This window comes from Modestobacter sp. KNN46-3, assembly GCF_011039295.1.
Genome location: NZ_JAAKGN010000001.1, coordinates 1 through 199,498, shown reverse-complemented (window position 1 = coordinate 199,498; position 199,498 = coordinate 1). Strand labels below are relative to the sequence as shown.

Here is a 199,498-nt window from a genome sequence, read left to right as displayed (position 1 = left end):
TGGACCACGAGGGACCTCCTGGGTCGGTGCGGGTGCTTGGCGGCTCCCACACCCAACCCGGAGGTCCCTCCTCACATCAAGATCAGCTGCTCATCGCAGCGCTGCACCAACCTGTCCGGGCAGTACACCTAGTCCGTGGCGTTGTCGTCTGTTCTCGCGCCGCTCGGCTGGGGCGACCGGTGTCTGACGTAGTACGTCCAGGCCAGCGACGCGAGTCCGAGCCCGATCAGGAGCAGCGCAGGCCACTGCCAGTCGTTCGCCGCAGCGAGGAGAAGCCCGGTGAGCACGGCGAGGAGTGAAGCCAGCGGACGCATCGGATCCTGCGCATGACGAACTGCCCATCCGGGCTCCCGCTGGTCCACATGATCACCATGCACCATGCCGCCGGATGACGGCAGCGTCCGACCGTGTGGCCCTGAGTGGGCCGCTCAGGGTGCCGTGCCCGCTGCGTGCATCGCAGCGGCGGCCGGCGGCCGGCGGTGTTAGACGTTGTCGAGGACGTGGCGCTCGAGCCAGTCGTTGCGGAAGGTGCCGCGCGGGTCGAGCCGGTCGACCAGGGCCAGGAAGTCGGCGTGACGCGGGTACCTGGGGGCGAGGGTGGCCGCGTCGGCGAGGAAGAGCTTGCCCCAGTGCGGGCGCGCACCTAGCGCCAGCAGCCGGGCCTCCAGCTCGACCAGCAGCTCCTCGACGTCGGCCTGGGCGGGCAGCCAGGTGAAGTGCAGGCCGAGGGTGGGCTGGCCGTACGCGGTGCTCATCCACAGCTCGTCGGCGGCGACCGTGCGGATCTCACAGACCTGCAGCAGCGGCCGGATCCGGTGTGCCAACGAGCGCAGCACCTCCAGCGCCTCCACCCCTGCGGTGCGGGGCAGCAGGTACTCGGACTGGATCTCGTTGCCGTTGCTCGGGGTGAAGCCCATCCGGAAGTGCGGCAGGCGGTCCGACCAGCGCCCGGGGCTGCCCAGCTGCGCGGTGGTGGGCGCCGGGTCGATGCCGGGCAGCGGGTGCCGCTCGGTGGCGGCCTCGACCGCGCCGAACAGGTCACCGGCGGGGGAGCCGGCGACGTCGGTGCGGGACTTCACCCAGATCATGTCCACGCTCGGTCCCAGCCCCGTGAACAGGCTGACGCTGTAGCCGGCCGACAGGACCTCGTCCAGGTTGCCGTACAGCGTGTCCCAGGGCAGCTGCTCGAACACCCGCTGCTGCACGTCGAAGGCCGGCTCGACGTCGAGGGTCATCCGGGTGACCGCCCCGAGGGCGCCGAGCCCGACCACCATGCCGTCGAAGTCGGCGTCGCCGCGGGCGCACCGGACCAGCTCCCCGCTGGAGGTCACCAGCTCCAGGCCGGCGACCGCCGTCGCCAGGTTGCCGTTACCGACGCCGGATCCGTGGGTGGCAGTGGCCACCGCGCCGGCGATCGAGATGTGCGGGAGCGAGGCCAGGTTGTGCAGTGCCAGGCCCTCCCGGTGCAGGGCGGCAGCCAGCTCGCCGTACCGCAGACCCGCATCGACGGTGACCGTGCGCCGGTCGCTGCTCACGTCGACCCGGTCGGAGGTCATCGCCTCCAGCGACACCAGCTCGGCGCTGTCGCCGATGGCGGTGAAGGAGTGCCGTGAACCCAGCACCCGCACCTGCCGGGCGTTCGTGATCGTCTCCTGCAGCTCGGCCAGCGACTCCGGCCGGCGCAGCTCCGTCGCGCGATAGGTGTGGTTGCCTGCCCAGTTCGTGGTCGCCAGTGCCACGGGTGCCTCGGTCACGCCCCAGTGTCCCGCAGGTCCGTCGTCCGCGTCGGGCGGGACGTCGCTCAGAGCAGCCGGTCGAGGTCGTCCGGCCCCGGCCCGGTGCCCCCGGAGTCACGGACGGGGGACGACTCGGGGACGTCGTCGTCCGGTGGCTCGTCGGCGACCGGCCCCTCCGCGTAGAGGGTGCTGGGGTCCTTGGGGTCCATCTCACGCACGGCGGGTGCCTACCCCGGCCCGCCAGGACCAACCGCTGGGCCGGATCACCAGGGGCCCTCGCCACCACCGAAGTACACCGTGATGAACATCCAGCCGAAGACCACCAGCAGGGCCAGGAACTCCAGGGCGTAGAGCTGCCAGCCGCCGTTGGCGATCCGCTGGCGGATTCCGGGCTCTTCCGAGTGACCGGAGTCGGGGGTGTCGGCCATGGGTCTCTCCTCCCAGGACGGGAGCCCCACCGCGGCGCACTCGTGGACCGGAGGCCACGCCGGGCCGCCGGAGGGGCTCGGGTCCCCGGGCACGGCTCACCCGGGTCGACCACGTCCATGCCCAGCCCGGGCGCGATCCAGACGTGGAAGCTGGTTCCGAGCCGTGGTCCCGGGCCATACGCGCAACCCCAGACGTCCCATTGACACCATTCCGCTGACCTCCCTACGGTCGGGCGCGTTCCACCGGACTGACCGAGGGCACGACCCCGTTCGCCGTTCCTGGTGCTGCGGGGCACGGCCCCCGCCACCGCGCGATGACGCCGGTGGACCACCACGGACACCGGAGTCCCGCATGCCTGGACGCGCCACCCTGCCCTCCTCCCGTCAGTCGGCCGCCGCGCCGAGCCGCCGGCACCGACGGCGCCACTGGCCCCTGGTGGCCACCCTCAGCACCGGCCTCCTCGTCGGCAGCGCGGCCGCACCGGCCGCCGCGGGTGAGGGCCACCCCGGGCGCGGCGGCGGCTCCGACCGCGGCTCCGCGAGCACGACCGTCGAGCCCTTCGGCACCGCGCCCGACGGCACCCCGGTCGAGCGCTGGACGCTGAGCAACGGCGACATGACGGTCCGGGTGCTCACCTACGGCGGTGTCATCCAGACCCTGGAGGTGCCCGACGAGGACGGGGACGTGGAGAACGTCGTCCTGGGCTTCCCGGACGTGGCCGGCTATGCCTCGGACGCCGACCCGTACTTCGGCTCGCTGATCGGCCGCTACGGCAACCGCATCGCCGGCGGCACCTTCGACCTGGCCGGGGAGACCTACCAGCTGCCGCTCAACGACGGCCCGAACACCCTGCACGGCGGCCCTGACGGGTTCGACGACCGGGTGTGGACGGCGACCCCCGTCGGCAACGAGCGCGTGGCGGCGCTGCGGCTGGAGCTGGTCAGCCCGGCCGGCGACCAGGGCTTCCCCGGCACCCTCACCACCGCGGTCACCTACGCCATGGACGAGCACAACCGGCTGGCCGTCCGCTACGAGGCCACCACCGACGCACCGACGGTCGTGAACCTCACCCAGCACACCTACTGGAACCTCGGCGGCGAGGGGTCCGGCACCATCTACGACCACGAGCTGAAGATCGACGCCGACGCGTACACCCCGGTCGACGAGACGCTCATCCCCACCGGGGAGATCGCGCCGGTCGAGGGCACGCCGTTCGACTTCCGTGAGCCCACCGCGATCGGGGAGCGGATCCGGGTGGCAGACCAGCAGATCCTGTACGGCCAGGGCTACGACCACAACTGGGTGCTCGACCGCGAGGACGACGGCGCGCGCGAGGGCTCGGACAGCGAGGACGCCCTGGAGAAGGCTGCCGTGCTGCACGACCCGGACAGCGGCCGGACCCTCACCATCGCCACCACCGAGCCGGGCCTGCAATTCTACTCCGGCAACTTCCTCGACGGCACGATCGTCGGCACCGGCGGCAGTGTCTACCGGCAGGGTGACGGGCTGGCGCTGGAGACCCAGCACTTCCCGGACTCCCCGAACCAGCCCGACTTCCCCTCCACCGAGCTGCAGCCGGGCGAGGAGTACCAGAGCACCACGGTGTTCATGCTCTCCAACTGAAGTGGTGCGGCCGGCTGCGGACGGGCTTCCCCGTCCGCAGCCGGGCGCCTCAGGCGTCGTAGTCGACCGTGACCTCGTCGGTCAGCGGCAGCGACTGGCAGGTCAGCACGTACCCGGCATCCACCTCGCCGGGGTCCAGCGCGTAGTTGCGGCGCATCTCCACCTCGCCGTCCGTCACCCGGGCCCGGCAGGTGCCGCACACCCCGCCCTTGCAGGCGAACGGCAGGTCGCCGCGCACCTGCTGCGCCGAGTCGAGCACCGGCACCCCGCGCGGCAGCGTCAGTGTGGTGGTGCGGCCGTCCAGCACGATAGTCACCGAGCTGCTGGGGCCCTCGACGGTCTGGTCGTCGCCGCGGACCGGCTCCGGCGGCAGGTCGTCGACGTAGAACAGCTCCTGGTGCACCCGCTCGGCCGGCACCCCCAGCTCGGTGAGCAGCTCCCGGGCGTGGGTGACCATGCCGTGCGGTCCGCACAGCCACCAGTGGTCGACCTGCGGCGCGTCGGTGAAGGCGTCGACCAGGGTGCGCAGCCGGTCGCCGTCCAGCCGGCCACTGGTCAGCTCGGCGTCCCGCGGCTCGCGGGAGAGCACGTGCACCAGCTGCAGCCGGGTGCCGTAGCGGTCCTTCAGGTCGGCGAGCTCGTCGGCGAACATCACCGTGTTGGTGCGCCGGTTGCCGTAGAAGACGGTCACCGTCGACTCGCCGTCCCGCAGCACGGTGGCGGCCAGCGAGAGCACCGGCGTGACCCCGGAACCGGCGACGACGAACACGTGGTCACCGGACACCGACAGGTCGGCGGTGAACGTGCCCGACGGGGGCAGCACCTCGATCTCGTCGCCCGGCCGCACCTCGTTCACCAGGTAGGCGGAGAAGAAGCCGCCGGGCACCTCGCGGACCCCGACCCGGGGTGCGGCACCGACCGGCGAGCAGATGGAGTACGAGCGCCGCTCGTCCCGGTCGCCGTCCACCCGGCGCAGGGTCAGCGCCTGGCCGGGGCGGAACGAGTAGTCCTCGGCCAGCTCCGGTGGGACGTCGAAGGTGACCGCCACGGCGTCGTCGGTGAGCCGCTCGACCTGGGCGACCTTCAGCGGGTGGAACTGCGGACGCCGGCGGGCGGGGGCCGTCATCAGATCTCCTTGAGGTGCTCGAAGGGCTCCAGGCAGACCCGGCAGCGGCGCATCGCCTTGCACGCGGTCCCGCTGAACTCGCTGATCTCCTCGGTGTCGGCCGCCCCGCACTGCGGGCAGGTCGCCGTCCGCCGGGACGGGCCGAGCTGCAGCGGCACCGGACCGGTCCGGCGCACCGGCGCGTCACCGGGGGGTGCGATGCCGCCGGCGGCCAGCTTGCGGCGGCCGGCCGGGCTGATCCAGTCGGTGCTCCAGGCGGGGGAGAGGACCGTCCGGACGTCGACGTCGGCGAACCCGGCCCGGTGCAGCGCGTGCACCAGGTCGGCGCGCATGACGCCCATCGCCGGGCAGCCCGAGTAGGTGGGGGTGATCTCCACGACGACCGTGCCGTCCTCGTCCCGGACGTCCCGCAGCACCCCGAGATCGGCCAGCGTCAGCATCGGCAGCTCGGGGTCGGTGACCGTCTCCGCCACCGCCCGCGCGTCCGTGTCGGTCCCACCAAAATGGCCATTTTGGTGGGTGGTGGGGCCGGTCACCAGGTCGCGGCCGGGTGTTCGCGGGCGGTGGACTGCAGCTCGGTGAGCAGCGCGGTGAACTCGGCGCTGTGTTCGCCGGCGCGGCCGCGGCTGGGCTGCGGGGTGGGCCACTCGGGCACGGTGAGGGTCGCCCGCTCGAGCACGAGGGTGAGCACGTCGCGCACCTCGTCGGTGAGCTCCGCCGGGTCGACGGCCACCCCGGCGGCGGTCAGCCGGGTCTCGACGTCGGTGGCGGTGAACAGGTCGGCGAGCAGCGGCCAGACGGCGTCGACCCCGGCCTGGGTGCGGCGGTGAGACTCCGGCGTCCCGTCGCCGAGCCGGAGCACCCAGCGGGCGGCGTGGTCGCGGTGGTAGGTCAGCTCGGGCACCCCCTTGGCGGCGATCGCGGCGAGCACCGGGTCGCGGGACTCGCGCAGCCGGTTGAGGAGCGCCAGCCGCCAGGCCGAGGCGGCCAGCAGGCGGACGACGGTCTGCCCGAAGTCGCCGTTGGGAGCCTCGACCAGCCCGGAGTGGCGGAACTCGTCGGGGTCGCGGAAGTAGGCGAGGGCGTCCTCGTCCGGGATGCTCGCCGTCGCCCGCTCGCGGCTGCGGCCGAGCACGCCGACCGAGCCCGCCCGGGCCAGCAGCAGCCGGGCCTGGCCGAGCAGGTCCAGCCCGCAGTTGGCGAGGGCGACCTCTTCTTCGAGCTCCGGGGCGTTGGTCACCCACTGCGTGAGCCGCTGGCAGAGCACCAGCGCGTCGTCGCCGAGCATCAGGCAGTACGCGCCCAGGTCAGCCGGGTCGATGCCCTCGGGCACGGTGGTGTCGACCCCGGCCAGCGGCTCGTCGAAGCCGGTGCCGAACGCCCACTGCCCCTCGCCTCCGTGCGCATGGTCCAACGCCTCGTACACGGTCTCTTCGTGCGCCAACGAGGTGCTCCCTTCCCGTCGAGGCCAGCCCGCCGCATCCGGAACGGATGCGCCGTCTTGCGGCCCCCTCGCAGGGGCCCGCTCGCCGAGGAACGAGGCGAGTGGGGGGCGAGGGGGTCCTTTACATGTGGGGGACGTTCTCCGGGATCTCGTAGAACGTCGGGTGCCGGTAGACCTTGTCGCCGCTGGGGGCGAACAGCGGGTCCTTCTCGTCGGGGCTGGAGGCGGTGATGTCGCTGGCCCGCACGACCCAGATGCTCACGCCCTCGTTGCGCCGGGTGTAGAGGTCCCGGGCGGCGTGCACGGCCATCTCGTCGTCGGGGGCGTGCAGCGAGCCGACGTGCACGTGGTTCAGCCCGCGCTTGCCGCGGACGAACACCTCGTACAGCGGCCAGTCGCGCTTGCTCACGGCCGGCTGGTCGGCCACCGGCACGCCCGGCCCGGTGGGGACGGCGCCGTGCCCACCCTCGGCGGTGACGTCGCCCATCGACCCGCCGGCAGCCGCGTCGCTCATCAGGCGCTCACGGCCGCGTGCTTGTCGGCGTAGGCGGTGGCGGCCTCGGTGACCCACGCGTTGTCGTCGCGGGCGGCCCGGCGGCGGGCGATCCGCTCGTCGTTGCACGGCCCGTTGCCGGCCAGCACCTGCTTGAACTCCGACCAGTCGATGGCACCGAAGCGGTACCGGCCGGTCTCGGGGTCCAGCGCGAGCTCGGGGTCGGGCAGCGTCACGCCGAGCACCTCGGCCTGGGGCACGGTCATGTCGACGAAGCGCTGGCGCAGCTCGTCGTTGCTGTGCCGCTTGACGCCCCACGCCATCGACTGGGCCGAGTTGGGGCTGTCGTCGTCCGGCGGGCCGAACATCATCAGCGAGGGCCACCACCAGCGGTCGACGGCGTCCTGCACCATCGCGCGCTGGGCGTCGGTGCCGCGCATCATCGTCATCAGCAGCTCGTAGCCCTGCCGCTGGTGGAAGGACTCCTCCTTGCAGACCCGGATCATCGCGCGGGCGTAGGGGCCGTAGCTCGACCGGCACAGCGGCACCTGGTTGCAGATCGCCGCGCCGTCGACGAGCCAGCCGATGACGCCGACGTCGGCGTAGGTGAGCGTGGGGTAGTTGAAGATCGAGCTGTACTTCTGCTTGCGCTCGATGAGCTTGTCGGTGAGGTCGGCCCGATCGGCGCCGAGGGTCTCGGCGGCCGAGTAGAGGTACAGCCCGTGGCCGGCCTCGTCCTGCACCTTGGCCAGCAGGATCGCCTTGCGCCGCAGGCTGGGGGCGGCGAGCAGCCAGTCGCCCTCGGGCTGCATGCCGATGATCTCTGAGTGGGCGTGCTGGGCGATCTGCCGGATCAGGCCCTTGCGGTAGCCCTCGGGCATCCAGTCGCGCGGCTCGATGCGGTGGTCGGCCGCGATCGTGGCGTCGAACTGCTCCTGCAGCACGGCCTCGTCCGGAGTCGGGCGGTCCAGCGTCGGCGCAGACATGTCGTCCCCTCGTTGGGCGATCAATTACTGACCATGCGGTCGGTATTCAGTGTCCACCCTGGCGCGGTGCGGCACAAGCCGTCCCCACCGGACGGTGCGGCGCGGGTTGACAGCCGTCCCGGTGAGGAGTTGGTTACTGACCACCTGGACGGTATTTGGGTGCCCCGTGCGCCCGGCCGGCCGGCCGGCAACGACGCTCGGCGACCGCGGAGGAACAGCCCATGACCACAGCGACCGGGACCACGGGCACGGACGAGAGCTCCCGCCGGCTGGGTTCGGCGCCCGACCCGGCGCAGCTCGACCCGGCCGAGCGGATGGGCGTCGACGAGCTGCGCGCGCTGCAGCTGGAGCGCCTGCAGTGGACCCTGCGGCACGTCTACGCGAACGTCCCGCACTACCGGACGGCGTTCGACGCCGCCGGCGTGCACCCCGACGACTGCCGCGAGCTCGCCGACCTGGCGCGGTTCCCGACCACCAGCAAGGCCGACCTGCGGGAGAACTACCCGTTCGGGATGTTCGCCGTCCCGCAGGAGCAGGTCCGCCGGGTGCACGCCTCCTCGGGCACCACCGGGCAGCCGACCGTCGTCGGCTACACCGAGGACGACATCGACACCTGGGCCACCGTCATGGCCCGTTCCATCCGCGCGGCAGGCGGCCGCCCGGGCGACAAGCTGCACAACGCCTACGGCTACGGCCTGTTCACCGGCGGGCTGGGCGCGCACTACGGCGCGGAGAAGCTGGGCTGCACGGTCATCCCGGTCTCCGGTGGCATGACGCCCCGCCAGGTGCAGCTGATCCAGGACTTCCAGCCGCGGGTGATCATGGTGACGCCGTCCTACCTGCTCACGATCATCGACGAGTTCGAGAAGCAGGGCCTCGACCCGCGTGCTTGCTCGCTGCAGATCGGCATCTTCGGCGCCGAGCCGTGGACCGAGGAGATGCGCCGGGAGATGGAGGAGCGCCTGGACATCGAGGCGATCGACATCTACGGCCTGTCGGAGGTCATGGGCCCGGGCATCGCGCAGGAGTGCGTCGAGACCAAGGACGGTCTGCACATCTGGGAGGACCACTTCTACCCGGAGGTCATCGACCCGGACACCGGCGAGGTGCTGCCCGAGGGGGAGCAGGGCGAGCTGGTGTTCACCTCGCTGACCAAGCAGGCGATGCCGGTCATCCGCTACCGCACCCGCGACCTGACCCGGCTGCTGCCGGGCACCGCCCGGCCGGGCATGCGCCGGATGGAGAAGGTGACCGGCCGGACCGACGACATGATCATCCTGCGCGGGGTCAACGTCTTCCCGACGCAGATCGAGGAGGTGGTGCTCCGGACGCCGGGGCTGTCGCCGCACTTCTCCCTCGAGCTGACCAGCCGCGGCCGGATGGACCACCTGACCGTGCACGTGGAGGCCCGGCCGGACTGCCCGGCCGACCGCCGCGACGCCGCGGCCCGTGAGGTCGGCACCGCGGTGAAGGACACCATCGGGATCACCGTCGAGGTGTCGGTCGTCGACCCGGAGACGCTGGCCCGCTCGGTGGGCAAGCTGCAGCGGCTGACCGATCGACGTGAGCGGAGCGGGGCATGACGGTCGCGCCGGCGCGGCGGGGGCGGCCCGGGCACTCGCTGGACTCGCTGCTGGACACCGCGGTGGCCGTCTTCATCGAGCGCGGGTACGAGGCGACCAGCATGGACGAGCTGGCGGCCCGGCTCGGCGTCACCAAGTCGGCGATCTACCACCACGTGCCCAGCAAGGTGGAGCTGCTGCGGCTCGCCCTGGACCGGGCGCTGAACGCGCTGTTCGCCGTCCTGGACGAGCCGGGAGCGCTCACGGGTCCGGCCATCGACCGGCTGGAGCACGTCGTCCGCGGGTCTGTGCGGGTGCTGACCGCCCAGCTGCCGTTCGTCACGTTGCTGCTGCGGGTGCGCGGGAACTCCGCGGTCGAGTCCGAGGCGCTGGGCCGGCGCCGCGAGTTCGACCGGATCGTCACCGACCTGGTCCGCGCGGCGGAGGAGGAGGGCGACGTGCGGCCCGACGTCGACCCCGCGGTCACCAGCCGGCTGCTGTTCGGCACCGTCAACTCCCTCACCGAGTGGTACCGCCCCGGGCGCGGCCTGGACGCCGAGGCGCTGGCCGACGCGCTGGTCACGACCACCTTCAGCGGCCTGCGCACCGCAGCCGCACCCGTCCCCCCGGAGGCACTCCGATGACCGCACCGATGTTGCCGAGCTACGTCGCCGGCCGCTGGTACACCGCCCCCGACGAGGGGGCGCCGATCGCCGACGCCGTCACCGGCGAGACCGTCGTCCGGGTGTCCAGCGCCGGGCTGGACGTGCCGGGGATGCTCGACCATGCCCGCTCGGTCGGCGGCCCGGCGCTGCGCGAGCTGACCTTCCACCAGCGTGCGGCGCTGCTCAAGCAGCTGGGCCTGCGGTTGATGGCGGAGAAGGACGCGTTCTACGCGCTCTCCCGGCGCACCGGGTGCACCGACCGGGACACCGCGGTGGACGTCGACGGCGGCTTCGGCACGCTGCTGTCCTACGCGAGCAAGGCGCGCCGGGAGCTGCCCGACGACACGGTCGTGCTGGACGGCGCTCCTGAGCCGCTGGGCCGGGGCGGCACCTTCCTCGGCCAGCACCTGTACACGCCGCTGCGCGGGGTGGCGGTGCAGGTCAACGCCTTCAACTTCCCGGTCTGGGGCTTCCTGGAGAAGTTCGCCCCCGCCTTCATCGCCGGCGTGCCGACGGTGGTGAAGCCGGGCAGCCAGACCGCCTACCTGACCGAGGCCGTCGTCCGCTCGATCGTCGACAGCGGGCTGCTCCCCGAGGGCAGCGTGCAGCTGCTGGCCGGCAGCGCCGCCGGCGTCCTCGACGGGCTCGCCGGGCAGGACCTGGTGTTCTTCACCGGCTCCGCGTCCACCGCCCGCAAGCTGCGCAGCCACCCCGCGGTGGTGGCGAACTCGGTGCGCTTCAACGCCGAGGCCGACTCGCTGAACTGCGCGGTGCTCGGCCCCGACGCCACCCCGGACACCCCCGAGTTCGGCCTGTTCGTCGACCAGCTGGTCACCGAGATGACGGTGAAGGCCGGGCAGAAGTGCACCGCCATCCGCCGGGCGCTGGTGCCGCGCGAGCTGGCCGACGACGTGGTGGAGGCGACCCGGGCGAAGCTGGCCGAGGTCGTCGTCGGTGCCCCGGGTGCCGAGGGCGTGACCATGGGCGCGCTGGCCAGCCTGGACCAGCGGCAGGAGGTGCTCCGGGCGGTGAAGGCGCTGCGCGGTGTCGCCGACCTGGTCGCCGGGGACCCGGACGACTTCTCCGTCGTCGGCGCCGACCGGGACCGGGGCGCCTTCCTGCCGCCGATGCTGCTGCGCTGCGACGACCTCTCCGCCGGCGAGCCGCACGACGTGGAGGCGTTCGGGCCGGTGAGCACGGTGCTGCCCTACGACGGCGTGGCGCACGCGGTCGAGCTCGCCGCGCGCGGGCAGGGCAGCCTGGTGGGCTCGATCGTGACCCACGACCCGGCGGTCGCCCGGGAGTTCGTGCTCGGTGCCGCGCACGCGCACGGCCGGGTGCTGGTGCTCGACCGGGACGACGCCGGGGAGAACACCGGCCACGGCTCCCCGCTGCCGGTGCTGGTGCACGGCGGCCCCGGGCGGGCCGGCGGTGGCGAGGAGCTCGGCGGCATCCGCGGGGTGCTGCACCACATGCAGCGCACCGCCGTGCAGGGTTCGCCGGACATGCTGACCACGATCGGCCGCCGGTGGGTGACCGGCGCCGCCCGCACCGACGACGGCGTGCACCCGTTCCGCAAGTCGCTGGCCGAGCTGCGGATCGGGGACTCGGTGACCGCCGGGCCGCGTGCGGTCACCCTGGCCGACATCGAGCACTTCGCCGAGTTCACCGGGGACACCTTCTACGCCCACATGGACGAGGCGGCCGCCGCAGCCAACCCGCTGTTCGGCGGGCGGGTCGCGCACGGCTACCTGATCGTCTCCTGGGCCGCGGGGCTGTTCGTCGACCCGGACCCGGGGCCGGTGCTGGCCAACTACGGGGTGGACAACCTGCGGTTCCTGACGCCGGTCAAGCCCGGCGCGGAGCTGACGGTCACCCTCACCGCCAAGCAGATCACCCCGCGGGGCGGCGCCGACCACGGCGAGGTGCGCTGGGACGCGGTCGTGGTGGACGGCGACGGACAGCCGGTCGCCACCTACGACGTGCTCACCATGGTGGCCAAGACCTGGGCCCCGGCGGCCGACCCGAGCTGAGCGGCGCCCGGCGGCGCGTCGGGGTCAGCCGGCGGCGGTCGAGCCGTCCGGCCGGCGGGTGACCTCGACGTGCGGCCGGGTCTGCCACAGCGCCCACTCGGCGCTGATGTCGCCGGCGGTGCGCAACAGTCGGGGGAGGTGCTCGGTGAGCAGCCGGTCGGTCGAGGTCTCCGCGGCGTGCACCGTCACGTTCATCGCGGCGCGCACGGCGCCGGCGCCGTCCCGGACCGGCACCGCGACCGAGCGGACGCCGGGGGCCAGTTCCTCGTCGGCCAGTGCCCAGCCACGGGCGCGGACCTCGGTCAGCTCGGTCTGCAGCTGGTCGGCCGAGCGGCCGATGTAGGTCGGCAGCCCGGCCCGGCTCGGCTCGGCCAGGGTGGCCTCCAGCTCGGCGGGGGAGAGGCCGGCGAGCAGCACCTTGCCCTGCGAGGTCTGCACGGCGGGGAAGCGCGTCCCGATCTCCACCCGCAGGGTGATCAGCTTCGGGACGGCGACCCGGGCGACGTAGACGATGTCCGAGCCGTCGAGCTGGGCCATCGAGGAGGACTCACCGGTCTGCGCGACCAGCGCCTCCAGGTGCGGGCGGGCGATGTCCCACAGCCCCAGCGCCCCGACGTAGGCCATGCCGAGGGTGAGCACCTTCGGGGTGAGCCGGAAGGCGCCGGCGGAGGAGCGGACGAACCCGAGCTCCTCCAGGGTGAGCAGCAGCCGTCGCGCGGTCGGCCGGGCCAGCCCGGCGGCGGTCGCGACGTCGCTCAGTGACATGACCGGGTGGTCGGCGTCGAAGCAGGCCAGCACGTCCAGCCCGCGCGCGAGCGCCTCCACGAAGTCCGGCCCCGTGCCCCGTCCTGCCACCGCGCGCCACCTCCCCGTCCCGTTGCTGCTGGTGCGTCGCACCGCGCCGGGCCGGCGCGGTGCGACGGGTGCTCAGTGCGAGCTGTGCTGGTCCAGCGAGGGCTCGCCGAACACGTTGCCCCGGGCTCCGTGGGTGGAGTGGACTTGTACTCGGTGTAGGTGTACGGGTTGTCCAGGACGTCGTCGTCCGGCAGGTCCGGGTTCATGCCGGCCGCCCACGCCTCCGGGCCGAGGGTCGACTGCAGGTGCTCGACCGTCGCGTCGACGGTCCGCCGCACCGCGGCCAGGTCGGCACCGACCAGCTGGTGCTCGTGCTTCACCACCCGGCCGCCGACGAGCACCGTGTGCACGTCGCCGCGCTGGGCCTGGAAGGCCACGTGCCCGTAGGGGTTCAGCAGCGGGAAGGAGACCGGCGACCGGTCGTTCTTGATCAGCACGACGTCGCCCTGCTTGCCCGGCTCCAGGCTGCCCAGGTCGTCCCGGCCCAGCGCCAGCGCGCCGCCGCGGGTGGCCCAGTCGACGACCTGCTCGGCCCGCAGGTGCACCTGGGTGACCGTCTGCCCCTGGGCGTGCGCCTCCAGGTGCTCGCGGGAGCGGTCGGCGCCCAGCGTGCTGCGCATCGCGGAGAACAGGTCGCTGCTCCACCACACGCTGGTGTCCATCGACAGCGAGACCGGGATGCCGTGCCGGCGCACCTGCCAGGTGGGCGGGTAGCCCTGCCCGGCGCTCTGCTCGGACTCCGTGGACACCGAGATCGAGCCGCCGGTCGCGGCGATCCGGTGGTAGGAGTCGGTGGTCAGCGTGGCGGCGTGCACGTAGACCGTCTCGGGGGTCATGAAGCCGTTGTCGTGCATCAGCCGGATGCCCTCGTCCCCGGTGGCCCCCCAGACGCCGGCGTGCGTGGTGACCGGCAGGCCGAGCTCGCGCGCCACCTCGAAGGCGGGCTTCTCCGGGAACGCCGGGTCACCGGTGACGTCGAAGGCCAGCTGCAGGCCGAGCTTGCCCTCGTCCTGGCGACGCTTGAGGAACGCCTGCACGGCCGGGTCGGTGGCCCACTCCCACGGGCCGGCCTGGATGTTGCCGTAGGCCAGCAGGAACCGGCCGGGCACCGCGAGCAGGGCGTCGGCGGCGGCCTCGGCGTGGTCGACGGTCTGCAGCCCGTGCGACCAGTCGACGGTGGTGGTGACCCCGGCCTCGACGGCGTCCCAGGCAGACAGCAGGTTGCCGGCGTGAACGTCCTCGGGACGGAAGGCCTTGCCGTGCTCGAGGTAGTACCAGACGAAGTACTGGGTGAGCGTCCAGTCGGCGCCGTAGCCGCGCATCGCGGTCTGCCACATGTGCCGGTGGGTGTCGATCATGCCGGGCATCACGACGCCGCCCTGCGCGTCGATCTCCAGGGTCCCGGCCGGGACGTCGAGCTGCTGGCCGACGGCGGCGAGCTTCCCGTCCACGACGAGGACGTCGGCGTCGGGCAGCACGGTGTGTGCGTCGTCCATGGTCAGCACGGTGCCGTTGCGCAGCACGACCGGGCGGTCGGTCGCCTGCCCCGCGACGTCGGTGTCGGGCTGGGACATCGTCTACCTCCAGGCCGTCACCGGACTGTCGCGGACGAATGTCCGCAGAACGGTCAGCCTGGCGACGGCCCCACTGTCGTGGTGATCGCGACCACATGTCAAGGCGGAGGATCGAGTCAGACGTTCCGGTTGACAGTGGAACAGTGCGGTGGTGAGACTCGGCGGCACTCCGGACGCCCGTCCGCTTGACGGCGAAACACCGCTCGAGGGGCCACACCCGATGACCGAACACCCACTGCCGCCCGGTTCCGCGCCGGGTCGGGGGCCGCTGTCCGGCCTCTTGGTGGCCGACTTCTCCCGGGTCCTGGCCGGGCCCTACGCCACCATGCTGCTGGCCGACATGGGCGCCGAGGTGGTCAAGGTGGAGAGCCCCAGCGGCGACGACACCCGCAGCTGGGCGCCGCCGGTGCGCGAGGGGGTGTCGACCTACTACCTGGGCGTGAACCGGAACAAGCGCTCCATCGCCCTGGACCTCAAGGACCCCGCCGACGCCGCCGCGGCCCAGGAGCTGGCCCGGCGCGCCGACATCGTGATCGAGAACTTCAAGACCGGCGGGCTCGGCCGCTTCGGCCTGGACTACGCCAGCGTCAGTGCGACCAACCCCCGCGTCGTCTACGCCTCGATCACCGGCTTCGGCAGCGGGCCGGCCGGTGCGCCGCTGCCCGGGTACGACCTGATCGTGCAGGCGATCTCCGGCCTGATGAGCCTCACCGGCGACCCCGAGGGCGAGCCGTTCCGGGCCGGCATCTCCGTCTTCGACGTGATGGCCGGCCTGCACGCCACCATCGGCGTGCTCTCCGCGCTGAACGTCCGGCACGAGACCGGCCGCGGCCAGCACGTCGAGGTCAACCTGCTGTCCTCCGCGCTGTCCGGGCTGGTCAACCACGCCAGCGCCGTCGTCGCCGGTGACGTCGTCCCGTTCCGGATGGGCAACAGCCACCCGAGCCTGTTCCCCTACGAGCCGCTCCCGTGCGCCGACGGCGACCTGATCATCACCGCCGGCAACAACGGCCAGTTCCGCCGGTTGGTCGAGGTGCTCGGCGTGCCCGAGCTCGCCGACGACCCGCGGTTCGCCCGCAACGAGGACCGCACGGCCAACCGGGACGAGCTGCGCCCGCTGCTGGTCGAGCGGCTGAGCACCCGGTCCAAGCGGGACTGGTTCGACGACATCATCGCCGCGGGCGTGCCCTGCGGGCCGATCAACACCGTCGACCAGGGGGTGGCCTTCGCCGAGTCGATCGGCCTGGACCCGGTGGTGACCGTGGGGGAGGGTGAGGCGGCAGTGCCGTCGGTCCGCCACCCGATCACCTTCTCCGAGACGCCGGCCGACTACCGGCTGCCACCGCCGGCCCTGGACGAGCACGGCGCCGAGCTGCGACGGTGGCTGGCCACCGAGGAGGACGCGTGACCACCCCCGAGTACCCGACCGCGCTGGGTGCCTCCAGCCGCGAGTCGATCACGCTGCTGGGCACCGACCTGGCCCGCGACGTCATGGGCACCGTCGGCTTCGGCGAGCTGGCCTTCTGGCTGGCCACCCAGCGGCGGCCCACACCGGGGGAGACCCGGGTCTTCGAGGCGGTGCTGGCCGCGCTCGCCGACCACGGCTTCACCCCGACCGCCATCGTCACCCGGCTCACCTACCTGTCGGCACCGGACTCGGTGCAGGGGGCGCTCGCCGCCGGCCTGCTCGGCGGTGGCTCCCGGTTCCTCGGCGTCACCGAGGACTCCGGCCGCTTCCTGGACGACGTGCTGAAGGGCGTGGACGGTGCGCTGCCGACCGACGACGCGGGTTGGGACGCCCTGGCCCTCGAGACGGTGACCGCCCAGCGGGCGGCGCGGCGCTTCGTCCCCGGGCTCGGCCACCACGTGCACAAGGACGGCGACCCGCGCACCCCCCGGCTGTTCGAGATCGCGACCGAGGAGGGGCTGTTCGGCCCGCACCTGTCGCTGTTCGCCGCGATCGGCCGGGTCCACCCCCAGGTGCTCGGCAAGACCCTGCCGCTCAACGGGGCCGGGGTGTGCGGTGCGGCGCTGGCCGACCTGGGCCTGCCGCTGCAGCTGCTCCGCGGCTTCGCGCTGCTCGCCCGCACGGCCGGGCTGATCGGGCAGCTCGCCGAAGAGCTGCGGCATCCGGTCGCCAACGACGTGTTCCTGTCCGTGGACCTCAACAACCGGTCCGTCGCCCCCGACCCGTACCTCCCTGACCTCAACGGAGACAGTCATGGCTGAACTGGCCGCGGTGATCGCGTCCACCCACCACCCCTTCTACTACCGGGCCAGCACCGCCACCGGCGCGGACCGGCCGCCGTTCGCCGACGAGTGGGTGGCGAAGATCGAGGCGTTCCGCGAGACGCTCACCCGTGCGGAGCCCGACGTCCTGGTGATGGTCGGCAGTGACCACTTCCACCAGCTGTGGCTGGACAACATGCCGCAGTTCCTGGTGGGCAAGGCGCCGTTCTTCGACGCCAACTTCCACAACGAGGAGCGCGAGTTCGGGCTGCCGAAGATGACGCTGCGCGGCGAGGAGGACCTGGCGGCGCACCTGCTGCGGGACGGGCTGGACCGGGACTTCGACCTGGCCTTCAGCAACGAGCTGCGGATCGACCACAGCATCACCTGCCCGATCATCACGCTGCGCCCGCAGGCCGACCTGCCGATCGTGCCGATCTACACCAACATCTTCGCCCCGCCGCTGCCGCAGCCGAAGCGCTTCGTCCAGCTGGGCCGGGCGATCCGGGAGATGGTCGAGTCCTGGGAGAGCGACAAGCGGGTGGCGGTGATCGGCACCGGGCACCTGTCCCTGGAGCTGGGCGGGCCGCGCCAGTTCGGCGAGCACGGGCCGGACCCGGAGTTCGACCGCAAGGCCGTCGAGTGGATCGCCAGCGGGGACATCGAGGGCTGCCTGGCCGAGGTCTCCCTGGAGTCCCTGCACCACCCGGGCAACGCCACCCACGGGTTCATGGACTTCATGCTGATGATGGGCGTGGCCGGCGAGGGCGCAAAGGCCGACCACGTCGACACCCTGGACCTGTTCCACACCATGGAGGCGTACTTCACCTGGTACCCCAACGGGGTCCCGAGCACGGGCGGTGTGTCGGCATGAGCAAGTACCTGCTGGACAAGTTCCTGTTCACCGTCGACCGCGACCCCGAGCTGACCGAGCGCTACCGGGAGGACCCGGCCGGCACGGTCACCTGGTGGGAGGCCGAGATGGCCAACACCATCCTCAACTGCATCCCCGCGGAGAAGACCACCTGGCTGGCCTTCACCGACGAGGAGCGGCGAGCGCTGGCCGAGCACGACCACGTCGCGCTGTTCCAGATGGGCGCGCACCCGTTCCTGACGCTCACCCTGTTCATCGCGCTGTTCGAGCGCGACCACGGGCCGATGGAGTACCAGCGTGCCTACGGGAAGGCGATGGAGCACATCTCCATGCCCTATCCCGACATCGCGACCTGAGCCGGTGCGCGCCGCCGTCCTGACCCGGCCGGGCGAGCCGCCCGCCCTGGTGGACCACCCGGACCCGGTGCCCGGCGAGGGCCGGACCCTGGTCCGGGTGACCGCCGCCCCGGTCGTGCCGCTGGACCTCCTCTGCGCCTCCGGGACGTCGTACTTCGGCCGTCCGGCCGTGCCCTACGTACCAGGTGTGCAGGGGGTGGGGGTCGTGGTGTCGTCGGCGGTGCTGACGCCCGGCACCCGGGTCTGGTTCGCCACCTCGGCGGGGATGAGCCCGGGCGACGGCAGCCTGGGCGAGCTCTGCGCCGTGCCGGACGCCGACGTCGTCCCGCTCGCCGGGGACCTGCCCGACCCGGTCGTGGCCGCGCTGGGCCTGTCGGCGGTCGCCGGCTGGATGGCGCTGACCTGGCGCGGCCGGTTGCAGCCGGGGGAGCGGGTGCTGGTGCTCGGTGCCGGAGGTGCGGTCGGTCAGGCCGCGCTCGGCGCCGCCCGCGCGCTGGGGGCCGGGCGGGTGGTCGGGGTCTGCCGCTCGCCGTCCGCCGCCGACCGTGCCCGCCGGGCCGGCGCCGAGGACGTCGTCCTCACCGGGGACGGCGGCGACCTGGCTGCGCGGATCCGGCAGACGGTCGGCTCGGACGTCGACCTCGTCGTCGACCCGGTGTTCGGCGCCGTGGCCGCGGCCGCGTGCTCGGTGCTGGCGCCCGGTGGGCGGCTGGTCAACCTGGGTGGCGCGGCCGGGGACGCCGCCGAGTTCTCCTCCGCCGTGCTGCGCAGCCGGAGCATCGACGTGCTCGGCTACACCAACAACGCGCTCACCGGCGAGCAGCGGGCCGCCGCGCTGACCGCGGTGCTGCGGCACGCCGCGGCCGGGCAGCTCCGGGTGGAGCACGCCGTCCTCCCGCTGGCGCGGGTCGAGGAGGCCTGGGCGGCCACCGCGGCCGGGGGCGGGAGCCGGTCCGTCGTCGAGCTGTCGGTGCGCTGACCGAGCACCGCCGGTGGTGACGGATGGGACGCGTGTGTCCGGAGAGTGACGCGACCACCGTCACCCGATGAAATGCGGGCAACGGATTGTCACGACTACATAACGCCGTTACGTTGGCCGGGTCCAGTCGGTCGCCACGTCCCCACCCGGGGAGCCCGACCGGACGCCGCCGAGTCGCCCTCCGGGGCGAGCCGGGGACCCACCGCACCACTGGGGTGAATCCCGCGCCCGGACGACCGTCCGGGCCGGGTAGGGCTGCTTCCCGCCCGAACCCGTCAGCTGACCTGGTAGGCGGCCATCGGAAGACACCTGTTCGGAGCACTCCTGCCCATGCGCGCCCGCACCACCACCTCTGCCGCCACCGGCCGACGCCGTCCGCCGGCCGGCATGCGCCGCCCCGGGCTCTACCTGGGCATCGCGGCGGCCGGAGCCGTCCTGGTCAACGTCGTCGTCGGCGTGGGCCCAGCGGCCCAGGCCGACCCCGTGGCCTCCCAGCCGGTGAGCGTCGCCGAGCAGCTGGGGCTGGCCGCCCAGTCCGGCGCCGTCGACGGGACCGAGGACCTGCGGCCGCTCGAGGAGTTGGCCGCCAGCCGGGCCACCCGGGAGGCGGAGCAGACCGCCGCCCAGCAGGCGCAGGCGGCGGCCGACCAGGCCGTGCTCGACCAGCAGGCCGCCGAGGCCGAGGCTGCCCGCGTCGCCGCCGAGGCAGCGGCCGCCGCAGAGGCGGAGGCCGCTCGCATCGCCGCGGAGGCAGCGGCTGCTGCGGAGGCGGAGGCGAAGGCGGCTGCCGCGAAGCCCGCCGCACCGGCGCGGGCCGGTGCCGCCGCCAAGCCCGCAGCCGGGGCCGCCTCGACGGCCGGCACGGCGGTGTCCGCGATCGCGAAGATCACCAACAGCGCCGGACCGATCAAGCCGCAGGCGCAAGCTGCCGCGAACGCCGTGGTCAGCAACGTGCCCGGCGCCGGCTCGATCACCCTGGGCGGCACCCGGCCCAGCGCCGCCGACCCGCACGGTCACCCGTCGGGGCTGGCGGTGGACTACATGGTCATGTCCGACGCCGCCCTCGGCGACGCGATCGTCGCCTACCACGTGGCCAACTGGGCCGAGCTCGGCGTCGACTACATCATCTGGGAGCAGCGGATGCTCTCCTCGCCCGGTGGCTCCTGGAAGCAGATGGAGGACCGGGGCAGCGTGACGGCCAACCACTTCGACCACCCGCACGTCAACTACCGCTAGGAACTCGGTCGGCAACGGCCGCCCAGAGGGCGGCTTCAGGGGGGACTTGCTTGCCAGGCTGGTCGCGCTTCCTCGGGCGGTACGCCACGGGGACGTAGCGTGTGGCAGTGCCCCTTCTGCGACGTCGTCAGCAACCTCTAGACACGCAGGACTACACAGTCGAGACGCAGTACTGCGCGGACTGCGACAGTCACTTCGCCCGGGTCACCGGCTACGTGCATGAGCCCAACGACGGCCCGACTGTGGCCACGTACTACGCCGTCTGCCACGGACACCCGGAGCACGAAGTCGCCTTGGACGTCATCCTCGGCTCCTGGGGCGACGATGCAGACTTCAGCGACCACGAGACGTTCTCCTGCATCTGGAGGCCGCGGCCCCAAGGGGTCCTCGCCGTGGATGCGTTCGTCACCTTGTCGTTTCCTGACGGGGAAGACGTCCCGGCAATCCTCGGGCGTCCCATGAGTCGGCACGACGCCCTGCAGAGCCCCCGGATCCAGACCATCTGGGCGATCACCGACGCCCTGGCCACAACCGTCGACCCCATCACCGAACAGGTGATGGCCCGTCGCGGGCGCAAGCATCGGCGCGCGGCGCGGAGCTAACGACCCATTCCGTGCGAAGAGGCGTAATACCCCTCCAGGTACCGGCTGGGGTGAGTCCCCGCTCCTTCGCGCGCTTCGACGCGTGTCCCTAGATGGGCCGCTCAGGGACACTCCGGCACCACTGCCCGGTCTGTATCGGCAGGGCTGGCGTCAGGGGTCCTGGGGCTCGGGAACACGGCCGGTTGCGGGCGCCGGGGCTGGCGGGTCCGGCACCGCAGCGCCACGATGTGGGTGTGCTGCGGGCGGTACTTCGGGCCGCCCTCGTGGGCGCGATGGTGCTGATCGTGGTGGTCGGTCTGCTGTGGACGTTCCAGCGCCGCCTGGTGTACCTGCCCGACGACGGCCCGGTGCCGGCCGCAGCCGAGGTCGTCCCCGGTGGCCGGGACGTCGAGCTGACCACCGCCGACGGGCTGACCCTCGGCGCGTGGTTCGTGCCCGGGCCGACGGCCGACGCACCGGCCGTGCTGGCGGCCAACGGCAACGGCGGCCACCGCGGGGTCCGGGCGCCGCTGGCCCGGGCACTGTCGTCAGCCGGGCTGGCGGTGCTGCTGTTCGACTACCGCGGGTACGGCGGCAACCCGGGCAGCCCGACCGAGGCCGGGTTGGCCCTCGACGTCCGTGCGGCGCGCGACTGGCTGCTGGCCGACGGCGGGGTCCCGGCCGAGCGGCTGCTGTACTACGGGGAGAGCCTGGGCGCCGGCGTCGTCACCGAGCTGGCCGTCGCGCACCCGCCGGCCGGGCTCGTGCTGCGCTCGCCGTTCGTCGACCTGGCCGCCGTCGGCAGCGAGCACTACCCGTTCCTGCCGGTCCGGTTGCTGCTGCGCGACCGCTACCCGGTGGCCGAGCAGGTCGCCCGGGTCGAGGTCCCCACCACCGTCGTCCTGGGCACCGCCGACTCGATCGTGCCGCCGGAGCAGAGCAGAGCGGTGGCCGCTGCCGCCGGGCAGCTGCACCGCACGATCGAGGTGCCCGGCGCCGACCACAACGACGCCGTCCTGCTGGACGGCGACCAGCTGGTCGCCGCCGTCGTCGAACTGGCCCGCCTGACCACCGACCCCTGACCCGTCCCCCGGGCTGACGCCCGCCTGCCACCAAAATGGCCATTTTGGTGGTCGAGGGCGGGTCAGGTGCCGCAGAAGGTCTGGTAGGTGGCGCCGAAGTCGGCGGGGGCGGGGGTGGCGTACCGCTCCAGGCCCGGGCGCTCGGTGTACGGGTGGGTCACGGCGTCGAGCAGGGGGCCCAGCGGGGCCAGGTCGCCGCCGGTCGCCGCGGTGAGCGCCTCCTCGACGAGGTGGTTGCGCGGGATGTAGAGCGGGTTCACCCGGTCCATGGCGTCGGCGTCCGGGGCCAGTGCGCGCCAGCGCTCCGACCACGCGTCGAACGAGGCCAGGTCGAGGAAGAGGTTGCGGACCGGGTCGACGTCGCCGCGGGCGGCGGCGCCGAGCAGCCGGAACCCGGATGTGTGGTCGACGTGGCCGGCCTGCAGCAGCGTCAGGAACTCCTCGACCAGCGGCGCGGCCACCGCGTCGTCCAGCCCTTCCGGCAGGCCGAGCTTGGCGCGCATGCCGGCCGACCAGGCCGCGTCGTACTGCGGCCGGAACTCACCCAGCGCCGCCACCGCGAGCTCGATCGCGGGCTCCTGCTCCTCGGCGAGCAGCGGCAGCATCGCCTCGGCGAGCCGGGCGAGGTCCCACTCGGCCACGATCGGCTGGTTGCCGTAGGCGTAGCGCCCGCCGTGGTCGATCGAGCTGTACACCGTGGCCGGGTCGTGGGCCTCCAGGAAGGCGCACGGCCCGTAGTCGATCGTCTCGCCCGAGATGGTCACGTTGTCGGTGTTCATCACCCCGTGCACGAACCCGACCTGCATCCACCGGGCCACCAGCTCGGCCTGGGCGGTGACCACCGCGGCGAAGAGCGCCAGGTAGGGGTTCTCGGCCTGGGCGGCGTCCGGGTGGTGCCGGCTGATCGCGTGGTCGGCCAGCCGGCGCAGCAGCTCGGCGTCCCCGCTGACCCGGGCGTACTGGAAGCTGCCCACCCGCAGGTGGCTGCTCGCCACCCGGGCCAGGACGGCGCCGGGCAGCAGCGTCTCCCGGCGCACCGAGCGCCCGGTCGCGACCACGGCCAGGGAGCGCGTGGTGGGAATGCCGAGGGCGTGCATCGCCTCGCTGATCACGTACTCGCGCAGCATCGGACCGACCGCGGCCAGCCCGTCGCCGCCGCGGGCGAACGGGGTGCGCCCGGAGCCCTTGAGGTGCAGGTCGCGCAGCTGGCCCTCCACGTCGGTCAGCTCACCGAGCAGCAGCGCCCGGCCGTCGCCCAGCCGCGGCACGAAGCCACCGAACTGGTGCCCGGCGTAGCCCTGGGCGACGGGGGTGGCCCCGGCCGGGACGGCAGTGCCGACCAGCAGGCGCAGCCCCTCGGCGGTCCGCAGCGTGGCGGGGTCGAGCCCGAGCTGGGCGGCCAACGGCTCGTTGAGCAGGAGCAGTCGGGGATCGGGGGCGTCGTCGGCCTGCCAGGCGACGGCCAGCTCGGGCAGCTCCCGGGCGAAGCGGTGGTCCAGGCTGAGGATCGGTGCCGGTGCGAGACTCACCCCACCGAGGCTACGTCGGATCCCGGGAGCGGCCAGTCGCCGCAGCGCCGGCTCAGAGCTGCGGCGCGAGGTGCTCGACGGCCCAGGAGCGCAGCGTGGTGGGCGTCGTGGTGAGCACCGAGCGCGGGTCGGCGGGGACGAAGTCCTCCCGCAGGCCGCGGGACATCCCGACGAACCCCTCGACCTGGGCCTCGGACAGCCCCGCCGCCCGGAGGCCGGCGCGCAGGTCGTCGTCACCGATCTGCTCGGCGCGGACCGCCCGGCCGGTGGCGGCGGCCACGATCCCGGCCACTGCTTCGAAGGTGAGGTCCTCCGGCCCGTGCACGGCGAGCACCCGCCGGCCGGACCAGCCCGGGGACAGCAGGTTGGCCACCGCCACCTCCCCGATGTCCCGCGGGTCGACCCAGGGCATCGGCCGGTCGGTCGGCATGGTGGTGCGCAGCACGCCGTCCCGCAGCCCGTCGAGGTCGGACAGCAGGTTGGTGAAGAAGTACCCGCAGCGCAGGTGGAGCACCGCGGCGCCGGTCTCCTCCAGCTGCTCCTCGGTGCGCGCGAGCCCGTCGATCTGCCCGACGCCGTGGCGCTTCTCGGCGCCGACGCTGCTCTGGAACACGACCCGGGACACCTGGTTCTCCCGCACCGCGCGGGCGGCGACCGCGCCCATCCGGGTGGACGTGGCGACCGGGTCGTCGTCCAGCGTCGGCGGGTCGACCCAGTAGAGGGCGTCCGCGCCCTCGGTCGCCCGCAGCACCGTGTCCAGGTCGCCCTGGTCACCGACCACGAGGTCGACCCGTTCCCGCGTCTGCGGGTCCAGCTTCTCCGGGGAGCGCAGCAGCAGGGTGGGCCGCAGCCCGGCCTGCAGGAGCAGCCGGACCACGCGGGAGCCCACGTGCCCGGTCGGGGTGGTGACCACGATCCTCATCGACAGCCTCCGGTGGATGGGTGTGTGCTGTGGCGTACCCGGCCATGCCAGCACGGGGTGCCGACAGTTCTCCGGCGAGCGCGCGGCCGCGCCTCGTGCCCGGACACCTCGGGCGTCGGGGAGACTCCGCACGCCCTCACCTGGGCACGGCGGTCGAGACGAGGACGGTGCGACATGAGTGCGGACGGACGGCGGGCGGCGGTGGCCGGGCTGGTCTTCCCGGCCCTGCTGCTGGCGGGGTGCACGGACGACGGCCAGGCCGAGGCCATCCGCTCCTACGAGGTCGACCTGGTGGCCGACGCCGACGGCTCACTTGAGGTCGAGGAGACGATCGCCTACGACTTCGCTGACTCCGAGCGGCACGGCATCGAGCGGCTGATCCCCGAGCGGGCGCCCTTCGAGCAGACCCGCGACCGGCTCTACCCGATCAGCGACGTCGTCGTGGAGAGCCCCACGGGTGCGCCCGCGGACACCGAGGTCACCAGCGAGGACGGCGTCCTGACCGTCCGGGTGGGGGACGAGGACACCGAGGTCACCGGCGAGCACACCTACGTGCTCCGCTACCGGGTCGAGGGGGTCGCCGACCCGGGGGACGACGGCGACCGGGTGGCCTGGAACGCGGTCGGGACCGGCTGGGAGGTGCCGATCGAGCAGGTGGACGTCCGGCTGACCGGCCCGGCGGGCGCGGCGCCGGTCTCGGGGGACTGCGTGGTCGGCACGGACGACGCCCTGACCGCCTGCCCCATGGACGTCGAGGCCGTCGGTGCGGTGCGCGCGGAGGCCGGCGGGCTCGACCCGGGGGAGGGCGTGACGGTGAGCGCCACCTACCCGGCGGGCACCTTCGCCGGCGCGGAGCCGGTGCTCGAGGAGACGTTCAGCCCGGCGCAGGCCTTCCGCCTCACCCCGGCGACCGCGGGGCTGGCCGTCGGAGGGCTGCTGCTCCTCGTCGTCCCGCCGCTGCTGCGGGCCCGGCGGAGCCGCCCGGCCGGATCCGGGCCGCGGGCCCCGCAGCTCACCCCGCCACACGACGCCCGGCCGGCCCAGCTGGGCACCGTGCTCGACGGCCGCGCCCAGCGGCACGAGGTCCTCGCCACCCTGCTGGACCTGGCCGTCCGCGGCCAGCTGCGGATCGAGGAGGTCGCCGTCGATCCTGCCGACGACGAGCCGGACGCCGACGTCCCCCCGGACTGGCGGCTGGTCCGCACGCCGGCCGACCAGCGGGGGCTGCGCCTCTACGAGCAGCTGCTCCTTGACGACGTCTTCGCCGACGGCGAGGTCGTCCTCCTGTCGGACCTGCAGTCACGGTTCCCGGCCATCGCGGCCCGGGCCTGCGCGGCGGTGTACCGGGACGTGGTGGAGCTGGGCTGGTTCCGCGCCGACCCCGCCGCGGTCCGGCGTCGCTGGTACGCCCTCGGTGCCGGGGTGCTCGTGGCCGGCGTCGTCCTGACCGTCGTCCTGGCCGTCACCAGCACGTGGGCGCTGGCCGGCACCGGCGTCGTCCTCGCCGGGCTGGTCCTGCTGGGGCTGGCCGGGCGGATGCCCCAGCGCACCCCGGAGGGCGCCCAGGTGCACGAGCGGGCGGCCGCGTTCCGCGACCAGCTCGCCACCTCCGACGGGCCGTGGTCCGCCGACGCGGACCAGCTGGCCGACCTCGCCGGTGCGGCGCGCACCGACCTCCGGGTCCGGTACCTGCCGCACGCGGTGGCCCTCGGGGTGGCGGAGGAGTGGACCACCGCGGTGCAGGCGGCCCGCCCCGGTGCCACCCCGTCCTGGTACGTGCCCGCGCACGGTGCCGGACACGTCGGCGTGTGGCCGGCGCTGCTGGCGTTCTCGGCCCCGGACAACCCGGCGCTCTCCCCGCCGGCGAGCGCCGGCAGCGGGACCGGCTCGACCTACGTGGGCGGCGCGGCCGGGGGAGGGGGCGGCGGCAGCTGGTGAGGCGGCGTCACACCGGCTCGACGACCGCGCCCTCCGCGGGGACGCCCAGCGGGACGACGACCGGCGGGCCCCCGTCACGGGGCCAGGACCGGTGGCCGCGGAAGGCCAGCGGCAGCCCGCGGGCGGTGAACGGGTCGGCGGAGTCCATCGCCTGGACGTGCACGTGCGGCTGGGTGGAGTTCCCCGAGTTGCCGCACTCGGCCAGCGGCTGGCCGGCCGTCACCAGGTCGCCGGGGCGCGCCCGCAGCGACCCCTCGCGCAGGTGGGCCAGCACGACGTGGGCGCCCCCGGGTTCGAGCTCGAGCACCACGTGGTTGCCGGCCAGGGCGCCGGCGCCGCCGCGGGCCCGGCTCGCCTGGGTGAGGGCGTAGGGCACCCGGGCGGCCTGCGAGCGGCGCGCCACGCCGTCCGGCTCGCCGTCGTGCACCGACACCACCCGCCCGGCCGCCGGGGCCAGCACCGGCTGCCCGAAGCCGACGAACCGGTCCACCGGCTCGGTGCCCAGCAGCGACCGCCAGTCCCGGGTGGTCGCCGTCCGGCGTCCCCGCACGGCGGTGAAGTCGATGGCGTACGTGGTGGCGAACAGGTGCGTGCCGTGGCTCGGCACCCGCCGCGCCGGGCTGTTCTCCACCCGCCAGGTGCCCCGGAACGGCAACTGGAGCACGACCGCGCCGGGGTCGGCCATCAGAGGTCGCGGCGGACGAAGGACATCGCGGCCAGCGCCCACACCATCGCCACCCACAGCACCGCCCAGCCCAGGTAGGTGAGGGTCAGCGGCGCCGTGCTGAGGAACGGGAAGGCCCCGGCGCCCTCGTCGGCCCCGCCGAACTGGACGATCGCCGACGGGTCCTGGAAGGCGTTCATCGCCCCGCGCCAAAGCCCGTCGGTGGGCAGCAGCACCCGCGACACGCTCCCGACCCGACCGACGGCGTCGTTGCCCAGGGCCTCGCCGATCGCGCCCACCACCCCGGCCACCCAGGTCGTGCAGAACAGGCCGACCGCCACCACACCCGAGGCCATCGGCGAGATGACGGTCGCGAGCAGCACCGTGAGGGTCAGCAGCACCACGGTCTGGGCGGCGAGCAGGGCCAGCGCGGTCGCCGGCGCCGGCGGCCAGTAGTCGACGGTCACCCGGACGACGACGATCTGGGCCAGCCCGGCCAGGGCGACGAAGCCGCTGCCGAACGCGACCAGCCCCAGCCACTTGCCCAGCAGGAACGCCGAGCGACGGATCGGCCGGGCGAGCATGGACAGCGCGATGCCGGACTCGGTCTCCCCGGACAGCGTCGGGCCGGCCAGGAAGGCGGTGCCCAGCGCGGCGACCAGGCTGTAGCCGAACATCACCAGGTTCAGCAGGATGGACGCGGTCAGCCGGGCCTCACCGCTGGTCAGCGACTCGGCCGCCAGCCGGGAGAAGCCCCAGCTGCTCAGCCCGAGCAGCCCGACGGTCAGCGCGACGAGCGCGAGCAGCACCCGCCGGCGGGAGGCCTCGCGCAGGGTGAGCGCGGCGATGGTCAGCACCGTCCGGGCCGTGCTCACGACGGGCCCGCCGCACGGCTCGCGGCGCCGTCCCGCAGGATGCCGAGCAGCCGCTCCTCCAGGCTGATCCGCACCGGCTCCACCGCGTGCACCAGCGCCCCGAGGGAGACCAGGTCACGCACCAGGTCGGGCACCGCCGTCCCGTCGTCGTCGGCGGACAGCGCGACGGTGGACCACTCGCCCTCCCGGTCGACCCGGCCGAGGGCGGCGAGCCGCTGCTGCGCGGCGGGGGAAAGGTCGGTCAGGTGCAGCCGCACCTCCCGCTGGCCGAGCAGCTCGGCAAGCGTGCCGGAGGCGGCGACCCGGCCGCGGTCCAGGACGACGACCCGGTCGCAGACCCGCTCGACCTCACCGATCAGGTGCGAGTTGAGCAGCACCGCGACCCCACGGGACCGCAGCTCGAGCACGATGTCGCGCACGTCGGCGCGGCCCAGCGGGTCCAGGGCGCTGGTCGGCTCGTCCAGCACCACGAACTCCGGCCGGCCGACCAGCGCGACCGCCAGCCCCAGCCGCTGCTGCATGCCCTTGGAGAACCCGCCCACCCGGTCGTCGCCCCGGCCGCACAGCCCGACGAGCGCCAGGCAGTCGCGCTGCTCGGCGGCGGGCACCCCGGCGCCGGAGAGCCGGGCGTGCAGCGCCAGCACCTCGGCCGCGGTCAGCCAGGGCTGGTAGCGGAAGAGCTCGGGCAGGTAGCCGACCCGGGCGCGGGCGGCCGGGTCGGCGGAGCGCTGCCCGAGCAGCATCGCCTCGCCGGCGTCCGGGCGGACCAGGCCGAGCAGCATCTTGATCACGGTGGTCTTGCCGGCGCCGTTGGGCCCGAGCAGCCCGACGATCTCGCCCCGGCCCACCTGCAGCGACACGTCCTCGACGGCCAGGTGCCTGCGGTACTGCTTGCGCAGCCCGGTGCCCCAGGCCGCCGGTGCCGGGGGCAGGCCGGCCACCAGGTCGGCGGCGGCCTGCACCCCGGCACCACTGTCCACGGTGCTCATGCTCAGCGCAGGTCCCGCGCCACGGACAGCAGCTCCTCGGTGTCCAGCGAACCGGCCACCGCGGTCACCACGCCGTCGGAGACCCAGACCACGGCCGCCATCGCGCCGTCGTTGCCGGTCAGCACCGTGGCCTCCTCGCCGTCGACCTCCGCCGTCGAGCTGGTGGCCAGCTCGGCGGGCACGGGCAGCGGGAGGGTCGAGCCGTCGCCGGTGAAGCTCCGCAGCTGCGCCGCGACGTCGTCGGGCAGGCCGGGCAGCGACAGCAGGTGGTCGCGGACCGTCTCGAACGGGATGCCGGAGGAGTACGCCGACGGGGCGACGGCGCGGCCCACGACGAGAGCGGGGAGCCCGGACTCGGAGGACCAGACCTGGGCGACGCCCGGCCCGGCGACCAGCCGCACCGAGCTGCCGTCCAGGCCGGGCGGCGGCGGGGGCAGCACCTCGCCGGCCGCGGCGGCGGCCTGCGCGGCGCGGTCGGCCGAGTAGGTGAAGGTGGCGCTGAGCTGGCCGCCCACCGAGATCGTCGGCTCGCCGGCGACGCCGCGGGGCAGATCGGCCACCTCGGGCACGTCCAGCTCGGACTCCTCCGCGGCGGTGGCCGCGTCGGGGACCTCGTGCACGTCCGGGTCGCCGGTGAGCTCGACGTCGCCGTAGGCGCTCAGGTCCGGCAGCGCGACCAGGTCGTCGGTGGTGAGGCTCAGCGGGGCGATCTCCTCGGTGCGGAAGACCTGCAGCCAGTCGTTGGCGGCCGCCGTCCCGGCACCGGCCAGGACGACGCCGACCGCGAGCACCGCGGCGGCCGGCCGGCGCAGGAACCCGCGCGACCGGCTCGGCCGGACGCGCTCCGGCCGGGCGGCCGGCGCGGCGGCGGGCAGGGCCGCGGTGAGCCGCCGCCAGCCGGCGTCGACGTCGGGGCTGCCCTCGGTCGCCAGCGCGGCGCCGACGAGGTCGGCGTCCCGGCGGGTGGCGGCCAGCGCCGCCAGGCACTGCGGGCACCCGGCGACGTGCGCCCGGTCGGGGTCGGGGACGCCGGCCGGCTCGTCGAGCAGGCGGCGCAGCGTGCCTTCAGTCGGATGACGCATGACGGGTCAGCTCCTTGCGCAGTGCGGATTCGGCGCGTCGGACGGTGGTGCCGACGCTGCCGGGGGACATGTCGAGTGCCGCGGCGACCTCGGCGTAGCTGAGGCCGCTGTGCCGGAGCACGAGGACCACGGCCTGCTTGCGGGGCAGCCCGCCGAGCGCGGCCCGGACGCGGCTGCGGTCCTCGCGGGTGAGCACCGCCTCGGCGACGTCGGGGGTGGTGACGTCGCCGAGGCGGTGCACGGTCTCCTCCCGGGACGCGCGGCGCCGCCCGGAACGGATCAGGTTGAGCGCGGTGTGGACGGCGGCGACGGACAACCAGCCGGGCGCCTCGGCGGCCGGCACGGTGGACCGGCCGAAGGCCAGGAAGACCTCCTGGGCGACGTCCTCGGCCTCGTCCCGGGAGCCGAGCACCCGGGCGGCCACGGCCACGACCTGCGGGTAGTCGCGCCGGAACACCTCGCCGAGGTCGGACCGCACGGCACCGGACACGGCACCCGTCACGGCACCCGCCACCGTCCTGTCCTCCCTCTCGACCCGATCCGCTGTGCGCCCCGGCATCGGCAGCCGTACCGCCGCCGGGGCTCCGTGCCGAACGAGGTCCATGCCCCTACAGCACCGCCGCGAGCGCAGATGTGACACCCGGTCGCCGCGAGTCTGCCCGGCTCAGGCGGCGACCCAGCGGATCGGCAGCCGCTTCACCCCGCGCTGGAAGCTCGACCGCAGCAGCGCCGGCGGCCCGTCGAGCTCCAGCACGCTGGTGCGCCGCAGCAGCTCGGCGAACAGCGCGCGCATCTGCACCCGGGCCAGCTGGGCGCCCAGGCAGAAGTGCGGCCCGTGACCGAAGGACAGCTGCGGGTTGGGCGCCCGGCGGACGTCGAAGCGCTCCGGCTCGGCGAACACCCGCTCGTCCCGGTTGGCCGAGGTGAAGGAGACGACCACCTTGTCCCCGGCCCGCACCCGGGCGTCACCGATGGTCACGTCGCGGGTCGCGGTCCGGCGGAACACCATCACCGGCGTCCACCAGCGCAGCATCTCCTCGACCGCTCCGGGCAGCAGCCCCGGGTCGGCGCGCAGCTGGGCCATCGCCTCGGGGTGGGAGAGCAGCGCGATCAGCCCGCCGGGCAGCCCGTTGCGCAGCGTCTCGTTGCCGGCCACCGCGAACAGCCAGAACATTTTCTCGAACTCGGCGTCGCTGACCGGCGGGTCGTCCCCGTCGGTCTGGGCCAGCAGGATCGACATGACGTCCCGACCGGGCGTGCGGCGCTTCTCCTCGGCGAGCAGCCGCGCGTAGGCGTAGAGGTCCGGCATGCCGGCGCGGGTGCGCGGGTCGGGCAGCCGCCCGTCGGCGTCGGGCACCGGGCGCAGCGCCACCGCCTGCCGGGCCATGGCCGTGCCGGTGCTGGCGTCGAACGCCGCCGAGGAGGCGTAGTCGGGGTCCTGCCAGCCGATCACCCGGTTCGACCAGTCGAACATCAGCCGGCGGTCCTCGGCCGGGACCCCGAGCACGTCGGCGAGGGTGACCAGCGGCAGGTCGGCGGCGACGTCCTTGGCGAAGTCGCAGCGGCCCTCGCTGGCACCGGCGACCATGCCCTCGCTGGCACCGGCGACCATGCCATCGTCGGCACCGTCGACCATCCGGTCGACCAGTGCGGCCGCGGTGGCCTCGATCGAGGCGGTGAGCGCGGCCACCGCGCGCGGGGTGAACGACCGGGTCAGCAGGCGGCGCAGCCGGGAGTGGTCCGGCGGGTCCATGTTGAGCATCATCCGGCGGACCCAGGGCAGGTCTCCGGCGTCCTGGACCTGGGTGGCCCCGAGCCAGGAGGAGAAGGTGGCGGGGTCCTTGAGCACCCGCTCGACCTCGGCGTGCCGGAGGACCAGCCAGCAGCCGGGACCGGCCGGCTCGTCGACCCAGGCGACCGGGCCCGCCGCGCGCAGCCGGGCCAGCTCCGCCAGCGGTGGGCCCGTCTCGTAGGTGGCCGGGTCCAGGAGGGGGGCGGTCTCCTGCGGCGCGGTCACAGGTCGTCCAGGAAGCGCTCCACGGTGGTCAGCAGCGCCACGGGCGTCTCGAACATCGCGTAGTGGCCGGCGTTGGTCAGCACCTCCAGGGAGGCGTTGGGGTACTGCTGCAGGAAGGTCTGCTCCATCACCGCGGCGCTGAGCGCCGGGTCGTGCTCGCCCACCACGACCCGGACCGGCACCGGGTCGCCCTGCACCTCGGCGGAGAAGTCGGTGCCCGCCCAGGCGTCCAGGTACGCGCCGAAGGCGGCGGGGTCGGACTGGTCGAAGGAGATCTGCACCATGCGGTCGAGCCAGGTGCGGCTCAGCCGGCCGCCGGTGGTGAGGTCGAGGATCGCGTACCGGTTGCCCCGGTCGCCCGCGGCGCCGCGGAAGAGCTGCTCGGCCTGCTCGTCGAAGGGGACGCCGGTGGAGGGGACCGGGCTCACCCCGATCAGGCCGGTGACCCGGCCGCCGGCGTCGACGAGCACCCGCTGCATCGCACTGCCGCCCATCGAGTGCCCCAGGACGGTGAACGACGACCACCCCTGCGCGTCGACGGCGGCCAGGGCGTCGGCGGAGATCTCGGCCAGCGTGTGCTCGCCGTCCTCCGCGCGGCGCGCGCCGTACCCGCGGTAGTCGAGGAACAGGACGCTGTACCGCTCCTCGTCGATCAGGTCGGCGAACGGCCCCCACCCGGTCGCCGAGCCGAACCAGCCGTGCAGTGCCAGGACCTTCCGGGGGCCGGTGCCGACCACGAGCGGTGCGTTCGCCATCCCGGGAGTGTCGTGGGCCACACGGTGGGGAGGCAAGGGCCCCTCAGCCCCGGCGCCGGAGCTCCAGCCACAGCCAGCCGGCCAGCGCTACCGGGACGGCGAGGAAGGCGGTCATCGCCGGCACCGTGCCGAAGGTCGAGCCCAGCCAGGCCAGCAGCAGCGGGGTGCCGAACCCGGCGTAGGCGAACGCGTAGAAGGCGCTGTTCATGGCGCCCCGGGCCTGCGGAGGCGCCAGCCGGGCAGTGAGGGTCAGCCCCGCGGTGAGGCAGAGCCCACCCGCACCGCCGAGCAGCGCCGCCGAGGGGAGCAGCAGCGCCTCGGAACCGGTGACGATCGCCGCGACGCCGAGGGCGTGCCCGACCGCGGCGAGCACCATCCCCAGCGGTGCCGCACCCCGTGCCGCGCGCCGGCCGAGCCGGGCGGCGACCGCACTGGCGCCCAGCGCCAGCCCCGCGACCAGCCCGGCGTAGGCGACGCCCACCCCGTCGGGGACCACCAGCAGCGGCAGCAGCGTCGCTGCGATCGTCGGGAACGCGAACACCCCGACGGCGGTGGGTGCCAGCGCCGCCCAGAAGGGGCGGCGGGCCTCCGGGGGCAGGCCCAGCGTCATCAGCTTGCCGCCGTGGCGGGCCTGCACGGTCTCCGGCACGGTGGCCAGCGCACCCAGCCCGACGACCAGGACGGCGACGTGCACCAGGTACGGCAGCGTGGTCGGGGCCGGGCCGTACTGGGCGAGCAGCCCGCTCATCGCCGGTGCGACGGCGAAGCCCAGCGACGTGGACACCGCGCCCCGGGTGGCCGCCGACTGCTGACCGTCCGGGCCGGCCAGCTCCTGCAGCCAGGCGTTGGCCACGGAGAAGACCACCCCGGAGACGACGCCCTGCAGCAGCCGCCCGGCGTAGAGCAGCGGCAGGTGGTCGACGGCAGGCAGGAAGAGCAGGGAGACCAGGCCGGCCAGCACGGCGAACGGCAGGACCAGGGCCCGCCGGCCGAACCGGTCCGAGGCGGGCCCGGACAGGGTCAGCGCGGCGATCAGGCCGATCGCGTAGCAGCCGAAGACGGCGGTGACGTCGGCGTCGGAGAGGTCCAGCGTGCGCCGGTAGACCAGCAGCAGCGGCGTGGGGATGTTGGTGCCCAGGGCGACGGTGAACAGCCCGAAGGTGAGCGCGTCGAGCTTCCGCCGCGCAGGGTCCCGCTGGAGCGTGGCCGCCGGCATCCCCGGGACGCTACCGGGAGGCGGCGAGTCGATTGACTTTCGATAGCTGAGGATCGAGGATCGATCCATGGAGCCCGAGGAGTGCGCGGACGTGCTGGTCGTCGGCGCCGGGCTGGCCGGGCTGCACGCCGCCACCCTGCTCGCCCGGCGCGGCCACGACGTGCTGCTGGCCGAACGTCGTCCCGGCCTCAGCGGCGCGATCCGGACGACCGGGATCTTCGTCCGCAAGACCCTCGACGACTTCCCGCTGCCGCCCGACTGCCTCGGGCCACCGATCCGGCGGGTGGTGCTCCACCCGCCGTCACTGCGCCGCCCGGTGACGCTGGACAGCGGCCGCGACGAGTACCGGGTGGGCGACATGGGCGGGCTGTACCGGGCCGCCGCCCGCGCCGCGACCGACGCCGGCGTGCGGCTGGCGCTCGGCACGCGGTACTCCGGTCGGACAGCGGACCACTCGCTGCTGACCGGCCCGGACGGCCCGGTCCGGGTGCGCGCCCGGTTCGTGGTCGGTGCCGACGGAGCCCGCTCCCGGGTCGCGCGGGACCTGGGCCTGGACCGCAACCGGCACCTGCTGGTCGGCGCGGAGGAGGTCTTCGCCGTGCCCGGCAGCGCGGGGCCGCCTGCCTTCCACTGCGTGCTCGACCCCTCCCTGGCGCCCGGATACCTGGCCTGGGTGGTCAACGACGGGCAGCACGCCCACGTGGGGGTGGCCGGCTACGCCGACCGCTTCCCCGACGGCCTCCGCCGGGCCGTGCAGCGGTTCGGCGCCCGCGCCCCCGGCCTGTCCGGGGTGTCGCGGCCGGACGACGTCGAACTGCGCGGGGGCCCGATCCCGGTCGGCGGACTGCTGCGCCGGATCGGCTGCACCGACGGGCTGCTCGTGGGGGACGCCGCGGGCGCGGTCTCCCCGCTCACCGCCGGCGGCCTCGACCCCTGCCTGCGACTGTCCGAGCACGCCGCCGACGTGCTGGACGAGGCCCTGCGGACCGGGCGGCCCGAGGCGCTCGACCGGTACGACGGCGCGGCGCTGCGCAGCAGCTTCCGCGGGCGGCTGCTGCTGCGCCGGGGGCTGGCCCAGGTGCGCACGCCGGCCATGGCGACCGCGGCCTTCACCGCGCTGCGCACCCCGCTGGGGCAGGCGGCAGCGCGGCGCATCCTCTTCGGCGACCGGTCCTTCCCCGCGCCCGGCTGACCTGCCCGGCTCCAGGTGCTCAGACCGCGACGGCGCTGACGAACACGCAGATCCCCTCGCCGTCCGCGGCGTGTGCCCGCAGCCCGACGAGCCGGAGCAGCCGGAGCTCCACCCGGTGGACCAGACGGCGCAGGCCGGAGTAGTCCATCGAGCCGGCGGTCCGGACCTCCAGCTGGTCGAACCCGGCCTGTCGGACGTGTTCGGTCAGCATCCAGTCGGGGAGCAGCGTGATGTGCCCGGGCTGGTAGTAGTGCCCCGGTCCGAAGAACACGGGGGCGCCCCGCAGCACCGTCTTCAGCAGCGAGTGCGGGTGGGTGACGTTCGGGGTGCTGACCAGCAGCCGGTCCCCGACCCGCAGCATCGACCGGATCGACCGGAGCACCTGCCGCGGGTTCTCCACGTGCTCCAGCGTCTCGACGCAGACGACGATGTCGAAGGGGCCCCGGGTCTCCTCGGTCAGCTCCGGGTGGTCCAGGTCCAGCCGGGTGATCCAGTCGTGCGGCGGTTCTAGGTCGGTCGGCACCACGTCGAAGCCGGCATCCTTCAGCCGCATCGCCAGCGCACCGCAACCGGCCCCGACCTCCAGCACCCGGCCGCCCTGCGGGAGCGCGGCCTGCACCAGGGTCACCGCGTACTCGTGGACACCTGGTGCGGCGTGCACGGAGTGGCCGGCGTAGGACCGGTCGCTCGCTGTCCGCTGGATGGTCTTGCGCTCGACCCCGGTCACGCGGTCAGGGTGGCAGGAGTCGGCCCGGACGGCGATCCGACGTCGTCGGCGGGCCGGGGCGCGCGTCCAGGTGGCGCCCGGCGGCGTTACGTTGGCCCCATGTCGAACAGGACGCCGAGCGGTGTGCCCGGAGCGACCCTCCGCGAGCTGGGCCTGCCGCCGCGGACGGTGACCGTGCTGAACCGCGCGGGGGTCGACAGCGTGGCCGAGCTCGCGGCGCTCACCCGGGCCGAGCTGGCCGGGATCGCCGGCCTGGGCCCGGGGTCGCTCGCCGCGATCCGCGCCGTGGTGCCCGAGCCGACCACCGGCTCCGCGGGAGCCACGGAGCCGGAGCCGGTCGAGGAGGAGTCGCCGGATGCCCCGGCGATCCCGTCGTTCGACTCGCTCCGGGACCCGCGGCGGCGCACCGCGTTCGACGTGCTCGCCCCCGCGCCACCGCCGGCTGCACCCGCAGCCGAGCCCGCGCCTGCCCCCCGGCATGCACCGGTGGGGCATGCGCCTCCGGCGGAGTACCGCGACCTGCTGCGGTGGGGTGCACACCTGGCGATCGCTGCGGTGGGTGTCCCGCTGCGGGTGGCCCGGTGGTCGGTCCGGACGTCGCTGCGCCGGCTGCTCGGCGACTGAGCGGCACCCGACGCGGCCCGCGGCGGTCAGAACTGGAACACGATGCGGGCGGGGACGTGTCCGGCGAGCACGTCGGCCATCGCCTCGTTGACGTCGTCGAGCTTGCGGTCGACCGTGATCACCTTCGTGCGGCCGGCGGCGTGCAGGGCGAAGACGTCGGTGAGGTCGTTGCGGGTGCCGACGATCGAGCCGATCACGGACTTGCCGGACAGCACGGTGTCGAAGATCGGCAGCTGCATCGTGCCGTCGGCGGGCAGGGCCACGCAGACCAGCCGGCCGCCGCGGCGCAGCGACCGGTAGGCCTGGTCGAACGACGCCGGTGAGGCGGCGAGTGCCACCGCGACGTCGGCGCCGCCGAGGGCCTGGATCGCGGCGACCGGGTCGGTGGTGGCCGCGTTGACCACCTCGTCGGCGCCGAGCTCGCGGGCCATCTGGAGCTTGTCGTCCTGGACGTCGACGGCGACGACGAAGCCGCCGGCGATGCGGGCGTACTGCAGGGCCAGGTGCCCGAGCCCGCCGATGCCGAACACGGCCACGGTCTCGGCCGGGGCCACGCCGGCCACCTTGATCGCCTTGTAGGTGGTGACCCCGGCGCAGCTCAGCGGGGCGGCGTCGGAGCTGGAGACGCCCTCGGGGACCGGGGTGGCGAAGTCGGCGGCGACGACGGCGTACTCGGCCAGGGCCCCGTCGACGGAGTAGCCGGAGTTCTGCTGGGACTCGCACAGGGTCTCCCAGCCGCCGATGCAGTGCCGGCACTGCCCGCAGGCGGAGCCCAGCCAGGCGATCGCCACCCGGTCACCGACCGCCCGTGCGGTCACGCCCTCGCCGAGCTCCTCGACGACGCCGATGCCCTCGTGCCCGGGGACGAACGGGGGAGTCGGCTTGACCGGCCAGTCGCCGCGCGCGGCGTGGATGTCGGTGTGGCACAGGCCGCTGGCCTCCATCCGGACCAGCACCTGACCTGGCCCCGGCTGGGGGACGGGCACGTCCCGGACCTGGAGGGGGGCACCGAGCTCGGTGACGACGGCGGCCTTCATGGTGATCTCCGTTTCGACGACGGGGGTGTCGGCGTCGACGATCTCGGTGCTGGGCGCGGGCCGGCAGGGGCCAACGTCCCAGGCGGGCAGGACGAGGGCCCCCTGTGCCGGGTGCCCGGGGCGGGGAGCCTGGAGGCGCGGGCGGCAGCGCACCGCCGCCGTCCGGCCCGACTCGTCGCAGTGGAACGGAGCGCTCGTGGAGACCGTCGCCTACGTCGCCGTCGTCATCGCCCTCTGGGTCCTGGCCGGGCTCGCCGCCGTGATGGTGCTGCTCGCCCGGCAGGGCCACCGCCACTGGGGGTGGTACCTGATGGGCGCCGTCCTGGGCCCGCTGTTCATCCCGATCGCCGCCGAACGGGCCCGACGGGACGTCGCGGTGCTGGAGCGCGGGGAGGGGAGCCCCCGGAACGAGGACCCGGACCGGCTGACCGTCGTCGTGGGCGTGGACGGCTCCGCCGAGTCGGACGAGGCGGTACGGGAGGCGGGGCGGCTGTTCGCCGGCGGTGGGGCGGCCTTCGTCCTGGTGAGCGTGCTCGACCCCGACGTGGCCGAGTTCCCGGACGACCCCCGGCGGCGGGCCGCCGACGACCTGCTCACCGACCGGGCGGGCTGGCTGCCCGAGGGCGCCGTGCTGGAGATCGGCTGCGGACAGCCCGCCCGGGTGCTGCTGGAGATCGCCCGGGCCGAGGCCGCCGACGTCCTCGTGCTCGGGCGCCGCGCACGGGGCTTCTCCCGCCGGCTGCTGGGCAGCGTCGCCGAGCGGCTGGCGCACGAGGCCGACGTCCCGGTGGTGTTCCCGCCCGCCGCCGTGGGCCGGCAGCCCGTCGACCGGACCACCGGCCAGGCCGGGCGCCCGGTCCGCCGCTCCTGACGGAGCCGGCCTCAGGACGGCGGGGAGGAGACCGCCGAGGAGCTCACCGCGCCGGCGAGCTCTCGGCGATCTGCTCGGCCCACGCCTGCACGGCCGCCCAGTCGCGGGAGTCGCCGTCGGGAGCGCGCAGCGCGGTCACCATGGCCAGCTCGCCGACCCGAGCAGGGCCCGGTCCAGTCGCCCGGGCAGCACCCGGTGTCCACGGGCGCCCACGGACGAGCCGATCGGCTCGGCGTCGTGCGGCTCGTCCGGGGGGAAGGGCGGTGCGCGCCGGGGTCCCGGGTCCCGGCTGCCCAGGACCTTCGACCCGTGGCCGCGGCGGGGCAGTCAGCCCGGGGGCCGGCTGTCCGGTCCCTGGTCGTCGGGCAGCACGCGCGCGGCCACGACGCCCGGGACGGTCCGGGCGAGGGTCTCGACGGTGGCCCGCTCGCCGTCGGCCCCCGGGGCGCCGCGGGACCGCCGGACGGTCGCGACGCCCTCGGCGACCTCCACCGCCCAGCTGCCGGTCTCCTGCGTGTAGCTCTCCACCAGCCGGAGCAGGTCGGCCCGGATCTCCTCGTCCGGGCGGGCCAGCGGGCGCAGCAGGTCCCGGCGGCTGACGATGCCCGCCAGCCGCTCCCCGTCCAGCACCGGCACGCTGCGCAGCCGGGCGTCGACGAACAGCCGCGCCACGTCGGACACGTCCGCCGTCACCGGCACCGTGCGGACCGACGTCGTCATCACCCCGCGCACGAGCAGGGCCGGTGGCGTGTCGGGCACGGGCGACCGGCGGAGGTGGAGCCGGGGGTCGGGCGGCAGCCGGTCCCGGAGGACGTCGGCCTCGGCGACGATCCCGATCACGGCGCCGTCCTCGCCGACCACCGGCAGGGCGGCGAAGCCCCGCTCGGCCATGACCTCGGCCGCGTACTTCGCCGAGGTGTCCGGCCCCACGGTGACCACCTCGGGTGTCATCACGTCCCTGACCTGCACGGCTCCTCCTCGTCGTCGGCGGTGTCGCCGGCCGTGTCCTCGGCGGTGCGCCCCCGACGGTAGAGCCGTCGGCGGCGTCCCGGCAGGGTCCTCGGACCCGACCGGGGACGTGCTCGCCCAGCTGCCGGGTGTTCCGCTCTGGCGGAGACAGGTGAAGTCCGCTTCACTTGTCCTCGTCGTGGAGGGGAGTACCCCAACGCCACCTCGTCGTCAGCACGGCCCTCGTGGCCCGGCGGGATGGGGCTCCTGGGCGGGTGTCCGGGAGCGGGGGAGACCTCCGGTCGCACCTGACCGGAAGGTGCCCTGTGGACGTCCCCCTCTGGATCTGGCTCGCCGTGCTGGCGGTCATCCTCGTCATGCTCGCCGTCGACCTCTTCGCCCACCGGAACGCGCACGTGATCGGCGTGCGGGAGGCCGCCGGCTGGTCGGCCGTCTGGGTCGGGCTCGGCGTGGCGTTCGGCTCCGTCGTCTGGTGGCAGGCGGGGAGTGAGTACGGCCAGCAGTACGTCGCCGGGTACCTGAGCGAGAAGTCGCTTGCCGTGGACGACGTGTTCGTATGGGCGATCGTGCTGACGTACTTCGCCGTGCCCCGGGAGTACCAGCACCGGGTGCTCTTCCTCGGCGTCCTCGGTGCGCTGGTCTTCCGCGGCATCTTCATCGCCGCCGGGTCGGTGCTCATCGCCAGCTTCAGCTGGGTGCTGTACGTCTTCGCGGCGTTCCTGCTCGTCACCGGCGTCCGGATGGCCTGGCAGCGCAACGAGCACCTGGACCCGGAGCGGTCGCGGGCGCTGCGCGCCTTCCGCCGCTTCGTGCCGATGACCGACGCGTACCACGGCCAGCGCCTCGTGGTGCGGATCGGCGGGCGACTGGTCGCCACGCCGCTGCTCGCCGTGCTGGTCGTCATCGAGGTCACCGACGTCGTCTTCGCGGTCGACTCGATCCCGGCGATCTTCGCGGTCACCGACGAGCCGTTCCTGGTGTTCACCGCCAACGCCTTCGCCGTGCTGGGCCTGCGCGCGATGTACTTCCTGCTCGCCGACCTGATGCACCGGTTCGTGTACCTCAAGGCCGGCCTGGCGCTGGTGCTGGTCTGGGTCGGGGTCAAGATGATGCTGAAGGTCGACCTGTTCTACGTGCCGACGACGATCTCGCTGGCCGTCGTCGCCACGATCATCGGCGTCTCGGTCGTGGCCAGCCTGCGGGCGACGCGTGGTCAGGGCCGGACGCCGGTGGCATCGGGGGCCGCTGCGCCCTTCCGGGTCGCCTCGGCCGAGGAGACGGCGGCGCTGGAGCCGACCTGGCGGCGGCAGCGGGTGGACACGACGGGAGAGGGGCACGGCGGGCGATGACCGGTGAGCGGCGGTGGACGTTCCTGACCAACCACGGGCACGTCCTGCTGGCCGTCGCCGGCGCCCCCGACCTCCGGGTCGCGGAGATCGCCGCGCAGGTGGGCATCTCGCCCCGCGCTGCGCTGGCGATCCTCCGCGACCTGGAGGACACCGGGTACGTGCGGCGGACGCGGGTCGGCCGCCGCACGCACTACACCGTGCAGCCGCACCAGCCGTTCCGGCACCCCGCTGCGGCGGCCCACGAGGTGGACGAACTGCTGGCCATCTTCGGTGGCCCATCGCCGTCCGGTGCCACCGCCGACACCGCCGGACAGTGACGTGCGCCACTCCGGCCACCTAGGCTGCGGGTGTTCCTGACCGATCGGTCGGGAACCGCCCCGGGATGGGTCGCTGGTGCCCCGCGCCCACGGACGGGGCCGGTCGCACCGTCCCTGCTCGGAGAGGAGCACCCCGTGCCCGTCACCACCCGCGTCTCGCTCGTCCGCAAGGCACCCGGCACCTACGAGACGGCCACCGTCGAGCTCGACGACCCACGCCAGGGCGAGGTCACCGTCAAGCTCGCCGCGTCCGGGCTGTGCCACTCCGACGACCACGTCGCCACCGGGGACGTGCCGGTCGCCGTCTACCCCTACGTCGGCGGCCACGAGGGTGCCGGTGTGGTCACCGCGGTCGGGCCGAACACCCCCGGCTACGAGGTCGGTGACCACGTCGTCTTCTCGTTCCTGCCCGCCTGCGGGCACTGCGAGCCGTGCGCCCAGGGGCAGAGCAACCTCTGCGACCTGGGTGCCTCCCTGCTCACCGGCGCCCGGGCCGAGGACCCGACCAGCTTCCGGATGACCGAGGACGGCAACCCCGTCGGCCAGCAGTGCGGCATCTCCACCTTCAGCGAGTACACGACCGCCTCGGTCGACTCGGTGGTGAAGATCAGCAAGGACGTCCCGCTGAGGTCCGCCGCCCTGGTGGGCTGCGGGGTGCCCACCGGCTGGGGCTCGGCGGTCCGCTCGGCGAACCTCAAGCCGGGCGCCACGGTGATCGTGATGGGCATCGGCGGCATCGGCGCCAACGCCCTGCAGGGTGCGGTGCACGCCGGCGCCAGCACGGTCATCGCGGTCGACCCGGCCCCGTTCAAGCAGGAGAAGGCCAAGGAGTTCGGCGCCACGCACGCCTTCGCCGGCATCGAGGAGGCCACCGAGTACGCCCGGTCGATCACCAACGGGCAGGGCGCCGACGCCGTCATCATCACGATCGGCGTGGTGCAGGGCGAGCACGTGGCCCAGGCGCTGGCCGCGATCCGCAAGGCCGGCACCGTCGTGCTCACCGGGCTGGGCGACATCACCGCCACCGGCGCGCCCATCGCGCTCGGCGACCTGACGCTCATGCAAAAGCGGCTCCAGGGGTCGCTGTTCGGCGAGTCCAACCCGCGGCACGACATCCCCGCCCTGCTGCGCATGTACCAGGCCGGTCAGCTGAAGCTCGACGAGCTGGTCACCAGGGAGTACACCCTGGACCAGGTCGCCGAGGCCTACGAGGACATGCACGCCGGCAAGAACATCCGCGGCGTCATCGTCTTCGACTGACGCCGGACCGCGCCGCCCCAGCTCCTCGCCGGGGCGGCGCAGTTCAGGAGGGCGGGCGGCTGATCGTGGCGAGGAAGTCCTCGAGCACGGCCGTCTGGCGTTCCGGGGTGTTGTGGCGGGGGGAGAAGCAGGCGTTGATCTGCATCCCCATCGTCAGCGCGAGCACCGCGTCGACGATCCGGTCGTGCGGCCGGCCCGGTGCCAGTTCGCCGGCGGCCCGGGCCTGGCCCAGGTACATCCGCATCTCCTCGCGCCAGGTCTCCATGGCGCTGTCGTAGAACTCCACCAGCTCCGGCTGGCCGGCGGCGTAGTCCCAGAAGCCGATGACCACCCGGGCCTCGGCGAGCCGGACCTCGTCCAGCGGCATGATCTCCAGGCACAGCAGCCGGAACGCGGTGAGCCCGCCACCGTCACCGATCGCGGCACGGGCCCGCTCGTTCGTGGCGTCGAACGCCCGTTGGAACGCCGCCCGGAGCACGGCGTCCTTGTCCGGGAAGTACCGGGCCAGCGCGCCGTTGGCGTACCCGGCCTCCGCGGCCAGCTCCCGCATGGTGACCGCGATGAAACCCTTGCGGACGATCAGCGACCACACCGCCTCGATGATCTCGGTGCGGCGGGCGGCGTGGTCGACGATCTTCGGCACGGGGCTCCTCGGGACGCGGGGGGTGCTCAGATGAGCATCGCGGTCATCCCCGACAGCATCACCAGCCCCCCGGAGAACCGGAGGGCCCCCAGTGCCCGCCCGGCACGCTCCGGCCGCGCCGGGACGTCCCCGGCCCGGTCGCGCAGCACGCCCTCGCGGGTCAGGTGCCGCACGGCGAGCCAGACCACCAGGACCGCGACGGCGTAGGGCAGGGTGCCCGCGGCGCCCCCGTGGTGTGTGCCGTGCACCCCCGCCACCGCGGTCCCGCCGTCGACGCCGGCGAGCGCGATGAGCGCGGCCATGGCCGCGGTGTCGACCGCACCGGACCAGCGGGCGCACCGCGTCCGCACCCGGCGCAGCTGCCACCCCAGGACGGCCGCCAGGGCGAGCAGCGCCACCGGCTCGCCCAGCGGCCGGGCGGCGGGCCACCAGGCCAGCACCATCGCCGCCAGTCCCAGGGCGTGTGGCACCCACAGCCCCGGCCGGTGGGGGAAGTGCCCGATCATCGCCAGTCCCGCACCCGCGCCGCAGACCACCAGATGAGCGGTCACGGCTCAGCCCACGACGTCGCGCAGCGCCGGGCGCTGGTCGGCGTCCCGGGAGAGCGCCGCGCCGACCACCAGCCCGACCAGGAAGAGCACGAAGGGCAGCAGCACCAGCGTCCAGCCGGTGGCGCTGAGCTGCCAGGCCGTCACGGTGGGGTCGACTCCCTCGGGGACGGTGCCGGCCAGCAGGCCGAACCGGCCGATCAGCAGGTAGAGCCCGGTGGCCAGGCCGAGGGCGGCGAGCACGGGTGCGGCCAGCGTCGACCACCAGTGGCCCCCGCGCCCCGTCCCGCGGAAGTGCACCAGGACGGCCAGGCAGACGAGGATCTCCACCAGCACGACGGAGATGACCGCCATCCCGGAGGACCAGTAGAAGAGGTTGAGCACCGGGTCCAGGCCGGCGAGGGCGAAGACCACGATGACCGCGCCGGTGAGGACGCTGGTCACGATCGCCCCGATGCCGGGGGCGCCGTGCCGGTTGGTGCTCTGCAGCGCCCCGGGGAAGACCCCGGCCCGGCCGAGGGAGAAGAAGTAGCGGGCGCTGCAGTTCTGGAAGGCCAGCAGCCCGGCGAACAGGCTGGAGAGCACCAGCCAGCTCATCACCGTGGCCAGCCAGTCGCCGACGTAGCTGGCGGCGACGGAGAACAGCACCGCTGCCGGGTCGGCCAGCGGCACGCCGTCCACCGAGGACTCCTCGAGCACCCGGGCGACGACGTCGTCGGTGCCCAGTCCGCTCACCACGGCCCAGGAGGCCGCCGCGAAGATGACGGTGATCAGCCCGACCGCGGCGTAGGTGGCCCGCGGCACGGTGCGCTCGGGGTCCTTGCTCTCCTCGCCGTAGATGGCGGTGGCCTCGAAGCCGATGTAGGAGGCGAACGCGAACGCCAGCGCGATGCCGGCCGAGCCGGCCAGGCCGCCCACGAAGACGTTCTGCGGGGCGAAGGACTCGACGAGGTTCGCCCCGTCGGGGCCGCCGCCCTCGAGCATGACGGCGACGGCGACGACGGCCAGGCTGAGCAGCTCCAGCACCATGAGCGTGCCGAGGACCTTGGCGCCGACGTCGACGCTGACCAGCGAGAGGGCGAGCACCAGAGCCCAGGCGGCGAGCGTCCACAGCCACCAGGGGGCGTCGATGTCGAAGGTGGCGTCCATCTGCCCGGCCATCAGACCGCCGAAGAACCCGTAGACCGCCAGCTGGATGGTCAGGTAGGCGAACACGGAGACGAACGCCGAGCCGACGCCGGCAGACAGGCCCAGGCCGCGGCCGACGTAGGCGAAGAACGCGCCGGTGTTGGTCACCACCCGGCTCATCGCCGAGAAGGCGGAGGCGAACACCAGCAGGACGATCCCGACGGCGACGTAGGCGCCCGGGGCGCCGGCGCCGTTGCCGGCCGCGATGGCCACCGGCACGGCGCCGGTCATGCCGACCAGCGGGGCCGCGGCGGCGACGACGAAGAAGACGATGCCGAGGACGCCGAGCCGGCCGGACTTCAGCTGCTCGCCGTCGCTGCCCCGCCCGGCCGGCCGGTCGGGGGAGGTCAGCGCGGTCGGGCCGTTCGAGGTGGTCGGGCGCTCACTCACCGGAGGCCTCCGCACCCGAGCAGGAGCTGGCGCCGCCGGTGCAGTGCGCGGAGGTCGAGGCCGGCACGTCGAGGGTGGGATTCCGGTCGAAGAAGCCGAACGGCTTGAGCCGGAAGCCGGTGTAGTCGACGGGCATGATCGGCCAGTCCTCCGTCCGAGGCACGTGGGTGAGCCCGAAGGTGTGCCAGACGACCAGGTCCTGGCCGTCGATGTCCCGGTCGGCCGCGGCGTACTCCGGCAGCCCGGAGCCCCCGCTGTGCTGGTTGACGAAGTCCCCGGCCGCGTACCGCTCGGCGGCGTCGTAGCGGGTCACCCACAGGTGCCGGGTGGCGAACGCCGCCCGCCGGGCGATCGAGGAGTCCGGGTCCGACAGCAGCGTCGGCAGGCCCTCCGGGAACAGGGCGTAGCCGACGGGCTGGCCGACGTGGTTGAGCCGCTCGGGGTTGACGACGTGCCAGACCCGGTTGGTGGCCGGGGACGCGTCGCGCTGGGCCGCGGACTCGGTGGCCAGGGTGGTGCAGGAGGTGGTGAACGCGTTGCCGCGCTGGTTGTCCGGCCCCATCGGGAGGCGGACGACGTCCACCTCGTCGACCCGGTTGGCGATGCCGTCGACCGTCATGTCCAGGCGGGCGCTGAACAGGTGCTGGTGCAGCGGTGCGCCCAGCCCCGGGGCGATCTGCGAGGCGTAGGGGTAGTCGCCGCCGGCGTGCGCGGAGGTGAAGACGACGCCGGTCGCCTTGGCCTCGAACTCGATGGTGCCGTCGAGGTAGAGGTACCAGTAGAAGCCGTAGTCGTAGTTGCCCACGGTGGTGAAGAAGGAGACCACCAGCCGCCGCTGCCGGCGGGTCTGCTGCGATCCGCTCCACAGGTCGGTGTGCTTCCAGAGGATCCCGTAGTCCTCCTCGTGGATGCACACCGCGTTGGGCAGCGTGCGCGGGTTGCCCTGCTCGTCGGCGATGACGGCGTCCAGGTAGGTGATGTCGCCGAGGCAGTCGCAGCCCAGCTCGAGGGCGTTGGCGTAGCGGCCGACCAGGTACTCGCCGGTGTCGAAGTAGTTCTGCCAGGAGCGCACCGGGTTGGGGTCGGCGTAGGGGACGACCATCTCGGCGATCGAGGCGCGGTAGACGATCGGCCGCACGCCGGTGCCCTCGTCGAATCCGATCTGGTGCAGCACGAGGCCCTCGCGGGTGTCGAAGCCGACGCGCAGCGACCACTTCTCCCAGGTGAGCACGTTGCCCTCCAGGGTCAGGCTCGACCCCTGGGGCTGGGTGATCTCGATCGGCTTCTGCGTGGTCCGCGGCGGGCCGCTGACCGCCGGGTCGTCGTAGTTGCCCGAGCCGGCGGGCACCGGGACGGCGCCGGTGTCGATGACCTGGTCGACGACCCGGTTGATCGTGTCGACGTAGGCCACCAGCCCGTCGATCGGGTGTGCCCAGGCCGAGTCCGTGGGCGTCTCCTGCAGGAACGCCAGCCCGCGCAGGACCCGGCGCCCCGCCTCGTCCGGGTACTCCTCGTAGGCGCCGGCCGACAACGGGGCCACCCGGACCTGGGCGACGTCCAGGTCCCGGGCCGCCAGGGCGGCCAGCCACCGCTCGTCGGTGGACAGCAGCTGCTCGACCAGCTCGAACTCCTCGTCCAGCACCGGGAGCTGGCCGGAGGTGGCGGTGTCCAGCTCGACCGCCGAGACGACCTCGCCGGCGGTCGCGTCGACCACCACGTCGCGGGAGACCTGTGACGCCAGGTCCAGGAGCAGGACCCGGAAGCGCCGGGTGACCGGCTGCCCAGGACGGTGCGCCAGCACCTCCTGCTTGGGCGGTTCCTGCAGGCCGACGTAGACGAACCGGGTGCTGTCGGCGACCAGGCCGGCCGCGGCGGTGATCCGCCGTACCTCTTCGATCTCCGCGGGCTGGACGGGGTCCAGGGGATGGGTCAGCTGGAGCTGGGTGGTGGTCATGGCTGCACCTCGGAACGTCTACGGATGTTGACGAATGGGGGTGCGCGGCGAGGGGAGTGGCCGCGCGGTGTGGCGGACAGAGTGCCCCAGGTCACGTTTCAACGGAAGACCCTCATGTGACGTTCAGGTCAACTCGTGGCCTCGGACACCGGCGCGGGCTCGCAGGGAGAGCATGGGGAGCGCCCAGTCGGTCACCAGATCCACAGCACGCTCACTGACATGAACACATCCCGCCCCCAGCGCCTCCTCGTCGCCGGAGTCCTCGCCTCCCTGTTGTTCGGGACGGCGGCCTGCGGAGCCAGCACGGAGTCCACCGCGAGCGCCGCTGCGACGTCCTCTGTCTCGGCCTCGGCGGCTGACACCACCACCAGCACCACCACCGACACCACCACCGAGAGCCCGACCCTGGAGAGCCTGGTGGCGGAGGTGGCGGGCCAGTTCCAGCAGTTCACCTAGACCGACCCGGACACCGGCACGACGATGTCCTACAACCTGGTGGGGGAGAAGTTCATCTACACCGCCGCCGGTGACGCAACGCCTCCGGTGGTCAGGCCGACGTGCAGGCGATGCTGGATGCGGCGGGCGTCGACTACAGCGCGGTCACCGAGTGGGACGCGACCTGGTCGGCCGATGAACTGGAGGCGGCGGCCGCCGAACTGCTCGCCGAGGGCAGCAGCATCAACTTCGCCACCTTCGCCGAGGGCACCGTCCTCGCGGCGAACGGCTCGGCCTCCGGCCCGATGAACAGCGAGCACATGGCGTCCTTCCAGCCCGCGTACGAGATCGCGGCCCTGCGCGACTGGCTGTTCACGCAGACCAGCGGCTGACGTCCAGGGCCCGGCTCGACCACCTCGTCGAGCCGGGCCCTGGACGTGAGCGCACCCGGTCGGTCAGCCGCCGTGCGGGCGCTGCGCGCGCGGTGTCCGGGGCATCGGCGCGTTCCACCCGAACCGGACACCGAGCATCCGGACGGTGAAGCAGAGGACCGCCGCGCCGACGGCGGTGGCCACCCCGTACGCGTCGAGCCGGATGGCCACCACGGTGGCCGTCGCCCCGAGCAGCGCCGGGATCGCGTACAGGCCGCTGCGGAACACCGACGGCACCTGTCCGATCAGGACGTCGCGCAGCGTGCCGCCACCCACGCCGGTGAGCGCACCGAGCAGCACCGCCTGCGCCGGGCCGAGTCCCAGGGCGAGGGCCTTGGCGGCGCCGGTGACCGCGAAGAGGCTCAGTCCCGCGGCGTCCAGCACCGTGATCGGGGTGTTCAGCCGGTCCAGCCCGGGCCCGAAGACGAACGCCACCAGCCCGCCGACGGCGGCCACCGCCAGGTAGCGCCAGTCGCTGAACGTCGCCGGCGGCAGGCTGCCGAGCAGGACGTCCCGGATGATCCCGCCCCCGAGGGCCGTGGTCATCCCCAGCGTGACGACGCCGACGATGTCGAGCCGGGTCACCCGCAGCGCGGTCAGCGCACCGTTCAACGCGAAGGCGAACGTCCCGACGAGGTCGAGGGTGAGCAACAGCGTCGCCTCGGTGCTCACCGGCCGGTTCTACCAACACGCTCCCGGCCCGCTGCGGCGGGGCCACCGCAGCCTCCTGCGCCGGGAGGCTTGTGCTGTCCCGGCGCGTCCCTACGATCTTGGTCATGGCCGGTGGACCCGTCTCCGAGCAGCGTCTGGCCGACCTGGTGCTGCTGCGCCGGGTCCGGGACCGGATCGACCGCGAGTACGCCCAGCCACTGGACGTCGACGCGCTCGCCCGGGGGGTGCACGTGTCGGCCGGGCACCTGAGCCGGGAGTTCAAGCGGGCCTACGGGGAGTCGCCGTACGCCTACCTGATGACCCGGCGGATCGAGCGGGCGATGACGCTGCTGCGCCGGGGCGACCTCAGCGTGACCGAGGTCTGCTTCGCCGTCGGCTACGGGTCGCTGGGCACCTTCAGCACCCGCTTCACCGAACTGGTCGGGATGCCCCCGAGCGTCTACCGCGAGCAGGCCGTCCGGGGGAGCGCGGGGATCCCGCCGTGCCTGGCGAAACAGGTGACCAGACCGGTCAGGAATCGAGAAGCCCGGGCGCCGGTGCCGGCCCTAGCGTCGACGCCATGAACCTGACCATCCACTATGCGTTCCTGCCGCACACCGACCCGGAGGCCTCGCTGGCCTTCTACCGCGACGTCCTGGGCTTCGAGGTCCGCAACGACGTCGGCTACGAGGACATGCGCTGGATCACCGTCGGTCCGGCCGGCCAGCCGCAGACCTCCGTCGTCCTGCACCCGCCGGCCGCCGACCCCACCATCACCGAGGACGAGCGCCGCACCGTCCTGGAGCTGATCGCCAAGGGCAACTACGCCGCACTCACCCTGGGCACCGACGACCTCGACGGCACCTTCGGCAAGATCGAGGCCAGTGGCGCCGAGGTGCTCCAGGAGCCGACGGACCAGGACTACGGCGTCCGCGACTGCGCCTTCCGCGACCCGACGGGCAACCTGATCCGGATCAACCAGCTGAGCTGAGCCGTCGCTGGACGGCCCGGGCGCCCTACCGTGCGGGGGCATGGTGCAGCGATCGACGCTCCTGGCCGTCTCGGCGATCCAGCTGGCCGCTCAGCTGGCCGGTCACGTCGTCGCGCTGCGCCGCCGCCGGCACTTCGACGTCCCCTTCCTGGTGGGGAGCCCGGACCACCTCGTCCGGGACTGGCTCTGGTTCGGCACGGCCTTCAGCGCACCGCCGTACCTGCTCGGGCCGCAGGTCTGGGCGACCGCCCGGCTGCTCCGCGGGCCGGACGGCCGGGCCCGCTGGGTGCTCCGGTGGCTCGGCACCGGGCTGACGTTCGGCTACCTGAGCGAGCGCTGCACCCGCCTCCGGGTCAGCCCGGGCGGGTTCGACCCGGTCGAGACCCCGGTGGTGGTGGCCGGGTGGGGGTGCGCGGTGGCCATGGCGGTCCTCGCCCGCCGCTGACGGCCGGTCGACCGCGCAGTCGGGCGTCGAGCCGGGCCGCCTGGCACGGAGGGGTGCGGTCACCCGTCGGCGAGGTGGTCGAGCACCTCGGCCTCGCGCCGGAGCCGGCCGGCGGCCTCGTGCTGCCCGAGGGTGTCGTAGCGGTCGGCCTCGGTCCGGCGCTCCGCGATCCCTGCGCGCATGAGGGCGCGGACGTCGCCGATCGACATGGCGCGGCGGTCCGCCTCGGTGGAACCGACCCCGGTCCGGGTGCCGGCGAGGTGTGCGTTCGTGGCGCCGGTCGCGGTCCCCGGCGCGACGACGGCCTCGGCGTTGTCGATCGCGGCCAGGGCACTGCGGAGCGCGGCGACGGCGTCGGCCCGGCGCGACCTCATCGCGGTCACGAGCTCCGTGCGCAGCGCCGCGCGCAGCGACCGCACGTCGTCCGTGGCGTCGGTGTCCCCGTCCATCGGTCCTCCTGCCTCTCGGAGTGGTCCACGGTCGCGCCGCAGCCGGTCGGGAGCACCCTCGCAGCCGACGGGCCGATCAGCAGCCGAGTTCTGCTGCCGCGGGACGGCGGCGCTGCGCGGCCGTGTCCCCGGTTCGAGGGAGTCGGTCCTTGGTGCCGTGCGGGACGACGGGCACACTCCCGACGTGATGGACGACGGCCAGGCGACGACCGACCCCGACACCGACCCCGGCGTCGGGCTCCCTGCCCCCCGTGGCGGGAACGCCGGACGGCCGGAGCAGGGCGCGGCCCTGCTGATCCCGGGGGAGACCTGCTGGCGGATCGAGCGGGCCACCCGCTTCGCCGTCTTCGTCGACGCGGCCGAGTACTTCGCCACCCTCAAGCGAGCCGTGCTGCGCGCAGAGCGGCGGGTGCTGTTCATCGGCTGGGACTTCGACCCGCGGATCCGCCTGGACCCGCTGGCCGGTGGCCGGCCGAAGGACGACCGGCTCGGGGCCGTGCTCGAGCAGGCGGTGGAGCAGAACCCGCAGCTGGAGATCGGCGTCCTCCAGTGGGACCTGGGCATGGTGCGCGCGCTCGGCCGCGGGCTGCAGCCGATCGTGCTGCTGGACCGGCGCACCTCCGACCGCCTCACCCTGGCCATCGACACCCACCACCCGGTCGGGGGCGCGCACCACCAGAAGATCGTGGTCGTCGACGACTGCCTGGCCTTCACCGGCGGCATCGACGTCACCGCCGACCGCTGGGACACCTCCGACCACGCCGACAGCAACCCGCACCGGCGGTCGCCGGCCGCCGGACGCGCGGAGGGCCGCCTCGCCGGACCGTGGCACGACGCGACCAGCATGCTGACCGGGCCCGCCGCTCGTGCCGTCGCCGAGCTCGCCCGTACGCGGTGGGAGAGCGGCACCGGGGAGCGGCTCGAGCCGCTGCCGGAGGGACGGGAGTGCTGGCCCGCGGAGGTCGAGCCGCTGCTCACCGACGTCGATGTCGCGATCTCGCGCACCCGCCCGGAACACGGGGGCATGGAGCTGGTCCACGAGATCGAACTGCTGTGGCTGGCCGGCATCGCCGCGGCCCGTCGTTCGATCTACGTGGAGAGCCAGTACTTCGCCAGCCGCCGGATCGCCGAGGCGATCGCCGAGCGGTTGCGCGAGCCCGACGGCCCCGACGTCGTCGTGCTCAACCCGTGGACCGCCGACGGCTGGCTCTCGGAGAAGGCGATGGGGACCGCGCGCGCCCGGGTGCTGGAGCTGATCCGCGAGGCCGACGTCCACGACCGGTTCCGGCTCTACTGTCCGGTGACCGAGCAGCGCGAGCCGATCTACGTGCACGCCAAGGTGGCCGTCGTCGACGACCGCCTGCTGCGGCTGGGGTCCAGCAACCTGAACAACCGGTCGATGGGCCTGGACACCGAGTGCGACCTGGCGATCGAGGCGGTGGAGGGACAGCCGGGGGCCGACCGGGTGGCCGCGACCATCGTCGACTTCCGGCACCGGCTGCTGGCCGAGCACCTGGCGTGCACGCCCGACGAGGTCGCCGCCGCGATCACCGACACCGGCTCGCTCGTGCGCGGCATCGAGCGGCTGCGCCGGCCGACCGGCCGCTCGCTGGTGGTGTTCGAGCCGCCGGAGCTCGGCACGGTCGACCGCGCGCTGGCCGAGTCCGAGGTGATGGACCGGGAGAAGACGCCGAACCGGTGGCGCCGGGTGGAGCGGTTCTTCGCCCGCCGCCGTCGGCCGCGCAACCGCGTGCGCGCCTGACCGTGCGGGCGTCTGCGCAGGCCGGGACATGGACCGGGCCGATGCTGGGTAGTGGCTGGTCCAGTCGACCCGGAGGAGGAACAGACATGGGGATCGTGTCCGGACTGATCAAGGCGAACCTGCTCAAGCGGCTCCTCGGCCGTCTCACCGGCCGCCGTCGCACGAACTGAGCAGCTCGACCGGCCCCGCCGGTCTGACCTGACCAGACGATCCAGCCCCCACGGCATGCCTGCCGTGGGGGCTGGATCGTCCGGGGCCCCTTCGCGCCCGGAACTGGTCAGGCGCGTCGTGTGGCGCGCACGACGACGTCCCGGAGGCTCCTCGTGCGGCCGTCGGGAGCAGTGAGCGTGCGCTGCAGCTCCTCGGCGGTGACGACGTCCCACTCCGCGTCGCCGAGCCGGGCGGTGACGACGGCGGCGGTGACCGACGCGTCCGCGGGCGGCTGGTGGCCCTCCTCCTGGGCGGCGTGGGCGTGCAGGTGCCCGACGACGAGCAGGGTGCCGCCAGGGGCCACCCACCCGGCGATCCGGTCGTAGAACTCCAGCTGTGGCATGGCCGGATGGGCGTAGGAGGTCGTGACCAGGTCGAACTGCGTGTCCGGCGCCCAGCTGCTCAGGTCGGCCTGCAACCACCGCACGCGCTGGGCGACCCCGCTCGATGCCGCCCGGTCAGCGGCGCGGGCCAGTGCCGCGGCCGAGATGTCGGCTGCGGTGACCTGCCAGCCGTGCGCGGCGAGCCACAGCGCTTCGGCGCCCGCGCCGCACCCTGCGTCCAGGGCCGTCCCCGGCACCAGCACGCCGACCTCGCGGGCCAGGTGCGGGTTCGGCGGGATGCTGTGCACCGCTTCGGGGCCGGCGGCCCGGCCCTGCCAGTGCTCCTCCCAGTACGCCTCGTCGAAGTCGTGGCCGGCTGGGTCGCCGCCCTCTCGCCGTACTGCCTGCTCGGACATGTCCTGGTCCTCCCCGTCGGTGTGCCCTGGGCACGATGGCCCGGTATCCGACGCTGACGCAAAGATCCTTGCCGGAACGGCAAGTGGCCGACTGAACGTGGTCGAGCAGACTGACGCCCCAAACCGGGGTCAGGCGGCGCGCCGCAGGACGGGTAGCGCGTCGGCGAGGAAGCTCTCCAGGCTTCGGGCCGGACGCCCGGTCACGCGCTGGACGGCGTCGGTCACGACGGCGAAGCTGCCGGCCTGCACGCGCTCGAACGTCACTGCGGTGATCTCCCGCTCGAAGCCCTCGGTGCCGGCCAGCGCCTGGTCGATGGTGATCTCCCGGTGGGTCATGGGGCGCCCGGTGGCCCGGGAGATCAGCTCCGCGGTGCGGGGCAGCGAGAGCGCCGCCGGACCGGTGAGCTCGTACACCTGACCGGCGTGCCCCTCGTCGAGCAGTGCTCGCTCGGCCACGGCGGCGATGTCCCGGGCGTCGATCCACGCGAGGCTCGCGCCCCCACTGGCGAACGGCAGCTCGTCGGTGCCGGTGAGCTGGTCGAGGTAGAAGCGCGGGTCGGTGAGCACCTGCATGAACCAGCTCGGCCGCAGCACCGTCCAGCTGTGGCTGCCGGTGCGCACCGCCCGTTCGGCCCGCGGCGCCCACCCGGCCGGCCCGGTGTGGTCGGCGTCCTGCTCCGACAGCAGGACGACGTGCGCCCGGGGCGGCGTCACCTCGAGCAGCGCGCCGATCAGCTCCGGCGCGTCCGCGCGATCGGGCCGGACGACGTAGAGCGCGTCGACGCCGTCGGTCTCCGCTGGCCAGCCGGCCGGCCGGTCCCAGGAGAACTCGGTCGGCCGGACCCCGGCGACGTCGACCGTCTCCGGGTTGCTGCTGCCGCCCAGCACCTCGACGCCCGGCCGGGCGACGAGCAGCTCCGCCAGTGGGGCGCCGGTCTTCCCGCGCACTCCGGTGACCAGGACGCGGGTGGTCGCCGTGCTCCCGTGTTCGACCGCCATCTGGATCTCCTCCAATTGATTGAGTCACTCAAGTTCCTGCCGTCATGGTGGCACGACTACTTCAGTCCATCAAGTAACCTGGGCGCCGTGGCAGACGACGAGAGCACGCTGCAGCAGCAGGTGTGGGACTTCGTGTACGCCTACGACGCGGCGTACGACCGTGCGGCGCAGGCGGTCGGGTTGAGCGCTGCCCAGGCCTGCCTGCTCGGCCAGCTGACCATGGGGGAGCGGTCGATGGGGGAGCTCGCCGTCGAGCTGCTCTGCGACCCGTCCAACGTCACCCAGCTCGTCGCCCGACTGGAGGCCCGCGGACTGGTGACCCGGGTGCCCGACCCGGCGGACCGGCGCGTCAAGCAGGTCTCGATCACCCCGGCCGGGCGCCGCGAGCACCGCGCCGTCCGGCGTGCCTTCGACTTCCCCGACGACCGGCTCGGCCGCCTGGACGAGGGGGAGCAGCTGCAGTTGTCCTCGCTGCTGGCGAAGCTGTTGGATCGTCCCGGCCAAGCCGCGGCAGGAGGGTGAGTCCGCCGCCCCGGACCGAGGAAACCGCTCGTGACGGGGTCGTGACCGAAGGGATCGACCAGTACGACAGCGCCGCTCGCGTCGGTGCCGTGGCGGCCGGGGCCACCGACAGGGCAGCCCGGCAGGCGCCGGGGACGGCGGTGCGGGTCGTGCACGCGGAGGGGCGCTCCGGCCCGAGCAGGCGGGAACAGTCCCTTGCGGCAGTGTCCGGCGGTCGACGTCCGGGGTGCAGCAGCGGACGGCGGTCAGGGTGTGCCGGCGTCCACCCGTGTCTCGGCGCGGCCCGCACGACCGCGCCGGCGGCGCCTGGCAGCAACGGTGAGGTAGCCGCTGACCGCCAGGTAGTACACGAGGTAGGCGAGTGAGACGGTCACCACGATCGGGTCCACGGACGGGAACTGGAGGAGGAGTAGCGCATACGTGCCGATCCAGATCGCGGTGAGCACCAGGCTGAGGGGTCTGAACGTCTGAGTGCGTGAGGGGTACAGGTAGCGCACCGGCACGAACACCAGGATCGAGCAGACGACCAGGATGGTCGCGACGGTGACCCGGTCGAGTTCGAGCACGATGACGTAGAAGGCGACGACGTTCCAGTAGCTGGGGAACCCGAGGAACGTGTGGTCATCGGTCTTCGCGTCCACCCGGCAGAACTGGTAGCTGGAGGAGAGCAGCGGCAGGGCGGCCAGCACCCACCCGGCCGCGCCATCCGGCAGGGCCCCGGTCGTCCAGAGGAGGACCACGGGGGCGAAGACGTAGGTCAGGTAGTCGACGATGTCGTCGAGGCGGGCGCCGTCGAACCAGGGGATGGTCTCCTTCACCCGCGCGCCGCGGGCGAGCATCCCGTCCGTGCCATCGACGACGAGTGCGACCAGGCCGATCCAGAGGGCCATGACCACGTGACCGTCGAACGCAGCCAGCACGATGAGCAGCGCGAGCACGGAGCCGCTCGCTGTGTACGCGTGCACGAGTGCGCCTGCCAGGCGCCGACTCAAGGAGAACAACTGCGGCCAACCGCCTCTGGGTCCGGGGACGGAGCGGAGCCGGTGACCCCGTCCGGGTGGCGTGTCCTGCAACGAGGACCTTTCCATGTCCGCGGCTCGTCGGCCGGATGACCCTGTCGCGCAGGCCGGATCGTCCGCTCTCGCGGGGGCGGCGGGTCCGGAGTCGGCGCCAATGTGGCCCAGACCGCGCCCCTCCCACTCGCGATCCGCGTCATGACTCCGTCCGCGTCCGCGGCGTGACCGGATCAGAGTCGCGGAAGGGATCGCCGTCCTCGGTGGCTGGCGCTCGTCAGACCACGCCGAACATGCCTCAGCGCTAAGGTTTCGCTGTCGACGTGAAGGGAGTGGCTGATGTCGAGGATCCAGCCGCTGCGGCGGGAGGACCTGCCGCAGTACGAGGAGACCTTCCAGGCGGTGGAGACCGCGTTGGGGGTACTGCCCAACAGCACGCTGACGATGGCCCGTCATCCGGAGGTCATGGCGGCCTTCGCCCGGCTCAATGCGGTGGTGATGGCTGATGGCCGGGTGGGTGGTGTGCTCAAGCAGCTGGTCGCCACGATCGTGTCTGCTGCCGCAGGCTGTTCCTACTGCCAGGCACACACCTCCCATGTGGCCGAGCAGCGAGGAGCCGATGCCGAGAAGCTGGCCGCTGTGTGGGAGTTCGAGGCCAGCCCGCTGTTCACCGAGGCGGAGCGGGCCGCGCTGCGCGTCGCGCGGGGGGCCGGACTGACACCGAACGCGGTCACCGACCAGGACATGGTCGCGCTACAGCGCCACTTCGACGACGAGCAGGTCGTCGAGATCGTTGCTGTGATCGCCAACTTCGGGTTCCTGAACCGGTGGAACGACACCATGGCCACGGAGTTGGAGCGCTCGCCGCTGAGCTGGGCCGGTGAGCACCTGCAGGACCACGGGTGGTCGGCGGGCAAGCACTCGAGCCGGACGCCGGAGGCCCCCTGAGGGCCGCCGCCCCACCGACGGTCCGCCACCGGGAGCGAGAGGTGGTCGTCTCCGGCGACTGCTCGCGATGTCCGCGGCCGTCTTCGGGATCTGGCACATCCGTCCCACGATCAGCGCCCTGGCGGCGAACGACCTCGCCGGGGGCCGGTCCTCCGAGCCGGGGCCGTGCTGTTCGCGTGCGTGTTCACCGGCGCCGCCGGAGTCCTGTTCGCCTGGCTCCGGTTGCGCAGCGGGAGCCTGCTCGCGCCCATGCTGCTCCGCCCGGCCACGAACAGCCTGGGCACCCTGGCTGGGCGGTCGCGCACCGCATCGGCTGAGGGCAGCCCGGGTCCACCGAGAGGCGGCCTCGCGACGCCGAGCGGACGATGGCCGGATGGCGGACGCCGCAGCCCACTACGTCGCGCTCGGCGACTCGATCTCCATCGACGACTACTCCGGCGGACCAGGCCGCGGCGGGGCCAGCCTGCTCTTCGCCAACCGCGATGACGACTTCCCCGAGTGGCGGGGGCGCGACCTGCGCACCGCCGACCCGAGCACGGTGTTCTCCCTGCTCGCCACGGACGGCGCGACCACGCGCACGCTCCTGGACACCCAGCTCGCCAGGTTCGCGCAGCTCCGCCTGCGCCCCACCCTCGTGACCATGTCCATCGGGGGCAACGACCTCCTGGGGGCGTACGGGGACACAGCGGCCGCGCGCCAGGTGATCACCCGGGTGCAGACCGCCCTGGCGCACGCGCTGCCCCAGATCGCCGGACGCCTCGCCCCGTCCGGCCGGATCATCGTCGGCACCGTCTACGACCCGAGCGACGGCACCGGTGACGCCGCACGGCTGGGCCTGCCGCCCTGGGCGGAGGCGGTGGCGATGATCGAGGAGCTCAATGACGGCCTGCGAGCCGTGGCGGCCCAGCACGGCGCCGCCGTGGCCGAGATCGCCGATCTCTTCCACGGTCACGGGTTGCTCGCCGGCGACCCGGCACGGCGGGAGCCGCGCCCCGCCGAGCGCAGCCTGTGGTTCTGCGATCTGATCGAGCCCAACGCGTGGGGGGCCAGTGCGGTGCGAGCGGCCTTTTGGACGGCGCTCCAAGCGGTCGCACCCACCCCTGGGCAGTGACCGCTGGGGCCGGCTCCGCGTCCGGACGGCGACCCGAGGCCTGCTCGCCGGACTCTCAGTCCATGCAGGAGGAGAAGGCTCATGGGTCCTCGACCACCTGGTGCGGCGGTCCTGCCGGGGGACGGCCTCGACGCGCACCAACGGTGGATCATGGCCGCCATTGCGATCCGGCCGGCCGGTGGGCACGACCGGCCGGATTACAACGACTGGCCGCTCACCGCTGGGTGGGCTCCCGGGCTGGGGGCGTCGGCTGCGTGGTCGGGGACAGCGGAGGCACCACCGGCGGGGACGTGAGCTCCTGGTAGGCGGTCGTGTGCGCACGCAGCGCGGTGACCGCGTCGGCGACCTCGGTGGTCGGCCGCCTGGTCGCCGACGCCACCCGCTCCGCCTGCAACACCGCGTCGCAGACGTCGGCGAGCGTGTCGAGGTGGGCCCGGGCCTCCAGCTCCAGGTCGTCCCGGACGGTCGGCTCGGGCACCAGCGCCCGTTGCCGCAGGCGCTGCTCCAACCGGCTGCCCTCGGCTTCCAGCGACGGCATCAGGTCCGGTATCTCGCCGAGGTGGGCGCCGGCGGCCTGCGCGGTCGCCACCTGGCGACGCAGCCGATCCCGGGCGCGGCACACCTCGAGCTGCAGTTCCGCACAGGAGCGCCGCTGCCCCGGGGGCAGGCGGCGGGCCGCGACGGCGGTGGCGCCCTGCATGCCCAGCTCACGGCTGCGTGCGGCGATCTCCCGGCTCCGGGCAACCAGTGGGCTGCGCCGGACCCGCCGGACGACCAGCCACCCGGCCAGCACGGCGATCAGCAGGAACGTCACCAGCACGCCACCGAGGACGGCGATCACCGTGGGGTCGAGCGAGAGCAGCCAGGTCACCTCGTCGTCGGCCCGCACGTCCAGGGCGCCGGCGGGGCCGGTCGGCAGCGGGGTGGTCATGGCGCTCCTCGTCCAGGGTGGTGTGCCGGCTCCCGGGACAACGTCCCCACGTGGTCCGGCGGTTCCCCGTGGCTCAGGGGCGTGCGCACCGTTCTCGCAGCACACGCACGCCGGGGCCGGTCAGGTCCTCGCAGAAGGCCGCGCGTCCGGCCATGGCCATCGTCAGGGCCAAGGTCGTGCCGGTGACCAACGGGCCCTCACCCGCCGCGAAGGGCCCGTCGTCGGCCTGGAGGCGCAGGCCGGCGGCGGCCGTGCGGCTGTTCACGGCGAAGTCCCGGGCGGCGTAGAAGCGGGCGACCTCGGTGACCACGGGCACCGGGGGCCGGCCGGGCAGACCGAGCGGGCGGCGAACGTCCTGGGCGTGGACGACGACCTCGCCGAGCCAGGCGGCGGTGTGCCCGGACGGGGCGGTGGTGCTGTCGACGACCGTGCGGAAGCGCTGCAGCGTCTCGGTGGGGGTGGAGCCGAGGTGCTCGGTCAGCCGTCGGGCGTTGTGCACGTCGGCGTCGAAGCGCGCACCGATCATGCTGACCAGCCAGCGTGCCCGCCCGGTGCTGGCTGCTGCGCTCAGGTGGGCCACCACCTCCTGGACGCTCCACCGCCCGCACAGCGAGGGCTGCGTCCACTGCCCCTCGTCCAGCTCGGCCAGGTCGTCGGCCAGGGCGGCGCGCTCAGCGTGGGCGGCCGCCCACAGGTGCTCGCGGGTGGTGGTGTCGGGCACAGGGTCTCCAGTCGAATCGGTCGGCGTTGCCCCTTGGACCCGCCCGGGCCGCGGAAGTCATCGCTGCCCGCCGCCGCGCCGGAGAGCCGCTCCGGGCGCCGATCGGTGGAGATGGTTCCAGCCGGTCGGTCGATGGCACGGCGCGGCGCCGTTGCCAGTGTCGTGCCATGCCGCTGATCGAGGTCCGCGACCTCCGCAAGACGTACCGCTCCGCCGTGGCCGTCGAGCACGTGGACCTCGACGTGCACGACGGCGAGATCGTCGGCGTGCTCGGGCCCAACGGCGCCGGCAAGACGACGACGGTCGAGTGCATCGCCGGGCTCACCCGTCCCGACCACGGCACGGTCCGCGTGGCCGGGCACGTGCCCTGGCAGGACCGGCGCGCCGTCACCCGCGTGCTGGGTGTGCAGCTGCAGAGCTCCGGGCTGCAGGCCAAGCTCACCGCCCGTGAGGCGGTGGCCATGGTGGCCTCCTTCCACGACGACCCCGCTGATCCGGTCGAGCTCCTCGAGCGCCTCGGCCTGCGGCAGGTCGCGGACACCCGGTACGCCCACCTCTCCGGTGGCCAGCAGCAGCGGCTGGCGATCGCCACCGCCCTCGTCGGCCGGCCCCGGGTGGTGCTGCTCGACGAGCTGACCACCGGCCTGGACCCGGAGGCCCGCCGGGACACCTGGCAGCTGGTGCGCGAGGTCCGCGACGGCGGCACCACGGTCGTGCTGGTCACCCACCTGATGGAGGAGGCCCAGCAGCTCTGCGACCGGATCGCCGTCATGGCCGCCGGCCGCGTCGTCGCCGAGGGGACGCCCGAGCAGGTGGTCGCCTGCTCGGCGAACTCGACGGTCATGTCCTTCACCGTTCCCGCCGACGTCCTCGCCGCGGCGGCGCTGTCCGGGTTGTCCGGTGTCGGTGGGGTCGAACGGCGGGGTGACCGGCTCGAGGTCGTCGGCACCGACGACGGCGTTCTCGCGGTGCTCCACGCACTGCAGACCCGCGGCGTGGAGCCGGTCGGCCTGCGGGTCTCCGCCACCACCCTCGACGACGCCTACCTCGACCTCGTCCGCCGCCAGGATGCGGCCCCCACCCTGCAGGAGTCCGCGTGACCGCCACCCGCCCCACCGGCAGCCGTCGGGCCCGCCCGGGCCGGGCCGTCCTGGCCACCGAGACCCGACTGTTCCTGCGCGAGCCCGGCTCGCTGTTCTGGATCCTGATGTTCCCCACCCTGCTGCTGGTCGTCCTCGGCCTGGTCCCGGGGTTCGACGAGCCGTCGGCGGAGTTCGGCGGGGTCAGCTTCGTGGCCGCCTACGTGCCGGTCTCCTGCCTGCTGGCCGCGATCATGGCCGGGGTCACGGCGATGCCGGCGGTGATCAGCGCCTACCGGGAACGCCAGGTGCTGCGTCGGATCGCCACCACCCCGGCCCGGGCCGCGCACGTGCTCGGTGCCCAGGTCGCGCTGCACGCGGCCACGGTGCTGGTGTCGGTGGTCCTCGTGCTCGCCGTCGGCCGGCTGGCGTTCGGCGTCCCGCTGCCCGCCGCCCTGCCGGCCTGGGCGCTGTCCTACCTGCTCGCCCTGGTCGCCGTCTTCACCATCGGGGCGCTGGTCTCCGGGACGGCGCCCTCCTCCCGGGCCGCCTCGACCGTGGGCACCGTCGTCTTCTTCCCGCTCATGTTCACCGCCGGTGTCTGGTACCCGGTGAGCGCGATGAGCGGGCTCGTCCGCGACGTCGTGGCCGCGACGCCGACCGGCGCGGCAGCGCTGGCGTTGGACCGGGCCCAGGCCGGAGAGCTGCCGACGCTGCTGCAGGTGCTGGTCGTCGCCGGCTGGGCTGTCGTGCTGGCGGTCCTGGCGGTGCGATGCTTCCGCTGGCAGTGAGCTCCGGGCAGTGCGGGCTGTGGGAGGGGAGGCACCGGTGACCGCTCCGGGGGCCGCCGTCCAGGTGCGGTGGCGCTTCCTGCTCCGGCGCGGCCCCTACCTGGTCCTCGCCCTGGCCACCGTGCTCGCCGCCGCCTCGATGCACCTGTTCGACCGGGGGCCGGCGGCGTGGACGACCGCGGCGGTGCTGGTCGGCGCGATCGCGGCCGGGCACGCCTGGGTGGTCGACCGCCGGTGGGACCGCCGCCCGGGCGGCCCGGACCGGCTCAGCGCGGCCTACGTGAGCGCCCGCACCGTCGCCGCCTTCGTCCTGGTCTGGATCAACCCGTTCTTCGGGGCCTTCGCCTTCATCGGCTACTTCGACACGGTCGAACACGCGCCGCGGCGGCTGGTGACCCCGCTCGTGCTGCTCACCGCGCTCACCCTGGCCGGCTCGCAGTCCGGCGGCCTGCCACCGGCCGACCGGACCCAGGCCGCTGCCTTCCTGGGGCTGTTCGCGCTCAACGCGGGGCTCGTGTTGTTCTTCGTCCGGATGGAGCGCGACGAGCACGCGCTCGCCGCGGCGCGGGTCGCCACCATCGACGAGCTGGAGCGGACCAACGCCCGGCTGGCCGAGGCGCTGGCCGAGAACGCCGAGCTGCACGCGGCGCTCCTCCAGCGCGCCCGGGAGGCGGGCCGGCACGAGGAGCGGGAGCGGCTGGCCCTGGAGATCCACGACACCATCGCGCAGAGCCTCGTGGGAGTGGTCACCCAGCTGCAGGCGGTCACCGACGACGCCGCCCCCGCAGCCGTCGCGCAGCGGGTGGAAGCGGCGACCGAGCTGGCCCGTTCCGCCCTGGTGGAGGCCCGGCGGTCCGTGGAGGGGCTGCTGCCGTCCCAGCTGGACGACGCCGACGCACCGGCCGCGCTGGACCGGCTGGTGCGGGACTGGGTGACCCGCACCGGTGCGCGCGCCGAGCTGGTCGTCACCGGCGCCGCCCGGCCCCTGCCCGACGACGCCGAGGCCGTCCTCCTGCGGGTGGCGGGGGAGTCGCTGGCGAACGTCACCCGGCACGCCGGGGCCTCCCGCGTCGGGGTCACGCTGTCCTTCCTCGACGACGAGGTGCTCCTGGACGTCCGGGACGACGGGGTGGGCTTCCCGGCGACTGGATCGGACCGCGCCGGGACGGCGGGGGCCCGGTTCGGCCTGCGCGGCATGCGGCAGCGAGCCGAGCGGGTCGGCGGCGAGGTGCTGGTGGAGTCCGAGCCGGGCGGTGGGACGGCGGTCTCGCTGCGACTGCCGGTGACCCGTGGCTGAGCGGCGCACCGTACGGGTGGTGCTGGCCGACGACCACCCGGTGGTGCGCGACGGTCTGCGCGGCATGCTCACCGCGGTGCCGGACGTCGAGGTGGTCGGCGAGGTCGGGGACGGGGTGGCGGCGGTCGCCCTGGTGCGCGCGCTCCGGCCGGACGTCCTGCTGCTGGACCTGCGGATGCCCCGGGGCGACGGGCTGGACGCGATCGTCGCGCTGTGCGATGACCCGGTGCGGGTCCTGGTCCTCTCCACCTTCGCCACCGCCCGGGACGTGCGCGCGGCACTCGAGGCCGGGGCCACCGGCTACGTGCTCAAGGACGCCCCCCGCGACCAGTTGGTCGCCGCCGTCCATGCCGCGGCCGACGGGGAGTCGGTGCTGTCCCCTGCGGTGGCCACGCAGGTGGTCACCCGGATGCGCGGCACGCCCGGGACGGACCTGACCGAGCGGGAGGTGGCGGTCCTGCGGCTGGTCGCCCAGGGCACGCCCAACCGGGCGATCGCCGCGAGCCTGTTCGTCAGCGAGGCCACGGTGAAGACGCACCTGGTGCACGTGTTCACCAAGCTGGGCGTGACCGACCGGGCCGCCGCCGTCGCGGCCGCGTACGAGCGCGGCATCCTGCCCGCCTAACGCGCGTCGCCGGGCGGGCTCGGCGCACGGTCCTGGGCAGTCGGCCTGCATCCGCCGTGCCGCCGACGGCAGAAGAGCGACGACACCGCCTTCCCGATCAGGAGACGACGTGAACGTCGAGAACACTTTCACCTACGACTTCTTCCAGTACACGATCGTGTCCCACGTCTTCACCCTCGGCTACGCCGCGATGGCCGCGGGCCTGGTCTACTTCCTGCTGACCAGCAAGAACTCGCTGCCCCGGTACCAGCTGTCCTCCACCTTGTCCGCGGTCGTGATGCTGTCGGCGTTCCTGGAGCTGTTGGTCATCTCCCTCAGGTGGGACAGCGCCTTCAGCTGGGACGGCGAGGCGTTCAGCTCGACCGGCGCACTGTTCTCCAACGGCTACCGGTACATGAACTGGACGATCGACGTCCCGGTGCTGCTGCTGCAGATGCTGATCGTCCTGGGGGTGACCGGTGCGGCGTTCCGCCGCGGCTGGATCGTCTTCACCGTCGCCGGGCTGGGGATGATCTACACCGGTTACGCCGGCCAGTTCTACGAGGTCGAGCGCAGCGCGCCGTTCTGGATCTGGGGCTCGATCAGCACGGTGTTCTTCCTGGTGATCCTGGCTCTGGTGTACCGCACCGTGTACGGCAACGTCGGCCGGCTGCCCGCGGAGGTCCGCCCGCTGGTCAAGGCCGTGTGGTGGCTGCTGCTGGTCTCCTGGATGCTCTACCCCGGCGCCTACCTGATGCCGGCGATCTGGGACTCCGCCGACGGCGTGGTCGCCCGGCAGATCACCTACACCGTCGCCGACATCACCTCCAAGGTCGTCTACGGCATCCTGCTGGCGGTCATCGCCCGGAAGGTGAGCAAGCACGAGGGCCACGACGAGGCCGTCGCCTCCGACGTCACCATGCCCCGCGGCGGCATCACCGACGTGGCGGCTCCCGGTCGGGCTGCCTGATCCGCCGGGGGGCGTCGTGACGGCACGCGCACCGCTGCGGGTGACCGCGCTGACGACCCGGCTGTCGGTCGGGGTCGTCGGCGCGGTCGTCGGGGCGGCCGTGCTGCTGCCCGACCAGCTCTCGGCATGGGGACTGGGCGTCCTGGCCGTCGGGGTGCTGGTCGGGTTGCCGCACGGTGCGGTCGACCACCTGGTCCCGGACTGGGTCGCCGGGCGACCGGGGCGGATGCTGCGCCCGGGCGTCCTGGTCGGCTACGCCGTCACCGCACTGGTCGCACTGGGCGCCCTCCTGGTGACCCCGGTGGTGAGCCTGCTGCTGTTGTTCGTCGTCTCCGCGGTGCACTTCGGCATGGGTGAGGTGGCGTTCGACGCCGAGCGGTCGGGGACCCCGTGGCGGCCTGCGCTGCGGGACGTCGCACCCGTCGTGGGCCTGGGCGGGCTGCCCATCGCCGTCCCGCTCGCCCGGTGGCCCGAGGAGGCCGACCGGGTGCTGGCGGCGCTGTCCCCGGAGCTGCCGGGGTTGCTGACACCCGGCGTCCGGCAGGCTGCGCTCGCCGTCGTCGGCGTGGCCCTCCTCGGCACCGTGTCCGGTGCGCTGGCCCGCGGCCGGCCCGGATGGGCGGCCGAGGCCGGCCTGCTGGCCGCGCTGTTCACCCTTGCTCCGCCGGCTGCGGCCTTCGGCGCGTACTTCGGTGGCTGGCACGCCGTCCGCCACATCGGGCGCCTGCTCGCGGTCGACCCCCGCAACGGCGAGGACCTGGCGGCCGGCCGGCTCGGCGTCCCGCTGCTCCGCTACGCCACAGCGGCCGCGGTCCCCACCGGGGTGGCCCTCGCCGGCATCGCGCTCCTCGTCCTCAGTGCGCAACGACCCGACTGGACGGCCGGCGCGCTGGCCGTCCTCCTCGGCCTCACCGTCCCGCACATGGCGGTGGTGGCGCTGCTCGACCGGCGGGCGCCGGCCAGGCTCCCGCACCAGCCCGTGCGGGTGGACCCGTCGGCGGGCGGCTGAGCGCCGGCGCAGGCCCTCGACACACCGGACGACACGCCTGGGCGGCGCCCGAGTTCGGAGCGGACTCGCCGGTCGTCCCCCCACGGCCCCCCGGACGTTCACCTGCCGAGCCGAGCCTGGGGGTCCCGATGGACCGAGCACAGGAGGAGCACCTCATGACCGGACCGACGAGCACGACGAAGGCCAGCCAGGCGACCAAGGACGAGCCCGGCTCTGCTGCACCCGAGGCCGAGGAGCGGGTCGCCCCAGGGGCGTCCACGGGCTCGGACGTCGAGCTCCGGGAGCTGGCCCGGACCCAGGAGGACGTGGCGCAGCGTGCCCGGCGGCTGGTCGCGGGCGAGCTGGTGGCGTCCGGGCCCGACGGCACGGAGGAGCGCCAGCAGGTCGAGCGGGTGCTCGAGCAGGCCCGCGCCGGCCTGCTCGCCGAACTGCGCGACCAGGAGCAGGAGCGCGCCCGGCGTCAGCTGCAGGAGGCCGCCGCCAGTGGCGAGGACGCCGTCGCCGGGGTCGTCCAGAGCATCACGACCATCGTCCGCGGCATCGTGCCGGCGGCGCTGGTGCGGCCCGAGGACGTCATCGAGGCGACGTTCGCCCTGGCCGACCAGGGGCTGCGGATCAGCCGCCGGCTGGCCCTCACGACGACCAGCAGCGTGCGCAGCCTGTCCACGTCGGTCTGAGGCACGACTCGCAGGCGGCGGCCGGGGGAGCCCCCGGCCGCCGCCCGTGTCGTGGCCGGTGGACCGACCGCGCGAGCTACGAGGCGTCCCGGCGCAGCAGTGACCAGCCGCCGGCGGCGAGCGCCGCCCCGGACCAGCCGACCAGCAGCGTCGCTGCCGCAGCCGCCGTCATGTCCGGCTCGCCGAGGAGCATCCAGACGGCACCCGTCCCCGGCAGCAGCTCCCCGAGGTCGGCCATCCACTCGACACCGAAGCCGGGCAGCAGGGCCGGCAGCACCAGCTGGAGCAGGAAGACCGTGGCCAGTGCCCCGGCGGTGCTGCGCAGCAGCAGGCCGACGCCGACCGCCAGCACGCTCCCGGCGGCCAGCACCGCCGCGACCCGGCCGAGGCTGTCGGCCAGGTCGGCCAGGGTCAGGGTCAGGTCGGGCGCGATGAGCCAGGCGGCCACGTCGGCGACCAGCGCGAGGAGCACCCCGGCCACCGTGGCGACGACGACCGGCACGGTGACCCGGGCGGCCAGCAGCACCCCGCGGCGCGGCGTCCACTGCAGGGTCGGGCCGATCGACCCGCTGGCGTACTCCTGGGTGACCGCGAGCAGGGCCAGCACCAGCAGCGCGAACTGGCCCAGCAGGACGCCGAACTCACCGGCGAACGTCGCCGGCAGGCCGGTCAACGGGTCGGCCGGTCCGGTCGCCTCGTCGAAGGCCGCGGTGGCGCCGATGCCCACGACGGTGACCGCGGCCGCCAGCAGGCACCACCACGTCGTCCGGACCGTGCGCAGTCGCAGCCACTCGGCCCCGGCGGCGCGCCGGAAGACGGGCGCCGTCCCCGGTTCGGTGGTCGCCGTCCCCGTCGTCGGGACGGCGAGCTCCGCCGCGCTCATCGCTGCACCAGCCCGGCCGGCTCGGGCGCGACGGCGACCCGGTACTGGACGCTGTCGCCGGTGAGGTCGAGGTAGACCTGCTCCAGCGAGGAGTGCTCCTCGGCCAGTCGGTGCACCGCGACACCGGTCTCCAGGGCGACGTCGCCGACGGTCTCCGCCGTCGTGCCCTCGACCAGCAGGTCGCCGTCCTCGGTGGGGTGCACCTGCAGCCGTCGGCGGCGCAGGGCGCCGACCAGGGCGTCGGGCGACGGGGTCCGCACCCGGACCTGCCGCTGCGCACCCTGCCCGCGCATGACCTCCTGCATCGACGCGTCGGCGATCAGCCGGCCGCGGCCGATGATCACCAGGTGGTCGGCGGTCTGCTCCATCTCGCTCATCAGGTGGCTGGACAGCAGCACCGTCCGCCCCTCGTCGGCCAGCCCGCGCACCAGCCGGCGGATCCACCGGACCCCGTCCAGGTCGAGGCCGTTCATCGGCTCGTCGAACAGCAGGACGGCGGGGTCACCGAGCAGCGCGGTCGCGATGCCGAGCCGCTGGCGCATGCCCAGGGAGTAGCCGCGCACCCGCCGCCGGGCCGCGGGGCCGAGCCCCACCTGGTCGACGACGTCGTCCACCCGGCGCAGCGGGATGCCGTGCGTGCGGGCGGCGACCCGCAGGTGGTCGCGCCCGCTGCGCCCGGGGTGGACGGCGCCCGCGTCGAGCAGGGCACCGGCCGTCCGGAGCGGCTCGGCCAGCGTGGCGAAGGGCCGGCCGGCCACCAGGGCGGAGCCGGCGGTGGGCCGGTCGAGGCCGAGGACCATGCGCATCGTGGTCGACTTGCCCGCGCCGTTCGGACCGAGGAAGCCGGTCACCTTGCCCGGCTGGACGTCGAAGGTCAGGTCGTCGACGGCCCGGACGGTGCTGGTCCCACGCACGGACGCGGTGCCGTACTCCTTGGTGAGGCCGCGCACCTGGATCATGGTCGCGGCCCGTCGGGGGCGTGACGGCGTCGCCGCCACGGGAGGGGTGCAGTCATGACACGGAGCGTGTCGGGCCCATCGGCCCGGGCGGATCACCCCACGGTGCCGAGCAGCGTCCCCCACGTGGGGGAGGCGAACGGGGCGCGCACAGGGGAGCCGCCGGGCGCGACGATCCGCCACGATCGATCGGTGCCCCCGATGACCTCCTCACGCTCGGCGACCGAGCTCGCCGCCCGGCTGCGGATGGTGCTGGCCGCCGCCCGCCCGGGCTGGCGAGGCCGGGCCCTCTACGCGCTGGCGAGCCTGCCCCTCGGCGCGCTGTACCTGGTGCTGTACGCCGGGCTGGTCGGCTCGGTGGTGGCCGTGGTCTACGGCGTCGGCGTGCTGCTCGTCCTGCTGGTGCTCGCAGTGACCCGCTCCCTGGCCGAGATGGAGCGCCGGCTGGCCCGCAGGCTGCTCGGTGTCGACGTCCCGGCCGGTGAGCGGGTCCGCGACCGGCGCGGCGTCGTCCGCCGGCTGCGGCGGCTGGTCTTCGCGGCCGACACCTGGCGGGCCCTGGGCTGGCTCGGGGCCCGCGTGCTCCTCGGCCTCGCCGCGTCCACCACCCTGCTGTTCGGCGGCGCCGTCTTCGTCGCCCTCGGCTGGGAGATCGAGTGGAACCCGCTCAACGCGCTCCCGCTGCTGGCGCTCATGGTCCTCGACGTCGTCCTCGTCCTGGCCGGGCTCGACCTGCTGGTGCGGTTGTCCGCGTCCGTGGCGCCGCGGCTGCTCGGCACCGCGCCCGAACAGCGGATCGCCGCGCTGCAGCAGAGCACCCGGCGGCTGGCCGACCGGAACAGGCTGGCCCGCGACCTGCACGACACCATCGGTCATGCGCTGACCGCCAGCCTGCTGCAGGCCACCGCCGCCCGCCGCACCCTGACGCCCGTCGGCGAGCGGCCGCTGCAGGCCGACTTCGCGCGCCAGGCGCTGGGGCACATCGAGACGAACACCCGGACCGCGCTCGCGGAGCTCGACCGGGTGCTCACCGTGCTCCGTGCCGAGGACGGCGGCCGTGACCCCGCCCCGTTCGCCGCGCCGTCGCTGGACGACCTCGAGGACCTGCTTGCCGGACTCCGCGACGGCGGCCTGCCCGTCGAGCTCGTGGTGGGCGGCGACGTCGACGACGTGCCCGCCGGTGTCCAGGAGCTGGCCTACCGGGTGGTCCAGGAGGGGACGACGAACGTGCTGCGGCACGCGGGCACCCCGCGGACGGTCGCCGAGGTCGTCCGCAGCGGGGACACCCTCGTCGTCCGCGTGTGCAACGAACCGGTCTCCCAGCACGACGGCCGCCCGGGCCCCGGCGGCGGCCGCGGGTTGGCCGGCCTACGGGAGCGGGCGACCGCCGTCGGCGGCACGCTCACCGCCGGACGGACGCCGGCCGGCGGGTTCGACCTGTGTGTCACCCTGCCGCTGTCGGGTGCGGCGTGACCGCCCTGCGGCTGCTGCTCGTGGACGACGACGTGCTCGTCCGCTCCGGGCTGCGGGTGATCCTGGAGAGCGAGCCCGACCTGGCCGTCGTGGGCGATGCCGGCACCGGCCGGGAGGCGCTGGCCGTCGCGGCCGACACCGATCCGGACGTCGTCCTCATGGACGTCCGGATGCCCGACATGGACGGCATCGCGGCGACCGCGGAGCTGGTCGCCCGTGACCCGCAGCGCCCCCGCGTGCTGGTCCTGACCACGTTCGAGGACGACGACTACCTGTTCCGTTCGCTGCAGGCCGGGGCGAGCGGCTTCGCGCTGAAGCGGTCGGAGCCGGACTCGCTCGTCGACGCCATCCGGGTCGTCGCCCGGGGGACGACCCTGGTGCTCCCGGACCTGACCCGGCGGCTCATCGCCTCGCACGCGCCCTCCCGCGCCCGAGGGCCGGCCGCACTGCCGGAGCTGACCGGCCGCGAGGCCGACGTGCTGCGGCTGGTGGCGGGCGGGCTGTCCAACGCCGAGATCGCCACCGAGCTGTTCCTCAGCCGCGAGACGGTGAAGACGCACGTCAGCAGCGTGCTGCTCAAGCTCCGTGCGCGGGACCGCACTCAGGCGGTCATCGCTGCCTACGAGAGCGGCTTCATGACCGGCTGATCGCCCCCCGTCGTCCGATCCCCGACCGCGCCGGGTCAGGGCTGGGCAGGAGCACCCGCTTGGGCCTAGGGTCCGTGTCGACCCGCGGGAGCCTCGCGTACCGAGGCTGAGAGGGCGGCAGGACCGGCCGCTGACCGTTCGCACCTGATCCGGTTAACACCGGCGTAGGGAGGAACCCCTGATGACGGACGTCCAGCACCGGCCACAGACCGAGGGCACCGAGTTCCCCGGCTCCCGCAAGACCCACCTGCAGGGCAGCCGCCCGGACCTGCGGGTCCCGATGCGCGAGGTGCAGCTGTCCACCGGCGACAGCGTGGTGCTCTACGACACCTCGGGCCCGTACACCGACCCGGCGGTGCACACCGACATCCGGGCCGGGCTGCCCCGGCACCGGGAGGACTGGATCACCGAGCGCGCCGACACGGAGAGCTACGAGGGCCGCGCGGTGCAGCCGGTGGACAACGGGCGCCGCCCGGGTGACACCCGGGACCTGGACAGCGTCTTCGCTGCCGCCCACCGTCCCCGCCGCGGCCTGCCGGGGACGACGGTCACCCAGCTCGCCTACGCCCGCCGCGGCCAGGTCACCCCCGAGATGGAGTTCGTGGCGCTGCGGGAGGGGGTCTCCGTCGAGCACGTCCGCAGCGAGATCGCCCGCGGCCGCGCGGTGCTGCCGGCCAACGTGAACCACCCGGAGTCCGAGCCGATGGCGATCGGCCGCAACCTGCTCGTCAAGATCAACGCCAACATCGGCAACAGTGCGGTCGCCTCCTCCATCGAGGAGGAGGTGGACAAGATGACCTGGGCCACCCGCTGGGGCGCCGACACCGTCATGGACCTCTCGACCGGCCGCAACATCCACACCACCCGGGAGTGGATCATCCGCAACAGCGCCGTCCCGATCGGCACCGTGCCCATCTACCAGGCGCTGGAGAAGGTGAACGGCAAGGCCGAGGACCTGTCCTGGGAGGCCTACCGGGACACGCTCGTGGAGCAGTTCGAACAGGGCGTCGACTACGTCACCGTGCACGCCGGGGTGCTGCTGCGCTACGTCCCGCTGGCGGCGAACCGGAAGACCGGCATCGTGTCCCGCGGCGGCTCGATCATGGCGGCCTGGTGCCTGGCCCACCACCAGGAGAACTTCCTCTACACGCACTTCCGCGAGATGTGCGAACTGATGGCCGCCTACGACGTCACCTTCTCCCTCGGCGACGGCCTCCGCCCCGGGTGCATCGCCGACGCCAACGACGAGGCCCAGTTCAGCGAGCTGCGCACGTTGGGTGAGCTGACCCGGATCGCCTGGGAACACGATGTCCAGGTGATGGTCGAGGGTCCGGGGCACGTGCCGATGAACAAGATCAAGGAGAACATGGACCTCCAGTTGGAGGTCTGCGACGAGGCGCCGTTCTACACCCTGGGCCCGCTGACCACCGACATCGCGCCGGGCTACGACCACATCACCAGCGCCATCGGCGCGGCGATGATCGGCTGGTACGGCACCGCGATGCTCTGCTACGTCACCCCCAAGGAGCACCTGGGGCTGCCGGACCGGGACGACGTCAAGGACGGCGTCATCACCTACAAGATTGCCGCCCACGCCGCGGACCTGGCCAAGGGGCACCCCGGGGCGCAGGCCTGGGACGACGCACTGTCCGACGCGCGGTTCGAGTTCCGCTGGACCGACCAGTTCAACCTCTCCCTTGACCCGACGACGGCCCGCGACTTCCACGACGAGACGCTGCCGGCCGGTGCGGCCAAGACCGCGCACTTCTGCTCGATGTGCGGCCCGCACTTCTGCTCCATGCGGATCAGCCAGGACGTGCGGGCCTACGCCGCGGCCAAGGGCGTCGCCGCGGACGAGGCGCTCCAGCTGGGGATGGCGGAGAAGTCCGCCGAGTTTATGGACGAAGGCGCCCGGGTCTACCTCCCCGTCGTCGACCTGTCGGAGGCCGTCACCTCGACCACACCCACGGACGACTGACGCGGCCGCCCGCGGACCACTGCGTCCGCGGGCGGCCGTCAGTCGATCTCGCCCGTGCGTGCGTCAGCCGGGAGCTCGGCGATCGCAGCCGCACAGCGCTGCGACTGCCGGTGCAGGGCCGCGGTGAGCTCCGGAGGCCCGTCGAGCACTGTGAAGTCGGCGTCGACCGAGGTGAGCATCCACACCAGGGTGGTGGGGTCGTCGGCGCCGACGGTGAACAGGCAGCTGGCAGCATCGACGGCCGTCACCACCCCCATGCCCGGCCAGACCTTGTCGGCGACCGCCGCCGCCGGCTCGTGCAGCCGCACCGTCGCCCGGTACGGCCAGGTCCGGGCCGACAGCTGACGGGACAGCCAGGCGACGACGTCACCGTCCGGCGGCTCCCGCGGGGTGAACCGCGAGCCGTTGGGCGACCGCGGGGACATCCGGTCGGCACGGAAGCTGCGCCAGTCGCGGCGGTCGGGGTCCCAGGCGACCAGGTACCAGCTCCGGCCGAAGCTGACGAGGCGGTGCGGCTCGACGGTCCGGGTCGTCTGCCCGGTTCGCGGACTGCTGTAGTCGAACCGCAGGCACTCGTGGCGGCGGATGGCGTCCGCGATCGCCACGAGCGTCTCGGCGGTCACCTGCGGGCCGGGGGCGGTGCCGGCCCGGACGGTGGCTTCCTGGAGCGACCGCACCCGGTGGCGCAGCCGGGCGGGCAGCACCTGCTCGAGCTTCTGCAGAGCCCGCAGCGCCGCTTCCTCCACCCCGGCGACCGAGCTCGCGGCGGCCGTCCGCAGCCCGACGACGACGGCGACCGCCTCGTCGTCGTCGAGGAGCAACGGCGGGAGAGCCGCCCCCGCACCGAGCCGGTACCCGGCCGTGCCCTGGATCGCGTGCACCGGGTAGCCGAGCTCACGCAGCCGCTCAACGTCCCTCCGGACGGTGCGCGTGCTGACCTCCAGCCGCTGGGCGAGATCGGCGCCGGACCACTCGGAGTGGGCCTGCAGGAGCGCCAGCAGCCGGAGCAGCCGAGCGGATGTCTCGAGCACGCCCTCGAGGATGCCAGTTCCTTAGGAACCGTCCTGTCCTAGGTGGCCCCTAACGTCCCCGGCGTGACGACCCCCCGGCTGGACATCCGCCCCTTCGGCATCGCCATCCCACAGGAGCAGGTCGACGACCTCTCCGCGCGGCTGGCGGCCACTCGCTGGCCCGGCGACCTCCCCGGTGTGGGCTGGAGCCGCGGCGTCCCCCAGGCCTACCTGCAGGAGCTCACCGCCTACTGGCGTGACCACTTCGACTGGCGGGCCGCCGAAGCGCGGCTCAACGTACTGCCGCAGTTCGTCACCGAGGTCGACGGGCAGCGGCTGCACTTCATCCACGTCCGCTCTCCAGAACCGGACGCGACCCCGCTGCTCCTGCTGCACGGCTGGCCGAGCACGGTGGCTGACTTCCTCGACGTCGTCGGTCCCCTGTCGGACCCCCGGTCGCATGGCATGGACCCGGCCGACGCCTTCACCCTGGTGATCCCGTCGCTGCCCGGTTTCGGGTTCTCGACGCCGCTGGCCGGCCCGGGGATGAACGCCGAGCGGACCGCACGGGTCCTGGCGACGCTCATGGCCGACCTCGGCCACGACCGCTACGGCGTGCAGGGCGGGGACACGGGGTCGTTCGTCGCAGCGGAGCTCGGGCAGGTGGCATCCGACCGGGTGATCGGTGTCCACCTCAACGCCGCGATCACCTTCCCCGCCGACGACGGCGAGGTGGACACCCTCTCCGGGGATGATCGGGAGCGTTGGAAGCGCATGCAGTCCTACAACGACGGCTACCTGCAGATCCAGTCGAAGTCGCCGCAGACGCTGGCCTACGCCCTCACCGACTCCCCGGCCGGCCAGCTGGCCTGGGTGGTCGAGGTGTTCCAGCGGTTGTCCGATCTGCCCGACTCCGGCCTCCTCGAGGACACGGTCGACCGCGATCGCCTCCTGACCGGGGTCTCCATCTACTGGTACACCGCCACTGCCGGGTCGTCGGCGCAGGTCTACTTCGAGGCGATGAACCCGGTGGCGTGGGGGGCGGGCGACTGGGAGGCCGACGGCGAGGACGCCAGCGACTGGGCGCCGGAGCGAGGGACCGTCCCGACGGGCTTCCTCCTGTCCGCGCACGACGTCACCGTCCGCACCTTCGCCGAGCGGGACCACGCTGTCGCTCGATGGACCGAGGCCGGGCGGGGCGGCCACTTCCTCGCGATGGAGCAACCCGCACTGTTCGTCGACGACGTCCGCGCGTTCTTCCGGGACCTGCCGCGGGATCGCAGCTCGAGCACCGGCGTGCGGTGAGGAGCGCAGTTCCCGGAACACGTCCGGTGCCGCCGGAGGGGTGGCGCGATGAGCTCGGAGGGTGTCCGATGTGGGCCTGCGCATCGATGACGCCCGAGGAGTCTCCATGCTGCGTCCGCGTACCACCCTGGTCGCCCTCACCGCGCTGACTGCCGGCGCCCTCGCGGCCGGCGGGCCCGCGAGCGCCGCGCCGGTCGACCCGTTGCCGGAGAAGCGCCCGTGGGCAGTCGGCACCGGGGGAGCGGTGGCCACGGTCGACGCCGACGCCACCCGGGTCGGGCTGGAGGTCCTGGCCGCCGGCGGGAACGCGGCGGACGCAGCCGTCGCCGCGGCCGCGGCGCTGGGTGTGACGGAGCCCTACTCGGCCGGGGTCGGCGGTGGGGGCTTCTTCCTCTACTACGACGCCGACACCGGAGCGGTCACCTCGATCGACGGCCGGGAGACCGCGCCGCTGGCGATGGGCGCGGGCGCCTTCCTCGACGAGGCAGGGGAGCCCCTGCCGTTCGCCGAGGCGGTGGCGAGCGGGCTCTCGGTGGGCACGCCCGGCACGCCGCAGACCTGGGCGACGGCCCTGGCGGAGTTCGGCACCTGGTCGCTCGCGGACGCGCTGCAGGGCGGGATCCAGTTGGCCGACGAGGGCTTCGTCGTCGACGAGACGTTCCGGCAGCAGACCGCGGAGAACGAGGAGAAGTTCCGCACGTTCGAGCCCAGTGCCGAGCTGTTCCTGCCGGGCGGGGCCCTGCCCGAGGTGGGGTCGGTGTTCGCCAACCCCGACCTAGCGGAGACCTACCGGCTGCTGGCGGACGAGGGCGTGGAGCCGTTCTACTCCGGGGAGCTGGCCGGCGAGATCGTGCGGACGGCCCAGGACCCGCCCGAGGCGGAGGGCGTCGAGGACGTCCGCGCGGGGCTGCTCGAGGACGTCGACCTGGCGCTGTACGACGCCCCGCTGCGGGAGCCGACCATGGTCGGGTACCGGGGGCTCGAGGTCTACGGGATGGCCCCGCCGTCCAGCGGTGGGTCGACCGTCGGCGAGGCGTTGAACATCCTGGAGCCGTTCGACCTCGGTCAGCTGCCCGCCGTGCCGGTGCTGCACCACTACCTGGAGGCCAGTGCGCTGGCCTTCGCGGACCGCAACGCCTACGTCGGCGACCCGGCGTACACCCAGGTGCCCCTGGCCGAGCTGCTCTCCGACGACTTCGCCGCGGAGCGGGTCTGCGCCATCGACCCGGCCACGGCGCTGGAGAAGCCGACGACGGCGGGCGACCCGGACGGCGAGTACGGCCCGTGCCCGGCAGCGGGCGAGCTCACGGTGGGGGAGGGCACGGAAGGCCCCTCCACCACGCACCTCACGGTCGGCGATGCCGAGGGCAACATCGCCAGCTACACGCTGACGATCGAGCAGACCGGTGGCAGCGGGATCACGGTGCCCGGCCGCGGGTTCCTGCTCAACAACGAGCTGACCGACTTCACCTTCGCCGCCGCCGACCCCATGACGCCCGAGCCGAACCTGCCCGCCCCGGGCAAGCGGCCGCGCAGCAGCATGGCGCCGACGATCGTGCTGCACGACGGTGAGCCGGTGCTCGCCCTCGGCTCCCCGGGCGGCAGCACGATCATCACGACGGTGCTGCAGACCCTGGTCAACCGCATCGACCGCGACATGAACCTCGCCCTGGCGATCGCCGCGCCCCGGGCCAGCCAGCGGAACACCCCCGCGGTGTCCGCGGAACCGGCGTTCGTCGCCGCGTACGGGCCGCCCCTCGAGGCGCTCGGGCACGAGTTCAGCGTCGTGGAGGAGATCGGTGCGGCCACCGGCATCGAGTACCTGCCGGGCGGCCTGCTGCTGGCCGCCGCGGAGCCCGACCGACGCGGCGGTGGCAGCGCGGGTGTCGTGCGCGACCTCCTCGACAACCCACTGGCAGCCGCACCGGACGTGCCCGGCCTCGCCCCCGGACTCGGCGACGACTGACGATCCGCCGGCCAGCCCACGACAGGAGAGAGTCGCCGTGACCACACCAGATGCACCGGACCCCGACGCCCGCCGGCCGGACGCCGATCCGCCACAGCAGGACGGCCGCGGCGCGGAGATCGGCCTGTCCGACGACGCCGGCGGCACGTTCGAACCCGAGGAGGACCCGGACGACGACGGGCCGTCCACCTGATCCCGGGGCCGTGGGCGCGGCGGGGTGATCGACCGTCCGGGGCTGGCCCGGAGTGAGCCGGGCGCCCCACGACCTCAGGTCTGGCTCGGCGCCCCCGACCCGGTCGGGACGGGGATGGTGCCACCGACCGGCACGCCGGGTCCATCGGGACGCCGTGCGAGCGCACCATGCCACCACATGTGCCGGCCGATGTCCAGGGTGAGCGCGGTGACCAGGACAGAGCGCACGACGATCGTGTCGAGCAGGACGCCGAGCGCCACGGCGATCCCCAGCTGCGTCAGGAACGTCAGCGGCAGCGTGCCGAGCACCGAGAACGTCGCCGCGAGCACCAGCCCCGCCGAGGTGATGACGCCACCGGTGGCGGCGAGCCCGATCAGCGCGGCCCGCCTCGTGCCGTGGTCGGCTGCCTCCTCCCGCACCCGGGTCATCAGGAAGATGTTGTAGTCGATCCCCAGGGCGACGAGGAAGACGAACACGAACAGCGGGAACGAGCTGTCGGTCGCGGTCACCCCGATCGTCCAGTCGAAGATCAGGGCGCTCAGCCCGAGCGCGGCCCCGTAGGAGAGCACCACGGTGGCGATCAGCAGCACCGGCGCGACCAGCGCCCGCAGCAGCACGGCCAGCACCAGCAGGACGACGAACATGATCAGCGGGATGACCACCAGGTTGTCCCGCTGGGCGGCGTCCTGGACGTCCAGGTTCAGTGCGGTGTTCCCGCCGACCAGTGCCTCGCCGTCGCCCGCGTCGTCGAGCGTCGTCCGCAGTCGTTCGATGGTGTCGGAGGCGGGCTCGCTGTCGAACCGGTCGGTCAGCGCGGCCTCGACGAGGGCCCGGTCACCCACCACCTGGGGTTCGCCGACCTGGGCGATGCCCTCGGTGGTGGCCGTCGCCTCGGCGACCTCGGTGGCGGAGTCGGCCGTGGTGATCACGTAGACCGAGTTGCCCGCGACCGCCGGGAAGTGCCGGGACGCGACCGCGTCGCCCTCGATCGACTCGGGGGTGCCCCGGAAGCTCTCCGCCTGGGTCAGCCCGTTGGGGGAGAGCAGCAGGACGCCGAGGGAGGCCACCAGGAGCAACGCGCTCGTCACGAGCCAGGTGGCGCGCGGCCGCGGTCGGATCGTGGCCCCCACGTGCGCCCACAGGCCGGTCGCGGTCGGTTCGGCGCTGCCGAAGGTGGGGCGCACCGGCCAGAACACCCAGCGGCCGCAGATGACCAGCAGCGCGGGCAGCAGCGTCATCAGCACGGCCAGCGTCACGGCAACGCCGATCGCGGCGACCGGGCCCAGCCCTGCGGTGGAGTTCATCTCCGCCACGACCAGGCACAGCATCCCCAGCACGACCGTGCCGCCGCTGGCCAGCACCGCCGGGCCGGCCCGGTGCACGGCCTCGGTCATGGCCTCGTGCCGGTCGGTGTGCAGGCGCAGCTCCTCGCGGTAGCGCGCGATCAGCAGCAGGGCGTAGTCGGTGCCCGCGCCCACGACCAGGACGGTGAGGATGCTCGCGCTCTGGGCGTTGACGGTGAGGTCGGCGTAGCGGGCCAGCAGGTAGATGAGGGCCTGCGAGCAGGACAGCGCGATGACGGCCGAGAAGATCGGCAGGACCCAGAGCACCGGGCTGCGGTAGGTGACCAGCAGGATCAGGACGACGACGCCCAGGGCGGCGAAGAGCAGGGTCCCGTCGATCCCCTCGAACGCCTCGGCCGAGTCCGCGGCGCTGCCGGCCGGGCCGGTCACCCAGGTGCCCAGACCCGTGGGCCCGTCGGAGACCTCGGCGCGGATGCCGTCGACCAGCGGGGCGATCGCCTCCCAGCCGTCCGACCCCACGTTGAGCGGGACGATCAGCTGGACCGACTGCCCGTCCTCGGCGGGGACCGGTCCCACGATCGTCCCGTCGAGGGCGTCGAGCTGCCCGAGGGCGCTGACGTCCTCCTGGACCGCCGCGGTGTCGGCAGCGGTGAGCCCCGCGGTGCGTTCGTAGACGATGACGGCGGGGAGAAGGTCGGGGTCGGAGCCCAGCTCCGTCTGCAGCTGCAGGGCGCGGGTCGACTCAGCGTCCGACGGCAGCCACGCCGCGACGTCATTCTCCTGCTCGTCGGTGAGGGCACCGGCCAGCGGCGCCGCGGCGGCGGCCAGCACCACCCAGAAGACGAGGACCACCCACTTCAGACGTGGATGGCTGACACGGGACGCGAACGACCTGCCCATGACGGGCCTCTCAGGGAGCGCCGGGTCAGCGGACCCGGACGGGTGGCGGGTGCGGCGGCGACGCTAGCGAGGGCTGTCGAGCCCGTCATCGCCTTTTCCTCCGGATGACCGAGCACTCCCGTGCACGGCCGCGCGGGCCCTCCCCATGTGACCGGCCGCTCGCCGGGCGTGAAGGGTCCGACGTGCCCGGGCAGCGGGGCCGAAGACTCTTGCTCACGGAGGAGGAGACCGGCGTGCGGTGCCGGACTCATCGGTCGTCGATCGACGACCGACGGGTCGGCCCCGGGCCGCTGGGGTCAGGGGGCCAGCGAGCCGGCGAAGACCTGCCACGCGAGCAGGCTCTTGGCGACCAGGCTCAGCACCAGGTACCCCCGCTCGCCGTAGGCGTAGCTGCGCCACGGGCCGATCGCTGCTCGCCAGCAGCAGGACGGCGATGGCCTGCGCTGCGTGCAGCACCGTCAGTGCCAGGTTCCAGCGCCGGAGGCCGGCCAGGCGCACGTCGTCCACCCCGGTCGCGACCGGTGCGGGTCCCGGGCTGTCGAGCTCGCTCACGACGACCTCCTGGTCGGGGGAGGATCGGGCCGCTGCCCTTCCGGCACCTGACCATCAGTCTCCTGATGCTCGACGCCAGCGCGCCAGCGGAGCAGGGAGGGCCGGAGCCCGGCTGCGCCAGCCGGTGGGGACCTCGTCGACGATCCGCTCGCTGGCCAGCTGTCAGAGCGGAGCAGGCGAAGGAGGAGGTGCCGGACCGGCACGCGCTCCCGCCGACGATCGCACCGCACCGCACCGCACCCAGCGCAACGCCGATCCACACCACGACGAGCGGTACTGGCCCGCCGCGGTCGAGGTGGTCACCGCCCTCGCCGGGCGGCCGGTCACGGGCACCCGCCCCCGACGACAGCGATCGACCTGGAACTCGTCACGACCGGGTCATCGACGAGCGGCCGGCCCTGGTGAGGTGGGTCTCGGCGGAGGACCATGAGTTCATGACGGTGCCCCGGACGGTCGAGAGGACCGGCGTCCCGGTCGCGTTCCCGCCGCGGGACTGACCGGCCCGGAACCCCGAGCAGGACGCCGCCGGGCCAGGTGCCGAACGGTGTTGCTGGATCGAGGAGGTGGCGTGATGTACGACGAGGAGGCCGACCTCTACGTCGACGTGGCTCTGGCCGAACCCGAGGTCATGCATGGTCGCCGGGTGGTGGCAGCCGTCGACGGCTCGGGGGGCTCGAAGGCGGCACTGAGATTCGCACTCGAGGACGCAGCACGGCGTGGCGTGCCGGTCGAGGCGGTGATCGCCTACCGGGTGCCGGAGTTGTGGGTGGACTACGACGGGATCGGCTCGCCCGAGGAACGACGACTGCACGACACGCTGCGCAGCCAGAGCGAGGACAAGGTCCGCACCGCGATCGACGAGGCCGCACGTGACTTCGACGGCCCACTGCCCGATGTGGAGGTCCGCGCCGCGCTGGGCCCGCCAGCAGACGCGCTCATCCGTGAGTCGGACGGCGCAGACCTGCTCGTCGTGGGCAGTCGCGGGCACGGCGGCTTCCACACCATGCTGCTCGGCTCGACGAGCATGCAGTGTGCGATGCACGCCCCCTGCCCGGTCACCGTGGTCCATTCCCCCGAGGCCCACAGCCACCGGTTGCGTCTGCATCGCGAGCGGCAGGACCAGCGGTCCAGTGAGCGACGGGGCCGGGTCGACGCGCCCGACTGAGTGGAGGTTGGCCGGGCCCGGCCGACCAGCTGCAGGGCCACCGTGGCGGTCGAACAGGTCGACCAGCGCGTCCCAGTGGTTGCGCCGGCCGGGCGGGAAACGGCGGTAGGTGGGCCGGGTGCTGACTCGACGCGCGAGCGTCCTTGACCACGGCAGCTAGGGTCGCCCTGACGTGGTGCCGACTGTCGGGGCCATGCTGTTCCACCCGGCGCACAGCCGGTGCGCCTGGGTCGCCGACGGGTCGCTCGCATGGGGCGGGACCTGGTTGGAGAGCAGATGCTGGACGACGGGCACGACCACCTCGGCATCGTCGTACAGGAGCCTGGAGCCGCTTCCGTCTCGGGCTTCGTGGACGCAGCGGGCCGGTCCCGCACCGAGAGCCTCGGCGAGCGGGTCCTGGGGTCCCTGCTCGACCGGGCCCACCTCATGCCTGCCCGGCTGGTGGGGCCGTTGGTGGCGCAGGAGATCGCCGCCGTCGGAGGTACCGACGTCAGCATCTGGCTCCGGGACTACGACCAGCGGACCCTGCAGCCCCTGGTCGGCGCAGGTCTCGTCGGCGTGACGACGGCGATCGACGGGAGCTGGCCGGGCCGCGCCTTCACCCAGGACGCCCGCATCGAGCAGGAGCTGCCCGACGGGTCGGTGCGGCTGTACCTGCCGATGCTCGACGGCTCGGACCGGGTCGGCGTCCTGGCGTTCACCCTGACCGGGGTGGACGACGACGACCGTCGGCTCGCCCAGCGGCTGGCCGGCCTGACGGCCGACCTCATCGTGACCAAGTCGCTCTACACCGGCACGTTCGCCCGGGTGCGCGCCGCTGCACCGTTGAGCCTGTCGGCCCATCTGCAGTGGCAGGCACTGCCGCCGCTGATCATGACCACTCCGGACGTGGCCCTCGCCGGCATCCTGGAACCGGCCTACGACGTCGGTGGGGACAGCTTCGACTACGCCCTGGACGATCACGTCCTGCACCTGGCCGTGTTCGACGCCATGGGCCACGGGCTGGAGGCGGCCATCATGGCCACCGTCGTGGTCGCCGCCTACCGGCACGGCCGACGGTCCGCTGCGTCGCTGCCGGACCTCTACGTGCACATGGACGACGTCCTGGGCTCGACCCACCCGGGGCGCTTCGCGACGGCCCAGGTGGGTCAGCTGGACACCGAGACCGGGACGCTCAGCTGGGTGAACGCGGGCCACCCGGCAGCCCTGCGGATCCGCTCGAGCGGCGCCGTCGACGAGCTGACCGGTCCGATCACCCGCCCCGTGGGGTTCGGGGGCGCCGCGCCGTCGGTGCAGACGACCCAGCTCGCGCCGGGGGACCGGGTGCTGTTCTTCACCGACGGCGTCGTCGAGGAACGGCTGGCGGACGGGCTGCAGTTCGGCGAGGACCGGCTGCGGGAACTGGTCGAGCAGACCAGCGCCGCCGGGATGAGCGTGGCCGAGACGGTCCGGCTGCTGTCGCACACCCTCATGGCGGCCCGGGGCGGCCGGACCAGCGACGACGCCTCGTTGCTGCTCGTGGAGTGGCGTGGTCCGCCGCGGGACGACGAGCTGGCCCGCGGCATCATCGGCGGGCTGCCCGCCGGCGACATCGACAGCTGACGAAGGCCTTGCCCTGGCCGACCCGGACCGGCAGGGTGCCGGGCACCGCCGTGACCCAGGTCACCGCGCCGATCGGGGCAGTCCCGGTCGTCCTCCGATCCGGGAGCACCCATGGACTCGAACGCCGTCGACGTCGTCCTGCAGGCAGCCGTGGCGCGCGGCGCCGTGCCCAACGCGGTGGTGGTCGTCGCCGACCGCGACGGCCTGGTCCTGGAGAGCGCGGCCGGGTCCCGGGTGGCCGGTGGGGACGAGCCGGTCGGTGCCGACACCCACTTCCGCATCATGTCGATGACCAAGATGGTCGCGACGGTGGCCGCGCTGCAGCAGGTCGAGCGGGGCACCCTCCGCCTGGACGCCCCGGTGGAGGAGTACTGCCCGGAGTTCGCCGCGTTGCAGGTCCTCGACGGCTTCGACGGTGACGTGCCCCGCCTGCGGCCGCCGGCGACGAAGGCCACGGTGGGTCAGCTGCTCACCCACACGGCCGGGCTGGGCTACTGGTTCTTCAACGCCGAGCTGCTGCGCTGGACGTGGAGACGGCTCTGTACGACGTCCTCTGACTCGTCGGGGGTGGGTCCGCCCCGCCGTCAGGAGGGACGCTGCGGCGAGGTCTACGACCGGCCACCGGTCCGCGGGGAGCGGCTGAGGAAGTCGTCGGCGATCTGGTCGAAGGTCGCCCAGCGGACGCCGTCGTGGCCGTTGATGTGCTCGATGAGCCGTTCCAGCATGAGCAGCACCTGCGGGCGTCCGGAGACGTCCGGGTGGATGGTCATGGTGAAGGCCGCCTGGTCCATCTCGCGGTGCACCCAGTCGAACTGGTCGCGCCACATCTGCTCGATGTCCCGCGGGTTCACGAAGCCGTGGCTGTTGGGGCTGGACTTGACGAACATCATCGGCGGCAGGTCGTCGAGGTACCAGTTGGCCGGGATCTCGACCAGGTCGGTCTCCTCCCCGCGGACCAGCGGCTCCATCCAGCTCTCCGCCGACGCCGAGTAGTCGATCTTCGTCCAGGAATCGCCGACCCGGACGTGGTAGGGCTCGAAGTCCCGGTGCATCAGCGAGTGGTCGTACTTGATGCCGCGCTCGAGCAGCAGCTCGTTGGTGACGCCGCTGAACTCCCACCAGGGGGCCACGTACCCGGTGGGACGGCGCCCGGTCCGCTCCTCGATCAGCGCGATGCAGCGGTCGAGCACCGCCTGCTCCTGCTCCCGGCTCATCGCGATCGGGTTCTCGTGGCTGTAGCCGTGCACGCCGATCTCGTGCCCGGCTGCGACGCAGGCGTCGAACTGCTCCGGGAATGTCTCGATCGAGTGCCCCGGCCAGAAGAACGTCTGCGTCAGGCCGTACCGCCGGAACAGCTCGAGGATGCGCGGGACACCGACCTCGCCGGCGAACACGCCGCGGGAGATGTCGTCCGGGGAGTCCTCCCCGCCGTAGGACCCGAGCCAGCCGCCCACGGCGTCGATGTCGACGCCGAAGGCCACGAAGATCTCCTTGCTCATCGTCGTCGCGCTCCTTCACACAGCTCGGCCCCGAGCCGGGGCGGTGGGGTCAGACGGCGAGGTGCTGGGCCAGCACCCGCTGCGGGTCGTCGGGGGCGAGGGCGAGCGCTGCGGCCAGCAACAGCCGTCCCTGCCAGGGGCTCAGGTCACCGGCGAACACGGCCCCGCCCCGGGCCAGCCGGGCACCTCCGGCGGCATAGAGCGGTGCGACGGGACCGGACGGCACCCGGGAGCAGACGAGGACGGGGATCCCGCCGGCGACCAGCTCCTCGGTCGCCTCGGCGATCGCCGGGGGGACGTTCCCGGCGCCGAGGGCCTGCAGGACGAGCCCGGCGGCGCCGGCGGCGACCGCGGCGTGCAGCAGCGCCGCGTCCGCGCCGAGGTGGCAGGCCACGACGTCGACCCGGGGCAGTTCCGCCCGCAGGTCCAGCGGGAGCGGCGCGGGCCGTGCGGGCCGGGCCAGGGGCCGGATCGCCTCCCCGGCCAGCCGGATCACCGGCCCCCGCCCGGGAGCACCGAAGGCACCGCTGCGCAGGGTGTCGACCTTGCGCACCCCGCGGGCGGCGAAGGCGAGGCCGTCGAAACAGAGCAGCACACCGAGGTCGCGGGCGGCGGGTGCGGAGGCGACCCGCAGCGCATCGGCGAGGTTGGCCGGGCCGTCGGGAGCCGGGCTGTCGAACGGGCGCTGCGCACCGGTGAAGACGATCGGGCGCGGGTCGTCGTGCACGAGATCGGCGAGGTACGCGGACTCCTCCATGGTGTCGGTGCCGTGGGTGACGACGACGCCGTCCACGCCGTCCTCCAGGCAGCGCCGGGCCGCGGCCACCAGCTCCCGCAGGTCGGCGGTCGTGAGGGCGAAGCTCGCAACGGTGCCGAGGTCGCTGGTCGTCACGGTGACCCCGGCGGGGGAGCCCGTCGTCGCGAGCAGCTCTGCGGCGGGGGTGACCGCCGCGAGCCCGTCCGGCCCCTGCCGGCTGGCGATGGTGCCGCCGGTGGCGAGCAGGTGCACCCGTCCCATGCGACCTCCGTTCCGGTCTAGCGCCGGCACTGGGGCGACGACGTGCCCCACGGTCCTCCGTTCACCGAGCGTCGGCGACCGGAGGTGCCTCGGCGGTCGTGCAGGGACCTCGTACCCTCCTCCGGCATGCAGCCCCGTGGAGCGGTCGACTCGGGCCGTTCCTGGGGTGGGGGTGCCTTCTGACACCAGCGCCGGGATCGGGTCGGCGGTGGGCGCTCCGCTCGCCGGTGCGGCCGTCGATGCCTCCGGTTCCTACACCCCGGCGATCGCCGGGTGCCTGGCCCTCGGGCTGGCCGCCCACCTGGCCGTGCTCAGCGTCGGTCGCTCCTGAGCGCCGCGGGGCGCCAGGATGCCGGTACCTGTGGGGCACGGACCCCCCGGTCATCGCGATGGCCTGGTCGGTCGCGGGGCCGGGTGGCGCGGGACCTGCCGAGGGGCCCGCGCCGGGCCTACCGTCTCGGCGTGGACGACGTGGCGGCTGCCCTCGCTGCCTCGAACTTCTCCCGGCTGCACCCGCCCGCCCTCCAGCGGCTGCTGGCGGGGGCGCGCCGCACCCGGGTGCCGGCGGGCTCGGTGACCCACCGGGAGGGCGAGGCGGTGCAGCACCTGGAGCTGGTCGTCGACGGCCTCCTCCGGGTCTTCGTCACCGCGCCGGACGGGCGCAGCATGACCGTGCGCTACGCCCGGCGCGGCGCGCTGATCGGTGCCGTCTCCCTCTACGCCGAGGGGTTCCGGATGCCGGCGAGCACGCAGGCCGTCGTCGACACGACCGTCCTCCGCTTCTCCCCGGACGTCGTGCGCCGGGCGGCGTCCGGGGACGCCCACGTGGCCGAGGCGTTGCTGCACGAACTGGCCGACCGGGTGCTGAGCTTCGTCCACGAGATCACCGACACCGCCTTCACCAGCGTGCGGCACCGGGTGGCCCGGCACCTGCTGGACCTGGCGTCGCAGGAGTCCTGGGCCGGTGCCGGAGGGCGCCCGACGCTCACCGTCGAGGTCAGCCAGCGCCAGCTCGCCGACGCCGTGGGCAGCGTGCGTGAGGTGGTCGGGCGCGCGTTGCGCGAGCTGCGGGAGTCGGGGGCGATCAGCACCCACCGGGACCACATCGAGATCCTGGACCCGGTGCGGCTCAGCCACGAGCAGGGTGGGACCTGGGTCCCTGACGGGCCGCACCGCTGACCCCGACACTGCCCGCATGACCAGCGCGGTGGGGGCAGGGCACGTCCAGGACCGGGTGGCCGCGGTGGGTGACCCGGCCGCCGCCGCACTGCGCGCCACCTTCGAGGGCGAGGTGCTCGTCCCGGCCGACGGCGGCTACGAGGAACACCGCCGCGTGTGGAACGGGTCGATCGACCGGCACCCAGCGGTCATCGCCCGCTGTGCCAGCGTGGCCGACGTCCGTGCCGCGGTGCGCTTCGGACGGGACCACCGGCTCACCATCGCCGTCCGGGCCGGTGGCCACAGCTTCCCCGGCCTGTCCACGTGCGACGGAGGCCTGCTGATCGACCTCCGGCCGATGAACGAGGTCCGGGTCGACCCGGCCGCGCGGGTCCTCGACGCCCAGGCCGGGGTCCTGCTGCGCGAGGTCGACGAGCGGACCCAGGAGCACGGCCTGGCCGTGCCGGCCGGGATCGTGTCGCACACCGGGCTGGCCGGGCTGACCCTGGGCGGCGGGATCGGCTGGATCATGCGCAAGTACGGACTGACCATCGACTCACTCCTCTCGGCGGACCTGGTGACCGCCGACGGCGACGTCGTCCGCGCCAGCGAGGACGAGAACGCCGAGCTGTTCTGGGGGCTGCGCGGGGGAGGCGGCAACTTCGGTGTGGTCACCGACTTCCGGTTCCGGCTCCACCCGGTCGGACCGCAGGTGATGGCCGGCGCGACCTTCTGGTCGATGGACGACGCCGAGGAGGTGCTCCGCGCACACCGGGACTGGATCACCGACTGCGCGGACGAGCTGATGACGATCGTGGTGCAGCGGCTCGCGCCCGCCCTCCCCGTCGTCCCGGCGGAGCTGGTCGGCCGGCCGGTGATCGCGGTGGCGGCGTGCTGGGCCGGTGACGTCGACGAAGGACGCGAGGTGCTGCAGCCGATGCGCGACGTCGGGTCACCGGTCCTCGACCTGTTCGCGCCGAAGCCGTTCCTGGCCCACCAGCAGATGTTCGACCCGTCGTTCCGCCACGGGTGCTCGTACTACGTCCGTTCCTGCGATGTCGACGTCCTGACCGACGAGGTGATCGACGTCGTGGCGGAGCACGGCCGGATGATCACCTCGCCGATGAGCAGCATCGCGTTGTGGCAGATGGGCGGCGCGGTCGCCCGGGTCGCCGACGACGCGACCGCGTTCACCGGACGCTCCTCCGGGTTCACCTTCAACATCAACGGCAACACCCCCACCGCGGACGGCTTCGAGGACCAGCGGCAGTGGGCCCGCGACTACTGGACGGCCCTGGCCCCGTTCCACACGGGCGTCTACGTCAACTTCCTGATGGAGGAGGGGAGCTCACGCGTCCGGCAGTCCTACGGCGACGCCACGTACCAGCGGCTCCGTGCCCTCAAGCAGGCGTACGACCCGTCCAACGTGTTCCGGCTCAACCAGAACATCCCCCCGGACTGAGCGGAGGCCGGCCGGTCCTGGCCGACGGGCCGCGACCCGGTGCACCTCCCCTCAGCCGGACCCGGGTGCCGATCAGTCGGCGTAGAGCTCGTCGATCACCGCCCTGGCGAGTTCGACGGCGGGGTCGTCGCCGTTGGGCGCGGGCGCGGTGGAGGTCCAGGTGACCACGGTGATGTCCCGGACCGGGTCGTGGCCCATGAAGGAGTTGGTCCCGGGCAGCTCGCCGGTGTGCCCGTACAGGGGCCCGAAGCGGGCGAGGGCGAGTCCGTAGCCGGCGCTGTCCGGGTCGTCCGGGTCGACCGGTTGCACGCTGTCGATCCGCTGCTGCTGCAGCTGCGGGCTGAGCAGGCACCCGTCGACCAGTTCCTCGACGTAGTCGGCGAGGTCGCGCGCGGTGGAGATCCCGGCGCCCGCTGTCCACCCCCAGGAGGGGTTGGCGGCGGTGACGTCCATCGGCTCGAGGGTGCCGGCGCGGGCTGCTGCCTGGACCTCCGGTGGGAGCACGGGGCTGTCGATGGTCTCCACGTTCGTGCCGAACGTGTACATCTGCGGGTGGGGTTCGGGGATCGAGGCGTCGGTCAGGGCCGGGAAGGAGGTCTCGTCCAGCCGCAGCGGGTCGAAGATCCGGTCCTGGAAGGCCTGCTCCACCGGTAGCCCGGTGAGCTGTTCGATGATCAGTCCCAGCAGCACGTAGTTGGTGTTGGAGTAGAGGAACCCCTCGCCCGGGGGGAAGACGGGCGGCATGGCCAGGCCGATGGCGAGCAGCTCCTCCGGGTCCCACACCCGGCCGGGGTTGCTGTCCAGCTGCTCGTTCAGTGCCAGGTCGGTGGTGTAGTTGGCCAGCCCGCTGCTCATGTCCAGCAGCTGGGCGATGGTGATGTGGTCCCCGTTGGGCACGTCCGGCCGGTACTCCGAGACGGGGTCGTCCAGGCTGAGCCGCCCCTCGTCGACCAGCTGCAGGACCACCGTCCCGGTCCAGGTCTTGGTGTTGCTGCCGATCCGGACGTGGTCGGCGAGCGTGACCGGCTCGGTGCCGTGCCAGGTCCGGGTGCCCATCGTGGTGGTCCAGTCGCCGAGCTCGGGGGACCGCACGAGGACGGCGGCGCCGGTGACCGCCAGGTCCCGCATGAGCCGGTCGAGCTCGGGCTGGACCGCCGCGGCGTACGCCGGGTCCTCCGCCTGCCACCACGCCCAGCGCGGTGACGCGTGCGCCTGGGTGGGGGTCACGACCAGCAACGCCACCGCCGTCGTCGTCGCGATCGAGGTGGCCAGTGCACCGGGTGACCGGTGGCGACGCGACCCGCACGAGCGCTCTGGAGCTGTCATGGTCGACCTTCCGGTGGGTGTCCGGTCCGGGGTGGACGGGTGGCTGTGGCGTGTGTCGGGGGGTGTGCCGGGGTGCACCGTCGGTGTCACAGCGCCTGCTGGAACGCGGCGGCGACGGCCGCCACGTCCTCGTTCGCCTGGTACAGACCGGTGGGCAGGTCGGCGTAGGTGGCCCCGCTCATGGACAGCGAGAACACCAGCCGCTCGCCCCGCTCGGTCGTGAGGTACCCGGCGAGGCTCTGCACCTTGTAGTAGATCCGGCCCGTGGTGGGGTCGACGTCGACGCTGGTCCCCGTCTTGGCCGCGACCTGGCCCGCGGCGGGACCGTCCTGACCGGTGCTCGCCAGCGTCCCGCTCACCCCGAGGACGGGCTGGCCGGCGGCGAGCTCCTCGCCCCAGGGCTGGGTCTGCGCCCACCTCATCCAGGTGACCATCTGCTCGGGGGTCGTCGAGGCCGGGTCGGCGCCCTGTCCGTCGAACAGCACCACGTCATCGGTGTCGACGCCGGCCAGGCCCAGCTGGGAGTGCACCGCGGCCAGCCCGTCGATGCAGTCCGTCGACCCGCCGTGCACCGCGAGCAGGCACATCAGGGCGTTGGCCCCGGTGTTGTAGCTGGTCTCCAGGATCATCCGGCCGAGGGCCGACAGCGGTGGGGAGGTCAGGGCGGCCACCCGCTGCTCGGCCGGGTACGGACCAGCGGGCGGCAAATCGGCCTGGTCGTTGGGTCCGACGGCGGGGAAGGTGACCGTGACCCCGGCGCGATCGAGCGCCTCGACGAACAGGGTGCGTGCCCAGGAGGCGGCGTCGGGGACCCGGTGGATGGTGAGCTGGGACTCCCCGGCCGCGATGGTGGCGCTGACCGTGACCGAGGTGGGGTCGCCCGGGTCGGCGGTGACGGTGAGCGACGTCGGTGTCGCCGCGTCGGTGGTGGTCACCGTGGACGCCACGGTGACGGCCTGGGTCTGCGGCCGGAGGTCGAGGACGGCGGGCTGGCCGATCCCGGCCGCCGTCACGGTGATGTCCAGGATGTTGTCGTTGACGTAGATCGACGGGGCCGGTCCCTCCTGGCCGTCGAAGGTCTCCCACAGCCGGGTGTCGATGACCACGTCCCCGGCGACCTCGGTGACGCCGGTGGCGGCGACCTGCCGGGCGAGGTCGTCCAGGCCGGCCAACGGGTCGTCGGGGACGAGGGCAGCGTTGGGGGCGATGTCGCCGTAGACGTGGTCGATCGTGTCGGCGGTGAACGTGTGGTCCACGCGGCCGCTCATGGCGCCACGACCGCCCATGGTGAGGTCGCCGGACGCCACCAGCACCAGGTCCCCGGCGACGACGCCACCGACCGGCTCGGCCGTCGCGTACACCGGCGTGGTGAGCGTGGTGTCGGTGCCCAGCGTCGCGTAGGCGGTGCCGACGGTGAAGTTCTTCGCCGTCGACGCGGTGAAGACGAACTCCCCGGCGCGGTCGGCCAGCACGACTCGACCCGTGTCCGCCTCGGCGACGGAGTAGAGCCACCGGGCCGTGTCGTACTCCGGCCCGGACATGATCGCGGCGGCGGCCGCGGGCAGCTCGCCGACCTGAGCTCGGATGCCGGGCTCCTCGTCCGGCCGGGCGGACGACCCGGCCGAGGAGGTGGACGCGACCAGCACGGCGGTCGACACGAGCAGGGGGAGGGCAGCCGCCCGGCGCTTCATGCAGGCGACCTTGGCGGCGTCGTGACCGCCGGGCAATGGACCTGGGTCGCCTGCCGACCTGGACCTGGGTACCGGTTGCCCACGGGCGTCACGGCCGGTGCGATCCCGCCCCGAGGGTGCCCCGCCGGTGCCATGCTGGCGCGATGGCGCCCGGGGGAGAGGTGCGGTCGTCGCTGGCGCGGGCGCTGACGCTGAGTCTCGCGCTGATCGGCACGTCCGGTGCCCTGGTCGCCGGCGTCGAGATCGCGCTGTTCGCCGACCAGCGCGTGGCCCCGTGGTGGCTGCTCGCGTCGTTCCCGGCCGGGGGGCTCGTCCACCTGGCGGCGGGTCTGGTGGCCTGGCGGCGCCGGCCGAGCAACCGGACCGGCCCGATCATGGTCATCGGTGGCCTGTCGTGGTTCGCGGCCGCGCTCGCCAACACCACGGCACCCGCCCTGGCGTCGGTGGGTGTCGTGCTGGCCACCACCCCGCTCGCCGTGACGGTGTGGCTGCTGCACGCCTTCCCGTCCGGCCGCCTCCGCTCGCGCACCTCGCGCCTCGCGGTGGTGGGGGCCTTCGTGGTCTCGCTCGTCCTCGAGGTCCCGCGCTACCTGTTCGACCCGGGCGCCAGCCCGGACGGGGTGCTCGCCGTCGGCCAGCGGGCGGACCTGCTCCAGGCCGGCACCTGGCTCCAGCGCGGCGCGGGCATGCTCGTCATGCTGGTGACCGCCGCGGTGCTCGTCGACCGGCTGCGCACCGCGGAGCCGGGCCACCGAGGGGTCCTGCTGCCGCTGTACGGCTACGGGACGCTGGCCGTCCTGGCGACACCGCTCGGTCCGCTGCTGGGTCCACCCGCCGGTCTCTCGGGCGCCCAGGTGGTCGGGCTGCAGATCGTCCTGCTGGCCGGGGTGCCCGTCGCCTTCGCGGCGGCCATGCTGCGCGGCGGGTTCGCGCGGACGGCCGAGGTCCAGGAGCTCAGTGCCTGGCTGGCGTCGTCGGCCGCCACGCCGGCGCTGCTCGCCGATGCCCTCGGGCGCACCCTCGGGGACGCGTCGTTGCAGGTCGTCTACGCATCGGCGGACGGGCGGGCCCTCGTGGACGGCGACGGTGCCACCGTCGACACCTCGGCGCTGGGGGAGCGCCGCGGCCTGGTCGACATCGAGCTCGGGTCGCGACGGATCGGCGCGATCGTCTACGCCGCGACGGTCGTCGACGACGCCGAGTCGGTCCGCCGGGTGGGGCAGGTGGCGGCCCTCGCCATCGACCACGACCGGTTGACCGCCGAGCTGAGGGCCAGCCACGCCGACCTGCAGCGATCGCGGGCCCGGCTCGTGGAGGCCGGTGACCGGGCGCGGCAGCGCATCGCCCAGGACCTGCACGACGGTCTGCAGGTGGAGCTCGTCCTGCTGGCGCTGGAGGCACAGCAGCTGGCGCGCGTCGAGGCGGCGGCCGATCTCCCCGACGCGGCGACGCACCTGCGGCTGGGCATCGACGGGGCCGCCCGGGACCTCCGGGGGATCGTCCACGCCCTGATGCCGGCCGCCCTCGTCGAGCGGGGCCTGACCGCGGCGATCGAGGACCTGCCGATCGCATGCCGCTGCCCACCCGGCTGGCGATGGGCGAGGTCGGGGGGCGTCTGCCGGCGACGGTCGAGCGGACGGCCTACTTCGTGGTCGCCGAGGCGCTGACCAACGCGGTCAAGCACGCCGCAGCCCAGACGCTGACCGTGACGCTCGAGCACGTGCCGAGGCGGCTGGTCATCGGCGTGACCGACGACGGCGTCGGCGGTGCGACCCAGCAGGCCGGTGCCGGGCTGCACGGGCTCGCCGATCGGGTCGACGCCCTCGGCGGCCGGTTCATCCTCCACAGCCCGGCCGGCGGAGGAACCCAGCTGCGGGTGGAGCTGCCGTGCGGGTCGTGATCGGTGAGGACGAGGCGCTGCTGCGGACCGGGCTCACGCACGTGCTGCAGGCGGCCGGGTTCGACGTCGTCGCCGCGGTCGGTGATGCACAGGAGCTGGTCCGCAGCGCGGAGGAGCACGTCCCCGACCTCGTCGTCACCGACATCCGGATGCCGCCCGATCACCAGGAGGCGGGGCTGCGGGCGGCGCTGGAGATCCGCCGAGCGCACCCCGGGATCGCCGTCCTCGTGCTGTCGCAGCACCTCCAGCGGGCCTACGCCGTCGAGCTGCTGGGCGACCGGGCCTCGGGCGTCGGGTACCTCCTGAAGCAGCGGATCGCCGACGTCGACACGTTCACCGACGACCTGCGCCGCCTCGCCGCCGGCGGCACCGTCCTCGACCCCGAGGTCGTGTGCCTCATGGTCGCCCGCGCCCGGGGGCAGCACGACGCGCTCGACCGGCTGACCCCGCGCCAGCAGCAGGTGCTGGCCCTGATGTCGGAGGGCCGGACCAACGCGTCGATCGCCCGCACCCTGTCGATCAGCGAGCGGGCGGTGGTCCAGCACACGTCGCACATCTACGACGAGCTCGACCTGGCGCTCAGCGACGACGACCACCGCCGGGTGCTGGCGGTGATCAGGTACCTCTCGTCGTGAACGGCGCACCGGGGCCTCGCGCCGCGGACGGCGGGACGGGCGGCACCGCGGCGAACAGGTCGACCAGCGCGTCCCAGTGGTTGCGCCGGCCCGGCGGGAACCGGCGACGCGAGCGGGCGGCGCGTCGGCTGCCCGGCCGGTACCGGCGGCGCGCCCAGGGGCTGGTCGGTCGCGCCAGGCGCACGGACGCGACGGCGGCGACGAGCGGCACGAACACGCCCACGACGCCCAGCACCACCCGGCCCTTCAGGATCGCGACGACCGCGAAGCAGAGGTTCACCAGGACGGTCAGGGTCAGGACGCCCTCACCGCCCGACCCGTCGGCGTCGAGCGGGTTCGCGCCGATGAGGAGCAGCACGCCGACGACGGCGGCGATCAGGACGGCGTCCACCGAACTGCGACCTTCCCGCGACCAGTACACGTCCTGCAGGTGCAGCCACAGCGCGAACTCGTCGAGGGTGAGCGCCGCCCCGGCACCGAAGAGGACGGCGAGCAGGTCACCCCACGCACCGGCCGGGCGGTAGGCGAACTCCACCGTCCCGGTGAGCAGCAGCAGGAAGATCCCGTACACCTCGTGGTGGACGTGCACGCCGCCCACGCTGGCGTCGCGGAAGGGGCCCCGGCCGCTGCGGATCGCGTGCGTGACGAACCGGGTCAGCAGGAAGGTCACCAGGAACCCGAGCACCAGCCATGCGACGAGTTCGCGTCGTCCGGTGAGGGCCGGCAGCAGCTCCGGTTCCCACGTCACGGGCGGGATCCTGCCCGCGCGCCGTCCGACCGCTCGCCGACGCCGTCTCGTCGCGGCGACGAACCACCACTCCGCACCGGCGGCCGGCAGGCGCTCCTGGTCACCGGGCCGGACCGACCGGATCGCCGGCCGGCTCGACCGGCCGGCGCCCCACCACCACGGCCAGGGCCGGCAGCACCAGCACGGTGACCACCCCGGCCCCGACCAGGGCGGCGGCGTCCACGGTGGTCATCGTGCCGCTGCGCACGGCGATCTCGGTGAGCGCGACCAGGACCGGCAGGGCGGTGGCGCTGACCAGGGCCGTCTGCCAGCGCTCGCGACGGGGGAGGACCCCGCGGTACACCAGCAGCACCGGCCCCCCGCGGACGACCAGCATCAGGACGAGGAACAGCAGCAGCCGCAGCGGCGCGGAGGCGATCGCGGCCAGGTCCAGGCCCATCCCCGAGTAGACGAAGAACAGTGGCACGAAGAACCCGTAGCCGACGGCGTCCAGCTTCGACTCCAGGACGGGCGCGGCGGTGCCCACCCACTGCCGCAGCACGAGGCCGGCGAGGAACGCACCGAGGACGGCGTCGAGGTGGAACCGGTCGGTGACCGCGACCAGCACGAGCAGCAACAGGATCGTGGCGCGCAGGGTGATCTGGGCGGTCTCGTGCTGACCGGCCCGGACGACGTCGGCCAGCCGGCTGCCCTCCCGGATCCCGTGCCGCAGCAACCCGAGCGCGACCGCGAGGACCGCGACGCCGAGCAGCGAGGCGAGTGCGGTGGCCCGCCCCTGGCTGCCCAGGAAGACCGCGATGATCAGCACCGGCAGCAGCTCGCCGACCCCGCCGGTCGCCAGCAGGTGCCGGCCCAGGCGACCGCGGAGCAGCCCGGCCTCACGGAGCACGGGCAGCAGCGTCCCCAGGGCCGTGGTGGTCAGCCCCAGGGCCACCGGGAGCAGCGCCTCGACGAGCCCCGCCGCGCGGAGCACCGCCACCACGGCGACGGCCAGGCCGAAGGAGGTCACCCACGAGGCGAGCGCGCGCCGGCCGGCGTCCTCGCGAAACAGGCGCAGGTCGATCTCGTAGCCGGCCAGCAGGAAGACGAACCCCAGGCCGACGTCGGCGAGCACCCGCACGTCCGCGGCCGACCCGAGGCCCAGGACGTCGGGGCCGAGGACGACGCCGCCGGCCAGCAGCAGCACCACCTGGGGAACGGGCAGCCGGGGCAGCAGCCCCACCAGCACGGCCGCGAGCAGGGCAACGGCGGCCACGGCGGCGAGCGTGTCGATCGACACGGTGTCGTCCACCGGCTCCTCCCCTCAGCTCCACGGCCGGGGCCGTGGTCCGCGCGGCCGATGGTGGCGGCTCGTCCACCTGAACGACAACCGGCCGCCCCGACAGCTCGCACACACGTTCGCCGGTACCACCGCCGCCTGGAGGCCGGCGATGGGCGGCTGCGCGGGTGCGGCCGCCGAGGCAGCTCAGCCTGGTACGTCCAGGTTCTCCCAGCAGCCCGGGAGGCCCTAACGTCCTGCACCGACCGCGTCCAGTCGGAGCGATGACGCGGCGCTCCTGCACCCGCCCGGGCCGACCCACGCCGCGGGTCCCGTGAGCGCGGGCCGGCTCCGGTGGTCCGGATCGGGGGACCCGCCCTCGGGCTGCCGGCCCCGTTCCCCAGCACCCCGCCGGCCAGAGTCGCGCACGGACGCGACCGGATCGGCGCCGAACCTCCATCCGGTGCGGACGCCGCCGACGCCGGCCCCCGACGGGACCGGCGCCGGCGGCCGACGGATGGACGAAGCCCCCTCAGGGCCGGGTCAGCGCAGCACGCCGCACGCCGCCGGATCGGTCGCCTCGGCCGGCAGCGAGGGGTCGAGTTCGCTGGCGCCGGCGGAGGCGAAGTCGTACCGGCCATTGTGGTTGTAGTCCACGCCGTGGATCACGACGACGCCCTCCCCGTCCCGGATGGCGTCGGCGATCTGCTTGGCAGTGCCGGTCCCGCCGGCCCCCGGGTAGCCGGTGCCGGCGACGTCGGTGAACTCGATCCTGTCCCGGCTGTAGTCCAGGTCGCCGTCCGCCGAGACCGGGAAGCGGCTCACCGCCAGCGCCGATGCCGGGCTCGTGTCGCCCGTCGTGGTCAGGGAGACGACGATCGGGCCGTACGCCGGCAGTCCGTCGACGGTGCTGAGCCGCGAGATGCCGGTGTCCCCACGGGTGTTGGTGGCATCGGCCATGGTCGGGCACTCGTTGCGCGCATCGTCGCCGTAGTGGATGTGCATGGCATGCGGCGCGTCCGGGCTCAGGCCGTGGGCCTGGACCTCGATCGAGCGGATCAGCTGGTTCCGCACGACCGCACTCGCGGTGCCCGTGGCGCCCGAGTCGTTGAGCTCGTGGAGCGAGGCGTCGAGCTGCACCGTCTTGGCCTGTCCGGGCGGGCTCGACGGGTGGGCGCTGGCGGCCGGGAGGCCGAGCAGCATGCTGCCCCCGAGCAGCCCGGCGGTGGTGGCGGTGATGAGCAGTCGCTGGTTCATGAGGAGCTCCCTGGTGGTGGTGTGGTGCCACAGGGCGTTCGCAGACCGGACTGCTGCGGATGGGAGAAATGCGATGCGGGTCACAGTAGGGCGACCGTGCCGGCGCGTTGCACCTCAGCGTGAGGAGATGCGGACGGGGATGGTGGTCGAGGTCGGTGCGGCCGGCACCTCTGGTGTGGTCCGGACCCCGCAGGAGGGCGCTCGGCGTGCCCGGCGGCCGGCTGTCGACGAGCTGGAGGTGTCCCGGGCCGGTGGCTCGGAGGAGCGTCAGCTGCTCGACCGGATGCTCGAGCAGGCGCGCAGGCCTGCTACGGGAGCACGTGCGTTGGCTGGCCGGGGAGCCGCTGCCGGCACGGTCGTTCGAGCGGTTGGACGTCTCGCGGCTGCACACCACGGTGGAGGACCGGTCGCTGCGGAAGGAGATCGGGCGCGCTTCGCGGCGGGCCCGCAAGCGGGTCAGCGACCGGGCGCTGCCGCGGTTCACCGAGGAGCGGGAGGACGGGCGGCGTCGACACGCTGCCCTCCCACTGGCGACGGGTCCTCAGCGGGTACACGGTCGTGGACGTCGGCCACAAGGTGGTCGGGGTGTGGAGCGTGGGGCCGCGTGCCTACGCGGCCCTGTTCGAGGGCAGCAGCCCGGACGACGTGGTGTTCCTGCAACTGAAGCAGGCCCGCCGGCGGCACCGTCCCGTCCACGCCCCCGGACCGCACTGCTGCGGCGTCCCTGCGTGAGGACCGAGGCGCGCCGGTCACCGCCTCCGGTGGAACGCCAGACTCGTGAGAGACACCAGCACGACGACCGCCGCCGCCTCGATCCAGAACGACTCCCACCACAGCAGCGCGCTGGTGGACTCCACGAAGCCGAACAGGCCCACGGTCGTGGACACGATGAGCGCGCCGAGGGAGCCGACGGCGAGCGCGGCCCCGGTCGCCGCGACCCAGGGGACCCAGCGGCGCGGTGCGACGACGAGCGCGAGAGCGCCCAGCAGCCCGAGCGCGGCGTTGACCAGGAAGGCCGGCCCGATGACCGGGATGCCGTTGTAGCCCTGCTGCCACAGGTGGGCGTGCACAGCGGCCATGGCGGCCAGGAGCAGGGCCCCGAGCGATCGGAGTGCCCAGATCAGCGTCTCGGAGCGCGGGGATGCCAGGGTGGTCATCACACGACCGTGACGGTGAGTTCCATGCCCATGCCCCGGTGGTTGCCCACGGAGCAGTAGAGGACGTACTCGCCCGGCGCCAGGTCCACCTCGATGGTCCCCGACTGCCCCGGCGACAGGATCTCGCTGGCAGCGACCTCGGAGCCGGCGGCGTCCTCGATCACCAGGTCATGGCTGGCGGAGCCGTCGTTGGCCACCTCGATCGTGTAGCTGCCCGCCGCCAGTTCCTCGTCGGGCAGTTCGATGCCGAAGTCGACCAGGGACGCCGAGAGGTCGCCGCCCACGGACGCCGGGGTCTCCGAGCCGGCGTCGGATCCCTCCGGGACCGCGGTCTCGGGCTGCTCGGCGACCGAGGTCTCGGGCTGCTCGGCGACCGCGGTGGTAGCCGCGCTGGCGGGCGCGTCGGAGTCGGCGGAGCAGGAGCTCAGCGCAGCGACGGTCACCGCCAGGGTGAGAGCCGCCGCCGGTCGAGCCACCCGACGGTGGAGGACGGCGCGCGCACTGGTGCTGCGGGAGGGGGAGGTGATGGGCACGGTGACTCCTCGGGTTGGCGCGCTCTCCCCGGAGGAAGGGCTGTCACACGGCCTTCGGCAGTCGAGGCCCTTCCGGTTCACGACCGAGACCGACGCGCAGGCGGCGCCCTGCGCCGACCTCGTGGAGCCGTCGGCAGGCGGGAGGTCAGGACCTGTCGGGCGTGGTGGCGAACGGCCCGGACGTGCGCGCGGCTACTGCGTCGACGTGCTCGAGGCGTTGCGACGGGAGAGGAGGTGCCCGCTCAGGAGCACGACCGCGAAGATGCCGATCACGACCAGCGTGGTCGTTCCCGACCACGGCAGCGTGCTCCCCGGCGTCTCGTCGCTCGTCGCCATGGTGGTGTCCGTCGCCGTGTCGGAGCCGGCCGCGGTCCCGGACCCGGCCGGTGTCTCCGAGACGGCCGCCGGCGTCTCCGAGCCCGCCGGCGTCTCGGAGCCCGTCGGCGTCTCGGCGAGGGACCGGAGCTGTTCGCTCAGCGTGACGACCGCCTGGGTCCAGTCCCGCGCCGCCAGCTCCGGGTCCACCTCACTGGCCAGCACGGCGTCGACCTCTGCCACGGGCAGCGGGAACCCCTCGGCCACCCACCACCCGTAGTCGTAGGTGCCCCCTCCGACGGCCACGGCGAGGAGGATGTCCGAGTCACCGAGTCCGGACAGCTCGGCGGTCCGTCGAGCCCATTCACCGGCCGGCACGGCGTCGAAGTCGGAGACGAAGACGGCGTGGAGACCGATGTCGCGTTCGGCCTCCAGCCGGTCCACGGCCTGCTGGACGACCTGTCGACCGGCCGCGCCGATCACGACGCTGTCATCCGTGAGCTGCCCCGACACCTGCCTCGGCGGGCCGGCCGACGCCGGTCCGGCAGCGAGGAGGACGAGCACCAGTGCACCGAGGACCGTCCATGTCCTGCGCATCCCACCATCTCCGAGGTCCATCGAGGTCGAGCTCCTGTCGGGGCGGCACGGTGTGCGCGGGATGCGCGGCCGTGGCGGTGGCCGTGGGCGGCCACGGCCGGCTCACCGCGTCCAGGGACGTGAGAGCCGATCGCGGGTCGGTCGACCCGTGCAGGGTTCGGCGTGACCGCCGCTTCTGGATGGGTCGTCGTCCTCACCGGACGGCCCCCGTACAGGGAACGTCCGGGCGCACGCCCCGGCGCCGGCTGACTGCACGCTCTCGCTACATCGAGATGCCTCACGGTGACGGAAGGTGAATCGGCCGGATCGGACATCCATCGTGTGACCGCTCTGCGAATGCCCTTCGTGCGCGGGACGACGACTCGGTCATGGCACCGAGTCGGGCACGCCCGGATGTGTGCGGGGAGTGAGCGGATGTCGTCTTCAGGTGACAACGGGACCAGCCGATGAGCGTCGACCGGGAGACCGCGTCCCAGCAGCAGAGTCCGGGATCGACGGTGACCGCGGCCCCGGCTGTGCGGGAGCCCGTCGGCGGCGTCCCGGGGCTCCCGCATGCGTGCGACCCGGTCCCGTCGGGCGACGTCTCCGGGAGGCCGTCGAGCACCGCGGACTCGCTGCGGTCGACGCCCCGACTGGTGGGCATCGACGCTGCCCGCGGCCTCGCCCTGGTCGGGATGATCGCGGTGCACCACTTCGAGTCGACCGATGCGGACGGGACGTCGTCCCTGGCCTGGACCCTGGCGGCAGGCAAGTCGGCGGCGCTGTTCGCCCTGCTGGCCGGGGTGGGCATCGCCTTCACCACGGGTGGCCGTCGACGACGGCCGACGGGACGGACGTGGAAGGCCCAGGCGGCGTCGCTGCTGGTCCGCGCCCTCATCATCGGCGCGGTGGGGCTGGCCCTCGGCCACCTGGTCCCGACGGACTCGGCCGGGGTGATCCTCCCGTACTACGCCGTCCTGTTCGTGCTGGCAGTCCCGCTGCTGTCCCTGTCCAGTCGTGCCCTGGTGGTGCTGGGCACGGTGATCGTGCTCGCCGTGCCCGGTCTCAGCCATCTGCTCCGGGCCGGCACGGAACCGGTGATCGTCCCCAACATGACCGTCACCGACCTGGTCGACCATCCCCTGCAGGTGCTGATCGAGCTCACCGTCACCGGCCAGTACCCGGCGCTGGCGTGGATGGCCTACCTGTGTGTCGGGCTCGCCGTCGGTCGCGCCGCGCTCTCCAGCCGGGCAGTCGTGGGGGCGGTGATCCTGGTCGGTGGCGCACTGGTCGCTGTCTCGATGGGCGTGTCATGGCTGCTGCTCGACGTCTTCGGCGGCCGCGCGCGGCTCGACCAGGTGGCCCTGCAGTCGATGACGCCGCAGGAGTACGCCGACGTCACGACGTCCGGGTGGAACGGGACGACCCCGACGGACACCGGCTGGTGGCTGGCCACGAGGGCGCCGCACTCCAGCACGTCGCTGGACCTCGCGTACACGATCGGCGTCGCGCTGGTGGTGCTCGGGGCGTGCATCCTGCTCGGTCGCATGACGACCACGCTGCTGCGGCCCCTGGCCGCCGCGGGGAGCATGACGCTGACCCTCTACTGCATGCACCTGGTGATGCTCAGCGCGCCTGCCGTCCCCGGTGGACCGACCGGCTTCCTGGTGCAGGTCGCGCTGCTGGTGGCGTTCGCCCTCGTGGCCAGCCACCAGCCGGTGTCCGTCGGGGTCGTCCCGTTCCACCCGGACGTCGTGACGTCGGCGTACTCCTGCGGCGTCATCGACTGCAGGGCCACCTGGTCGAGCCGCGCGCGGCCGCCGAAGACGTCGAGCAGCAGCCATGACACGCCCATCGAGACAGCGACCAGTGCGCCACCGACCAGGATCACCGCCCCCACGACTGCCCGGCTGGAGAGCGCGGCGCGACCGACGGCGAGCCCGACACACAGGTAGGCCATCCACGCCAGCGCCGGGTACTGGCCGGTGACGGTGAGCTCGATCAGCACCTGCAGGGGATGGTCGACCAGGTCGGTGACGGTCATGTTGGGGACGATCACCGGTTCCGTGCCGGCCCGGAGCAGATGGCTGAGACCGGGCACGGCGAGCACGATCACCGTGCCCAGCACCACCAGGGCACGACTGGACAGGGACAGCAGCGGGACTGCCAGCACGAACAGGACGGCGTAGTACGGGAGGATCACCCCGGCCGAGTCCGTCGGGACCAGGTGGCCGAGGGCCAGCCCCACCGCGCCGATGATGAGGGCGCGGACCAGCAGCGACGCCGCCTGGGCCTTCCACGTCCGTCCCGTCGGCCGTCGTCGACGGCCACCCGTGGTGAAGGCGATGCCCACCCCGGCCAGCAGGGCGAACAGCGCCGCCGACTTGCCTGCCGCCAGGGTCCAGGCCAGGGACGACGTCCCGTCCGCATCGGTCGACTCGAAGTGGTGCACCGCGATCATCCCGACCAGGGCGAGGCCGCGGGCAGCGTCGATGCCCACCAGTCGGGGCGTCGACCGCAGCGAGTCCGCGGTGCTCGACGGCCTCCCGGAGACGTCGCCCGACGGGACCGGGTCGCACGCATGCGGGAGCCCCGGGACGCCGCCGACGGGCTCCCGCACAGCCGGGGCCGCGGTCACCGTCGATCCCGGACTCTGCTGCTGGGACGCGGTCTCCCGGTCGACGCTCATCGGCTGGTCCCGTTGTCACCTGAAGACGACATCCGCTCACTCCCCGCACACATCCGGGCGTGCCCGACTCGGTGCCATGACCGAGTCGTCGTCCCGCGCACGAAGGGCATTCGCAGAGCGGTCACACGATGGATGTCCGATCCGGCCGATTCACCTTCCGTCACCGTGAGGCATCTCGATGTAGCGAGAGCGTGCAGTCAGCCGGCGCCGGGGCGTGCGCCCGGACGTTCCCTGTACGGGGGCCGTCCGGTGAGGACGACGACCCATCCAGAAGCGGCGGTCACGCCGAACCCTGCACGGGTCGACCGACCCGCGATCGGCTCTCACGTCCCTGGACGCGGTGAGCCGGCCGTGGCCGCCCACGGCCACCGCCACGGCCGCGCATCCCGCGCACACCGTGCCGCCCCGACAGGAGCTCGACCTCGATGGACCTCGGAGATGGTGGGATGCGCAGGACATGGACGGTCCTCGGTGCACTGGTGCTCGTCCTCCTCGCTGCCGGACCGGCGTCGGCCGGCCCGCCGAGGCAGGTGTCGGGGCAGCTCACGGATGACAGCGTCGTGATCGGCGCGGCCGGTCGACAGGTCGTCCAGCAGGCCGTGGACCGGCTGGAGGCCGAACGCGACATCGGTCTCCACGCCGTCTTCGTCTCCGACTTCGACGCCGTGCCGGCCGGTGAATGGGCTCGACGGACCGCCGAGCTGTCCGGACTCGGTGACTCGGACATCCTCCTCGCCGTGGCCGTCGGAGGGGGCACCTACGACTACGGGTGGTGGGTGGCCGAGGGGTTCCCGCTGCCCGTGGCAGAGGTCGACGCCGTGCTGGCCAGTGAGGTGGACCCGGAGCTGGCGGCGCGGGACTGGACCCAGGCGGTCGTCACGCTGAGCGAACAGCTCCGGTCCCTCGCCGAGACGCCGACGGGCTCCGAGACGCCGGCGGGCTCGGAGACGCCGGCGGCCGTCTCGGAGACACCGGCCGGGTCCGGGACCGCGGCCGGCTCCGACACGGCGACGGACACCACCATGGCGACGAGCGACGAGACGCCGGGGAGCACGCTGCCGTGGTCGGGAACGACCACGCTGGTCGTGATCGGCATCTTCGCGGTCGTGCTCCTGAGCGGGCACCTCCTCTCCCGTCGCAACGCCTCGAGCACGTCGACGCAGTAGCCGCGCGCACGTCCGGGCCGTTCGCCACCACGCCCGACAGGTCCTGACCTCCCGCCTGCCGACGGCTCCACGAGGTCGGCGCAGGGCGCCGCCTGCGCGTCGGTCTCGGTCGTGAACCGGAAGGGCCTCGACTGCCGAAGGCCGTGTGACAGCCCTTCCTCCGGGGAGAGCGCGCCAACCCGAGGAGTCACCGTGCCCATCACCTCCCCCTCCCGCAGCACCAGTGCGCGCGCCGTCCTCCACCGTCGGGTGGCTCGACCGGCGGCGGCTCTCACCCTGGCGGTGACCGTCGCTGCGCTGAGCTCCTGCTCCGCCGACTCCGACGCGCCCGCCAGCGCGGCTACCACCGCGGTCGCCGAGCAGCCCGAGACCTCGGTCGCCGAGCAGCCCGAGACCGCGGTCCCGGAGGGATCCGACGCCGGCTCGGAGACCCCGGCGTCCGTGGGCGGCGACCTCTCGGCGTCCCTGGTCGACTTCGGCATCGAACTGCCCGACGAGGAACTGGCGGCGGGCAGCTACACGATCGAGGTGGCCAACGACGGCTCCGCCAGCCATGACCTGGTGATCGAGGACGCCGCCGGCTCCGAGGTCGCTGCCAGCGAGATCCTGTCGCCGGGGCAGTCGGGGACCATCGAGGTGGACCTGGCGCCGGGCGAGTACGTCCTCTACTGCTCCGTGGGCAACCACCGGGGCATGGGCATGGAACTCACCGTCACGGTCGTGTGATGACCACCCTGGCATCCCCGCGCTCCGAGACGCTGATCTGGGCACTCCGATCGCTCGGGGCCCTGCTCCTGGCCGCCATGGCCGCTGTGCACGCCCACCTGTGGCAGCAGGGCTACAACGGCATCCCGGTCATCGGGCCGGCCTTCCTGGTCAACGCCGCGCTCGGGCTGCTGGGCGCTCTCGCGCTCGTCGTCGCACCGCGCCGCTGGGTCCCCTGGGTCGCGGCGACCGGGGCCGCGCTCGCCGTCGGCTCCCTCGGCGCGCTCATCGTGTCCACGACCGTGGGCCTGTTCGGCTTCGTGGAGTCCACCAGCGCGCTGCTGTGGTGGGAGTCGTTCTGGATCGAGGCGGCGGCGGTCGTCGTGCTGGTGTCTCTCACGAGTCTGGCGTTCCACCGGAGGCGGTGACCGGCGCGCCTCGGTCCTCACGCAGGGACGCCGCAGCAGTGCGGTCCGGGGGCGTGGACGGGACGGTGCCGCCGGCGGGCCTGCTTCAGTTGCAGGAACACCACGTCGTCCGGGCTGCTGCCCTCGAACAGGGCCGCGTAGGCACGCGGCCCCACGCTCCACACCCCGACCACCTTGTGGCCGACGTCCACGACCGTGTACCCGCTGAGGACCCGTCGCCAGTGGGAGGGCAGCGTGTCGACGCCGCCCGTCCTCCCGCTCCTCGGTGAACCGCGGCAGCGCCCGGTCGCTGACCCGCTTGCGGGCCCGCCGCGAAGCGCGCCCGATCTCCTTCCGCAGCGACCGGTCCTCCACCGTGGTGTGCAGCCGCGAGACGTCCAACCGCTCGAACGACCGTGCCGGCAGCGGCTCCCCGGCCAGCCAACGCACGTGCTCCCGTAGCAGGCCTGCGCGCCTGCTCGAGCATCCGGTCGAGCAGCTGACGCTCCTCCGAGCCACCGGCCCGGGACACCTCCAGCTCGTCGACAGCCGGCCGCCGGGCACGCCGAGCGCCCTCCTGCGGGGTCCGGACCACACCAGAGGTGCCGGCCGCACCGACCTCGACCACCATCCCCGTCCGCATCTCCTCACGCTGAGGTGCAACGCGCCGGCACGGTCGCCCTACTGTGACCCGCATCGCATTTCTCCCATCCGCAGCAGTCCGGTCTGCGAACGCCCTGTGGCACCACACCACCACCAGGGAGCTCCTCATGAACCAGCGACTGCTCATCACCGCCACCACCGCCGGGCTGCTCGGGGGCAGCATGCTGCTCGGCCTCCCGGCCGCCAGCGCCCACCCGTCGAGCCCGCCCGGACAGGCCAAGACGGTGCAGCTCGACGCCTCGCTCCACGAGCTCAACGACTCGGGCGCCACGGGCACCGCGAGTGCGGTCGTGCGGAACCAGCTGATCCGCTCGATCGAGGTCCAGGCCCACGGCCTGAGCCCGGACGCGCCGCATGCCATGCACATCCACTACGGCGACGATGCGCGCAACGAGTGCCCGACCATGGCCGATGCCACCAACACCCGTGGGGACACCGGCATCTCGCGGCTCAGCACCGTCGACGGACTGCCGGCGTACGGCCCGATCGTCGTCTCCCTGACCACGACGGGCGACACGAGCCCGGCATCGGCGCTGGCGGTGAGCCGCTTCCCGGTCTCGGCGGACGGCGACCTGGACTACAGCCGGGACAGGATCGAGTTCACCGACGTCGCCGGCACCGGCTACCCGGGGGCCGGCGGGACCGGCACTGCCAAGCAGATCGCCGACGCCATCCGGGACGGGGAGGGCGTCGTCGTGATCCACGGCGTGGACTACAACCACAATGGCCGGTACGACTTCGCCTCCGCCGGCGCCAGCGAACTCGACCCCTCGCTGCCGGCCGAGGCGACCGATCCGGCGGCGTGCGGCGTGCTGCGCTGACCCGGCCCTGAGGGGGCTTCGTCCATCCGTCGGCCGCCGGCGCCGGTCCCGTCGGGGGCCGGCGTCGGCGGCGTCCGCACCGGATGGAGGTTCGGCGCCGATCCGGTCGCGTCCGTGCGCGACTCTGGCCGGCGGGGTGCTGGGGAACGGGGCCGGCAGCCCGAGGGCGGGTCCCCCGATCCGGACCACCGGAGCCGGCCCGCGCTCACGGGACCCGCGGCGTGGGTCGGCCCGGGCGGGTGCAGGAGCGCCGCGTCATCGCTCCGACTGGACGCGGTCGGTGCAGGACGTTAGGGCCTCCCGGGCTGCTGGGAGAACCTGGACGTACCAGGCTGAGCTGCCTCGGCGGCCGCACCCGCGCAGCCGCCCATCGCCGGCCTCCAGGCGGCGGTGGTACCGGCGAACGTGTGTGCGAGCTGTCGGGGCGGCCGGTTGTCGTTCAGGTGGACGAGCCGCCACCATCGGCCGCGCGGACCACGGCCCCGGCCGTGGAGCTGAGGGGAGGAGCCGGTGGACGACACCGTGTCGATCGACACGCTCGCCGCCGTGGCCGCCGTTGCCCTGCTCGCGGCCGTGCTGGTGGGGCTGCTGCCCCGGCTGCCCGTTCCCCAGGTGGTGCTGCTGCTGGCCGGCGGCGTCGTCCTCGGCCCCGACGTCCTGGGCCTCGGGTCGGCCGCGGACGTGCGGGTGCTCGCCGACGTCGGCCTGGGGTTCGTCTTCCTGCTGGCCGGCTACGAGATCGACCTGCGCCTGTTTCGCGAGGACGCCGGCCGGCGCGCGCTCGCCTCGTGGGTGACCTCCTTCGGCCTGGCCGTCGCCGTGGTGGCGGTGCTCCGCGCGGCGGGGCTCGTCGAGGCGCTGCTCCCGGTGGCCCTGGGGCTGACCACCACGGCCCTGGGGACGCTGCTGCCCGTGCTCCGTGAGGCCGGGCTGCTCCGCGGTCGCCTGGGCCGGCACCTGCTGGCGACCGGCGGGGTCGGCGAGCTGCTGCCGGTGCTGATCATCGCGGTCTTCCTGGGCAGCCAGGGGCGGGCCACCGCACTCGCCTCGCTGCTCGGCGTCGCGGTCCTCGCGGTCGCGCTCGGGTTGCTGCGGCACGGGATCCGGGAGGGCAGCCGGCTGGCCGACGTCGTCCGGGCCGGTCAGCACGAGACCGCCCAGATCACCCTGCGCGCCACGATCCTGTTGCTGCTCGTGCTGGTCGCGGTCACCGACCGGTTCCACCTCGACGCCGTCCTCGGTGCGTTCCTCGCCGGCCTCGTGCTGCGGCAGTGGGTGGGCACCGCCGCGCCCGTCCTGGAGTCGAAGCTGGACGCCGTCGGCTACGGGTTCTTCGTGCCACTGTTCTTCGTCTACTCGGGGATGGGCCTGGACCTGGCCGCGATCGCCTCCGCGCCGCTGCGGCTGCTGCTGTTCCTCGTCCTGATGCTGGTCGTCCGCGGGGGGCCGGTGCTGCTGGTGTACCGCGGGGTCCTCCCCCGTCGCGAGCGCTGGCAGACGGCCCTGGTCAGCGCCACCGCCCTGCCGGTCCTGGTCGCGCTCACCGAGATCGCCGTGCGCAGCGGCACGATGACCACCGTGGACGCCGCCGCCCTGGTCGGGGCCGGGGTGGTCACCGTGCTGGTGCTGCCGGCCCTGGCCGTGGTGGTGGGGCGCCGGCCGGTCGAGCCGGCCGGCGATCCGGTCGGTCCGGCCCGGTGACCAGGAGCGCCTGCCGGCCGCCGGTGCGGAGTGGTGGTTCGTCGCCGCGACGAGACGGCGTCGGCGAGCGGTCGGACGGCGCGCGGGCAGGATCCCGCCCGTGACGTGGGAACCGGAGCTGCTGCCGGCCCTCACCGGACGACGCGAACTCGTCGCATGGCTGGTGCTCGGGTTCCTGGTGACCTTCCTGCTGACCCGGTTCGTCACGCACGCGATCCGCAGCGGCCGGGGCCCCTTCCGCGACGCCAGCGTGGGCGGCGTGCACGTCCACCACGAGGTGTACGGGATCTTCCTGCTGCTGCTCACCGGGACGGTGGAGTTCGCCTACCGCCCGGCCGGTGCGTGGGGTGACCTGCTCGCCGTCCTCTTCGGTGCCGGGGCGGCGCTCACCCTCGACGAGTTCGCGCTGTGGCTGCACCTGCAGGACGTGTACTGGTCGCGGGAAGGTCGCAGTTCGGTGGACGCCGTCCTGATCGCCGCCGTCGTCGGCGTGCTGCTCCTCATCGGCGCGAACCCGCTCGACGCCGACGGGTCGGGCGGTGAGGGCGTCCTGACCCTGACCGTCCTGGTGAACCTCTGCTTCGCGGTCGTCGCGATCCTGAAGGGCCGGGTGGTGCTGGGCGTCGTGGGCGTGTTCGTGCCGCTCGTCGCCGCCGTCGCGTCCGTGCGCCTGGCGCGACCGACCAGCCCCTGGGCGCGCCGCCGGTACCGGCCGGGCAGCCGACGCGCCGCCCGCTCGCGTCGCCGGTTCCCGCCGGGCCGGCGCAACCACTGGGACGCGCTGGTCGACCTGTTCGCCGCGGTGCCGCCCGTCCCGCCGTCCGCGGCGCGAGGCCCCGGTGCGCCGTTCACGACGAGAGGTACCTGATCACCGCCAGCACCCGGCGGTGGTCGTCGTCGCTGAGCGCCAGGTCGAGCTCGTCGTAGATGTGCGACGTGTGCTGGACCACCGCCCGCTCGCTGATCGACAGGGTGCGGGCGATCGACGCGTTGGTCCGGCCCTCCGACATCAGGGCCAGCACCTGCTGCTGGCGCGGGGTCAGCCGGTCGAGCGCGTCGTGCTGCCCCCGGGCGCGGGCGACCATGAGGCACACGACCTCGGGGTCGAGGACGGTGCCGCCGGCGGCGAGGCGGCGCAGGTCGTCGGTGAACGTGTCGACGTCGGCGATCCGCTGCTTCAGGAGGTACCCGACGCCCGAGGCCCGGTCGCCCAGCAGCTCGACGGCGTAGGCCCGCTGGAGGTGCTGCGACAGCACGAGGACGGCGATCCCGGGGTGCGCTCGGCGGATCTCCAGCGCCGCCCGCAGCCCCGCCTCCTGGTGATCGGGCGGCATCCGGATGTCGGTGACGACGAGGTCGGGGACGTGCTCCTCCGCGCTGCGGACCAGCTCCTGTGCATCACCGACCGCGGCGACGACGTCGAACCCGGCCGCCTGCAGCACGTGCGTGAGCCCGGTCCGCAGCAGCGCCTCGTCCTCACCGATCACGACCCGCACGGCAGCTCCACCCGCAGCTGGGTTCCTCCGCCGGCCGGGCTGTGGAGGATGAACCGGCCGCCGAGGGCGTCGACCCGATCGGCGAGCCCGTGCAGCCCGGCACCGGCCTGCTGGGTCGCACCGCCGACGCCGTCGTCGGTCACGCCGATGACCAGCCGCCTCGGCACGTGCTCGAGCGTCACGGTCAGCGTCTGGGCTGCGGCGTGCTTGACCGCGTTGGTCAGCGCCTCGGCGACCACGAAGTAGGCCGTCCGCTCGACCGTCGCCGGCAGACGCCCCCCGACCTCGCCCATCGCCAGCCGGGTGGGCAGCGGCATGCGATCGGCAGGTCCTCGATCGCCGCGGTCAGGCCCCGCTCGACGAGGGCGGCCGGCATCAGGGCGTGGACGATCCCCCGGAGGTCCCGGGCGGCCCCGTCGATGCCCAGCCGCAGGTGCGTCGCCGCGTCGGGGAGATCGGCCGCCGCCTCGACGCGCGCCAGCTGCTGTGCCTCCAGCGCCAGCAGGACGAGCTCCACCTGCAGACCGTCGTGCAGGTCCTGGGCGATGCGCTGCCGCGCCCGGTCACCGGCCTCCACGAGCCGGGCCCGCGATCGCTGCAGGTCGGCGTGGCTGGCCCTCAGCTCGGCGGTCAACCGGTCGTGGTCGATGGCGAGGGCCGCCACCTGCCCCACCCGGCGGACCGACTCGGCGTCGTCGACGACCGTCGCGGCGTAGACGATCGCGCCGATCCGTCGCGACCCGAGCTCGATGTCGACCAGGCCGCGGCGCTCCCCCAGCGCCGAGGTGTCGACGGTGGCACCGTCGCCGTCCACGAGGGCCCGCCCGTCCGCCGATGCGTAGACGACCTGCAACGACGCGTCCCCGAGGGTGCGCCCGAGGGCATCGGCGAGCAGCGCCGGCGTGGCGGCCGACGACGCCAGCCAGGCACTGAGCTCCTGGACCTCGGCCGTCCGCGCGAACCCGCCGCGCAGCATGGCCGCCGCGAAGGCGACGGGCACCCCGGCCAGCAGGACGATCTGCAGCCCGACCACCTGGGCGCCCGAGAGACCGGCGGGTGGACCCAGCAGCGGACCGAGCGGTGTCGCCAGGACGGCCAGCGTCCCGTAGCCGTACAGCGGCAGCAGGACCCCTCGGTGGCCCGGCTCCGCGGTGCGCAGCCGGTCGACGAGCACCGCGGCGGTCACCAGCATGACGAGCATGCCCGCGCCGCGCTGGAGCCAGGTGCCGGCCTGGAGCAGGTCCGCCCGCTGGCCGACGGCGAGCACCCCGTCCGGGCTGGCGCCCGGGTCGAACAGGTAGCGCGGGACCTCGAGGACGAGCGAGACCACGAAGGCCCCCACCACCGCGAGGCGCGAGGTGCGCGAGCGGAGGCGGCCGGACGGGAAGGCGTGCAGCAGCCACACCGTCACGGCGAGCGGGGTGGTGGCCAGCACGACACCCACCGACGCCAGGGCGGGTGCCGTGGTGTTGGCGAGCGCGGCCGCGAACCACGACAGGCCACCGATGACCATGATCGGGCCGGTCCGGTTGCTCGGCCGGCGCCGCCAGGCCACCAGACCCGCCGCCAGGTGGACGAGCCCCCCGGCCGGGAACGACGCGAGCAGCCACCACGGGGCCACGCGCTGGTCGGCGAACAGCGCGATCTCGACGCCGGCGACCAGGGCACCGGACGTGCCGATCAGCGCGAGACTCAGCGTCAGCGCCCGCGCCAGCGACGACCGCACCTCTCCCCCGGGCGCCATCGCGCCAGCATGGCACCGGCGGGGCACCCTCGGGGCGGGATCGCACCGGCCGTGACGCCCGTGGGCAACCGGTACCCAGGTCCAGGTCGGCAGGCGACCCAGGTCCATTGCCCGGCGGTCACGACGCCGCCAAGGTCGCCTGCATGAAGCGCCGGGCGGCTGCCCTCCCCCTGCTCGTGTCGACCGCCGTGCTGGTCGCGTCCACCTCCTCGGCCGGGTCGTCCGCCCGGCCGGACGAGGAGCCCGGCATCCGAGCTCAGGTCGGCGAGCTGCCCGCGGCCGCCGCCGCGATCATGTCCGGGCCGGAGTACGACACGGCCCGGTGGCTCTACTCCGTCGCCGAGGCGGACACGGGTCGAGTCGTGCTGGCCGACCGCGCCGGGGAGTTCGTCTTCACCGCGTCGACGGCGAAGAACTTCACCGTCGGCACCGCCTACGCGACGCTGGGCACCGACACCACGCTCACCACGCCGGTGTACGCGACGGCCGAGCCGGTCGGTGGCGTCGTCGCCGGGGACCTGGTGCTGGTGGCGTCCGGCGACCTCACCATGGGCGGTCGTGGCGCCATGAGCGGCCGCGTGGACCACACGTTCACCGCCGACACGATCGACCACGTCTACGGCGACATCGCCCCCAACGCTGCCCTCGTCCCCGACGACCCGTTGGCCGGCCTGGACGACCTCGCCCGGCAGGTCGCCGCCACCGGCGTCACCGAGGTCGCCGGGGACGTGGTCATCGACACCCGGCTGTGGGAGACCTTCGACGGCCAGGAGGGACCGGCCCCGTCGATCTACGTCAACGACAACATCCTGGACATCACCGTGACGGCGGCCGGGATCGGCCAGCCCGCCGTCCTCGACCTCCGGCCGCAGACCCAGGCCGTCACCGTGGCGTCCACGGTGACCACCACCGACGCGGCGACACCGACGTCGCTCACCGTCACCGCCGACCCGGGCGACCCCACCTCGGTCACGGTCAGCGCCACCATCGCGGCCGGGGAGTCCCAGCTCACCATCCACCGGGTCCCCGACGCCGCCTCCTGGGCACGCACCCTGTTCGTCGAGGCGCTCGATCGCGCCGGGGTCACGGTCACCTTCCCCGCCGTCGGACCCAACGACCAGGCCGATTTGCCGCCCGCTGGTCCGTACCCGGCCGAGCAGCGGGTGGCCGCCCTGACCTCCCCACCGCTGTCGGCCCTCGGCCGGATGATCCTGGAGACCAGCTACAACACCGGGGCCAACGCCCTGATGTGCCTGCTCGCGGTGCACGGCGGGTCGACGGACTGCATCGACGGGCTGGCCGCGGTGCACTCCCAGCTGGGCCTGGCCGGCGTCGACACCGATGACGTGGTGCTGTTCGACGGACAGGGCGCCGACCCGGCCTCGACGACCCCCGAGCAGATGGTCACCTGGATGAGGTGGGCGCAGACCCAGCCCTGGGGCGAGGAGCTCGCCGCCGGCCAGCCCGTCCTCGGGGTGAGCGGGACGCTGGCGAGCACCGGTCAGGACGGTCCCGCCGCGGGCCAGGTCGCGGCCAAGACGGGGACCAGCGTCGACGTCGACCCCACCACGGGCCGGATCTACTACAAGGTGCAGAGCCTCGCCGGGTACCTCACGACCGAGCGGGGCGAGCGGCTGGTGTTCTCGCTGTCCATGAGCGGGGCCACCTACGCCGACCTGCCCACCGGTCTGTACCAGGCGAACGAGGACGTGGCGGCCGTCGCCGCCGCGTTCCAGCAGGCGCTGTGACACCGACGGTGCACCCCGGCACACCCCCCGACACACGCCACAGCCACCCGTCCACCCCGGACCGGACACCCACCGGAAGGTCGACCATGACAGCTCCAGAGCGCTCGTGCGGGTCGCGTCGCCACCGGTCACCCGGTGCACTGGCCACCTCGATCGCGACGACGACGGCGGTGGCGTTGCTGGTCGTGACCCCCACCCAGGCGCACGCGTCACCGCGCTGGGCGTGGTGGCAGGCGGAGGACCCGGCGTACGCCGCGGCGGTCCAGCCCGAGCTCGACCGGCTCATGCGGGACCTGGCGGTCACCGGCGCCGCCGTCCTCGTGCGGTCCCCCGAGCTCGGCGACTGGACCACCACGATGGGCACCCGGACCTGGCACGGCACCGAGCCGGTCACGCTCGCCGACCACGTCCGGATCGGCAGCAACACCAAGACCTGGACCGGGACGGTGGTCCTGCAGCTGGTCGACGAGGGGCGGCTCAGCCTGGACGACCCCGTCTCGGAGTACCGGCCGGACGTGCCCAACGGGGACCACATCACCATCGCCCAGCTGCTGGACATGAGCAGCGGGCTGGCCAACTACACCACCGACCTGGCACTGAACGAGCAGCTGGACAGCAACCCCGGCCGGGTGTGGGACCCGGAGGAGCTGCTCGCCATCGGCCTGGCCATGCCGCCCGTCTTCCCCCCGGGCGAGGGGTTCCTCTACTCCAACACCAACTACGTGCTGCTGGGACTGATCATCGAACAGCTCACCGGGCTACCGGTGGAGCAGGCCTTCCAGGACCGGATCTTCGACCCGCTGCGGCTGGACGAGACCTCCTTCCCGGCCCTGACCGACGCCTCGATCCCCGAACCCCACCCGCAGATGTACACGTTCGGCACGAACGTGGAGACCATCGACAGCCCCGTGCTCCCACCGGAGGTCCAGGCAGCAGCCCGCGCCGGCACCCTCGAGCCGATGGACGTCACCGCCGCCAACCCCTCCTGGGGGTGGACAGCGGGCGCCGGGATCTCCACCGCGCGCGACCTCGCCGACTACGTCGAGGAACTGGTCGACGGGTGCCTGCTCAGCCCGCAGCTGCAGCAGCAGCGGATCGACAGCGTGCAACCGGTCGACCCGGACGACCCGGACAGCGCCGGCTACGGACTCGCCCTCGCCCGCTTCGGGCCCCTGTACGGGCACACCGGCGAGCTGCCCGGGACCAACTCCTTCATGGGCCACGACCCGGTCCGGGACATCACCGTGGTCACCTGGACCTCCACCGCGCCCGCGCCCAACGGCGACGACCCCGCCGTCGAACTCGCCAGGGCGGTGATCGACGAGCTCTACGCCGACTGATCGGCACCCGGGTCCGGCTGAGGGGAGGTGCACCGGGTCGCGGCCCGTCGGCCAGGACCGGCCGGCCTCCGCTCAGTCCGGGGGGATGTTCTGGTTGAGCCGGAACACGTTGGACGGGTCGTACGCCTGCTTGAGGGCACGGAGCCGCTGGTACGTGGCGTCGCCGTAGGACTGCCGGACGCGTGAGCTCCCCTCCTCCATCAGGAAGTTGACGTAGACGCCCGTGTGGAACGGGGCCAGGGCCGTCCAGTAGTCGCGGGCCCACTGCCGCTGGTCCTCGAAGCCGTCCGCGGTGGGGGTGTTGCCGTTGATGTTGAAGGTGAACCCGGAGGAGCGTCCGGTGAACGCGGTCGCGTCGTCGGCGACCCGGGCGACCGCGCCGCCCATCTGCCACAACGCGATGCTGCTCATCGGCGAGGTGATCATCCGGCCGTGCTCCGCCACGACGTCGATCACCTCGTCGGTCAGGACGTCGACATCGCAGGAACGGACGTAGTACGAGCACCCGTGGCGGAACGACGGGTCGAACATCTGCTGGTGGGCCAGGAACGGCTTCGGCGCGAACAGGTCGAGGACCGGTGACCCGACGTCGCGCATCGGCTGCAGCACCTCGCGTCCTTCGTCGACGTCACCGGCCCAGCACGCCGCCACCGCGATCACCGGCCGGCCGACCAGCTCCGCCGGGACGACGGGGAGGGCGGGCGCGAGCCGCTGCACCACGATCGTCATCAGCTCGTCCGCGCAGTCGGTGATCCAGTCCCGGTGTGCGCGGAGCACCTCCTCGGCGTCGTCCATCGACCAGAAGGTCGCGCCGGCCATCACCTGCGGTCCGACCGGGTGGAGCCGGAACCGGAAGTCGGTGACCACACCGAAGTTGCCGCCTCCCCCGCGCAGCCCCCAGAACAGCTCGGCGTTCTCGTCCTCGCTGGCGCGGACGACGTCGCCGTCGGCGGTCACCAGGTCCGCCGAGAGGAGTGAGTCGATGGTCAGTCCGTACTTGCGCATGATCCAGCCGATCCCGCCGCCCAGGGTCAGCCCGGCCAGCCCGGTGTGCGACACGATCCCGGCCGGCACGGCCAGGCCGTGCTCCTGGGTCCGCTCGTCGACCTCGCGCAGCAGGACCCCGGCCTGGGCGTCGAGGACCCGCGCGGCCGGGTCGACCCGGACCTCGTTCATCGGCCGGAGGTCGATCAGCAGGCCTCCGTCGCACGTGGACAGGCCGGGGAAGCTGTGGCCACCGGCCCGGACGGCGATGGTGAGCCGGTGGTCCCGTCCGAAGCGCACCGCGGCACGGACGTCGGCCACGCTGGCACAGCGGGCGATGACCGCTGGGTGCCGGTCGATCGACCCGTTCCACACGCGGCGGTGTTCCTCGTAGCCGCCGTCGGCCGGGACGAGCACCTCGCCCTCGAAGGTGGCGCGCAGTGCGGCGGCGGCCGGGTCACCCACCGCGGCCACCCGGTCCTGGACGTGCCCTGCCCCCACCGCGCTGGTCATGCGGGCAGTGTCGGGGTCAGCGGTGCGGCCCGTCAGGGACCCAGGTCCCACCCTGCTCGTGGCTGAGCCGCACCGGGTCCAGGATCTCGATGTGGTCCCGGTGGGTGCTGATCGCCCCCGACTCCCGCAGCTCGCGCAACGCGCGCCCGACCACCTCACGCACGCTGCCCACGGCGTCGGCGAGCTGGCGCTGGCTGACCTCGACGGTGAGCGTCGGGCGCCCTCCGGCACCGGCCCAGGACTCCTGCGACGCCAGGTCCAGCAGGTGCCGGGCCACCCGGTGCCGCACGCTGGTGAAGGCGGTGTCGGTGATCTCGTGGACGAAGCTCAGCACCCGGTCGGCCAGTTCGTGCAGCAACGCCTCGGCCACGTGGGCGTCCCCGGACGCCGCCCGGCGCACGACGTCCGGGGAGAAGCGGAGGACGGTCGTGTCGACGACGGCCTGCGTGCTCGCCGGCATCCGGAACCCCTCGGCGTAGAGGGAGACGGCACCGATCAGCGCGCCGCGCCGGGCGTAGCGCACGGTCATGCTGCGCCCGTCCGGCGCGGTGACGAAGACCCGGAGGAGGCCGTCGACGACCAGCTCCAGGTGCTGCACCGCCTCGCCCTCCCGGTGGGTCACCGAGCCCGCCGGCACCCGGGTGCGGCGCGCCCCCGCCAGCAGCCGCTGGAGGGCGGGCGGGTGCAGCCGGGAGAAGTTCGAGGCAGCGAGGGCAGCCGCCACGTCGTCCACGCCGAGACGGTAGGCCCGGCGCGGGCCCCTCGGCAGGTCCCGCGCCACCCGGCCCCGCGACCGACCAGGCCATCGCGATGACCGGGGGGTCCGTGCCCCACAGGTACCGGCATCCTGGCGCCCCGCGGCGCTCAGGAGCGACCGACGCTGAGCACGGCCAGGTGGGCGGCCAGCCCGAGGGCCAGGCACCCGGCGATCGCCGGGGTGTAGGAACCGGAGGCATCGACGGCCGCACCGGCGAGCGGAGCGCCCACCGCCGACCCGATCCCGGCGCTGGTGTCAGAAGGCACCCCCACCCCAGGAACGGCCCGAGTCGACCGCTCCACGGGGCTGCATGCCGGAGGAGGGTACGAGGTCCCTGCACGACCGCCGAGGCACCTCCGGTCGCCGACGCTCGGTGAACGGAGGACCGTGGGGCACGTCGTCGCCCCAGTGCCGGCGCTAGACCGGAACGGAGGTCGCATGGGACGGGTGCACCTGCTCGCCACCGGCGGCACCATCGCCAGCCGGCAGGGGCCGGACGGGCTCGCGGCGGTCACCCCCGCCGCAGAGCTGCTCGCGACGACGGGCTCCCCCGCCGGGGTCACCGTGACGACCAGCGACCTCGGCACCGTTGCGAGCTTCGCCCTCACGACCGCCGACCTGCGGGAGCTGGTGGCCGCGGCCCGGCGCTGCCTGGAGGACGGCGTGGACGGCGTCGTCGTCACCCACGGCACCGACACCATGGAGGAGTCCGCGTACCTCGCCGATCTCGTGCACGACGACCCGCGCCCGATCGTCTTCACCGGTGCGCAGCGCCCGTTCGACAGCCCGGCTCCCGACGGCCCGGCCAACCTCGCCGATGCGCTGCGGGTCGCCTCCGCACCCGCCGCCCGCGACCTCGGTGTGCTGCTCTGTTTCGACGGCCTCGCCTTCGCCGCCCGCGGGGTGCGCAAGGTCGACACCCTGCGCAGCGGTGCCTTCGGTGCTCCCGGGCGGGGGCCGGTGATCCGGCTGGCCGGGGAGGCGATCCGGCCCCTGGCCCGGCCCGCACGGCCCGCGCCGCTCCCGCTGGACCTGCGGGCGGAACTGCCCCGGGTCGACGTCGTGGCCTGCCACCTCGGCGCGGACGCGGCGCTGCTGCACGCCGCGGTCGCCGCCGGCGCCGCCGGGCTCGTCCTGCAGGCCCTCGGCGCCGGGAACGTCCCCCCGGCGATCGCCGAGGCGACCGAGGAGCTGGTCGCCGGCGGGATCCCCGTCCTCGTCTGCTCCCGGGTGCCGTCCGGTCCCGTCGCACCGCTCTATGCCGCCGGAGGTGCCCGGCTGGCCCGGGGCGGGGCCGTGTTCGCCGGTGACCTGAGCCCCTGGCAGGGACGGCTGTTGCTGGCCGCAGCGCTCGCCCTCGCCCCCGACGACCCGCAGCGGGTGCTGGCCCAGCACCTCGCCGTCTGACCCCACCGCCCCGGCTCGGGGCCGAGCTGTGTGAAGGAGCGCGACGACGATGAGCAAGGAGATCTTCGTGGCCTTCGGCGTCGACATCGACGCCGTGGGCGGCTGGCTCGGGTCCTACGGCGGGGAGGACTCCCCGGACGACATCTCCCGCGGCGTGTTCGCCGGCGAGGTCGGTGTCCCGCGCATCCTCGAGCTGTTCCGGCGGTACGGCCTGACGCAGACGTTCTTCTGGCCGGGGCACTCGATCGAGACATTCCCGGAGCAGTTCGACGCCTGCGTCGCAGCCGGGCACGAGATCGGCGTGCACGGCTACAGCCACGAGAACCCGATCGCGATGAGCCGGGAGCAGGAGCAGGCGGTGCTCGACCGCTGCATCGCGCTGATCGAGGAGCGGACCGGGCGCCGTCCCACCGGGTACGTGGCCCCCTGGTGGGAGTTCAGCGGCGTCACCAACGAGCTGCTGCTCGAGCGCGGCATCAAGTACGACCACTCGCTGATGCACCGGGACTTCGAGCCCTACCACGTCCGGGTCGGCGATTCCTGGACGAAGATCGACTACTCGGCGTCGGCGGAGAGCTGGATGGAGCCGCTGGTCCGCGGGGAGGAGACCGACCTGGTCGAGATCCCGGCCAACTGGTACCTCGACGACCTGCCGCCGATGATGTTCGTCAAGTCCAGCCCCAACAGCCACGGCTTCGTGAACCCGCGGGACATCGAGCAGATGTGGCGCGACCAGTTCGACTGGGTGCACCGCGAGATGGACCAGGCGGCCTTCACCATGACCATCCACCCGGACGTCTCCGGACGCCCGCAGGTGCTGCTCATGCTGGAACGGCTCATCGAGCACATCAACGGCCACGACGGCGTCCGCTGGGCGACCTTCGACCAGATCGCCGACGACTTCCTCAGCCGCTCCCCGCGGACCGGTGGCCGGTCGTAGACCTCGCCGCAGCGTCCCTCCTGACGGCGGGGCGGACCCACCCCCGACGAGTCAGAGGACGTCGTACAGAGCCGTCTCCACGTCCAGCGCAGCAGCTCGGCGTTGAAGAACCAGTAGCCCAGCCCGGCCGTGTGGGTGAGCAGCTGACCCACCGTGGCCTTCGTCGCCGGCGGCCGCAGGCGGGGCACGTCACCGTCGAAGCCGTCGAGGACCTGCAACGCGGCGAACTCCGGGCAGTACTCCTCCACCGGGGCGTCCAGGCGGAGGGTGCCCCGCTCGACCTGCTGCAGCGCGGCCACCGTCGCGACCATCTTGGTCATCGACATGATGCGGAAGTGGGTGTCGGCACCGACCGGCTCGTCCCCACCGGCCACCCGGGACCCGGCCGCGCTCTCCAGGACCAGGCCGTCGCGGTCGGCGACGACCACCACCGCGTTGGGCACGGCGCCGCGCGCCACGGCTGCCTGCAGGACGACGTCGACGGCGTTCGAGTCCATGGGTGCTCCCGGATCGGAGGACGACCGGGACTGCCCCGATCGGCGCGGTGACCTGGGTCACGGCGGTGCCCGGCACCCTGCCGGTCCGGGTCGGCCAGGGCAAGGCCTTCGTCAGCTGTCGATGTCGCCGGCGGGCAGCCCGCCGATGATGCCGCGGGCCAGCTCGTCGTCCCGCGGCGGACCACGCCACTCCACGAGCAGCAACGAGGCGTCGTCGCTGGTCCGGCCGCCCCGGGCCGCCATGAGGGTGTGCGACAGCAGCCGGACCGTCTCGGCCACGCTCATCCCGGCGGCGCTGGTCTGCTCGACCAGTTCCCGCAGCCGGTCCTCGCCGAACTGCAGCCCGTCCGCCAGCCGTTCCTCGACGACGCCGTCGGTGAAGAACAGCACCCGGTCCCCCGGCGCGAGCTGGGTCGTCTGCACCGACGGCGCGGCGCCCCCGAACCCCACGGGGCGGGTGATCGGACCGGTCAGCTCGTCGACGGCGCCGCTCGAGCGGATCCGCAGGGCTGCCGGGTGGCCCGCGTTCACCCAGCTGAGCGTCCCGGTCTCGGTGTCCAGCTGACCCACCTGGGCCGTCGCGAAGCGCCCCGGGTGGGTCGAGCCCAGGACGTCGTCCATGTGCACGTAGAGGTCCGGCAGCGACGCAGCGGACCGTCGGCCGTGCCGGTAGGCGGCGACCACGACGGTGGCCATGATGGCCGCCTCCAGCCCGTGGCCCATGGCGTCGAACACGGCCAGGTGCAGGACGTGATCGTCCAGGGCGTAGTCGAAGCTGTCCCCACCGACGTCGTAGGCCGGTTCCAGGATGCCGGCGAGGGCCACGTCCGGAGTGGTCATGATCAGCGGCGGCAGTGCCTGCCACTGCAGATGGGCCGACAGGCTCAACGGTGCAGCGGCGCGCACCCGGGCGAACGTGCCGGTGTAGAGCGACTTGGTCACGATGAGGTCGGCCGTCAGGCCGGCCAGCCGCTGGGCGAGCCGACGGTCGTCGTCGTCCACCCCGGTCAGGGTGAACGCCAGGACGCCGACCCGGTCCGAGCCGTCGAGCATCGGCAGGTACAGCCGCACCGACCCGTCGGGCAGCTCCTGCTCGATGCGGGCGTCCTGGGTGAAGGCGCGGCCCGGCCAGCTCCCGTCGATCGCCGTCGTCACGCCGACGAGACCTGCGCCGACCAGGGGCTGCAGGGTCCGCTGGTCGTAGTCCCGGAGCCAGATGCTGACGTCGGTACCTCCGACGGCGGCGATCTCCTGCGCCACCAACGGCCCCACCAGCCGGGCAGGCATGAGGTGGGCCCGGTCGAGCAGGGACCCCAGGACCCGCTCGCCGAGGCTCTCGGTGCGGGACCGGCCCGCTGCGTCCACGAAGCCCGAGACGGAAGCGGCTCCAGGCTCCTGTACGACGATGCCGAGGTGGTCGTGCCCGTCGTCCAGCATCTGCTCTCCAACCAGGTCCCGCCCCATGCGAGCGACCCGTCGGCGACCCAGGCGCACCGGCTGTGCGCCGGGTGGAACAGCATGGCCCCGACAGTCGGCACCACGTCAGGGCGACCCTAGCTGCCGTGGTCAAGGACGCTCGCGCGTCGAGTCAGCACCCGGCCCACCTACCGCCGTTTCCCGCCCGGCCGGCGCAACCACTGGGACGCGCTGGTCGACCTGTTCGACCGCCACGGTGGCCCTGCAGCTGGTCGGCCGGGCCCGGCCAACCTCCACTCAGTCGGGCGCGTCGACCCGGCCCCGTCGCTCACTGGACCGCTGGTCCTGCCGCTCGCGATGCAGACGCAACCGGTGGCTGTGGGCCTCGGGGGAATGGACCACGGTGACCGGGCAGGGGGCGTGCATCGCACACTGCATGCTCGTCGAGCCGAGCAGCATGGTGTGGAAGCCGCCGTGCCCGCGACTGCCCACGACGAGCAGGTCTGCGCCGTCCGACTCACGGATGAGCGCGTCTGCTGGCGGGCCCAGCGCGGCGCGGACCTCCACATCGGGCAGTGGGCCGTCGAAGTCACGTGCGGCCTCGTCGATCGCGGTGCGGACCTTGTCCTCGCTCTGGCTGCGCAGCGTGTCGTGCAGTCGTCGTTCCTCGGGCGAGCCGATCCCGTCGTAGTCCACCCACAACTCCGGCACCCGGTAGGCGATCACCGCCTCGACCGGCACGCCACGCCGTGCTGCGTCCTCGAGTGCGAATCTCAGTGCCGCCTTCGAGCCCCCCGAGCCGTCGACGGCTGCCACCACCCGGCGACCATGCATGACCTCGGGTTCGGCCAGAGCCACGTCGACGTAGAGGTCGGCCTCCTCGTCGTACATCACGCCACCTCCTCGATCCAGCAACACCGTTCGGCACCTGGCCCGGCGGCGTCCTGCTCGGGGTTCCGGGCCGGTCAGTCCCGCGGCGGGAACGCGACCGGGACGCCGGTCCTCTCGACCGTCCGGGGCACCGTCATGAACTCATGGTCCTCCGCCGAGACCCACCTCACCAGGGCCGGCCGCTCGTCGATGACCCGGTCGTGACGAGTTCCAGGTCGATCGCTGTCGTCGGGGGCGGGTGCCCGTGACCGGCCGCCCGGCGAGGGCGGTGACCACCTCGACCGCGGCGGGCCAGTACCGCTCGTCGTGGTGTGGATCGGCGTTGCGCTGGGTGCGGTGCGGTGCGGTGCGATCGTCGGCGGGAGCGCGTGCCGGTCCGGCACCTCCTCCTTCGCCTGCTCCGCTCTGACAGCTGGCCAGCGAGCGGATCGTCGACGAGGTCCCCACCGGCTGGCGCAGCCGGGCTCCGGCCCTCCCTGCTCCGCTGGCGCGCTGGCGTCGAGCATCAGGAGACTGATGGTCAGGTGCCGGAAGGGCAGCGGCCCGATCCTCCCCCGACCAGGAGGTCGTCGTGAGCGAGCTCGACAGCCCGGGACCCGCACCGGTCGCGACCGGGGTGGACGACGTGCGCCTGGCCGGCCTCCGGCGCTGGAACCTGGCACTGACGGTGCTGCACGCAGCGCAGGCCATCGCCGTCCTGCTGCTGGCGAGCAGCGATCGGCCCGTGGCGCAGCTACGCCTACGGCGAGCGGGGGTACCTGGTGCTGAGCCTGGTCGCCAAGAGCCTGCTCGCGTGGCAGGTCTTCGCCGGCTCGCTGGCCCCCTGACCCCAGCGGCCCGGGGCCGACCCGTCGGTCGTCGATCGACGACCGATGAGTCCGGCACCGCACGCCGGTCTCCTCCTCCGTGAGCAAGAGTCTTCGGCCCCGCTGCCCGGGCACGTCGGACCCTTCACGCCCGGCGAGCGGCCGGTCACATGGGGAGGGCCCGCGCGGCCGTGCACGGGAGTGCTCGGTCATCCGGAGGAAAAGGCGATGACGGGCTCGACAGCCCTCGCTAGCGTCGCCGCCGCACCCGCCACCCGTCCGGGTCCGCTGACCCGGCGCTCCCTGAGAGGCCCGTCATGGGCAGGTCGTTCGCGTCCCGTGTCAGCCATCCACGTCTGAAGTGGGTGGTCCTCGTCTTCTGGGTGGTGCTGGCCGCCGCCGCGGCGCCGCTGGCCGGTGCCCTCACCGACGAGCAGGAGAATGACGTCGCGGCGTGGCTGCCGTCGGACGCTGAGTCGACCCGCGCCCTGCAGCTGCAGACGGAGCTGGGCTCCGACCCCGACCTTCTCCCCGCCGTCATCGTCTACGAACGCACCGCGGGGCTCACCGCTGCCGACACCGCGGCGGTCCAGGAGGACGTCAGCGCCCTCGGGCAGCTCGACGCCCTCGACGGGACGATCGTGGGACCGGTCCCCGCCGAGGACGGGCAGTCGGTCCAGCTGATCGTCCCGCTCAACGTGGGGTCGGACGGCTGGGAGGCGATCGCCCCGCTGGTCGACGGCATCCGCGCCGAGGTCTCCGACGGGCCCACGGGTCTGGGCACCTGGGTGACCGGCCCGGCCGGCAGCGCCGCGGACTCGGCCGAGGCGTTCGAGGGGATCGACGGGACCCTGCTCTTCGCCGCCCTGGGCGTCGTCGTCCTGATCCTGCTGGTCACCTACCGCAGCCCGGTGCTCTGGGTCCTGCCGATCTTCTCGGCCGTCATCGCGCTGTCCTGCTCGCAGGCCCTCATCTACCTGCTGGCCCGCTACGCCGACCTCACCGTCAACGCCCAGAGCGCGAGCATCCTCACCGTCCTGGTCGTGGGCGCGGGCACCGACTACGCCCTGCTGCTGATCGCGCGCTACCGCGAGGAGCTGCGCCTGCACACCGACCGGCACGAGGCCATGACCGAGGCCGTGCACCGGGCCGGCCCGGCGGTGCTGGCCAGCGGCGGCACGGTCGTGCTGGGGATGCTGTGCCTGGTCGTGGCGGAGATGAACTCCACCGCAGGGCTGGGCCCGGTCGCCGCGATCGGCGTTGCCGTGACGCTGGCCGTGCTGATGACGCTGCTGCCCGCGCTGCTGGTCATCTGCGGCCGCTGGGTGTTCTGGCCGGTGCGCCCCACCTTCGGCAGCGCCGAACCGACCGCGACCGGCCTGTGGGCGCACGTGGGGGCCACGATCCGACCGCGGCCGCGCGCCACCTGGCTCGTGACGAGCGCGTTGCTCCTGGTGGCCTCCCTCGGCGTCCTGCTGCTCTCCCCCAACGGGCTGACCCAGGCGGAGAGCTTCCGGGGCACCCCCGAGTCGATCGAGGGCGACGCGGTCGCGTCCCGGCACTTCCCGGCGGTCGCGGGCAACTCGGTCTACGTGATCACCACGGCCGACTCCGCCACCGAGGTCGCCGAGGCGACGGCCACCACCGAGGGCATCGCCCAGGTCGGCGAACCCCAGGTGGTGGGTGACCGGGCCCTCGTCGAGGCCGCGCTGACCGACCGGTTCGACAGCGAGCCCGCCTCCGACACCATCGAACGACTGCGGACGACGCTCGACGACGCGGGCGACGGCGAGGCACTGGTCGGCGGGAACACCGCACTGAACCTGGACGTCCAGGACGCCGCCCAGCGGGACAACCTGGTGGTCATCCCGCTGATCATGTTCGTCGTCCTGCTGGTGCTGGCCGTGCTGCTGCGGGCGCTGGTCGCGCCGGTGCTGCTGATCGCCACCGTGGTGCTCTCCTACGGGGCCGCGCTCGGGCTGAGCGCCCTGATCTTCGACTGGACGATCGGGGTGACCGCGACCGACAGCTCGTTCCCGCTGTTCGTGTTCGTCTTCCTCGTCGCCCTGGGGATCGACTACAACATCTTCCTGATGACCCGGGTGCGGGAGGAGGCAGCCGACCACGGCACGAGGCGGGCCGCGCTGATCGGGCTCGCCGCCACCGGTGGCGTCATCACCTCGGCGGGGCTGGTGCTCGCGGCGACGTTCTCGGTGCTCGGCACGCTGCCGCTGACGTTCCTGACGCAGCTGGGGATCGCCGTGGCGCTCGGCGTCCTGCTCGACACGATCGTCGTGCGCTCTGTCCTGGTCACCGCGCTCACCCTGGACATCGGCCGGCACATGTGGTGGCATGGTGCGCTCGCACGGCGTCCCGATGGACCCGGCGTGCCGGTCGGTGGCACCATCCCCGTCCCGACCGGGTCGGGGGCGCCGAGCCAGACCTGAGGTCGTGGGGCGCCCGGCTCACTCCGGGCCAGCCCCGGACGGTCGATCACCCCGCCGCGCCCACGGCCCCGGGATCAGGTGGACGGCCCGTCGTCGTCCGGGTCCTCCTCGGGTTCGAACGTGCCGCCGGCGTCGTCGGACAGGCCGATCTCCGCGCCGCGGCCGTCCTGCTGTGGCGGATCGGCGTCCGGCCGGCGGGCGTCGGGGTCCGGTGCATCTGGTGTGGTCACGGCGACTCTCTCCTGTCGTGGGCTGGCCGGCGGATCGTCAGTCGTCGCCGAGTCCGGGGGCGAGGCCGGGCACGTCCGGTGCGGCTGCCAGTGGGTTGTCGAGGAGGTCGCGCACGACACCCGCGCTGCCACCGCCGCGTCGGTCGGGCTCCGCGGCGGCCAGCAGCAGGCCGCCCGGCAGGTACTCGATGCCGGTGGCCGCACCGATCTCCTCCACGACGCTGAACTCGTGCCCGAGCGCCTCGAGGGGCGGCCCGTACGCGGCGACGAACGCCGGTTCCGCGGACACCGCGGGGGTGTTCCGCTGGCTGGCCCGGGGCGCGGCGATCGCCAGGGCGAGGTTCATGTCGCGGTCGATGCGGTTGACCAGGGTCTGCAGCACCGTCGTGATGATCGTGCTGCCGCCCGGGGAGCCGAGGGCGAGCACCGGCTCACCGTCGTGCAGCACGATCGTCGGCGCCATGCTGCTGCGCGGCCGCTTGCCCGGGGCGGGCAGGTTCGGCTCGGGCGTCATGGGGTCGGCGGCGGCGAAGGTGAAGTCGGTCAGCTCGTTGTTGAGCAGGAACCCGCGGCCGGGCACCGTGATCCCGCTGCCACCGGTCTGCTCGATCGTCAGCGTGTAGCTGGCGATGTTGCCCTCGGCATCGCCGACCGTGAGGTGCGTGGTGGAGGGGCCTTCCGTGCCCTCCCCCACCGTGAGCTCGCCCGCTGCCGGGCACGGGCCGTACTCGCCGTCCGGGTCGCCCGCCGTCGTCGGCTTCTCCAGCGCCGTGGCCGGGTCGATGGCGCAGACCCGCTCCGCGGCGAAGTCGTCGGAGAGCAGCTCGGCCAGGGGCACCTGGGTGTACGCCGGGTCGCCGACGTAGGCGTTGCGGTCCGCGAAGGCCAGCGCACTGGCCTCCAGGTAGTGGTGCAGCACCGGCACGGCGGGCAGCTGACCGAGGTCGAACGGCTCCAGGATGTTCAACGCCTCGCCGACGGTCGACCCACCGCTGGACGGCGGGGCCATCCCGTAGACCTCGAGCCCCCGGTACCCGACCATGGTCGGCTCCCGCAGCGGGGCGTCGTACAGCGCCAGGTCGACGTCCTCGAGCAGCCCCGCGCGGACGTCCTCGACGCCCTCCGCCTCGGGCGGGTCCTGGGCCGTCCGCACGATCTCGCCGGCCAGCTCCCCGGAGTAGAACGGCTCCACGCCCTCGTCCGCCAGCAGCCGGTAGGTCTCCGCTAGGTCGGGGTTGGCGAACACCGACCCCACCTCGGGCAGGGCCCCGCCCGGCAGGAACAGCTCGGCACTGGGCTCGAACGTGCGGAACTTCTCCTCGTTCTCCGCGGTCTGCTGCCGGAACGTCTCGTCGACGACGAAGCCCTCGTCGGCCAACTGGATCCCGCCCTGCAGCGCGTCCGCGAGCGACCAGGTGCCGAACTCCGCCAGGGCCGTCGCCCAGGTCTGCGGCGTGCCGGGCGTGCCCACCGAGAGCCCGCTCGCCACCGCCTCGGCGAACGGCAGGGGCTCCCCTGCCTCGTCGAGGAAGGCGCCCGCGCCCATCGCCAGCGGCGCGGTCTCCCGGCCGTCGATCGAGGTGACCGCTCCGGTGTCGGCGTCGTAGTAGAGGAAGAAGCCCCCACCGCCGACCCCGGCCGAGTAGGGCTCCGTCACACCCAGCGCCGCGGCCGCGGCGACGGCTGCGTCCGCCGCGTTCCCGCCGGCGGCCAGGACCTCCAGCCCGACCCGGGTGGCGTCGGCGTCGACCGTGGCCACCGCTCCCCCGGTGCCGACTGCCCACGGGCGCTTCTCCGGCAACGGGTCGACCGGCGCGGCGCTCGCGGGCCCGCCGGCCGCGAGGGCGCCGGCAGTCAGCGCGGTGAGGGCGACCAGGGTGGTACGCGGACGCAGCATGGAGACTCCTCGGGCGTCATCGATGCGCAGGCCCACATCGGACACCCTCCGAGCTCATCGCGCCACCCCTCCGGCGGCACCGGACGTGTTCCGGGAACTGCGCTCCTCACCGCACGCCGGTGCTCGAGCTGCGATCCCGCGGCAGGTCCCGGAAGAACGCGCGGACGTCGTCGACGAACAGTGCGGGTTGCTCCATCGCGAGGAAGTGGCCGCCCCGCCCGGCCTCGGTCCATCGAGCGACAGCGTGGTCCCGCTCGGCGAAGGTGCGGACGGTGACGTCGTGCGCGGACAGGAGGAAGCCCGTCGGGACGGTCCCTCGCTCCGGCGCCCAGTCGCTGGCGTCCTCGCCGTCGGCCTCCCAGTCGCCCGCCCCCCACGCCACCGGGTTCATCGCCTCGAAGTAGACCTGCGCCGACGACCCGGCAGTGGCGGTGTACCAGTAGATGGAGACCCCGGTCAGGAGGCGATCGCGGTCGACCGTGTCCTCGAGGAGGCCGGAGTCGGGCAGATCGGACAACCGCTGGAACACCTCGACCACCCAGGCCAGCTGGCCGGCCGGGGAGTCGGTGAGGGCGTAGGCCAGCGTCTGCGGCGACTTCGACTGGATCTGCAGGTAGCCGTCGTTGTAGGACTGCATGCGCTTCCAACGCTCCCGATCATCCCCGGAGAGGGTGTCCACCTCGCCGTCGTCGGCGGGGAAGGTGATCGCGGCGTTGAGGTGGACACCGATCACCCGGTCGGATGCCACCTGCCCGAGCTCCGCTGCGACGAACGACCCCGTGTCCCCGCCCTGCACGCCGTAGCGGTCGTGGCCGAGGTCGGCCATGAGCGTCGCCAGGACCCGTGCGGTCCGCTCGGCGTTCATCCCCGGGCCGGCCAGCGGCGTCGAGAACCCGAAACCGGGCAGCGACGGGATCACCAGGGTGAAGGCGTCGGCCGGGTCCATGCCATGCGACCGGGGGTCCGACAGGGGACCGACGACGTCGAGGAAGTCAGCCACCGTGCTCGGCCAGCCGTGCAGCAGGAGCAGCGGGGTCGCGTCCGGTTCTGGAGAGCGGACGTGGATGAAGTGCAGCCGCTGCCCGTCGACCTCGGTGACGAACTGCGGCAGTACGTTGAGCCGCGCTTCGGCGGCCCGCCAGTCGAAGTGGTCACGCCAGTAGGCGGTGAGCTCCTGCAGGTAGGCCTGGGGGACGCCGCGGCTCCAGCCCACACCGGGGAGGTCGCCGGGCCAGCGAGTGGCCGCCAGCCGCGCGGAGAGGTCGTCGACCTGCTCCTGTGGGATGGCGATGCCGAAGGGGCGGATGTCCAGCCGGGGGGTCGTCACGCCGGGGACGTTAGGGGCCACCTAGGACAGGACGGTTCCTAAGGAACTGGCATCCTCGAGGGCGTGCTCGAGACATCCGCTCGGCTGCTCCGGCTGCTGGCGCTCCTGCAGGCCCACTCCGAGTGGTCCGGCGCCGATCTCGCCCAGCGGCTGGAGGTCAGCACGCGCACCGTCCGGAGGGACGTTGAGCGGCTGCGTGAGCTCGGCTACCCGGTGCACGCGATCCAGGGCACGGCCGGGTACCGGCTCGGTGCGGGGGCGGCTCTCCCGCCGTTGCTCCTCGACGACGACGAGGCGGTCGCCGTCGTCGTCGGGCTGCGGACGGCCGCCGCGAGCTCGGTCGCCGGGGTGGAGGAAGCGGCGCTGCGGGCTCTGCAGAAGCTCGAGCAGGTGCTGCCCGCCCGGCTGCGCCACCGGGTGCGGTCGCTCCAGGAAGCCACCGTCCGGGCCGGCACCGCCCCCGGCCCGCAGGTGACCGCCGAGACGCTCGTGGCGATCGCGGACGCCATCCGCCGCCACGAGTGCCTGCGGTTCGACTACAGCAGTCCGCGAACCGGGCAGACGACCCGGACCGTCGAGCCGCACCGCCTCGTCAGCTTCGGCCGGAGCTGGTACCTGGTCGCCTGGGACCCCGACCGCCGCGACTGGCGCAGCTTCCGTGCCGACCGGATGTCCCCGCGGTCGCCCAACGGCTCGCGGTTCACCCCGCGGGAGCCGCCGGACGGTGACGTCGTCGCCTGGCTGTCCCGTCAGCTGTCGGCCCGGACCTGGCCGTACCGGGCGACGGTGCGGCTGCACGAGCCGGCGGCGGCGGTCGCCGACAAGGTCTGGCCGGGCATGGGGGTGGTGACGGCCGTCGATGCTGCCAGCTGCCTGTTCACCGTCGGCGCCGACGACCCCACCACCCTGGTGTGGATGCTCACCTCGGTCGACGCCGACTTCACAGTGCTCGACGGGCCTCCGGAGCTCACCGCGGCCCTGCACCGGCAGTCGCAGCGCTGTGCGGCTGCGATCGCCGAGCTCCCGGCTGACGCACGCACGGGCGAGATCGACTGACGGCCGCCCGCGGACGCAGTGGTCCGCGGGCGGCCGCGTCAGTCGTCCGTGGGTGTGGTCGAGGTGACGGCCTCCGACAGGTCGACGACGGGGAGGTAGACCCGGGCGCCTTCGTCCATAAACTCGGCGGACTTCTCCGCCATCCCCAGCTGGAGCGCCTCGTCCGCGGCGACGCCCTTGGCCGCGGCGTAGGCCCGCACGTCCTGGCTGATCCGCATGGAGCAGAAGTGCGGGCCGCACATCGAGCAGAAGTGCGCGGTCTTGGCCGCACCGGCCGGCAGCGTCTCGTCGTGGAAGTCGCGGGCCGTCGTCGGGTCAAGGGAGAGGTTGAACTGGTCGGTCCAGCGGAACTCGAACCGCGCGTCGGACAGTGCGTCGTCCCAGGCCTGCGCCCCGGGGTGCCCCTTGGCCAGGTCCGCGGCGTGGGCGGCAATCTTGTAGGTGATGACGCCGTCCTTGACGTCGTCCCGGTCCGGCAGCCCCAGGTGCTCCTTGGGGGTGACGTAGCAGAGCATCGCGGTGCCGTACCAGCCGATCATCGCCGCGCCGATGGCGCTGGTGATGTGGTCGTAGCCCGGCGCGATGTCGGTGGTCAGCGGGCCCAGGGTGTAGAACGGCGCCTCGTCGCAGACCTCCAACTGGAGGTCCATGTTCTCCTTGATCTTGTTCATCGGCACGTGCCCCGGACCCTCGACCATCACCTGGACATCGTGTTCCCAGGCGATCCGGGTCAGCTCACCCAACGTGCGCAGCTCGCTGAACTGGGCCTCGTCGTTGGCGTCGGCGATGCACCCGGGGCGGAGGCCGTCGCCGAGGGAGAAGGTGACGTCGTAGGCGGCCATCAGTTCGCACATCTCGCGGAAGTGCGTGTAGAGGAAGTTCTCCTGGTGGTGGGCCAGGCACCAGGCCGCCATGATCGAGCCGCCGCGGGACACGATGCCGGTCTTCCGGTTCGCCGCCAGCGGGACGTAGCGCAGCAGCACCCCGGCGTGCACGGTGACGTAGTCGACGCCCTGTTCGAACTGCTCCACGAGCGTGTCCCGGTAGGCCTCCCAGGACAGGTCCTCGGCCTTGCCGTTCACCTTCTCCAGCGCCTGGTAGATGGGCACGGTGCCGATCGGGACGGCGCTGTTGCGGATGATCCACTCCCGGGTGGTGTGGATGTTGCGGCCGGTCGAGAGGTCCATGACGGTGTCGGCGCCCCAGCGGGTGGCCCAGGTCATCTTGTCCACCTCCTCCTCGATGGAGGAGGCGACCGCACTGTTGCCGATGTTGGCGTTGATCTTGACGAGCAGGTTGCGGCCGATCGCCATCGGCTCGGACTCCGGGTGGTTCACGTTGGCCGGCAGCACCGCGCGGCCGCGGGCGATCTCGCTGCGGACGTGCTCGACGGAGACCCCCTCCCGCAGCGCCACGAACTCCATCTCGGGGGTGACCTGGCCGCGGCGGGCGTAGGCGAGCTGGGTGACCGTCGTCCCCGGCAGGCCGCGGCGGGGACGGTGGGCGGCAGCGAAGACGCTGTCCAGGTCCCGGGTGTCACCCGGGCGGCGCCCGTTGTCCACCGGCTGCACCGCGCGGCCCTCGTAGCTCTCCGTGTCGGCGCGCTCGGTGATCCAGTCCTCCCGGTGCCGGGGCAGCCCGGCCCGGATGTCGGTGTGCACCGCCGGGTCGGTGTACGGGCCCGAGGTGTCGTAGAGCACCACGCTGTCGCCGGTGGACAGCTGCACCTCGCGCATCGGGACCCGCAGGTCCGGGCGGCTGCCCTGCAGGTGGGTCTTGCGGGAGCCGGGGAACTCGGTGCCCTCGGTCTGTGGCCGGTGCTGGACGTCCGTCATCAGGGGTTCCTCCCTACGCCGGTGTTAACCGGATCAGGTGCGAACGGTCAGCGGCCGGTCCTGCCGCCCTCTCAGCCTCGGTACGCGAGGCTCCCGCGGGTCGACACGGACCCTAGGCCCAAGCGGGTGCTCCTGCCCAGCCCTGACCCGGCGCGGTCGGGGATCGGACGACGGGGGGCGATCAGCCGGTCATGAAGCCGCTCTCGTAGGCAGCGATGACCGCCTGAGTGCGGTCCCGCGCACGGAGCTTGAGCAGCACGCTGCTGACGTGCGTCTTCACCGTCTCGCGGCTGAGGAACAGCTCGGTGGCGATCTCGGCGTTGGACAGCCCGCCCGCCACCAGCCGCAGCACGTCGGCCTCGCGGCCGGTCAGCTCCGGCAGTGCGGCCGGCCCTCGGGCGCGGGAGGGCGCGTGCGAGGCGATGAGCCGCCGGGTCAGGTCCGGGAGCACCAGGGTCGTCCCCCGGGCGACGACCCGGATGGCGTCGACGAGCGAGTCCGGCTCCGACCGCTTCAGCGCGAAGCCGCTCGCCCCGGCCTGCAGCGAACGGAACAGGTAGTCGTCGTCCTCGAACGTGGTCAGGACCAGCACGCGGGGGCGCTGCGGGTCACGGGCGACCAGCTCCGCGGTCGCCGCGATGCCGTCCATGTCGGGCATCCGGACGTCCATGAGGACGACGTCCGGATCGGTGTCGGCCGCGACGGCCAGCGCCTCCCGGCCGGTGCCGGCATCGCCCACGACGGCCAGGTCGGGCTCGCTCTCCAGGATCACCCGCAGCCCGGAGCGGACGAGCACGTCGTCGTCCACGAGCAGCAGCCGCAGGGCGGTCACGCCGCACCCGACAGCGGCAGGGTGACACACAGGTCGAACCCGCCGGCCGGCGTCCGTCCGGCGGTGAGCGTGCCGCCGACGGCGGTCGCCCGCTCCCGTAGGCCGGCCAACCCGCGGCCGCCGCCGGGGCCCGGGCGGCCGTCGTGCTGGGAGACCGGTTCGTTGCACACGCGGACGACGAGGGTGTCCCCGCTGCGGACGACCTCGGCGACCGTCCGCGGGGTGCCCGCGTGCCGCAGCACGTTCGTCGTCCCCTCCTGGACCACCCGGTAGGCCAGCTCCTGGACACCGGCGGGCACGTCGTCGACGTCGCCGCCCACCACGAGCTCGACGGGCAGGCCGCCGTCGCGGAGTCCGGCAAGCAGGTCCTCGAGGTCGTCCAGCGACGGCGCGGCGAACGGGGCGGGGTCACGGCCGCCGTCCTCGGCACGGAGCACGGTGAGCACCCGGTCGAGCTCCGCGAGCGCGGTCCGGGTGTTCGTCTCGATGTGCCCCAGCGCCTGGCGCGCGAAGTCGGCCTGCAGCGGCCGCTCGCCGACGGGCGTCAGGGTGCGGCGGGCGGCGGTGGCCTGCAGCAGGCTGGCGGTCAGCGCATGACCGATGGTGTCGTGCAGGTCGCGGGCCAGCCTGTTCCGGTCGGCCAGCCGCCGGGTGCTCTGCTGCAGCGCGGCGATCCGCTGTTCGGGCGCGGTGCCGAGCAGCCGCGGCGCCACGGACGCGGACAACCGCACCAGCAGGTCGAGCCCGGCCAGGACGAGGACGACGTCGAGGACCATGAGCGCCAGCAGCGGGAGCGCGTTGAGCGGGTTCCACTCGATCTCCCAGCCGAGGGCGACGAAGACGGCGCCGCCGAACAGCAGGGTGGTGGACGCGGCGAGGCCGAGGAGCACGCGGGCCCCGAGCCAGCCCAGGGCCCGCCAGGTGTCGGCCGCGAAGACCAGCCGCCGCAGCCGGCGGACGACGCCGCGCCGGTCGCGGACCCGCTCACCGGCCGGGACGTCGACACCGAGCAGCCTGCGGGCCAGCCGGCGCTCCATCTCGGCCAGGGAGCGGGTCACTGCGAGCACCAGCAGGACGAGCAGCACGCCGACGCCGTAGACCACGGCCACCACCGAGCCGACCAGCCCGGCGTACAGCACCAGGTACAGCGCGCCGAGGGGCAGGCTCGCCAGCGCGTAGAGGGCCCGGCCTCGCCAGCCCGGGCGGGCGGCGGCCAGCACCATCCGCAGCCGGGCGGCGAGCTCGGTCGCCGAGCGTGAGGAGGTCATCGGGGGCACCGATCGATCGTGGCGGATCGTCGCGCCCGGCGGCTCCCCTGTGCGCGCCCCGTTCGCCTCCCCCACGTGGGGGACGCTGCTCGGCACCGTGGGGTGATCCGCCCGGGCCGATGGGCCCGACACGCTCCGTGTCATGACTGCACCCCTCCCGTGGCGGCGACGCCGTCACGCCCCCGACGGGCCGCGACCATGATCCAGGTGCGCGGCCTCACCAAGGAGTACGGCACCGCGTCCGTGCGTGGGACCAGCACCGTCCGGGCCGTCGACGACCTGACCTTCGACGTCCAGCCGGGCAAGGTGACCGGCTTCCTCGGTCCGAACGGCGCGGGCAAGTCGACCACGATGCGCATGGTCCTCGGCCTCGACCGGCCCACCGCCGGCTCCGCCCTGGTGGCCGGCCGGCCCTTCGCCACGCTGGCCGAGCCGCTCCGGACGGCCGGTGCCCTGCTCGACGCGGGCGCCGTCCACCCCGGGCGCAGCGGGCGCGACCACCTGCGGGTCGCCGCCCGCACGCACGGCATCCCGCTGCGCCGGGTGGACGACGTCGTCGACCAGGTGGGGCTCGGCCCCGCGGCCCGGCGGCGGGTGCGCGGCTACTCCCTGGGCATGCGCCAGCGGCTCGGCATCGCGACCGCGCTGCTCGGTGACCCCGCCGTCCTGCTGTTCGACGAGCCGATGAACGGCCTCGACCTGGACGGGGTCCGGTGGATCCGCCGGCTGGTGCGCGGGCTGGCCGACGAGGGGCGGACGGTGCTGCTGTCCAGCCACCTGATGAGCGAGATGGAGCAGACCGCCGACCACCTGGTGATCATCGGCCGCGGCCGGCTGATCGCCGACGCGTCGATGCAGGAGGTCATGCGCGGGCAGGGTGCGCAGCGGCAGGTCCGGGTGCGGACCCCGTCGCCCGACGCCCTGGTCGGCGCCCTGCGCCGCCGACGGCTGCAGGTGCACCCCACCGAGGACGGCGACCTGCTGGTCGAGGGCACGACGGCGGAGACCGTCGGCGACGTCGCCCTGGAGACCGGTGTCGCGGTGCACCGACTGGCCGAGGAGCACTCCTCGCTGGAGCAGGTCTACCTCGACCTCACCGGCGACAGCGTCCAGTACCGGGTCGCCGTCGCGCCCGAGCCGGCCGGGCTGGTGCAGCGATGAGCGCGGCGGAGCTCGCCGTCCCGACGACGGGGACGGCGACCACCGAACCGGGGACGGCGCCCGTCTTCCGGCGCGCCGCCGGGGCCGAGTGGCTGCGACTGCGCACGGTCCGGACGACGTGGTGGTGCCTGCTGGCGGCCGCGGTCACCGTCGTGGGCATCGGCGCCACCGCGGCCTTCGACGAGGCGACCGGACCGGCCGACCCGTTGACCGGCCTGCCGGCGACGTTCGCCGGTGAGTTCGGCGTCCTGCTGGGCCAGTTCGCGCTGCTGGTGCTGGCCCTGCTCGCGGTCACCCAGGAGTACGCCAGCGGGTCGATCGGCCCGACCCTGCAGTGGACGCCGCGCCGCGGGGTGCTGCTGGCCGCCCGGGTCACCGTGCCGGTCGTCGTCGCCACGGTGGCCGGGGTGCTCCTCGCGCTGGTCGCCGACGTGGCCGCCTGGCTCATCGCGCCCGACCTGACCCTGACCCTGGCCGACCTGGCCGACAGCCTCGGCCGGGTCGCGGCGGTGCTGGCCGCCGGGAGCGTGCTGGCGGTCGGCGTCGGCCTGCTGCTGCGCAGCACCGCCGGGGCACTGGCCACGGTCTTCCTGCTCCAGCTGGTGCTGCCGGCCCTGCTGCCCGGCTTCGGTGTCGAGTGGATGGCCGACCTCGGGGAGCTGCTGCCGGGGACGGGTGCCGTCTGGATGCTCCTCGGCGAGCCGGACATGACGGCGGCTGCGGCAGCGACGCTGCTGGTCGGCTGGTCCGGGGCGGCGCTCGCCGCCGGCGGCTGGTCACTGCTGCGCCGGGACGCCTCGTAGCTCGCGCGGTCGGTCCACCGGCCACGACACGGGCGGCGGCCGGGGGCTCCCCCGGCCGCCGCCTGCGAGTCGTGCCTCAGACCGACGTGGACAGGCTGCGCACGCTGCTGGTCGTCGTGAGGGCCAGCCGGCGGCTGATCCGCAGCCCCTGGTCGGCCAGGGCGAACGTCGCCTCGATGACGTCCTCGGGCCGCACCAGCGCCGCCGGCACGATGCCGCGGACGATGGTCGTGATGCTCTGGACGACCCCGGCGACGGCGTCCTCGCCACTGGCGGCGGCCTCCTGCAGCTGACGCCGGGCGCGCTCCTGCTCCTGGTCGCGCAGTTCGGCGAGCAGGCCGGCGCGGGCCTGCTCGAGCACCCGCTCGACCTGCTGGCGCTCCTCCGTGCCGTCGGGCCCGGACGCCACCAGCTCGCCCGCGACCAGCCGCCGGGCACGCTGCGCCACGTCCTCCTGGGTCCGGGCCAGCTCCCGGAGCTCGACGTCCGAGCCCGTGGACGCCCCTGGGGCGACCCGCTCCTCGGCCTCGGGTGCAGCAGAGCCGGGCTCGTCCTTGGTCGCCTGGCTGGCCTTCGTCGTGCTCGTCGGTCCGGTCATGAGGTGCTCCTCCTGTGCTCGGTCCATCGGGACCCCCAGGCTCGGCTCGGCAGGTGAACGTCCGGGGGGCCGTGGGGGGACGACCGGCGAGTCCGCTCCGAACTCGGGCGCCGCCCAGGCGTGTCGTCCGGTGTGTCGAGGGCCTGCGCCGGCGCTCAGCCGCCCGCCGACGGGTCCACCCGCACGGGCTGGTGCGGGAGCCTGGCCGGCGCCCGCCGGTCGAGCAGCGCCACCACCGCCATGTGCGGGACGGTGAGGCCGAGGAGGACGGCCAGCGCGCCGGCCGTCCAGTCGGGTCGTTGCGCACTGAGGACGAGGAGCGCGATGCCGGCGAGGGCCACCCCGGTGGGGACCGCGGCCGCTGTGGCGTAGCGGAGCAGCGGGACGCCGAGCCGGCCGGCCGCCAGGTCCTCGCCGTTGCGGGGGTCGACCGCGAGCAGGCGCCCGATGTGGCGGACGGCGTGCCAGCCACCGAAGTACGCGCCGAAGGCCGCAGCCGGCGGAGCAAGGGTGAACAGCGCGGCCAGCAGGCCGGCCTCGGCCGCCCATCCGGGCCGGCCGCGGGCCAGCGCACCGGACACGGTGCCGAGGAGGGCCACGCCGACGACGGCGAGCGCAGCCTGCCGGACGCCGGGTGTCAGCAACCCCGGCAGCTCCGGGGACAGCGCCGCCAGCACCCGGTCGGCCTCCTCGGGCCACCGGGCGAGCGGGACGGCGATGGGCAGCCCGCCCAGGCCCACGACGGGTGCGACGTCCCGCAGCGCAGGCCGCCACGGGGTCCCCGACCGCTCGGCGTCGAACGCCACCTCACCCATGCCGAAGTGCACCGCGGAGACGACGAACAACAGCAGCAGGCTCACCACCGGGGTCACCAGGAGGGCGCCCAGTGCGACCAGTGCGGTGACGGCGTAGCCGACCAGGACGCCCGGGCGCAGCATCCGCCCCGGTCGCCCGGCGACCCAGTCCGGGACCAGGTGGTCGACCGCACCGTGCGGCAACCCGACCAGCACCCCGACGGCCAGGACGCCCAGTCCCCATGCCGAGAGCTGGTCGGGCAGCAGCACGGCCGCCCCGACGACCGCGCCGACGACCCCGACCGACAGCCGGGTCGTCAGCGCGGTCACCCGCAGCGGTGCGCGTGCCGTCACGACGCCCCCCGGCGGATCAGGCAGCCCGACCGGGAGCCGCCACGTCGGTGATGCCGCCGCGGGGCATGGTGACGTCGGAGGCGACGGCCTCGTCGTGGCCCTCGTGCTTGCTCACCTTCCGGGCGATGACCGCCAGCAGGATGCCGTAGACGACCTTGGAGGTGATGTCGGCGACGGTGTAGGTGATCTGCCGGGCGACCACGCCGTCGGCGGAGTCCCAGATCGCCGGCATCAGGTAGGCGCCGGGGTAGAGCATCCAGGAGACCAGCAGCAGCCACCACACGGCCTTGACCAGCGGGCGGACCTCCGCGGGCAGCCGGCCGACGTTGCCGTACACGGTGCGGTACACCAGAGCCAGGATCACCAGGAAGAACACCGTGCTGATCGAGCCCCAGATCCAGAACGGCGCGCTGCGCTCGACCTCGTAGAACTGGCCGGCGTAACCGGTGTAGATCATCCCCAGCCCGGCGACGGTGAAGACGATCCAGCCGCGGCGGAACGCCGCACCGGTCACCCCCAGGACGATCAGCATCTGCAGCAGCAGCACCGGGACGTCGATCGTCCAGTTCATGTACCGGTAGCCGTTGGAGAACAGTGCGCCGGTCGAGCTGAACGCCTCGCCGTCCCAGCTGAAGGCGCTGTCCCACCTGAGGGAGATGACCAACAGCTCCAGGAACGCCGACAGCATCACGACCGCGGACAAGGTGGAGGACAGCTGGTACCGGGGCAGCGAGTTCTTGCTGGTCAGCAGGAAGTAGACCAGGCCCGCGGCCATCGCGGCGTAGCCGAGGGTGAAGACGTGGGACACGATCGTGTACTGGAAGAAGTCGTAGGTGAAAGTGTTCTCGACGTTCACGTCGTCTCCTGATCGGGAAGGCGGTGTCGTCGCTCTTCTGCCGTCGGCGGCACGGCGGATGCAGGCCGACTGCCCAGGACCGTGCGCCGAGCCCGCCCGGCGACGCGCGTTAGGCGGGCAGGATGCCGCGCTCGTACGCGGCCGCGACGGCGGCGGCCCGGTCGGTCACGCCCAGCTTGGTGAACACGTGCACCAGGTGCGTCTTCACCGTGGCCTCGCTGACGAACAGGCTCGCGGCGATCGCCCGGTTGGGCGTGCCCTGGGCGACCAGCCGCAGGACCGCCACCTCCCGCTCGGTCAGGTCCGTCCCGGGCGTGCCGCGCATCCGGGTGACCACCTGCGTGGCCACCGCAGGGGACAGCACCGACTCCCCGTCGGCCGCGGCATGGACGGCGGCGACCAACTGGTCGCGGGGGGCGTCCTTGAGCACGTAGCCGGTGGCCCCGGCCTCGAGTGCCGCGCGCACGTCCCGGGCGGTGGCGAAGGTGGAGAGGACCAGGACCCGCACCGGGTCATCGCACAGCGCGACGATCGCGTCCAGCCCGTCGCCCCGGGGCATCCGCAGGTCCAGCAGCAGGACGTCCGGCCGGAGCGCGCGCACCAGGGCGACCGCCGCCACCCCGTCCCCGACCTCGCCGACCACCTCGACGTCCGGCACCGCGGTGAGCATGCCGCGCAGACCGTCGCGCACCACCGGGTGGTCGTCGGCCAGCACCACCCGTACGGTGCGCCGCTCAGCCACGGGTCACCGGCAGTCGCAGCGAGACCGCCGTCCCACCGCCCGGCTCGGACTCCACCAGCACCTCGCCGCCGACCCGCTCGGCTCGCTGCCGCATGCCGCGCAGGCCGAACCGGGCCCCCGCCGTCCCGGCGCGGTCCGATCCAGTCGCCGGGAAGCCCACCCCGTCGTCCCGGACGTCCAGGAGCACCTCGTCGTCGAGGAAGGACAGCGTGACCCCGACGCGGGAGGCCCCGGCGTGCCGGGTGACGTTCGCCAGCGACTCCCCCGCCACCCGCAGGAGGACGGCCTCGGCGTCGTCGGGCAGGGGCCGGGCGGCGCCGGTGACGACCAGCTCGGCGCGCGCACCGGTGCGGGTCACCCAGTCCCGCACCAGCCGGTCCAGCGCGGCCGGTGCGTCGGCGTCGTCCAGCTGGGACGGCAGCAGCCCCTCCACGGACCGCCGGGCCTCCACCAGGGCGGAACGGGCCAGCTCGGTCGCCGCTTCCACCCGCTGCGCGACGGCTGCGGGGGCGGCGTCGTCGGTGACCGCCTGCAGCTGGGTGACCACTCCCACGAGGCTCTGCGCGATGGTGTCGTGGATCTCCAGGGCCAGCCGCTCCCGCTCCTCGTGCCGGCCCGCCTCCCGGGCGCGCTGGAGGAGCGCCGCGTGCAGCTCGGCGTTCTCGGCCAGCGCCTCGGCCAGCCGGGCGTTGGTCCGCTCCAGCTCGTCGATGGTGGCGACCCGCGCCGCGGCGAGCGCGTGCTCGTCGCGCTCCATCCGGACGAAGAACAACACGAGCCCCGCGTTGAGCGCGAACAGCCCCAGGAAGGCAGCGGCCTGGGTCCGGTCGGCCGGTGGCAGGCCGCCGGACTGCGAGCCGGCCAGGGTGAGCGCGGTGAGCAGCACGAGCGGGGTCACCAGCCGCCGCGGCGCGTGTTCGACCGTGTCGAAGTAGCCGATGAAGGCGAAGGCCCCGAAGAACGGGTTGATCCAGACCAGGACGAAGGCGGCGACGGTGCGGGCGCTCACGTAGGCCGCGCTGAGCCGGTCCGGGCCGCCCGGGCGGCGGTCCCACCGGCGGTCGACCACCCAGGCGTGCCCGGCCGCGATCGCGCCGACCAGCACCGCCGCGGTCGTCCACGCCGCCGGCCCCCGGTCGAACAGGTGCATCGAGGCGGCGGCGAGCACGGTGGCCAGGGCGAGGACCAGGTAGGGGCCGCGCCGGAGCAGGAAGCGCCACCGCACCTGGACGGCGGCCCCCGGAGCGGTCACCGGTGCCTCCCCTCCCACAGCCCGCACTGCCCGGAGCTCACTGCCAGCGGAAGCATCGCACCGCCAGGACCGCCAGCACGACAGCCCAGCCGGCGACGACCAGCACCTGCAGCAGCGTCGGCAGCTCTCCGGCCTGGGCCCGGTCCAACGCCAGCGCTGCCGCGCCGGTCGGCGTCGCGGCCACGACGTCGCGGACGAGCCCGCTCATCGCGCTCACCGGGTACCAGACACCGGCGGTGAACATGAGCGGGAAGAAGACGACGGTGCCCACGGTCGAGGCGGCCCGGGAGGAGGGCGCCGTCCCGGAGACCAGCGCCCCGATGGTGAAGACGGCGACCAGGGCGAGCAGGTAGGACAGCGCCCAGGCCGGCAGGGCGGCGGGCAGCGGGACGCCGAACGCCAGCCGGCCGACGGCGAGCACGAGGACCACCGACACCAGCACCGTGGCCGCGTGCAGCGCGACCTGGGCACCGAGCACGTGCGCGGCCCGGGCCGGGGTGGTGGCGATCCGACGCAGCACCTGGCGTTCCCGGTAGGCGCTGATCACCGCCGGCATCGCCGTGACCCCGGCCATGATCGCGGCCAGCAGGCAGGAGACCGGCACGTAGGCGGCCACGAAGCTGACCCCGCCGAACTCCGCCGACGGCTCGTCGAACCCCGGGACCAGGCCGAGGACGACCAGCAGCAGGGTGGGGAACATCAGGATCCAGAACAGCGAGCCGGGCTCGCGCAGGAACAGTCGGGTCTCGGTGGCCAGGACGGCCCGGCCCGGGCGGGCCCGACGGCTGCCGGTGGGGCGGGTGGCGGTCACGCGGACTCCTGCAGGGTGGGGGCCGCATCCTGGCGGCGGACGAGGTCGAGGTAGGCGTCGTCGAGGGTGGTGGCGGAGACCCGCAGGCCGACCGGCTCCACGCCGCGGGTCTGCAGTGCGTGGAGCACCGCGAGAACGCCGTCGTCGGTGCCGACGACCTCGAGCCGGTCACCCCGCCGTTCGACCCCACCGACACCGGACAACCCGGACAGCGCCGCCGCGGCGAGGACGTCGGCGGGAACGGTGAAGGACATGACCGTCGAGTTCGCCGAGCAGGCGACCACCTGCTCGGGCGTCCCCTCGGCGACGACGCGGCCGGCGGCCATGACGGCGATCCGGTCGCAGAGCTGCTGGGCCTCCTCCATCAGGTGGGTGACCAGCACGACCGTGGTGCCGCCGTCGCGGACCTCGCGCACCAGCTGCCAGGTGTCCCGGCGGGCCTCCGGGTCCAGGCCGGTGGTCAGCTCGTCGAGCAGCACCACCCGGGGCCGGCCGACGAGGGCGGTGGCGATCGCCAGCCGCTGCTGCTGGCCACCGGAGAGGTGGGCGTACCGGGTGTCCGCGACCTGCCGCAGGCCGAGGCGCTCGAGGAGCTCGACCGGATCAGCGGGGTCGTCGTGGAAGGAGGCCACCATGGCCACCGCCTCACGGGCGGTGAGCTTGGCCTGCAGCCCGGAGCTCTGCAGCTGCACACCCAGCACGCGGGTGACGGCGCGCCGGTCCTGCCAGGGCACGTGCCCGGCCACGCGGACCGTGCCGTGGTCGGGACGGGTGAGCCCGGCGATGCACTCGACCGTCGTCGTCTTGCCGGCGCCGTTGGGCCCGAGCACGCCGACGATCTCGCCGTCGTGCACGTCGAGGTCCACGTGCTCGACGGCCACGGCGGAGCGGTACGTCTTGCGGAGGTCGCGGACCTCGATCAGCGGCATGGCACGACACTGGCAACGGCGCCGCGCCGTGCCATCGACCGACCGGCTGGAACCATCTCCACCGATCGGCGCCCGGAGCGGCTCTCCGGCGCGGCGGCGGGCAGCGATGACTTCCGCGGCCCGGGCGGGTCCAAGGGGCAACGCCGACCGATTCGACTGGAGACCCTGTGCCCGACACCACCACCCGCGAGCACCTGTGGGCGGCCGCCCACGCTGAGCGCGCCGCCCTGGCCGACGACCTGGCCGAGCTGGACGAGGGGCAGTGGACGCAGCCCTCGCTGTGCGGGCGGTGGAGCGTCCAGGAGGTGGTGGCCCACCTGAGCGCAGCAGCCAGCACCGGGCGGGCACGCTGGCTGGTCAGCATGATCGGTGCGCGCTTCGACGCCGACGTGCACAACGCCCGACGGCTGACCGAGCACCTCGGCTCCACCCCCACCGAGACGCTGCAGCGCTTCCGCACGGTCGTCGACAGCACCACCGCCCCGTCCGGGCACACCGCCGCCTGGCTCGGCGAGGTCGTCGTCCACGCCCAGGACGTTCGCCGCCCGCTCGGTCTGCCCGGCCGGCCCCCGGTGCCCGTGGTCACCGAGGTCGCCCGCTTCTACGCCGCCCGGGACTTCGCCGTGAACAGCCGCACGGCCGCCGCCGGCCTGCGCCTCCAGGCCGACGACGGGCCCTTCGCGGCGGGTGAGGGCCCGTTGGTCACCGGCACGACCTTGGCCCTGACGATGGCCATGGCCGGACGCGCGGCCTTCTGCGAGGACCTGACCGGCCCCGGCGTGCGTGTGCTGCGAGAACGGTGCGCACGCCCCTGAGCCACGGGGAACCGCCGGACCACGTGGGGACGTTGTCCCGGGAGCCGGCACACCACCCTGGACGAGGAGCGCCATGACCACCCCGCTGCCGACCGGCCCCGCCGGCGCCCTGGACGTGCGGGCCGACGACGAGGTGACCTGGCTGCTCTCGCTCGACCCCACGGTGATCGCCGTCCTCGGTGGCGTGCTGGTGACGTTCCTGCTGATCGCCGTGCTGGCCGGGTGGCTGGTCGTCCGGCGGGTCCGGCGCAGCCCACTGGTTGCCCGGAGCCGGGAGATCGCCGCACGCAGCCGTGAGCTGGGCATGCAGGGCGCCACCGCCGTCGCGGCCCGCCGCCTGCCCCCGGGGCAGCGGCGCTCCTGTGCGGAACTGCAGCTCGAGGTGTGCCGCGCCCGGGATCGGCTGCGTCGCCAGGTGGCGACCGCGCAGGCCGCCGGCGCCCACCTCGGCGAGATACCGGACCTGATGCCGTCGCTGGAAGCCGAGGGCAGCCGGTTGGAGCAGCGCCTGCGGCAACGGGCGCTGGTGCCCGAGCCGACCGTCCGGGACGACCTGGAGCTGGAGGCCCGGGCCCACCTCGACACGCTCGCCGACGTCTGCGACGCGGTGTTGCAGGCGGAGCGGGTGGCGTCGGCGACCAGGCGGCCGACCACCGAGGTCGCCGACGCGGTCACCGCGCTGCGTGCGCACACGACCGCCTACCAGGAGCTCACGTCCCCGCCGGTGGTGCCTCCGCTGTCCCCGACCACGCAGCCGACGCCCCCAGCCCGGGAGCCCACCCAGCGGTGAGCGGCCAGTCGTTGTAATCCGGCCGGTCGTGCCCACCGGCCGGCCGGATCGCAATGGCGGCCATGATCCACCGTTGGTGCGCGTCGAGGCCGTCCCCCGGCAGGACCGCCGCACCAGGTGGTCGAGGACCCATGAGCCTTCTCCTCCTGCATGGACTGAGAGTCCGGCGAGCAGGCCTCGGGTCGCCGTCCGGACGCGGAGCCGGCCCCAGCGGTCACTGCCCAGGGGTGGGTGCGACCGCTTGGAGCGCCGTCCAAAAGGCCGCTCGCACCGCACTGGCCCCCCACGCGTTGGGCTCGATCAGATCGCAGAACCACAGGCTGCGCTCGGCGGGGCGCGGCTCCCGCCGTGCCGGGTCGCCGGCGAGCAACCCGTGACCGTGGAAGAGATCGGCGATCTCGGCCACGGCGGCGCCGTGCTGGGCCGCCACGGCTCGCAGGCCGTCATTGAGCTCCTCGATCATCGCCACCGCCTCCGCCCAGGGCGGCAGGCCCAGCCGTGCGGCGTCACCGGTGCCGTCGCTCGGGTCGTAGACGGTGCCGACGATGATCCGGCCGGACGGGGCGAGGCGTCCGGCGATCTGGGGCAGCGCGTGCGCCAGGGCGGTCTGCACCCGGGTGATCACCTGGCGCGCGGCCGCTGTGTCCCCGTACGCCCCCAGGAGGTCGTTGCCCCCGATGGACATGGTCACGAGGGTGGGGCGCAGGCGGAGCTGCGCGAACCTGGCGAGCTGGGTGTCCAGGAGCGTGCGCGTGGTCGCGCCGTCCGTGGCGAGCAGGGAGAACACCGTGCTCGGGTCGGCGGTGCGCAGGTCGCGCCCCCGCCACTCGGGGAAGTCGTCATCGCGGTTGGCGAAGAGCAGGCTGGCCCCGCCGCGGCCTGGTCCGCCGGAGTAGTCGTCGATGGAGATCGAGTCGCCGAGCGCGACGTAGTGGGCTGCGGCGTCCGCCATCCGGCCATCGTCCGCTCGGCGTCGCGAGGCCGCCTCTCGGTGGACCCGGGCTGCCCTCAGCCGATGCGGTGCGCGACCGCCCAGCCAGGGTGCCCAGGCTGTTCGTGGCCGGGCGGAGCAGCATGGGCGCGAGCAGGCTCCCGCTGCGCAACCGGAGCCAGGCGAACAGGACTCCGGCGGCGCCGGTGAACACGCACGCGAACAGCACGGCCCCGGCTCGGAGGACCGGCCCCCGGCGAGGTCGTTCGCCGCCAGGGCGCTGATCGTGGGACGGATGTGCCAGATCCCGAAGACGGCCGCGGACATCGCGAGCAGTCGCCGGAGACGACCACCTCTCGCTCCCGGTGGCGGACCGTCGGTGGGGCGGCGGCCCTCAGGGGGCCTCCGGCGTCCGGCTCGAGTGCTTGCCCGCCGACCACCCGTGGTCCTGCAGGTGCTCACCGGCCCAGCTCAGCGGCGAGCGCTCCAACTCCGTGGCCATGGTGTCGTTCCACCGGTTCAGGAACCCGAAGTTGGCGATCACAGCAACGATCTCGACGACCTGCTCGTCGTCGAAGTGGCGCTGTAGCGCGACCATGTCCTGGTCGGTGACCGCGTTCGGTGTCAGTCCGGCCCCCCGCGCGACGCGCAGCGCGGCCCGCTCCGCCTCGGTGAACAGCGGGCTGGCCTCGAACTCCCACACAGCGGCCAGCTTCTCGGCATCGGCTCCTCGCTGCTCGGCCACATGGGAGGTGTGTGCCTGGCAGTAGGAACAGCCTGCGGCAGCAGACACGATCGTGGCGACCAGCTGCTTGAGCACACCACCCACCCGGCCATCAGCCATCACCACCGCATTGAGCCGGGCGAAGGCCGCCATGACCTCCGGATGACGGGCCATCGTCAGCGTGCTGTTGGGCAGTACCCCCAACGCGGTCTCCACCGCCTGGAAGGTCTCCTCGTACTGCGGCAGGTCCTCCCGCCGCAGCGGCTGGATCCTCGACATCAGCCACTCCCTTCACGTCGACAGCGAAACCTTAGCGCTGAGGCATGTTCGGCGTGGTCTGACGAGCGCCAGCCACCGAGGACGGCGATCCCTTCCGCGACTCTGATCCGGTCACGCCGCGGACGCGGACGGAGTCATGACGCGGATCGCGAGTGGGAGGGGCGCGGTCTGGGCCACATTGGCGCCGACTCCGGACCCGCCGCCCCCGCGAGAGCGGACGATCCGGCCTGCGCGACAGGGTCATCCGGCCGACGAGCCGCGGACATGGAAAGGTCCTCGTTGCAGGACACGCCACCCGGACGGGGTCACCGGCTCCGCTCCGTCCCCGGACCCAGAGGCGGTTGGCCGCAGTTGTTCTCCTTGAGTCGGCGCCTGGCAGGCGCACTCGTGCACGCGTACACAGCGAGCGGCTCCGTGCTCGCGCTGCTCATCGTGCTGGCTGCGTTCGACGGTCACGTGGTCATGGCCCTCTGGATCGGCCTGGTCGCACTCGTCGTCGATGGCACGGACGGGATGCTCGCCCGCGGCGCGCGGGTGAAGGAGACCATCCCCTGGTTCGACGGCGCCCGCCTCGACGACATCGTCGACTACCTGACCTACGTCTTCGCCCCCGTGGTCCTCCTCTGGACGACCGGGGCCCTGCCGGATGGCGCGGCCGGGTGGGTGCTGGCCGCCCTGCCGCTGCTCTCCTCCAGCTACCAGTTCTGCCGGGTGGACGCGAAGACCGATGACCACACGTTCCTCGGGTTCCCCAGCTACTGGAACGTCGTCGCCTTCTACGTCATCGTGCTCGAACTCGACCGGGTCACCGTCGCGACCATCCTGGTCGTCTGCTCGATCCTGGTGTTCGTGCCGGTGCGCTACCTGTACCCCTCACGCACTCAGACGTTCAGACCCCTCAGCCTGGTGCTCACCGCGATCTGGATCGGCACGTATGCGCTACTCCTCCTCCAGTTCCCGTCCGTGGACCCGATCGTGGTGACCGTCTCACTCGCCTACCTCGTGTACTACCTGGCGGTCAGCGGCTACCTCACCGTTGCTGCCAGGCGCCGCCGGCGCGGTCGTGCGGGCCGCGCCGAGACACGGGTGGACGCCGGCACACCCTGACCGCCGTCCGCTGCTGCACCCCGGACGTCGACCGCCGGACACTGCCGCAAGGGACTGTTCCCGCCTGCTCGGGCCGGAGCGCCCCTCCGCGTGCACGACCCGCACCGCCGTCCCCGGCGCCTGCCGGGCTGCCCTGTCGGTGGCCCCGGCCGCCACGGCACCGACGCGAGCGGCGCTGTCGTACTGGTCGATCCCTTCGGTCACGACCCCGTCACGAGCGGTTTCCTCGGTCCGGGGCGGCGGACTCACCCTCCTGCCGCGGCTTGGCCGGGACGATCCAACAGCTTCGCCAGCAGCGAGGACAACTGCAGCTGCTCCCCCTCGTCCAGGCGGCCGAGCCGGTCGTCGGGGAAGTCGAAGGCACGCCGGACGGCGCGGTGCTCGCGGCGCCCGGCCGGGGTGATCGAGACCTGCTTGACGCGCCGGTCCGCCGGGTCGGGCACCCGGGTCACCAGTCCGCGGGCCTCCAGTCGGGCGACGAGCTGGGTGACGTTGGACGGGTCGCAGAGCAGCTCGACGGCGAGCTCCCCCATCGACCGCTCCCCCATGGTCAGCTGGCCGAGCAGGCAGGCCTGGGCAGCGCTCAACCCGACCGCCTGCGCCGCACGGTCGTACGCCGCGTCGTAGGCGTACACGAAGTCCCACACCTGCTGCTGCAGCGTGCTCTCGTCGTCTGCCACGGCGCCCAGGTTACTTGATGGACTGAAGTAGTCGTGCCACCATGACGGCAGGAACTTGAGTGACTCAATCAATTGGAGGAGATCCAGATGGCGGTCGAACACGGGAGCACGGCGACCACCCGCGTCCTGGTCACCGGAGTGCGCGGGAAGACCGGCGCCCCACTGGCGGAGCTGCTCGTCGCCCGGCCGGGCGTCGAGGTGCTGGGCGGCAGCAGCAACCCGGAGACGGTCGACGTCGCCGGGGTCCGGCCGACCGAGTTCTCCTGGGACCGGCCGGCCGGCTGGCCAGCGGAGACCGACGGCGTCGACGCGCTCTACGTCGTCCGGCCCGATCGCGCGGACGCGCCGGAGCTGATCGGCGCGCTGCTCGAGGTGACGCCGCCCCGGGCGCACGTCGTCCTGCTGTCGGAGCAGGACGCCGACCACACCGGGCCGGCCGGGTGGGCGCCGCGGGCCGAACGGGCGGTGCGCACCGGCAGCCACAGCTGGACGGTGCTGCGGCCGAGCTGGTTCATGCAGGTGCTCACCGACCCGCGCTTCTACCTCGACCAGCTCACCGGCACCGACGAGCTGCCGTTCGCCAGTGGGGGCGCGAGCCTCGCGTGGATCGACGCCCGGGACATCGCCGCCGTGGCCGAGCGAGCACTGCTCGACGAGGGGCACGCCGGTCAGGTGTACGAGCTCACCGGTCCGGCGGCGCTCTCGCTGCCCCGCACCGCGGAGCTGATCTCCCGGGCCACCGGGCGCCCCATGACCCACCGGGAGATCACCATCGACCAGGCGCTGGCCGGCACCGAGGGCTTCGAGCGGGAGATCACCGCAGTGACGTTCGAGCGCGTGCAGGCCGGCAGCTTCGCCGTCGTGACCGACGCCGTCCAGCGCGTGACCGGGCGTCCGGCCCGAAGCCTGGAGAGCTTCCTCGCCGACGCGCTACCCGTCCTGCGGCGCGCCGCCTGACCCCGGTTTGGGGCGTCAGTCTGCTCGACCACGTTCAGTCGGCCACTTGCCGTTCCGGCAAGGATCTTTGCGTCAGCGTCGGATACCGGGCCATCGTGCCCAGGGCACACCGACGGGGAGGACCAGGACATGTCCGAGCAGGCAGTACGGCGAGAGGGCGGCGACCCAGCCGGCCACGACTTCGACGAGGCGTACTGGGAGGAGCACTGGCAGGGCCGGGCCGCCGGCCCCGAAGCGGTGCACAGCATCCCGCCGAACCCGCACCTGGCCCGCGAGGTCGGCGTGCTGGTGCCGGGGACGGCCCTGGACGCAGGGTGCGGCGCGGGCGCCGAAGCGCTGTGGCTCGCCGCGCACGGCTGGCAGGTCACCGCAGCCGACATCTCGGCCGCGGCACTGGCCCGCGCCGCTGACCGGGCGGCATCGAGCGGGGTCGCCCAGCGCGTGCGGTGGTTGCAGGCCGACCTGAGCAGCTGGGCGCCGGACACGCAGTTCGACCTGGTCACGACCTCCTACGCCCATCCGGCCATGCCACAGCTGGAGTTCTACGACCGGATCGCCGGGTGGGTGGCCCCTGGCGGCACCCTGCTCGTCGTCGGGCACCTGCACGCCCACGCCGCCCAGGAGGAGGGCCACCAGCCGCCCGCGGACGCGTCGGTCACCGCCGCCGTCGTCACCGCCCGGCTCGGCGACGCGGAGTGGGACGTCGTCACCGCCGAGGAGCTGCAGCGCACGCTCACTGCTCCCGACGGCCGCACGAGGAGCCTCCGGGACGTCGTCGTGCGCGCCACACGACGCGCCTGACCAGTTCCGGGCGCGAAGGGGCCCCGGACGATCCAGCCCCCACGGCAGGCATGCCGTGGGGGCTGGATCGTCTGGTCAGGTCAGACCGGCGGGGCCGGTCGAGCTGCTCAGTTCGTGCGACGGCGGCCGGTGAGACGGCCGAGGAGCCGCTTGAGCAGGTTCGCCTTGATCAGTCCGGACACGATCCCCATGTCTGTTCCTCCTCCGGGTCGACTGGACCAGCCACTACCCAGCATCGGCCCGGTCCATGTCCCGGCCTGCGCAGACGCCCGCACGGTCAGGCGCGCACGCGGTTGCGCGGCCGACGGCGGCGGGCGAAGAACCGCTCCACCCGGCGCCACCGGTTCGGCGTCTTCTCCCGGTCCATCACCTCGGACTCGGCCAGCGCGCGGTCGACCGTGCCGAGCTCCGGCGGCTCGAACACCACCAGCGAGCGGCCGGTCGGCCGGCGCAGCCGCTCGATGCCGCGCACGAGCGAGCCGGTGTCGGTGATCGCGGCGGCGACCTCGTCGGGCGTGCACGCCAGGTGCTCGGCCAGCAGCCGGTGCCGGAAGTCGACGATGGTCGCGGCCACCCGGTCGGCCCCCGGCTGTCCCTCCACCGCCTCGATCGCCAGGTCGCACTCGGTGTCCAGGCCCATCGACCGGTTGTTCAGGTTGCTGGACCCCAGCCGCAGCAGGCGGTCGTCGACGACGGCCACCTTGGCGTGCACGTAGATCGGCTCGCGCTGCTCGGTCACCGGACAGTAGAGCCGGAACCGGTCGTGGACGTCGGCCTCGCGGATCAGCTCCAGCACCCGGGCGCGCGCGGTCCCCATCGCCTTCTCCGAGAGCCAGCCGTCGGCGGTCCACGGGTTGAGCACGACGACGTCGGGGCCGTCGGGCTCGCGCAACCGCTCGGCGATCGCCTCGGCGATCCGGCGGCTGGCGAAGTACTGGCTCTCCACGTAGATCGAACGACGGGCCGCGGCGATGCCGGCCAGCCACAGCAGTTCGATCTCGTGGACCAGCTCCATGCCCCCGTGTTCCGGGCGGGTGCGCGAGATCGCGACATCGACGTCGGTGAGCAGCGGCTCGACCTCCGCGGGCCAGCACTCCCGTCCCTCCGGCAGCGGCTCGAGCCGCTCCCCGGTGCCGCTCTCCCACCGCGTACGGGCGAGCTCGGCGACGGCACGAGCGGCGGGCCCGGTCAGCATGCTGGTCGCGTCGTGCCACGGTCCGGCGAGGCGGCCCTCCGCGCGTCCGGCGGCCGGCGACCGCCGGTGCGGGTTGCTGTCGGCGTGGTCGGAGGTGTCCCAGCGGTCGGCGGTGACGTCGATGCCGCCGGTGAAGGCCAGGCAGTCGTCGACGACCACGATCTTCTGGTGGTGCGCGCCCCCGACCGGGTGGTGGGTGTCGATGGCCAGGGTGAGGCGGTCGGAGGTGCGCCGGTCCAGCAGCACGATCGGCTGCAGCCCGCGGCCGAGCGCGCGCACCATGCCCAGGTCCCACTGGAGGACGCCGATCTCCAGCTGCGGGTTCTGCTCCACCGCCTGCTCGAGCACGGCCCCGAGCCGGTCGTCCTTCGGCCGGCCACCGGCCAGCGGGTCCAGGCGGATCCGCGGGTCGAAGTCCCAGCCGATGAACAGCACCCGCCGCTCTGCGCGCAGCACGGCTCGCTTGAGGGTGGCGAAGTACTCGGCCGCGTCGACGAAGACGGCGAAGCGGGTGGCCCGCTCGATCCGCCAGCAGGTCTCCCCCGGGATCAGCAGGGCCGCGCCCTGCTCCGGCCGTCCGGCGTTCCCGCCACGGGGGGCAGGGAGCCCGACGCCGGGGTCGGTGTCGGGGTCGGTCGTCGCCTGGCCGTCGTCCATCACGTCGGGAGTGTGCCCGTCGTCCCGCACGGCACCAAGGACCGACTCCCTCGAACCGGGGACACGGCCGCGCAGCGCCGCCGTCCCGCGGCAGCAGAACTCGGCTGCTGATCGGCCCGTCGGCTGCGAGGGTGCTCCCGACCGGCTGCGGCGCGACCGTGGACCACTCCGAGAGGCAGGAGGACCGATGGACGGGGACACCGACGCCACGGACGACGTGCGGTCGCTGCGCGCGGCGCTGCGCACGGAGCTCGTGACCGCGATGAGGTCGCGCCGGGCCGACGCCGTCGCCGCGCTCCGCAGTGCCCTGGCCGCGATCGACAACGCCGAGGCCGTCGTCGCGCCGGGGACCGCGACCGGCGCCACGAACGCACACCTCGCCGGCACCCGGACCGGGGTCGGTTCCACCGAGGCGGACCGCCGCGCCATGTCGATCGGCGACGTCCGCGCCCTCATGCGCGCAGGGATCGCGGAGCGCCGGACCGAGGCCGACCGCTACGACACCCTCGGGCAGCACGAGGCCGCCGGCCGGCTCCGGCGCGAGGCCGAGGTGCTCGACCACCTCGCCGACGGGTGACCGCACCCCTCCGTGCCAGGCGGCCCGGCTCGACGCCCGACTGCGCGGTCGACCGGCCGTCAGCGGCGGGCGAGGACCGCCATGGCCACCGCGCACCCCCACCCGGCCACCACCACCGGGGTCTCGACCGGGTCGAACCCGCCCGGGCTGACCCGGAGGCGGGTGCAGCGCTCGCTCAGGTAGCCGAACGTCAGCCCGGTGCCGAGCCACCGGAGCACCCAGCGGGCCCGGCCGTCCGGCCCGCGGAGCAGCCGGGCGGTCGCCCAGACCTGCGGCCCGAGCAGGTACGGCGGTGCGCTGAAGGCCGTGCCGAACCAGAGCCAGTCCCGGACGAGGTGGTCCGGGCTCCCCACCAGGAAGGGGACGTCGAAGTGCCGGCGGCGGCGCAGCGCGACGACGTGACCGGCCAGCTGAGCGGCCAGCTGGATCGCCGAGACGGCCAGGAGCGTCGATCGCTGCACCATGCCCCCGCACGGTAGGGCGCCCGGGCCGTCCAGCGACGGCTCAGCTCAGCTGGTTGATCCGGATCAGGTTGCCCGTCGGGTCGCGGAAGGCGCAGTCGCGGACGCCGTAGTCCTGGTCCGTCGGCTCCTGGAGCACCTCGGCGCCACTGGCCTCGATCTTGCCGAAGGTGCCGTCGAGGTCGTCGGTGCCCAGGGTGAGTGCGGCGTAGTTGCCCTTGGCGATCAGCTCCAGGACGGTGCGGCGCTCGTCCTCGGTGATGGTGGGGTCGGCGGCCGGCGGGTGCAGGACGACGGAGGTCTGCGGCTGGCCGGCCGGACCGACGGTGATCCAGCGCATGTCCTCGTAGCCGACGTCGTTGCGGACCTCGAAGCCCAGGACGTCGCGGTAGAAGGCCAGCGAGGCCTCCGGGTCGGTGTGCGGCAGGAACGCATAGTGGATGGTCAGGTTCATGGCGTCGACGCTAGGGCCGGCACCGGCGCCCGGGCTTCTCGATTCCTGACCGGTCTGGTCACCTGTTTCGCCAGGCACGGCGGGATCCCCGCGCTCCCCCGGACGGCCTGCTCGCGGTAGACGCTCGGGGGCATCCCGACCAGTTCGGTGAAGCGGGTGCTGAAGGTGCCCAGCGACCCGTAGCCGACGGCGAAGCAGACCTCGGTCACGCTGAGGTCGCCCCGGCGCAGCAGCGTCATCGCCCGCTCGATCCGCCGGGTCATCAGGTAGGCGTACGGCGACTCCCCGTAGGCCCGCTTGAACTCCCGGCTCAGGTGCCCGGCCGACACGTGCACCCCCCGGGCGAGCGCGTCGACGTCCAGTGGCTGGGCGTACTCGCGGTCGATCCGGTCCCGGACCCGGCGCAGCAGCACCAGGTCGGCCAGACGCTGCTCGGAGACGGGTCCACCGGCCATGACCAAGATCGTAGGGACGCGCCGGGACAGCACAAGCCTCCCGGCGCAGGAGGCTGCGGTGGCCCCGCCGCAGCGGGCCGGGAGCGTGTTGGTAGAACCGGCCGGTGAGCACCGAGGCGACGCTGTTGCTCACCCTCGACCTCGTCGGGACGTTCGCCTTCGCGTTGAACGGTGCGCTGACCGCGCTGCGGGTGACCCGGCTCGACATCGTCGGCGTCGTCACGCTGGGGATGACCACGGCCCTCGGGGGCGGGATCATCCGGGACGTCCTGCTCGGCAGCCTGCCGCCGGCGACGTTCAGCGACTGGCGCTACCTGGCGGTGGCCGCCGTCGGCGGGCTGGTGGCGTTCGTCTTCGGGCCCGGGCTGGACCGGCTGAACACCCCGATCACGGTGCTGGACGCCGCGGGACTGAGCCTCTTCGCGGTCACCGGCGCCGCCAAGGCCCTCGCCCTGGGACTCGGCCCGGCGCAGGCGGTGCTGCTCGGTGCGCTCACCGGCGTGGGTGGCGGCACGCTGCGCGACGTCCTGATCGGACAGGTGCCGTCGGTGTTCCGCAGCGGCCTGTACGCGATCCCGGCGCTGCTCGGGGCGACGGCCACCGTGGTGGCCATCCGGCTCGACGCGTACGGGGTGGCCACCGCCGTCGGCGCGGCGGTCCTCTGCTTCACCGTCCGGATGCTCGGTGTCCGGTTCGGGTGGAACGCGCCGATGCCCCGGACACCGCGCGCGCAGCGCCCGCACGGCGGCTGACCGACCGGGTGCGCTCACGTCCAGGGCCCGGCTCGACGAGGTGGTCGAGCCGGGCCCTGGACGTCAGCCGCTGGTCTGCGTGAACAGCCAGTCGCGCAGGGCCGCGATCTCGTACGCGGGCTGGAAGGACGCCATGTGCTCGCTGTTCATCGGGCCGGAGGCCGAGCCGTTCGCCGCGAGGACGGTGCCCTCGGCGAAGGTGGCGAAGTTGATGCTGCTGCCCTCGGCGAGCAGTTCGGCGGCCGCCGCCTCCAGTTCATCGGCCGACCAGGTCGCGTCCCACTCGGTGACCGCGCTGTAGTCGACGCCCGCCGCATCCAGCATCGCCTGCACGTCGGCCTGACCACCGGAGGCGTTGCGTCACCGGCGGCGGTGTAGATGAACTTCTCCCCCACCAGGTTGTAGGACATCGTCGTGCCGGTGTCCGGGTCGGTCTAGGTGAACTGCTGGAACTGGCCCGCCACCTCCGCCACCAGGCTCTCCAGGGTCGGGCTCTCGGTGGTGGTGTCGGTGGTGGTGCTGGTGGTGGTGTCAGCCGCCGAGGCCGAGACAGAGGACGTCGCAGCGGCGCTCGCGGTGGACTCCGTGCTGGCTCCGCAGGCCGCCGTCCCGAACAACAGGGAGGCGAGGACTCCGGCGACGAGGAGGCGCTGGGGGCGGGATGTGTTCATGTCAGTGAGCGTGCTGTGGATCTGGTGACCGACTGGGCGCTCCCCATGCTCTCCCTGCGAGCCCGCGCCGGTGTCCGAGGCCACGAGTTGACCTGAACGTCACATGAGGGTCTTCCGTTGAAACGTGACCTGGGGCACTCTGTCCGCCACACCGCGCGGCCACTCCCCTCGCCGCGCACCCCCATTCGTCAACATCCGTAGACGTTCCGAGGTGCAGCCATGACCACCACCCAGCTCCAGCTGACCCATCCCCTGGACCCCGTCCAGCCCGCGGAGATCGAAGAGGTACGGCGGATCACCGCCGCGGCCGGCCTGGTCGCCGACAGCACCCGGTTCGTCTACGTCGGCCTGCAGGAACCGCCCAAGCAGGAGGTGCTGGCGCACCGTCCTGGGCAGCCGGTCACCCGGCGCTTCCGGGTCCTGCTCCTGGACCTGGCGTCACAGGTCTCCCGCGACGTGGTGGTCGACGCGACCGCCGGCGAGGTCGTCTCGGCGGTCGAGCTGGACACCGCCACCTCCGGCCAGCTCCCGGTGCTGGACGAGGAGTTCGAGCTGGTCGAGCAGCTGCTGTCCACCGACGAGCGGTGGCTGGCCGCCCTGGCGGCCCGGGACCTGGACGTCGCCCAGGTCCGGGTGGCCCCGTTGTCGGCCGGCGCCTACGAGGAGTACCCGGACGAGGCGGGGCGCCGGGTCCTGCGCGGGCTGGCGTTCCTGCAGGAGACGCCCACGGACTCGGCCTGGGCACACCCGATCGACGGGCTGGTGGCCTACGTCGACACGATCAACCGGGTCGTCGACCAGGTCATCGACACCGGCGCCGTCCCGGTGCCCGCCGGCTCGGGCAACTACGACGACCCGGCGGTCAGCGGCCCGCCGCGGACCACGCAGAAGCCGATCGAGATCACCCAGCCCCAGGGGTCGAGCCTGACCCTGGAGGGCAACGTGCTCACCTGGGAGAAGTGGTCGCTGCGCGTCGGCTTCGACACCCGCGAGGGCCTCGTGCTGCACCAGATCGGATTCGACGAGGGCACCGGCGTGCGGCCGATCGTCTACCGCGCCTCGATCGCCGAGATGGTCGTCCCCTACGCCGACCCCAACCCGGTGCGCTCCTGGCAGAACTACTTCGACACCGGCGAGTACCTGGTCGGCCGCTACGCCAACGCCCTCGAGCTGGGCTGCGACTGCCTCGGCGACATCACCTACCTGGACGCCGTCATCGCCGACGAGCAGGGCAACCCGCGCACGCTGCCCAACGCGGTGTGCATCCACGAGGAGGACTACGGGATCCTCTGGAAGCACACCGACCTGTGGAGCGGATCGCAGCAGACCCGCCGGCAGCGGCGGCTGGTGGTCTCCTTCTTCACCACCGTGGGCAACTACGACTACGGCTTCTACTGGTACCTCTACCTCGACGGCACCATCGAGTTCGAGGCCAAGGCGACCGGCGTCGTCTTCACCTCCGCGCACGCCGGCGGCGACTACCCCTACGCCTCGCAGATCGCCCCGGGGCTGGGCGCACCGCTGCACCAGCACCTGTTCAGCGCCCGCCTGGACATGACGGTCGACGGCATCGCCAACCGGGTCGACGAGGTGGACGTCGTCCGCCTCCCGATGGGGCCGGACAACCAGCGCGGCAACGCGTTCACCACCTCCTGCACCACCCTGGCCACCGAGTCCGCGGCCCAGCGCGACGCGTCCCCGGCCACCAACCGGGTCTGGCACGTCGTCAACCCCGAGCGGCTCAACCACGTCGGCCAGCCCGTCGGCTACGCCCTGTTCCCGGAGGGCCTGCCGACGCTGCTGTCGGACCCGGACTCCTCGATCGCCCGGCGGGCGGCGTTCGCCACCCGGCACCTGTGGGTGACCCGCTACGACGCCGCCGAGCGGTACGCGGCCGGGGACTTCGTCAACCAGCACAGCGGGGGCTCCGGGCTGCCGGAGTACGCCGCGGCCGACCGGGACATCGACGGCCAGGACCTGGTCGTCTGGCACACCTTCGGGCTCACCCACGTGCCTCGGACGGAGGACTGGCCGATCATGCCCGTCGACTACACCGGCTTCCGGCTCAAGCCGTTCGGCTTCTTCGACCGGAATCCCACCCTCGACGTGCCGGCCTCGACCTCCGCGCACTGCACCGGCGGCGCCAGCTCCTGCTCGGGTGCGGAGGCCTCCGGTGAGTGAGCGCCCGACCACCTCGAACGGCCCGACCGCGCTGACCTCCCCCGACCGGCCGGCCGGGCGGGGCAGCGACGGCGAGCAGCTGAAGTCCGGCCGGCTCGGCGTCCTCGGCATCGTCTTCTTCGTCGTCGCCGCCGCGGCCCCGCTGGTCGGCATGACCGGCGCCGTGCCGGTGGCCATCGCGGCCGGCAACGGCGCCGGCGCCCCGGGCGCCTACGTCGCCGTCGGGATCGTCCTGCTGGTGTTCGCCTCCGCCTTCTCGGCGATGAGCCGGGTGGTGACCAACACCGGCGCGTTCTTCGCCTACGTCGGCCGCGGCCTGGGCCTGTCTGCCGGCGTCGGCTCGGCGTTCGTCTCCGTGTTCGCCTACCTGACCATCCAGCTGGCGGTCTACGGGTTCTTCGGCGGTCTGATGGCCGGGCAGATGGACGCCACCTTCGACATCGACGCCCCCTGGTGGCTGTGGACGCTCGCCGCCTGGGCTCTGGTGCTCGCCCTCTCGCTGGTCAGCGTCGACGTCGGCGCCAAGGTCCTCGGCACGCTCATGGTGCTGGAGCTGCTCAGCCTGGCCGTCGTCGCCGTCGCCGTCATGCTCGAGGGCGGCGGCCCCGACGGGGCGAACCTCGTCGAGTCCTTCGCCCCGCAGAACGTCTTCGTGGGCGGCCTGGCCGGCTCGGCCGGCATCGCGCTGGCGTTCGCGTTCGCCTCCTACATCGGCTTCGAGGCCACCGCCATCTACGGCGAGGAGAGCAAGGACCCCGAGCGCACCGTGCCGCGGGCCACCTACGCCGCGGTCGGGCTGATCACCGTCATCTTCGCGGCGGCCTCCTGGGCCGTGGTGAGCGGACTGGGCACCGACGACGTCGTCGCCCGGGTGCTCGAGGAGTCCTCGGTGGACGGCGTGCCGCTGGCCGACCCGGCAGCGGTGCTGTTCTCCGTCGCCGCCAGCTACGTCGGCGACTGGCTGGCCACGGTGATGAGCTGGCTGGTGCTCTCCAGCCTGTTCGCCGGGCTGCTGGCCTTCCAGAACTGCAGCGCCCGCTACTTCTTCTCCCTCGGCCGGGCCGGGGTCTTCCCCGGGGCGCTGCAGAGCACCAACCGGCACGGCGCCCCCGGCATCGGGGCGATCGTGACCAGCGTCCTCACCGGCGCGGTCATCGTGGTCTTCGCCCTCGCCGGCCTGGACCCGGTGCTCAACCTCTTCTACTGGTCCTCCGGGATGGCGGTCATCTCCGTCGTGCTGGTGGAGATCCTCGTCTGCCTGGCCGTCCTGGTGCACTTCCGCGGGACGGGGCGCGGGGGCCACTGGTGGTCGACGCTGGCCGCACCCGTGCTCGCCGCCCTCGGCCTGGCCACCGGGCTCTACCTGCTGATCGGCCGGTTCGGCCTGCTGGCCGGCACCGTCCCCGAGGGAGTCGACCCCACCGTGACGGCCTGGCAGCTCAGCGCCACCGGCTGGACGCTGGTGCTGCTGCCCTTCGTGCTCTTCCTGGTCGGGCTGGTGGTCGGCGCGGCGCTCTCCCGGGACGCCGACCAGCGCCCGGCGCTGCGCGACGTCGTGGGCTGAGCCGTGACCGCTCATCTGGTGGTCTGCGGCGCGGGTGCGGGACTGGCGATGATCGGGCACTTCCCCCACCGGCCGGGGCTGTGGGTGCCACACGCCCTGGGACTGGCGGCGATGGTGCTGGCCTGGTGGCCCGCCGCCCGGCCGCTGGGCGAGCCGGTGGCGCTGCTCGCCCTGGCGGCCGTCCTGGGGTGGCAGCTGCGCCGGGTGCGGACGCGGTGCGCCCGCTGGTCCGGTGCGGTCGACACCGCGGCCATGGCCGCGCTCATCGCGCTCGCCGGCGTCGACGGCGGGACCGCGGTGGCGGGGGTGCACGGCACACACCACGGGGGCGCCGCGGGCACCCTGCCCTACGCCGTCGCGGTCCTGGTGGTCTGGCTCGCCGTGCGGCACCTGACCCGCGAGGGCGTGCTGCGCGACCGGGCCGGGGACGTCCCGGCGCGGCCGGAGCGTGCCGGGCGGGCACTGGGGGCCCTCCGGTTCTCCGGGGGGCTGGTGATGCTGTCGGGGATGACCGCGATGCTCATCTGAGCACCCCCCGCGTCCCGAGGAGCCCCGTGCCGAAGATCGTCGACCACGCCGCCCGCCGCACCGAGATCATCGAGGCGGTGTGGTCGCTGATCGTCCGCAAGGGTTTCATCGCGGTCACCATGCGGGAGCTGGCCGCGGAGGCCGGGTACGCCAACGGCGCGCTGGCCCGGTACTTCCCGGACAAGGACGCCGTGCTCCGGGCGGCGTTCCAACGGGCGTTCGACGCCACGAACGAGCGGGCCCGTGCCGCGATCGGTGACGGTGGCGGGCTCACCGCGTTCCGGCTGCTGTGCCTGGAGATCATGCCGCTGGACGAGGTCCGGCTCGCCGAGGCCCGGGTGGTCATCGGCTTCTGGGACTACGCCGCCGGCCAGCCGGAGCTGGTGGAGTTCTACGACAGCGCCATGGAGACCTGGCGCGAGGAGATGCGGATGTACCTGGGCCAGGCCCGGGCCGCCGGCGAACTGGCACCGGGCCGGCCGCACGACCGGATCGTCGACGCGGTGCTCGCGCTGACGATGGGGATGCAGATCAACGCCTGCTTCTCCCCCCGCCACAACACCCCGGAACGCCAGACGGCCGTGCTCGAGGACTTCCTCGCCACGATCAGCCGCCCGCCCTCCTGAACTGCGCCGCCCCGGCGAGGAGCTGGGGCGGCGCGGTCCGGCGTCAGTCGAAGACGATGACGCCGCGGATGTTCTTGCCGGCGTGCATGTCCTCGTAGGCCTCGGCGACCTGGTCCAGGGTGTACTCCCTGGTGACCAGCTCGTCGAGCTTCAGCTGACCGGCCTGGTACATGCGCAGCAGGGCGGGGATGTCGTGCCGCGGGTTGGACTCGCCGAACAGCGACCCCTGGAGCCGCTTTTGCATGAGCGTCAGGTCGCCGAGCGCGATGGGCGCGCCGGTGGCGGTGATGTCGCCCAGCCCGGTGAGCACGACGGTGCCGGCCTTGCGGATCGCGGCCAGCGCCTGGGCCACGTGCTCGCCCTGCACCACGCCGATCGTGATGATGACGGCGTCGGCGCCCTGCCCGTTGGTGATCGACCGGGCGTACTCGGTGGCCTCCTCGATGCCGGCGAAGGCGTGCGTGGCGCCGAACTCCTTGGCCTTCTCCTGCTTGAACGGGGCCGGGTCGACCGCGATGACCGTGCTGGCGCCGGCGTGCACCGCACCCTGCAGGGCGTTGGCGCCGATGCCGCCGATGCCCATCACGATCACCGTGGCGCCCGGCTTGAGGTTCGCCGAGCGGACCGCCGAGCCCCAGCCGGTGGGCACCCCGCAGCCCACCAGGGCGGCGGACCTCAGCGGGACGTCCTTGCTGATCTTCACCACCGAGTCGACCGAGGCGGTCGTGTACTCGCTGAAGGTGGAGATGCCGCACTGCTGGCCGACGGGGTTGCCGTCCTCGGTCATCCGGAAGCTGGTCGGGTCCTCGGCCCGGGCGCCGGTGAGCAGGGAGGCACCCAGGTCGCAGAGGTTGCTCTGCCCCTGGGCGCACGGCTCGCAGTGCCCGCAGGCGGGCAGGAACGAGAAGACGACGTGGTCACCGACCTCGTAGCCGGGGGTGTTCGGCCCGACCGCGGTGACCACACCGGCACCCTCGTGGCCGCCGACGTAGGGGTAGACGGCGACCGGCACGTCCCCGGTGGCGACGTGGTCGTCGGAGTGGCACAGCCCGGACGCGGCGAGCTTGACGGTGACCTCGCCCTGGCGTGGGTCGTCGAGCTCGACGGTGGCCGTCTCGTAGGTGCCGGGTGCCTTGCGGACGAGCGAGACGCGGGTGGTGACGGGCACGGGGTGCTCCTCTCCGAGCAGGGACGGTGCGACCGGCCCCGTCCGTGGGCGCGGGGCACCAGCGACCCATCCCGGGGCGGTTCCCGACCGATCGGTCAGGAACACCCGCAGCCTAGGTGGCCGGAGTGGCGCACGTCACTGTCCGGCGGTGTCGGCGGTGGCACCGGACGGCGATGGGCCACCGAAGATGGCCAGCAGTTCGTCCACCTCGTGGGCCGCCGCAGCGGGGTGCCGGAACGGCTGGTGCGGCTGCACGGTGTAGTGCGTGCGGCGGCCGACCCGCGTCCGCCGCACGTACCCGGTGTCCTCCAGGTCGCGGAGGATCGCCAGCGCAGCGCGGGGCGAGATGCCCACCTGCGCGGCGATCTCCGCGACCCGGAGGTCGGGGGCGCCGGCGACGGCCAGCAGGACGTGCCCGTGGTTGGTCAGGAACGTCCACCGCCGCTCACCGGTCATCGCCCGCCGTGCCCCTCTCCCGTCGTGTCCACCCGCTGCCGCCGCCAGGTCGGCTCCAGCGCCGCCGTCTCCTCGGCCGAGGCGACCCGGAAGGGCGCAGCGGCCCCCGATGCCACCGGCGTCCGGCCCTGACCACGCGTCGCCCGCAGGCTGGCCACGACCGAGACGCCGATGATCGTGGCGACGACGGCCAGCGAGATCGTCGTCGGCACGTAGAACAGGTCGACCTTCAGCATCATCTTGACCCCGACCCAGACCAGCACCAGCGCCAGGCCGGCCTTGAGGTACACGAACCGGTGCATCAGGTCGGCGAGCAGGAAGTACATCGCGCGCAGGCCCAGCACGGCGAAGGCGTTGGCGGTGAACACCAGGAACGGCTCGTCGGTGACCGCGAAGATCGCCGGGATCGAGTCGACCGCGAAGACGACGTCGGTGACCTCGATGACGACCAGCACGGCGAGCAGCGGCGTGGCGACCAGTCGCCCGCCGATCCGCACCACGAGGCGCTGGCCGTGGTACGCGTCGGTCATCGGCACGAAGCGGCGGAAGGCGCGCAGCGCCCGCGACCGCTCCGGGTCCAGGTGCTCGTTGCGCTGCCAGGCCATCCGGACGCCGGTGACGAGCAGGAACGCCGCGAAGACGTACAGCACCCAGCTGAAGCTGGCGATGAGCACCGACCCGGCGGCGATGAAGATGCCGCGGAAGACCAGGGCACCGAGGACGCCGAGGAAGAGCACCCGGTGCTGGTACTCCCGGGGCACGGCGAAGTACGTCAGCACGATCGCCCAGACGAACACGTTGTCCACGGCGAGCGACTTCTCGATCAGGTAGCCGGCGAAGTACTGCTGGCCGTACTCACTCCCCGCCTGCCACCAGACGACGGCGCCGAACGCGACGCCGAGCGCGACCCAGACGGCCGACCAGCCGGCGGCCTCCCGCACGCCGATCACGTGCGCGTTCCGGTGGGCGAAGAGGTCGACGGCGAGCATGACGAGGATGACCGCCAGCACGGCGAGCCAGATCCAGAGGGGGACGTCCACAGGGCACCTTCCGGTCAGGTGCGACCGGAGGTCTCCCCCGCTCCCGGACACCCGCCCAGGAGCCCCATCCCGCCGGGCCACGAGGGCCGTGCTGACGACGAGGTGGCGTTGGGGTACTCCCCTCCACGACGAGGACAAGTGAAGCGGACTTCACCTGTCTCCGCCAGAGCGGAACACCCGGCAGCTGGGCGAGCACGTCCCCGGTCGGGTCCGAGGACCCTGCCGGGACGCCGCCGACGGCTCTACCGTCGGGGGCGCACCGCCGAGGACACTGCCGGCGACACCGCCGACGACGAGGAGGAGCCGTGCAGGTCAGGGACGTGATGACACCCGAGGTGGTCACCGTGGGGCCGGACACCTCGGCGAAGTACGCGGCCGAGGTCATGGCCGAGCGGGGCTTCGCCGCCCTGCCGGTGGTCGGCGAGGACGGCGCCGTGATCGGGATCGTCGCCGAGGCCGACGTCCTCCGGGACCGGCTGCCGCCCGACCCCCGGCTCCACCTCCGCCGGTCGCCCGTGCCCGACACGCCACCGGCCCTGCTCGTGCGCGGGGTGATGACGACGTCGGTCCGCACGGTGCCGGTGACGGCGGACGTGTCCGACGTGGCGCGGCTGTTCGTCGACGCCCGGCTGCGCAGCGTGCCGGTGCTGGACGGGGAGCGGCTGGCGGGCATCGTCAGCCGCCGGGACCTGCTGCGCCCGCTGGCCCGCCCGGACGAGGAGATCCGGGCCGACCTGCTCCGGCTGGTGGAGAGCTACACGCAGGAGACCGGCAGCTGGGCGGTGGAGGTCGCCGAGGGCGTCGCGACCGTCCGGCGGTCCCGCGGCGCCCCGGGGGCCGACGGCGAGCGGGCCACCGTCGAGACCCTCGCCCGGACCGTCCCGGGCGTCGTGGCCGCGCGCGTGCTGCCCGACGACCAGGGACCGGACAGCCGGCCCCCGGGCTGACTGCCCCGCCGCGGCCACGGGTCGAAGGTCCTGGGCAGCCGGGACCCGGGACCCCGGCGCGCACCGCCCTTCCCCCCGGACGAGCCGCACGACGCCGAGCCGATCGGCTCGTCCGTGGGCGCCCGTGGACACCGGGTGCTGCCCGGGCGACTGGACCGGGCCCTGCTCGGGTCGGCGAGCTGGCCATGGTGACCGCGCTGCGCGCTCCCGACGGCGACTCCCGCGACTGGGCGGCCGTGCAGGCGTGGGCCGAGCAGATCGCCGAGAGCTCGCCGGCGCGGTGAGCTCCTCGGCGGTCTCCTCCCCGCCGTCCTGAGGCCGGCTCCGTCAGGAGCGGCGGACCGGGCGCCCGGCCTGGCCGGTGGTCCGGTCGACGGGCTGCCGGCCCACGGCGGCGGGCGGGAACACCACCGGGACGTCGGCCTCGTGCGCCAGCCGCTCGGCGACGCTGCCCAGCAGCCGGCGGGAGAAGCCCCGTGCGCGGCGCCCGAGCACGAGGACGTCGGCGGCCTCGGCCCGGGCGATCTCCAGCAGCACCCGGGCGGGCTGTCCGCAGCCGATCTCCAGCACGGCGCCCTCGGGCAGCCAGCCCGCCCGGTCGGTGAGCAGGTCGTCGGCCGCCCGCCGCCAGGGGTCGTCCGGGAACTCGGCCACGTCGGGGTCGAGCACGCTCACCAGGACGAAGGCCGCCCCACCGCCGGCGAACAGCCGCCCCGCCTCCCGTACCGCCTCGTCCGACTCGGCGGAGCCGTCCACGCCCACGGCGACGGTCAGCCGGTCCGGGTCCTCGTTCCGGGGGCTCCCCTCCCCGCGCTCCAGCACCGCGACGTCCCGTCGGGCCCGTTCGGCGGCGATCGGGATGAACAGCGGGCCCAGGACGGCGCCCATCAGGTACCACCCCCAGTGGCGGTGGCCCTGCCGGGCGAGCAGCACCATCACGGCGGCGAGCCCGGCCAGGACCCAGAGGGCGATGACGACGGCGACGTAGGCGACGGTCTCCACGAGCGCTCCGTTCCACTGCGACGAGTCGGGCCGGACGGCGGCGGTGCGCTGCCGCCCGCGCCTCCAGGCTCCCCGCCCCGGGCACCCGGCACAGGGGGCCCTCGTCCTGCCCGCCTGGGACGTTGGCCCCTGCCGGCCCGCGCCCAGCACCGAGATCGTCGACGCCGACACCCCCGTCGTCGAAACGGAGATCACCATGAAGGCCGCCGTCGTCACCGAGCTCGGTGCCCCCCTCCAGGTCCGGGACGTGCCCGTCCCCCAGCCGGGGCCAGGTCAGGTGCTGGTCCGGATGGAGGCCAGCGGCCTGTGCCACACCGACATCCACGCCGCGCGCGGCGACTGGCCGGTCAAGCCGACTCCCCCGTTCGTCCCCGGGCACGAGGGCATCGGCGTCGTCGAGGAGCTCGGCGAGGGCGTGACCGCACGGGCGGTCGGTGACCGGGTGGCGATCGCCTGGCTGGGCTCCGCCTGCGGGCAGTGCCGGCACTGCATCGGCGGCTGGGAGACCCTGTGCGAGTCCCAGCAGAACTCCGGCTACTCCGTCGACGGGGCCCTGGCCGAGTACGCCGTCGTCGCCGCCGACTTCGCCACCCCGGTCCCCGAGGGCGTCTCCAGCTCCGACGCCGCCCCGCTGAGCTGCGCCGGGGTCACCACCTACAAGGCGATCAAGGTGGCCGGCGTGGCCCCGGCCGAGACCGTGGCCGTGTTCGGCATCGGCGGGCTCGGGCACCTGGCCCTGCAGTACGCCCGCATCGCCGGCGGCTTCGTCGTCGCCGTCGACGTCCAGGACGACAAGCTCCAGATGGCCCGCGAGCTCGGCGCCGACGAGGTGGTCAACGCGGCCACCACCGACCCGGTCGCCGCGATCCAGGCCCTCGGCGGCGCCGACGTCGCGGTGGCACTCGCCGCCTCACCGGCGTCGTTCGACCAGGCCTACCGGTCGCTGCGCCGCGGCGGCCGGCTGGTCTGCGTGGCCCTGCCCGCCGACGGCACGATGCAGCTGCCGATCTTCGACACCGTGCTGTCCGGCAAGTCCGTGATCGGCTCGATCGTCGGCACCCGCAACGACCTCACCGACGTCTTCGCCCTGCACGCCGCCGGCCGCACGAAGGTGATCACGGTCGACCGCAAGCTCGACGACGTCAACGAGGCGATGGCCGACGTGCTCGCCGGACACGTCCCCGCCCGCATCGTGTTCCAGTTCTGACCGCCGCGGGCCGCGTCGGGTGCCGCTCAGTCGCCGAGCAGCCGGCGCAGCGACGTCCGGACCGACCACCGGGCCACCCGCAGCGGGACACCCACCGCAGCGATCGCCAGGTGTGCACCCCACCGCAGCAGGTCGCGGTACTCCGCCGGAGGCGCATGCCCCACCGGTGCATGCCGGGGGGCAGGCGCGGGCTCGGCTGCGGGTGCAGCCGGCGGTGGCGCGGGGGCGAGCACGTCGAACGCGGTGCGCCGCCGCGGGTCCCGGAGCGAGTCGAACGACGGGATCGCCGGGGCATCCGGCGACTCCTCCTCGACCGGCTCCGGCTCCGTGGCTCCCGCGGAGCCGGTGGTCGGCTCGGGCACCACGGCGCGGATCGCGGCGAGCGACCCCGGGCCCAGGCCGGCGATCCCGGCCAGCTCGGCCCGGGTGAGCGCCGCGAGCTCGGCCACGCTGTCGACCCCCGCGCGGTTCAGCACGGTCACCGTCCGCGGCGGCAGGCCCAGCTCGCGGAGGGTCGCTCCGGGCACACCGCTCGGCGTCCTGTTCGACATGGGGCCAACGTAACGCCGCCGGGCGCCACCTGGACGCGCGCCCCGGCCCGCCGACGACGTCGGATCGCCGTCCGGGCCGACTCCTGCCACCCTGACCGCGTGACCGGGGTCGAGCGCAAGACCATCCAGCGGACAGCGAGCGACCGGTCCTACGCCGGCCACTCCGTGCACGCCGCACCAGGTGTCCACGAGTACGCGGTGACCCTGGTGCAGGCCGCGCTCCCGCAGGGCGGCCGGGTGCTGGAGGTCGGGGCCGGTTGCGGTGCGCTGGCGATGCGGCTGAAGGATGCCGGCTTCGACGTGGTGCCGACCGACCTAGAACCGCCGCACGACTGGATCACCCGGCTGGACCTGGACCACCCGGAGCTGACCGAGGAGACCCGGGGCCCCTTCGACATCGTCGTCTGCGTCGAGACGCTGGAGCACGTGGAGAACCCGCGGCAGGTGCTCCGGTCGATCCGGTCGATGCTGCGGGTCGGGGACCGGCTGCTGGTCAGCACCCCGAACGTCACCCACCCGCACTCGCTGCTGAAGACGGTGCTGCGGGGCGCCCCCGTGTTCTTCGGACCGGGGCACTACTACCAGCCCGGGCACATCACGCTGCTCCCCGACTGGATGCTGACCGAACACGTCCGACAGGCCGGGTTCGACCAGCTGGAGGTCCGGACCGCCGGCTCGATGGACTACTCCGGCCTGCGCCGTCTGGTCCACCGGGTGGAGCTCCGGCTGCTCCGGCTCGTCGGGCTGCGGGCACACGCCGCGGACGGCGAGGGGATCTGCGTGTTCGTCAGCGCCGTCGCGGTCTGAGCACCTGGAGCCGGGCAGGTCAGCCGGGCGCGGGGAAGGACCGGTCGCCGAAGAGGATGCGCCGCGCTGCCGCCTGCCCCAGCGGGGTGCGCAGCGCGGTGAAGGCCGCGGTCGCCATGGCCGGCGTGCGCACCTGGGCCAGCCCCCGGCGCAGCAGCAGCCGCCCGCGGAAGCTGCTGCGCAGCGCCGCGCCGTCGTACCGGTCGAGCGCCTCGGGCCGCCCGGTCCGCAGGGCCTCGTCCAGCACGTCGGCGGCGTGCTCGGACAGTCGCAGGCAGGGGTCGAGGCCGCCGGCGGTGAGCGGGGAGACCGCGCCCGCGGCGTCCCCCACGAGCAGCCCGTCGGTGCAGCCGATCCGGCGCAGCAGTCCGCCGACCGGGATCGGGCCCCCGCGCAGTTCGACGTCGTCCGGCCGCGACACCCCGGACAGGCCGGGGGCGCGGGCGCCGAACCGCTGCACGGCCCGGCGGAGGCCGTCGGGGAAGCGGTCGGCGTAGCCGGCCACCCCCACGTGGGCGTGCTGCCCGTCGTTGACCACCCAGGCCAGGTATCCGGGCGCCAGGGAGGGGTCGAGCACGCAGTGGAAGGCAGGCGGCCCCGCGCTGCCGGGCACGGCGAAGACCTCCTCCGCGCCGACCAGCAGGTGCCGGTTGCGGTCCAGGCCCAGGTCCCGCGCGACCCGGGAGCGGGCTCCGTCGGCACCGACCACGAACCGGGCGCGCACCCGGACCGGGCCGTCCGGGCCGGTCAGCAGCGAGTGGTCCGCTGTCCGACCGGAGTACCGCGTGCCGAGCGCCAGCCGCACGCCGGCGTCGGTCGCGGCGCGGGCGGCGGCCCGGTACAGCCCGCCCATGTCGCCCACCCGGTACTCGTCGCGGCCGCTGTCCAGCGTCACCGGGCGGCGCAGTGACGGCGGGTGGAGCACCACCCGCCGGATCGGTGGCCCGAGGCAGTCGGGCGGCAGCGGGAAGTCGTCGAGGGTCTTGCGGACGAAGATCCCGGTCGTCCGGATCGCGCCGCTGAGGCCGGGACGACGTTCGGCCAGCAGCACGTCGTGGCCGCGCCGGGCGAGCAGGGTGGCGGCGTGCAGCCCGGCCAGCCCGGCGCCGACGACCAGCACGTCCGCGCACTCCTCGGGCTCCATGGATCGATCCTCGATCCTCAGCTATCGAAAGTCAATCGACTCGCCGCCTCCCGGTAGCGTCCCGGGGATGCCGGCGGCCACGCTCCAGCGGGACCCTGCGCGGCGGAAGCTCGACGCGCTCACCTTCGGGCTGTTCACCGTCGCCCTGGGCACCAACATCCCCACGCCGCTGCTGCTGGTCTACCGGCGCACGCTGGACCTCTCCGACGCCGACGTCACCGCCGTCTTCGGCTGCTACGCGATCGGCCTGATCGCCGCGCTGACCCTGTCCGGGCCCGCCTCGGACCGGTTCGGCCGGCGGGCCCTGGTCCTGCCGTTCGCCGTGCTGGCCGGCCTGGTCTCCCTGCTCTTCCTGCCTGCCGTCGACCACCTGCCGCTGCTCTACGCCGGGCGGCTGCTGCAGGGCGTCGTCTCCGGGGTGGTCTTCTCCGTGGCCAACGCCTGGCTGCAGGAGCTGGCCGGCCCGGACGGTCAGCAGTCGGCGGCCACCCGGGGCGCGGTGTCCACGTCGCTGGGCTTCGCCGTCGCACCGGCGATGAGCGGGCTGCTCGCCCAGTACGGCCCGGCCCCGACCACGCTGCCGTACCTGGTGCACGTCGCCGTCCTGGTCGTCGGGCTGGGTGCGCTGGCCACCGTGCCGGAGACCGTGCAGGCCCGCCACGGCGGCAAGCTGATGACGCTGGGCCTGCCCCCGGAGGCCCGCCGCCCCTTCTGGGCGGCGCTGGCACCCACCGCCGTCGGGGTGTTCGCGTTCCCGACGATCGCAGCGACGCTGCTGCCGCTGCTGGTGGTCCCCGACGGGGTGGGCGTCGCCTACGCCGGGCTGGTCGCGGGGCTGGCGCTGGGCGCCAGTGCGGTCGCCGCCCGGCTCGGCCGGCGCGCGGCACGGGGTGCGGCACCGCTGGGGATGGTGCTCGCCGCGGTCGGGCACGCCCTCGGCGTCGCGGCGATCGTCACCGGTTCCGAGGCGCTGCTGCTCCCCTCGGCGGCGCTGCTCGGCGGTGCGGGTGGGCTCTGCCTCACCGCGGGGCTGACCCTCACTGCCCGGCTGGCGCCTCCGCAGGCCCGGGGCGCCATGAACAGCGCCTTCTACGCGTTCGCCTACGCCGGGTTCGGCACCCCGCTGCTGCTGGCCTGGCTGGGCTCGACCTTCGGCACGGTGCCGGCGATGACCGCCTTCCTCGCCGTCCCGGTAGCGCTGGCCGGCTGGCTGTGGCTGGAGCTCCGGCGCCGGGGCTGAGGGGCCCTTGCCTCCCCACCGTGTGGCCCACGACACTCCCGGGATGGCGAACGCACCGCTCGTGGTCGGCACCGGCCCCCGGAAGGTCCTGGCACTGCACGGCTGGTTCGGCTCGGCGACCGGGTGGGGGCCGTTCGCCGACCTGATCGACGAGGAGCGGTACAGCGTCCTGTTCCTCGACTACCGCGGGTACGGCGCGCGCCGCGCGGAGGACGGCGAGCACACGCTGGCCGAGATCTCCGCCGACGCCCTGGCCGCCGTCGACGCGCAGGGGTGGTCGTCGTTCACCGTCCTGGGGCACTCGATGGGCGGCAGTGCGATGCAGCGGGTGCTCGTCGACGCCGGCGGCCGGGTCACCGGCCTGATCGGGGTGAGCCCGGTCCCCTCCACCGGCGTCCCCTTCGACGAGCAGGCCGAGCAGCTCTTCCGCGGCGCCGCGGGCGACCGGGGCAACCGGTACGCGATCCTCGACCTCACCACCGGCGGCCGGCTGAGCCGCACCTGGCTCGACCGCATGGTGCAGATCTCCTTCGACCAGTCCGACCCCGCCGCCTTCGGCGCGTACCTGGACGCCTGGGCGGGCACCGACTTCTCCGCCGAGGTGCAGGGCGACCCGGTGCCGGTCCGGGTCGTGGTGGGCGAGCACGACCCGGCGCTCAGCGCCGCGGTGATGGAGCAGACCTTCCTGCAGCAGTACCCCAACGCCTCCCTGGAGGTGCTGACCAACGCCGGCCACTACGCGATGTTCGAGACGCCCGTGGCGCTGCTGACCACCGTGGAGCGCTTCCTGGACGACCTGTGACCGCGCCGCAGGAGACCGCCCCCCTCCTGGACCCGGCCACCTACGAGACGGGCCCACCGCTGGCGGAGCTGGCCCGGCTGCGCGCGGCGGGCCCGGTCGCCTGGGTCGACGAGCCGGCCGGTCCCGGCTGCTGGCTGGTCCTCCGGCACGCCGAGGTCGAGCGGGTGCTCAAGGACCCCGCCACCTTCTCCTCCTGGCTCGGGGCCACCCAGGTCCAGGACGCCGGAGACCTGCCCTGGGTCCGCCGGATGATGCTCAACATGGACCCGCCGGACCACTCCCGGCTGCGCCGCCTGCTGACCCGGTCGTTCACCCCGCGCGCGGTGGCCGCGCTCACCGCCTCGATCGAGGCCACCGCGGCCGCACTGGTCGACCGGATGGTCGACGGTGCCGACGATGGCATGGTCGCCGGTGCCAGCGAGGGCATGGTCGCCGGTGCCAGCGAGGGCCGCTGCGACTTCGCCAAGGACGTCGCCGCCGACCTGCCGCTGGTCACCCTCGCCGACGTGCTCGGGGTCCCGGCCGAGGACCGCCGGCTGATGTTCGACTGGTCGAACCGGGTGATCGGCTGGCAGGACCCCGACTACGCCTCCTCGGCGGCGTTCGACGCCAGCACCGGCACGGCCATGGCCCGGCAGGCGGTGGCGCTGCGCCCGGTGCCCGACGCCGACGGGCGGCTGCCCGACCCGCGCACCCGCGCCGGCATGCCGGACCTCTACGCCTACGCGCGGCTGCTCGCCGAGGAGAAGCGCCGCACGCCCGGTCGGGACGTCATGTCGATCCTGCTGGCCCAGACCGACGGGGACGACCCGCCGGTCAGCGACGCCGAGTTCGAGAAAATGTTCTGGCTGTTCGCGGTGGCCGGCAACGAGACGCTGCGCAACGGGCTGCCCGGCGGGCTGATCGCGCTGCTCTCCCACCCCGAGGCGATGGCCCAGCTGCGCGCCGACCCGGGGCTGCTGCCCGGAGCGGTCGAGGAGATGCTGCGCTGGTGGACGCCGGTGATGGTGTTCCGCCGGACCGCGACCCGCGACGTGACCATCGGTGACGCCCGGGTGCGGGCCGGGGACAAGGTGGTCGTCTCCTTCACCTCGGCCAACCGGGACGAGCGGGTGTTCGCCGAGCCGGAGCGCTTCGACGTCCGCCGGGCGCCCAACCCGCAGCTGTCCTTCGGTCACGGGCCGCACTTCTGCCTGGGCGCCCAGCTGGCCCGGGTGCAGATGCGCGCGCTGTTCGCCGAGCTGCTGCGGCGCACCAGCGTGCTGGAGCTCGACGGGCCGCCGGCGCTGCTGCGGTCGAGCTTCCAGCGCGGGGTGAAGCGGCTGCCGATCCGCTGGGTCGCCGCCTGAGCCGGGCAGACTCGCGGCGACCGGGTGTCACATCTGCGCTCGCGGCGGTGCTGTAGGGGCATGGACCTCGTTCGGCACGGAGCCCCGGCGGCGGTACGGCTGCCGATGCCGGGGCGCACAGCGGATCGGGTCGAGAGGGAGGACAGGACGGTGGCGGGTGCCGTGACGGGTGCCGTGTCCGGTGCCGTGCGGTCCGACCTCGGCGAGGTGTTCCGGCGCGACTACCCGCAGGTCGTGGCCGTGGCCGCCCGGGTGCTCGGCTCCCGGGACGAGGCCGAGGACGTCGCCCAGGAGGTCTTCCTGGCCTTCGGCCGGTCCACCGTGCCGGCCGCCGAGGCGCCCGGCTGGTTGTCCGTCGCCGCCGTCCACACCGCGCTCAACCTGATCCGTTCCGGGCGGCGCCGCGCGTCCCGGGAGGAGACCGTGCACCGCCTCGGCGACGTCACCACCCCCGACGTCGCCGAGGCGGTGCTCACCCGCGAGGACCGCAGCCGCGTCCGGGCCGCGCTCGGCGGGCTGCCCCGCAAGCAGGCCGTGGTCCTCGTGCTCCGGCACAGCGGCCTCAGCTACGCCGAGGTCGCCGCGGCACTCGACATGTCCCCCGGCAGCGTCGGCACCACCGTCCGACGCGCCGAATCCGCACTGCGCAAGGAGCTGACCCGTCATGCGTCATCCGACTGAAGGCACGCTGCGCCGCCTGCTCGACGAGCCGGCCGGCGTCCCCGACCCCGACCGGGCGCACGTCGCCGGGTGCCCGCAGTGCCTGGCGGCGCTGGCCGCCACCCGCCGGGACGCCGACCTCGTCGGCGCCGCGCTGGCGACCGAGGGCAGCCCCGACGTCGACGCCGGCTGGCGGCGGCTCACCGCGGCCCTGCCCGCCGCCGCGCCGGCCGCCCGGCCGGAGCGCGTCCGGCCGAGCCGGTCGCGCGGGTTCCTGCGCCGGCCGGCCGCCGCGGTGCTCGCGGTCGGCGTCGTCCTGGCCGGTGCCGGGACGGCGGCCGCCAACGACTGGCTGCAGGTCTTCCGCACCGAGGAGATCGCCCCGCTGAGCCTCACCACCGACGACCTGGTCGCGCTGCCGGACCTGAGCGCCTACGGCGACGTCGAGCTCACCGGCGACCCGGACGTGCACGAGGTCCCCGACGCGGCCACCGCCGCGGAGGAGTCCGAGCTGGACGTGCCCGAGGTGGCCGATCTGCCCCGCGGCGTCGCCGGCGAGCCGACGATCTCGGTGGGCGGCCAGCTCAGCGCCACCTTCACCTACTCGGCCGACCGCGCCGCGCAGGCCGCCGCCGCGGCCGGCGAGGTGCTGCCCCCGCCGCCGCCCGGCCTGGACGGCAGCTCGGTGCGGCTGGTCGCCGGGCCGGGCGTCGCCCAGGTCTGGTCCTCCGAGTCCGGGCTCCCCGCTCTCGTCGTGGGCCGCGCCGTCGCCCCGTCGGCGTACTCCTCCGGCATCCCGTTCGAGACGGTCCGCGACCACCTGCTGTCGCTGCCCGGCCTGCCCGACGACGTCGCGGCGCAGCTGCGGAGCTTCACCGGCGACGGCTCGACCCTCCCGCTGCCCGTGCCCGCCGAGCTGGCCACCAGCTCGACGGCGGAGGTCGACGGCGAGGAGGCCACGGTGCTGACCGGCAACGACGGCGCGATGGCGGCCGTGGTCTGGGTCTCCGACGGCGTGGTGACCGCGGTGGCCGGTTCGCTGGACACCGAGGAGCTGCTGTCCGTGGCGCGGGACCTGCGCTGAGCATGAGCACCGTGGACAGTGGTGCCGGGGTGCAGGCCGCCGCCGACCTGGTGGCCGGCCTGCCCCCGGCACCGGCGGCCTGGGGCACCGGGCTGCGCAAGCAGTACCGCAGGCACCTGGCCGTCGAGGACGTGTCGCTGCAGGTGGGCCGGGGCGAGATCGTCGGGCTGCTCGGGCCCAACGGCGCCGGCAAGACCACCGTGATCAAGATGCTGCTCGGCCTGGTCCGCCCGGACGCCGGCGAGGCGATGCTGCTCGGGCAGCGCTCCGCCGACCCGGCCGCCCGCGCCCGGGTCGGCTACCTGCCCGAGCTCTTCCGCTACCAGCCCTGGCTGACCGCGGCCGAGGTGCTGGCGCTGCACGCCCGGCTCTCCGGCGCCGGGGTGCCCGCCGCCGAGCAGCGCGACTGCCTGGCGCTCGTCGGGCTGTGCGGCCGGGGCGACGACCGGGTGGGCGGGTTCTCCAAGGGCATGCAGCAGCGGCTGGGGCTGGCGGTCGCGCTGGTCGGCCGGCCGGAGTTCGTGGTGCTGGACGAGCCGACCAGCGCCCTGGACCCGCTGGGCCGCGCCGACGTGCGCGACATCGTGCTCGAGCTGCGGTCCCGTGGGGTCGCGGTGCTGCTCAACTCGCACCTGATCGGTGAGGTCGAGCGGGTCTGCGACCGGGTCGTCGTCCTGGACCGCGGCCGGGTCGCCGCCTCCGGCACGCTTGCCGAGCTGCTCGGCCAGCGGGAGGTGCGGCTGCACCTGACCGACCTTTCCCCCGCCGCGCAGCAGCGGCTCGCCGCCCTCGGCCGGGTCGACCGGGAGGGCGAGTGGTCCACCGTCGCGCTGTCCGCCGACGACGACGGGACGGCGGTGCCCGACCTGGTGCGTGACCTGGTCTCCCTCGGGGCGCTGGTGCACGCGGTGGAGCCGGTGCGGATCAGCCTGGAGGAGCGGCTGCTCGGCATCCTGCGGGACGGCGCCGCGAGCCGTGCGGCGGGCCCGTCGTGAGCACGGCCCGGACGGTGCTGACCATCGCCGCGCTCACCCTGCGCGAGGCCTCCCGCCGGCGGGTGCTGCTCGCGCTCGTCGCGCTGACCGTCGGGCTGCTCGGGCTGAGCAGCTGGGGCTTCTCCCGGCTGGCGGCCGAGTCGCTGACCAGCGGTGAGGCCCGGCTGACCGCGTCCATCCTGCTGAACCTGGTGATGTTCGGCTACAGCCTGGTCGCCGCGCTGGGCACCGCCTTCCTGGCCGGCCCGACGCTGTCCGGGGAGACCGAGTCCGGCATCGCGCTGTCCATGCTCGCCCGGCCGATCCGTCGCTCGGCGTTCCTGCTGGGCAAGTGGCTGGGGCTGGTCGCGTTCGGCAGCGGCTTCGTCGCCCTGGCCGGGCTGGCCCAGATCGTCGTCGTCCGGGTGACCGTCGACTACTGGCCGCCGGCGCCGGCGACCGCGCTGGCCCTGCTCGCCGCCCAGACCGTGGTGCTGCTGACCCTCACGGTGCTGCTCGCGACCGTCATCTCGCCGATGGCCTCGGGTGTGGTGGCGGTCGGCCTGTTCTGCACGACCTGGGTGGCCGGGGTGGTGGGCGCGATCGGCGAGGCCCTGGGCAACGACGCCGTCGGTCGGGTCGGGAGCGTGTCGCGGGTGCTGCTGCCCACCGACGGGCTTTGGCGCGGGGCGATGAACGCCTTCCAGGACCCGTCGGCGATCGTCCAGTTCGGCGGGGCCGACGAGGGCGCCGGGGCCTTCCCGTTCCTCAGCACGGCGCCGCTGACCCTCACCTACCTGGGCTGGGCGGTGCTGTGGGTGGCGATGGTGTGGGCGCTGGCCGCGATGTCCTTCGTCCGCCGCGACCTCTGATGGCCGACCCCGGCGCGGTCGTGCTCCAGTTGCCGTTCCGGGGCACCTGGCGGGTGGAGAACAGCCCGGCGCGGCGGGTGCCGAGCCACGGCACGCACCTGTTCGCCACCACGTACGCCATCGACTTCACCGCCGTGCGGGGACGCCGGACGGCGACCACCCGGGACTGGCGGTCGCTGCTGGGCACCGAGCCGGTGGACCGGTTCGTCGGCTTCGGGCAGCCGGTGCTGGCCCCGGCGGCCGGGCGGGTGGTGTCGGTGCACGACGGCGAGCCGGACGGCGTGGCGCGCCGCTCGCAGGCCGCCCGGGTGCCCTACGCCCTCACCCAGGCGAGCCGGGCCCGCGGCGGCGCCGGCGCCCTGGCCGGCAACCACGTGGTGCTCGAGCTCGAACCCGGGGGCGCCCACGTCGTGCTGGCCCACCTGCGCGAGGGGTCGCTGCGGGCGCGCCCCGGCGACCTGGTGACGGCCGGCCAGCCGCTGGCCGAGTGCGGCAACTCGGGGAACTCCACCCAGCCGCACGTGCACGTCCAGGCGATGGACTCCGCCGACCCGTTCACCGCCCGCGGGCTGCCGCTGGCCTTCCGCGGCCACCGGTCCTGGCCCCGTGACGGGGGCCCGCCGGTCGTCGTCCCGCTGGGCGTCCCCGCGGAGGGCGCGGTCGTCGAGCCGGTGTGACGCCGCCTCACCAGCTGCCGCCGCCCCCTCCCCCGGCCGCGCCGCCCACGTAGGTCGAGCCGGTCCCGCTGCCGGCGCTCGCCGGCGGGGAGAGCGCCGGGTTGTCCGGGGCCGAGAACGCCAGCAGCGCCGGCCACACGCCGACGTGTCCGGCACCGTGCGCGGGCACGTACCAGGACGGGGTGGCACCGGGGCGGGCCGCCTGCACCGCGGTGGTCCACTCCTCCGCCACCCCGAGGGCCACCGCGTGCGGCAGGTACCGGACCCGGAGGTCGGTGCGCGCCGCACCGGCGAGGTCGGCCAGCTGGTCCGCGTCGGCGGACCACGGCCCGTCGGAGGTGGCGAGCTGGTCGCGGAACGCGGCCGCCCGCTCGTGCACCTGGGCGCCCTCCGGGGTGCGCTGGGGCATCCGCCCGGCCAGCCCCAGCAGGACCAGCCCGGCGAGGACGACGCCGGTGCCGGCCAGCGCCCACGTGCTGGTGACGGCCAGGACGACGGTCAGGACGACGCCGGCCACGAGCACCCCGGCACCGAGGGCGTACCAGCGACGCCGGACCGCGGCGGGGTCGGCGCGGAACCAGCCCAGCTCCACCACGTCCCGGTACACCGCCGCGCAGGCCCGGGCCGCGATGGCCGGGAACCGTGACTGCAGGTCCGACAGGAGGACGACCTCGCCGTCGGCGAAGACGTCGTCAAGGAGCAGCTGCTCGTAGAGGCGCAGCCCCCGCTGGTCGGCCGGCGTGCGGACCAGCCGCCAGTCCGGGGGGACGTCGGCGTCCGGCTCGTCGTCGGCAGGATCGACGGCGACCTCCTCGATCCGCAGCTGGCCGCGGACGGCCAGGTCCAGCAGGGTGGCGAGGACCTCGTGCCGCTGGGCGCGGCCGTCGAGCACGGTGCCCAGCTGGGCCGGCCGGGCGTCGTGTGGCGGGGTGAGCTGCGGGGCCCGCGGCCCGGATCCGGCCGGGCGGCTCCGCCGGGCCCGCAGCAGCGGCGGGACGACGAGGAGCAGCAGCCCTCCGACGGCCAGCCCCGCGGTCGCCGGGGTGAGGCGGAAGGCCTGCGCCGGGCTGAACGTCTCCTCGAGCACCGGCTCCGCGCCGGCGAAGGTGCCCGCCGGGTAGGTGGCGCTCACCGTCACGCCCTCCCCCGGGTCGAGCCCGCCGGCCTCCGCGCGCACCGCACCGACGGCCTCGACGTCCATGGGGCAGGCGGTCAGGGCGTCGTCCGTGCCGACCACGCAGTCCCCCGAGACCGGCGCCGCGCCCGCCGGGCCGGTCAGCCGGACGTCCACCTGCTCGATCGGCACCTCCCAGCCGGTCCCGACCGCGTTCCAGGCCACCCGGTCGCCGTCGTCCCCCGGGTCGGCGACCCCCTCGACCCGGTAGCGGAGCACGTAGGTGTGCTCGCCGGTGACCTCGGTGTCCTCGTCCCCCACCCGGACGGTCAGGACGCCGTCCTCGCTGGTGACCTCGGTGTCCGCGGGCGCACCCGTGGGGCTCTCCACGACGACGTCGCTGATCGGGTAGAGCCGGTCGCGGGTCTGCTCGAAGGGCGCCCGCTCGGGGATCAGCCGCTCGATGCCGTGCCGCTCGGAGTCAGCGAAGTCGTAGGCGATCGTCTCCTCGACCTCAAGTGAGCCGTCGGCGTCGGCCACCAGGTCGACCTCGTAGGAGCGGATGGCCTCGGCCTGGCCGTCGTCCGTGCACCCCGCCAGCAGCAGGGCCGGGAAGACCAGCCCGGCCACCGCCGCCCGCCGTCCGTCCGCACTCATGTCGCACCGTCCTCGTCTCGACCGCCGTGCCCAGGTGAGGGCGTGCGGAGTCTCCCCGACGCCCGAGGTGTCCGGGCACGAGGCGCGGCCGCGCGCTCGCCGGAGAACTGTCGGCACCCCGTGCTGGCATGGCCGGGTACGCCACAGCACACACCCATCCACCGGAGGCTGTCGATGAGGATCGTGGTCACCACCCCGACCGGGCACGTGGGCTCCCGCGTGGTCCGGCTGCTCCTGCAGGCCGGGCTGCGGCCCACCCTGCTGCTGCGCTCCCCGGAGAAGCTGGACCCGCAGACGCGGGAACGGGTCGACCTCGTGGTCGGTGACCAGGGCGACCTGGACACGGTGCTGCGGGCGACCGAGGGCGCGGACGCCCTCTACTGGGTCGACCCGCCGACGCTGGACGACGACCCGGTCGCCACGTCCACCCGGATGGGCGCGGTCGCCGCCCGCGCGGTGCGGGAGAACCAGGTGTCCCGGGTCGTGTTCCAGAGCAGCGTCGGCGCCGAGAAGCGCCACGGCGTCGGGCAGATCGACGGGCTCGCGCGCACCGAGGAGCAGCTGGAGGAGACCGGCGCCGCGGTGCTCCACCTGCGCTGCGGGTACTTCTTCACCAACCTGCTGTCCGACCTCGACGGGCTGCGGGACGGCGTGCTGCGCACCACCATGCCGACCGACCGGCCGATGCCCTGGGTCGACCCGCGGGACATCGGGGAGGTGGCGGTGGCCAACCTGCTGTCCCCGGGCTGGTCCGGCCGGCGGGTGCTCGCCGTGCACGGGCCGGAGGACCTCACCTTCGAAGCAGTGGCCGGGATCGTGGCCGCCGCCACCGGCCGGGCGGTCCGCGCCGAGCAGATCGGTGACGACGACCTGCGCGCCGGCCTCCGGGCGGCGGGGCTGTCCGAGGCCCAGGTCGAGGGGTTCGTCGGGATGTCCCGCGGCCTGCGGGAGGACTTCGTCCCCGCCGACCCGCGCTCGGTGCTCACCACGACGCCCACCACGCTGCGCTCCTGGGCCGTCGAGCACCTCGCGCCGCAGCTCTGAGCCGGCGCTGCGGCGACTGGCCGCTCCCGGGATCCGACGTAGCCTCGGTGGGGTGAGTCTCGCACCGGCACCGATCCTCAGCCTGGACCACCGCTTCGCCCGGGAGCTGCCCGAGCTGGCCGTCGCCTGGCAGGCCGACGACGCCCCCGATCCCCGACTGCTCCTGCTCAACGAGCCGTTGGCCGCCCAGCTCGGGCTCGACCCCGCCACGCTGCGGACCGCCGAGGGGCTGCGCCTGCTGGTCGGCACTGCCGTCCCGGCCGGGGCCACCCCCGTCGCCCAGGGCTACGCCGGGCACCAGTTCGGTGGCTTCGTGCCGCGGCTGGGCGACGGCCGGGCGCTGCTGCTCGGTGAGCTGACCGACGTGGAGGGCCAGCTGCGCGACCTGCACCTCAAGGGCTCCGGGCGCACCCCGTTCGCCCGCGGCGGCGACGGGCTGGCCGCGGTCGGTCCGATGCTGCGCGAGTACGTGATCAGCGAGGCGATGCACGCCCTCGGCATTCCCACCACGCGCTCCCTGGCCGTGGTCGCGACCGGGCGCTCGGTGCGCCGGGAGACGCTGCTGCCCGGCGCCGTCCTGGCCCGGGTGGCGAGCAGCCACCTGCGGGTGGGCAGCTTCCAGTACGCCCGGGTCAGCGGGGACGCCGAGCTGCTGCGCCGGCTGGCCGACCACGCGATCAGCCGGCACCACCCGGACGCCGCCCAGGCCGAGAACCCCTACCTGGCGCTCTTCGCCGCGGTGGTCACCGCCCAGGCCGAGCTGGTGGCCCGGTGGATGCAGGTCGGGTTCGTGCACGGGGTGATGAACACCGACAACGTGACCATCTCGGGCGAGACGATCGACTACGGGCCGTGCGCCTTCCTGGAGGCCCACGACCCGGCCACGGTGTACAGCTCGATCGACCACGGCGGGCGCTACGCCTACGGCAACCAGCCGATCGTGGCCGAGTGGGACCTCGCCCGGCTCGCCGAGGCGATGCTGCCGCTGCTCGCCGAGGAGCAGGAGCCCGCGATCGAGCTCGCGGTGGCGGCGCTGGGTGAGTTCCGGCCGCAGTACGACGCGGCCTGGTCGGCCGGCATGCGCGCCAAGCTCGGCCTGCCGGAAGGGCTGGACGACGCGGTGGCCGCGCCGCTGGTCGAGGAGTTCCTGACGCTGCTGCAGGCCGGCCACGTCGACCACACATCCGGGTTCCGGCTGCTCGGCGCCGCCGCCCGCGGCGACGTCGACCCGGTCCGCAACCTCTTCCTCGACCTGGCCTCGTTCGACGCGTGGTCGGAGCGCTGGCGCGCACTGGCCCCGGACGCCGACGCCATGGACCGGGTGAACCCGCTCTACATCCCGCGCAACCACCTCGTCGAGGAGGCGCTCACCGCGGCGACCGGCGGCGACCTGGCCCCGCTGGGCCCCCTGCTCGACGCCGTGACCCACCCGTACACCGAGCGCCCGGGCCTGGAGCGGTACGCCACCCCCGCCCCCGCCGACTTCGGCGCCACCTACCAGACCTTCTGCGGCACCTGACCCGCCCTCGACCACCAAAATGGCCATTTTGGTGGCAGGCGGGCGTCAGCCCGGGGGACGGGTCAGGGGTCGGTGGTCAGGCGGGCCAGTTCGACGACGGCGGCGACCAGCTGGTCGCCGTCCAGCAGGACGGCGTCGTTGTGGTCGGCGCCGGGCACCTCGATCGTGCGGTGCAGCTGCCCGGCGGCAGCGGCCACCGCTCTGCTCTGCTCCGGCGGCACGATCGAGTCGGCGGTGCCCAGGACGACGGTGGTGGGGACCTCGACCCGGGCGACCTGCTCGGCCACCGGGTAGCGGTCGCGCAGCAGCAACCGGACCGGCAGGAACGGGTAGTGCTCGCTGCCGACGGCGGCCAGGTCGACGAACGGCGAGCGCAGCACGAGCCCGGCCGGCGGGTGCGCGACGGCCAGCTCGGTGACGACGCCGGCGCCCAGGCTCTCCCCGTAGTACAGCAGCCGCTCGGCCGGGACCCCGCCGTCGGCCAGCAGCCAGTCGCGCGCCGCACGGACGTCGAGGGCCAACCCGGCCTCGGTCGGGCTGCCCGGGTTGCCGCCGTACCCGCGGTAGTCGAACAGCAGCACCGCCAGCCCGGCTGACGACAGTGCCCGGGCCAGCGGCGCCCGGACCCCGCGGTGGCCGCCGTTGCCGTTGGCCGCCAGCACGGCCGGTGCGTCGGCCGTCGGCCCGGGCACGAACCACGCGCCGAGGGTCAGCCCGTCGGCGGTGGTCAGCTCGACGTCCCGGCCACCGGGGACGACCTCGGCTGCGGCCGGCACCGGGCCGTCGTCGGGCAGGTACACCAGGCGGCGCTGGAACGTCCACAGCAGACCGACCACCACGATCAGCACCATCGCGCCCACGAGGGCGGCCCGAAGTACCGCCCGCAGCACACCCACATCGTGGCGCTGCGGTGCCGGACCCGCCAGCCCCGGCGCCCGCAACCGGCCGTGTTCCCGAGCCCCAGGACCCCTGACGCCAGCCCTGCCGATACAGACCGGGCAGTGGTGCCGGAGTGTCCCTGAGCGGCCCATCTAGGGACACGCGTCGAAGCGCGCGAAGGAGCGGGGACTCACCCCAGCCGGTACCTGGAGGGGTATTACGCCTCTTCGCACGGAATGGGTCGTTAGCTCCGCGCCGCGCGCCGATGCTTGCGCCCGCGACGGGCCATCACCTGTTCGGTGATGGGGTCGACGGTTGTGGCCAGGGCGTCGGTGATCGCCCAGATGGTCTGGATCCGGGGGCTCTGCAGGGCGTCGTGCCGACTCATGGGACGCCCGAGGATTGCCGGGACGTCTTCCCCGTCAGGAAACGACAAGGTGACGAACGCATCCACGGCGAGGACCCCTTGGGGCCGCGGCCTCCAGATGCAGGAGAACGTCTCGTGGTCGCTGAAGTCTGCATCGTCGCCCCAGGAGCCGAGGATGACGTCCAAGGCGACTTCGTGCTCCGGGTGTCCGTGGCAGACGGCGTAGTACGTGGCCACAGTCGGGCCGTCGTTGGGCTCATGCACGTAGCCGGTGACCCGGGCGAAGTGACTGTCGCAGTCCGCGCAGTACTGCGTCTCGACTGTGTAGTCCTGCGTGTCTAGAGGTTGCTGACGACGTCGCAGAAGGGGCACTGCCACACGCTACGTCCCCGTGGCGTACCGCCCGAGGAAGCGCGACCAGCCTGGCAAGCAAGTCCCCCCTGAAGCCGCCCTCTGGGCGGCCGTTGCCGACCGAGTTCCTAGCGGTAGTTGACGTGCGGGTGGTCGAAGTGGTTGGCCGTCACGCTGCCCCGGTCCTCCATCTGCTTCCAGGAGCCACCGGGCGAGGAGAGCATCCGCTGCTCCCAGATGATGTAGTCGACGCCGAGCTCGGCCCAGTTGGCCACGTGGTAGGCGACGATCGCGTCGCCGAGGGCGGCGTCGGACATGACCATGTAGTCCACCGCCAGCCCCGACGGGTGACCGTGCGGGTCGGCGGCGCTGGGCCGGGTGCCGCCCAGGGTGATCGAGCCGGCGCCGGGCACGTTGCTGACCACGGCGTTCGCGGCAGCTTGCGCCTGCGGCTTGATCGGTCCGGCGCTGTTGGTGATCTTCGCGATCGCGGACACCGCCGTGCCGGCCGTCGAGGCGGCCCCGGCTGCGGGCTTGGCGGCGGCACCGGCCCGCGCCGGTGCGGCGGGCTTCGCGGCAGCCGCCTTCGCCTCCGCCTCCGCAGCAGCCGCTGCCTCCGCGGCGATGCGAGCGGCCTCCGCCTCTGCGGCGGCCGCTGCCTCGGCGGCGACGCGGGCAGCCTCGGCCTCGGCGGCCTGCTGGTCGAGCACGGCCTGGTCGGCCGCCGCCTGCGCCTGCTGGGCGGCGGTCTGCTCCGCCTCCCGGGTGGCCCGGCTGGCGGCCAACTCCTCGAGCGGCCGCAGGTCCTCGGTCCCGTCGACGGCGCCGGACTGGGCGGCCAGCCCCAGCTGCTCGGCGACGCTCACCGGCTGGGAGGCCACGGGGTCGGCCTGGGCCGCTGGGCCCACGCCGACGACGACGTTGACCAGGACGGCTCCGGCCGCCGCGATGCCCAGGTAGAGCCCGGGGCGGCGCATGCCGGCCGGCGGACGGCGTCGGCCGGTGGCGGCAGAGGTGGTGGTGCGGGCGCGCATGGGCAGGAGTGCTCCGAACAGGTGTCTTCCGATGGCCGCCTACCAGGTCAGCTGACGGGTTCGGGCGGGAAGCAGCCCTACCCGGCCCGGACGGTCGTCCGGGCGCGGGATTCACCCCAGTGGTGCGGTGGGTCCCCGGCTCGCCCCGGAGGGCGACTCGGCGGCGTCCGGTCGGGCTCCCCGGGTGGGGACGTGGCGACCGACTGGACCCGGCCAACGTAACGGCGTTATGTAGTCGTGACAATCCGTTGCCCGCATTTCATCGGGTGACGGTGGTCGCGTCACTCTCCGGACACACGCGTCCCATCCGTCACCACCGGCGGTGCTCGGTCAGCGCACCGACAGCTCGACGACGGACCGGCTCCCGCCCCCGGCCGCGGTGGCCGCCCAGGCCTCCTCGACCCGCGCCAGCGGGAGGACGGCGTGCTCCACCCGGAGCTGCCCGGCCGCGGCGTGCCGCAGCACCGCGGTCAGCGCGGCGGCCCGCTGCTCGCCGGTGAGCGCGTTGTTGGTGTAGCCGAGCACGTCGATGCTCCGGCTGCGCAGCACGGCGGAGGAGAACTCGGCGGCGTCCCCGGCCGCGCCACCCAGGTTGACCAGCCGCCCACCGGGCGCCAGCACCGAGCACGCGGCCGCGGCCACGGCGCCGAACACCGGGTCGACGACGAGGTCGACGTCCGAGCCGACCGTCTGCCGGATCCGCGCAGCCAGGTCGCCGCCGTCCCCGGTGAGGACGACGTCCTCGGCGCCGGCCCGGCGGGCACGGTCGGCGGCGGACGGCGAGCGGCAGACCCCGACCACCCGCCCGGCCCCCAGCGCGCGGGCGGCGCCGAGCGCGGCCTGACCGACCGCACCTCCGGCACCGAGCACCAGCACCCGCTCCCCCGGCTGCAACCGGCCGCGCCAGGTCAGCGCCATCCAGCCGGCGACCGCCGACAGGCCCAGCGCGGCCACGACCGGGTCGGGCAGGTCCCCGGCGAGCGGGACGACGTCGGCGTCCGGCACGGCGCAGAGCTCGCCCAGGCTGCCGTCGCCCGGGCTCATCCCCGCCGAGGTGGCGAACCAGACCCGGGTGCCGGGCGTCAGCACCGCCGACGACACCACGACCCCCACCCCCTGCACACCTGGTACGTAGGGCACGGCCGGACGGCCGAAGTACGACGTCCCGGAGGCGCAGAGGAGGTCCAGCGGCACGACCGGGGCGGCGGTCACCCGGACCAGGGTCCGGCCCTCGCCGGGCACCGGGTCCGGGTGGTCCACCAGGGCGGGCGGCTCGCCCGGCCGGGTCAGGACGGCGGCGCGCACCGGCTCAGGTCGCGATGTCGGGATAGGGCATGGAGATGTGCTCCATCGCCTTCCCGTAGGCACGCTGGTACTCCATCGGCCCGTGGTCGCGCTCGAACAGCGCGATGAACAGGGTGAGCGTCAGGAACGGGTGCGCGCCCATCTGGAACAGCGCGACGTGGTCGTGCTCGGCCAGCGCTCGCCGCTCCTCGTCGGTGAAGGCCAGCCAGGTGGTCTTCTCCGCGGGGATGCAGTTGAGGATGGTGTTGGCCATCTCGGCCTCCCACCAGGTGACCGTGCCGGCCGGGTCCTCCCGGTAGCGCTCGGTCAGCTCGGGGTCGCGGTCGACGGTGAACAGGAACTTGTCCAGCAGGTACTTGCTCATGCCGACACACCGCCCGTGCTCGGGACCCCGTTGGGGTACCAGGTGAAGTACGCCTCCATGGTGTGGAACAGGTCCAGGGTGTCGACGTGGTCGGCCTTTGCGCCCTCGCCGGCCACGCCCATCATCAGCATGAAGTCCATGAACCCGTGGGTGGCGTTGCCCGGGTGGTGCAGGGACTCCAGGGAGACCTCGGCCAGGCAGCCCTCGATGTCCCCGCTGGCGATCCACTCGACGGCCTTGCGGTCGAACTCCGGGTCCGGCCCGTGCTCGCCGAACTGGCGCGGCCCGCCCAGCTCCAGGGACAGGTGCCCGGTGCCGATCACCGCCACCCGCTTGTCGCTCTCCCAGGACTCGACCATCTCCCGGATCGCCCGGCCCAGCTGGACGAAGCGCTTCGGCTGCGGCAGCGGCGGGGCGAAGATGTTGGTGTAGATCGGCACGATCGGCAGGTCGGCCTGCGGGCGCAGCGTGATGATCGGGCAGGTGATGCTGTGGTCGATCCGCAGCTCGTTGCTGAAGGCCAGGTCGAAGTCCCGGTCCAGCCCGTCCCGCAGCAGGTGCGCCGCCAGGTCCTCCTCGCCGCGCAGCGTCATCTTCGGCAGCCCGAACTCGCGCTCCTCGTTGTGGAAGTTGGCGTCGAAGAACGGCGCCTTGCCCACCAGGAACTGCGGCATGTTGTCCAGCCACAGCTGGTGGAAGTGGTCACTGCCGACCATCACCAGGACGTCGGGCTCCGCACGGGTGAGCGTCTCGCGGAACGCCTCGATCTTCGCCACCCACTCGTCGGCGAACGGCGGCCGGTCCGCGCCGGTGGCGGTGCTGGCCCGGTAGTAGAAGGGGTGGTGGGTGGACGCGATCACCGCGGCCAGTTCAGCCATGACTGTCTCCGTTGAGGTCAGGGAGGTACGGGTCGGGGGCGACGGACCGGTTGTTGAGGTCCACGGACAGGAACACGTCGTTGGCGACCGGATGCCGCAGCTCTTCGGCGAGCTGCCCGATCAGCCCGGCCGTGCGGGCGAGCAGCGCGAAGCCGCGGAGCAGCTGCAGCGGCAGGCCCAGGTCGGCCAGCGCCGCACCGCACACCCCGGCCCCGTTGAGCGGCAGGGTCTTGCCGAGCACCTGGGGGTGGACCCGGCCGATCGCGGCGAACAGCGACAGGTGCGGGCCGAACAGCCCCTCCTCGGTCGCGATCTCGAACAGCCGGGGGGTGCGCGGGTCGCCGTCCTTGTGCACGTGGTGGCCGAGCCCGGGGACGAAGCGCCGCGCCGCCCGCTGGGCGGTCACCGTCTCGAGGGCCAGGGCGTCCCAACCCGCGTCGTCGGTCGGCAGCGCACCGTCCACGCCCTTCAGCACGTCGTCCAGGAAGCGGCCGGAGTCCTCGGTGACGCCGAGGAACCGGGAGCCACCGCCGAGCAGGCCGGCGGCGAGCGCCCCCTGCACCGAGTCCGGTGCCGACAGGTAGGTGAGCCGGGTGACGATGGCGGTCGGGGTGAAGCCGTGGTCGGCGAGCGCGGCCAGCACCGCCTCGAAGACCCGGGTCTCCCCCGGTGTGGGCCGCCGCTGGGTGGCCAGCCAGAAGGCCAGCTCGCCGAAGCCGACGGTGCCCATGACGTCGCGGGCCAGGTCGGTGCCCAGCAGCGTGATCGACTCGCGGCTGGAGGCACCCAGCGCGGTCGGGTACTCGGGGGTGGTCACGCGTCCTCCTCGGTGGCCAGCCACCGTCGCAGCTCGGCGCCGTGCTCGTCCAGGGCCGGCGGTGGCAGCCGGTAGTCGGCCGGCGTCTCGGAGAAGGTGATCGGGTGGCGGACCGACGGCACTGCCGCCTCACCCTCCCCCACGGTCACCACCGGGTCCAGGCCGATCGACTCGGCGAAGGCCACCCCCTGGTCGACGGTGTTGATCGGCCCGCAGGGCACGCCCGCGGCGATGATGTCGTCGAACCAGTCCCGCTTGGACCGGGTGCTCAGCCGCTCGACCAGCAGCGGGCGCAGCTCGTCCCGGTTGGCCGTGCGGTCCTCGTTGCGGGCGAACCGCGGGTCGTCGGCGAGCTCGGGCACGCCGAGCACCTCGACCAACCGGCGGAACTGGCCGTTGTTGCCGGCGGTGATGATCAGGTCGCCGTCGGCGCACGGGAGCGGCTCGTAGGGGAACAGGCTCGGGTGGCTGTTGCCCATCCGGAACGGGACGACGTCACCGGCGACGACGGCGCTGGCGTGGTTGACCAGCCCGGACAGCGCGGAGGACAGCAGGTTGACCTCGACGTGCTGGCCGCGGCCGGTCTCGTGCCGGACGTTCAGCGCGGAGAGCACGCCGATGGTGGCGTGCAGGCCGGCCATCACGTCGAAGACGGAGATGCCGGCCCGGAACGGCTCGCCCTCGGGGTCGCCGGTGAGGCTCATCAGGCCGGAGATCGCCTGCACGATCAGGTCGTACCCGGGCAGCGGCGCACCGGCCGGCCCGCTGCCGAAGCCGGTGATCGAGGCGTAGACGACGCGGGGGTTGGTCGCACTGACGCTGGCGTAGTCCAGGCCGAAGCGGCCGAGCCCGCCGGTCTTGAAGTTCTCGATCACGATGTCGGCGCGCCGGGCCAGCTCCTGGGCCGCGGCGGCGTCGGCGGGGTCCTTGAGGTCCAGGGCGATGGAGCGCTTGTTCCGGTTCACGCCCAGGTAGTAGGTCGACACCCCCTCGCGCACCGGCGGCGCCCAGCTGCGGGTGTCGTCGCCGCTGGGGCTCTCCACCTTGACCACCTCGGCGCCCATGTCGGCCAGCAGCATGGTGGCGTAGGGCCCGGCCAGGACCCGGGAGAAGTCGGCCACCAAGAGGCCGGACAGCGGCCCCCGACCCGGCGCGGAACCGGGCGGCAGTGGGTGTTCGGTCATCGGGTGTGGCCCCTCGAGCGGTGTTTCGCCGTCAAGCGGACGGGCGTCCGGAGTGCCGCCGAGTCTCACCACCGCACTGTTCCACTGTCAACCGGAACGTCTGACTCGATCCTCCGCCTTGACATGTGGTCGCGATCACCACGACAGTGGGGCCGTCGCCAGGCTGACCGTTCTGCGGACATTCGTCCGCGACAGTCCGGTGACGGCCTGGAGGTAGACGATGTCCCAGCCCGACACCGACGTCGCGGGGCAGGCGACCGACCGCCCGGTCGTGCTGCGCAACGGCACCGTGCTGACCATGGACGACGCACACACCGTGCTGCCCGACGCCGACGTCCTCGTCGTGGACGGGAAGCTCGCCGCCGTCGGCCAGCAGCTCGACGTCCCGGCCGGGACCCTGGAGATCGACGCGCAGGGCGGCGTCGTGATGCCCGGCATGATCGACACCCACCGGCACATGTGGCAGACCGCGATGCGCGGCTACGGCGCCGACTGGACGCTCACCCAGTACTTCGTCTGGTACTACCTCGAGCACGGCAAGGCCTTCCGTCCCGAGGACGTTCACGCCGGCAACCTGCTGTCTGCCTGGGACGCCGTCGAGGCCGGGGTCACCACCACCGTCGACTGGTCGCACGGGCTGCAGACCGTCGACCACGCCGAGGCCGCCGCCGACGCCCTGCTCGCGGTGCCCGGCCGGTTCCTGCTGGCCTACGGCAACATCCAGGCCGGCCCGTGGGAGTGGGCCACCGACCCGGCCGTGCAGGCGTTCCTCAAGCGTCGCCAGGACGAGGGCAAGCTCGGCCTGCAGCTGGCCTTCGACGTCACCGGTGACCCGGCGTTCCCGGAGAAGCCCGCCTTCGAGGTGGCGCGCGAGCTCGGCCTGCCGGTCACCACGCACGCCGGCGTCTGGGGGGCCACCGGGGACGAGGGCATCCGGCTGATGCACGACAACGGCTTCATGACCCCCGAGACGGTCTACGTGCACGCCGCCACGCTGACCACCGACTCCTACCACCGGATCGCCGCGACCGGCGGCTCGATCTCGGTGTCCACGGAGTCCGAGCAGAGCGCCGGGCAGGGCTACCCGCCCACCTGGCAGGTGCGCCGGCACGGCATCCCGGTCTCGCTGTCGATGGACACCAGCGTGTGGTGGAGCAGCGACCTGTTCTCCGCGATGCGCAGCACGCTGGGCGCCGACCGCTCCCGCGAGCACCTGGAGGCGCACGCCCAGGGGCAGACGGTCACCCAGGTGCACCTGCGGGCCGAGCAGGTCGTCGACTGGGCCACCCGCGGCGGCGCGCTGGCGCTGGGCCGGGACGACCTGGGCAGCCTGGAGCCGGGCAAGCAGGGCGACGTCGTGCTGATCAAGAACGACCGGTCGCCGGTCTCCTTCCCGCTGCTGAACCCCTACGGGCACGTGGCCTTCCAGGCCCAGCGCGGCGACGTGCACACGGTGCTCGTCGGCGGCCGGGTGGTGAAGCACGAGCACCAGCTGGTCGGTGCCGACCTGGCCGCGGTGCGGCGGACCGTCGACGCGACGGTCGAGCACCTGCAGTCGACCCTCGGCCCGGAGGCGTGGGCGGCCGGCATGAACCCGGACCTGCCGGACGACGACGTCCTGGACAACCCGTACACCTACACCGAGTACAAGTCCACTCCACCCACGGAGCCCGGGGCAACGTGTTCGGCGAGCCCTCGCTGGACCAGCACAGCTCGCACTGAGCACCCGTCGCACCGCGCCGGCCCGGCGCGGTGCGACGCACCAGCAGCAACGGGACGGGGAGGTGGCGCGCGGTGGCAGGACGGGGCACGGGGCCGGACTTCGTGGAGGCGCTCGCGCGCGGGCTGGACGTGCTGGCCTGCTTCGACGCCGACCACCCGGTCATGTCACTGAGCGACGTCGCGACCGCCGCCGGGCTGGCCCGGCCGACCGCGCGACGGCTGCTGCTCACCCTGGAGGAGCTCGGGTTCGTCCGCTCCTCCGCCGGCGCCTTCCGGCTCACCCCGAAGGTGCTCACCCTCGGCATGGCCTACGTCGGGGCGCTGGGGCTGTGGGACATCGCCCGCCCGCACCTGGAGGCGCTGGTCGCGCAGACCGGTGAGTCCTCCTCGATGGCCCAGCTCGACGGCTCGGACATCGTCTACGTCGCCCGGGTCGCCGTCCCGAAGCTGATCACCCTGCGGGTGGAGATCGGGACGCGCTTCCCCGCCGTGCAGACCTCGCAGGGCAAGGTGCTGCTCGCCGGCCTCTCCCCCGCCGAGCTGGAGGCCACCCTGGCCGAGCCGAGCCGGGCCGGGCTGCCGACCTACATCGGCCGCTCGGCCGACCAGCTGCAGACCGAGCTGACCGAGGTCCGCGCCCGTGGCTGGGCACTGGCCGACGAGGAACTGGCCCCCGGCGTCCGCTCGGTCGCGGTGCCGGTCCGGGACGGCGCCGGCGCCGTGCGCGCCGCGATGAACGTGACGGTGCACGCCGCGGAGACCTCGACCGACCGGCTGCTCACCGAGCACCTCCCCCGACTGTTGCGCACCGCCGGCGACATCAGCGCCGAGTGGGCGCTGTGGCAGACCCGGCCGCACGTCGAGGTCACCCGCCGGCCGGACGGCTCGACCGCCGCCGGCTGACCCCGACGCGCCGCCGGGCGCCGCTCAGCTCGGGTCGGCCGCCGGGGCCCAGGTCTTGGCCACCATGGTGAGCACGTCGTAGGTGGCGACCGGCTGTCCGTCGCCGTCCACCACGACCGCGTCCCAGCGCACCTCGCCGTGGTCGGCGCCGCCCCGCGGGGTGATCTGCTTGGCGGTGAGGGTGACCGTCAGCTCCGCGCCGGGCTTGACCGGCGTCAGGAACCGCAGGTTGTCCACCCCGTAGTTGGCCAGCACCGGCCCCGGGTCCGGGTCGACGAACAGCCCCGCGGCCCAGGAGACGATCAGGTAGCCGTGCGCGACCCGCCCGCCGAACAGCGGGTTGGCTGCGGCGGCCGCCTCGTCCATGTGGGCGTAGAAGGTGTCCCCGGTGAACTCGGCGAAGTGCTCGATGTCGGCCAGGGTGACCGCACGCGGCCCGGCGGTCACCGAGTCCCCGATCCGCAGCTCGGCCAGCGACTTGCGGAACGGGTGCACGCCGTCGTCGGTGCGGGCGGCGCCGGTCACCCACCGGCGGCCGATCGTGGTCAGCATGTCCGGCGAACCCTGCACGGCGGTGCGCTGCATGTGGTGCAGCACCCCGCGGATGCCGCCGAGCTCCTCGCCACCGCCGGCCCGCCCGGGGCCGCCGTGCACCAGCACCGGCAGCGGGGAGCCGTGGCCGGTGTTCTCCCCGGCGTCGTCCCGGTCGAGCACCAGCACCCGGCCGTGCGCGTGCGCGGCACCGAGCACGAACTCCCGGGCGACCGCCGGGTCGTGGGTCACGATCGAGCCCACCAGGCTGCCCTGCCCGCGCGCGGCGAGCTCGACCGCGTGCGCCACGCCGTCGTAGGGCAGCACCGTGCTCACCGGCCCGAACGCCTCCACGTCGTGCGGCTCGCCGGCGGAGAGGTCGTCGCAGCGCAGCAGCATCGGCGGCAGGAAGGCGCCCCGGTCCCGGTCGGCGCCGACGACGGAGAAGTCGTCCGGGTCCCCGGCGACCAGGTCGGCGACACCGCGCAGCGCCTTCACCGCCCGGAGCACCTCCTGCCGCTGGTCCAGGCTGGCCAGCGCGCCCATGGTCACGCCCTCGGCACCCGGGGCACCGACGACGACCTCGGCCAGCTTCGCCCGGGTCGCCTCCACCACGTCGTCGGCCAGCTCGCGCGGCACCAGCGCCCGGCGGATGGCGGTGCACTTCTGCCCGGCCTTCACCGTCATCTCGGTGACCAGCTGGTCGACGAACAGGCCGAACTCGGGGGTGTCCGGGGTGGCGTCGGGGCCGAGCACCGCGCAGTTCAGCGAGTCGGCCTCGGCGTTGAAGCGCACCGAGTTCGCCACCACCGCGGGGTGGCTGCGCAGCTTGCGGGCGGTGGACGCGGAGCCGGTGAAGAACACCAGGTCCTGCCCGGCGAGCCCGTCGAGGACGCCGGCGGCGCTGCCGGCCAGCAGCTGCACGCTGCCCTCGGGGAGCAGCCCGCTGTCGACGATCGAGCGGACGACGGCCTCGGTCAGGTAGGCGGTCTGGCTGCCCGGCTTCACCACCGTCGGCACGCCGGCGATGAAGGCGGGGGCGAACTTCTCCAGGAAGCCCCAGACCGGGAAGTTGAAGGCGTTGACCTGCACCGCCACCCCGCGCAGCGGCGTGTACAGGTGCTGGCCGAGGAAGGTGCCGCCCCGGCCCAGCGGCTCAGGAGCGCCGTCCAGCACGACCGTGTCGTCGGGCAGCTCCCGGCGCGCCTTGCTCGCGTAGGACAGCAGCGTGCCGAAGCCGCCGTCGACGTCCACCGCGGTGTCCCGGTCGGTGCACCCGGTGCGCCGGGAGAGCGCGTAGAACGCGTCCTTCTCCGCCATCAACCGCAGGCCCAGCTGCTTGAGCAGCGCCGCACGCTGGTGGAAGGTCAGCTCGCGCAGCGCCGGGCCGCCGACCGAGCGGGCATGGTCGAGCATCCCCGGCACGTCCAGCCCGGCGCTGGACACCCGGACGACGGTCTCGCCGGTGACGGCGTCGGCGATCGGCGCCCCCTCGTCGGGGGCGGTGTACCAGCGGCCGGCGACGTAGCTCGGCAACATCGGTGCGGTCATCGGAGTGCCTCCGGGGGGACGGGTGCGGCTGCGGTGCGCAGGCCGCTGAAGGTGGTCGTGACCAGCGCGTCGGCCAGCGCCTCGGCGTCCAGGCCGCGCCCGGGGCGGTACCACTCGGTGAGGGAGTTGACGGTGCCGAACAGCAGCCGGCTGGTGACCGCGGGGTCGACGTCGGGCCGCACGTCGCCCTCCTCCTCCGCCGCGCGGACCAGGTCGGTGACGATCCGGTCGAACTCGCGGCGCCGGCCCAGCGCCTCGGACTCGACCGCGGAGTTCCCGCGCACCCGCAGCAGCAACGTGACGAACGGCAGCTGGGCGGTCAGCACCCGCACAGACCCGCGGACGACGTGCTCCAGCCGGTCGATGGCCGGACCCGTGAGCGCTCCCGGCTCGTCCAGGACGGCGAACAGCGCGTTCAGCGCCCGGTCCAGGGCGAGCCGCAGCAGCTCCACCTTGCTGGGCACGTGGTGGTAGATCGCCGACTTGGTGACGCCGAGCCGGGCCGCCAGCTCGTCCATGCTGGTCGCCTCGTACCCGCGCTCGATGAAGACGGCCACCGCGGTGTCCAGCAGCGAGTCCAGCGAGTGCCCGGGCCGCCCCCGCCGCGCCGGCGCGACCGTCATGCCCCGCTCCGCTCACGTCGATCGGTCAGCCGCTGCAGCTTGCCCACCGAGCGGGCCAGCGTCTCCGGGTCGACGACCGACACCTCGACGGTGATCCCGATGGTGTCCTTCACCGCGGTGCCGACCTCACGGGCCGCGGCGTCGCGGCGGTCGGCCGGGCAGTCCGGCCGGGCCTCCACGTGCACGGTCAGGTGGTCCATCCGGCCGCGGCTGGTCAGCTCGAGGGAGAAGTGCGGCGACAGCCCCGGCGTCCGGAGCACCACCTCCTCGATCTGCGTCGGGAAGACGTTGACCCCGCGCAGGATGATCATGTCGTCGGTCCGGCCGGTCACCTTCTCCATCCGGCGCATGCCCGGCCGGGCGGTGCCCGGCAGCAGCCGGGTCAGGTCGCGGGTGCGGTAGCGGATGACCGGCATCGCCTGCTTGGTCAGCGAGGTGAACACCAGCTCGCCCTGCTCCCCCTCGGGCAGCACCTCGCCGGTGTCCGGGTCGATGACCTCCGGGTAGAAGTGGTCCTCCCAGATGTGCAGACCGTCCTTGGTCTCGACGCACTCCTGCGCGATGCCCGGGCCCATGACCTCCGACAGGCCGTAGATGTCGATCGCCTCGATGTCCAGGCGCTCCTCCATCTCCCGGCGCATCTCCTCGGTCCACGGCTCGGCGCCGAAGATGCCGATCTGCAGCGAGCAAGCACGCGGGTCGAGGCCCTGCTTCTCGAACTCGTCGATGATCGTGAGCAGGTAGGACGGCGTCACCATGATCACCCGCGGCTGGAAGTCCTGGATCAGCTGCACCTGGCGGGGCGTCATGCCACCGGAGACCGGGATGACCGTGCAGCCCAGCTTCTCCGCGCCGTAGTGCGCGCCCAGCCCGCCGGTGAACAGGCCGTAGCCGTAGGCGTTGTGCAGCTTGTCGCCCGGGCGGCCGCCTGCCGCGCGGATGGAACGGGCCATGACGGTGGCCCAGGTGTCGATGTCGTCCTCGGTGTAGCCGACGACGGTCGGCTGCCCGGTGGTGCCCGAGGAGGCGTGCACCCGGCGGACCTGCTCCTGCGGGACGGCGAACATCCCGAACGGGTAGTTCTCCCGCAGGTCGGCCTTGCTGGTGGTCGGGAACCGCGCCAGGTCGGCGAGCTCGCGGCAGTCGTCGGGGTGCACGCCGGCGGCGTCGAACGCCGTCCGGTAGTGCGGGACGTTCGCGTAGACGTGCCGCAGGGTCCACTGCAGGCGCTCCAGCTGCAGCGCGCGCAGCTCGTCGACGCCCATCCGCTCGGCCGGGTCGAGCTGCGCCGGGTCGGGCGCCGAACCCAGCCGGCGGGAGCTCTCGTCCGTGCCCGTGGTCCCGGTCGCTGTGGTCATGGGCTGTTCCTCCGCGGTCGCCGAGCGTCGTTGCCGGCCGGCCGGCCGGGCGCACGGGGCACCCAAATACCGTCCAGGTGGTCAGTAACCAACTCCTCACCGGGACGGCTGTCAACCCGCGCCGCACCGTCCGGTGGGGACGGCTTGTGCCGCACCGCGCCAGGGTGGACACTGAATACCGACCGCATGGTCAGTAATTGATCGCCCAACGAGGGGACGACATGTCTGCGCCGACGCTGGACCGCCCGACTCCGGACGAGGCCGTGCTGCAGGAGCAGTTCGACGCCACGATCGCGGCCGACCACCGCATCGAGCCGCGCGACTGGATGCCCGAGGGCTACCGCAAGGGCCTGATCCGGCAGATCGCCCAGCACGCCCACTCAGAGATCATCGGCATGCAGCCCGAGGGCGACTGGCTGCTCGCCGCCCCCAGCCTGCGGCGCAAGGCGATCCTGCTGGCCAAGGTGCAGGACGAGGCCGGCCACGGGCTGTACCTCTACTCGGCCGCCGAGACCCTCGGCGCCGATCGGGCCGACCTCACCGACAAGCTCATCGAGCGCAAGCAGAAGTACAGCTCGATCTTCAACTACCCCACGCTCACCTACGCCGACGTCGGCGTCATCGGCTGGCTCGTCGACGGCGCGGCGATCTGCAACCAGGTGCCGCTGTGCCGGTCGAGCTACGGCCCCTACGCCCGCGCGATGATCCGGGTCTGCAAGGAGGAGTCCTTCCACCAGCGGCAGGGCTACGAGCTGCTGATGACGATGATGCGCGGCACCGACGCCCAGCGCGCGATGGTGCAGGACGCCGTCGACCGCTGGTGGTGGCCCTCGCTGATGATGTTCGGCCCGCCGGACGACGACAGCCCCAACTCGGCCCAGTCGATGGCGTGGGGCGTCAAGCGGCACAGCAACGACGAGCTGCGCCAGCGCTTCGTCGACATGACCGTGCCCCAGGCCGAGGTGCTCGGCGTGACGCTGCCCGACCCCGAGCTCGCGCTGGACCCCGAGACCGGCCGGTACCGCTTCGGTGCCATCGACTGGTCGGAGTTCAAGCAGGTGCTGGCCGGCAACGGGCCGTGCAACGACGAGCGGATCGCCCGCCGCCGGGCCGCCCGCGACGACAACGCGTGGGTCACCGAGGCCGCCACCGCCTACGCCGACAAGCACGCGGCCGTGAGCGCCTGATGAGCGACGCGGCTGCCGGCGGGTCGATGGGCGACGTCACCGCCGAGGGTGGGCACGGCGCCGTCCCCACCGGGCCGGGCGTGCCGGTGGCCGACCAGCCGGCCGTGAGCAAGCGCGACTGGCCGCTGTACGAGGTGTTCGTCCGCGGCAAGCGCGGGCTGAACCACGTGCACGTCGGCTCGCTGCACGCCCCCGACGACGAGATGGCCGTGCACGCCGCCCGGGACCTCTACACCCGGCGCAACGAGGGCGTGAGCATCTGGGTCGTGCGGGCCAGCGACATCACCGCCTCCAGCCCCGACGAGAAGGACCCGCTGTTCGCCCCCAGCGGCGACAAGGTCTACCGGCACCCGACGTTCTACGAGATCCCGGAGAACGTCCCCCACATGTAAAGGACCCCCTCGCCCCCCACTCGCCTCGTTCCTCGGCGAGCGGGCCCCTGCGAGGGGGCCGCAAGACGGCGCATCCGTTCCGGATGCGGCGGGCTGGCCTCGACGGGAAGGGAGCACCTCGTTGGCGCACGAAGAGACCGTGTACGAGGCGTTGGACCATGCGCACGGAGGCGAGGGGCAGTGGGCGTTCGGCACCGGCTTCGACGAGCCGCTGGCCGGGGTCGACACCACCGTGCCCGAGGGCATCGACCCGGCTGACCTGGGCGCGTACTGCCTGATGCTCGGCGACGACGCGCTGGTGCTCTGCCAGCGGCTCACGCAGTGGGTGACCAACGCCCCGGAGCTCGAAGAAGAGGTCGCCCTCGCCAACTGCGGGCTGGACCTGCTCGGCCAGGCCCGGCTGCTGCTGGCCCGGGCGGGCTCGGTCGGCGTGCTCGGCCGCAGCCGCGAGCGGGCGACGGCGAGCATCCCGGACGAGGACGCCCTCGCCTACTTCCGCGACCCCGACGAGTTCCGCCACTCCGGGCTGGTCGAGGCTCCCAACGGCGACTTCGGGCAGACCGTCGTCCGCCTGCTGGCCGCCTCGGCCTGGCGGCTGGCGCTCCTCAACCGGCTGCGCGAGTCCCGCGACCCGGTGCTCGCCGCGATCGCCGCCAAGGGGGTGCCCGAGCTGACCTACCACCGCGACCACGCCGCCCGCTGGGTGCTCCGGCTCGGCGACGGGACGCCGGAGTCTCACCGCCGCACCCAGGCCGGGGTCGACGCCGTCTGGCCGCTGCTCGCCGACCTGTTCACCGCCACCGACGTCGAGACCCGGCTGACCGCCGCCGGGGTGGCCGTCGACCCGGCGGAGCTCACCGACGAGGTGCGCGACGTGCTCACCCTCGTGCTCGAGCGGGCGACCCTCACCGTGCCCGAGTGGCCCACCCCGCAGCCCAGCCGCGGCCGCGCCGGCGAACACAGCGCCGAGTTCACCGCGCTGCTCACCGAGCTGCAGTCCACCGCCCGCGAACACCCGGCCGCGACCTGGTGACCGGCCCCACCACCCACCAAAATGGCCATTTTGGTGGGACCGACACGGACGCGCGGGCGGTGGCGGAGACGGTCACCGACCCCGAGCTGCCGATGCTGACGCTGGCCGATCTCGGGGTGCTGCGGGACGTCCGGGACGAGGACGGCACGGTCGTCGTGGAGATCACCCCCACCTACTCGGGCTGCCCGGCGATGGGCGTCATGCGCGCCGACCTGGTGCACGCGCTGCACCGGGCCGGGTTCGCCGACGTCGACGTCCGGACGGTCCTCTCCCCCGCCTGGAGCACCGACTGGATCAGCCCGGCCGGCCGCCGCAAGCTGGCCGCCGGCGGCATCGCACCCCCCGGTGACGCGCCGGTGCGCCGGACCGGTCCGGTGCCGCTGCAGCTCGGCCCGTCCCGGCGGACGGCGACCTGCCCGCAGTGCGGGGCGGCCGACACCGAGGAGATCAGCGAGTTCAGCGGGACCGCGTGCAAGGCGATGCGCCGCTGCCGGGTCTGCCTGGAGCCCTTCGAGCACCTCAAGGAGATCTGATGACGGCCCCCGCCCGCCGGCGTCCGCAGTTCCACCCGCTGAAGGTCGCCCAGGTCGAGCGGCTCACCGACGACGCCGTGGCGGTCACCTTCGACGTCCCACCGGAGCTGGCCGAGGACTACTCGTTCCGCCCCGGCCAGGCGCTGACCCTGCGCCGGGTGGACGGCGACCGGGACGAGCGGCGCTCGTACTCCATCTGCTCGCCGGTCGGTGCCGCACCCCGGGTCGGGGTCCGCGAGGTGCCCGGCGGCTTCTTCTCCGCCTACCTGGTGAACGAGGTGCGGCCGGGCGACGAGATCGAGGTGCTGCCCCCGTCGGGCACGTTCACCGCCGACCTGTCGGTGTCCGGTGACCACGTGTTCGTCGTCGCCGGTTCCGGGGTCACGCCGGTGCTCTCGCTGGCCGCCACCGTGCTGCGGGACGGCGAGTCGACGGTGACCGTCTTCTACGGCAACCGGCGCACCAACACGGTGATGTTCGCCGACGAGCTCGCCGACCTGAAGGACCGCTACGGCACCCGGCTGCAGCTGGTGCACGTGCTCTCCCGCGAGCCGCGGGACGCCGAGCTGACCAGTGGCCGGCTGGACGGCGACCGGCTGCGCACCCTGGTCGACGCCTTCACCGACGCGCCGCAGGTCGACCACTGGTGGCTGTGCGGACCGCACGGCATGGTCACCCACGCCCGGGAGCTGCTCACCGAGCTGGGGGTGCCGGCCGAGCGGGTGCACCAGGAGCTGTTCTACGTCGACGACCTGCCGCCGGAGCCGGTCCGCGGCGACGACCAGACCGTCGAGGGCCCCAGCAGCTCGGTGACTATCGTGCTGGACGGCCGCACCACCACACTGACGCTGCCGCGCGGGGTGCCGGTGCTCGACTCGGCGCAGCAGGTGCGCGGCGACCTGCCGTTCGCCTGCAAGGGCGGGGTGTGCGGCACCTGCCGGGCCCGGGTGACGGACGGCGAGGTGGAGATGCGCCGCAACTACGCGCTGGACCCCGGCGAGGTGGATGCCGGGTACGTGCTGACCTGCCAGTCGCTGCCGCTGACCGACGAGGTCACGGTCGACTACGACGCCTGAGGCGCCCGGCTGCGGACGGGGAAGCCCGTCCGCAGCCGGCCGCACCACTTCAGTTGGAGAGCATGAACACCGTGGTGCTCTGGTACTCCTCGCCCGGCTGCAGCTCGGTGGAGGGGAAGTCGGGCTGGTTCGGGGAGTCCGGGAAGTGCTGGGTCTCCAGCGCCAGCCCGTCACCCTGCCGGTAGACACTGCCGCCGGTGCCGACGATCGTGCCGTCGAGGAAGTTGCCGGAGTAGAATTGCAGGCCCGGCTCGGTGGTGGCGATGGTGAGGGTCCGGCCGCTGTCCGGGTCGTGCAGCACGGCAGCCTTCTCCAGGGCGTCCTCGCTGTCCGAGCCCTCGCGCGCGCCGTCGTCCTCGCGGTCGAGCACCCAGTTGTGGTCGTAGCCCTGGCCGTACAGGATCTGCTGGTCTGCCACCCGGATCCGCTCCCCGATCGCGGTGGGCTCACGGAAGTCGAACGGCGTGCCCTCGACCGGCGCGATCTCCCCGGTGGGGATGAGCGTCTCGTCGACCGGGGTGTACGCGTCGGCGTCGATCTTCAGCTCGTGGTCGTAGATGGTGCCGGACCCCTCGCCGCCGAGGTTCCAGTAGGTGTGCTGGGTGAGGTTCACGACCGTCGGTGCGTCGGTGGTGGCCTCGTAGCGGACGGCCAGCCGGTTGTGCTCGTCCATGGCGTAGGTGACCGCGGTGGTGAGGGTGCCGGGGAAGCCCTGGTCGCCGGCCGGGCTGACCAGCTCCAGCCGCAGCGCCGCCACGCGCTCGTTGCCGACGGGGGTCGCCGTCCACACCCGGTCGTCGAACCCGTCAGGGCCGCCGTGCAGGGTGTTCGGGCCGTCGTTGAGCGGCAGCTGGTAGGTCTCCCCGGCCAGGTCGAAGGTGCCGCCGGCGATGCGGTTGCCGTAGCGGCCGATCAGCGAGCCGAAGTACGGGTCGGCGTCCGAGGCATAGCCGGCCACGTCCGGGAAGCCCAGGACGACGTTCTCCACGTCCCCGTCCTCGTCGGGCACCTCCAGGGTCTGGATGACACCGCCGTAGGTGAGCACCCGGACCGTCATGTCGCCGTTGCTCAGCGTCCAGCGCTCGACCGGGGTGCCGTCGGGCGCGGTGCCGAAGGGCTCGACGGTCGTGCTCGCGGAGCCGCGGTCGGAGCCGCCGCCGCGCCCGGGGTGGCCCTCACCCGCGGCGGCCGGTGCGGCCGCGCTGCCGACGAGGAGGCCGGTGCTGAGGGTGGCCACCAGGGGCCAGTGGCGCCGTCGGTGCCGGCGGCTCGGCGCGGCGGCCGACTGACGGGAGGAGGGCAGGGTGGCGCGTCCAGGCATGCGGGACTCCGGTGTCCGTGGTGGTCCACCGGCGTCATCGCGCGGTGGCGGGGGCCGTGCCCCGCAGCACCAGGAACGGCGAACGGGGTCGTGCCCTCGGTCAGTCCGGTGGAACGCGCCCGACCGTAGGGAGGTCAGCGGAATGGTGTCAATGGGACGTCTGGGGTTGCGCGTATGGCCCGGGACCACGGCTCGGAACCAGCTTCCACGTCTGGATCGCGCCCGGGCTGGGCATGGACGTGGTCGACCCGGGTGAGCCGTGCCCGGGGACCCGAGCCCCTCCGGCGGCCCGGCGTGGCCTCCGGTCCACGAGTGCGCCGCGGTGGGGCTCCCGTCCTGGGAGGAGAGACCCATGGCCGACACCCCCGACTCCGGTCACTCGGAAGAGCCCGGAATCCGCCAGCGGATCGCCAACGGCGGCTGGCAGCTCTACGCCCTGGAGTTCCTGGCCCTGCTGGTGGTCTTCGGCTGGATGTTCATCACGGTGTACTTCGGTGGTGGCGAGGGCCCCTGGTGATCCGGCCCAGCGGTTGGTCCTGGCGGGCCGGGGTAGGCACCCGCCGTGCGTGAGATGGACCCCAAGGACCCCAGCACCCTCTACGCGGAGGGGCCGGTCGCCGACGAGCCACCGGACGACGACGTCCCCGAGTCGTCCCCCGTCCGTGACTCCGGGGGCACCGGGCCGGGGCCGGACGACCTCGACCGGCTGCTCTGAGCGACGTCCCGCCCGACGCGGACGACGGACCTGCGGGACACTGGGGCGTGACCGAGGCACCCGTGGCACTGGCGACCACGAACTGGGCAGGCAACCACACCTATCGCGCGACGGAGCTGCGCCGGCCGGAGTCGCTGGCCGAGCTGCAGGAGACGATCACGAACGCCCGGCAGGTGCGGGTGCTGGGTTCACGGCACTCCTTCACCGCCATCGGCGACAGCGCCGAGCTGGTGTCGCTGGAGGCGATGACCTCCGACCGGGTCGACGTGAGCAGCGACCGGCGCACGGTCACCGTCGATGCGGGTCTGCGGTACGGCGAGCTGGCTGCCGCCCTGCACCGGGAGGGCCTGGCACTGCACAACCTGGCCTCGCTCCCGCACATCTCGATCGCCGGCGCGGTGGCCACTGCCACCCACGGATCCGGCGTCGGTAACGGCAACCTGGCGACGGCGGTCGCCGGCCTGGAGCTGGTGACCTCCAGCGGGGAGCTGGTCCGGTGCGCCCGCGGCGACGCCGACTTCGACGGCATGGTGGTCGGGCTCGGCGCCCTCGGGGCGGTCACCCGGATGACCCTCGACGTCGAGCCGGCCTTCGACGTGCAGCAGCGGGTGTTCGAGCAGCTGCCCTGGGACACGCTGTACGGCAACCTGGACGAGGTCCTGTCGGCCGGCTACAGCGTCAGCCTGTTCACGGGGCTGGGACCGAGCGTGGACATGATCTGGGTGAAGTCCCGCACCGACGTCGCCGGCTCCCCCGCCGGTGACCTGTTCGGCGCGGTCGAGGCCGCCACCGAGCGGCACCCGCTGCCCGGCATCGACCCGGCGCCCACCACCGCGCAGCTGGGCAGCCCCGGGCGCTGGTCGGACCGCCTGCCGCACTTCCGGATGGGCTTCACCCCGAGCAACGGCAACGAGATCCAGTCCGAGTACCTGCTGCCCCGCACCGCAGGGGTGGAGGCGCTGGAGGTGCTGCGCTCGTTGGCACACCGGATCCGGCCGCTGCTGCAGGTCTGTGAGATCCGCACGGTCGCCGCCGACGAGCTGTGGATGAGCACCGCGTACGGCCAGCCCACCCTCGGCCTGCACTTCACCTGGCTGCCCGCCCAGGCCGACGTCGAGGAGCTGCTGGTCGAGCTGGAGGCCCGGCTGCTGGCGCTAGGTGCGCGCCCGCACTGGGGCAAGCTCTTCCTCGCCGACGCGGCCACCCTCGCCCCCAGGTACCCGCGTCACGCCGACTTCCTGGCCCTGGTCGACCGGCTCGACCCGCGCGGCACCTTCCGCAACGACTGGCTCGAGCGCCACGTCCTCGACAACGTCTAACACCGCCGGCCGCCGGCCGCCGCTGCGATGCACGCAGCGGGCACGGCACCCTGAGCGGCCCACTCAGGGCCACACGGTCGGACGCTGCCGTCATCCGGCGGCATGGTGCATGGTGATCATGTGGACCAGCGGGAGCCCGGATGGGCAGTTCGTCATGCGCAGGATCCGATGCGTCCGCTGGCTTCACTCCTCGCCGTGCTCACCGGGCTTCTCCTCGCTGCGGCGAACGACTGGCAGTGGCCTGCGCTGCTCCTGATCGGGCTCGGACTCGCGTCGCTGGCCTGGACGTACTACGTCAGACACCGGTCGCCCCAGCCGAGCGGCGCGAGAACAGACGACAACGCCACGGACTAGGTGTACTGCCCGGACAGGTTGGTGCAGCGCTGCGATGAGCAGCTGATCTTGATGTGAGGAGGGACCTCCGGGTTGGGTGTGGGAGCCGCCAAGCACCCGCACCGACCCAGGAGGTCCCTCGTGGTCCA

Annotated in this window: 197 protein-coding genes, 2 pseudogenes and 4 riboswitches; of the genes and pseudogenes, 100 read left to right on the top strand and 99 right to left on the bottom strand. The window is 73.9% G+C overall.

Annotation, left to right across the window (positions count from 1 at the left end):
• Window positions 1–482 precede the first annotated feature (482 nt).
• From G5C62_RS01010 to G5C62_RS01000, 3 genes are read right to left on the bottom strand one after another with little or no spacing between them, the layout of a single operon-like run.
• On the bottom strand, window positions 483–1,754 hold the full coding sequence (locus G5C62_RS01010; protein WP_164699636.1) for a D-arabinono-1,4-lactone oxidase: 1,272 nt from the start codon (window positions 1,752–1,754) through the stop codon (window positions 483–485).
• 47 nt (window positions 1,755–1,801) lie between these two features.
• Window positions 1,802–1,954 (bottom strand): hypothetical protein, encoded by a 153-nt coding sequence (locus G5C62_RS01005; protein ID WP_164699637.1) that lies wholly within the window; start codon window positions 1,952–1,954, stop codon window positions 1,802–1,804.
• A gap of 45 nt (window positions 1,955–1,999) precedes the next feature.
• Window positions 2,000–2,164 (bottom strand): hypothetical protein, encoded by a 165-nt coding sequence (locus G5C62_RS01000; protein WP_164699638.1) that lies wholly within the window; start codon window positions 2,162–2,164, stop codon window positions 2,000–2,002.
• Window positions 2,165–2,516: 352 nt separating this feature from the next.
• Here G5C62_RS01000 and G5C62_RS00995 point away from each other — a divergent pair, with 352 nt between their 5' ends.
• Entirely contained in the window at window positions 2,517–3,788 is a 1,272-nt protein-coding gene (locus tag G5C62_RS00995; RefSeq protein ID WP_164699639.1) for an aldose epimerase family protein, read from the top strand.
• 49 nt (window positions 3,789–3,837) lie between these two features.
• Here G5C62_RS00995 and paaE (G5C62_RS00990) read toward each other — a convergent pair whose 3' ends face one another.
• The 5 genes from paaE (G5C62_RS00990) to paaA (G5C62_RS00970) all read right to left on the bottom strand — a co-directional run bounded on the left by paaE (G5C62_RS00990) (window position 3,838) and on the right by paaA (G5C62_RS00970) (window position 7,837).
• Window positions 3,838–4,914, bottom strand: a complete 1,077-nt coding sequence (paaE, locus tag G5C62_RS00990) for a 1,2-phenylacetyl-CoA epoxidase subunit PaaE (protein ID WP_164699640.1) — start codon at window positions 4,912–4,914, stop codon at window positions 3,838–3,840.
• Window positions 4,914–5,450, bottom strand: coding sequence for a 1,2-phenylacetyl-CoA epoxidase subunit PaaD (gene paaD, locus G5C62_RS00985; protein ID WP_164699641.1), 537 nt, complete (start codon window positions 5,448–5,450; stop codon window positions 4,914–4,916). Before paaD (G5C62_RS00985) ends, paaE (G5C62_RS00990) begins: the two co-directional genes overlap by 1 nt.
• Window positions 5,447–6,358, bottom strand: coding sequence for a 1,2-phenylacetyl-CoA epoxidase subunit PaaC (gene paaC / locus G5C62_RS00980; protein WP_164699642.1), 912 nt, complete (start codon window positions 6,356–6,358; stop codon window positions 5,447–5,449). Before paaC (G5C62_RS00980) ends, paaD (G5C62_RS00985) begins: the two co-directional genes overlap by 4 nt.
• 121 nt (window positions 6,359–6,479) lie before the next feature.
• Window positions 6,480–6,872: a 1,2-phenylacetyl-CoA epoxidase subunit PaaB gene (gene paaB / locus G5C62_RS00975; RefSeq protein WP_346774109.1), complete on the bottom strand. Its 393-nt coding sequence runs from the start codon at window positions 6,870–6,872 to the stop codon at window positions 6,480–6,482.
• A complete protein-coding gene (gene paaA / locus G5C62_RS00970) occupies window positions 6,872–7,837 on the bottom strand; it encodes a 1,2-phenylacetyl-CoA epoxidase subunit PaaA (protein WP_164699643.1) in 966 nt (321 codons plus the stop codon). Before paaA (G5C62_RS00970) ends, paaB (G5C62_RS00975) begins: the two co-directional genes overlap by 1 nt.
• Window positions 7,838–8,058: 221 nt before the next feature.
• Between paaA (G5C62_RS00970) and paaK (G5C62_RS00965) the strand changes: the two genes are divergently transcribed.
• The 3 genes from paaK (G5C62_RS00965) to paaZ (G5C62_RS00955) are packed head-to-tail and all read left to right on the top strand — an operon-like array spanning window position 8,059 to window position 12,097.
• Window positions 8,059–9,420 carry a phenylacetate--CoA ligase PaaK gene (gene paaK, locus G5C62_RS00965; protein ID WP_164699644.1) on the top strand — a complete coding sequence of 454 codons (1,362 nt, stop codon included), beginning with the start codon at window positions 8,059–8,061 and terminating at the stop codon, window positions 9,418–9,420.
• Window positions 9,417–10,043 (top strand): TetR/AcrR family transcriptional regulator, encoded by a 627-nt coding sequence (locus tag G5C62_RS00960; protein ID WP_036336881.1) that lies wholly within the window; start codon window positions 9,417–9,419, stop codon window positions 10,041–10,043. The genes paaK (G5C62_RS00965) and G5C62_RS00960 overlap by 4 nt, the downstream gene beginning before the upstream one ends.
• Window positions 10,040–12,097 carry a phenylacetic acid degradation bifunctional protein PaaZ gene (gene paaZ, locus G5C62_RS00955; RefSeq protein WP_164699645.1) on the top strand — a complete coding sequence of 686 codons (2,058 nt, stop codon included), beginning with the start codon at window positions 10,040–10,042 and terminating at the stop codon, window positions 12,095–12,097. Before G5C62_RS00960 ends, paaZ (G5C62_RS00955) begins: the two co-directional genes overlap by 4 nt.
• A 24-nt stretch (window positions 12,098–12,121) precedes the next feature.
• Here the strand turns inward: paaZ (G5C62_RS00955) and G5C62_RS00950 are convergent, their stop codons facing one another.
• Together G5C62_RS00950 and G5C62_RS00945 are read right to left on the bottom strand one after the other, a co-directional pair.
• Window positions 12,122–12,952 carry an IclR family transcriptional regulator C-terminal domain-containing protein gene (locus G5C62_RS00950; protein WP_164699646.1) on the bottom strand — a complete coding sequence of 277 codons (831 nt, stop codon included), beginning with the start codon at window positions 12,950–12,952 and terminating at the stop codon, window positions 12,122–12,124.
• Window positions 12,853–14,526, bottom strand: coding sequence for an amidohydrolase family protein (locus tag G5C62_RS00945; RefSeq protein ID WP_241175633.1), 1,674 nt, complete (start codon window positions 14,524–14,526; stop codon window positions 12,853–12,855). Before G5C62_RS00945 ends, G5C62_RS00950 begins: the two co-directional genes overlap by 100 nt.
• A 220-nt stretch (window positions 14,527–14,746) precedes the next feature.
• On the opposite strand from G5C62_RS00945, the gene G5C62_RS00940 reads away from it, so the two are divergent.
• The 8 genes from G5C62_RS00940 to G5C62_RS00905 all read left to right on the top strand — a co-directional run bounded on the left by G5C62_RS00940 (window position 14,747) and on the right by G5C62_RS00905 (window position 21,863).
• Window positions 14,747–15,934: a CaiB/BaiF CoA-transferase family protein gene (locus G5C62_RS00940; protein WP_164699647.1), complete on the top strand. Its 1,188-nt coding sequence runs from the start codon at window positions 14,747–14,749 to the stop codon at window positions 15,932–15,934.
• Entirely contained in the window at window positions 15,931–16,755 is an 825-nt protein-coding gene (locus tag G5C62_RS00935) for a citryl-CoA lyase (RefSeq protein WP_164699648.1), read from the top strand. The genes G5C62_RS00940 and G5C62_RS00935 overlap by 4 nt, the downstream gene beginning before the upstream one ends.
• Window positions 16,748–17,629 (top strand): extradiol ring-cleavage dioxygenase, encoded by an 882-nt coding sequence (locus G5C62_RS00930; RefSeq protein ID WP_164699649.1) that lies wholly within the window; start codon window positions 16,748–16,750, stop codon window positions 17,627–17,629. Before G5C62_RS00935 ends, G5C62_RS00930 begins: the two co-directional genes overlap by 8 nt.
• On the top strand, window positions 17,626–17,985 hold the full coding sequence (locus tag G5C62_RS00925) for a hypothetical protein (protein WP_164699650.1): 360 nt from the start codon (window positions 17,626–17,628) through the stop codon (window positions 17,983–17,985). The genes G5C62_RS00930 and G5C62_RS00925 overlap by 4 nt, the downstream gene beginning before the upstream one ends.
• Window positions 17,986–17,989: 4 nt before the next feature.
• Window positions 17,990–18,964 (top strand): zinc-binding alcohol dehydrogenase family protein, encoded by a 975-nt coding sequence (locus G5C62_RS00920; RefSeq protein WP_164699651.1) that lies wholly within the window; start codon window positions 17,990–17,992, stop codon window positions 18,962–18,964.
• A 157-nt stretch (window positions 18,965–19,121) separates the two neighbouring features.
• Window positions 19,122–19,273, top strand: a riboswitch (cyclic di-AMP (ydaO/yuaA leader).
• Window positions 19,274–19,294: 21 nt separating this feature from the next.
• Window positions 19,295–20,200, top strand: a complete 906-nt coding sequence (locus G5C62_RS00915; protein WP_241175634.1) for a hypothetical protein — start codon at window positions 19,295–19,297, stop codon at window positions 20,198–20,200.
• Between the two features lie 107 nt (window positions 20,201–20,307).
• Window positions 20,308–20,802 carry a hypothetical protein gene (locus G5C62_RS00910; protein WP_164699652.1) on the top strand — a complete coding sequence of 165 codons (495 nt, stop codon included), beginning with the start codon at window positions 20,308–20,310 and terminating at the stop codon, window positions 20,800–20,802.
• Between the two features lie 233 nt (window positions 20,803–21,035).
• Entirely contained in the window at window positions 21,036–21,863 is an 828-nt protein-coding gene (locus G5C62_RS00905) for an alpha/beta hydrolase (RefSeq protein ID WP_241175635.1), read from the top strand.
• Between the two features lie 62 nt (window positions 21,864–21,925).
• Here G5C62_RS00905 and G5C62_RS00900 read toward each other — a convergent pair whose 3' ends face one another.
• Both G5C62_RS00900 and G5C62_RS00895 read right to left on the bottom strand, forming a co-directional pair.
• Window positions 21,926–23,392 carry a YdiU family protein gene (locus tag G5C62_RS00900; protein ID WP_164699653.1) on the bottom strand — a complete coding sequence of 489 codons (1,467 nt, stop codon included), beginning with the start codon at window positions 23,390–23,392 and terminating at the stop codon, window positions 21,926–21,928.
• Between the two features lie 52 nt (window positions 23,393–23,444).
• A complete protein-coding gene (locus G5C62_RS00895; protein ID WP_164699654.1) occupies window positions 23,445–24,314 on the bottom strand; it encodes an NAD(P)H-binding protein in 870 nt (289 codons plus the stop codon).
• A 174-nt stretch (window positions 24,315–24,488) separates the two neighbouring features.
• Between G5C62_RS00895 and G5C62_RS00890 the strand changes: the two genes are divergently transcribed.
• A complete protein-coding gene (locus tag G5C62_RS00890; protein WP_164699655.1) occupies window positions 24,489–26,252 on the top strand; it encodes a DUF2207 domain-containing protein in 1,764 nt (587 codons plus the stop codon).
• A 7-nt stretch (window positions 26,253–26,259) separates the two neighbouring features.
• On the opposite strand, the gene G5C62_RS00885 is transcribed toward G5C62_RS00890, so the two are convergent.
• The 8 genes from G5C62_RS00885 to G5C62_RS00850 form a co-directional block, all read right to left on the bottom strand.
• Complete coding sequence (locus G5C62_RS00885) at window positions 26,260–26,937, bottom strand: M23 family metallopeptidase (protein WP_164699656.1); 678 nt, start codon at window positions 26,935–26,937, stop codon at window positions 26,260–26,262.
• On the bottom strand, window positions 26,937–27,791 hold the full coding sequence (locus tag G5C62_RS00880; protein ID WP_036340953.1) for an ABC transporter permease subunit: 855 nt from the start codon (window positions 27,789–27,791) through the stop codon (window positions 26,937–26,939). Before G5C62_RS00880 ends, G5C62_RS00885 begins: the two co-directional genes overlap by 1 nt.
• Window positions 27,788–28,780 (bottom strand): ABC transporter ATP-binding protein, encoded by a 993-nt coding sequence (locus G5C62_RS00875; RefSeq protein WP_164699657.1) that lies wholly within the window; start codon window positions 28,778–28,780, stop codon window positions 27,788–27,790. The genes G5C62_RS00880 and G5C62_RS00875 overlap by 4 nt, the downstream gene beginning before the upstream one ends.
• A gap of 2 nt (window positions 28,781–28,782) precedes the next feature.
• On the bottom strand, window positions 28,783–29,862 hold the full coding sequence (locus G5C62_RS00870; RefSeq protein ID WP_164699658.1) for a hypothetical protein: 1,080 nt from the start codon (window positions 29,860–29,862) through the stop codon (window positions 28,783–28,785).
• The gene (locus G5C62_RS00865) at window positions 29,846–30,376 is read right to left on the bottom strand and encodes a sigma-70 family RNA polymerase sigma factor (protein ID WP_241175636.1); all 531 of its coding nucleotides are present in this window, start codon (window positions 30,374–30,376) and stop codon (window positions 29,846–29,848) included. The genes G5C62_RS00870 and G5C62_RS00865 overlap by 17 nt, the downstream gene beginning before the upstream one ends.
• A gap of 150 nt (window positions 30,377–30,526) precedes the next feature.
• A complete protein-coding gene (locus tag G5C62_RS00860; protein WP_164699659.1) occupies window positions 30,527–31,879 on the bottom strand; it encodes a cytochrome P450 in 1,353 nt (450 codons plus the stop codon).
• Window positions 31,876–32,634, bottom strand: a complete 759-nt coding sequence (locus G5C62_RS00855) for an alpha/beta fold hydrolase (protein WP_164699660.1) — start codon at window positions 32,632–32,634, stop codon at window positions 31,876–31,878. Before G5C62_RS00855 ends, G5C62_RS00860 begins: the two co-directional genes overlap by 4 nt.
• Before the next feature lie 43 nt (window positions 32,635–32,677).
• Window positions 32,678–33,850 (bottom strand): MFS transporter, encoded by a 1,173-nt coding sequence (locus tag G5C62_RS00850; RefSeq protein ID WP_164699661.1) that lies wholly within the window; start codon window positions 33,848–33,850, stop codon window positions 32,678–32,680.
• 67 nt (window positions 33,851–33,917) lie between these two features.
• Here G5C62_RS00850 and G5C62_RS00845 point away from each other — a divergent pair, with 67 nt between their 5' ends.
• The gene (locus G5C62_RS00845) at window positions 33,918–35,042 is read left to right on the top strand and encodes an NAD(P)/FAD-dependent oxidoreductase (protein ID WP_164699662.1); all 1,125 of its coding nucleotides are present in this window, start codon (window positions 33,918–33,920) and stop codon (window positions 35,040–35,042) included.
• 19 nt (window positions 35,043–35,061) lie between these two features.
• Here the strand turns inward: G5C62_RS00845 and G5C62_RS00840 are convergent, their stop codons facing one another.
• Window positions 35,062–35,769 carry a bifunctional 2-polyprenyl-6-hydroxyphenol methylase/3-demethylubiquinol 3-O-methyltransferase UbiG gene (locus tag G5C62_RS00840; protein WP_164699663.1) on the bottom strand — a complete coding sequence of 236 codons (708 nt, stop codon included), beginning with the start codon at window positions 35,767–35,769 and terminating at the stop codon, window positions 35,062–35,064.
• A 99-nt stretch (window positions 35,770–35,868) separates the two neighbouring features.
• Between G5C62_RS00840 and G5C62_RS00835 the strand changes: the two genes are divergently transcribed.
• Window positions 35,869–36,393 (top strand): DNA-directed RNA polymerase subunit alpha C-terminal domain-containing protein, encoded by a 525-nt coding sequence (locus G5C62_RS00835; RefSeq protein ID WP_164699664.1) that lies wholly within the window; start codon window positions 35,869–35,871, stop codon window positions 36,391–36,393.
• Between the two features lie 26 nt (window positions 36,394–36,419).
• Here G5C62_RS00835 and adhP (G5C62_RS00830) read toward each other — a convergent pair whose 3' ends face one another.
• On the bottom strand, window positions 36,420–37,430 hold the full coding sequence (gene adhP, locus G5C62_RS00830; protein WP_164699665.1) for an alcohol dehydrogenase AdhP: 1,011 nt from the start codon (window positions 37,428–37,430) through the stop codon (window positions 36,420–36,422).
• Window positions 37,431–37,626: 196 nt separating this feature from the next.
• On the opposite strand from adhP (G5C62_RS00830), the gene G5C62_RS00825 reads away from it, so the two are divergent.
• Window positions 37,627–38,301 carry a universal stress protein gene (locus G5C62_RS00825; RefSeq protein ID WP_164699717.1) on the top strand — a complete coding sequence of 225 codons (675 nt, stop codon included), beginning with the start codon at window positions 37,627–37,629 and terminating at the stop codon, window positions 38,299–38,301.
• A 327-nt stretch (window positions 38,302–38,628) separates the two neighbouring features.
• Here the strand turns inward: G5C62_RS00825 and G5C62_RS00820 are convergent, their stop codons facing one another.
• Window positions 38,629–39,270 (bottom strand): HPP family protein, encoded by a 642-nt coding sequence (locus tag G5C62_RS00820; RefSeq protein WP_164699667.1) that lies wholly within the window; start codon window positions 39,268–39,270, stop codon window positions 38,629–38,631.
• A gap of 305 nt (window positions 39,271–39,575) precedes the next feature.
• Here G5C62_RS00820 and G5C62_RS00815 point away from each other — a divergent pair, with 305 nt between their 5' ends.
• The 3 genes from G5C62_RS00815 to G5C62_RS00805 all read left to right on the top strand — a co-directional run bounded on the left by G5C62_RS00815 (window position 39,576) and on the right by G5C62_RS00805 (window position 42,196).
• Window positions 39,576–40,619 carry a TerC family protein gene (locus G5C62_RS00815; RefSeq protein ID WP_164699716.1) on the top strand — a complete coding sequence of 348 codons (1,044 nt, stop codon included), beginning with the start codon at window positions 39,576–39,578 and terminating at the stop codon, window positions 40,617–40,619.
• The gene (locus G5C62_RS00810; RefSeq protein ID WP_036336131.1) at window positions 40,616–40,936 is read left to right on the top strand and encodes a winged helix-turn-helix domain-containing protein; all 321 of its coding nucleotides are present in this window, start codon (window positions 40,616–40,618) and stop codon (window positions 40,934–40,936) included. Before G5C62_RS00815 ends, G5C62_RS00810 begins: the two co-directional genes overlap by 4 nt.
• Before the next feature lie 135 nt (window positions 40,937–41,071).
• Window positions 41,072–42,196, top strand: coding sequence for an NDMA-dependent alcohol dehydrogenase (locus G5C62_RS00805; RefSeq protein WP_036336130.1), 1,125 nt, complete (start codon window positions 41,072–41,074; stop codon window positions 42,194–42,196).
• 43 nt (window positions 42,197–42,239) lie between these two features.
• On the opposite strand, the gene G5C62_RS00800 is transcribed toward G5C62_RS00805, so the two are convergent.
• The 4 genes from G5C62_RS00800 to G5C62_RS00785 are packed head-to-tail and all read right to left on the bottom strand — an operon-like array spanning window position 42,240 to window position 46,919.
• Window positions 42,240–42,839, bottom strand: coding sequence for a TetR/AcrR family transcriptional regulator (locus G5C62_RS00800; protein WP_036336128.1), 600 nt, complete (start codon window positions 42,837–42,839; stop codon window positions 42,240–42,242).
• Window positions 42,840–42,865: 26 nt separating this feature from the next.
• On the bottom strand, window positions 42,866–43,390 hold the full coding sequence (locus tag G5C62_RS00795; RefSeq protein WP_164699669.1) for a DUF5134 domain-containing protein: 525 nt from the start codon (window positions 43,388–43,390) through the stop codon (window positions 42,866–42,868).
• A gap of 3 nt (window positions 43,391–43,393) precedes the next feature.
• On the bottom strand, window positions 43,394–44,965 hold the full coding sequence (locus tag G5C62_RS00790) for an APC family permease (RefSeq protein WP_206330411.1): 1,572 nt from the start codon (window positions 44,963–44,965) through the stop codon (window positions 43,394–43,396).
• The gene (locus G5C62_RS00785; protein WP_164699670.1) at window positions 44,958–46,919 is read right to left on the bottom strand and encodes a primary-amine oxidase; all 1,962 of its coding nucleotides are present in this window, start codon (window positions 46,917–46,919) and stop codon (window positions 44,958–44,960) included. The genes G5C62_RS00790 and G5C62_RS00785 overlap by 8 nt, the downstream gene beginning before the upstream one ends.
• Window positions 46,920–47,138: 219 nt before the next feature.
• Between G5C62_RS00785 and G5C62_RS00780 the strand changes: the two genes are divergently transcribed.
• Window positions 47,139–47,375 (top strand): hypothetical protein, encoded by a 237-nt coding sequence (locus G5C62_RS00780; RefSeq protein WP_164699671.1) that lies wholly within the window; start codon window positions 47,139–47,141, stop codon window positions 47,373–47,375.
• A 110-nt stretch (window positions 47,376–47,485) separates the two neighbouring features.
• On the top strand, window positions 47,486–47,746 hold the full coding sequence (locus G5C62_RS00775; protein WP_164699672.1) for a hypothetical protein: 261 nt from the start codon (window positions 47,486–47,488) through the stop codon (window positions 47,744–47,746).
• 63 nt (window positions 47,747–47,809) lie between these two features.
• Here G5C62_RS00775 and G5C62_RS00770 read toward each other — a convergent pair whose 3' ends face one another.
• On the bottom strand, window positions 47,810–48,457 hold the full coding sequence (locus tag G5C62_RS00770) for a trimeric intracellular cation channel family protein (protein ID WP_036336121.1): 648 nt from the start codon (window positions 48,455–48,457) through the stop codon (window positions 47,810–47,812).
• Between the two features lie 104 nt (window positions 48,458–48,561).
• Between G5C62_RS00770 and G5C62_RS00765 the strand changes: the two genes are divergently transcribed.
• From G5C62_RS00765 to G5C62_RS00755, 3 genes are read left to right on the top strand one after another with little or no spacing between them, the layout of a single operon-like run.
• A complete protein-coding gene (locus G5C62_RS00765; protein WP_036336120.1) occupies window positions 48,562–49,020 on the top strand; it encodes a helix-turn-helix transcriptional regulator in 459 nt (152 codons plus the stop codon).
• Window positions 49,017–49,427, top strand: coding sequence for a VOC family protein (locus tag G5C62_RS00760; protein ID WP_036336119.1), 411 nt, complete (start codon window positions 49,017–49,019; stop codon window positions 49,425–49,427). The genes G5C62_RS00765 and G5C62_RS00760 overlap by 4 nt, the downstream gene beginning before the upstream one ends.
• A 40-nt stretch (window positions 49,428–49,467) precedes the next feature.
• Window positions 49,468–49,872 (top strand): hypothetical protein, encoded by a 405-nt coding sequence (locus G5C62_RS00755; protein ID WP_164699673.1) that lies wholly within the window; start codon window positions 49,468–49,470, stop codon window positions 49,870–49,872.
• Window positions 49,873–49,931: 59 nt separating this feature from the next.
• On the opposite strand, the gene G5C62_RS00750 is transcribed toward G5C62_RS00755, so the two are convergent.
• Window positions 49,932–50,321 (bottom strand): hypothetical protein, encoded by a 390-nt coding sequence (locus G5C62_RS00750; protein WP_164699674.1) that lies wholly within the window; start codon window positions 50,319–50,321, stop codon window positions 49,932–49,934.
• A gap of 187 nt (window positions 50,322–50,508) precedes the next feature.
• Here G5C62_RS00750 and G5C62_RS00745 point away from each other — a divergent pair, with 187 nt between their 5' ends.
• Complete coding sequence (locus tag G5C62_RS00745) at window positions 50,509–52,083, top strand: phospholipase D-like domain-containing protein (protein ID WP_164699675.1); 1,575 nt, start codon at window positions 50,509–50,511, stop codon at window positions 52,081–52,083.
• Between the two features lie 277 nt (window positions 52,084–52,360).
• Here the strand turns inward: G5C62_RS00745 and G5C62_RS00740 are convergent, their stop codons facing one another.
• Entirely contained in the window at window positions 52,361–53,032 is a 672-nt protein-coding gene (locus tag G5C62_RS00740; RefSeq protein WP_164699676.1) for a bifunctional 2-polyprenyl-6-hydroxyphenol methylase/3-demethylubiquinol 3-O-methyltransferase UbiG, read from the bottom strand.
• Window positions 53,033–53,161: 129 nt separating this feature from the next.
• Window positions 53,162–54,031 (bottom strand): nucleoside-diphosphate sugar epimerase, encoded by an 870-nt coding sequence (locus G5C62_RS00735; RefSeq protein ID WP_164699677.1) that lies wholly within the window; start codon window positions 54,029–54,031, stop codon window positions 53,162–53,164.
• A gap of 87 nt (window positions 54,032–54,118) precedes the next feature.
• Here G5C62_RS00735 and G5C62_RS00730 point away from each other — a divergent pair, with 87 nt between their 5' ends.
• Complete coding sequence (locus G5C62_RS00730; RefSeq protein ID WP_241175637.1) at window positions 54,119–54,553, top strand: MarR family winged helix-turn-helix transcriptional regulator; 435 nt, start codon at window positions 54,119–54,121, stop codon at window positions 54,551–54,553.
• A 245-nt stretch (window positions 54,554–54,798) separates the two neighbouring features.
• Here the strand turns inward: G5C62_RS00730 and G5C62_RS00725 are convergent, their stop codons facing one another.
• Window positions 54,799–55,518: a CDP-alcohol phosphatidyltransferase family protein gene (locus G5C62_RS00725; protein WP_241175638.1), complete on the bottom strand. Its 720-nt coding sequence runs from the start codon at window positions 55,516–55,518 to the stop codon at window positions 54,799–54,801.
• A gap of 387 nt (window positions 55,519–55,905) precedes the next feature.
• On the opposite strand from G5C62_RS00725, the gene G5C62_RS00720 reads away from it, so the two are divergent.
• Both G5C62_RS00720 and G5C62_RS00715 read left to right on the top strand, forming a co-directional pair.
• Complete coding sequence (locus G5C62_RS00720; protein ID WP_164699679.1) at window positions 55,906–56,514, top strand: carboxymuconolactone decarboxylase family protein; 609 nt, start codon at window positions 55,906–55,908, stop codon at window positions 56,512–56,514.
• A gap of 373 nt (window positions 56,515–56,887) precedes the next feature.
• Window positions 56,888–57,625: an SGNH/GDSL hydrolase family protein gene (locus G5C62_RS00715; protein WP_164699680.1), complete on the top strand. Its 738-nt coding sequence runs from the start codon at window positions 56,888–56,890 to the stop codon at window positions 57,623–57,625.
• A 214-nt stretch (window positions 57,626–57,839) separates the two neighbouring features.
• Here the strand turns inward: G5C62_RS00715 and G5C62_RS00710 are convergent, their stop codons facing one another.
• The gene (locus tag G5C62_RS00710; RefSeq protein ID WP_164699681.1) at window positions 57,840–58,556 is read right to left on the bottom strand and encodes a hypothetical protein; all 717 of its coding nucleotides are present in this window, start codon (window positions 58,554–58,556) and stop codon (window positions 57,840–57,842) included.
• A gap of 73 nt (window positions 58,557–58,629) precedes the next feature.
• Complete coding sequence (locus tag G5C62_RS00705; RefSeq protein WP_164699682.1) at window positions 58,630–59,277, bottom strand: maleylpyruvate isomerase family mycothiol-dependent enzyme; 648 nt, start codon at window positions 59,275–59,277, stop codon at window positions 58,630–58,632.
• A 167-nt stretch (window positions 59,278–59,444) separates the two neighbouring features.
• On the opposite strand from G5C62_RS00705, the gene G5C62_RS00700 reads away from it, so the two are divergent.
• The 7 genes from G5C62_RS00700 to G5C62_RS00670 all read left to right on the top strand — a co-directional run bounded on the left by G5C62_RS00700 (window position 59,445) and on the right by G5C62_RS00670 (window position 65,704).
• A complete protein-coding gene (locus G5C62_RS00700; RefSeq protein WP_164699683.1) occupies window positions 59,445–60,377 on the top strand; it encodes an ABC transporter ATP-binding protein in 933 nt (310 codons plus the stop codon).
• A complete protein-coding gene (locus G5C62_RS00695; RefSeq protein WP_164699684.1) occupies window positions 60,374–61,147 on the top strand; it encodes an ABC transporter permease in 774 nt (257 codons plus the stop codon). The genes G5C62_RS00700 and G5C62_RS00695 overlap by 4 nt, the downstream gene beginning before the upstream one ends.
• A 37-nt stretch (window positions 61,148–61,184) precedes the next feature.
• Window positions 61,185–62,444, top strand: coding sequence for a sensor histidine kinase (locus G5C62_RS00690; protein ID WP_241175639.1), 1,260 nt, complete (start codon window positions 61,185–61,187; stop codon window positions 62,442–62,444).
• On the top strand, window positions 62,437–63,069 hold the full coding sequence (locus tag G5C62_RS00685) for a response regulator transcription factor (RefSeq protein WP_277424748.1): 633 nt from the start codon (window positions 62,437–62,439) through the stop codon (window positions 63,067–63,069). The genes G5C62_RS00690 and G5C62_RS00685 overlap by 8 nt, the downstream gene beginning before the upstream one ends.
• Window positions 63,070–63,178: 109 nt before the next feature.
• Entirely contained in the window at window positions 63,179–64,018 is an 840-nt protein-coding gene (locus G5C62_RS00680) for a bacteriorhodopsin (protein WP_164699685.1), read from the top strand.
• 16 nt (window positions 64,019–64,034) lie between these two features.
• Entirely contained in the window at window positions 64,035–65,027 is a 993-nt protein-coding gene (locus G5C62_RS00675) for a Brp/Blh family beta-carotene 15,15'-dioxygenase (protein WP_164699686.1), read from the top strand.
• Window positions 65,028–65,182: 155 nt separating this feature from the next.
• On the top strand, window positions 65,183–65,704 hold the full coding sequence (locus tag G5C62_RS00670; protein WP_164699687.1) for a hypothetical protein: 522 nt from the start codon (window positions 65,183–65,185) through the stop codon (window positions 65,702–65,704).
• A gap of 76 nt (window positions 65,705–65,780) precedes the next feature.
• Here the strand turns inward: G5C62_RS00670 and G5C62_RS00665 are convergent, their stop codons facing one another.
• Complete coding sequence (locus G5C62_RS00665) at window positions 65,781–66,587, bottom strand: hypothetical protein (RefSeq protein ID WP_164699688.1); 807 nt, start codon at window positions 66,585–66,587, stop codon at window positions 65,781–65,783.
• Window positions 66,584–67,546, bottom strand: a complete 963-nt coding sequence (locus tag G5C62_RS00660) for an ABC transporter ATP-binding protein (protein ID WP_164699689.1) — start codon at window positions 67,544–67,546, stop codon at window positions 66,584–66,586. Before G5C62_RS00660 ends, G5C62_RS00665 begins: the two co-directional genes overlap by 4 nt.
• A 198-nt stretch (window positions 67,547–67,744) precedes the next feature.
• Between G5C62_RS00660 and G5C62_RS00655 the strand changes: the two genes are divergently transcribed.
• The 3 genes from G5C62_RS00655 to thiC (G5C62_RS00645) all read left to right on the top strand — a co-directional run bounded on the left by G5C62_RS00655 (window position 67,745) and on the right by thiC (G5C62_RS00645) (window position 71,641).
• Window positions 67,745–69,016 carry a sensor histidine kinase gene (locus tag G5C62_RS00655; RefSeq protein ID WP_164699690.1) on the top strand — a complete coding sequence of 424 codons (1,272 nt, stop codon included), beginning with the start codon at window positions 67,745–67,747 and terminating at the stop codon, window positions 69,014–69,016.
• Window positions 69,013–69,663 (top strand): response regulator transcription factor, encoded by a 651-nt coding sequence (locus G5C62_RS00650; protein WP_164699691.1) that lies wholly within the window; start codon window positions 69,013–69,015, stop codon window positions 69,661–69,663. Before G5C62_RS00655 ends, G5C62_RS00650 begins: the two co-directional genes overlap by 4 nt.
• A gap of 74 nt (window positions 69,664–69,737) precedes the next feature.
• Window positions 69,738–69,851, top strand: a riboswitch (TPP riboswitch).
• The gene (thiC, locus tag G5C62_RS00645) at window positions 69,845–71,641 is read left to right on the top strand and encodes a phosphomethylpyrimidine synthase ThiC (RefSeq protein ID WP_164699692.1); all 1,797 of its coding nucleotides are present in this window, start codon (window positions 69,845–69,847) and stop codon (window positions 71,639–71,641) included. (Overlaps the previous riboswitch by 7 nt.)
• Before the next feature lie 38 nt (window positions 71,642–71,679).
• On the opposite strand, the gene G5C62_RS00640 is transcribed toward thiC (G5C62_RS00645), so the two are convergent.
• Window positions 71,680–72,672: a YafY family protein gene (locus tag G5C62_RS00640; RefSeq protein ID WP_164699693.1), complete on the bottom strand. Its 993-nt coding sequence runs from the start codon at window positions 72,670–72,672 to the stop codon at window positions 71,680–71,682.
• Between the two features lie 63 nt (window positions 72,673–72,735).
• On the opposite strand from G5C62_RS00640, the gene G5C62_RS00635 reads away from it, so the two are divergent.
• From G5C62_RS00635 to G5C62_RS00625, 3 genes are all read left to right on the top strand, one after another.
• Entirely contained in the window at window positions 72,736–73,956 is a 1,221-nt protein-coding gene (locus G5C62_RS00635; protein ID WP_206330412.1) for an epoxide hydrolase family protein, read from the top strand.
• Between the two features lie 106 nt (window positions 73,957–74,062).
• Entirely contained in the window at window positions 74,063–75,922 is a 1,860-nt protein-coding gene (ggt, locus tag G5C62_RS00630; RefSeq protein WP_206330413.1) for a gamma-glutamyltransferase, read from the top strand.
• A 37-nt stretch (window positions 75,923–75,959) separates the two neighbouring features.
• Window positions 75,960–76,115 (top strand): hypothetical protein, encoded by a 156-nt coding sequence (locus tag G5C62_RS00625; RefSeq protein ID WP_164699695.1) that lies wholly within the window; start codon window positions 75,960–75,962, stop codon window positions 76,113–76,115.
• A 74-nt stretch (window positions 76,116–76,189) separates the two neighbouring features.
• Here the strand turns inward: G5C62_RS00625 and G5C62_RS00620 are convergent, their stop codons facing one another.
• A complete protein-coding gene (locus tag G5C62_RS00620; RefSeq protein ID WP_241175640.1) occupies window positions 76,190–78,271 on the bottom strand; it encodes an MMPL family transporter in 2,082 nt (693 codons plus the stop codon).
• 1,171 nt (window positions 78,272–79,442) lie between these two features.
• On the opposite strand from G5C62_RS00620, the gene G5C62_RS00610 reads away from it, so the two are divergent.
• The 3 genes and pseudogenes from G5C62_RS00610 to G5C62_RS00600 form a co-directional block, all read left to right on the top strand.
• Window positions 79,443–80,036 carry a universal stress protein gene (locus G5C62_RS00610; protein ID WP_164699697.1) on the top strand — a complete coding sequence of 198 codons (594 nt, stop codon included), beginning with the start codon at window positions 79,443–79,445 and terminating at the stop codon, window positions 80,034–80,036.
• Between the two features lie 249 nt (window positions 80,037–80,285).
• Window positions 80,286–81,638: a PP2C family protein-serine/threonine phosphatase gene (locus G5C62_RS00605; RefSeq protein WP_241175641.1), complete on the top strand. Its 1,353-nt coding sequence runs from the start codon at window positions 80,286–80,288 to the stop codon at window positions 81,636–81,638.
• A 111-nt stretch (window positions 81,639–81,749) separates the two neighbouring features.
• Window positions 81,750–82,139: pseudogene (locus G5C62_RS00600) on the top strand (serine hydrolase domain-containing protein); the annotation flags it as partial.
• 107 nt (window positions 82,140–82,246) lie between these two features.
• Here the strand turns inward: G5C62_RS00600 and G5C62_RS00595 are convergent.
• Window positions 82,247–83,137 (bottom strand): polysaccharide deacetylase, encoded by an 891-nt coding sequence (locus G5C62_RS00595; protein WP_164699698.1) that lies wholly within the window; start codon window positions 83,135–83,137, stop codon window positions 82,247–82,249.
• A gap of 49 nt (window positions 83,138–83,186) precedes the next feature.
• Window positions 83,187–84,155, bottom strand: a complete 969-nt coding sequence (locus tag G5C62_RS00590; protein ID WP_164699699.1) for an asparaginase — start codon at window positions 84,153–84,155, stop codon at window positions 83,187–83,189.
• A gap of 172 nt (window positions 84,156–84,327) precedes the next feature.
• Here G5C62_RS00590 and G5C62_RS00585 point away from each other — a divergent pair, with 172 nt between their 5' ends.
• The 3 genes from G5C62_RS00585 to G5C62_RS00575 all read left to right on the top strand — a co-directional run bounded on the left by G5C62_RS00585 (window position 84,328) and on the right by G5C62_RS00575 (window position 86,775).
• Window positions 84,328–84,486, top strand: coding sequence for a hypothetical protein (locus G5C62_RS00585; RefSeq protein WP_164699700.1), 159 nt, complete (start codon window positions 84,328–84,330; stop codon window positions 84,484–84,486).
• A 131-nt stretch (window positions 84,487–84,617) separates the two neighbouring features.
• Window positions 84,618–85,334, top strand: coding sequence for a Crp/Fnr family transcriptional regulator (locus G5C62_RS00580; protein ID WP_164699701.1), 717 nt, complete (start codon window positions 84,618–84,620; stop codon window positions 85,332–85,334).
• Between the two features lie 16 nt (window positions 85,335–85,350).
• Window positions 85,351–86,775: an FAD-binding oxidoreductase gene (locus G5C62_RS00575; RefSeq protein WP_164699702.1), complete on the top strand. Its 1,425-nt coding sequence runs from the start codon at window positions 85,351–85,353 to the stop codon at window positions 86,773–86,775.
• A gap of 72 nt (window positions 86,776–86,847) precedes the next feature.
• Here the strand turns inward: G5C62_RS00575 and G5C62_RS00570 are convergent, their stop codons facing one another.
• Both G5C62_RS00570 and dacB (G5C62_RS00565) read right to left on the bottom strand, forming a co-directional pair.
• Window positions 86,848–88,101: a serine hydrolase gene (locus G5C62_RS00570; protein WP_164699703.1), complete on the bottom strand. Its 1,254-nt coding sequence runs from the start codon at window positions 88,099–88,101 to the stop codon at window positions 86,848–86,850.
• An 86-nt stretch (window positions 88,102–88,187) separates the two neighbouring features.
• Window positions 88,188–89,792, bottom strand: coding sequence for a D-alanyl-D-alanine carboxypeptidase/D-alanyl-D-alanine-endopeptidase (dacB, locus tag G5C62_RS00565; protein WP_164699704.1), 1,605 nt, complete (start codon window positions 89,790–89,792; stop codon window positions 88,188–88,190).
• Between the two features lie 143 nt (window positions 89,793–89,935).
• On the opposite strand from dacB (G5C62_RS00565), the gene G5C62_RS00560 reads away from it, so the two are divergent.
• From G5C62_RS00560 to G5C62_RS00550, 3 genes are read left to right on the top strand one after another with little or no spacing between them, the layout of a single operon-like run.
• Window positions 89,936–91,459, top strand: coding sequence for a histidine kinase (locus G5C62_RS00560; protein WP_164699705.1), 1,524 nt, complete (start codon window positions 89,936–89,938; stop codon window positions 91,457–91,459).
• Entirely contained in the window at window positions 91,363–91,692 is a 330-nt protein-coding gene (locus tag G5C62_RS00555; RefSeq protein WP_164699706.1) for a sensor histidine kinase, read from the top strand. Before G5C62_RS00560 ends, G5C62_RS00555 begins: the two co-directional genes overlap by 97 nt.
• Entirely contained in the window at window positions 91,680–92,327 is a 648-nt protein-coding gene (locus tag G5C62_RS00550; protein ID WP_164699707.1) for a response regulator transcription factor, read from the top strand. Before G5C62_RS00555 ends, G5C62_RS00550 begins: the two co-directional genes overlap by 13 nt.
• Here G5C62_RS00550 and G5C62_RS00545 read toward each other — a convergent pair.
• The 3 genes from G5C62_RS00545 to G5C62_RS00535 form a co-directional block, all read right to left on the bottom strand.
• Window positions 92,308–93,075 carry a hypothetical protein gene (locus G5C62_RS00545; protein WP_164699708.1) on the bottom strand — a complete coding sequence of 256 codons (768 nt, stop codon included), beginning with the start codon at window positions 93,073–93,075 and terminating at the stop codon, window positions 92,308–92,310. The two genes, G5C62_RS00550 and G5C62_RS00545, sit on opposite strands and share 20 nt — an antisense overlap.
• Before the next feature lie 100 nt (window positions 93,076–93,175).
• On the bottom strand, window positions 93,176–94,366 hold the full coding sequence (locus G5C62_RS00540) for a cation:proton antiporter (protein WP_164699709.1): 1,191 nt from the start codon (window positions 94,364–94,366) through the stop codon (window positions 93,176–93,178).
• A 510-nt stretch (window positions 94,367–94,876) separates the two neighbouring features.
• On the bottom strand, window positions 94,877–95,590 hold the full coding sequence (locus tag G5C62_RS00535) for a hypothetical protein (RefSeq protein ID WP_164699710.1): 714 nt from the start codon (window positions 95,588–95,590) through the stop codon (window positions 94,877–94,879).
• 558 nt (window positions 95,591–96,148) lie between these two features.
• On the opposite strand from G5C62_RS00535, the gene G5C62_RS27285 reads away from it, so the two are divergent.
• Entirely contained in the window at window positions 96,149–96,322 is a 174-nt protein-coding gene (locus G5C62_RS27285) for a DUF2252 family protein (RefSeq protein WP_241175642.1), read from the top strand.
• Window positions 96,323–96,339: 17 nt separating this feature from the next.
• On the opposite strand, the gene G5C62_RS00525 is transcribed toward G5C62_RS27285, so the two are convergent.
• From G5C62_RS00525 to G5C62_RS00515, 3 genes are all read right to left on the bottom strand, one after another.
• The gene (locus G5C62_RS00525) at window positions 96,340–96,747 is read right to left on the bottom strand and encodes a hypothetical protein (RefSeq protein ID WP_164699711.1); all 408 of its coding nucleotides are present in this window, start codon (window positions 96,745–96,747) and stop codon (window positions 96,340–96,342) included.
• On the bottom strand, window positions 96,747–97,280 hold the full coding sequence (locus G5C62_RS00520; protein ID WP_164699712.1) for a plastocyanin/azurin family copper-binding protein: 534 nt from the start codon (window positions 97,278–97,280) through the stop codon (window positions 96,747–96,749). Before G5C62_RS00520 ends, G5C62_RS00525 begins: the two co-directional genes overlap by 1 nt.
• A gap of 192 nt (window positions 97,281–97,472) precedes the next feature.
• Complete coding sequence (locus tag G5C62_RS00515; RefSeq protein ID WP_164699713.1) at window positions 97,473–98,192, bottom strand: TPM domain-containing protein; 720 nt, start codon at window positions 98,190–98,192, stop codon at window positions 97,473–97,475.
• A gap of 635 nt (window positions 98,193–98,827) precedes the next feature.
• Here G5C62_RS00515 and G5C62_RS00510 point away from each other — a divergent pair.
• The 4 genes from G5C62_RS00510 (at window position 98,828) to G5C62_RS00490 (ending at window position 103,159) form a co-directional block, all read left to right on the top strand.
• A complete protein-coding gene (locus tag G5C62_RS00510) occupies window positions 98,828–100,126 on the top strand; it encodes an acyltransferase family protein (RefSeq protein ID WP_241175643.1) in 1,299 nt (432 codons plus the stop codon).
• A 1,180-nt stretch (window positions 100,127–101,306) separates the two neighbouring features.
• On the top strand, window positions 101,307–102,026 hold the full coding sequence (locus G5C62_RS00500; protein WP_164699713.1) for a TPM domain-containing protein: 720 nt from the start codon (window positions 101,307–101,309) through the stop codon (window positions 102,024–102,026).
• A gap of 192 nt (window positions 102,027–102,218) precedes the next feature.
• Window positions 102,219–102,752 (top strand): plastocyanin/azurin family copper-binding protein, encoded by a 534-nt coding sequence (locus G5C62_RS00495; RefSeq protein WP_164699712.1) that lies wholly within the window; start codon window positions 102,219–102,221, stop codon window positions 102,750–102,752.
• Complete coding sequence (locus G5C62_RS00490) at window positions 102,752–103,159, top strand: hypothetical protein (RefSeq protein ID WP_164699711.1); 408 nt, start codon at window positions 102,752–102,754, stop codon at window positions 103,157–103,159. Before G5C62_RS00495 ends, G5C62_RS00490 begins: the two co-directional genes overlap by 1 nt.
• Before the next feature lie 17 nt (window positions 103,160–103,176).
• Here the strand turns inward: G5C62_RS00490 and G5C62_RS27280 are convergent, their stop codons facing one another.
• Complete coding sequence (locus G5C62_RS27280) at window positions 103,177–103,350, bottom strand: DUF2252 family protein (protein ID WP_241175642.1); 174 nt, start codon at window positions 103,348–103,350, stop codon at window positions 103,177–103,179.
• A gap of 558 nt (window positions 103,351–103,908) precedes the next feature.
• Between G5C62_RS27280 and G5C62_RS00480 the strand changes: the two genes are divergently transcribed.
• From G5C62_RS00480 to G5C62_RS00470, 3 genes are all read left to right on the top strand, one after another.
• A complete protein-coding gene (locus tag G5C62_RS00480; RefSeq protein ID WP_164699710.1) occupies window positions 103,909–104,622 on the top strand; it encodes a hypothetical protein in 714 nt (237 codons plus the stop codon).
• Window positions 104,623–105,132: 510 nt separating this feature from the next.
• A complete protein-coding gene (locus tag G5C62_RS00475; protein WP_164699709.1) occupies window positions 105,133–106,323 on the top strand; it encodes a cation:proton antiporter in 1,191 nt (396 codons plus the stop codon).
• Between the two features lie 100 nt (window positions 106,324–106,423).
• On the top strand, window positions 106,424–107,191 hold the full coding sequence (locus G5C62_RS00470) for a hypothetical protein (RefSeq protein ID WP_164699708.1): 768 nt from the start codon (window positions 106,424–106,426) through the stop codon (window positions 107,189–107,191).
• Here G5C62_RS00470 and G5C62_RS00465 read toward each other — a convergent pair.
• From G5C62_RS00465 to G5C62_RS00455, 3 genes are read right to left on the bottom strand one after another with little or no spacing between them, the layout of a single operon-like run.
• A complete protein-coding gene (locus tag G5C62_RS00465) occupies window positions 107,172–107,819 on the bottom strand; it encodes a response regulator transcription factor (protein WP_164699707.1) in 648 nt (215 codons plus the stop codon). The genes G5C62_RS00470 and G5C62_RS00465 overlap by 20 nt on opposite strands.
• Complete coding sequence (locus G5C62_RS00460) at window positions 107,807–108,136, bottom strand: sensor histidine kinase (RefSeq protein WP_164699706.1); 330 nt, start codon at window positions 108,134–108,136, stop codon at window positions 107,807–107,809. Before G5C62_RS00460 ends, G5C62_RS00465 begins: the two co-directional genes overlap by 13 nt.
• Window positions 108,040–109,563 (bottom strand): histidine kinase, encoded by a 1,524-nt coding sequence (locus tag G5C62_RS00455; RefSeq protein WP_164699705.1) that lies wholly within the window; start codon window positions 109,561–109,563, stop codon window positions 108,040–108,042. Before G5C62_RS00455 ends, G5C62_RS00460 begins: the two co-directional genes overlap by 97 nt.
• A gap of 143 nt (window positions 109,564–109,706) precedes the next feature.
• On the opposite strand from G5C62_RS00455, the gene dacB (G5C62_RS00450) reads away from it, so the two are divergent.
• Complete coding sequence (dacB, locus tag G5C62_RS00450) at window positions 109,707–111,311, top strand: D-alanyl-D-alanine carboxypeptidase/D-alanyl-D-alanine-endopeptidase (protein ID WP_164699704.1); 1,605 nt, start codon at window positions 109,707–109,709, stop codon at window positions 111,309–111,311.
• Window positions 111,312–111,397: 86 nt separating this feature from the next.
• A complete protein-coding gene (locus G5C62_RS00445) occupies window positions 111,398–112,651 on the top strand; it encodes a serine hydrolase (protein WP_164699703.1) in 1,254 nt (417 codons plus the stop codon).
• Window positions 112,652–112,723: 72 nt separating this feature from the next.
• Here the strand turns inward: G5C62_RS00445 and G5C62_RS00440 are convergent, their stop codons facing one another.
• The 3 genes from G5C62_RS00440 to G5C62_RS00430 all read right to left on the bottom strand — a co-directional run bounded on the left by G5C62_RS00440 (window position 112,724) and on the right by G5C62_RS00430 (window position 115,171).
• On the bottom strand, window positions 112,724–114,148 hold the full coding sequence (locus tag G5C62_RS00440) for an FAD-binding oxidoreductase (RefSeq protein WP_164699702.1): 1,425 nt from the start codon (window positions 114,146–114,148) through the stop codon (window positions 112,724–112,726).
• Window positions 114,149–114,164: 16 nt separating this feature from the next.
• Window positions 114,165–114,881, bottom strand: coding sequence for a Crp/Fnr family transcriptional regulator (locus tag G5C62_RS00435; protein ID WP_164699701.1), 717 nt, complete (start codon window positions 114,879–114,881; stop codon window positions 114,165–114,167).
• A gap of 131 nt (window positions 114,882–115,012) precedes the next feature.
• Complete coding sequence (locus tag G5C62_RS00430) at window positions 115,013–115,171, bottom strand: hypothetical protein (protein WP_164699700.1); 159 nt, start codon at window positions 115,169–115,171, stop codon at window positions 115,013–115,015.
• 172 nt (window positions 115,172–115,343) lie between these two features.
• On the opposite strand from G5C62_RS00430, the gene G5C62_RS00425 reads away from it, so the two are divergent.
• On the top strand, window positions 115,344–116,312 hold the full coding sequence (locus tag G5C62_RS00425) for an asparaginase (protein ID WP_164699699.1): 969 nt from the start codon (window positions 115,344–115,346) through the stop codon (window positions 116,310–116,312).
• Window positions 116,313–116,361: 49 nt separating this feature from the next.
• Complete coding sequence (locus G5C62_RS00420; RefSeq protein ID WP_164699698.1) at window positions 116,362–117,252, top strand: polysaccharide deacetylase; 891 nt, start codon at window positions 116,362–116,364, stop codon at window positions 117,250–117,252.
• A 107-nt stretch (window positions 117,253–117,359) separates the two neighbouring features.
• On the opposite strand, the pseudogene G5C62_RS00415 reads toward G5C62_RS00420, so the two are convergent.
• The 3 genes and pseudogenes from G5C62_RS00415 to G5C62_RS00405 form a co-directional block, all read right to left on the bottom strand.
• Window positions 117,360–117,749, bottom strand: a pseudogene (locus tag G5C62_RS00415) (serine hydrolase domain-containing protein); the annotation flags it as partial.
• Between the two features lie 111 nt (window positions 117,750–117,860).
• The gene (locus G5C62_RS00410; protein WP_241175641.1) at window positions 117,861–119,213 is read right to left on the bottom strand and encodes a PP2C family protein-serine/threonine phosphatase; all 1,353 of its coding nucleotides are present in this window, start codon (window positions 119,211–119,213) and stop codon (window positions 117,861–117,863) included.
• Window positions 119,214–119,462: 249 nt separating this feature from the next.
• Window positions 119,463–120,056, bottom strand: coding sequence for a universal stress protein (locus G5C62_RS00405; RefSeq protein ID WP_164699697.1), 594 nt, complete (start codon window positions 120,054–120,056; stop codon window positions 119,463–119,465).
• Window positions 120,057–121,227: 1,171 nt separating this feature from the next.
• Here G5C62_RS00405 and G5C62_RS00395 point away from each other — a divergent pair.
• Window positions 121,228–123,309: an MMPL family transporter gene (locus G5C62_RS00395; RefSeq protein ID WP_241175640.1), complete on the top strand. Its 2,082-nt coding sequence runs from the start codon at window positions 121,228–121,230 to the stop codon at window positions 123,307–123,309.
• 74 nt (window positions 123,310–123,383) lie between these two features.
• On the opposite strand, the gene G5C62_RS00390 is transcribed toward G5C62_RS00395, so the two are convergent.
• The 3 genes from G5C62_RS00390 to G5C62_RS00380 all read right to left on the bottom strand — a co-directional run bounded on the left by G5C62_RS00390 (window position 123,384) and on the right by G5C62_RS00380 (window position 126,763).
• A complete protein-coding gene (locus G5C62_RS00390; protein ID WP_164699695.1) occupies window positions 123,384–123,539 on the bottom strand; it encodes a hypothetical protein in 156 nt (51 codons plus the stop codon).
• A gap of 37 nt (window positions 123,540–123,576) precedes the next feature.
• Window positions 123,577–125,436 carry a gamma-glutamyltransferase gene (ggt, locus tag G5C62_RS00385; protein WP_206330413.1) on the bottom strand — a complete coding sequence of 620 codons (1,860 nt, stop codon included), beginning with the start codon at window positions 125,434–125,436 and terminating at the stop codon, window positions 123,577–123,579.
• Between the two features lie 106 nt (window positions 125,437–125,542).
• Window positions 125,543–126,763, bottom strand: a complete 1,221-nt coding sequence (locus G5C62_RS00380; protein ID WP_206330412.1) for an epoxide hydrolase family protein — start codon at window positions 126,761–126,763, stop codon at window positions 125,543–125,545.
• Window positions 126,764–126,826: 63 nt separating this feature from the next.
• Here G5C62_RS00380 and G5C62_RS00375 point away from each other — a divergent pair, with 63 nt between their 5' ends.
• The gene (locus G5C62_RS00375) at window positions 126,827–127,819 is read left to right on the top strand and encodes a YafY family protein (RefSeq protein WP_164699693.1); all 993 of its coding nucleotides are present in this window, start codon (window positions 126,827–126,829) and stop codon (window positions 127,817–127,819) included.
• 38 nt (window positions 127,820–127,857) lie between these two features.
• Here G5C62_RS00375 and thiC (G5C62_RS00370) read toward each other — a convergent pair whose 3' ends face one another.
• From thiC (G5C62_RS00370) to G5C62_RS00360, 3 genes are all read right to left on the bottom strand, one after another.
• Complete coding sequence (gene thiC, locus G5C62_RS00370) at window positions 127,858–129,654, bottom strand: phosphomethylpyrimidine synthase ThiC (RefSeq protein ID WP_164699692.1); 1,797 nt, start codon at window positions 129,652–129,654, stop codon at window positions 127,858–127,860.
• Window positions 129,648–129,761: riboswitch (TPP riboswitch) on the bottom strand. Its footprint overlaps the gene before it by 7 nt.
• Window positions 129,762–129,835: 74 nt before the next feature.
• Entirely contained in the window at window positions 129,836–130,486 is a 651-nt protein-coding gene (locus G5C62_RS00365) for a response regulator transcription factor (RefSeq protein WP_164699691.1), read from the bottom strand.
• Window positions 130,483–131,754, bottom strand: a complete 1,272-nt coding sequence (locus tag G5C62_RS00360; protein WP_164699690.1) for a sensor histidine kinase — start codon at window positions 131,752–131,754, stop codon at window positions 130,483–130,485. Before G5C62_RS00360 ends, G5C62_RS00365 begins: the two co-directional genes overlap by 4 nt.
• Before the next feature lie 198 nt (window positions 131,755–131,952).
• On the opposite strand from G5C62_RS00360, the gene G5C62_RS00355 reads away from it, so the two are divergent.
• A complete protein-coding gene (locus tag G5C62_RS00355) occupies window positions 131,953–132,915 on the top strand; it encodes an ABC transporter ATP-binding protein (protein ID WP_164699689.1) in 963 nt (320 codons plus the stop codon).
• Complete coding sequence (locus G5C62_RS00350; protein WP_164699688.1) at window positions 132,912–133,718, top strand: hypothetical protein; 807 nt, start codon at window positions 132,912–132,914, stop codon at window positions 133,716–133,718. The genes G5C62_RS00355 and G5C62_RS00350 overlap by 4 nt, the downstream gene beginning before the upstream one ends.
• A 76-nt stretch (window positions 133,719–133,794) precedes the next feature.
• On the opposite strand, the gene G5C62_RS00345 is transcribed toward G5C62_RS00350, so the two are convergent.
• The 7 genes from G5C62_RS00345 to G5C62_RS00315 all read right to left on the bottom strand — a co-directional run bounded on the left by G5C62_RS00345 (window position 133,795) and on the right by G5C62_RS00315 (window position 140,054).
• A complete protein-coding gene (locus G5C62_RS00345) occupies window positions 133,795–134,316 on the bottom strand; it encodes a hypothetical protein (RefSeq protein ID WP_164699687.1) in 522 nt (173 codons plus the stop codon).
• A gap of 155 nt (window positions 134,317–134,471) precedes the next feature.
• Window positions 134,472–135,464, bottom strand: a complete 993-nt coding sequence (locus G5C62_RS00340; RefSeq protein ID WP_164699686.1) for a Brp/Blh family beta-carotene 15,15'-dioxygenase — start codon at window positions 135,462–135,464, stop codon at window positions 134,472–134,474.
• A 16-nt stretch (window positions 135,465–135,480) separates the two neighbouring features.
• Window positions 135,481–136,320 (bottom strand): bacteriorhodopsin, encoded by an 840-nt coding sequence (locus G5C62_RS00335; protein WP_164699685.1) that lies wholly within the window; start codon window positions 136,318–136,320, stop codon window positions 135,481–135,483.
• 109 nt (window positions 136,321–136,429) lie between these two features.
• Window positions 136,430–137,062 carry a response regulator transcription factor gene (locus tag G5C62_RS00330; RefSeq protein ID WP_277424748.1) on the bottom strand — a complete coding sequence of 211 codons (633 nt, stop codon included), beginning with the start codon at window positions 137,060–137,062 and terminating at the stop codon, window positions 136,430–136,432.
• Complete coding sequence (locus tag G5C62_RS00325) at window positions 137,055–138,314, bottom strand: sensor histidine kinase (RefSeq protein WP_241175639.1); 1,260 nt, start codon at window positions 138,312–138,314, stop codon at window positions 137,055–137,057. Before G5C62_RS00325 ends, G5C62_RS00330 begins: the two co-directional genes overlap by 8 nt.
• A 37-nt stretch (window positions 138,315–138,351) precedes the next feature.
• On the bottom strand, window positions 138,352–139,125 hold the full coding sequence (locus tag G5C62_RS00320; RefSeq protein WP_164699684.1) for an ABC transporter permease: 774 nt from the start codon (window positions 139,123–139,125) through the stop codon (window positions 138,352–138,354).
• Window positions 139,122–140,054 (bottom strand): ABC transporter ATP-binding protein, encoded by a 933-nt coding sequence (locus G5C62_RS00315; protein ID WP_164699683.1) that lies wholly within the window; start codon window positions 140,052–140,054, stop codon window positions 139,122–139,124. The genes G5C62_RS00320 and G5C62_RS00315 overlap by 4 nt, the downstream gene beginning before the upstream one ends.
• Window positions 140,055–140,221: 167 nt before the next feature.
• Here G5C62_RS00315 and G5C62_RS00310 point away from each other — a divergent pair, with 167 nt between their 5' ends.
• Both G5C62_RS00310 and G5C62_RS00305 read left to right on the top strand, forming a co-directional pair.
• Entirely contained in the window at window positions 140,222–140,869 is a 648-nt protein-coding gene (locus tag G5C62_RS00310) for a maleylpyruvate isomerase family mycothiol-dependent enzyme (RefSeq protein ID WP_164699682.1), read from the top strand.
• 73 nt (window positions 140,870–140,942) lie between these two features.
• Window positions 140,943–141,659 carry a hypothetical protein gene (locus G5C62_RS00305; RefSeq protein ID WP_164699681.1) on the top strand — a complete coding sequence of 239 codons (717 nt, stop codon included), beginning with the start codon at window positions 140,943–140,945 and terminating at the stop codon, window positions 141,657–141,659.
• A gap of 214 nt (window positions 141,660–141,873) precedes the next feature.
• On the opposite strand, the gene G5C62_RS00300 is transcribed toward G5C62_RS00305, so the two are convergent.
• Window positions 141,874–142,611 (bottom strand): SGNH/GDSL hydrolase family protein, encoded by a 738-nt coding sequence (locus G5C62_RS00300; protein WP_164699680.1) that lies wholly within the window; start codon window positions 142,609–142,611, stop codon window positions 141,874–141,876.
• A 373-nt stretch (window positions 142,612–142,984) separates the two neighbouring features.
• A complete protein-coding gene (locus G5C62_RS00295) occupies window positions 142,985–143,593 on the bottom strand; it encodes a carboxymuconolactone decarboxylase family protein (protein WP_164699679.1) in 609 nt (202 codons plus the stop codon).
• A 387-nt stretch (window positions 143,594–143,980) separates the two neighbouring features.
• Between G5C62_RS00295 and G5C62_RS00290 the strand changes: the two genes are divergently transcribed.
• Window positions 143,981–144,700 (top strand): CDP-alcohol phosphatidyltransferase family protein, encoded by a 720-nt coding sequence (locus tag G5C62_RS00290; protein ID WP_241175638.1) that lies wholly within the window; start codon window positions 143,981–143,983, stop codon window positions 144,698–144,700.
• 245 nt (window positions 144,701–144,945) lie between these two features.
• On the opposite strand, the gene G5C62_RS00285 is transcribed toward G5C62_RS00290, so the two are convergent.
• Window positions 144,946–145,380, bottom strand: a complete 435-nt coding sequence (locus G5C62_RS00285) for a MarR family winged helix-turn-helix transcriptional regulator (RefSeq protein WP_241175637.1) — start codon at window positions 145,378–145,380, stop codon at window positions 144,946–144,948.
• Window positions 145,381–145,467: 87 nt separating this feature from the next.
• On the opposite strand from G5C62_RS00285, the gene G5C62_RS00280 reads away from it, so the two are divergent.
• Window positions 145,468–146,337, top strand: a complete 870-nt coding sequence (locus tag G5C62_RS00280) for a nucleoside-diphosphate sugar epimerase (protein ID WP_164699677.1) — start codon at window positions 145,468–145,470, stop codon at window positions 146,335–146,337.
• 129 nt (window positions 146,338–146,466) lie between these two features.
• Window positions 146,467–147,138 carry a bifunctional 2-polyprenyl-6-hydroxyphenol methylase/3-demethylubiquinol 3-O-methyltransferase UbiG gene (locus G5C62_RS00275; protein WP_164699676.1) on the top strand — a complete coding sequence of 224 codons (672 nt, stop codon included), beginning with the start codon at window positions 146,467–146,469 and terminating at the stop codon, window positions 147,136–147,138.
• Between the two features lie 277 nt (window positions 147,139–147,415).
• Here G5C62_RS00275 and G5C62_RS00270 read toward each other — a convergent pair whose 3' ends face one another.
• Entirely contained in the window at window positions 147,416–148,990 is a 1,575-nt protein-coding gene (locus G5C62_RS00270) for a phospholipase D-like domain-containing protein (RefSeq protein WP_164699675.1), read from the bottom strand.
• 187 nt (window positions 148,991–149,177) lie between these two features.
• On the opposite strand from G5C62_RS00270, the gene G5C62_RS00265 reads away from it, so the two are divergent.
• Window positions 149,178–149,567 (top strand): hypothetical protein, encoded by a 390-nt coding sequence (locus G5C62_RS00265; RefSeq protein WP_164699674.1) that lies wholly within the window; start codon window positions 149,178–149,180, stop codon window positions 149,565–149,567.
• Between the two features lie 59 nt (window positions 149,568–149,626).
• Here the strand turns inward: G5C62_RS00265 and G5C62_RS00260 are convergent, their stop codons facing one another.
• The 3 genes from G5C62_RS00260 to G5C62_RS00250 are packed head-to-tail and all read right to left on the bottom strand — an operon-like array spanning window position 149,627 to window position 150,937.
• The gene (locus tag G5C62_RS00260; protein WP_164699673.1) at window positions 149,627–150,031 is read right to left on the bottom strand and encodes a hypothetical protein; all 405 of its coding nucleotides are present in this window, start codon (window positions 150,029–150,031) and stop codon (window positions 149,627–149,629) included.
• 40 nt (window positions 150,032–150,071) lie between these two features.
• Window positions 150,072–150,482: a VOC family protein gene (locus G5C62_RS00255; protein WP_036336119.1), complete on the bottom strand. Its 411-nt coding sequence runs from the start codon at window positions 150,480–150,482 to the stop codon at window positions 150,072–150,074.
• On the bottom strand, window positions 150,479–150,937 hold the full coding sequence (locus tag G5C62_RS00250) for a helix-turn-helix transcriptional regulator (RefSeq protein WP_036336120.1): 459 nt from the start codon (window positions 150,935–150,937) through the stop codon (window positions 150,479–150,481). Before G5C62_RS00250 ends, G5C62_RS00255 begins: the two co-directional genes overlap by 4 nt.
• Window positions 150,938–151,041: 104 nt before the next feature.
• Here G5C62_RS00250 and G5C62_RS00245 point away from each other — a divergent pair, with 104 nt between their 5' ends.
• Complete coding sequence (locus G5C62_RS00245; RefSeq protein WP_036336121.1) at window positions 151,042–151,689, top strand: trimeric intracellular cation channel family protein; 648 nt, start codon at window positions 151,042–151,044, stop codon at window positions 151,687–151,689.
• A 63-nt stretch (window positions 151,690–151,752) separates the two neighbouring features.
• On the opposite strand, the gene G5C62_RS00240 is transcribed toward G5C62_RS00245, so the two are convergent.
• The gene (locus G5C62_RS00240; RefSeq protein WP_164699672.1) at window positions 151,753–152,013 is read right to left on the bottom strand and encodes a hypothetical protein; all 261 of its coding nucleotides are present in this window, start codon (window positions 152,011–152,013) and stop codon (window positions 151,753–151,755) included.
• Between the two features lie 110 nt (window positions 152,014–152,123).
• Window positions 152,124–152,360: a hypothetical protein gene (locus G5C62_RS00235; RefSeq protein WP_164699671.1), complete on the bottom strand. Its 237-nt coding sequence runs from the start codon at window positions 152,358–152,360 to the stop codon at window positions 152,124–152,126.
• 219 nt (window positions 152,361–152,579) lie between these two features.
• Between G5C62_RS00235 and G5C62_RS00230 the strand changes: the two genes are divergently transcribed.
• From G5C62_RS00230 to G5C62_RS00215, 4 genes are read left to right on the top strand one after another with little or no spacing between them, the layout of a single operon-like run.
• On the top strand, window positions 152,580–154,541 hold the full coding sequence (locus G5C62_RS00230) for a primary-amine oxidase (protein ID WP_164699670.1): 1,962 nt from the start codon (window positions 152,580–152,582) through the stop codon (window positions 154,539–154,541).
• Window positions 154,534–156,105: an APC family permease gene (locus G5C62_RS00225; RefSeq protein ID WP_206330411.1), complete on the top strand. Its 1,572-nt coding sequence runs from the start codon at window positions 154,534–154,536 to the stop codon at window positions 156,103–156,105. The genes G5C62_RS00230 and G5C62_RS00225 overlap by 8 nt, the downstream gene beginning before the upstream one ends.
• A gap of 3 nt (window positions 156,106–156,108) precedes the next feature.
• Window positions 156,109–156,633, top strand: coding sequence for a DUF5134 domain-containing protein (locus G5C62_RS00220; RefSeq protein WP_164699669.1), 525 nt, complete (start codon window positions 156,109–156,111; stop codon window positions 156,631–156,633).
• Window positions 156,634–156,659: 26 nt separating this feature from the next.
• Window positions 156,660–157,259: a TetR/AcrR family transcriptional regulator gene (locus G5C62_RS00215; RefSeq protein ID WP_036336128.1), complete on the top strand. Its 600-nt coding sequence runs from the start codon at window positions 156,660–156,662 to the stop codon at window positions 157,257–157,259.
• Between the two features lie 43 nt (window positions 157,260–157,302).
• On the opposite strand, the gene G5C62_RS00210 is transcribed toward G5C62_RS00215, so the two are convergent.
• From G5C62_RS00210 to G5C62_RS00200, 3 genes are all read right to left on the bottom strand, one after another.
• The gene (locus G5C62_RS00210) at window positions 157,303–158,427 is read right to left on the bottom strand and encodes an NDMA-dependent alcohol dehydrogenase (protein ID WP_036336130.1); all 1,125 of its coding nucleotides are present in this window, start codon (window positions 158,425–158,427) and stop codon (window positions 157,303–157,305) included.
• Window positions 158,428–158,562: 135 nt separating this feature from the next.
• Window positions 158,563–158,883: a winged helix-turn-helix domain-containing protein gene (locus G5C62_RS00205; RefSeq protein ID WP_036336131.1), complete on the bottom strand. Its 321-nt coding sequence runs from the start codon at window positions 158,881–158,883 to the stop codon at window positions 158,563–158,565.
• Window positions 158,880–159,923 (bottom strand): TerC family protein, encoded by a 1,044-nt coding sequence (locus G5C62_RS00200; RefSeq protein ID WP_164699668.1) that lies wholly within the window; start codon window positions 159,921–159,923, stop codon window positions 158,880–158,882. The genes G5C62_RS00205 and G5C62_RS00200 overlap by 4 nt, the downstream gene beginning before the upstream one ends.
• A gap of 305 nt (window positions 159,924–160,228) precedes the next feature.
• Between G5C62_RS00200 and G5C62_RS00195 the strand changes: the two genes are divergently transcribed.
• The gene (locus G5C62_RS00195) at window positions 160,229–160,870 is read left to right on the top strand and encodes an HPP family protein (RefSeq protein ID WP_164699667.1); all 642 of its coding nucleotides are present in this window, start codon (window positions 160,229–160,231) and stop codon (window positions 160,868–160,870) included.
• Between the two features lie 327 nt (window positions 160,871–161,197).
• On the opposite strand, the gene G5C62_RS00190 is transcribed toward G5C62_RS00195, so the two are convergent.
• Entirely contained in the window at window positions 161,198–161,872 is a 675-nt protein-coding gene (locus G5C62_RS00190; RefSeq protein ID WP_164699666.1) for a universal stress protein, read from the bottom strand.
• 196 nt (window positions 161,873–162,068) lie between these two features.
• Between G5C62_RS00190 and adhP (G5C62_RS00185) the strand changes: the two genes are divergently transcribed.
• Window positions 162,069–163,079, top strand: a complete 1,011-nt coding sequence (gene adhP, locus G5C62_RS00185; protein WP_164699665.1) for an alcohol dehydrogenase AdhP — start codon at window positions 162,069–162,071, stop codon at window positions 163,077–163,079.
• Window positions 163,080–163,105: 26 nt separating this feature from the next.
• On the opposite strand, the gene G5C62_RS00180 is transcribed toward adhP (G5C62_RS00185), so the two are convergent.
• Window positions 163,106–163,630 carry a DNA-directed RNA polymerase subunit alpha C-terminal domain-containing protein gene (locus G5C62_RS00180; RefSeq protein ID WP_164699664.1) on the bottom strand — a complete coding sequence of 175 codons (525 nt, stop codon included), beginning with the start codon at window positions 163,628–163,630 and terminating at the stop codon, window positions 163,106–163,108.
• A gap of 99 nt (window positions 163,631–163,729) precedes the next feature.
• Between G5C62_RS00180 and G5C62_RS00175 the strand changes: the two genes are divergently transcribed.
• Window positions 163,730–164,437 carry a bifunctional 2-polyprenyl-6-hydroxyphenol methylase/3-demethylubiquinol 3-O-methyltransferase UbiG gene (locus tag G5C62_RS00175; RefSeq protein WP_164699663.1) on the top strand — a complete coding sequence of 236 codons (708 nt, stop codon included), beginning with the start codon at window positions 163,730–163,732 and terminating at the stop codon, window positions 164,435–164,437.
• A gap of 19 nt (window positions 164,438–164,456) precedes the next feature.
• Here G5C62_RS00175 and G5C62_RS00170 read toward each other — a convergent pair whose 3' ends face one another.
• A complete protein-coding gene (locus G5C62_RS00170) occupies window positions 164,457–165,581 on the bottom strand; it encodes an NAD(P)/FAD-dependent oxidoreductase (RefSeq protein ID WP_164699662.1) in 1,125 nt (374 codons plus the stop codon).
• Window positions 165,582–165,648: 67 nt separating this feature from the next.
• Here G5C62_RS00170 and G5C62_RS00165 point away from each other — a divergent pair, with 67 nt between their 5' ends.
• The 8 genes from G5C62_RS00165 to G5C62_RS00130 all read left to right on the top strand — a co-directional run bounded on the left by G5C62_RS00165 (window position 165,649) and on the right by G5C62_RS00130 (window position 173,239).
• Window positions 165,649–166,821 carry an MFS transporter gene (locus G5C62_RS00165; protein ID WP_164699661.1) on the top strand — a complete coding sequence of 391 codons (1,173 nt, stop codon included), beginning with the start codon at window positions 165,649–165,651 and terminating at the stop codon, window positions 166,819–166,821.
• 43 nt (window positions 166,822–166,864) lie between these two features.
• Window positions 166,865–167,623, top strand: a complete 759-nt coding sequence (locus G5C62_RS00160; RefSeq protein ID WP_164699660.1) for an alpha/beta fold hydrolase — start codon at window positions 166,865–166,867, stop codon at window positions 167,621–167,623.
• The gene (locus G5C62_RS00155) at window positions 167,620–168,972 is read left to right on the top strand and encodes a cytochrome P450 (protein ID WP_164699659.1); all 1,353 of its coding nucleotides are present in this window, start codon (window positions 167,620–167,622) and stop codon (window positions 168,970–168,972) included. The genes G5C62_RS00160 and G5C62_RS00155 overlap by 4 nt, the downstream gene beginning before the upstream one ends.
• A 150-nt stretch (window positions 168,973–169,122) precedes the next feature.
• The gene (locus G5C62_RS00150) at window positions 169,123–169,653 is read left to right on the top strand and encodes a sigma-70 family RNA polymerase sigma factor (RefSeq protein ID WP_241175636.1); all 531 of its coding nucleotides are present in this window, start codon (window positions 169,123–169,125) and stop codon (window positions 169,651–169,653) included.
• A complete protein-coding gene (locus tag G5C62_RS00145; RefSeq protein WP_164699658.1) occupies window positions 169,637–170,716 on the top strand; it encodes a hypothetical protein in 1,080 nt (359 codons plus the stop codon). The genes G5C62_RS00150 and G5C62_RS00145 overlap by 17 nt, the downstream gene beginning before the upstream one ends.
• 2 nt (window positions 170,717–170,718) lie before the next feature.
• On the top strand, window positions 170,719–171,711 hold the full coding sequence (locus tag G5C62_RS00140; RefSeq protein ID WP_164699657.1) for an ABC transporter ATP-binding protein: 993 nt from the start codon (window positions 170,719–170,721) through the stop codon (window positions 171,709–171,711).
• Window positions 171,708–172,562 (top strand): ABC transporter permease subunit, encoded by an 855-nt coding sequence (locus tag G5C62_RS00135; RefSeq protein WP_036340953.1) that lies wholly within the window; start codon window positions 171,708–171,710, stop codon window positions 172,560–172,562. Before G5C62_RS00140 ends, G5C62_RS00135 begins: the two co-directional genes overlap by 4 nt.
• On the top strand, window positions 172,562–173,239 hold the full coding sequence (locus G5C62_RS00130) for a M23 family metallopeptidase (RefSeq protein ID WP_164699656.1): 678 nt from the start codon (window positions 172,562–172,564) through the stop codon (window positions 173,237–173,239). The genes G5C62_RS00135 and G5C62_RS00130 overlap by 1 nt, the downstream gene beginning before the upstream one ends.
• A gap of 7 nt (window positions 173,240–173,246) precedes the next feature.
• Here the strand turns inward: G5C62_RS00130 and G5C62_RS00125 are convergent, their stop codons facing one another.
• Window positions 173,247–175,010, bottom strand: a complete 1,764-nt coding sequence (locus tag G5C62_RS00125; protein ID WP_164699655.1) for a DUF2207 domain-containing protein — start codon at window positions 175,008–175,010, stop codon at window positions 173,247–173,249.
• 174 nt (window positions 175,011–175,184) lie between these two features.
• Between G5C62_RS00125 and G5C62_RS00120 the strand changes: the two genes are divergently transcribed.
• Both G5C62_RS00120 and G5C62_RS00115 read left to right on the top strand, forming a co-directional pair.
• A complete protein-coding gene (locus G5C62_RS00120) occupies window positions 175,185–176,054 on the top strand; it encodes an NAD(P)H-binding protein (protein ID WP_164699654.1) in 870 nt (289 codons plus the stop codon).
• A 52-nt stretch (window positions 176,055–176,106) separates the two neighbouring features.
• Window positions 176,107–177,573, top strand: coding sequence for a YdiU family protein (locus G5C62_RS00115; protein ID WP_164699653.1), 1,467 nt, complete (start codon window positions 176,107–176,109; stop codon window positions 177,571–177,573).
• Window positions 177,574–177,635: 62 nt separating this feature from the next.
• Here the strand turns inward: G5C62_RS00115 and G5C62_RS00110 are convergent, their stop codons facing one another.
• The 8 genes from G5C62_RS00110 to G5C62_RS00075 form a co-directional block, all read right to left on the bottom strand.
• The gene (locus G5C62_RS00110) at window positions 177,636–178,463 is read right to left on the bottom strand and encodes an alpha/beta hydrolase (RefSeq protein WP_241175635.1); all 828 of its coding nucleotides are present in this window, start codon (window positions 178,461–178,463) and stop codon (window positions 177,636–177,638) included.
• A 233-nt stretch (window positions 178,464–178,696) separates the two neighbouring features.
• Window positions 178,697–179,191 carry a hypothetical protein gene (locus G5C62_RS00105; protein WP_164699652.1) on the bottom strand — a complete coding sequence of 165 codons (495 nt, stop codon included), beginning with the start codon at window positions 179,189–179,191 and terminating at the stop codon, window positions 178,697–178,699.
• A gap of 107 nt (window positions 179,192–179,298) precedes the next feature.
• Entirely contained in the window at window positions 179,299–180,204 is a 906-nt protein-coding gene (locus G5C62_RS00100) for a hypothetical protein (RefSeq protein ID WP_241175634.1), read from the bottom strand.
• A 21-nt stretch (window positions 180,205–180,225) separates the two neighbouring features.
• Window positions 180,226–180,377, bottom strand: a riboswitch (cyclic di-AMP (ydaO/yuaA leader).
• Between the two features lie 157 nt (window positions 180,378–180,534).
• Entirely contained in the window at window positions 180,535–181,509 is a 975-nt protein-coding gene (locus tag G5C62_RS00095) for a zinc-binding alcohol dehydrogenase family protein (RefSeq protein ID WP_164699651.1), read from the bottom strand.
• Between the two features lie 4 nt (window positions 181,510–181,513).
• A complete protein-coding gene (locus tag G5C62_RS00090) occupies window positions 181,514–181,873 on the bottom strand; it encodes a hypothetical protein (RefSeq protein WP_164699650.1) in 360 nt (119 codons plus the stop codon).
• Window positions 181,870–182,751 carry an extradiol ring-cleavage dioxygenase gene (locus tag G5C62_RS00085; protein WP_164699649.1) on the bottom strand — a complete coding sequence of 294 codons (882 nt, stop codon included), beginning with the start codon at window positions 182,749–182,751 and terminating at the stop codon, window positions 181,870–181,872. The genes G5C62_RS00090 and G5C62_RS00085 overlap by 4 nt, the downstream gene beginning before the upstream one ends.
• Window positions 182,744–183,568 carry a citryl-CoA lyase gene (locus G5C62_RS00080; RefSeq protein WP_164699648.1) on the bottom strand — a complete coding sequence of 275 codons (825 nt, stop codon included), beginning with the start codon at window positions 183,566–183,568 and terminating at the stop codon, window positions 182,744–182,746. The genes G5C62_RS00085 and G5C62_RS00080 overlap by 8 nt, the downstream gene beginning before the upstream one ends.
• Window positions 183,565–184,752 (bottom strand): CaiB/BaiF CoA-transferase family protein, encoded by a 1,188-nt coding sequence (locus G5C62_RS00075; RefSeq protein WP_164699647.1) that lies wholly within the window; start codon window positions 184,750–184,752, stop codon window positions 183,565–183,567. Before G5C62_RS00075 ends, G5C62_RS00080 begins: the two co-directional genes overlap by 4 nt.
• Window positions 184,753–184,972: 220 nt before the next feature.
• Here G5C62_RS00075 and G5C62_RS00070 point away from each other — a divergent pair, with 220 nt between their 5' ends.
• Complete coding sequence (locus tag G5C62_RS00070) at window positions 184,973–186,646, top strand: amidohydrolase family protein (RefSeq protein WP_241175633.1); 1,674 nt, start codon at window positions 184,973–184,975, stop codon at window positions 186,644–186,646.
• Complete coding sequence (locus tag G5C62_RS00065) at window positions 186,547–187,377, top strand: IclR family transcriptional regulator C-terminal domain-containing protein (protein ID WP_164699646.1); 831 nt, start codon at window positions 186,547–186,549, stop codon at window positions 187,375–187,377. The genes G5C62_RS00070 and G5C62_RS00065 overlap by 100 nt, the downstream gene beginning before the upstream one ends.
• Window positions 187,378–187,401: 24 nt before the next feature.
• Here the strand turns inward: G5C62_RS00065 and paaZ (G5C62_RS00060) are convergent, their stop codons facing one another.
• The 3 genes from paaZ (G5C62_RS00060) to paaK (G5C62_RS00050) are packed head-to-tail and all read right to left on the bottom strand — an operon-like array spanning window position 187,402 to window position 191,440.
• A complete protein-coding gene (gene paaZ, locus G5C62_RS00060) occupies window positions 187,402–189,459 on the bottom strand; it encodes a phenylacetic acid degradation bifunctional protein PaaZ (RefSeq protein ID WP_164699645.1) in 2,058 nt (685 codons plus the stop codon).
• Complete coding sequence (locus G5C62_RS00055) at window positions 189,456–190,082, bottom strand: TetR/AcrR family transcriptional regulator (RefSeq protein WP_036336881.1); 627 nt, start codon at window positions 190,080–190,082, stop codon at window positions 189,456–189,458. The genes paaZ (G5C62_RS00060) and G5C62_RS00055 overlap by 4 nt, the downstream gene beginning before the upstream one ends.
• Entirely contained in the window at window positions 190,079–191,440 is a 1,362-nt protein-coding gene (gene paaK, locus G5C62_RS00050; protein WP_164699644.1) for a phenylacetate--CoA ligase PaaK, read from the bottom strand. The genes G5C62_RS00055 and paaK (G5C62_RS00050) overlap by 4 nt, the downstream gene beginning before the upstream one ends.
• A 221-nt stretch (window positions 191,441–191,661) precedes the next feature.
• Here paaK (G5C62_RS00050) and paaA (G5C62_RS00045) point away from each other — a divergent pair, with 221 nt between their 5' ends.
• From paaA (G5C62_RS00045) to paaE (G5C62_RS00025), 5 genes are all read left to right on the top strand, one after another.
• On the top strand, window positions 191,662–192,627 hold the full coding sequence (paaA, locus tag G5C62_RS00045; RefSeq protein WP_164699643.1) for a 1,2-phenylacetyl-CoA epoxidase subunit PaaA: 966 nt from the start codon (window positions 191,662–191,664) through the stop codon (window positions 192,625–192,627).
• A complete protein-coding gene (paaB, locus tag G5C62_RS00040) occupies window positions 192,627–193,019 on the top strand; it encodes a 1,2-phenylacetyl-CoA epoxidase subunit PaaB (protein WP_346774109.1) in 393 nt (130 codons plus the stop codon). The genes paaA (G5C62_RS00045) and paaB (G5C62_RS00040) overlap by 1 nt, the downstream gene beginning before the upstream one ends.
• A gap of 121 nt (window positions 193,020–193,140) precedes the next feature.
• Window positions 193,141–194,052 (top strand): 1,2-phenylacetyl-CoA epoxidase subunit PaaC, encoded by a 912-nt coding sequence (gene paaC, locus G5C62_RS00035; protein ID WP_164699642.1) that lies wholly within the window; start codon window positions 193,141–193,143, stop codon window positions 194,050–194,052.
• Window positions 194,049–194,585: a 1,2-phenylacetyl-CoA epoxidase subunit PaaD gene (gene paaD / locus G5C62_RS00030; protein WP_164699641.1), complete on the top strand. Its 537-nt coding sequence runs from the start codon at window positions 194,049–194,051 to the stop codon at window positions 194,583–194,585. The genes paaC (G5C62_RS00035) and paaD (G5C62_RS00030) overlap by 4 nt, the downstream gene beginning before the upstream one ends.
• Window positions 194,585–195,661 carry a 1,2-phenylacetyl-CoA epoxidase subunit PaaE gene (gene paaE, locus G5C62_RS00025; protein WP_164699640.1) on the top strand — a complete coding sequence of 359 codons (1,077 nt, stop codon included), beginning with the start codon at window positions 194,585–194,587 and terminating at the stop codon, window positions 195,659–195,661. Before paaD (G5C62_RS00030) ends, paaE (G5C62_RS00025) begins: the two co-directional genes overlap by 1 nt.
• Window positions 195,662–195,710: 49 nt before the next feature.
• On the opposite strand, the gene G5C62_RS00020 is transcribed toward paaE (G5C62_RS00025), so the two are convergent.
• Window positions 195,711–196,982: an aldose epimerase family protein gene (locus G5C62_RS00020; RefSeq protein WP_164699639.1), complete on the bottom strand. Its 1,272-nt coding sequence runs from the start codon at window positions 196,980–196,982 to the stop codon at window positions 195,711–195,713.
• A 352-nt stretch (window positions 196,983–197,334) separates the two neighbouring features.
• On the opposite strand from G5C62_RS00020, the gene G5C62_RS00015 reads away from it, so the two are divergent.
• The 3 genes from G5C62_RS00015 to G5C62_RS00005 are packed head-to-tail and all read left to right on the top strand — an operon-like array spanning window position 197,335 to window position 199,016.
• Window positions 197,335–197,499, top strand: coding sequence for a hypothetical protein (locus G5C62_RS00015; RefSeq protein WP_164699638.1), 165 nt, complete (start codon window positions 197,335–197,337; stop codon window positions 197,497–197,499).
• A 45-nt stretch (window positions 197,500–197,544) separates the two neighbouring features.
• Complete coding sequence (locus G5C62_RS00010) at window positions 197,545–197,697, top strand: hypothetical protein (protein ID WP_164699637.1); 153 nt, start codon at window positions 197,545–197,547, stop codon at window positions 197,695–197,697.
• A gap of 47 nt (window positions 197,698–197,744) precedes the next feature.
• Complete coding sequence (locus tag G5C62_RS00005; RefSeq protein ID WP_164699636.1) at window positions 197,745–199,016, top strand: D-arabinono-1,4-lactone oxidase; 1,272 nt, start codon at window positions 197,745–197,747, stop codon at window positions 199,014–199,016.
• Window positions 199,017–199,498: the final 482 nt, after the last annotated feature.

Bases quoted from the DNA above. Each gene is read 5' to 3' on its own strand.
- G5C62_RS00780 (WP_164699671.1), top strand. From the start codon at position 47,139: ATGAACACATCCCGCCCCCAGCGCCTCCTCGTCGCCGGAGTCCTCGCC.
- G5C62_RS00170 (WP_164699662.1), bottom strand. From the start codon at position 165,581: ATGGAGCCCGAGGAGTGCGCGGACGTGCTGGTCGTCGGCGCCGGGCTG.
- G5C62_RS00410 (WP_241175641.1), bottom strand. From the start codon at position 119,213: ATGGGGCGGGACCTGGTTGGAGAGCAGATGCTGGACGACGGGCACGAC.
- G5C62_RS00700 (WP_164699683.1), top strand. From the start codon at position 59,445: ATGCCGCTGATCGAGGTCCGCGACCTCCGCAAGACGTACCGCTCCGCC.
- paaZ (WP_164699645.1), bottom strand. From the start codon at position 189,459: ATGACCGCACCGATGTTGCCGAGCTACGTCGCCGGCCGCTGGTACACC.
- G5C62_RS00810 (WP_036336131.1), top strand. From the start codon at position 40,616: ATGACCGGTGAGCGGCGGTGGACGTTCCTGACCAACCACGGGCACGTC.
- paaB (WP_346774109.1), top strand. From the start codon at position 192,627: ATGAGCGACGCGGCTGCCGGCGGGTCGATGGGCGACGTCACCGCCGAG.
- G5C62_RS00760 (WP_036336119.1), top strand. From the start codon at position 49,017: ATGAACCTGACCATCCACTATGCGTTCCTGCCGCACACCGACCCGGAG.
- G5C62_RS00750 (WP_164699674.1), bottom strand. From the start codon at position 50,321: ATGGACGGGGACACCGACGCCACGGACGACGTGCGGTCGCTGCGCGCG.
- G5C62_RS00665 (WP_164699688.1), bottom strand. From the start codon at position 66,587: ATGAGCGCGGCGGAGCTCGCCGTCCCGACGACGGGGACGGCGACCACC.
- G5C62_RS00250 (WP_036336120.1), bottom strand. From the start codon at position 150,937: ATGGCCGGTGGACCCGTCTCCGAGCAGCGTCTGGCCGACCTGGTGCTG.
- G5C62_RS00560 (WP_164699705.1), top strand. From the start codon at position 89,936: ATGGCGCCCGGGGGAGAGGTGCGGTCGTCGCTGGCGCGGGCGCTGACG.
- G5C62_RS00460 (WP_164699706.1), bottom strand. From the start codon at position 108,136: ATGCCGCTGCCCACCCGGCTGGCGATGGGCGAGGTCGGGGGGCGTCTG.
- G5C62_RS00295 (WP_164699679.1), bottom strand. From the start codon at position 143,593: ATGTCGAGGATCCAGCCGCTGCGGCGGGAGGACCTGCCGCAGTACGAG.
- paaA (WP_164699643.1), top strand. From the start codon at position 191,662: ATGTCTGCGCCGACGCTGGACCGCCCGACTCCGGACGAGGCCGTGCTG.
- G5C62_RS00075 (WP_164699647.1), bottom strand. From the start codon at position 184,752: ATGACCGAACACCCACTGCCGCCCGGTTCCGCGCCGGGTCGGGGGCCG.
- G5C62_RS00960 (WP_036336881.1), top strand. From the start codon at position 9,417: ATGACGGTCGCGCCGGCGCGGCGGGGGCGGCCCGGGCACTCGCTGGAC.
- G5C62_RS00590 (WP_164699699.1), bottom strand. From the start codon at position 84,155: ATGGGACGGGTGCACCTGCTCGCCACCGGCGGCACCATCGCCAGCCGG.
- G5C62_RS00765 (WP_036336120.1), top strand. From the start codon at position 48,562: ATGGCCGGTGGACCCGTCTCCGAGCAGCGTCTGGCCGACCTGGTGCTG.
- G5C62_RS00945 (WP_241175633.1), bottom strand. From the start codon at position 14,526: ATGTCCCAGCCCGACACCGACGTCGCGGGGCAGGCGACCGACCGCCCG.
- G5C62_RS00260 (WP_164699673.1), bottom strand. From the start codon at position 150,031: ATGGTGCAGCGATCGACGCTCCTGGCCGTCTCGGCGATCCAGCTGGCC.
- G5C62_RS00500 (WP_164699713.1), top strand. From the start codon at position 101,307: ATGCGCAGGACATGGACGGTCCTCGGTGCACTGGTGCTCGTCCTCCTC.
- G5C62_RS00525 (WP_164699711.1), bottom strand. From the start codon at position 96,747: ATGACCACCCTGGCATCCCCGCGCTCCGAGACGCTGATCTGGGCACTC.
- G5C62_RS00180 (WP_164699664.1), bottom strand. From the start codon at position 163,630: ATGTCGAACAGGACGCCGAGCGGTGTGCCCGGAGCGACCCTCCGCGAG.
- G5C62_RS00445 (WP_164699703.1), top strand. From the start codon at position 111,398: ATGACAGCTCCAGAGCGCTCGTGCGGGTCGCGTCGCCACCGGTCACCC.
- G5C62_RS00085 (WP_164699649.1), bottom strand. From the start codon at position 182,751: ATGGCTGAACTGGCCGCGGTGATCGCGTCCACCCACCACCCCTTCTAC.
- G5C62_RS00490 (WP_164699711.1), top strand. From the start codon at position 102,752: ATGACCACCCTGGCATCCCCGCGCTCCGAGACGCTGATCTGGGCACTC.
- G5C62_RS00070 (WP_241175633.1), top strand. From the start codon at position 184,973: ATGTCCCAGCCCGACACCGACGTCGCGGGGCAGGCGACCGACCGCCCG.
- G5C62_RS00420 (WP_164699698.1), top strand. From the start codon at position 116,362: ATGAGCAAGGAGATCTTCGTGGCCTTCGGCGTCGACATCGACGCCGTG.
- G5C62_RS00890 (WP_164699655.1), top strand. From the start codon at position 24,489: ATGAGTGCGGACGGACGGCGGGCGGCGGTGGCCGGGCTGGTCTTCCCG.
- G5C62_RS00305 (WP_164699681.1), top strand. From the start codon at position 140,943: ATGACCACCCCGCTGCCGACCGGCCCCGCCGGCGCCCTGGACGTGCGG.
- G5C62_RS00125 (WP_164699655.1), bottom strand. From the start codon at position 175,010: ATGAGTGCGGACGGACGGCGGGCGGCGGTGGCCGGGCTGGTCTTCCCG.
- G5C62_RS00145 (WP_164699658.1), top strand. From the start codon at position 169,637: ATGCGTCATCCGACTGAAGGCACGCTGCGCCGCCTGCTCGACGAGCCG.
- G5C62_RS00120 (WP_164699654.1), top strand. From the start codon at position 175,185: ATGAGGATCGTGGTCACCACCCCGACCGGGCACGTGGGCTCCCGCGTG.
- G5C62_RS00775 (WP_164699672.1), top strand. From the start codon at position 47,486: ATGCTGGATGCGGCGGGCGTCGACTACAGCGCGGTCACCGAGTGGGAC.
- thiC (WP_164699692.1), bottom strand. From the start codon at position 129,654: ATGACGGACGTCCAGCACCGGCCACAGACCGAGGGCACCGAGTTCCCC.
- G5C62_RS00350 (WP_164699688.1), top strand. From the start codon at position 132,912: ATGAGCGCGGCGGAGCTCGCCGTCCCGACGACGGGGACGGCGACCACC.
- G5C62_RS00785 (WP_164699670.1), bottom strand. From the start codon at position 46,919: ATGACCACCACCCAGCTCCAGCTGACCCATCCCCTGGACCCCGTCCAG.
- G5C62_RS00425 (WP_164699699.1), top strand. From the start codon at position 115,344: ATGGGACGGGTGCACCTGCTCGCCACCGGCGGCACCATCGCCAGCCGG.
- adhP (WP_164699665.1), top strand. From the start codon at position 162,069: ATGAAGGCCGCCGTCGTCACCGAGCTCGGTGCCCCCCTCCAGGTCCGG.
- G5C62_RS00405 (WP_164699697.1), bottom strand. From the start codon at position 120,056: ATGTACGACGAGGAGGCCGACCTCTACGTCGACGTGGCTCTGGCCGAA.
- G5C62_RS00455 (WP_164699705.1), bottom strand. From the start codon at position 109,563: ATGGCGCCCGGGGGAGAGGTGCGGTCGTCGCTGGCGCGGGCGCTGACG.
- G5C62_RS00720 (WP_164699679.1), top strand. From the start codon at position 55,906: ATGTCGAGGATCCAGCCGCTGCGGCGGGAGGACCTGCCGCAGTACGAG.
- G5C62_RS00845 (WP_164699662.1), top strand. From the start codon at position 33,918: ATGGAGCCCGAGGAGTGCGCGGACGTGCTGGTCGTCGGCGCCGGGCTG.
- G5C62_RS00100 (WP_241175634.1), bottom strand. From the start codon at position 180,204: ATGCGCGCCCGCACCACCACCTCTGCCGCCACCGGCCGACGCCGTCCG.
- G5C62_RS00020 (WP_164699639.1), bottom strand. From the start codon at position 196,982: ATGCCTGGACGCGCCACCCTGCCCTCCTCCCGTCAGTCGGCCGCCGCG.
- G5C62_RS00930 (WP_164699649.1), top strand. From the start codon at position 16,748: ATGGCTGAACTGGCCGCGGTGATCGCGTCCACCCACCACCCCTTCTAC.
- G5C62_RS00265 (WP_164699674.1), top strand. From the start codon at position 149,178: ATGGACGGGGACACCGACGCCACGGACGACGTGCGGTCGCTGCGCGCG.
- ggt (WP_206330413.1), top strand. From the start codon at position 74,063: ATGCTGCGTCCGCGTACCACCCTGGTCGCCCTCACCGCGCTGACTGCC.
- G5C62_RS00440 (WP_164699702.1), bottom strand. From the start codon at position 114,148: ATGACCAGCGCGGTGGGGGCAGGGCACGTCCAGGACCGGGTGGCCGCG.
- G5C62_RS00575 (WP_164699702.1), top strand. From the start codon at position 85,351: ATGACCAGCGCGGTGGGGGCAGGGCACGTCCAGGACCGGGTGGCCGCG.
- G5C62_RS00670 (WP_164699687.1), top strand. From the start codon at position 65,183: ATGACCGGACCGACGAGCACGACGAAGGCCAGCCAGGCGACCAAGGAC.
- G5C62_RS00610 (WP_164699697.1), top strand. From the start codon at position 79,443: ATGTACGACGAGGAGGCCGACCTCTACGTCGACGTGGCTCTGGCCGAA.
- G5C62_RS00205 (WP_036336131.1), bottom strand. From the start codon at position 158,883: ATGACCGGTGAGCGGCGGTGGACGTTCCTGACCAACCACGGGCACGTC.
- G5C62_RS00875 (WP_164699657.1), bottom strand. From the start codon at position 28,780: ATGAGCACCGTGGACAGTGGTGCCGGGGTGCAGGCCGCCGCCGACCTG.
- G5C62_RS00130 (WP_164699656.1), top strand. From the start codon at position 172,562: ATGGCCGACCCCGGCGCGGTCGTGCTCCAGTTGCCGTTCCGGGGCACC.
- G5C62_RS00140 (WP_164699657.1), top strand. From the start codon at position 170,719: ATGAGCACCGTGGACAGTGGTGCCGGGGTGCAGGCCGCCGCCGACCTG.
- G5C62_RS00710 (WP_164699681.1), bottom strand. From the start codon at position 58,556: ATGACCACCCCGCTGCCGACCGGCCCCGCCGGCGCCCTGGACGTGCGG.
- G5C62_RS00555 (WP_164699706.1), top strand. From the start codon at position 91,363: ATGCCGCTGCCCACCCGGCTGGCGATGGGCGAGGTCGGGGGGCGTCTG.
- G5C62_RS00480 (WP_164699710.1), top strand. From the start codon at position 103,909: ATGAACCAGCGACTGCTCATCACCGCCACCACCGCCGGGCTGCTCGGG.
- G5C62_RS00570 (WP_164699703.1), bottom strand. From the start codon at position 88,101: ATGACAGCTCCAGAGCGCTCGTGCGGGTCGCGTCGCCACCGGTCACCC.
- ggt (WP_206330413.1), bottom strand. From the start codon at position 125,436: ATGCTGCGTCCGCGTACCACCCTGGTCGCCCTCACCGCGCTGACTGCC.
- G5C62_RS00655 (WP_164699690.1), top strand. From the start codon at position 67,745: ATGACCTCCTCACGCTCGGCGACCGAGCTCGCCGCCCGGCTGCGGATG.
- G5C62_RS00715 (WP_164699680.1), top strand. From the start codon at position 56,888: ATGGCGGACGCCGCAGCCCACTACGTCGCGCTCGGCGACTCGATCTCC.
- G5C62_RS00315 (WP_164699683.1), bottom strand. From the start codon at position 140,054: ATGCCGCTGATCGAGGTCCGCGACCTCCGCAAGACGTACCGCTCCGCC.
- G5C62_RS00055 (WP_036336881.1), bottom strand. From the start codon at position 190,082: ATGACGGTCGCGCCGGCGCGGCGGGGGCGGCCCGGGCACTCGCTGGAC.
- G5C62_RS00355 (WP_164699689.1), top strand. From the start codon at position 131,953: ATGATCCAGGTGCGCGGCCTCACCAAGGAGTACGGCACCGCGTCCGTG.
- G5C62_RS00345 (WP_164699687.1), bottom strand. From the start codon at position 134,316: ATGACCGGACCGACGAGCACGACGAAGGCCAGCCAGGCGACCAAGGAC.
- G5C62_RS00255 (WP_036336119.1), bottom strand. From the start codon at position 150,482: ATGAACCTGACCATCCACTATGCGTTCCTGCCGCACACCGACCCGGAG.
- G5C62_RS00230 (WP_164699670.1), top strand. From the start codon at position 152,580: ATGACCACCACCCAGCTCCAGCTGACCCATCCCCTGGACCCCGTCCAG.
- G5C62_RS00870 (WP_164699658.1), bottom strand. From the start codon at position 29,862: ATGCGTCATCCGACTGAAGGCACGCTGCGCCGCCTGCTCGACGAGCCG.
- paaK (WP_164699644.1), top strand. From the start codon at position 8,059: ATGACCACAGCGACCGGGACCACGGGCACGGACGAGAGCTCCCGCCGG.
- paaK (WP_164699644.1), bottom strand. From the start codon at position 191,440: ATGACCACAGCGACCGGGACCACGGGCACGGACGAGAGCTCCCGCCGG.
- G5C62_RS00925 (WP_164699650.1), top strand. From the start codon at position 17,626: ATGAGCAAGTACCTGCTGGACAAGTTCCTGTTCACCGTCGACCGCGAC.
- G5C62_RS01000 (WP_164699638.1), bottom strand. From the start codon at position 2,164: ATGGCCGACACCCCCGACTCCGGTCACTCGGAAGAGCCCGGAATCCGC.
- G5C62_RS00835 (WP_164699664.1), top strand. From the start codon at position 35,869: ATGTCGAACAGGACGCCGAGCGGTGTGCCCGGAGCGACCCTCCGCGAG.
- paaZ (WP_164699645.1), top strand. From the start codon at position 10,040: ATGACCGCACCGATGTTGCCGAGCTACGTCGCCGGCCGCTGGTACACC.
- G5C62_RS00735 (WP_164699677.1), bottom strand. From the start codon at position 54,031: ATGGCGGTCGAACACGGGAGCACGGCGACCACCCGCGTCCTGGTCACC.
- G5C62_RS00160 (WP_164699660.1), top strand. From the start codon at position 166,865: ATGGCGAACGCACCGCTCGTGGTCGGCACCGGCCCCCGGAAGGTCCTG.
- G5C62_RS00740 (WP_164699676.1), bottom strand. From the start codon at position 53,032: ATGTCCGAGCAGGCAGTACGGCGAGAGGGCGGCGACCCAGCCGGCCAC.
- G5C62_RS00885 (WP_164699656.1), bottom strand. From the start codon at position 26,937: ATGGCCGACCCCGGCGCGGTCGTGCTCCAGTTGCCGTTCCGGGGCACC.
- G5C62_RS00595 (WP_164699698.1), bottom strand. From the start codon at position 83,137: ATGAGCAAGGAGATCTTCGTGGCCTTCGGCGTCGACATCGACGCCGTG.
- G5C62_RS00165 (WP_164699661.1), top strand. From the start codon at position 165,649: ATGCCGGCGGCCACGCTCCAGCGGGACCCTGCGCGGCGGAAGCTCGAC.
- G5C62_RS00275 (WP_164699676.1), top strand. From the start codon at position 146,467: ATGTCCGAGCAGGCAGTACGGCGAGAGGGCGGCGACCCAGCCGGCCAC.
- G5C62_RS00915 (WP_241175634.1), top strand. From the start codon at position 19,295: ATGCGCGCCCGCACCACCACCTCTGCCGCCACCGGCCGACGCCGTCCG.
- paaA (WP_164699643.1), bottom strand. From the start codon at position 7,837: ATGTCTGCGCCGACGCTGGACCGCCCGACTCCGGACGAGGCCGTGCTG.
- paaB (WP_346774109.1), bottom strand. From the start codon at position 6,872: ATGAGCGACGCGGCTGCCGGCGGGTCGATGGGCGACGTCACCGCCGAG.
- thiC (WP_164699692.1), top strand. From the start codon at position 69,845: ATGACGGACGTCCAGCACCGGCCACAGACCGAGGGCACCGAGTTCCCC.
- G5C62_RS00855 (WP_164699660.1), bottom strand. From the start codon at position 32,634: ATGGCGAACGCACCGCTCGTGGTCGGCACCGGCCCCCGGAAGGTCCTG.
- dacB (WP_164699704.1), bottom strand. From the start codon at position 89,792: ATGAAGCGCCGGGCGGCTGCCCTCCCCCTGCTCGTGTCGACCGCCGTG.
- dacB (WP_164699704.1), top strand. From the start codon at position 109,707: ATGAAGCGCCGGGCGGCTGCCCTCCCCCTGCTCGTGTCGACCGCCGTG.
- G5C62_RS00895 (WP_164699654.1), bottom strand. From the start codon at position 24,314: ATGAGGATCGTGGTCACCACCCCGACCGGGCACGTGGGCTCCCGCGTG.
- G5C62_RS00660 (WP_164699689.1), bottom strand. From the start codon at position 67,546: ATGATCCAGGTGCGCGGCCTCACCAAGGAGTACGGCACCGCGTCCGTG.
- paaE (WP_164699640.1), top strand. From the start codon at position 194,585: ATGACGGCCCCCGCCCGCCGGCGTCCGCAGTTCCACCCGCTGAAGGTC.
- G5C62_RS00235 (WP_164699671.1), bottom strand. From the start codon at position 152,360: ATGAACACATCCCGCCCCCAGCGCCTCCTCGTCGCCGGAGTCCTCGCC.
- G5C62_RS00280 (WP_164699677.1), top strand. From the start codon at position 145,468: ATGGCGGTCGAACACGGGAGCACGGCGACCACCCGCGTCCTGGTCACC.
- G5C62_RS00850 (WP_164699661.1), bottom strand. From the start codon at position 33,850: ATGCCGGCGGCCACGCTCCAGCGGGACCCTGCGCGGCGGAAGCTCGAC.
- G5C62_RS00515 (WP_164699713.1), bottom strand. From the start codon at position 98,192: ATGCGCAGGACATGGACGGTCCTCGGTGCACTGGTGCTCGTCCTCCTC.
- G5C62_RS00300 (WP_164699680.1), bottom strand. From the start codon at position 142,611: ATGGCGGACGCCGCAGCCCACTACGTCGCGCTCGGCGACTCGATCTCC.
- G5C62_RS00755 (WP_164699673.1), top strand. From the start codon at position 49,468: ATGGTGCAGCGATCGACGCTCCTGGCCGTCTCGGCGATCCAGCTGGCC.
- adhP (WP_164699665.1), bottom strand. From the start codon at position 37,430: ATGAAGGCCGCCGTCGTCACCGAGCTCGGTGCCCCCCTCCAGGTCCGG.
- G5C62_RS00940 (WP_164699647.1), top strand. From the start codon at position 14,747: ATGACCGAACACCCACTGCCGCCCGGTTCCGCGCCGGGTCGGGGGCCG.
- G5C62_RS00745 (WP_164699675.1), top strand. From the start codon at position 50,509: ATGGACGACGGCCAGGCGACGACCGACCCCGACACCGACCCCGGCGTC.
- G5C62_RS00015 (WP_164699638.1), top strand. From the start codon at position 197,335: ATGGCCGACACCCCCGACTCCGGTCACTCGGAAGAGCCCGGAATCCGC.
- paaE (WP_164699640.1), bottom strand. From the start codon at position 4,914: ATGACGGCCCCCGCCCGCCGGCGTCCGCAGTTCCACCCGCTGAAGGTC.
- G5C62_RS00360 (WP_164699690.1), bottom strand. From the start codon at position 131,754: ATGACCTCCTCACGCTCGGCGACCGAGCTCGCCGCCCGGCTGCGGATG.
- G5C62_RS00535 (WP_164699710.1), bottom strand. From the start codon at position 95,590: ATGAACCAGCGACTGCTCATCACCGCCACCACCGCCGGGCTGCTCGGG.
- G5C62_RS00090 (WP_164699650.1), bottom strand. From the start codon at position 181,873: ATGAGCAAGTACCTGCTGGACAAGTTCCTGTTCACCGTCGACCGCGAC.
- G5C62_RS00605 (WP_241175641.1), top strand. From the start codon at position 80,286: ATGGGGCGGGACCTGGTTGGAGAGCAGATGCTGGACGACGGGCACGAC.
- G5C62_RS00270 (WP_164699675.1), bottom strand. From the start codon at position 148,990: ATGGACGACGGCCAGGCGACGACCGACCCCGACACCGACCCCGGCGTC.
- G5C62_RS00240 (WP_164699672.1), bottom strand. From the start codon at position 152,013: ATGCTGGATGCGGCGGGCGTCGACTACAGCGCGGTCACCGAGTGGGAC.
- G5C62_RS00995 (WP_164699639.1), top strand. From the start codon at position 2,517: ATGCCTGGACGCGCCACCCTGCCCTCCTCCCGTCAGTCGGCCGCCGCG.